214 protein-coding genes and 53 pseudogenes (1 of these 267 cut by a window edge) are annotated in these 230,167 nt (G+C 52.8%); 120 read left to right on the top strand and 147 right to left on the bottom strand.

Translation table 11 applies throughout. From position 1 onward, the window contains the following. Positions 1-84 precede the first annotated feature (84 nt). Positions 85-287: pseudogene (locus GM30_RS14870) on the top strand (integrase core domain-containing protein); the annotation flags it as partial. Here the strand turns inward: GM30_RS14870 and GM30_RS27980 are convergent. From GM30_RS27980 to ttrB, 5 genes and pseudogenes are all read right to left on the bottom strand, one after another. After that, complete coding sequence (locus GM30_RS27980) at positions 280-462, bottom strand: transposase domain-containing protein (protein WP_420802272.1); 183 nt, start codon at positions 460-462, stop codon at positions 280-282. The pseudogene GM30_RS14870 and the gene GM30_RS27980 sit on opposite strands and share 8 nt — an antisense overlap. Positions 463-495: 33 nt before the next feature. Further along, positions 496-944 (bottom strand): annotated as a pseudogene (locus GM30_RS27285) (IS66 family transposase); the annotation flags it as partial. Positions 945-1,097: 153 nt separating this feature from the next. After that, a complete protein-coding gene (locus tag GM30_RS14885) occupies positions 1,098-4,097 on the bottom strand; it encodes a molybdopterin-dependent oxidoreductase (protein ID WP_049849245.1) in 3,000 nt (999 codons plus the stop codon). Continuing rightward, a complete protein-coding gene (gene ttrC, locus GM30_RS14890) occupies positions 4,090-5,103 on the bottom strand; it encodes a tetrathionate reductase subunit TtrC (RefSeq protein WP_049849246.1) in 1,014 nt (337 codons plus the stop codon). Before ttrC ends, GM30_RS14885 begins: the two co-directional genes overlap by 8 nt. Next, entirely contained in the window at positions 5,100-5,837 is a 738-nt protein-coding gene (ttrB, locus tag GM30_RS14895; protein ID WP_049849447.1) for a tetrathionate reductase subunit TtrB, read from the bottom strand. Before ttrB ends, ttrC begins: the two co-directional genes overlap by 4 nt. 674 nt (positions 5,838-6,511) lie before the next feature. On the opposite strand from ttrB, the gene GM30_RS14900 reads away from it, so the two are divergent. Next, positions 6,512-7,651, top strand: coding sequence for a porin (locus GM30_RS14900; RefSeq protein ID WP_049849247.1), 1,140 nt, complete (start codon positions 6,512-6,514; stop codon positions 7,649-7,651). Between the two features lie 437 nt (positions 7,652-8,088). On the opposite strand, the gene GM30_RS14905 is transcribed toward GM30_RS14900, so the two are convergent. Together GM30_RS14905 and cobT are read right to left on the bottom strand one after the other, a co-directional pair. Further along, on the bottom strand, positions 8,089-9,003 hold the full coding sequence (locus GM30_RS14905; RefSeq protein WP_049849448.1) for a LysR substrate-binding domain-containing protein: 915 nt from the start codon (positions 9,001-9,003) through the stop codon (positions 8,089-8,091). 119 nt (positions 9,004-9,122) lie between these two features. After that, positions 9,123-10,157, bottom strand: coding sequence for a nicotinate-nucleotide--dimethylbenzimidazole phosphoribosyltransferase (gene cobT, locus GM30_RS14910; protein ID WP_274519064.1), 1,035 nt, complete (start codon positions 10,155-10,157; stop codon positions 9,123-9,125). A 24-nt stretch (positions 10,158-10,181) separates the two neighbouring features. Between cobT and GM30_RS14915 the strand changes: the two are divergent. From GM30_RS14915 to GM30_RS24545, 3 genes and pseudogenes are all read left to right on the top strand, one after another. After that, positions 10,182-10,532, top strand: a pseudogene (locus GM30_RS14915) (IS21 family transposase); the annotation flags it as partial. Between the two features lie 26 nt (positions 10,533-10,558). Beyond that, complete coding sequence (istB, locus tag GM30_RS14920) at positions 10,559-11,311, top strand: IS21-like element helper ATPase IstB (RefSeq protein ID WP_049849249.1); 753 nt, start codon at positions 10,559-10,561, stop codon at positions 11,309-11,311. Between the two features lie 59 nt (positions 11,312-11,370). Beyond that, a pseudogene (locus GM30_RS24545) lies at positions 11,371-11,676 on the top strand (ISL3 family transposase); the annotation flags it as partial. Positions 11,677-11,679: 3 nt separating this feature from the next. Here GM30_RS24545 and GM30_RS26615 read toward each other — a convergent pair. Next, positions 11,680-11,922: pseudogene (locus GM30_RS26615) on the bottom strand (phage holin). 809 nt (positions 11,923-12,731) lie between these two features. Between GM30_RS26615 and GM30_RS14930 the strand changes: the two are divergent. Next, positions 12,732-13,010, top strand: a complete 279-nt coding sequence (locus tag GM30_RS14930; protein WP_155483984.1) for a hypothetical protein — start codon at positions 12,732-12,734, stop codon at positions 13,008-13,010. A gap of 514 nt (positions 13,011-13,524) precedes the next feature. Here the strand turns inward: GM30_RS14930 and GM30_RS26775 are convergent. The 6 genes and pseudogenes from GM30_RS26775 to GM30_RS27995 all read right to left on the bottom strand — a co-directional run. Next, a pseudogene (locus GM30_RS26775) lies at positions 13,525-13,638 on the bottom strand (IS3 family transposase); the annotation flags it as partial. 384 nt (positions 13,639-14,022) lie between these two features. Next, positions 14,023-14,589 (bottom strand): annotated as a pseudogene (locus tag GM30_RS24560) (IS66 family transposase); the annotation flags it as partial. A gap of 2 nt (positions 14,590-14,591) precedes the next feature. Beyond that, on the bottom strand, positions 14,592-14,888 hold the full coding sequence (locus GM30_RS27985) for a Dabb family protein (protein ID WP_049849252.1): 297 nt from the start codon (positions 14,886-14,888) through the stop codon (positions 14,592-14,594). Positions 14,889-15,237: 349 nt separating this feature from the next. Beyond that, positions 15,238-15,420 (bottom strand): annotated as a pseudogene (locus tag GM30_RS14945) (IS3 family transposase); the annotation flags it as partial. A 79-nt stretch (positions 15,421-15,499) separates the two neighbouring features. Then, positions 15,500-15,887: pseudogene (locus GM30_RS27990) on the bottom strand (IS3 family transposase); the annotation flags it as partial. Next, positions 15,880-16,050 (bottom strand): hypothetical protein, encoded by a 171-nt coding sequence (locus GM30_RS27995; protein ID WP_420802273.1) that lies wholly within the window; start codon positions 16,048-16,050, stop codon positions 15,880-15,882. The pseudogene GM30_RS27990 and the gene GM30_RS27995, both read right to left, overlap by 8 nt. Positions 16,051-16,360: 310 nt before the next feature. Between GM30_RS27995 and GM30_RS28000 the strand changes: the two are divergent. Next, positions 16,361-16,423, top strand: a pseudogene (locus GM30_RS28000) (hypothetical protein); the annotation flags it as partial. A 162-nt stretch (positions 16,424-16,585) separates the two neighbouring features. On the opposite strand, the gene ltrA reads toward GM30_RS28000, so the two are convergent. Next, positions 16,586-18,022 (bottom strand): group II intron reverse transcriptase/maturase, encoded by a 1,437-nt coding sequence (ltrA, locus tag GM30_RS14960; RefSeq protein ID WP_080993443.1) that lies wholly within the window; start codon positions 18,020-18,022, stop codon positions 16,586-16,588. A gap of 396 nt (positions 18,023-18,418) precedes the next feature. Between ltrA and GM30_RS24580 the strand changes: the two are divergent. Next, positions 18,419-18,593 (top strand): annotated as a pseudogene (locus tag GM30_RS24580) (transposase domain-containing protein); the annotation flags it as partial. 41 nt (positions 18,594-18,634) lie between these two features. Beyond that, positions 18,635-18,961: an ATP-binding protein gene (locus GM30_RS14965; protein WP_155483986.1), complete on the top strand. Its 327-nt coding sequence runs from the start codon at positions 18,635-18,637 to the stop codon at positions 18,959-18,961. A gap of 201 nt (positions 18,962-19,162) precedes the next feature. Here GM30_RS14965 and GM30_RS27300 read toward each other — a convergent pair. Both GM30_RS27300 and GM30_RS14975 read right to left on the bottom strand, forming a co-directional pair. After that, a pseudogene (locus GM30_RS27300) lies at positions 19,163-19,525 on the bottom strand (IS3 family transposase); the annotation flags it as partial. Positions 19,526-19,560: 35 nt separating this feature from the next. Then, positions 19,561-20,625, bottom strand: a pseudogene (locus GM30_RS14975) (autotransporter outer membrane beta-barrel domain-containing protein); the annotation flags it as partial. Between the two features lie 2,540 nt (positions 20,626-23,165). Here GM30_RS14975 and GM30_RS27305 point away from each other — a divergent pair. After that, positions 23,166-23,249, top strand: a pseudogene (locus tag GM30_RS27305) (hypothetical protein); the annotation flags it as partial. A 167-nt stretch (positions 23,250-23,416) separates the two neighbouring features. After that, the gene (locus GM30_RS14990; RefSeq protein ID WP_049849260.1) at positions 23,417-25,978 is read left to right on the top strand and encodes an autotransporter outer membrane beta-barrel domain-containing protein; all 2,562 of its coding nucleotides are present in this window, start codon (positions 23,417-23,419) and stop codon (positions 25,976-25,978) included. Positions 25,979-26,826: 848 nt separating this feature from the next. On the opposite strand, the pseudogene GM30_RS24595 reads toward GM30_RS14990, so the two are convergent. Further along, a pseudogene (locus GM30_RS24595) lies at positions 26,827-28,458 on the bottom strand (ISL3 family transposase). Between the two features lie 279 nt (positions 28,459-28,737). On the opposite strand from GM30_RS24595, the gene GM30_RS15005 reads away from it, so the two are divergent. The 6 genes from GM30_RS15005 to GM30_RS15030 all read left to right on the top strand — a co-directional run bounded on the left by GM30_RS15005 (position 28,738) and on the right by GM30_RS15030 (position 35,909). Then, positions 28,738-30,273 (top strand): class I SAM-dependent DNA methyltransferase, encoded by a 1,536-nt coding sequence (locus GM30_RS15005; protein WP_049849263.1) that lies wholly within the window; start codon positions 28,738-28,740, stop codon positions 30,271-30,273. Next, complete coding sequence (locus tag GM30_RS24600) at positions 30,273-31,829, top strand: restriction endonuclease subunit S (RefSeq protein ID WP_072094128.1); 1,557 nt, start codon at positions 30,273-30,275, stop codon at positions 31,827-31,829. Before GM30_RS15005 ends, GM30_RS24600 begins: the two co-directional genes overlap by 1 nt. Before the next feature lie 22 nt (positions 31,830-31,851). Continuing rightward, positions 31,852-33,462, top strand: coding sequence for an AAA family ATPase (locus GM30_RS15015; RefSeq protein WP_049849264.1), 1,611 nt, complete (start codon positions 31,852-31,854; stop codon positions 33,460-33,462). A 56-nt stretch (positions 33,463-33,518) separates the two neighbouring features. Next, positions 33,519-34,271, top strand: coding sequence for an HNH endonuclease family protein (locus tag GM30_RS15020; RefSeq protein ID WP_238582655.1), 753 nt, complete (start codon positions 33,519-33,521; stop codon positions 34,269-34,271). A gap of 409 nt (positions 34,272-34,680) precedes the next feature. Beyond that, positions 34,681-34,869: a hypothetical protein gene (locus GM30_RS15025; RefSeq protein WP_049849266.1), complete on the top strand. Its 189-nt coding sequence runs from the start codon at positions 34,681-34,683 to the stop codon at positions 34,867-34,869. A 128-nt stretch (positions 34,870-34,997) separates the two neighbouring features. Next, the gene (locus GM30_RS15030; protein ID WP_049849267.1) at positions 34,998-35,909 is read left to right on the top strand and encodes a COG2958 family protein; all 912 of its coding nucleotides are present in this window, start codon (positions 34,998-35,000) and stop codon (positions 35,907-35,909) included. A 161-nt stretch (positions 35,910-36,070) separates the two neighbouring features. Here the strand turns inward: GM30_RS15030 and GM30_RS15035 are convergent, their stop codons facing one another. After that, positions 36,071-37,000, bottom strand: coding sequence for a hypothetical protein (locus GM30_RS15035; protein ID WP_155483987.1), 930 nt, complete (start codon positions 36,998-37,000; stop codon positions 36,071-36,073). A gap of 415 nt (positions 37,001-37,415) precedes the next feature. Between GM30_RS15035 and GM30_RS15040 the strand changes: the two genes are divergently transcribed. Beyond that, a complete protein-coding gene (locus GM30_RS15040) occupies positions 37,416-37,709 on the top strand; it encodes a hypothetical protein (RefSeq protein WP_155483988.1) in 294 nt (97 codons plus the stop codon). Positions 37,710-38,079: 370 nt separating this feature from the next. Here the strand turns inward: GM30_RS15040 and GM30_RS28005 are convergent. The 4 genes and pseudogenes from GM30_RS28005 to GM30_RS26870 all read right to left on the bottom strand — a co-directional run. Next, positions 38,080-39,894 (bottom strand): annotated as a pseudogene (locus GM30_RS28005) (autotransporter outer membrane beta-barrel domain-containing protein); the annotation flags it as partial. Between the two features lie 1,612 nt (positions 39,895-41,506). Further along, positions 41,507-43,432 (bottom strand): annotated as a pseudogene (locus GM30_RS15050) (autotransporter outer membrane beta-barrel domain-containing protein); the annotation flags it as partial. 560 nt (positions 43,433-43,992) lie between these two features. Further along, entirely contained in the window at positions 43,993-45,879 is a 1,887-nt protein-coding gene (locus GM30_RS15055; RefSeq protein WP_049849271.1) for an autotransporter outer membrane beta-barrel domain-containing protein, read from the bottom strand. A 998-nt stretch (positions 45,880-46,877) separates the two neighbouring features. Beyond that, positions 46,878-47,351, bottom strand: a complete 474-nt coding sequence (locus GM30_RS26870) for a transposase (protein ID WP_202967010.1) — start codon at positions 47,349-47,351, stop codon at positions 46,878-46,880. On the opposite strand from GM30_RS26870, the gene GM30_RS28230 reads away from it, so the two are divergent. Continuing rightward, on the top strand, positions 47,260-47,691 hold the full coding sequence (locus tag GM30_RS28230; protein ID WP_049849274.1) for a hypothetical protein: 432 nt from the start codon (positions 47,260-47,262) through the stop codon (positions 47,689-47,691). The two genes, GM30_RS26870 and GM30_RS28230, sit on opposite strands and share 92 nt — an antisense overlap. 400 nt (positions 47,692-48,091) lie before the next feature. Beyond that, a pseudogene (locus tag GM30_RS27315) lies at positions 48,092-48,437 on the top strand (transposase); the annotation flags it as partial. A gap of 24 nt (positions 48,438-48,461) precedes the next feature. Here GM30_RS27315 and GM30_RS27320 read toward each other — a convergent pair. The 8 genes and pseudogenes from GM30_RS27320 to GM30_RS15105 all read right to left on the bottom strand — a co-directional run bounded on the left by GM30_RS27320 (position 48,462) and on the right by GM30_RS15105 (position 57,353). Further along, positions 48,462-50,921, bottom strand: a complete 2,460-nt coding sequence (locus tag GM30_RS27320) for a lysine decarboxylase CadA (RefSeq protein ID WP_049849275.1) — start codon at positions 50,919-50,921, stop codon at positions 48,462-48,464. Between the two features lie 156 nt (positions 50,922-51,077). Then, positions 51,078-51,206 (bottom strand): annotated as a pseudogene (locus GM30_RS28015) (hypothetical protein); the annotation flags it as partial. A 79-nt stretch (positions 51,207-51,285) separates the two neighbouring features. Next, positions 51,286-53,202 (bottom strand): cadaverine/lysine antiporter, encoded by a 1,917-nt coding sequence (gene cadB / locus GM30_RS28235; protein WP_072094131.1) that lies wholly within the window; start codon positions 53,200-53,202, stop codon positions 51,286-51,288. 350 nt (positions 53,203-53,552) lie between these two features. After that, positions 53,553-53,750, bottom strand: a pseudogene (locus tag GM30_RS26255) (lysine decarboxylation/transport transcriptional activator CadC); the annotation flags it as partial. After that, positions 53,732-53,900, bottom strand: a pseudogene (cadB, locus tag GM30_RS26260) (cadaverine/lysine antiporter); the annotation flags it as partial. The pseudogenes cadB (GM30_RS26260) and GM30_RS26255, both read right to left, overlap by 19 nt. Before the next feature lie 365 nt (positions 53,901-54,265). After that, positions 54,266-54,657: pseudogene (locus GM30_RS25630) on the bottom strand (lysine decarboxylation/transport transcriptional activator CadC); the annotation flags it as partial. Between the two features lie 226 nt (positions 54,658-54,883). Next, positions 54,884-56,083, bottom strand: a pseudogene (locus tag GM30_RS15100) (intestinal colonization autotransporter adhesin MisL); the annotation flags it as partial. Between the two features lie 652 nt (positions 56,084-56,735). Further along, complete coding sequence (locus tag GM30_RS15105) at positions 56,736-57,353, bottom strand: helix-turn-helix transcriptional regulator (RefSeq protein WP_049849280.1); 618 nt, start codon at positions 57,351-57,353, stop codon at positions 56,736-56,738. A gap of 825 nt (positions 57,354-58,178) precedes the next feature. Here GM30_RS15105 and yihX point away from each other — a divergent pair. The 6 genes from yihX (at position 58,179) to GM30_RS15135 (ending at position 61,803) form a co-directional block, all read left to right on the top strand. Then, positions 58,179-58,778, top strand: a complete 600-nt coding sequence (gene yihX, locus GM30_RS15110; protein ID WP_049849281.1) for a glucose-1-phosphatase — start codon at positions 58,179-58,181, stop codon at positions 58,776-58,778. Further along, positions 58,772-59,644, top strand: a complete 873-nt coding sequence (locus tag GM30_RS15115; RefSeq protein WP_049849282.1) for a virulence factor BrkB family protein — start codon at positions 58,772-58,774, stop codon at positions 59,642-59,644. The genes yihX and GM30_RS15115 overlap by 7 nt, the downstream gene beginning before the upstream one ends. Then, the gene (gene dtd / locus GM30_RS15120) at positions 59,641-60,078 is read left to right on the top strand and encodes a D-aminoacyl-tRNA deacylase (protein ID WP_049849283.1); all 438 of its coding nucleotides are present in this window, start codon (positions 59,641-59,643) and stop codon (positions 60,076-60,078) included. The genes GM30_RS15115 and dtd overlap by 4 nt, the downstream gene beginning before the upstream one ends. 44 nt (positions 60,079-60,122) lie before the next feature. Further along, positions 60,123-61,064, top strand: a complete 942-nt coding sequence (fabY, locus tag GM30_RS15125) for a fatty acid biosynthesis protein FabY (RefSeq protein ID WP_049849284.1) — start codon at positions 60,123-60,125, stop codon at positions 61,062-61,064. A 122-nt stretch (positions 61,065-61,186) separates the two neighbouring features. Further along, entirely contained in the window at positions 61,187-61,429 is a 243-nt protein-coding gene (locus GM30_RS15130; protein WP_049849285.1) for a ribbon-helix-helix domain-containing protein, read from the top strand. Next, entirely contained in the window at positions 61,429-61,803 is a 375-nt protein-coding gene (locus tag GM30_RS15135; protein WP_049849451.1) for a type II toxin-antitoxin system VapC family toxin, read from the top strand. The genes GM30_RS15130 and GM30_RS15135 overlap by 1 nt, the downstream gene beginning before the upstream one ends. A 38-nt stretch (positions 61,804-61,841) precedes the next feature. Here GM30_RS15135 and fdhE read toward each other — a convergent pair whose 3' ends face one another. The 7 genes from fdhE to fdnG form a co-directional block, all read right to left on the bottom strand. Then, positions 61,842-62,771, bottom strand: a complete 930-nt coding sequence (gene fdhE / locus GM30_RS15140) for a formate dehydrogenase accessory protein FdhE (protein WP_049849286.1) — start codon at positions 62,769-62,771, stop codon at positions 61,842-61,844. A gap of 142 nt (positions 62,772-62,913) precedes the next feature. Further along, entirely contained in the window at positions 62,914-63,600 is a 687-nt protein-coding gene (locus GM30_RS15145) for a response regulator transcription factor (RefSeq protein ID WP_049849287.1), read from the bottom strand. 4 nt (positions 63,601-63,604) lie between these two features. Then, a complete protein-coding gene (locus GM30_RS27335; protein WP_238582656.1) occupies positions 63,605-64,258 on the bottom strand; it encodes a sensor histidine kinase in 654 nt (217 codons plus the stop codon). Between the two features lie 817 nt (positions 64,259-65,075). Then, positions 65,076-66,419 carry a vWA domain-containing protein gene (locus GM30_RS15155; RefSeq protein WP_080993446.1) on the bottom strand — a complete coding sequence of 448 codons (1,344 nt, stop codon included), beginning with the start codon at positions 66,417-66,419 and terminating at the stop codon, positions 65,076-65,078. A 176-nt stretch (positions 66,420-66,595) separates the two neighbouring features. Beyond that, positions 66,596-67,231 carry a formate dehydrogenase cytochrome b556 subunit gene (gene fdoI / locus GM30_RS15160; protein WP_049849289.1) on the bottom strand — a complete coding sequence of 212 codons (636 nt, stop codon included), beginning with the start codon at positions 67,229-67,231 and terminating at the stop codon, positions 66,596-66,598. Beyond that, positions 67,228-68,130, bottom strand: a complete 903-nt coding sequence (fdxH, locus tag GM30_RS15165; protein ID WP_049849290.1) for a formate dehydrogenase subunit beta — start codon at positions 68,128-68,130, stop codon at positions 67,228-67,230. Before fdxH ends, fdoI begins: the two co-directional genes overlap by 4 nt. Positions 68,131-68,142: 12 nt before the next feature. Beyond that, positions 68,143-71,193: a formate dehydrogenase-N subunit alpha gene (fdnG, locus tag GM30_RS15170; protein WP_124965839.1), complete on the bottom strand. Its 3,051-nt coding sequence runs from the start codon at positions 71,191-71,193 to the stop codon at positions 68,143-68,145. 214 nt (positions 71,194-71,407) lie between these two features. Here fdnG and fdhD point away from each other — a divergent pair, with 214 nt between their 5' ends. After that, a complete protein-coding gene (gene fdhD / locus GM30_RS15180) occupies positions 71,408-72,193 on the top strand; it encodes a formate dehydrogenase accessory sulfurtransferase FdhD (protein ID WP_420340986.1) in 786 nt (261 codons plus the stop codon). Between the two features lie 128 nt (positions 72,194-72,321). Then, positions 72,322-72,534 carry a YdgH/BhsA/McbA-like domain containing protein gene (locus GM30_RS15185; protein WP_049849294.1) on the top strand — a complete coding sequence of 71 codons (213 nt, stop codon included), beginning with the start codon at positions 72,322-72,324 and terminating at the stop codon, positions 72,532-72,534. Positions 72,535-72,579: 45 nt separating this feature from the next. Here the strand turns inward: GM30_RS15185 and GM30_RS15190 are convergent, their stop codons facing one another. The 4 genes from GM30_RS15190 to GM30_RS15205 are packed head-to-tail and all read right to left on the bottom strand — an operon-like array spanning position 72,580 to position 77,287. Beyond that, complete coding sequence (locus GM30_RS15190) at positions 72,580-74,325, bottom strand: putative frv operon regulatory protein (protein WP_049849295.1); 1,746 nt, start codon at positions 74,323-74,325, stop codon at positions 72,580-72,582. Positions 74,326-74,333: 8 nt separating this feature from the next. Continuing rightward, positions 74,334-75,395 carry an aminopeptidase gene (locus GM30_RS15195; protein ID WP_049849296.1) on the bottom strand — a complete coding sequence of 354 codons (1,062 nt, stop codon included), beginning with the start codon at positions 75,393-75,395 and terminating at the stop codon, positions 74,334-74,336. Next, positions 75,385-76,830, bottom strand: a complete 1,446-nt coding sequence (locus tag GM30_RS15200) for a PTS fructose-like transporter subunit IIBC (RefSeq protein WP_049849297.1) — start codon at positions 76,828-76,830, stop codon at positions 75,385-75,387. The genes GM30_RS15195 and GM30_RS15200 overlap by 11 nt, the downstream gene beginning before the upstream one ends. Before the next feature lie 10 nt (positions 76,831-76,840). Continuing rightward, a complete protein-coding gene (locus GM30_RS15205; protein WP_049849298.1) occupies positions 76,841-77,287 on the bottom strand; it encodes a PTS fructose transporter subunit IIA in 447 nt (148 codons plus the stop codon). 500 nt (positions 77,288-77,787) lie between these two features. Here GM30_RS15205 and GM30_RS15210 point away from each other — a divergent pair, with 500 nt between their 5' ends. From GM30_RS15210 to GM30_RS26270, 6 genes and pseudogenes are all read left to right on the top strand, one after another. After that, the gene (locus GM30_RS15210) at positions 77,788-79,014 is read left to right on the top strand and encodes a carbohydrate porin (protein WP_049849299.1); all 1,227 of its coding nucleotides are present in this window, start codon (positions 77,788-77,790) and stop codon (positions 79,012-79,014) included. Next, positions 78,968-79,555 carry an L-serine ammonia-lyase, iron-sulfur-dependent, subunit alpha gene (locus GM30_RS15215; RefSeq protein WP_238582657.1) on the top strand — a complete coding sequence of 196 codons (588 nt, stop codon included), beginning with the start codon at positions 78,968-78,970 and terminating at the stop codon, positions 79,553-79,555. Before GM30_RS15210 ends, GM30_RS15215 begins: the two co-directional genes overlap by 47 nt. Before the next feature lie 224 nt (positions 79,556-79,779). Further along, positions 79,780-79,887 (top strand): annotated as a pseudogene (locus GM30_RS28240) (hypothetical protein); the annotation flags it as partial. 108 nt (positions 79,888-79,995) lie between these two features. Then, a complete protein-coding gene (locus GM30_RS28245) occupies positions 79,996-80,580 on the top strand; it encodes a DUF6531 domain-containing protein (RefSeq protein WP_476691103.1) in 585 nt (194 codons plus the stop codon). Between the two features lie 952 nt (positions 80,581-81,532). After that, positions 81,533-83,803, top strand: a complete 2,271-nt coding sequence (locus GM30_RS28250; RefSeq protein WP_476691148.1) for an RHS repeat-associated core domain-containing protein — start codon at positions 81,533-81,535, stop codon at positions 83,801-83,803. A 6-nt stretch (positions 83,804-83,809) separates the two neighbouring features. Next, positions 83,810-84,247: a hypothetical protein gene (locus GM30_RS26270; protein ID WP_155483992.1), complete on the top strand. Its 438-nt coding sequence runs from the start codon at positions 83,810-83,812 to the stop codon at positions 84,245-84,247. A gap of 22 nt (positions 84,248-84,269) precedes the next feature. On the opposite strand, the gene GM30_RS28020 is transcribed toward GM30_RS26270, so the two are convergent. Further along, positions 84,270-84,440 carry a hypothetical protein gene (locus tag GM30_RS28020; RefSeq protein ID WP_155483993.1) on the bottom strand — a complete coding sequence of 57 codons (171 nt, stop codon included), beginning with the start codon at positions 84,438-84,440 and terminating at the stop codon, positions 84,270-84,272. A 25-nt stretch (positions 84,441-84,465) separates the two neighbouring features. Continuing rightward, positions 84,466-85,167, bottom strand: coding sequence for a pirin family protein (locus GM30_RS15235; protein WP_049849302.1), 702 nt, complete (start codon positions 85,165-85,167; stop codon positions 84,466-84,468). Positions 85,168-85,271: 104 nt separating this feature from the next. On the opposite strand from GM30_RS15235, the pseudogene GM30_RS15240 reads away from it, so the two are divergent. After that, a pseudogene (locus GM30_RS15240) lies at positions 85,272-86,116 on the top strand (LysR family transcriptional regulator). 61 nt (positions 86,117-86,177) lie between these two features. On the opposite strand, the pseudogene GM30_RS15245 reads toward GM30_RS15240, so the two are convergent. From GM30_RS15245 to GM30_RS15290, 10 genes and pseudogenes are all read right to left on the bottom strand, one after another. Continuing rightward, positions 86,178-87,044, bottom strand: a pseudogene (locus GM30_RS15245) (glutathione S-transferase family protein); the annotation flags it as partial. An 84-nt stretch (positions 87,045-87,128) separates the two neighbouring features. Next, on the bottom strand, positions 87,129-87,521 hold the full coding sequence (locus tag GM30_RS15250) for a DoxX family protein (RefSeq protein ID WP_049849303.1): 393 nt from the start codon (positions 87,519-87,521) through the stop codon (positions 87,129-87,131). Positions 87,522-87,747: 226 nt separating this feature from the next. Continuing rightward, positions 87,748-87,966, bottom strand: a pseudogene (locus GM30_RS15255) (YqjK-like family protein); the annotation flags it as partial. A gap of 15 nt (positions 87,967-87,981) precedes the next feature. Beyond that, positions 87,982-88,380 (bottom strand): phage holin family protein, encoded by a 399-nt coding sequence (locus GM30_RS15260; protein ID WP_049849304.1) that lies wholly within the window; start codon positions 88,378-88,380, stop codon positions 87,982-87,984. 2 nt (positions 88,381-88,382) lie between these two features. After that, positions 88,383-88,688: an ElaB/YgaM/YqjD family protein gene (locus GM30_RS15265; protein WP_049849305.1), complete on the bottom strand. Its 306-nt coding sequence runs from the start codon at positions 88,686-88,688 to the stop codon at positions 88,383-88,385. 29 nt (positions 88,689-88,717) lie between these two features. Beyond that, entirely contained in the window at positions 88,718-89,086 is a 369-nt protein-coding gene (locus GM30_RS15270; protein ID WP_049849452.1) for a DUF1090 domain-containing protein, read from the bottom strand. 148 nt (positions 89,087-89,234) lie between these two features. Next, on the bottom strand, positions 89,235-89,618 hold the full coding sequence (mzrA, locus tag GM30_RS15275) for an EnvZ/OmpR regulon moderator MzrA (protein WP_049849306.1): 384 nt from the start codon (positions 89,616-89,618) through the stop codon (positions 89,235-89,237). Further along, positions 89,608-90,282, bottom strand: a complete 675-nt coding sequence (gene yqjA / locus GM30_RS15280) for a DedA family general envelope maintenance protein YqjA (protein ID WP_049849307.1) — start codon at positions 90,280-90,282, stop codon at positions 89,608-89,610. Before yqjA ends, mzrA begins: the two co-directional genes overlap by 11 nt. 323 nt (positions 90,283-90,605) lie before the next feature. After that, positions 90,606-91,382, bottom strand: coding sequence for a transcriptional regulator ExuR (exuR, locus tag GM30_RS15285; protein WP_049849308.1), 777 nt, complete (start codon positions 91,380-91,382; stop codon positions 90,606-90,608). Between the two features lie 124 nt (positions 91,383-91,506). Beyond that, positions 91,507-92,723: pseudogene (locus GM30_RS15290) on the bottom strand (MFS transporter). A gap of 469 nt (positions 92,724-93,192) precedes the next feature. On the opposite strand from GM30_RS15290, the gene uxaC reads away from it, so the two are divergent. Both uxaC and GM30_RS15300 read left to right on the top strand, forming a co-directional pair. Next, a complete protein-coding gene (uxaC, locus tag GM30_RS15295; RefSeq protein WP_049849309.1) occupies positions 93,193-94,605 on the top strand; it encodes a glucuronate isomerase in 1,413 nt (470 codons plus the stop codon). An 18-nt stretch (positions 94,606-94,623) separates the two neighbouring features. Then, positions 94,624-95,946 carry a UxaA family hydrolase gene (locus GM30_RS15300; RefSeq protein WP_049849310.1) on the top strand — a complete coding sequence of 441 codons (1,323 nt, stop codon included), beginning with the start codon at positions 94,624-94,626 and terminating at the stop codon, positions 95,944-95,946. An 83-nt stretch (positions 95,947-96,029) separates the two neighbouring features. Here GM30_RS15300 and sstT read toward each other — a convergent pair whose 3' ends face one another. From sstT to GM30_RS24655, 3 genes and pseudogenes are all read right to left on the bottom strand, one after another. Next, entirely contained in the window at positions 96,030-97,274 is a 1,245-nt protein-coding gene (gene sstT, locus GM30_RS15305; protein WP_049849311.1) for a serine/threonine transporter SstT, read from the bottom strand. Between the two features lie 243 nt (positions 97,275-97,517). Continuing rightward, positions 97,518-98,486: a TerC family protein gene (locus GM30_RS15310; protein ID WP_049849312.1), complete on the bottom strand. Its 969-nt coding sequence runs from the start codon at positions 98,484-98,486 to the stop codon at positions 97,518-97,520. A 282-nt stretch (positions 98,487-98,768) separates the two neighbouring features. Further along, a pseudogene (locus tag GM30_RS24655) lies at positions 98,769-98,978 on the bottom strand (gfo/Idh/MocA family oxidoreductase); the annotation flags it as partial. A 3-nt stretch (positions 98,979-98,981) separates the two neighbouring features. On the opposite strand from GM30_RS24655, the pseudogene GM30_RS27720 reads away from it, so the two are divergent. The 3 genes and pseudogenes from GM30_RS27720 to GM30_RS27350 form a co-directional block, all read left to right on the top strand. Then, a pseudogene (locus tag GM30_RS27720) lies at positions 98,982-99,482 on the top strand (RHS repeat-associated core domain-containing protein); the annotation flags it as partial. A gap of 8 nt (positions 99,483-99,490) precedes the next feature. Further along, on the top strand, positions 99,491-100,504 hold the full coding sequence (locus tag GM30_RS15320) for a tetratricopeptide repeat protein (RefSeq protein ID WP_072092098.1): 1,014 nt from the start codon (positions 99,491-99,493) through the stop codon (positions 100,502-100,504). A gap of 25 nt (positions 100,505-100,529) precedes the next feature. Continuing rightward, a pseudogene (locus tag GM30_RS27350) lies at positions 100,530-101,068 on the top strand (RHS repeat-associated core domain-containing protein); the annotation flags it as partial. 56 nt (positions 101,069-101,124) lie between these two features. Here the strand turns inward: GM30_RS27350 and rhaM are convergent. The 5 genes and pseudogenes from rhaM to rhaB form a co-directional block, all read right to left on the bottom strand. Then, positions 101,125-101,439, bottom strand: a complete 315-nt coding sequence (rhaM, locus tag GM30_RS15330; RefSeq protein ID WP_049849314.1) for an L-rhamnose mutarotase — start codon at positions 101,437-101,439, stop codon at positions 101,125-101,127. Further along, positions 101,436-102,546 (bottom strand): annotated as a pseudogene (fucO, locus tag GM30_RS15335) (lactaldehyde reductase). The gene rhaM and the pseudogene fucO overlap by 4 nt, the downstream one beginning before the upstream one ends. A gap of 60 nt (positions 102,547-102,606) precedes the next feature. Further along, complete coding sequence (gene rhaD, locus GM30_RS15340; protein ID WP_049849315.1) at positions 102,607-103,437, bottom strand: rhamnulose-1-phosphate aldolase; 831 nt, start codon at positions 103,435-103,437, stop codon at positions 102,607-102,609. Between the two features lie 56 nt (positions 103,438-103,493). Then, a pseudogene (rhaA, locus tag GM30_RS15345) lies at positions 103,494-104,721 on the bottom strand (L-rhamnose isomerase). Then, positions 104,718-106,123 (bottom strand): annotated as a pseudogene (rhaB, locus tag GM30_RS15350) (rhamnulokinase). Before rhaB ends, rhaA begins: the two co-directional pseudogenes overlap by 4 nt. A gap of 302 nt (positions 106,124-106,425) precedes the next feature. On the opposite strand from rhaB, the gene rhaS reads away from it, so the two are divergent. Continuing rightward, positions 106,426-107,262 (top strand): HTH-type transcriptional activator RhaS, encoded by an 837-nt coding sequence (gene rhaS, locus GM30_RS15355; protein WP_049849316.1) that lies wholly within the window; start codon positions 106,426-106,428, stop codon positions 107,260-107,262. A gap of 72 nt (positions 107,263-107,334) precedes the next feature. Continuing rightward, positions 107,335-108,180 (top strand): HTH-type transcriptional activator RhaR, encoded by an 846-nt coding sequence (gene rhaR / locus GM30_RS15360; RefSeq protein WP_049849317.1) that lies wholly within the window; start codon positions 107,335-107,337, stop codon positions 108,178-108,180. Here rhaR and rhaT read toward each other — a convergent pair. Next, positions 108,177-109,211, bottom strand: coding sequence for an L-rhamnose/proton symporter RhaT (rhaT, locus tag GM30_RS15365; RefSeq protein ID WP_049849318.1), 1,035 nt, complete (start codon positions 109,209-109,211; stop codon positions 108,177-108,179). The two genes, rhaR and rhaT, sit on opposite strands and share 4 nt — an antisense overlap. A 287-nt stretch (positions 109,212-109,498) precedes the next feature. Between rhaT and sodA the strand changes: the two genes are divergently transcribed. Both sodA and kdgT read left to right on the top strand, forming a co-directional pair. Further along, positions 109,499-110,119 (top strand): superoxide dismutase [Mn], encoded by a 621-nt coding sequence (sodA, locus tag GM30_RS15370; protein ID WP_049849319.1) that lies wholly within the window; start codon positions 109,499-109,501, stop codon positions 110,117-110,119. Between the two features lie 261 nt (positions 110,120-110,380). Beyond that, a complete protein-coding gene (gene kdgT / locus GM30_RS15375) occupies positions 110,381-111,364 on the top strand; it encodes a 2-keto-3-deoxygluconate transporter (RefSeq protein ID WP_049849320.1) in 984 nt (327 codons plus the stop codon). 51 nt (positions 111,365-111,415) lie between these two features. Here kdgT and GM30_RS15380 read toward each other — a convergent pair whose 3' ends face one another. Next, on the bottom strand, positions 111,416-112,309 hold the full coding sequence (locus GM30_RS15380) for a dihydrodipicolinate synthase family protein (RefSeq protein WP_049849321.1): 894 nt from the start codon (positions 112,307-112,309) through the stop codon (positions 111,416-111,418). A 163-nt stretch (positions 112,310-112,472) separates the two neighbouring features. Here GM30_RS15380 and yiiM point away from each other — a divergent pair, with 163 nt between their 5' ends. Next, positions 112,473-113,147, top strand: coding sequence for a 6-hydroxyaminopurine reductase (gene yiiM, locus GM30_RS15385; RefSeq protein WP_049849322.1), 675 nt, complete (start codon positions 112,473-112,475; stop codon positions 113,145-113,147). 30 nt (positions 113,148-113,177) lie between these two features. Here yiiM and cpxA read toward each other — a convergent pair whose 3' ends face one another. Continuing rightward, positions 113,178-114,554, bottom strand: a complete 1,377-nt coding sequence (gene cpxA, locus GM30_RS15390) for an envelope stress sensor histidine kinase CpxA (RefSeq protein WP_049849323.1) — start codon at positions 114,552-114,554, stop codon at positions 113,178-113,180. After that, the gene (gene cpxR, locus GM30_RS15395) at positions 114,551-115,249 is read right to left on the bottom strand and encodes an envelope stress response regulator transcription factor CpxR (RefSeq protein ID WP_049849324.1); all 699 of its coding nucleotides are present in this window, start codon (positions 115,247-115,249) and stop codon (positions 114,551-114,553) included. Before cpxR ends, cpxA begins: the two co-directional genes overlap by 4 nt. A 150-nt stretch (positions 115,250-115,399) precedes the next feature. Here cpxR and cpxP point away from each other — a divergent pair, with 150 nt between their 5' ends. Then, positions 115,400-115,903: a cell-envelope stress modulator CpxP gene (cpxP, locus tag GM30_RS15400; protein WP_049849325.1), complete on the top strand. Its 504-nt coding sequence runs from the start codon at positions 115,400-115,402 to the stop codon at positions 115,901-115,903. A gap of 177 nt (positions 115,904-116,080) precedes the next feature. Here the strand turns inward: cpxP and GM30_RS15405 are convergent, their stop codons facing one another. Beyond that, positions 116,081-117,061, bottom strand: coding sequence for a phage integrase (locus tag GM30_RS15405; RefSeq protein WP_049849326.1), 981 nt, complete (start codon positions 117,059-117,061; stop codon positions 116,081-116,083). A gap of 66 nt (positions 117,062-117,127) precedes the next feature. Beyond that, positions 117,128-117,424 (bottom strand): helix-turn-helix domain-containing protein, encoded by a 297-nt coding sequence (locus tag GM30_RS15410; protein WP_049849327.1) that lies wholly within the window; start codon positions 117,422-117,424, stop codon positions 117,128-117,130. A gap of 123 nt (positions 117,425-117,547) precedes the next feature. On the opposite strand from GM30_RS15410, the gene GM30_RS15415 reads away from it, so the two are divergent. After that, on the top strand, positions 117,548-118,045 hold the full coding sequence (locus GM30_RS15415) for a hypothetical protein (protein ID WP_162212998.1): 498 nt from the start codon (positions 117,548-117,550) through the stop codon (positions 118,043-118,045). 44 nt (positions 118,046-118,089) lie between these two features. Here the strand turns inward: GM30_RS15415 and GM30_RS26285 are convergent, their stop codons facing one another. Then, complete coding sequence (locus GM30_RS26285; RefSeq protein ID WP_072094134.1) at positions 118,090-118,551, bottom strand: hypothetical protein; 462 nt, start codon at positions 118,549-118,551, stop codon at positions 118,090-118,092. Here GM30_RS26285 and GM30_RS26290 point away from each other — a divergent pair, their 5' ends adjacent. From GM30_RS26290 to GM30_RS15500, 18 genes and pseudogenes are all read left to right on the top strand, one after another. Then, the gene (locus GM30_RS26290) at positions 118,552-118,815 is read left to right on the top strand and encodes a hypothetical protein (RefSeq protein WP_072094135.1); all 264 of its coding nucleotides are present in this window, start codon (positions 118,552-118,554) and stop codon (positions 118,813-118,815) included. A 147-nt stretch (positions 118,816-118,962) separates the two neighbouring features. Continuing rightward, positions 118,963-119,244: a Cox family DNA-binding protein gene (locus tag GM30_RS15425; protein ID WP_049849330.1), complete on the top strand. Its 282-nt coding sequence runs from the start codon at positions 118,963-118,965 to the stop codon at positions 119,242-119,244. A gap of 10 nt (positions 119,245-119,254) precedes the next feature. Continuing rightward, on the top strand, positions 119,255-119,536 hold the full coding sequence (locus tag GM30_RS15430) for a DUF4761 family protein (RefSeq protein ID WP_049849331.1): 282 nt from the start codon (positions 119,255-119,257) through the stop codon (positions 119,534-119,536). Continuing rightward, on the top strand, positions 119,517-119,690 hold the full coding sequence (locus tag GM30_RS26295; RefSeq protein ID WP_155483995.1) for a hypothetical protein: 174 nt from the start codon (positions 119,517-119,519) through the stop codon (positions 119,688-119,690). Before GM30_RS15430 ends, GM30_RS26295 begins: the two co-directional genes overlap by 20 nt. Continuing rightward, on the top strand, positions 119,662-120,063 hold the full coding sequence (locus GM30_RS15435) for a hypothetical protein (RefSeq protein WP_049849332.1): 402 nt from the start codon (positions 119,662-119,664) through the stop codon (positions 120,061-120,063). Before GM30_RS26295 ends, GM30_RS15435 begins: the two co-directional genes overlap by 29 nt. A 3-nt stretch (positions 120,064-120,066) precedes the next feature. Next, positions 120,067-120,273, top strand: coding sequence for a hypothetical protein (locus GM30_RS15440; RefSeq protein ID WP_049849333.1), 207 nt, complete (start codon positions 120,067-120,069; stop codon positions 120,271-120,273). Between the two features lie 76 nt (positions 120,274-120,349). Further along, entirely contained in the window at positions 120,350-120,556 is a 207-nt protein-coding gene (locus tag GM30_RS15445; RefSeq protein ID WP_049849334.1) for a hypothetical protein, read from the top strand. A 13-nt stretch (positions 120,557-120,569) separates the two neighbouring features. Continuing rightward, a complete protein-coding gene (locus tag GM30_RS15450) occupies positions 120,570-121,145 on the top strand; it encodes a 3'-5' exoribonuclease domain-containing protein (RefSeq protein ID WP_049849335.1) in 576 nt (191 codons plus the stop codon). A 28-nt stretch (positions 121,146-121,173) separates the two neighbouring features. After that, complete coding sequence (locus GM30_RS15455; RefSeq protein ID WP_338011789.1) at positions 121,174-121,875, top strand: exonuclease domain-containing protein; 702 nt, start codon at positions 121,174-121,176, stop codon at positions 121,873-121,875. Then, a pseudogene (locus GM30_RS15460) lies at positions 121,868-122,467 on the top strand (DNA adenine methylase); the annotation flags it as partial. The gene GM30_RS15455 and the pseudogene GM30_RS15460, both read left to right, overlap by 8 nt. Positions 122,468-122,490: 23 nt before the next feature. Then, complete coding sequence (locus GM30_RS15465; RefSeq protein WP_049849337.1) at positions 122,491-122,685, top strand: hypothetical protein; 195 nt, start codon at positions 122,491-122,493, stop codon at positions 122,683-122,685. Next, the gene (locus tag GM30_RS15470) at positions 122,682-123,791 is read left to right on the top strand and encodes a DNA cytosine methyltransferase (RefSeq protein ID WP_049849338.1); all 1,110 of its coding nucleotides are present in this window, start codon (positions 122,682-122,684) and stop codon (positions 123,789-123,791) included. The genes GM30_RS15465 and GM30_RS15470 overlap by 4 nt, the downstream gene beginning before the upstream one ends. Continuing rightward, positions 123,788-126,178, top strand: coding sequence for a replication endonuclease (locus tag GM30_RS15475; protein ID WP_049849339.1), 2,391 nt, complete (start codon positions 123,788-123,790; stop codon positions 126,176-126,178). The genes GM30_RS15470 and GM30_RS15475 overlap by 4 nt, the downstream gene beginning before the upstream one ends. Next, positions 126,175-126,363 (top strand): hypothetical protein, encoded by a 189-nt coding sequence (locus GM30_RS15480; protein WP_049849340.1) that lies wholly within the window; start codon positions 126,175-126,177, stop codon positions 126,361-126,363. Before GM30_RS15475 ends, GM30_RS15480 begins: the two co-directional genes overlap by 4 nt. Continuing rightward, a complete protein-coding gene (locus GM30_RS15485; RefSeq protein ID WP_049849341.1) occupies positions 126,360-126,566 on the top strand; it encodes a hypothetical protein in 207 nt (68 codons plus the stop codon). Before GM30_RS15480 ends, GM30_RS15485 begins: the two co-directional genes overlap by 4 nt. Positions 126,567-126,680: 114 nt before the next feature. Next, positions 126,681-127,391 (top strand): DNA adenine methylase, encoded by a 711-nt coding sequence (locus tag GM30_RS15490; RefSeq protein ID WP_049849342.1) that lies wholly within the window; start codon positions 126,681-126,683, stop codon positions 127,389-127,391. A gap of 300 nt (positions 127,392-127,691) precedes the next feature. Beyond that, complete coding sequence (locus tag GM30_RS15495) at positions 127,692-127,967, top strand: type II toxin-antitoxin system HicA family toxin (RefSeq protein ID WP_049849343.1); 276 nt, start codon at positions 127,692-127,694, stop codon at positions 127,965-127,967. Beyond that, entirely contained in the window at positions 127,964-128,323 is a 360-nt protein-coding gene (locus GM30_RS15500; protein ID WP_049849344.1) for a type II toxin-antitoxin system HicB family antitoxin, read from the top strand. The genes GM30_RS15495 and GM30_RS15500 overlap by 4 nt, the downstream gene beginning before the upstream one ends. 455 nt (positions 128,324-128,778) lie before the next feature. Here GM30_RS15500 and GM30_RS15505 read toward each other — a convergent pair whose 3' ends face one another. Continuing rightward, positions 128,779-129,834: a phage portal protein gene (locus GM30_RS15505; RefSeq protein ID WP_049849345.1), complete on the bottom strand. Its 1,056-nt coding sequence runs from the start codon at positions 129,832-129,834 to the stop codon at positions 128,779-128,781. After that, positions 129,834-131,530: pseudogene (locus GM30_RS15510) on the bottom strand (terminase large subunit domain-containing protein). The gene GM30_RS15505 and the pseudogene GM30_RS15510 overlap by 1 nt, the downstream one beginning before the upstream one ends. A 142-nt stretch (positions 131,531-131,672) precedes the next feature. Between GM30_RS15510 and GM30_RS15515 the strand changes: the two are divergent. The 21 genes and pseudogenes from GM30_RS15515 to rraA all read left to right on the top strand — a co-directional run bounded on the left by GM30_RS15515 (position 131,673) and on the right by rraA (position 146,818). Next, a complete protein-coding gene (locus GM30_RS15515; RefSeq protein ID WP_049849346.1) occupies positions 131,673-132,509 on the top strand; it encodes a GPO family capsid scaffolding protein in 837 nt (278 codons plus the stop codon). A gap of 57 nt (positions 132,510-132,566) precedes the next feature. Continuing rightward, entirely contained in the window at positions 132,567-133,604 is a 1,038-nt protein-coding gene (locus GM30_RS15520; RefSeq protein ID WP_049849347.1) for a phage major capsid protein, P2 family, read from the top strand. Between the two features lie 62 nt (positions 133,605-133,666). Then, positions 133,667-134,509, top strand: coding sequence for a phage terminase small subunit (gene gpM / locus GM30_RS15525; protein ID WP_049849348.1), 843 nt, complete (start codon positions 133,667-133,669; stop codon positions 134,507-134,509). 96 nt (positions 134,510-134,605) lie between these two features. After that, a complete protein-coding gene (locus GM30_RS15530) occupies positions 134,606-135,103 on the top strand; it encodes a head completion/stabilization protein (RefSeq protein ID WP_049849349.1) in 498 nt (165 codons plus the stop codon). Beyond that, complete coding sequence (locus GM30_RS15535) at positions 135,103-135,303, top strand: tail protein X (protein ID WP_049849350.1); 201 nt, start codon at positions 135,103-135,105, stop codon at positions 135,301-135,303. The genes GM30_RS15530 and GM30_RS15535 overlap by 1 nt, the downstream gene beginning before the upstream one ends. A gap of 41 nt (positions 135,304-135,344) precedes the next feature. Further along, positions 135,345-135,752, top strand: coding sequence for a putative holin (locus GM30_RS15540; protein WP_049849351.1), 408 nt, complete (start codon positions 135,345-135,347; stop codon positions 135,750-135,752). Beyond that, positions 135,749-136,054 carry a phage holin family protein gene (locus tag GM30_RS15545; protein WP_049849352.1) on the top strand — a complete coding sequence of 102 codons (306 nt, stop codon included), beginning with the start codon at positions 135,749-135,751 and terminating at the stop codon, positions 136,052-136,054. The genes GM30_RS15540 and GM30_RS15545 overlap by 4 nt, the downstream gene beginning before the upstream one ends. Before the next feature lie 12 nt (positions 136,055-136,066). Further along, positions 136,067-136,543 carry a glycoside hydrolase family 24 protein gene (locus GM30_RS15550; RefSeq protein ID WP_049849353.1) on the top strand — a complete coding sequence of 159 codons (477 nt, stop codon included), beginning with the start codon at positions 136,067-136,069 and terminating at the stop codon, positions 136,541-136,543. Positions 136,544-136,557: 14 nt separating this feature from the next. Continuing rightward, entirely contained in the window at positions 136,558-137,103 is a 546-nt protein-coding gene (locus GM30_RS15555; protein ID WP_476691150.1) for a DUF2514 family protein, read from the top strand. After that, positions 137,090-137,554, top strand: coding sequence for a phage tail protein (locus GM30_RS15560; RefSeq protein WP_049849355.1), 465 nt, complete (start codon positions 137,090-137,092; stop codon positions 137,552-137,554). Before GM30_RS15555 ends, GM30_RS15560 begins: the two co-directional genes overlap by 14 nt. Beyond that, entirely contained in the window at positions 137,551-138,198 is a 648-nt protein-coding gene (locus GM30_RS15565; protein WP_049849356.1) for a phage virion morphogenesis protein, read from the top strand. Before GM30_RS15560 ends, GM30_RS15565 begins: the two co-directional genes overlap by 4 nt. A 4-nt stretch (positions 138,199-138,202) precedes the next feature. After that, on the top strand, positions 138,203-138,790 hold the full coding sequence (locus tag GM30_RS15570) for a phage baseplate assembly protein V (protein WP_049849357.1): 588 nt from the start codon (positions 138,203-138,205) through the stop codon (positions 138,788-138,790). Beyond that, positions 138,787-139,155: a GPW/gp25 family protein gene (locus tag GM30_RS15575; protein ID WP_049849358.1), complete on the top strand. Its 369-nt coding sequence runs from the start codon at positions 138,787-138,789 to the stop codon at positions 139,153-139,155. The genes GM30_RS15570 and GM30_RS15575 overlap by 4 nt, the downstream gene beginning before the upstream one ends. After that, positions 139,142-139,912 (top strand): annotated as a pseudogene (locus GM30_RS15580) (baseplate assembly protein); the annotation flags it as partial. The gene GM30_RS15575 and the pseudogene GM30_RS15580, both read left to right, overlap by 14 nt. A gap of 2 nt (positions 139,913-139,914) precedes the next feature. After that, a pseudogene (priA, locus tag GM30_RS15585) lies at positions 139,915-141,260 on the top strand (replication restart helicase PriA); the annotation flags it as partial. A 151-nt stretch (positions 141,261-141,411) separates the two neighbouring features. Further along, a pseudogene (gene cytR, locus GM30_RS15590) lies at positions 141,412-142,402 on the top strand (DNA-binding transcriptional regulator CytR). Between the two features lie 115 nt (positions 142,403-142,517). Next, positions 142,518-143,289, top strand: a pseudogene (ftsN, locus tag GM30_RS15595) (cell division protein FtsN); the annotation flags it as partial. Positions 143,290-143,379: 90 nt separating this feature from the next. Next, positions 143,380-143,910: an ATP-dependent protease subunit HslV gene (hslV, locus tag GM30_RS15600; RefSeq protein WP_049849359.1), complete on the top strand. Its 531-nt coding sequence runs from the start codon at positions 143,380-143,382 to the stop codon at positions 143,908-143,910. Positions 143,911-143,919: 9 nt separating this feature from the next. Continuing rightward, positions 143,920-145,254: an HslU--HslV peptidase ATPase subunit gene (gene hslU / locus GM30_RS15605; RefSeq protein ID WP_049849360.1), complete on the top strand. Its 1,335-nt coding sequence runs from the start codon at positions 143,920-143,922 to the stop codon at positions 145,252-145,254. A gap of 65 nt (positions 145,255-145,319) precedes the next feature. After that, on the top strand, positions 145,320-146,240 hold the full coding sequence (gene menA / locus GM30_RS15610) for a 1,4-dihydroxy-2-naphthoate polyprenyltransferase (RefSeq protein WP_049849361.1): 921 nt from the start codon (positions 145,320-145,322) through the stop codon (positions 146,238-146,240). Between the two features lie 92 nt (positions 146,241-146,332). After that, positions 146,333-146,818, top strand: coding sequence for a ribonuclease E activity regulator RraA (gene rraA, locus GM30_RS15615; RefSeq protein ID WP_038160224.1), 486 nt, complete (start codon positions 146,333-146,335; stop codon positions 146,816-146,818). 54 nt (positions 146,819-146,872) lie between these two features. Here rraA and pfkA read toward each other — a convergent pair whose 3' ends face one another. From pfkA to GM30_RS28025, 5 genes and pseudogenes are all read right to left on the bottom strand, one after another. Further along, positions 146,873-147,835 (bottom strand): 6-phosphofructokinase, encoded by a 963-nt coding sequence (gene pfkA, locus GM30_RS15620; protein ID WP_049849362.1) that lies wholly within the window; start codon positions 147,833-147,835, stop codon positions 146,873-146,875. Positions 147,836-148,020: 185 nt separating this feature from the next. Then, a pseudogene (fieF, locus tag GM30_RS15625) lies at positions 148,021-148,906 on the bottom strand (CDF family cation-efflux transporter FieF). A gap of 236 nt (positions 148,907-149,142) precedes the next feature. Beyond that, the gene (locus GM30_RS24690) at positions 149,143-149,391 is read right to left on the bottom strand and encodes an ogr/Delta-like zinc finger family protein (protein WP_072094139.1); all 249 of its coding nucleotides are present in this window, start codon (positions 149,389-149,391) and stop codon (positions 149,143-149,145) included. 40 nt (positions 149,392-149,431) lie between these two features. Continuing rightward, a pseudogene (locus tag GM30_RS24695) lies at positions 149,432-150,269 on the bottom strand (contractile injection system protein, VgrG/Pvc8 family); the annotation flags it as partial. An 8-nt stretch (positions 150,270-150,277) separates the two neighbouring features. Next, positions 150,278-150,443, bottom strand: a pseudogene (locus GM30_RS28025) (phage late control D family protein); the annotation flags it as partial. A gap of 259 nt (positions 150,444-150,702) precedes the next feature. Between GM30_RS28025 and GM30_RS15640 the strand changes: the two are divergent. Genes GM30_RS15640 through GM30_RS15665 form a run of 6 tightly spaced genes read left to right on the top strand, consistent with a single transcriptional unit; the run spans position 150,703 to position 156,351 of the window. Next, positions 150,703-151,887, top strand: coding sequence for a phage tail sheath subtilisin-like domain-containing protein (locus tag GM30_RS15640; protein ID WP_049849365.1), 1,185 nt, complete (start codon positions 150,703-150,705; stop codon positions 151,885-151,887). Continuing rightward, positions 151,887-152,402, top strand: a complete 516-nt coding sequence (locus tag GM30_RS15645; protein WP_049849455.1) for a phage major tail tube protein — start codon at positions 151,887-151,889, stop codon at positions 152,400-152,402. The genes GM30_RS15640 and GM30_RS15645 overlap by 1 nt, the downstream gene beginning before the upstream one ends. A gap of 56 nt (positions 152,403-152,458) precedes the next feature. Then, positions 152,459-152,776: a hypothetical protein gene (locus GM30_RS15650; RefSeq protein WP_049849366.1), complete on the top strand. Its 318-nt coding sequence runs from the start codon at positions 152,459-152,461 to the stop codon at positions 152,774-152,776. 8 nt (positions 152,777-152,784) lie between these two features. Next, positions 152,785-152,934 (top strand): GpE family phage tail protein, encoded by a 150-nt coding sequence (locus GM30_RS15655; protein ID WP_049849367.1) that lies wholly within the window; start codon positions 152,785-152,787, stop codon positions 152,932-152,934. After that, on the top strand, positions 152,927-155,851 hold the full coding sequence (locus GM30_RS15660) for a phage tail tape measure protein (RefSeq protein ID WP_049849368.1): 2,925 nt from the start codon (positions 152,927-152,929) through the stop codon (positions 155,849-155,851). The genes GM30_RS15655 and GM30_RS15660 overlap by 8 nt, the downstream gene beginning before the upstream one ends. Positions 155,852-155,862: 11 nt before the next feature. Then, complete coding sequence (locus GM30_RS15665; RefSeq protein ID WP_049849369.1) at positions 155,863-156,351, top strand: phage tail protein; 489 nt, start codon at positions 155,863-155,865, stop codon at positions 156,349-156,351. A 123-nt stretch (positions 156,352-156,474) separates the two neighbouring features. Here the strand turns inward: GM30_RS15665 and GM30_RS15670 are convergent, their stop codons facing one another. After that, positions 156,475-157,050, bottom strand: coding sequence for a recombinase family protein (locus GM30_RS15670; RefSeq protein WP_049849370.1), 576 nt, complete (start codon positions 157,048-157,050; stop codon positions 156,475-156,477). Between the two features lie 139 nt (positions 157,051-157,189). Here GM30_RS15670 and GM30_RS15675 point away from each other — a divergent pair, with 139 nt between their 5' ends. The 4 genes and pseudogenes from GM30_RS15675 to GM30_RS15690 all read left to right on the top strand — a co-directional run bounded on the left by GM30_RS15675 (position 157,190) and on the right by GM30_RS15690 (position 159,629). Next, positions 157,190-157,735, top strand: a complete 546-nt coding sequence (locus tag GM30_RS15675; protein ID WP_072094140.1) for a phage tail protein I — start codon at positions 157,190-157,192, stop codon at positions 157,733-157,735. Beyond that, positions 157,725-158,286, top strand: a pseudogene (locus GM30_RS15680) (phage tail protein); the annotation flags it as partial. The gene GM30_RS15675 and the pseudogene GM30_RS15680, both read left to right, overlap by 11 nt. 222 nt (positions 158,287-158,508) lie before the next feature. Further along, positions 158,509-159,219, top strand: coding sequence for a glycine-rich domain-containing protein (locus GM30_RS15685; RefSeq protein WP_049849372.1), 711 nt, complete (start codon positions 158,509-158,511; stop codon positions 159,217-159,219). Then, on the top strand, positions 159,219-159,629 hold the full coding sequence (locus tag GM30_RS15690) for a tail fiber assembly protein (RefSeq protein ID WP_049849373.1): 411 nt from the start codon (positions 159,219-159,221) through the stop codon (positions 159,627-159,629). Before GM30_RS15685 ends, GM30_RS15690 begins: the two co-directional genes overlap by 1 nt. Here the strand turns inward: GM30_RS15690 and GM30_RS24700 are convergent. The 4 genes from GM30_RS24700 to GM30_RS15705 form a co-directional block, all read right to left on the bottom strand. After that, entirely contained in the window at positions 159,601-159,732 is a 132-nt protein-coding gene (locus tag GM30_RS24700; protein ID WP_338011790.1) for a tail fiber assembly protein, read from the bottom strand. The two genes, GM30_RS15690 and GM30_RS24700, sit on opposite strands and share 29 nt — an antisense overlap. A gap of 43 nt (positions 159,733-159,775) precedes the next feature. After that, positions 159,776-160,204 carry a tail fiber assembly protein gene (locus tag GM30_RS15695; RefSeq protein ID WP_049849374.1) on the bottom strand — a complete coding sequence of 143 codons (429 nt, stop codon included), beginning with the start codon at positions 160,202-160,204 and terminating at the stop codon, positions 159,776-159,778. Positions 160,205-160,260: 56 nt separating this feature from the next. Further along, on the bottom strand, positions 160,261-160,950 hold the full coding sequence (locus GM30_RS28030) for a gp53-like domain-containing protein (protein ID WP_049849375.1): 690 nt from the start codon (positions 160,948-160,950) through the stop codon (positions 160,261-160,263). After that, the gene (locus GM30_RS15705) at positions 160,950-161,654 is read right to left on the bottom strand and encodes a glycine-rich domain-containing protein (protein ID WP_476691152.1); all 705 of its coding nucleotides are present in this window, start codon (positions 161,652-161,654) and stop codon (positions 160,950-160,952) included. Before GM30_RS15705 ends, GM30_RS28030 begins: the two co-directional genes overlap by 1 nt. A gap of 47 nt (positions 161,655-161,701) precedes the next feature. On the opposite strand from GM30_RS15705, the gene GM30_RS15710 reads away from it, so the two are divergent. Continuing rightward, positions 161,702-162,256, top strand: a complete 555-nt coding sequence (locus GM30_RS15710) for a recombinase family protein (RefSeq protein WP_049849377.1) — start codon at positions 161,702-161,704, stop codon at positions 162,254-162,256. Positions 162,257-162,307: 51 nt separating this feature from the next. Continuing rightward, positions 162,308-162,547, top strand: coding sequence for a hypothetical protein (locus tag GM30_RS15715; protein ID WP_049849378.1), 240 nt, complete (start codon positions 162,308-162,310; stop codon positions 162,545-162,547). A gap of 224 nt (positions 162,548-162,771) precedes the next feature. On the opposite strand, the pseudogene GM30_RS15720 reads toward GM30_RS15715, so the two are convergent. Continuing rightward, a pseudogene (locus tag GM30_RS15720) lies at positions 162,772-164,174 on the bottom strand (alkyl hydroperoxide reductase subunit F). A 172-nt stretch (positions 164,175-164,346) separates the two neighbouring features. After that, positions 164,347-164,910, bottom strand: a complete 564-nt coding sequence (gene ahpC / locus GM30_RS15725) for an alkyl hydroperoxide reductase subunit C (protein ID WP_049849379.1) — start codon at positions 164,908-164,910, stop codon at positions 164,347-164,349. 356 nt (positions 164,911-165,266) lie between these two features. Here ahpC and dsbG point away from each other — a divergent pair, with 356 nt between their 5' ends. The 6 genes from dsbG (at position 165,267) to GM30_RS15755 (ending at position 169,901) form a co-directional block, all read left to right on the top strand. After that, positions 165,267-166,016, top strand: coding sequence for a thiol:disulfide interchange protein DsbG (gene dsbG, locus GM30_RS15730; RefSeq protein ID WP_049849380.1), 750 nt, complete (start codon positions 165,267-165,269; stop codon positions 166,014-166,016). 193 nt (positions 166,017-166,209) lie between these two features. Then, a complete protein-coding gene (citR, locus tag GM30_RS15735; protein ID WP_049849381.1) occupies positions 166,210-167,106 on the top strand; it encodes a DNA-binding transcriptional repressor CitR in 897 nt (298 codons plus the stop codon). Between the two features lie 153 nt (positions 167,107-167,259). After that, positions 167,260-168,414, top strand: coding sequence for a phosphoadenosine phosphosulfate reductase (locus tag GM30_RS15740; protein WP_049849382.1), 1,155 nt, complete (start codon positions 167,260-167,262; stop codon positions 168,412-168,414). Beyond that, positions 168,399-169,025, top strand: a complete 627-nt coding sequence (locus GM30_RS15745; protein WP_049849383.1) for an IbrB-like domain-containing protein — start codon at positions 168,399-168,401, stop codon at positions 169,023-169,025. Before GM30_RS15740 ends, GM30_RS15745 begins: the two co-directional genes overlap by 16 nt. 206 nt (positions 169,026-169,231) lie before the next feature. Continuing rightward, positions 169,232-169,528, top strand: coding sequence for a type II toxin-antitoxin system RelE family toxin (locus GM30_RS15750; protein WP_049849384.1), 297 nt, complete (start codon positions 169,232-169,234; stop codon positions 169,526-169,528). Beyond that, entirely contained in the window at positions 169,509-169,901 is a 393-nt protein-coding gene (locus tag GM30_RS15755) for a helix-turn-helix domain-containing protein (RefSeq protein ID WP_049849385.1), read from the top strand. The genes GM30_RS15750 and GM30_RS15755 overlap by 20 nt, the downstream gene beginning before the upstream one ends. On the opposite strand, the gene GM30_RS15760 is transcribed toward GM30_RS15755, so the two are convergent. Both GM30_RS15760 and cstA read right to left on the bottom strand, forming a co-directional pair. Continuing rightward, complete coding sequence (locus GM30_RS15760; RefSeq protein ID WP_038159427.1) at positions 169,898-170,095, bottom strand: YbdD/YjiX family protein; 198 nt, start codon at positions 170,093-170,095, stop codon at positions 169,898-169,900. The genes GM30_RS15755 and GM30_RS15760 overlap by 4 nt on opposite strands. Before the next feature lie 54 nt (positions 170,096-170,149). Then, positions 170,150-172,255, bottom strand: coding sequence for a pyruvate/proton symporter CstA (gene cstA / locus GM30_RS15765; RefSeq protein ID WP_049849386.1), 2,106 nt, complete (start codon positions 172,253-172,255; stop codon positions 170,150-170,152). Positions 172,256-172,539: 284 nt separating this feature from the next. Here cstA and GM30_RS15770 point away from each other — a divergent pair, with 284 nt between their 5' ends. The 3 genes and pseudogenes from GM30_RS15770 to GM30_RS15780 all read left to right on the top strand — a co-directional run bounded on the left by GM30_RS15770 (position 172,540) and on the right by GM30_RS15780 (position 174,730). Next, positions 172,540-173,262, top strand: a complete 723-nt coding sequence (locus GM30_RS15770; RefSeq protein ID WP_049849387.1) for a nucleoside recognition domain-containing protein — start codon at positions 172,540-172,542, stop codon at positions 173,260-173,262. Continuing rightward, positions 173,259-173,672, top strand: a complete 414-nt coding sequence (locus tag GM30_RS15775) for a YjiG family protein (protein WP_049849388.1) — start codon at positions 173,259-173,261, stop codon at positions 173,670-173,672. The genes GM30_RS15770 and GM30_RS15775 overlap by 4 nt, the downstream gene beginning before the upstream one ends. 13 nt (positions 173,673-173,685) lie before the next feature. Beyond that, positions 173,686-174,730, top strand: a pseudogene (locus tag GM30_RS15780) (M20 family metallopeptidase). An 86-nt stretch (positions 174,731-174,816) separates the two neighbouring features. Here the strand turns inward: GM30_RS15780 and entH are convergent. The 53 genes and pseudogenes from entH to GM30_RS24710 all read right to left on the bottom strand — a co-directional run bounded on the left by entH (position 174,817) and on the right by GM30_RS24710 (position 210,342). After that, positions 174,817-175,229, bottom strand: a pseudogene (entH, locus tag GM30_RS15785) (proofreading thioesterase EntH). Continuing rightward, positions 175,230-176,011, bottom strand: a pseudogene (gene entA, locus GM30_RS15790) (2,3-dihydro-2,3-dihydroxybenzoate dehydrogenase EntA). Then, positions 176,011-176,790 carry an isochorismatase gene (locus GM30_RS15795; RefSeq protein ID WP_049849389.1) on the bottom strand — a complete coding sequence of 260 codons (780 nt, stop codon included), beginning with the start codon at positions 176,788-176,790 and terminating at the stop codon, positions 176,011-176,013. The pseudogene entA and the gene GM30_RS15795 overlap by 1 nt, the downstream one beginning before the upstream one ends. Positions 176,791-176,803: 13 nt before the next feature. Beyond that, positions 176,804-178,271 (bottom strand): annotated as a pseudogene (locus GM30_RS15800) (AMP-binding protein). Further along, positions 178,214-178,768 (bottom strand): annotated as a pseudogene (locus GM30_RS15805) (chorismate-binding protein); the annotation flags it as partial. The pseudogenes GM30_RS15805 and GM30_RS15800, both read right to left, overlap by 58 nt. Continuing rightward, positions 178,654-179,055 (bottom strand): hypothetical protein, encoded by a 402-nt coding sequence (locus tag GM30_RS27355; protein ID WP_238582658.1) that lies wholly within the window; start codon positions 179,053-179,055, stop codon positions 178,654-178,656. The gene GM30_RS27355 and the pseudogene GM30_RS15805, both read right to left, overlap by 115 nt. Further along, a complete protein-coding gene (locus GM30_RS15815) occupies positions 179,056-179,628 on the bottom strand; it encodes a YmfQ family protein (protein WP_049849390.1) in 573 nt (190 codons plus the stop codon). After that, positions 179,625-180,692: a baseplate J/gp47 family protein gene (locus GM30_RS15820; protein WP_049849391.1), complete on the bottom strand. Its 1,068-nt coding sequence runs from the start codon at positions 180,690-180,692 to the stop codon at positions 179,625-179,627. The genes GM30_RS15815 and GM30_RS15820 overlap by 4 nt, the downstream gene beginning before the upstream one ends. Beyond that, the gene (locus GM30_RS15825) at positions 180,692-181,042 is read right to left on the bottom strand and encodes a phage GP46 family protein (RefSeq protein ID WP_049849392.1); all 351 of its coding nucleotides are present in this window, start codon (positions 181,040-181,042) and stop codon (positions 180,692-180,694) included. Before GM30_RS15825 ends, GM30_RS15820 begins: the two co-directional genes overlap by 1 nt. Positions 181,043-181,132: 90 nt before the next feature. After that, positions 181,133-181,720 carry a phage baseplate assembly protein V gene (locus tag GM30_RS15830; RefSeq protein ID WP_049849393.1) on the bottom strand — a complete coding sequence of 196 codons (588 nt, stop codon included), beginning with the start codon at positions 181,718-181,720 and terminating at the stop codon, positions 181,133-181,135. After that, complete coding sequence (locus GM30_RS15835; protein WP_049849394.1) at positions 181,704-182,918, bottom strand: phage baseplate assembly protein; 1,215 nt, start codon at positions 182,916-182,918, stop codon at positions 181,704-181,706. The genes GM30_RS15830 and GM30_RS15835 overlap by 17 nt, the downstream gene beginning before the upstream one ends. Continuing rightward, positions 182,902-183,411 carry a hypothetical protein gene (locus GM30_RS27360; protein WP_238582665.1) on the bottom strand — a complete coding sequence of 170 codons (510 nt, stop codon included), beginning with the start codon at positions 183,409-183,411 and terminating at the stop codon, positions 182,902-182,904. The genes GM30_RS15835 and GM30_RS27360 overlap by 17 nt, the downstream gene beginning before the upstream one ends. Then, positions 183,371-184,201 (bottom strand): DNA circularization protein, encoded by an 831-nt coding sequence (locus GM30_RS27365; RefSeq protein ID WP_238582659.1) that lies wholly within the window; start codon positions 184,199-184,201, stop codon positions 183,371-183,373. Before GM30_RS27365 ends, GM30_RS27360 begins: the two co-directional genes overlap by 41 nt. Then, complete coding sequence (locus tag GM30_RS15845; protein ID WP_049849395.1) at positions 184,198-186,357, bottom strand: phage tail tape measure protein; 2,160 nt, start codon at positions 186,355-186,357, stop codon at positions 184,198-184,200. Before GM30_RS15845 ends, GM30_RS27365 begins: the two co-directional genes overlap by 4 nt. 143 nt (positions 186,358-186,500) lie before the next feature. After that, a complete protein-coding gene (locus GM30_RS15850) occupies positions 186,501-186,884 on the bottom strand; it encodes a hypothetical protein (protein WP_049849396.1) in 384 nt (127 codons plus the stop codon). Beyond that, positions 186,884-187,258: a hypothetical protein gene (locus tag GM30_RS15855; RefSeq protein ID WP_049849397.1), complete on the bottom strand. Its 375-nt coding sequence runs from the start codon at positions 187,256-187,258 to the stop codon at positions 186,884-186,886. Before GM30_RS15855 ends, GM30_RS15850 begins: the two co-directional genes overlap by 1 nt. A 14-nt stretch (positions 187,259-187,272) precedes the next feature. Then, the gene (locus tag GM30_RS15860; protein ID WP_049849398.1) at positions 187,273-188,691 is read right to left on the bottom strand and encodes a phage tail sheath C-terminal domain-containing protein; all 1,419 of its coding nucleotides are present in this window, start codon (positions 188,689-188,691) and stop codon (positions 187,273-187,275) included. Beyond that, positions 188,678-188,911: a DUF2635 domain-containing protein gene (locus GM30_RS15865; protein WP_049849399.1), complete on the bottom strand. Its 234-nt coding sequence runs from the start codon at positions 188,909-188,911 to the stop codon at positions 188,678-188,680. Before GM30_RS15865 ends, GM30_RS15860 begins: the two co-directional genes overlap by 14 nt. Further along, the gene (locus GM30_RS15870; protein ID WP_049849400.1) at positions 188,892-189,557 is read right to left on the bottom strand and encodes a DUF1834 family protein; all 666 of its coding nucleotides are present in this window, start codon (positions 189,555-189,557) and stop codon (positions 188,892-188,894) included. The genes GM30_RS15865 and GM30_RS15870 overlap by 20 nt, the downstream gene beginning before the upstream one ends. Further along, on the bottom strand, positions 189,557-189,985 hold the full coding sequence (locus GM30_RS15875) for a gp436 family protein (protein WP_049849401.1): 429 nt from the start codon (positions 189,983-189,985) through the stop codon (positions 189,557-189,559). Before GM30_RS15875 ends, GM30_RS15870 begins: the two co-directional genes overlap by 1 nt. A gap of 3 nt (positions 189,986-189,988) precedes the next feature. Then, positions 189,989-190,438 (bottom strand): HI1506-related protein, encoded by a 450-nt coding sequence (locus tag GM30_RS15880; protein ID WP_049849402.1) that lies wholly within the window; start codon positions 190,436-190,438, stop codon positions 189,989-189,991. Next, entirely contained in the window at positions 190,438-191,346 is a 909-nt protein-coding gene (locus tag GM30_RS15885; RefSeq protein ID WP_049849403.1) for a Mu-like prophage major head subunit gpT family protein, read from the bottom strand. Before GM30_RS15885 ends, GM30_RS15880 begins: the two co-directional genes overlap by 1 nt. 15 nt (positions 191,347-191,361) lie before the next feature. Continuing rightward, on the bottom strand, positions 191,362-191,754 hold the full coding sequence (locus GM30_RS15890; RefSeq protein ID WP_049849404.1) for a sialidase family protein: 393 nt from the start codon (positions 191,752-191,754) through the stop codon (positions 191,362-191,364). 12 nt (positions 191,755-191,766) lie between these two features. Beyond that, a pseudogene (locus GM30_RS15895) lies at positions 191,767-192,859 on the bottom strand (phage protease). Between the two features lie 222 nt (positions 192,860-193,081). Beyond that, positions 193,082-193,642 carry a phage virion morphogenesis protein gene (locus tag GM30_RS15900; RefSeq protein WP_049849405.1) on the bottom strand — a complete coding sequence of 187 codons (561 nt, stop codon included), beginning with the start codon at positions 193,640-193,642 and terminating at the stop codon, positions 193,082-193,084. Beyond that, positions 193,639-194,898: a phage head morphogenesis protein gene (locus GM30_RS15905; RefSeq protein ID WP_049849406.1), complete on the bottom strand. Its 1,260-nt coding sequence runs from the start codon at positions 194,896-194,898 to the stop codon at positions 193,639-193,641. The genes GM30_RS15900 and GM30_RS15905 overlap by 4 nt, the downstream gene beginning before the upstream one ends. Further along, entirely contained in the window at positions 194,885-196,462 is a 1,578-nt protein-coding gene (locus GM30_RS15910; RefSeq protein WP_049849407.1) for a DUF935 domain-containing protein, read from the bottom strand. The genes GM30_RS15905 and GM30_RS15910 overlap by 14 nt, the downstream gene beginning before the upstream one ends. A 2-nt stretch (positions 196,463-196,464) precedes the next feature. After that, on the bottom strand, positions 196,465-198,117 hold the full coding sequence (gene terL / locus GM30_RS15915) for a phage terminase large subunit (RefSeq protein WP_049849408.1): 1,653 nt from the start codon (positions 198,115-198,117) through the stop codon (positions 196,465-196,467). A 4-nt stretch (positions 198,118-198,121) separates the two neighbouring features. Beyond that, positions 198,122-198,331 carry a hypothetical protein gene (locus tag GM30_RS15920; protein WP_049849409.1) on the bottom strand — a complete coding sequence of 70 codons (210 nt, stop codon included), beginning with the start codon at positions 198,329-198,331 and terminating at the stop codon, positions 198,122-198,124. Next, positions 198,324-198,824: a DUF1804 family protein gene (locus GM30_RS15925; protein ID WP_049849410.1), complete on the bottom strand. Its 501-nt coding sequence runs from the start codon at positions 198,822-198,824 to the stop codon at positions 198,324-198,326. Before GM30_RS15925 ends, GM30_RS15920 begins: the two co-directional genes overlap by 8 nt. Before the next feature lies 1 nt (position 198,825). Continuing rightward, positions 198,826-199,110, bottom strand: a complete 285-nt coding sequence (locus GM30_RS15930) for a hypothetical protein (RefSeq protein WP_049849411.1) — start codon at positions 199,108-199,110, stop codon at positions 198,826-198,828. Continuing rightward, complete coding sequence (locus GM30_RS15935; protein ID WP_049849412.1) at positions 199,107-199,349, bottom strand: hypothetical protein; 243 nt, start codon at positions 199,347-199,349, stop codon at positions 199,107-199,109. Before GM30_RS15935 ends, GM30_RS15930 begins: the two co-directional genes overlap by 4 nt. A 4-nt stretch (positions 199,350-199,353) precedes the next feature. Then, a complete protein-coding gene (locus GM30_RS15940; protein WP_049849413.1) occupies positions 199,354-199,989 on the bottom strand; it encodes a hypothetical protein in 636 nt (211 codons plus the stop codon). Beyond that, complete coding sequence (locus GM30_RS15945) at positions 199,955-200,215, bottom strand: hypothetical protein (RefSeq protein ID WP_049849414.1); 261 nt, start codon at positions 200,213-200,215, stop codon at positions 199,955-199,957. The genes GM30_RS15940 and GM30_RS15945 overlap by 35 nt, the downstream gene beginning before the upstream one ends. A gap of 85 nt (positions 200,216-200,300) precedes the next feature. Further along, positions 200,301-200,768: a glycoside hydrolase family 19 protein gene (locus GM30_RS15950; protein ID WP_238582660.1), complete on the bottom strand. Its 468-nt coding sequence runs from the start codon at positions 200,766-200,768 to the stop codon at positions 200,301-200,303. Positions 200,769-200,845: 77 nt separating this feature from the next. Further along, complete coding sequence (locus tag GM30_RS15955) at positions 200,846-201,280, bottom strand: hypothetical protein (RefSeq protein WP_049849415.1); 435 nt, start codon at positions 201,278-201,280, stop codon at positions 200,846-200,848. 8 nt (positions 201,281-201,288) lie between these two features. Then, positions 201,289-201,741, bottom strand: a complete 453-nt coding sequence (locus GM30_RS15960; RefSeq protein ID WP_049849416.1) for a Mor transcription activator family protein — start codon at positions 201,739-201,741, stop codon at positions 201,289-201,291. An 84-nt stretch (positions 201,742-201,825) separates the two neighbouring features. Next, positions 201,826-202,242 (bottom strand): gp16 family protein, encoded by a 417-nt coding sequence (locus tag GM30_RS15965; protein ID WP_420802271.1) that lies wholly within the window; start codon positions 202,240-202,242, stop codon positions 201,826-201,828. Positions 202,243-202,261: 19 nt separating this feature from the next. Further along, on the bottom strand, positions 202,262-202,630 hold the full coding sequence (locus GM30_RS15970) for a hypothetical protein (RefSeq protein ID WP_072094142.1): 369 nt from the start codon (positions 202,628-202,630) through the stop codon (positions 202,262-202,264). Beyond that, positions 202,627-202,920, bottom strand: coding sequence for a hypothetical protein (locus GM30_RS15975; protein WP_049849456.1), 294 nt, complete (start codon positions 202,918-202,920; stop codon positions 202,627-202,629). The genes GM30_RS15970 and GM30_RS15975 overlap by 4 nt, the downstream gene beginning before the upstream one ends. A 216-nt stretch (positions 202,921-203,136) precedes the next feature. After that, positions 203,137-203,808 carry a nucleoside triphosphate pyrophosphohydrolase family protein gene (locus GM30_RS27370; protein ID WP_238582661.1) on the bottom strand — a complete coding sequence of 224 codons (672 nt, stop codon included), beginning with the start codon at positions 203,806-203,808 and terminating at the stop codon, positions 203,137-203,139. Positions 203,809-203,986: 178 nt separating this feature from the next. Then, the gene (locus GM30_RS15990; protein ID WP_049849419.1) at positions 203,987-204,202 is read right to left on the bottom strand and encodes a hypothetical protein; all 216 of its coding nucleotides are present in this window, start codon (positions 204,200-204,202) and stop codon (positions 203,987-203,989) included. After that, the gene (locus tag GM30_RS15995) at positions 204,195-204,569 is read right to left on the bottom strand and encodes a DUF4406 domain-containing protein (RefSeq protein WP_049849420.1); all 375 of its coding nucleotides are present in this window, start codon (positions 204,567-204,569) and stop codon (positions 204,195-204,197) included. Before GM30_RS15995 ends, GM30_RS15990 begins: the two co-directional genes overlap by 8 nt. Continuing rightward, positions 204,566-205,291 (bottom strand): DUF2786 domain-containing protein, encoded by a 726-nt coding sequence (locus GM30_RS16000; protein WP_238582662.1) that lies wholly within the window; start codon positions 205,289-205,291, stop codon positions 204,566-204,568. The genes GM30_RS15995 and GM30_RS16000 overlap by 4 nt, the downstream gene beginning before the upstream one ends. Continuing rightward, positions 205,284-205,412, bottom strand: coding sequence for a hypothetical protein (locus GM30_RS27610; protein ID WP_274519065.1), 129 nt, complete (start codon positions 205,410-205,412; stop codon positions 205,284-205,286). Before GM30_RS27610 ends, GM30_RS16000 begins: the two co-directional genes overlap by 8 nt. Positions 205,413-205,544: 132 nt before the next feature. Further along, entirely contained in the window at positions 205,545-205,736 is a 192-nt protein-coding gene (locus GM30_RS16005) for a hypothetical protein (protein WP_049849421.1), read from the bottom strand. After that, positions 205,726-205,959, bottom strand: coding sequence for an ANR family transcriptional regulator (locus tag GM30_RS16010; RefSeq protein ID WP_049849422.1), 234 nt, complete (start codon positions 205,957-205,959; stop codon positions 205,726-205,728). Before GM30_RS16010 ends, GM30_RS16005 begins: the two co-directional genes overlap by 11 nt. A 1-nt stretch (position 205,960) precedes the next feature. After that, positions 205,961-206,602 (bottom strand): DUF3164 family protein, encoded by a 642-nt coding sequence (locus GM30_RS16015; RefSeq protein ID WP_049849423.1) that lies wholly within the window; start codon positions 206,600-206,602, stop codon positions 205,961-205,963. Continuing rightward, complete coding sequence (locus GM30_RS16020; RefSeq protein WP_049849424.1) at positions 206,592-206,783, bottom strand: hypothetical protein; 192 nt, start codon at positions 206,781-206,783, stop codon at positions 206,592-206,594. Before GM30_RS16020 ends, GM30_RS16015 begins: the two co-directional genes overlap by 11 nt. Positions 206,784-206,795: 12 nt before the next feature. Beyond that, positions 206,796-207,086 carry a hypothetical protein gene (locus GM30_RS16025; protein ID WP_049849425.1) on the bottom strand — a complete coding sequence of 97 codons (291 nt, stop codon included), beginning with the start codon at positions 207,084-207,086 and terminating at the stop codon, positions 206,796-206,798. Between the two features lie 10 nt (positions 207,087-207,096). Next, positions 207,097-207,990 carry an AAA family ATPase gene (locus GM30_RS16030; protein ID WP_049849426.1) on the bottom strand — a complete coding sequence of 298 codons (894 nt, stop codon included), beginning with the start codon at positions 207,988-207,990 and terminating at the stop codon, positions 207,097-207,099. Positions 207,991-208,001: 11 nt separating this feature from the next. Beyond that, on the bottom strand, positions 208,002-210,056 hold the full coding sequence (locus tag GM30_RS16035) for a Mu transposase C-terminal domain-containing protein (protein ID WP_049849427.1): 2,055 nt from the start codon (positions 210,054-210,056) through the stop codon (positions 208,002-208,004). Positions 210,057-210,078: 22 nt separating this feature from the next. Then, a complete protein-coding gene (locus GM30_RS24710) occupies positions 210,079-210,342 on the bottom strand; it encodes a helix-turn-helix domain-containing protein (protein WP_072094144.1) in 264 nt (87 codons plus the stop codon). Between the two features lie 136 nt (positions 210,343-210,478). Here GM30_RS24710 and GM30_RS16040 point away from each other — a divergent pair, with 136 nt between their 5' ends. The 3 genes from GM30_RS16040 to GM30_RS16050 all read left to right on the top strand — a co-directional run bounded on the left by GM30_RS16040 (position 210,479) and on the right by GM30_RS16050 (position 212,947). Further along, positions 210,479-211,258: a LexA family transcriptional regulator gene (locus GM30_RS16040; protein ID WP_238582663.1), complete on the top strand. Its 780-nt coding sequence runs from the start codon at positions 210,479-210,481 to the stop codon at positions 211,256-211,258. A 192-nt stretch (positions 211,259-211,450) separates the two neighbouring features. Continuing rightward, positions 211,451-212,239, top strand: a complete 789-nt coding sequence (locus GM30_RS16045) for a helix-turn-helix transcriptional regulator (RefSeq protein ID WP_049849429.1) — start codon at positions 211,451-211,453, stop codon at positions 212,237-212,239. Between the two features lie 87 nt (positions 212,240-212,326). Beyond that, positions 212,327-212,947 carry a LysE family translocator gene (locus tag GM30_RS16050; RefSeq protein WP_155483996.1) on the top strand — a complete coding sequence of 207 codons (621 nt, stop codon included), beginning with the start codon at positions 212,327-212,329 and terminating at the stop codon, positions 212,945-212,947. Positions 212,948-212,977: 30 nt separating this feature from the next. Here GM30_RS16050 and uspG read toward each other — a convergent pair whose 3' ends face one another. Both uspG and rnk read right to left on the bottom strand, forming a co-directional pair. After that, positions 212,978-213,406 (bottom strand): universal stress protein UspG, encoded by a 429-nt coding sequence (uspG, locus tag GM30_RS16055; RefSeq protein WP_049849430.1) that lies wholly within the window; start codon positions 213,404-213,406, stop codon positions 212,978-212,980. 171 nt (positions 213,407-213,577) lie between these two features. Next, positions 213,578-213,988, bottom strand: coding sequence for a nucleoside diphosphate kinase regulator (rnk, locus tag GM30_RS16060; RefSeq protein ID WP_049849431.1), 411 nt, complete (start codon positions 213,986-213,988; stop codon positions 213,578-213,580). A gap of 246 nt (positions 213,989-214,234) precedes the next feature. On the opposite strand from rnk, the gene GM30_RS16065 reads away from it, so the two are divergent. Continuing rightward, positions 214,235-215,014: an alpha/beta fold hydrolase gene (locus tag GM30_RS16065; RefSeq protein ID WP_049849432.1), complete on the top strand. Its 780-nt coding sequence runs from the start codon at positions 214,235-214,237 to the stop codon at positions 215,012-215,014. 35 nt (positions 215,015-215,049) lie between these two features. Here GM30_RS16065 and GM30_RS16070 read toward each other — a convergent pair whose 3' ends face one another. Together GM30_RS16070 and dcuC are read right to left on the bottom strand one after the other, a co-directional pair. Further along, positions 215,050-215,796 carry a ribonuclease T2 family protein gene (locus tag GM30_RS16070; RefSeq protein WP_049849433.1) on the bottom strand — a complete coding sequence of 249 codons (747 nt, stop codon included), beginning with the start codon at positions 215,794-215,796 and terminating at the stop codon, positions 215,050-215,052. A gap of 91 nt (positions 215,797-215,887) precedes the next feature. Further along, positions 215,888-217,258, bottom strand: a complete 1,371-nt coding sequence (gene dcuC / locus GM30_RS16075) for an anaerobic C4-dicarboxylate transporter DcuC (protein ID WP_420802275.1) — start codon at positions 217,256-217,258, stop codon at positions 215,888-215,890. A 345-nt stretch (positions 217,259-217,603) separates the two neighbouring features. Between dcuC and GM30_RS16080 the strand changes: the two genes are divergently transcribed. The 7 genes and pseudogenes from GM30_RS16080 (at position 217,604) to cspE (ending at position 225,063) form a co-directional block, all read left to right on the top strand. After that, positions 217,604-218,008, top strand: a complete 405-nt coding sequence (locus GM30_RS16080; protein ID WP_049849435.1) for a hypothetical protein — start codon at positions 217,604-217,606, stop codon at positions 218,006-218,008. A gap of 57 nt (positions 218,009-218,065) precedes the next feature. After that, positions 218,066-218,407 carry a copper-binding protein gene (locus GM30_RS16085; protein ID WP_049849436.1) on the top strand — a complete coding sequence of 114 codons (342 nt, stop codon included), beginning with the start codon at positions 218,066-218,068 and terminating at the stop codon, positions 218,405-218,407. A gap of 12 nt (positions 218,408-218,419) precedes the next feature. Beyond that, a pseudogene (locus GM30_RS16090) lies at positions 218,420-219,541 on the top strand (TolC family protein). Beyond that, a pseudogene (locus GM30_RS16095) lies at positions 219,538-220,887 on the top strand (efflux RND transporter periplasmic adaptor subunit). The pseudogenes GM30_RS16090 and GM30_RS16095 overlap by 4 nt, the downstream one beginning before the upstream one ends. After that, positions 220,884-223,931: an efflux RND transporter permease subunit gene (locus tag GM30_RS16100; RefSeq protein ID WP_049849437.1), complete on the top strand. Its 3,048-nt coding sequence runs from the start codon at positions 220,884-220,886 to the stop codon at positions 223,929-223,931. Before GM30_RS16095 ends, GM30_RS16100 begins: the two are co-directional and overlap by 4 nt. 152 nt (positions 223,932-224,083) lie before the next feature. After that, the gene (gene pagP / locus GM30_RS16105) at positions 224,084-224,659 is read left to right on the top strand and encodes a lipid IV(A) palmitoyltransferase PagP (protein WP_049849438.1); all 576 of its coding nucleotides are present in this window, start codon (positions 224,084-224,086) and stop codon (positions 224,657-224,659) included. 194 nt (positions 224,660-224,853) lie between these two features. Continuing rightward, entirely contained in the window at positions 224,854-225,063 is a 210-nt protein-coding gene (cspE, locus tag GM30_RS16110) for a transcription antiterminator/RNA stability regulator CspE (RefSeq protein WP_000034826.1), read from the top strand. Between the two features lie 56 nt (positions 225,064-225,119). On the opposite strand, the gene crcB is transcribed toward cspE, so the two are convergent. Continuing rightward, positions 225,120-225,494: a fluoride efflux transporter CrcB gene (crcB, locus tag GM30_RS16115; RefSeq protein ID WP_049849439.1), complete on the bottom strand. Its 375-nt coding sequence runs from the start codon at positions 225,492-225,494 to the stop codon at positions 225,120-225,122. Between the two features lie 90 nt (positions 225,495-225,584). Between crcB and GM30_RS16120 the strand changes: the two genes are divergently transcribed. Both GM30_RS16120 and tatE read left to right on the top strand, forming a co-directional pair. Further along, positions 225,585-226,373, top strand: coding sequence for a deaminated glutathione amidase (locus GM30_RS16120; protein WP_049849440.1), 789 nt, complete (start codon positions 225,585-225,587; stop codon positions 226,371-226,373). A 125-nt stretch (positions 226,374-226,498) separates the two neighbouring features. Next, positions 226,499-226,702 (top strand): twin-arginine translocase subunit TatE, encoded by a 204-nt coding sequence (gene tatE / locus GM30_RS16125; protein ID WP_049849441.1) that lies wholly within the window; start codon positions 226,499-226,501, stop codon positions 226,700-226,702. An 87-nt stretch (positions 226,703-226,789) separates the two neighbouring features. On the opposite strand, the gene lipA is transcribed toward tatE, so the two are convergent. The 4 genes from lipA to ybeD form a co-directional block, all read right to left on the bottom strand. Beyond that, positions 226,790-227,755, bottom strand: a complete 966-nt coding sequence (gene lipA / locus GM30_RS16130) for a lipoyl synthase (RefSeq protein ID WP_049849442.1) — start codon at positions 227,753-227,755, stop codon at positions 226,790-226,792. A gap of 211 nt (positions 227,756-227,966) precedes the next feature. Beyond that, entirely contained in the window at positions 227,967-228,920 is a 954-nt protein-coding gene (locus GM30_RS16135; protein WP_049849443.1) for a YbeF family transcriptional regulator, read from the bottom strand. Positions 228,921-229,212: 292 nt separating this feature from the next. Further along, the gene (lipB, locus tag GM30_RS16140) at positions 229,213-229,854 is read right to left on the bottom strand and encodes a lipoyl(octanoyl) transferase LipB (RefSeq protein WP_049849444.1); all 642 of its coding nucleotides are present in this window, start codon (positions 229,852-229,854) and stop codon (positions 229,213-229,215) included. A 91-nt stretch (positions 229,855-229,945) separates the two neighbouring features. Further along, positions 229,946-230,167: the 3' portion of a DUF493 family protein YbeD gene (gene ybeD / locus GM30_RS16145; RefSeq protein ID WP_042392026.1), read on the bottom strand. Its footprint extends 42 nt past the window's final position; only the last 222 of its 264 coding nucleotides appear in the window; its start codon lies beyond the right edge, outside the window — the gene reads right to left on this strand; the stop codon is at positions 229,946-229,948.

Consider the following 230,167-nt stretch of genomic DNA (forward strand, 5'->3'; position numbering starts at 1 on the left):
GCTTAGATCCTTGTTATCTAGAAAGTTTCACCAATATTTCTCCACCCAAGTTGCGGAAGACCCACTTTTTACCCGTCGTTGACAGAACGCTTCTTCCGGAGCCTGAAGAACGAATGGTAACAGTGATGGGTTACGTAAGCTTCAGCGATGCAACTCACGCCATAACGAACTATATCGTTGAATATTACAGCGCGCTCAGACCGCATGAATATAACGGCGGGTTACCACCAAACGAATCGGAAAACCAATACTGGAAAAACTCTAACACGGTGGCCAGTTTTAGTTGACCACTACAATGAGCCATGGCTGCAGTTCACTGACCTGGTTTTCCAGCCAGTCGGCTATGGTGTCAAGTACATGGTGAAGGTAACGTTCTGGATCCATGCCGTTAGGTTTGCAGCTACCGATCAGGCTGTACATCACTGCCGCACTGTCGCTACCACCATCTGAGCCGAAGAACATGTAGTTGCAGCGCTCCAGCGCCACCACCCCGAGGACGTTTTCGCACAGGTTATTGTCTATCTCCACCCAGCCATTGCGACAGTATTCGTTCAGGGCATCCCACTGCTTTAGTAGATAGGTGAACACCTTCGCTGTATCGAGTGACGCGACAGTATGCACATCTGGTGTTGTATCCAGCCGTACAGCGACTGCATCGGCGGAAGGCTTCTGACTGTCAGTCGTTCTTCTGCCGGACTGCCGCGTATCTCCGATTCAATGACGTACAGAGCCACGATATGACTGAGAGCTTCTGTTGTTACTGTCGTTGGATGACGGACATGTACATTGTGGTTCTTATGCCGGGCATACACCACATAGGCCGCTTCGGTTACCCGCCCACTTTCATAGTGAGCGTTATAACCTGCATATGCATCGGCCTGCAGGATATCATTGTATTTCACCAGATGCCGCTGCAGGTGGGGTCGGGAGAGTATGAGAACCATACTGCTGTCGGCATAGTTGAGCTGGCGTTGTGATCGTCACGAACATAGACCCATAACCGCCCGAAGAACTGTAGCCCTGTAACATCGCCCACTCTGTAAACTAAATTTTACTCTACGTCCTTCGTGGATCGCTTACATAAGGTCACGTATCTCTCAAATTTTCTCGATAAGTGCCGGTAAGCCCTGTCTGACGGCGGCACCAGTAACCCAGTCAAGCCAAGGTCCCGGAACCTTGCGGGTGGGGTCTGTAAAACCGAGATCATTCAGATTAATCCCTGAAGCAACAAAGTTTTTATGTGCCATGGGCTCCCCGTCGAGCCAGTGTTGTTGCGCGCCAAGTTCTTTATGTCCGTAACCATGTTCTATTGCGATCACCCCTGGCATAACACCCGCAAGCAAACTTATCTGAACTTCCGCGCTTCCACCCGGCGTTTTAATCAGCGCTTTATCACCGTGCTGAAGACCACAGCGTTTTCCATCCTCAGGATTGATCGCAACGAGTCCCACTGGCTTAACATGATGTAACCTCTCAATGACGGTTGTGACACTGCTCATTACATTGGATTTAAACGACATCAGTCTCATCGGCCATTCAGATTCTGGATAGACTGTCTCCAGCTTACTGCCATCCGAGAGACGGGCAGGATACCAAGTGGGACAGCCACTATAACGCTCACCTGTTATAGAATGTCTGTATGCCGCCACTTGCGGATTCCAGATGTGCAACGGTTTTACCCACTCAGTGCCAACTGTTTCGCCTTTTCGGGCTGACGCTTCAGGCGCAAACCTCCCTCCCCTGCTATAAAGAAACGCTACAGACAGTACTTCCCGGGGTTTTAAAGTGCTGCTGATGGTGGGGAAAATACGGTCAACACCTGACATTACAATGTCCTGATTGGTTGCCAGTGGCAATGGTTTTTGTCCGCTAAATGCAATATTGGCAGCCACACGCAGGAAATAATCTTCTGCCCGGTTTATATCATGCATCACTCCCTGGGCGTCTGGTATGGCGTTCTCACCAAATCCCGGTAACGCCATTCGCTTTGCTACTGCAATACAGAACGCTTCCATTGAAACAGGATCTCCCTGTGCCGTTTTCGCTGTCTTGGCTGGGACAACTGGGCACCNNGTATCCGGGACAATATAATCCGCAAATGCTGTGGTCTCATTCATAAAAGCATCGATTGCAATAAACAACGGAAGGCGCTGGGGATCCCTTAGTCGCTCTTCGATAACAGAACGCAATCCCGGAACACCGTAAAGGGGATTGCTCATATTCGATATCCATGCTTTCAGTGAATAAGGATAACCATCCAGTGCTGAAGGAAGGAGCTCAGTTAATTGTCCGGCTACGAAGGGGTACCAAGGGGCTCTGGCTGGCCAAGGTGAATGACCGCCTGTAATTTTCTCCTGATATTCATCCGACTTCGCGTAATCGGCATTACTCCTGGCAATATTGAGTCCTTCCGGAGAAACCTTACCCGGAAACAGTTCGAAGTTGTAACACGGGCCGTTTGCTTCGCCGTTGAATTTTCCTCCACCAACAAACACTCCACCACTCAGGCTCATGTTCCCCAACAGTACATTCAGCATCATGACCGACCAAGCGTTGTAGAATCCATTCCCGGACATCATTCCGCCCTGGCTGACAACGGCAGCTTTACGACCGTGACTAGTAAACTCCCTAGCCAGTGCAGTGATCTGCGCTTTCGGCACCCCGCATAACTGACTGTACTGGTCTGGTGTGAACCTTTGTGCAGAATCTTTAAGACACTGGAAGCTGCTTTTCACTGAAACAACCTGACCATCGCTCAGTGTGACCTCCAGATCCACCATGAGTTTTCCACGATCACACTGGCTCACTGGAACAGGTAATCCGTCTTCATTGAAAACAACGGCTTCCTCCGACCATTGTGCAGAAAGCTGTGAAGCCATTAAATACTGACCATTCATGGGGTGATTTTCATCACTGATAACCAGCCAGGTGGCATTAGTCCAGCTTTTCTCACCGGCGCGAAGCATGGCATCATGACTGGTCAGGCTCAGGTACTCAGCCTGATAGCGTTCGTTATCAATAATCCAATGGATCATCGCCATCGCCAGTGCAGAATCTGTTCCCGGTCTGACAGGGAGCCAGTGCCCATGATCGTTAGCCAGTACAGTTGTTAACGGTAATGCCGGAGCAACAACCACATAACTGAATGCCTTACGCAAACGGGCAGAGGCAAGCTGCCTAGCCTGACGCTTAAAAGGATTACCAGACTGTGCAGGCGATGTTCCCATAAACAAGGCAAACTCCACATTTTCCCAGTCAGGTTTAACATGAGGATTTTTATCTAGGTCACCCATTAACGCGCCTGAACCAGCGCGATAGGCGAGTGTACAAAAAGACCCATGAGCACCAAAGTTTTTAGTGCCAAAACTATTCTGTGCAAAACGTCTTAAAAAGCCATCCCGCCCATCATTTGTTGCGTTAGTTACCAGTAACTGATTTGCCCTAGGACCATAAGCGGGGTGCTGAATATCCAAAGGAGTGGTAAGATCGCGAATCGTCCTCAGCCCGTCTATATGGCCTTCTCCGAACAGATCCCCGCCCTCCACAACTTCGGCAATAAGTTGCTCAAAACTGATGCGTTTCCATTTCCCTTCCCCACGTTTTCCCGATCGCTTCATGGGTGTGAGAATACGCAGCGGACTATTCAGACTTTCCAACAGTGTTGCACCACGTGCACAAACCGTTGAACGGGATTCAAGCCCGCTTTCGCCAGCCAGCTTCGCCATGGCCTGAGCAAAAGGCATCATGCTGTCGAACGGCTTCTCCTGTGACAAAGGATGCCACGGGTTACCAGCTATTCGTAATACATTATTTGTTTTCCGGTCAACCCTGACACGAATCCCACAAAGCGTCCAGCACCCCAGACACTGAGTCATGGATATTGACTGTTCGGGGTTACTCTGCCAACCGTTGTGTGCCACGCCTTCCGGAGAAAGAGAATTTCCAAAAATCCTGTCCTGCGTGACCTTTCCTGACGTACCATTAACAAGTCCATCCACAGCCCGCTTTGCAACATCCCGATAGCTTAAACCAAACGCGGCAAAGCCACCGGCAGCAACACCTATTTTTAACCACTGACGTCGTGATAACTCAGGCATGTTGAAATCTCCCTGAAAACCAGTTTATGGCTTCACTGATTATTATTATTAGTGCAAACCACAGGCCGAATGTTCCGATTATTGCCAGCAGACCATCAGTTCCTGCAGGTAACGTGTAGACATTGGTCAGGGCGTTATATTTCGGGATAGTCTGTCCACCAATCAATACTGTCCAGCGAAGGAGCCAGCAGAGGCCGGCAACAATTAACACATCTGCCAGTTGGATGGCGGGCGGGAGTATATTACCACTCGCGTAAAGCGCAACAATAAAAGCGATGCCCCATAATACAACTCCCGCAAGGGTATACCTGTGAATGACGGTAGTGAGATGCCACTGCTGGCGCAGCGCGTCGCCTGACAAGGTATCGCCCAGATACCACGTCAGCGTGGCGACTCCAAACAGTACTAATATCACAACCTGTCCTTTTGCCAGCAGGCGAGAGTACCCATTGTGTTTTCTGAACACAAAATGGAGTATGGCAAACAGTGCACACATTGCACTCAGAAACATCACAACAGGCAACCAGTAGCTGAACCAGACGGGGTGGGCGCGAACCACAGACACTTCCCGCCCGGTATAAATAAATAACCCGACAGCAGTCAACGCTGCAGCATGGGAAAACCAGGGCATAAGTGGAGCATAACGCAAGGTCTTTTTGCACAGATGGAAAAAGACGAACCAGAGCCCGAGCAGTGTCGTAAACAGGGGTAAAAGGAGGGCCCCCCATGGCATCCACGACCAGGGCGTTGGCCAAGCATAAAAATGCCAGACCCGGGCAGGCTGGTGGAGATCGGCAAGAAGAGCCAGCGGCGCAGTAATACCACATGTCAGCGCAATGAATAAGCAGGTACGTTCAAGCACATCACTGCAGGAATGTTTTGTCCAGCGGGCAACACAAGCCACCAGTGCAGCACAGGCCGAGATCCCGATAAAGAAAAAGTACTGTACGGCCCAAGGTTGCCAAGTTATCTCCTGTGGCTGTACCAGTATCTCTGTGATGTTCATACTCTCTCCTGCCAGAGAGCTGGCTGCGCCTTACCCTGAAGTGGTGTGACAAAGGCATCATCCAGCCCAAGATAAAAGACGTGTGGGTTGGTTTTATTTTCCGGTTTGAGTACTTTGATCTCTTCCCGATACGCCACAAGCATTGTACTTATCGTACTGTGTGGATCTTTCAAATCACCAATAATTCTGGCCCCTCCAACGCACGACTCCACACAGGCAGGCAATAGTCCTGCCTCTAGACGGTGCACGCAAAACGTACATTTATCCGCTGTCTGGATAGCGTGATTTATGAACCGGGCATCGTACGGACATGCCTGTACACAGTATGCGCAGCCTACACAGCGGGTATTGTCTATGACGACAATGCCATCTTTACGCTGGAATGTCGCCTGTACAGGGCAAACCGGCACACAGGGAGGGTTATCGCAATGATTACAGAGACGGGGAAGTAAAACATTTGTGATCCTACTTTCACTGGTCAATTTCACCTGATATTGATTGACAGAGGTGCGAAACGATCCTTCTGGTGTCTTGTTTTCTATTGTACAACTTACCGTACATGACTGGCAGCCAACACAACGGCGCAGATCAATAAGCATGGCATAACGATGTTCATCAGAGCCTCCATGACGTTCCGGTTTAAAAAAGCTTCCCGCTTCTGCAAACGGAATAAATGGTACACCAGCGGTTACAATACCAACTTTCTTCAAAAAGTCCCGTTTACTGACATCCATACCCATGATGGCCTCATTTCTGTGTGCAGTTCAGAAAAAGATTAAGAATATAATTACCGAATCAAATGTGATTAGTTGCAATTAAAAACTCCGCCCGTTTCAGGCTCTATTGTGGTTCACCACATAAATGAAACGAGCTTAAGCTGGCACAAGATAAAAGAAGCATTTGTGGCATAACTCGCTTAGTTAAACCTTCGTGATATATATTCGTCTCACCCTCTCTCACCATGCGTAAAGTCCTATTAACCGAACACCAGATTATCGCCGTTCTGAAGTTCGTTGAAGCCAAACCACTCCGTTAAGGATGTCTGGATTCCCTGAGGCCTCGTACTACAACTGGAAAGCAAAGTTTGGCATTATGGTAGTCTCATCCATATCCCTTATCATACCTCTAAACCAATCAAACTCGCATTTATTGTATAATTATAAGAAATAACACAAAACAAAATATGTGACGACGTTCCCACTTTAACAAATATAAACATTTACTCTCCAAGAACAAAAAAATATCACACTAATTTATTTATACTTTTTAAAGTATGCGCAAGAAAATTCTTACCTTATAGCAAAATCATCAAAACTTATATTTTATTATTTGCTATATTAGCTGATGCCTTTTCTTTCACAGGAAAACGGTTATACATCGAACATCAATTAGCTAGTAAGGTTATTATATGGCAAAGAGTATATATGCAGTGGCTGTGGGTACTGTTATTACACTAATATCTTTCACTTCTCATGCAGAAATCACTGTACTGAAGCAGAACACTCAGGCGGGTGATCCGCTAAGCCGTCTGAATTTCACAGTGGGCGGGAGTATTCGTCCGCAGTTCAACAGCATGACCGGGGACGGTGACAAAGGATCTTACAAGCGCAACGGATTTGACGGCGGTACCCGTTTCCGTTTCGCGGCTGATTACTACCTGTTTGATGACATCAGTTGGATCAGCTACTACGAGTTGGGCGTGAATATTCCGGCCCTTTTTGACTGGGATAACCACTACGCCGACGGGGCGAACGATACTCAGCGTCGTATGCTCTACACCGGTTTGAAGAGCAACACCTGGGGTACGCTGACTTACGGGCAGCAAAACAGCGTGTACTACGATGTGGTGGGCGTGAAAACCGATATCTGGGACTACGACATGATCGGTCAGGCGCCCGGTAACGGCATCAACGGCGACTACGACGGGTCATACCGTTCCCGCAGCATGTTGAAATACAAGAAAACCGTAGGCGACGTTGATCTCTACGCCTCTTATCTGTTTGAAGATTCCGAATACCTGCCGGGCAACGGTCTGCGCTATAAGCGTAAAGGCGGCGGCTCGCTGGGCGTGGATTATCACATCACTGACGATCTGACCTGGGGTACCGCGTGGAACTACACCCGCGCCGACATGCGTAACCCGGAAAACAACGACAGCAAAGCCTATGACCAGAACATTCTGGGGACCGCGTTGAGCTGGACGCCGGACAACTGGACCTTTGCCGCGGGCGGTGGCTGGTATCAGAACTTTATGACCAGCAAAAAGAATACCGTGCATGACTACTTCGCGGGTGACGCGTGGGGGATTGAATATTTTGCCGGTTATACCGTCCCGGTGGGGCAGTATGCGGTGAAATCCATCCAGCCGTACGTTATGGGCGACCGTATTGAGTACGTAAACGGACGCAACTACCAGCGCATCGACAACGGCGTGGGGATCAGCTTCCAGCTCGATTACGGCTTCCGTGTTGATTATGAACACGTCTTTACGTCCAGCACCGACGATCTGGGTGATATGAACCTGGTGCGTTTGCGTTATGACTTCTAGTTCCCCCTGCGGGAACCAGGAGTAAAATTGAAAACGTGCCTATATAAAAAGTCTGCAAGTCACCATAAGTGACTTGCATTACCCCGGTTTTTTTATTACCTGAAGACAGTAAAGTTCTTAGTTTATAGTAGGGGATTACCCCATCTGCCCAGTAATATCAGTCATTTAATCAGTGATGCGCCGTTAATTAGTGCAACCGTGACATCCAGCAAAGCATTTTGTCGGTATCTGTGAAATGGGGCGAGAGCATTCTGGAAGAGCTTCTGACATACCTGGTGAGCAAGTATTGAGATACTCTCTTTGAAAGGGTGAAACAATCAATACCTCAGCAGTATGACTGGGTTTTTCTGTGCAAAAAAATTAGTCTGGGTAAAAAAGACAGGCACAAAATTTTGTGCTCTATCCCCGGGAATTAGCAGATAAACCTAAGCAAATCATTAAAAATTTGTAGACATCTCTGATTTTATTTTTTTCAACAACCAATTATTAAAAGTTCTGATATATGAAGACTTCTCGTTTTCTTTACACCACGTAATAATAAAACGATTTCCGGATTTCTGCGGAACCTCACAAGGAACAACCATTGTTCCATTATTTAATTCACGCTGAATAGCAAAACGAGGTAATAGTGCGACCCCCATATTCGACCGTACTGCCGCAATTAGCATTGACAGTAAATCAAAATAAGGCCCCTTACTTACCCAAGGGGTAACAACCCCCGAAAGCACAAACCATTCCCTCCAGCCATTAATACGTGTACTCTGATGTAATAGTGTAAAACTATTTATTAAATCATTAGCTGACATTTTCTTATCAGGGTGCGGCCATAAATTCAAACTGCATACAGGTAAAATCTCCTCCTCAAACAAATATTCCACTTCAGAACAGGGCGGACAAAAATCCTCACGCATAATAGCAATATCATATTTATTTTTAAAAAAATCGTTTTCATTGGATAGCGAATGAACATTACAAATAATATCAGGATTTTCTTTATTAAACCCAGGTAAATTAGGAATTAGCCAATGGGTGCTAAATGTTGGATTTACCGCCAAATTAATAACCCCCACAGAAGAAGATTCATAAGTCATTATTGCATGGGTATCATGCTCAAGTTTATTGATAGTTTCCCTGACAAGCGGCAGATAGTACTTACCCGCATCATTGAGATAAATTCTCTTTTTTACATGTGTAAATAATTTTGTTTGCAGAAAATTTTCTAGCGCCAAAACTTGTCGAAATACAGCACTCTGCGTTAAAGCTAACTCTTCTGCTGCTCGAGTATAACTTTCGTGACGTGCAACTACCTCAAAAGCCACCAGCAATTCTGTCTTAGGTATCAAACTTCTCATCATTATTTCATCGCTATCTCATGAAACACTTCCTTATAATAAACTTTGTTAAATATAAAAAACACACCCCAGGGTATAATCTTATTATTAATTGTATTGATATATTTTGTTACCTATTATTAGACTGGCGAATCAGGCATACAAAAACCACTTGTGGACGCCAACCCCATATTGCAGAACATTGCACATGCTGCGCTAAGTATTGACATGGCTATAGCTGCTCCACTCCCTTCTCCAAGCCGCAAGTCCAGATACAAATATGGTGTTAAGTTAAGGTATTTCAGCGCTTGATGCGCCCCTTTTTCCGCCGAGAAATGCGAAGGAATACAGTAGTTTTTGACCTCTGGCGCAATTTGGCAGGCAGCTATCGCGGCAGCATAGGAGAGGAAGCCGTCCAGCACAACTGGCAGACCGCACGCACCAGCGCCGAGGATAACCCCCGTCAACCCCACCAGATCATAACCTCCAACTTTCGCCAGCACGTCAATTGCATCAGCGGCGTTGGGATTATTCACACGAATGGCCTGTCGGACAACAGACTCTTTGTGTTGCAGCCGTTCAAACGGCAGATTGGCACCGATGCCCACAACCTCATGAGGATCGTAGTCACACAACACACTGATCATCGCTGACGCAGGCGTGGTATTAGCAATACCGAGTTCCCCTGTGCCAAAAACCGAGATGCCTTGACTCGCGCGTTTTTTCACCAAGCGTGCACTGGCCAGCAACAGTTGTTCTGCGTCCAGCCTGGACATTGCAGGCCCCTGTGTGATGTTGTTGCTGCCTCTGGCCACTTTCAGAGTCAGCATATTGTTAATAGGTTCACAGTCAATACCGATATCTACAGGTAGTACCGACGTTTGACTATTTCTCGCCAGCACACAAACACCTGTCAAGCCCTTTTGCATATTCAGCGCCTGACTGTAGGTGACCCCTTTGGGAGTAACAGCTACTCCCTCATCAAACACACCATGATCGGCGCACATCACAATAATTTCTTTTTGCATATTATCGAGCTGATTCACACCCCACATTCCCGCCAATTGCGTCGCCAGCGCTTCCAGACGTCCCAGGCTTTTTAATGGTTTAAAAAGCCCATCAATATGATGGGTTGCCCGTGCCATCTTTTGTCGATCACGCGGTTTGCATGGCACACACCCGGCGGAAAATCCACGACGTTCAGGGCACAGACAAAAGGCAAAGTGGAGCGGATGGTGCAGTACACCCGCAACAGCTTCTACATCCCGTTAATGACGCGCCTGCGCCCGATGGGGATCACCGTCGATGTTGAAACAGTCAACCGCCACGGCCTGCGATGGCTGCACGATGTAGCGAACCAACGGAAGCATGAAACTATCAAGACTCGCCCCGGCGATCGCTGGATCGAAGAACAACAGTCCATGCTGGCCCTGCCACCGGAGAAAAAACAGTATGACATACAGGTCGACGAAAGCCTGGTGACCTTCGACAGGCTGCCCCTGCATCATCCGCTGTCCATCTATGACACGTTCTGCAGAGGGGCTGCATAATGGTGGAACTGCAACATCAATGACTGATGGTTCTCGCCGAACAACTGCAACTGGACAGTCTTATCAGTGCGGCCCCCGCGCTGTCACAACAGGCTGTGGATCAGGAATGGAGCTATATGGACTTCCTGGAGCATCTGCTTCATGAGGAAAAACTGGCACACCATCAGCGCAAACAGGCGATGTACACCCGAATGGCGGCCTTCCCGGCGGTGAAAACGTTTGAAGAGTATGACTTCACCTTCGCCACCGGCGCACCACAGAAGCAAATCCAGTCGTTGCGTTCGCTCAGCTTCATCGGGCGCAATGAAAACATCGTGTTGCTGGGGCCGTCTGGCGTGGGGAAAACGCACCTGGCGATAGCCATGGGCTACGAAGCAATACGTGCAGGTATCAAGGTACGCTTCACAACAGCGGCGGATCTGTTGCTTCAGCTGTCTACAGCGCAACGCCAGGGCCGCTATAAAACAACACTTCACCGAGGCGTGATGGCGCCAAAGCTGCTCATCATCGATGAAATAGGCTATCTGCCGTTCAGCCAGGAAGAGGCAAAACTGTTCTTACAGGTCATCGCCAAACGTTACGAGAAGAACGCGATGATCCTGACATCTAACCTGCCGTTCGGGCAGTGGGATAAAACGTTCGCGGGAGATGCAGCACTGACATCGGCGATGCTGGATCGGATCTTACACCACTCACACGTTGTTCAGATAAAAAGAGAGAGTTATCGACTGAAACAGAAAAGAAAGGCCGGGGTTATCGCTGAAGCTAATCCTGAGTAAAACGGTGGATCAATATTAGACCGTCGGTGGAGATGTAAGTAGATCACTTTTTACCCATCGTTGACAGCTGGTTGATGCCCTGGAGAATAATCAGGGGTGAAGAAAATTATGCTTCCCGATTTATTAGTCTGATGTGTGAAAAAGAACCGGAGCTGAAAATAACCCGGCAACTGGCGCTGGACTTCTACCGGCTCCTGAAAACCAAAAACAAGCCACAGCTAAACAGGTGGTTCACTCGTGTCAACGAAAGCGGTTCAGCAGAACTTCGGCGCGTAGCGGCTGGGGGGGGAGGCGGGGGGCATGTAAGCCGGCTGAAGATGCTGAAACGCCAGATGTATGGTCGGGCCAGAAGTCCTCTGGCATGAAAATCACCACCCAAGTTGCGGAAGACCCACTTTCGTACCGTTAGTGACAGCTTTTGTCTGGCGGCGCCTGAAATGCAGATTGGTAAGGTACGTCGCCACACCGAGCCCCACTCTACTGACGAGAATAATAAAATTCCAGTCAAGCCCATGAAACTAGTCGTACACACACAAGGCCCGTACATATCAGACTGCCCGATGTGCAATACGAGCAGCCAAAAAGATTTTGTCAGGCATGATTCTGACCATCCGACACCTCCTGTCTAAGGTGCTGTCTATATGAAGGGAATAAAAAAAGGCTGCCGGATGGCAGCCTGCTAATAGTCAATGTATATAACTTAGCTAACTAACAGCATTATCTCATAAGGATTGTGGTGCCGGGTGCCTCCCGGTGAGCAGAATACTGGTAACTTCTGCCCGCGTGAAGATCACAGTAGTTAACCGACTACCAGTGCGCCCATCCGCACAGGTGGATTCACCACGTTTCCCTGTCAAACTACCAATACCAGTACGCTCCTCCGCACAGGGGAATTCACCACAATTTCAGACTAAAAAAAGATAACTACAGCGTCAACGGTAATTCATGCACAATAAGTTAATGTATGTATCTTAATGTATTGTTTATATGTGTATTCCTGGCTGTCGCCACATGTCATTAAATGTTGATGGCTGCAGACATGACATCAGGGGAGTAAAAAAAGGCCACCTGATGGTGGCCGAGGGTTTTACTAAAATGAATGTAGCTTACCAGGAAAGAAACAGAGCACAACCGTATTTGTGGTGCCGGGTGCCTCCCGGTGAGCAGAACACTGGTAACTTCTGCCCGCGTGGAGATCACAGTAGTTAACCGACTACCAGTACGCCCATCCGCACAGGTGGATTCACCACGAAATCAATTTAAATAAGTACAAACACACCGTCAACCTCAAAAAACATACAATAATTTANTTTATTTTTTTATGTTTTCCTACTTTCTGCAGTTTACCGTTAACCTGAAATGAACGTAAAGTTACTGTTGAGCATCGCGTTTCACTATCGCTATTCCGGGATGATCGCCAGTGACCTTATCTGCTGTGTGTCCCGCTTTTACTCACGGCGTATGTGGTAAGCTGAGCACTCCATTAACAGGGGATTACGCTATGAATGCTCATCAGGTCATAGGGGAAGTTGTCCACCAGTTGGTTAAAGAAAATTCCCACATCAATTTTTCAATAATTCAGGACAGACTGGTTAAAAAATTCATAGAGGTATCCACACCAGAAAACAATCTCGATCTGATTCGCCCATATGAAGAAGCGATGAGGATGTTCATAGTGGACTACAATCCCAAAATTTGACCTCCAAAAGTACACATGGGTATTAGGCGACAATTACACCGGTCATGCGCTGCTGGTGTGTGAATTTTGCGATGTGCAACTGAAGGTGATGGCATGTGCATGCAGAAGTGTTACCTGGCAAATAATGTCAGCGCCAGTGATATAAGACGGTAATGGGGATCCCGATAATACAGTGTACTACCGGCACGTTCTAACGGTGCATAACGCTATTACCAGAGCCAGCCTCTGTAAATATCGCCATCAACCTTTCGGTGGACAGCAGCCTTACCATGCCCGACCCTCCCTCGGGTTACTCTGCTCCAGTGAACAATACTCTCTGACCTGCCGGACCGGTGAGTACAGCCACATGCTCTCTGATGCTGAAAAGCGGACAGGACAGTAAAGGTGACGACATGTGCATGCAGAAGTGTTACCTGGCAAATAATGTCAGCGCCAGTGATATAAGACGGTAATGGGGATGCGGATGTTTTCCTGGACTGTTTTATTGTGCGATCCCGAGTTGCCGACGGTACATTTATGGGCTGACAGCACCCAGAGATAATTTAATACGCTGTTCGTTATACCACCTGATGTAAGCATCTACATGTTACATGAAGTCTTCAGGTGTTATGCCCGACCATTCGCAACCTGTCACTAACGGTGCGACAATGACCACCTCTGTCACTGTGTATAACAGTAAGCGTGCAGCGGGAACCGTACTGACGGGGATGTGTTATTCAGTTGGCAATGCTACGCACCAGGGGGCCCCGCTCTCCTCCATGATCCGAACCGCTTCAGGGCTTCATCTGTCAACCCCGACAGCGTGTGGACGTGTACATCGTGGATTTTACGGCGGGTGTGAGCCCAGCGCCATGCTTCGAGGTTGCGGAAGACCCACTTTTTACCCGTCGTTGACACGTAGCCCTGCTATGGAAAAAGTGGAAGAAAGGGCAGACACGCCATAGCGAGCTGAGAATGTGAGAGGTCAGTAAGTACGTAAGCGTGCAGCGGGAACCGTACTGACGGGGATGTGTTATTCAGTTGGCAATGCTACGCACCAGGGGAGCAGTTCGCTGACCCGTTTTATCGGCCAGTCAGCAATGACATCAAGGACATAGCGGAGGTAGCTTTCTGGCTCCACGCCGTTCAGTTTGCACATCCCGATCAGGTTGTACAGCAGCACTCCCCGCTCTCCTCCATGATCCGAACCGAAAAACAACCAGTTTTTGCGGCCCAAGCTGACCATCCGCAGCGCATTCTCAGCTGTGTTGTTATCAGCTTCAGCCCAGCCGTCGTCTGCATAGTACGTCAGCGCTGGCCACTGGTTCAGCGCGTATGCGAACGCTTTCGCCAGCTCTGAGTGTCGCGACAGGGTTTTCAGCTTTTCACGCAGCCAGCTTTTCAGGGATTTCAGGCGCGGTTTAGCTTTTCGCTCACGTTCTGCAAGGTGCTGCTCCGCCGGCCTTCCCCTAATCTCCGCCTCTATAGCATACAGCTCACCGATACGCTTCAGGGCTTCATCTGTCAGCCCCGACAGCGTGTGGACGTGTACATCGTGGATTTTACGGCGGGTGTGAGCCCAGCGCCATGCTTCGATTATGATTACAATTCGTAATCAAAAATAATAATATCGTTTAAAAGTGGGACGAAAACGTCCTGTAGTGCCTCATGGTCTGGATGAAAAAGATAACGTGCCCGTGATAAGTCGCTGTCAAACGTCATATTAACGCAGTGCGTGTATACCTGATTTTTCATTTCCAGACTGTTGTTTTCTCCCCACTCCACGGACGTAATACCTGGTATCAGAGCTGGAATATGTAAAAAACGCTCACGAATATCATTTACCTGTTTGATGGTCACGTCAGATAGAAAAGAGAACAATAATAGATGCCTGAGCATTTCAGATTACCTCATGGTCCTAATTTATATAAAGTACATAGGCTCCCGGTCGGGTTGCTGGCAATTTCACCTCAGCCTTACCATCCGTTAAGACTATCGATGCTGCCGGCATTGTCATGTAGAAAAGAGAACAATAATAGATGTCTGAGCATTTCAGATTACCTCATGGTCCTAATTTATATAAAGTACATAGGCTCCCGGCCGGGTTGCTGGCAATTTCACCTCAGCCTTACCATCCGTTAAGACTATCGATGCTGCCGGCATTGTCATGTCGTTTGCTGGTTCTAACTTCAGGGCAACCATAACCTGTCCGTTGGAGTGACCACGCTCCGGTAGACAGTTTCTGTCCTCACGGCGAGGCCTTTTCGAAGGCCTCCGGGCTGACGCCACCGAGGTGGCTGTGGCGTCGGTTACGGTTGTAGAACACTTCAATGTAATCGAAGATATCCGCCCGGGCCCTGTCCCGGGTTTTATATATCCGCTTCCTGATGCGCTCTTTTTTGAGTGAACTGTAGAACGATTCTGCCACGGCAACCCTGTCCTGGGTTTTATATATCCGCTTCCTGATGCGCTCTTTTTTGAGTGAACTGAAGAACGATTCTGCCACGGCAATAATACATTTCAGTTTTTAACCTACCAAAAAAACCTTCACATGCAGCATTATCTGGTGAACATCCTTTCCGGGACATTGAGCGGATAAGTCCCCCCGGCATTCATCCGTTCCAGCCAACCTGCCCAGCGATAATGGCCACCTCTGTCACTGTGTATAACAGGGCGTTCGCCTGCATTTAACGTCCCGATAGCATTCTCCAGCATTGTGTTGGCCAGTTCGGCGTCAGGGCGCGTACTGAGCGACCAGCACACGATTTTTCCATCGAAGCAGTCTACCACCGGCGATAACCAGACCTTGCCAGTCGGGAGCTGGAACTCTGTAATATCTGTCAACCATTTCTGATTGGGCTGCTCCGCTTTAAAATCTCTGGCGAGAAGGTTATCGGGAAGTGTCACTCTCCTCCGTAAGAGACGGCTTTTCATGTTTTCGCATGGTCTGATAAGACTCATCACCGATGATTTGATCTTTCCATTTGTACAATATCGTGCGACTCACTCCAATATTTCGGGCGATCTCACTGGCGGGTACATGCCGTGTACAGAGCACCATGACAGCCTGACGTTTCACCTCTGGTTGAAAGGGCGCATTCTTATTTATTGTACTGGTGAGGGTACTCCATCTGTCGGGATGAAGCTCAGCAATCCAGCGAACCAGTACATCAGTGCAGGGATATCCGAGTGTTCGGCTGGTAAAGACCAGACAGCAACCGTGGCTAAGATAATGTTCGACAGCTATCTTTTTTTGTTCAGCAGAGTAACAGGGCTTACGTCTTACGCTTTCAATGGAGCCACCACTTGCCTCCCATAAACAAACCCAGCGTCCGAGATTACGTTCAGTTGGGTAACCCAGTTCACGAACGACAGCAGTACTGAACCAGTGGCCAGCGCTGGCTTACTATACAGATGATGGCTGGGCCGAAGCAGGTAGAGTAGAGATGTGGCGCGGTGGTTTTAGTTCAGGCATATCTGTTAATCCACCTCTTTCGATTGGTGGTGCCTTACTGTCCTGAGCGTGACTCCGTTTCCACATCCCTCTCATCGAACCGGACTTGCGGATTTCCCGCATCCGGCTCTCTTGCAGCACATCAGACCTTCGCGTTCGGGCGGTTACGGGGAAGATCCAGCAGGCGTATCAGTCCTAACTGCTCGTACAGGTACTGGTCGGGATACTGGCGATATCCCGTTCCCCGCTGACCTTTCCGTCTCTGTAACCAGATCCTGACCCGTCTCGCTGTATAGATATCAATGTCACGGTAAATCTGTAACACTGGTCCCTGATTGAAGTAGCTGGCCCAACCCCTGAGAAGCGGGTTTAACCTTTCCGCTCTTTCAGCTATCGGTGTACAGTTCCAGCGTGACGTAGTCTGGGCGTGTATTTCCTGTTTGAGCCGTTTGATCGCTTTTCGGGATATTGCGGTTCCCCAGTAGGGGCGACCACCTTTGCCATAAAATCGGCCAATGGTATATCCAAGAAAATCAAAATGCCCTTCAGGTAGGACGACCAGCCGGGTTTTACTTTCGTTAACGGTCAGCCCCAGCCGTTCCATCAGGCGCTTCATCCTTGTCATGGCCTGCTCTCCGGTTCCCCTTTTGCACAATATCACCAGATCGTCAGCATAATTGACAATCTCGCTGTTCTTCTCCCAGAAAGGAGTCCCGCTATTCCATGCCAGAATAAATCGCCTGAAATAGAGGTTTCCCAGCAACGGACTTATTGGCGAACCCTGTGCCGTTCCACGATGAGTGTTACGGGCAACTGTGGTTCGGATTTCGACACCCTGTCTGGTCCGTTCCACTACCGGAGCTCTGAGCCACTGTCGGATTATCCCCAGTACACTGCCATCAGTTATCCTCCGGGCGATGCATTTCATCAGTTGCCCGTGAGGGATCGTACTGAAGTAATCAGATAAATCGGCATCAACGACTTCTCTGGCGAAGCGTTCAGAGATGCTAAAGTAGACTCTGCGTATTGCCATTTTGGCGTCGATGTGACTTCTGAAGCCGTACTGCCGTGGGGACAGATCGGTGTCGAAAACGGGGTTAATAACGAGCAGCACCGCCGTCTGAACCACTCTGTCCTTTATTGTAGGGATACTCAACGGGCGTTGTCCCCCGTAGGCTTTGGGGATCCATACACGCAACAGGGGCGAGCACCGGTACTGCTTAGTGCTCAGCTCCTGCTTTAATCTTCGCAACCACTGTCCTAAGCCCTGCTGTTCTATAGTTGCAAAAGACTCTCCATCCACGCCGGGGGCTCCCCGGTTGAGACGGCATCGCCTGTAAGCTTCCACGAGAACATCCGGTCGGCAAACCTTATCCCACAGACTGTGAAATTTAGCCGTTGCGTTACCCTTTGCTTTCGCCTGTAGTGTCTTCTGCAGGTTCTGAACCGATTTGAGCGGAGTTGTTAGGCTGATGCCAATCCCCGGGCTCTTCCTGCTTGGTACACTGGTACTGCAACAGGGGGCCTTCGCTCCTCTGACATTACTCAGTATCTTCACTACTACACCCCCATCCGCCATCCATAACAACCGACTCAGCCCCTCACGAGACGTCGTTACCCGTCTGCCAGACGGACATCGTTATGGACTTCCCTTGTTGCACGATCGATCAATCGTTATGCGTGCTGTCACCACTACCCCGGTGGGTATGACCGGTGCATTTCTCACTCTCTTCCCGGTCATCGTCGGCCTTCCCCGTTATTATGGCGTGTCGGCACCCACGACGGCATTTCGAGGCCTGCTCAGTGTTCACTCACGTTACGGCCCGCATAACCTGTTGACTTCCTTAAGAAGCCGTTTCAGGGAGAGCTTCAGCCCATTCGTTACCTCCTGGACCGCCCCCTGTACTTCCGGCCGGAGCGAGAGTTAGCCGGGTCGGACTTTCACCGACGGAAAGATCGTGCCTTTCAAGGCACACATAACAACATAGCTGAGAATGCGCTGCGGATGATTAGCTTGGGCTGCAAAATTCGGTTCGGATCATGAGGGAGAGCAGGGAGCACTGTTGTACAGCCTGATCGGGACGTGCAAACTGAACGGCGTGGAGCCAGAAAGCTATCTCCGCTATGTCCTTGATGTCATTGCTGACTGATAAACCGGGTCAGCGCAGCGCCGGCGCTGTCGCAACAGGCTGTGGATCAGGAATGGAGCTATATGGACTTCCTGGAGCATCTGCTTCATGAGGAAAAACTGGCGCGCCATCAGCGTAAACAGGCGATGTACACCCGAATGGCGGCCTTCCCGGCGGTGAAGACGTTCGAAGAGTACGACTTCACCTTCGCCACCGGCGCACCACAGAAGCAAATCCAGTCGCTGCGTTCGCTCAGCTTCATCGGGCGCAATGAAAACATTGTGTTGCCGGGGCCGTCTGGCGTGGGGAAAATGCGCGGTGATAGCCATGGGCTACGAAGCGGTACGTGCAGTACAGGTATCAGGGTACGCTTCACAACTGGCGGTTAGCAATGAGCCGTTTTATTATTGAGTTCGGTGAACACCTGAGCGATCTTCTTTAATACATTGGCAGTTACACAGAATTACTGACAGGCTCTGAGTAACAGATAAAAATCACATAATGATAAGGAGCCGGTTTCCCGGCGCCTCAGGCTTACTCACCGGCATCTCTTACCAGCTGTATTTCACCCCCAGCATACCCTGTGTATTGCTGTTATCCCAGCAGTTGCCGCGACGGCTCATGCTCGGCACCAGATTGTTGGCCCGACAGAACCGCTGCCAGTCATCACTGCCATACTGACTGCCCTGATCGCTGTGCACTATGACGTTTTCTTCAGGTTTCCGTCGCCGGACTGCCATCAGCAGCGCATTCTGACGCATGATCCGGTATACGTGTTTGGCATTGATAACGACCATGTCGTCATATTCAGATTGTCTATGCAGCAGTGCCCACACCCGACGATAACCATACGTTGGCAGATCGCCGATAATGGTATGGATACGGACTAGCACTTCTGTATCATCAGGCTTACGCTTGCGTCGACGATCCTGCCGGTCCTTCGACCGACGGGCCNTTTCACCCCCATCCAGGTGACCTGCACCTGCGGCTGGATATACCAGGTGTTCAGCGTACCCTGACTACCGGTAAACTCAGCAGCTTTCAGGGTGTAACCCGCTTCCAGCGAGGCGGTCAGCCCGTCCGAATNCAGTACATAGCGGTTGCTCCGGGTCTTCAGTTGACCGTCACCGGCAGAGGAACGTTCGTGCCCTCCGACATGGCGCATCCACATGCTGGTGACGTTGTCGTCACCGTTACGCAGCGCGTCAGTGTATTGCGGCTCGCCAAGACGGTCGTGCAGGCGAAGGGTAAACAGCGTGTTGGCTGCGACCACATTGCTGATATAGCTGCCCGCCTCCGGACGCAGCACATCCATGGAGGTCGGATCAACCTCAGGAACCGTCGGTTCAGCGGCTTTTCCCGGGTCCACTGCATCCTTCCATTTACTGGTCAGATACCAGTTCTTCGCCGCATCGCCGGTGCCTTTCGCGAGGGTATAGACAAACGCCCCGGCTTCCACGGTGCCGGTGGTCAGCGCGAAGTTACCGGCAGAGCTACCGTCCACCTTCACCAGTTCAATACCGTTGATGGTCTGCGCCCCGGCGCCACCGACATTATTGACGCTGACCCGGGTGTTACCCGCCGTGTCACCGTGTACTGTCAGTTTGTCCGTCGCGGAGTCATCACCCGCGAGCGTGGTGTTGAACGCCATCAGGCCGTCGTTGCCGGTGTAGTTGCCGTTAACAGTCAGCTGATTGCCCGGCTGGCCGTCTTCACGGTTCAGCAGAACAGAGCCGCTGTTGGTCAGGTTGCCGCCCACCGTGAAGTCCACCTGCAGAGTACCGCCTTGCATGACATCGACATCCCCGGCGGTACTACCAGTACCAGACAGGGTTGCACCATCGTGTACCGTCACCTGCCGGCTCTGCATATCCACCACGGGTAAGGTTTTCCCGCCCAGGGCAATTTCTCCCGCGATGATGTCCGTTGTACCAGTATAACCCGCCGCATCCTGTGACAGAGTCAGAGTACCTGCCCCCCGTTTGATCAGACCACCACTACCGCTGACCCGGTTCTTCAGTACCAGTCCGTCGTCCGTCAACACATCCAGTACCGAAGCAGTATCAATATCTACCGCTGCACCGTCAGGTGTGTAGTCATCCAGCGTGAGCACCGAGCCATTACGCAGGTTTACCTGGTCATAGTTAATAATTTGTGCCCGGATACCGTCCATGAAGAAACCCGTCGTCACGTCATCAAATACCACAGTTGAGGTACCACTGCCTCCGTTCAGAGTAGCAAACATGTTACCGTTACCCTGCACCACCACAGTGTCATTCCCCGCCTGTCCCCCCACCGTGCCAACCCCCGCAGCGTTCCTCAACAGTACGGTGTTTGTGCCACTGCCGTTCAGTGCAATGTTGCCCCCGACAGTACCACCATCCACCATAACCGTGTTGTCTCCACCCGTGGTGATGATACCAGCACTGACGGTACCGGTGTTGTTTACCGTACCACTCCTCCCGTTCATCACCACATCACCATTGATGGTACCGGCATTATCCACTGTCGCATTATCTGCGTACATCGCCAGCGCCGTTACACCGGTCGTGGATACAACCCCGGTATCCGTGTTTGTGAATGTGGTGGCATTTGCTGCATCAACCGTTGCCGCCGCGGTACTGGCTGAAGTAAGCATACCGGCGTTTGTGGCAGAGGTGACAGCATCACCCAGCTTCAGGGCTGAACCNNTCAATCCCCGTGCCACCCGCGCCGGTGACGTTAATGGTCAGACCGGATGACCCGGACAGGTCAAGGTCACCTGTGGTGGCGGTGCCGTCAGCGTTCTCCAGAGCAATTCCTTTCCCCGCGCCGCTGACGTTGATGGTACCGCTGTTGGTGTTGTCAATGGTGACCGCTGTGCGGACCCCTGCGCCGTCTGCCACATCAATGGTGGTGTTGGTCAGTTGCAGGTCAGTCAGGCCTGCTGCGTTTTCAATACCGTTACCGGAGGCATCGTCCGCGTTAACAATAATGTGTGCGCCATCCACACCAAGCCCGGTGGCACCGGTACTTACCAGCACACCATCAGCAGTACCACGAGCCTCAATGATACCTGTGCCGCTGCCGACCAGGTTCAGACTGCCGGCCACCAGTTCAATGGCAGCCGTCCCGTCGGTTGCCAGTATTATGCCACTGTTGGTGATGGTTGAGCCCTGCTCCTGTTCACCTTCTCCGACATACAGGCCAGTACCGTTCACCTCAATGCGACCACTGTTATCAGCCCTGCCTCCCAGAACCCGGATGCCGGTAGTGTTCTCACCGGTAAACAGAATATCACCCGCGTTACTGACTCCCGCCTCACTTCCATCAACAATATAACCGGTAACCGCATTCAGGGCAGAGTTAACCACCCCGGTACCGGAAACCGTTACCTGCCCTCCATTTGTGGCATAACCACCGACAGCATCTGCCCCCGTCAGGCTGACCACACCGGTGAGTGTGGCAACAGAACCATCCCCCGTGGACCAGAGGCCGATGTTACGCAGACCATCAGAAACATAAAGCGGGCTGCCGGCAACATTGATGGTGCCTGAGGAGGACGCTATTATGACATGCAGTTGCGCATGTAAGACCCGGAGGCAACGGCTGGCAAGTCTTATTTTCTATCTTCAGGCAACAAGGGTACGTGCGCTATCCATCAATGGGATGGTTCGCCCCGCCCCGGTATATAATTCTGGGGTTACGCTAACTCACTAATGAGGTGCATGATGAAAAACAAATCGATCCCGGATATTGTTTATTTAGGCATTGATATTGGTAAAAATTCTTTTCATATCGCCGGCCTTAATTCGAGCGGTAATGAAATGAAAAAATGCCCATATAATCTATACCTAAAATTAACATGGGCAAAAGATTCCATACTGACAATTATTGTGCTACACATGCTTTTTAACTATAACAATGTTTCTTGATATATCCAGTCAGATTATTGCCAATAATGACAAAAAAAAGCCCATAAAGATCTTTATGGGCAAAAATGACTCTCTGGATTATAAAACGTGAGGTAACTTACATCAGTGCTTTCTTAGCATAACAAAAAAATGATATTGCAACATAGGATTATATCCAAATAATGTATAGGATTTACCAAACCACCAATCAGATTATTGCCAATAATGACAAAAAAAGCCCATAAAGATCTTTATGGGCAAAAATGACTCTCTGGATTATCATCTGGATTATAAAACGTGAGGTAACTTACATCAGTGCTTTCTTAGTATAACAAAAAAATGATATTGCAACATAGGATTATATCCAAATAATGTATAGGATTTACCAAACCACCATGGATATAATCTCATATGAAATTTACTTCATACCATGATACATTATTAATGCTATCTGCTTTTCTTGGGGTATATAAAAAGAGACATTCCTAGTATTCTGACTTTTCCGTGAGTTTGGACCACTCACGGATTTTTTTTCCGCATTTCATGAAGTGTTTACCCGTTGTATTATTAATGCTATCTGCTTTTCTTGGGGTATATAAAAAGAGACATTCCTAGTATTTTGACTTTTCCGTGAGTTTGGACCACTCACGGATTTTTTTTCCGCATTTCATGAAGTGTTTACCCGTTGATGCTTCGATGACGTATCGCGCAGATGGAAGCCGACCTGAAGGTGCTTCAGAAAGAAAGTGATACGCTGACCGGTCGGGTGGATGACCCGGCAGTGCATGCAGTGCCCGTTGCGCTGAACCTGTACACGAAATGCTTAAGATATATTAGTTCATGGTATTGCTATAACACGCCCCATTACCATTAATATTTCGCAATAAAACATCATGGAGTTTTAATGGGAATGGATAATATGGAAGTTTCACACGAATTTTATATATAAATATGAGTACACAGTTAAAAACGCTTGTTTTTTTGATGGCCTTCTCCTTACCTCAATCCTCATATGCAGCAACATTCTGCGGTAATCGAACCAATATTATGTATGATGGCTCAGCCACTTTTACCGGTACTCTTGATGGTAACAGTTGCCTTGAGATTGGGGCATGGAACTACGGCAGTGAAGGTGGATATGCAAGGATCGCAACTGGTGTAAATATGCAGAGTGGCAGCCTGGTAAGTGTTCTTGGATTTATGGAGAACTCTGTTGTTAATTCAGGCGCTGAGGTTTATGTTACTCGGGTGGCAAAAATTGCCGACAGCGGGTTCGACAGTACAGTTCCGGCAATTGCTTCAAATATCACTGTTTATAGCGGTGGACTGGTCAGGGTTTATGATGGTGGAACGCTTAAGAACTCTATATTAGATGGAGGCACTGCCTATATATCTAATAGTGGAACCACCGGTGTAACAGGCAGTGCAATTAGTAATGTCGTAAGTAATAATGGACAACTATATATTTATAATGGTGGCACTGGTAGCAATACTGTAATTAATAACGATGGTCTTGAACATGTCCAGCAATCTGGTACGTCCAGCGGCACACAAATTAATGGCGGTATTCAGTATGTCAGTACGTCAGGAATATCGAATGATGCGCAGGTAAACCAGGACGGATTGCAGTACGTTTATGATGGGGGGACCGCTAATAATAGTACCATTAATAATGGTGGTGTTCAGTATTTGTTTATTAGCGGGAGTGATTCGTCGGCAGTCGCTGGAGTGGCGAATAACACTGTTCTTAATGGTACCGGAGTGCAAATAGTACAACAGGGTGGCAAGGCTTCCCTTGTGACGCTGAATGATAATGCTACGCAAACAGTTTATGCCGATTCTTCAACAGATAATGTAATACTGAACGACAGTGCAGTGCAGGTCCTTTACGATCAAGCTGTCGCATTGAATGTGACTCTTAACAACAATTCAAAATCCTGGCTTGCCAGTGGTGCGACCATAGAAGGTGTAACACAGATAAATGACAACGGGCAATTACAGCTTTCATCTTCTGCTGACGGAGGGAGTACGGGACGTGACATAGTGCTCAATGGTCCTGGTGCGACACTGCTGGCTCTGGCGGGTAGTAGTGACAGCGATTTCGCGACAGTCGGGACACTGGAAGGCGATGGCAATGTAAAATTCTCGACTGTTTCAGACTCTGGTTCAGTGTCATATTCCCGGTTGAATGTTGATACTCTATCTGGAGGGTTACATTTTTATTTTAATACTTCACTGGAGGATGGCAGGGGAAATTATCTGCATATAGTTCATGGTTCCGGGAACCACTATGTCACAGCTATGGACTCCGGTGCAGAGATAACAGCGCCAGGGCAGCGAAGTCTTGATATTATCACTGATGCCAGTGGAGATTCACGTTTCAGTCTTTCCTCTCTTACAGGTACAAATATCAACGCTGTGGATGCAGGTACCTATATGTACTCTTTGTATAACCGGGACGACAGCGAAGGAAAAATTTGGTATCTGGCGGCAGAAAAGGAAAATGAGACTCCCCCTGCAGTGCCTCCTTCAAAACCGAATGATGAAACACCTGCAGTACCGGAACCGAACCCACCCGGACCATCGGTGAATCAACCGCGAACCACTCCAGGGACTGATGCTGTACTTTCTATGGCCGTAGCGCCTCTGTTAATGTTCAAAAACGAGTTTGAAAATCTTCGCTTCAGACAGGGGATATCTGAGAAAACAGGCAGGGATAGCGGTGTCTGGGTGCGATTTACAGGTGGTGAGTCTGAAATTGACAGTAGACATACTGATTTCAGGCTTGAGCAGTCCGGTCTTGAATTAGGGATTGATCATATAGTCACATCCGGGAATTCAAAAACACGTTTTGGCCTTTTTTCCGGTTATGACAGAGGTAATGTAAAACATGCGCGTGGAGGTGTTAGTACCATTGACAGCCTTAGTATCGGTGTGCAGGCAACCTGGTTCCATCACGATGGCTGGTATGTGGATGGTGTGCTGAAATATAACAGTTTTGATAATTCTCTCAGTGCGATCTCTACCAATGGTTCCGGCATTAGCGGAGATTACGATCAGGATGCCTGGGGGACAATGGTTGAGTTAGGGAAGAGTATTCGTTTTGCAAACGATGCCTGGGCAGAGCCATACATGAAGTTTTCTGCAATTAGAGTTGAAGCGCAGGATGTAAAACTTAACAACGGAATGAAAGGAAATATCGACGCTCAGAACTCTGTTGCCAGTGAACTTGGTGTCAATGTAGGACGAACCTTTATGATGAACAAAAATGCAACCATATCGCCATATTTTAAAGCTGCGTGGGAGCATGAATATATAGATAATAACAGCACACTCATTAATAATCGCAATGCCTTTACAAGTGATCTCTCCGGTGATATGGGTAAGATTGGTTTGGGTGTCAATACCTCGTTCAATAAAGAATTGACAGTATTCGCTGAAATTGATTATGCGAAAGGAAATCGTCAGGAAAATCCTGCCCAGGCTAATTTGGGAGTTCGTTACAGCTTTTGAACATTGATATATAAGAGAAAGAGAACGTGATACATCTTCTGTTTCAGAGGCGGCTACAACTTCAATACTGTGGCAGAACCTGATACGGGTTGATTTTTTTACGGAAAAATGCCTGATAGCTGTTATCAGGCATTTAATATTTTAGACCAAATATAAACAACCATGAATTTAAATTGTCACTGATTATTTCGCTGCTTTCCTCACCTGAGCCAAATTGAAGAGGTAAGGAAGAAAACTGTATCGCTGAGGGCGCTATTTATGCATGTAATCAGAGCACTCGTTAATAACCATAAATCTCGGCCTGTAGAATAGAGTATCAAGCTTTTCTCATACACAGAGTTAAGCGTCATTTCAGCACTGTCTGGTAGATCCTGAAATTCCTGAGAAGATAGCGTCCACCATATTTGGTGGACGCTATCCATGAAATCATTAACTGCAGTACGTAAAAATGTCCTACTTATCCGTAACCGTCTCATTTAAACAGTCTGGTTTGTTTCCTCGTAAGCGTAAACCCAGTGCCGTATGTAGCCATTGAGCCAGTGCTGGTAACTTAGACGTCCACCTGTACAGACGGACATCTAAGTATGGAATCCCAATCCTGTCGAAAAAAACCCCGTAAAAATTATCCCAATGACTTCAGGCTACATATTATCGTCAAACTTGCTTCCCGCCCCGGAGCCTGCGTTGCTCAGATTGCCCGTGAAAATGGCATCAATGATAACGTCATTACGTATTCCGATGATTCCGGTCAGCGATTCCGGTGATTTCGATCGCGCTTCTCGCGCTGGTTATTTCTTACTGTCACTAACGGTGCGAAAGTGGGTCTTCCGCAACCTGGGTGGTGATTTTCATGCCAGAGGACTCATCACCCTTCGCCTTAGTAGTTCGAACCCGGCCCGACCATACATCTGGCGTTTCAGCATCTTCAGCCGGTTTACATGCCCCTCGACAACACCATTACTCCAGCGGCTGCTGATGGCTTCACATATAGCCGCAGCATCGGCCTCCATCCCNNCTGCTTAGCTGTGATTTATTTTTGGTTTTCAGGATACGGTAGAACTCAAGTGCCAGTTGCTGTGCTATTTTCAGCTCCGGTTCTTTTTCACACATCAGACTAATAAATCGGGAAGCATAATTTTCTTCCCCCCTGATTATTCTCCAGGGCATCAACCAGCGGCTTACTCGGGACGCTGAAGGAAGTCTGGCGGCGGCAGTAACCGGCGGGATCCAGCCTTTACGCCATCTGGCAACGGCATCCCTGACGATGGTTTCACTGCCTGTAAACCCCCTGGCTACCATTTCCCGCCATATCCGGCTGGCATTATAATTACCACTTTCTTGTTGCTCTTCTAACCACTCCCTCCATGGATCCAGAAGCCCTCGCTTTGGAGGCCGGGTCGACATTTCAGGGAATGTTCCTGACTGTACCCAGCGGCTGACTGTCACACGCGATAAGCCGGTGATTCGGGATATTTCCCTGAACCCACATCCCCTGTTATGCAGGGCCATAACCTCCGTCCAGCGCTGATGCCGTTTTTTGCGGGTCTGCTGTTTAAGTCGTTCCGGACGACAGAGCAATGGCACAGACACAGATGGTTCTGGCTCAGGAGCTTTCTTTGGTGACAACTCACTGGCAACAAGGTGTATCAGAGGTATATGCCTGTACATCATTCGTTCGAGTGCATCGCCAATATTTTTTAGCAGGTGCCATCGATCGGCCACCTGTCTGGCCTGGTTCGTTCGAGTGCATCGCCAATATTTTTTAGCAGGTGCCATCGATCGGCCACCTGTCTGGCCTGGGGCACGCCTTCCCGGGCAGCCATGGAGTAGATGCCACCGTGATCACGCGATACCACCTGTATTTCCGGGTATTTCCTGAACCAGACAGACAGTGCGCGTTGATCGCGTCCAGGCAGAAGAACCAGGGGGCGGTGAGTATCAAGATTGACTATCAACGTGCCGTAACGATGACCACGATGCCAGGCCCACTCATCGATCCCTATATGCTTGCTACCGGGTGGCATTGTTTCAGGAGCCCTTACCACCCGCCGAAGCAGGGTATCAGCGCTGGTCTGGAGTCCCCCCGCTGTTGCAGCCCTTTGTCCCGCTTCTCCACCGGCAATCAGACCAAGTTGATACTGTAATTTTTGTAATGACTGCGAAGCCTGCTGTCGTGCTACAGCAAAGGGAGCAAGGGATTCGGCAAAGATTTTGCGCGAACAGGATGGGTTTCGGCAGTACCAGTGTCGAATGGCAAATACCAGCCAGAGCGTCTGTCCTGCACATGGCAGATGTTGCAACCGGCGCCGACGTCTGCTGTGTACAAAACTGCTGCGCTTCATGCATTCAGGACAATTAGCAGTTTTACGGGTCGCCTGCAAATGGATTGTCAATCCATCAGGGCCAGTGTTTTGGCGGATCGATTGCCACCCGCAAGGCAGTTGCAAAAGCGTCTTAAGTGAAGGCATAACGTTATCCATAACTTAAAACAGCTTAGATCCTTGTAATCTAGAAAGTTTCATTGATTTTCTTCCACCTAACTTGCGGAAGACCCACTTTCGTACCGTTAGTGACACTGAATATCTCCTAGATGGTTCAAATCCTGTAAATGCTCCATCCCCACAAACTGGTTGGCTATTAATAGTCTAATAAATTGAACAAGATTATTGAGATTATCAAGCATAGTGGGTATCTTTTATGGCGTTTTTATCGTAGGATTTCTACCCTGAGCATATTTTAACCTTGAGTTAAAGAATAAAATGAAACAAGATACAGTCATTCAAAAAATTTGGAGCTTATGTAACATACTGAGAGGTGACGGCATCACCTACTATCAGTATGTGTCTGAACTCAGTTATCTACTGTTTCTAAAGATTGCTCAGGAAAATGGTTCAGAAAAACTGATACCTAAAGGCTATCGATGGGCTGATCTAGAGTCCCATGAAGAGGAAGGATTACTAGGGTTCTATCAAGAAATGTTAACCCATTTGGGAGCAAACGTTGAAAATGAAGTGATCAGGGCGATTTACGCATTCCCTACAACAGTTTTCTCCCATTCTGAAAATTTAAAAGCTGTTATCGACAGTATTTCAAAAATAGAGTGGCATCAAGTAGGAAAGGATGGGTTTGGTGATCTCTATAGCGGTTTAATTGATAAAAGCGCTCAAGATACTCGTTCGGGTGCTGGACAATACTTTACACCACGATCTTTAGTAAACACTATTGTCAGATTAACACAGCCAAATCTTGGTGAATTAATTCAGGATCCTGCGGCGGGAAGTGGGGGATTCTTAGTTTCTGCGGATAGCTATATTCGAAGTAAATATACTCGAGAAAAATACAAAACCAACCCTCCGAAATACCAAGGGGTAGAGATAGAGAAAAATACTCGTCGAATTTGCTTGATGAATACTTTTTTGCATAATTTAGATGCAAAAATTATTTATGGTGATGCACTTACTGATGACGTGGCGGAGTTAGATGATGCCGACGTAATTTTAGCCAATCCCCCCTTTGGCAATAAAGCCGGGGGACAGCGTCCTTTGCGAAGGGATATACCATTCCCAAATACAAATAAACAGCTTGCTTTTTTACAGCACATTTATTTGGGGCTTAAAGCTGGTGGTCGGGCTGCAGTAGTATTACCAGATAATGTACTTTTTGAATCTGGCTCCGGTACTGATGTACGCCGCGATTTAATGAATAGATGCAATCTACATACTATCTTGCGCCTGCCAACCGGCATTTTTTACGCTCAAGGAGTGAAAACTAACGTCCTATTCTTTACCAAAGGCTCCGCCAAAAACAAATATCAGCAAGAAAACTGCACAGAGAACGTTTGGGTATATGATTTGCGCACCGATATGCCTAATTTTGGCAAACGCACACCCTTCGGAAATTCAGACATTGGTTTTGCAGCTGAAGACTTCGGCATGGATCCGCATCTGGGGGCTTTCGAGAAAGTGTTTGGAGAAAACCCCAATGGAACCAGCAAGCGCACCGAAGAAGAATACAGCTTTGGTGCAAAAAATATTGAAGTAAATAAAGATATAATAGAGAAAACCCAAGGCATTGATAGACAACTCGCACATTCTCGTTGGCGCTGCTTTAGCCGGGAATGGATCGCAAAGCTTAAAGAAGACTCACTGGATATATCTTGGTTAAAAGACAAAAATAGTTTAGATGCTGCCCATTTTCCGGAACCAGAAATACTTATACGGGAAGCAAAAGAGGAGCTAGAAGCGGCATTGAGTACGCTAGAAGATTTGCTGTCTGCTCTGGAAGGTGGAAATTAATGAGCAGTGTTAATATGCCAAAGGAATGGTGTCTTACAAAATTAGGAAACATAGTTGAACTAAAATACGGCAAGTCTTTACCTGCATCACAAAGAGATGATGGTAAATTTCCGGTATATGGTTCAAATGGTATCGTTGGAGGACATTCCAAACCATTAGTAAAAGCAGAAGGGATAATAGTGGGTCGAAAAGGCTCGCATGGGAAAGTACAACTATCAGAGACCCCATTTTATCCAATCGATACAACTTATTATGTAGATGAGTTATTTAACCAACCATTAAAATACTGGTTCTATCAGCTTAAGAATTTACCACTAACAGAATTGAATAGATCTACAGCTATACCAGGTTTAAACAGAGAAGATGCATATAATCTAACTATTGCGCTTCCACCTTTAGCTGAACAGATTATCATCGCCGATAAACTCGATGCCCTGCTTGGACAGGTCGAAACTACCAAAATCCATCTCGGACGCACCCACAGCATCCTACAAACTTTTCACCAATCTGTACTCACCGCCGCAGTGAGTGGAAAATTGACGGAAAATTGGCGACGAGAAAATGATATTTCCATAGAAGACTGGTTATCTACCAATATTGGTTCTTTAGCTGAAGTTGCAACAGGAAAAACCCCGAAAAGGACTAAACCTGAATACTGGGTAGAGGGTACTGTTCCGTGGTTAACTAGTGCAGCAACTAGCTCAACATTTATAAATGAAGCTGAGCAGTATGTTACAGAGTTAGCCGTAAAAGAATGTAGCTTAAAAAAGTTCCCTATCGGAACTCTTCTATTGGCAATGTATGGTGAAGGTAAAACCAGGGGACAAGTAACTGAAATTCAATTAGAAGCAACCTGCAATCAAGCATGTGCTGCCATTCTTGTTGACGAAACAAAAATAAGCAAAGAGTTTCTTAAAATTTGCTTACTGGAAAGCTATGAAGAAACAAGAAAGGCTGCTGCTGGCGGGGCGCAACCAAACTTGAACTTAAAGAAAGTAAGAGCAATACAGATAAAGTTACCTAGCAGGGCAGAACAAAGCTTAATCATCCGTCGTGTTAAAGACCTTCTCGAATTTACCAACGGAATCGAGAAAATAATTGAAGATGTTATAGAGCGTATCAACAACCTTACACAATTCATTTTAGAAAAAGCCTTTAGTGGTGAGTTTACTACTGAGTGGCGTACTGCTAACTCTGAATTAATTAACGGAGCTAACAGTGCGGAAGCCTTACTTAATAAAATAAAGGATGAACGTGAGGCGATTAACAAAGAACCAACACCAACACGATCCGAAGTAAAGAAAAAAACAGGTAACCGTATGAGTAATCAGGTCATCAAAGTGGTGGAAGCTTTAAAACAGGCAGGAGAACCACTTAGCGGTCAGGAATTATTAGCGGCGGCTGGTTATCCTAGTGACAGCTGCACCGCTCAATTGGAGCAATTCTTTCTGGATATTCGTAAAGCTCTAACTATAGAAAAATCTATTGTAAGGCTTGAACGTGATGATGATGGTCAAGATTGGTTCGCCTTGGCAGAAACCACCACCAATAAATAAAGCCAAGAACTAGGGAGAATCCATGAAAGTCGATAAACTGCATATCCGCTCACGCTTTAAAAATCTTGAAAACGTGACAGTAGACTTTGACGAAGACCACCTTATGACCGTTGTTGTAGGCCGTAATGGTTCTGGTAAATCTAACGTCCTCGAAGCGTTGGTAGCTATTTTTCGCAATCTCGATCTTGGTGAGGTTCCACCTTTTTCTTACAAACTCGTTTATCGTCTGGGTGAACGCAATAAACCGGATCTACCTAGTGAACGATGGTTGGAAATAACAATTGATGCAGACCCATTTCGTGGTACTTTAGCGAAACAATACGATGTACAGGTAAAAGACTTGTTAATCGACGATTCTGAACATCTGTCAATTGGACAGTCATCAGCCATATCTGTTCCATTTTCAAAAGTTAAACGAGATAAAGAAGGTAAGGCACCTTACCTACCCAACTATGTTTTTGCCTACTATTCAGGACCAAGTGATCGACTGGAAAATTACTTCAAGAAACACCGAGCCGATTTTTATCGTCATTTGTTAAACGACAAACCTGATAAAAAACTTGATCTCAAGGGGGATATACGTCCGCTTTTTTATGCCAAACCATTCCATAGTCAATTTGTACTCTTGGCATTTTTTCTGTCAGATAAAAATAGCCCTCAACGAAAATTCATAAAAGAACATTTAGGTATTGAAGATTTAGACAGCGTTCATTTTGTAATGCGCCAACCAGGCTGGGCAAAACAAAAAGGCGAGCTATTCTGGGGCGCTCGTGGCGTAGTCCGTCGTTTCTTGGATGAGCTAATAAAACATACGTTGGCACCTATAAAAGTGACTCGTCAGGAAGATACTTCATTAACTGGAAGTAATGTCCGAAACGAATTCTTCCATCTTTTTTTACCCAATATCGAGGTTCTGCACGCATTTGCCAAAGGGTTAAGTGACGACGAACTTTTCAAAATGCTCGAAAGCACTCTGCTATCAGAAATTATCTCTGAAGTCAGCATAAGAGTGAAAGTATCTAGCAGCAAAGAACCTCTTACTTTCCGGGAACTCAGTGAAGGTGAACAGCAACTGCTAACAGTATTGGGTCTACTAAAATTCACAGGCGGTAAAGATTCTTTATTTTTGCTCGACGAACCCGATACCCATCTTAATCCATCATGGGCCGTAAAATACCTTCAATTCTTGCGTGAATTTGTTCCTAATCAAGAGACTAGTCACTTACTGATGGTAACACATCACCCTCTCGCTATTGCGGAGCTGAAGAAAGAGCAAGTGCAAGTTATGAAACGAGACCATGAAAATCAAATATCAGCAAAAATGCCCGATGAAAGTCCTCGAGGGATGGGGATCAATTTAATTTTGCGTAGCGATATGTTTGGTTTGCAAACAACTCTCGACGATAACACTAATCAGAAACTTATAAACAGAAACGCACTCGCTGCAAAAGAGATATTATCTAAAGAGAAGATGGTTCGCGAGCCAGGATATAAACCTGAAGACGATGAGCAATACCTAGCCAGGCTTAATACTGAGCTTGAACACTTAGGGTTTAACATCGCAACAGATGACCCAGATTACCTTGAATTCCTTCGTAACAAGTATCATACCAAACATGAGGAAAACCAATAATGCGTTGGATTTGCAAGGATGAAATTGAAGAGTGCTTGACTCAAGCATGGAGAGAGATGGCTGACAATGCAAAAGCTGAGTTAATCGCCGCTCCAGACGAAGCGACAAGGAAAGTAATATTAAAAAGGGTTGCATCCTCAAATGTTTGGCGTGAATTTTATAATTTGCTACCTGACTCTTTAAAGCGTAAATGTTGGTATTGTGAAGCAGAGGAGATCCGGTCAGATATGCCAGTTGATCACTTCAGACCAAAAAACAAGGTTGAAGATGATAGGCTACATGACGGCTACTGGTGGTTAGCATTCGATTGGCAAAATTATCGATGCGCTTGCACATTCTGCAATAGCCGTAGAGTTTTTGATGAGACAGAAGGTGGCAAAGCATGTCGTTTTCCGCTTGAAAACCCAGATGAGCGAGCCTTTACACCAGAAGATCAAGCAAAACTTAGCAATGAGCGCCCGTATTTCCTTGATCCTTTCAACCCAGATGATGAAAAGCTGCTTTGGTTTGATAATGATGGGCTACCAATCGCCAAGCCATTAGCAACACCCGAGCAGCAAACAAAGGTCGGAAATTCTATTGAAATATTTCATCTTCATGAGAGCAGAATTGTCAGAGCCAGGAACAAGGTACGCTTAGAGGTGGAGAAACAAATTAGGAAAATAAAGGATAACGATGATGCACAAACAGCTAAAGCCAAGCTGCGACGCATGGTCAAAGACACTGAAAAGTTATCTCGGGCTGCAGTTGTTTACTTAAGAGCACATAGGGAGTTGCCTGAGGTGAAAGACATATTGAACTTGGTTTAGATACACTATGTAACCACAGCTTTAATCTATTGAACAAGTATTCACCTAAAATGCTCTGCTGGTAAATTATAAGGTAACTCGCTTCATACTTTCGTTTTCCGTGTACTTAGGTGTGTATATACGTGAAGATAAGAAAAATTAAAAGACAATAAAATCAATAGCATTCAACATCATTCAATATTCAGATTCACGAAACGGTGCAATGGTTCGTCAATTACATTGACGGGCTTGTAGATTCTCCAGTAGGTAGTCGTTAGCTGTGAGTCCCCGGTTCTTTTTGGACCGGGGACACTGTTCTTTTATTTTTTTAGTCTGATGACCTTTAGCTTGCTGATTGAATTGTGATTGTGATCGAGCGATGCTGTGGAGAGGCTGATGAGCCATCAAAGGTCAGCATTTTTATCTCTATATGATCATGGATATTTATAGCCGTAAAATTATCGCCGCAGAGATATTCAGCAGTGAAACCGGGGAACATGCAGCAGAACTGCTACAACGTGCGGTGTGGAATGAAAAATGTTCATCCCATAACAATGCTGATGTTATTGCGATCATGCTCGCAAAAGCGGTGAAATTCAATTGTGACTCGTCACGTTGATGAGAGTGAAATCAACGCTTTATGTCTGTAATTCTGAAAGGTAAACTGGGCCCATCCACAGGAGTTGTAAATCACACATCGCTAAAAAACTGATACGCAAAGCCGCGAGTGCAAACGCAGGAAGACATATGACTAGTCGTCCCCAGATGATAATCAACGTGTTACAAGCGAATCCCGATCAGCAATTTACTGCCCGCCAACTGGCGCAGAAAATCATTGATCACTACAGCGCCGAACTGGCTGAAAAACGTAAAAATCCACGTTTTACCAGCGATGAGGCTTTTTTAAGCCAAATTACCGCTGAAGTTGGTGGAAGTCGGACTGTTAAAGCGAAAGCTATGTGTCCGCAGGTGATGACGCGTGATAAACCAAGACCACGATTGTTTTATTGGGGAGATTCTGTGATTGAACAGGCGCTTGCTAATGTAGCCCCTGAACCAACCGTTGATACGGTCAGCTTTACCGAGCATTCGTTGTATCCGATCCTGATTGATTACCTCTCGCAGGAAGAAGGATTATTGTGCCGTCGTATTGACGAAAAGTGCTCAAGTAATAACAAGGGGCTGGGAGGAAACCACTGGCTATATCCCGATATTGTTGCACTGGAGCCTCTGGATAAAGAATGGGACGATGTGGTTCAAAACTGTGTTCGCCATAGTGAAGGTCGTTTAACGTGGCAGTGGTCCTTTGAGGTGAAGAAGCAGCTCAATCGCAGCAATGTGCGTGAATGTTTCTTCCTGGTGGTCAGCAATTCCAGTTGGGCGCATTTCGGTTATCTGGTGGCGACTGAAATTAACGAAGATAAACAGCGTAGCGTGGAGCGTGAACTTCAGATGCTCTGTGTGTTGCATGGTATTGGTGTACTCCTCCTGGATCCGCATGATTTCTCTAATAGCCAGACGTTAATCCCAGCGCGTAAACGTACCAGCGTGGACTGGCAGTCAGTGAACCGTCTGGTGGAAGAAAATCGGGATTTTAAAGATTTTATTGAATTGGTAGGTGAATACCATCAGACCGGGAAAATCCATAAAACACTATAGAATAAATAGTAACTGGATGGACTTTTATATCAGGTCTGAGCTAATACAGTTAAACATATAAGAATGACAAGCCCTTTAAAGGACTTGCCATTCTGTTCAACTCACAATTTTGTATCATGAGTTGAAGCATCTATATTTTCCCACCCACTCCCTTAAATTTTTCAACAAACGCTGCAATTTTTTGGAAAACACCTTGTTTTTTGTAAGGTACGCAGACCATCAGAAACATAAAGCGGGCTGCCGGCAACATTGATGGTGCCTGAGGAGGACGCTATTCCGCCACCGGATACATACAGCCCGACTCCATTGGCCCCCTGCAGGTTAATTGTCCCGCCGTTATTAACAGTTCCGGAAGTGGCTGTACTGTAGATAGCAACATTACGTAATGGAGCCCCCGTCCCGGACGTGGAGTTGCCATTATCAGTTATTATCCCGTCAGGCCCCACCAACACACTGACATCCTCTCCTGTGGCCACAATGGCATTACTGTCCATAGTTGAGGTACTGAGGATGATCTGACCATTATTTATAACCGTGGCTCCCCCCTGCGCCCGGATGGCGTGAAATCCTGTATTAACAACATCAGTCCCGCCACGAAGCAACGGGTCTGACGTGGTGTCAGCGGATGGCCCATACCCCAGACGGATAACCCCTGCATATCCGTTAGCACTACCGTCAGAGCCGGCATTAACGAAGGTTCCCCCAGCACCAACATCAATAAGCCAAGGGGCACTCATTACATGACCATTTAGATTAATGGTATTTACCACACCATTATTTGTGGCCACTGCCCCTGATTCAACGGTCAGCCATCGGCTACCTTTATTAAGGGTAATATCACCAATCACATTGATATTACCAATATTGTCCAGTGTTGCGCCTGTATCCCGGATAAGATCAGTTGTATTATCAGAAAATCGGTAGTTTACCACCCCGTTATTAATAATACGCCCACCTGTCTCTGCCAGGTAAACCATGAGCATACCGTTATCAGAGGTGATAACAGTATTATTAATAACGGTATTCTCATTGGTTGCTCTCAAAAATGGTATTGCAGCAGAGACCTCAACAGCGAACAACGCTGTTGACACGGTCAGCAATGCTCCCGCCACCAGGGAAGACACAGCCCTGCTGGCGCCCCTGCCCCGGGCAAACTCCGGTACCGCCACCCACGCTCCCGTGGCTTAATACCCAAGAAACCTTGTTGACGTAATCTTCCACCATACAAGCTATGCAGTCCCTTGAATTGATATTATCATTTATATAATATAATTAATCGGCTATGCTTTCCAGGCAGGTTTTCTGGTGACATTAAAGATAAGCCTCCTAAATTGTAAGTATCCAGGTAAACCGACCCATTCACTTTTAGAAATCTTCCGGCTTACTGATTAGTTTGGCTGGCAGGGGCAACCTATATTGATGAATGGTCGATGGCGGCTTGTAATCTGGCAATGGGAACCACATTATTTCTTTGTGGTTCACGCAGCCATGCTCCGGACAACCGTTATGCTGAAGATGAAACCCCATCTGGCTGACAGTCAGATTTCCTGGTGGTGTAGTGGTTCATTTCCGATACCGGTGAGTAACGGTGGTTACAAAAAACTAGTGTTGTGGTTGCTGGCCTTTGTGGTTGTGGTTGATGTTGGTACTTATAGCTATTACCGTGGATCAGTGATTTCGCCTTTTCACTCCGAGCAGGAGGTTAATCCCACTACGTATCACATTGAGTTAAGCAAGGGTAAACTTTACGACAACGGGCAGGTGAGTGTGCATGCATATCTGAATGTAGGTACTCCTTAAACACCTGAGTATGTTATAGAGTGATGGATTCAGGATTCACATGGCAATGTAGTGGTTCACTGGGATACGGACAAACCATCATCCTTGCCGTCAGACAGTTTTTAAAATGATTGTGCCTACCATAAATTTGCATCCAGGCATTACGGTATACAAGCGATTGTAGGTTCAGCTACAACTATTTCGTTGCCTCTGGGAGTGTACCAGAGGAATATTGATGAGTTCCCTGCAAGAGTGTTGACACTGGTGATGATGGATATATTGGTGCACAGGTTTAACACGCCGCTTGTAAGAGTTAGTGAGCAACAGATAAAAATCACATAATGATAAGGAGCCGGTTTCCCGGCTCCTCAGGCTTACTCACCGGCATCTCTTACCAGCTGTATTTCACCCCCAGCATACCCTGCGTATTGCTGTATCCCCCGTCCCCTATCTGCACACCCACGTTACCCCACACGCTCAGATGGTCGTTCAGCTTCCCTTCCACGCCGGTACGGACTTCACCCTGGTTGTGGGAGCCATCACGCCTCACGCGATAACCATCCATCTTCACACCAAAGGATTCTGTGTCATGGAGCCAGTTTACCTCCACAAACGGCTGAAACTCACGCTGTTTACCATCGTCCATTCGGTGGTGGCTGTTCAGATATGTTCTCACACCCAGACGCGTCCGGACATTATTGTCTCCTTCCTGTTTGATACGGGTGCTGTCATGCCGGGTGTGCTCATCGGCCTTCACCCCCATCCAGGTGACCTGCACCTGCGGCTGGATATACCAGGTGTTCAGCGTCCCCTTACTACCGGTAAACTCAGCAGCTTTCAGGGTGTAACCCGCTTCCAGCGAGGCGGTCAGCCCGTCCGAATTATACTCGTCGCCCCGGCGATTATCCGACTCCACATGATTTTTAAACCAGTTATACTGTACCCAGCCGTCTGCATACACCCCGGTTTTATCCGTGTCGTTCTGGTACCAGGTACCGTACAGACCGGCGCTGTAACCGCTGACGCGTCCGTCTGAACCGTAACCGGCCCGGTCGCTGCGGGTGTTGCTGTGCTCACTGGCATAGCCACCCATCACGCCCAGATGCCAGCGGTCAAGACCATCGGTACTCCACTGTGCAATGTCACCACCCAGTTGTAGTACATAGCGGTTGCTCCGGGTCTTCAGTTGACCGTCACCGGCTGAGGAACGTTCGTGCCCTCCGACATGGCGCATCCACATGCTGGTGACGTTGTCGTCACCGTTACGCAGCGCGTCAGTGTATTGCGGCTCGCCGAGACGGTCGTGCAGGCGAAGGGTAAACAGCGTGTTGGCTGTAACCACATTGCTGATATAGCTGCCCGCCTCCGGACGCAGCACGTCCATGGAGGTCGGATCAACCTCCGGAACCATCGGTTCAACCTCTGGAACCGTCGGTTCAGCGGCTTTTCCCGGGTCCACTGCATCCTTCCATTTACTGGTCAGATACCAGTTTTTCGCCGCATCGCCGGTGCCTTTCGCGAGGGTATAGACAAACGACCCGGCTTCCACGGTGCCGGTGGTCAGCGCGAAGTTACCGGCAGAGCTACCGTCCACCTTCACCAGCTCAATACCGTTGACGGTCTGCGCCCCAGTGCCACCGACATTATTGACGCTGACCTGGGTGTTACCCGTCGTGTCACCGTGTACTGTCAGTTTGTCTGTCGCGGAGTCATCACCCATGAGTGTAGTGTTGAATACCAGTAAGCCATTACGACTGGTGTAGTTTCCCCCAACATAAAGCGTTTTGAAGCCACTGGCATCCTCCGGTTTTGTAAATCTAACACTGGAATTCTCAATGGATAGATTGGTGACAAAGCTACCTGAAACTTGCCTGCTGTTACCATTGTTCATCCAAACATTCTTGCTAACCGAATCACGTGTAATATTCCAAATGCTATTATCGGATAGATTGAGGTTCAACCAACTGGGTGCTCCTGATGTGTCAGCTGTCAAATCAACAAATGTTGGTCCGTTGAGTATTGTGTTACCCGAAGCATTTACAGTAATACCGCTGGCAAATTTGTCTATAATTGACACACCGGCACCTCCGTAGGTTACATTTATAAGATCACGAAGACTCTCTTCATTTGCCGTTGCTGTGCTGTTAACCAGAGTCAGAGACGCATTTTTGACTACATCAGCGACAGAGGAAACCCCTGCATAGGCAGTGCCCATTGTATTATCGCCGGCCTGTACATCCGTAGTGATATCACTCCCATGGGAACCAACCTGAATTAAGTTGCCCGTGTAACTACCTTGGGTGTCAGTTATCGTTGAGCTACCAGAATTAAAAATATCCACATTTTCTAGGCGGATAACCTGACCACCCGGCACAGCATCAGAGCCATCCTTATCTAAGTTGTAACCGTTGGCGCCCCTGAAGCTAATGGCTGTCGTCCCAGCATTGAGTACACTGCGTTCTTCCGACAAGGCGTATATTCCCAATTTAGCTCCATCGCCGGTAAGACTAAGAGCATAGGAAGTTGGTGATTGCACTATAATATCAATGGCACCATATACATTTACTTCCGAACCGGCATATCTGGAGCCAGCATAACGTTCAATACCCTCCAGTGATGGCAAAGTGCCAACAACGATGCCATGCTGATGTCTTTTGGCCAGACCAGTAACGGTGGTGATTGAGGTTTTAAAATTAGAGCTTTTGCTGATGTTAATATCTACCCTACCACCCGAACCAGCAAAAATGCCCGGCTCGTTATTACCACCAGTACGAATATTAAGTGCCCCTCCATCATAACCAATGACTCCGATCTGGCCGAAAGTGTTGGTTTCCAGTGCGGTAGCTCCGACCCGACTGCCCCCCTCATGCATATTAAAATCCCCTGAGAGGAAAACAATTCGGGCGAACTCTCCAGTGGACAGAAAAATCCGTCCAGAATTAATACCGGAGGCCTGGTCGATTTCCACACGATCAAATTGGATTAGATTGTTTGAGCTTGCACGCACCAAATGACGAGACGAACTGGATACAGCCTTAAAAAGAGAGGACGCCACTCCCACTTTACCATTAGAAGCAATAAACGAGTTTTCTGTACCTGTTGAAGCTGCTGTATTAATGAGCATGGATTCGGCGAGTTTCACATTGGTGAAGTCACCAGTAATGCGGACTTGGTTGTCATCTCCTCCAGCGAGTGTAAAAACGGCTTTAGTATTGTAATAATCACGCGTATCCGCCGTAATCATATTAGTTGTACCACTAAGAACCAATTTGCCGCCTCTGGTGATGTAGACAATGCTATTCCCATTACGGGGCTTACTGCTACTGAGATCTATATCACCTTTCATGGTAAGACTACCTAAAATAGTAAGTAGAGATCCGGCTCCATCTATACTCAATTCACGCATGTCTGCTGCCGTTGGCGAGTTATTAATAACAACAGGGCCATCAGATACAGTAATTTGAGCCCCATTAGCTACAGAAATACTCTTGATTGTCGAAGTGCTGTCAATTGAATCCCACGGACCAACACCACTCGCTGTATAAACCGGCGCACCGCCGACTGATACTGCCATAGCGGGTACAACTGGAAAGATTGCTAAAAAAGGTAAAAGAGAACAAAAATACAATGGAATAAAGCTTGCTCCCGTGGATTCATTCTGCACAACTCTGTATATATTGTTCACAGCGTGTCCCTCAGTAATGAACAACCGGACATCTTCCCTGTACCACAAAGCCAGCCTCCCTTTCCCGGGAAGACCGGTATTTATTTTTTACAGAAAAATACCTGACATCATTCAGGTGGCCTATTTCTTCAGGCGGGTCTACCAGATCAACAGGGTCTACCGGGGGATCGACGGGGTCAACAGGGTCAACTGGCGGATCAACAGGGTCTACCGGCTCTTCCGGCGTCAGTTCACTGGTCAGGAACCAGTCGTTCCCTTTTTTCACCACGTCATAGTCATAAGCACCGGCAACGATACGACCCGCTTTGGCGAATACGCCATCGGACGTGCCATCAACCTGAATGATTTTGATCCCTTCAATGGTTTGCGAACCCGTACCGCCGATATTTTCCACCGCGACTTTCGCATTACCGGAGGTATTGCCCAGCACATGCATCAGGTCAGTTTCTGACGTATCGTCAAAAAGCACGGTATTAAAGCGAACGGTACCGCCGTTGCCGACAAAGTCGTTATTGACCGTCAGCGTCTGCCAGGTATCCGCCGCGTGCTGGAAGTTCACCGTACTGCCGTCGTTGAGCGTCAGGTTGGTGACGGTGGAGCTGTCGGTCATATTCCAGGTGGCGTTGGTCATCGCCAGATCAATCACCCCGGTCCCGGCGGTGACGGTCTGAATATAAGAAGCACCGTCCCACACCGAGCCATCCAGCATATTCAGCGTGATGGTACTGATTTGTGCGGGCAATGTACTGCTGGCAGCAACCGCACCGTTTGACAGAATATCGCCGTCGATGGTAAAGCGGCCCCCGGTTGAGGCGTCAATCACCCCGCCAGTTTCTGCGTTCATGGCATAGACTTGATCGCTATTGGTGCCAGCCATGGTGATCGCTACGCCGCCTGCGAGGTTAATCTTGCCGCGAGAGATAGCATATAACCCGGACGGAGATTTGGTAGCATAACCGCTGGCTTTCGTCGTGCTCTTCACAGTGATATTTGCGTTGTTCCCAATATTCGCCGTTGCTGTGTAAGCATAAACCCCGTGTGAACTTGCGCCGTCCACAGATAATGTTGCGTTGTCTCCGAGAGAAACGATAGACGAGCTGGCTGAGTAAACCGCAGACGCACTCGAACCTATTGTTGTGATCTTTGCGTCATTTCCAAGGTTGATCTTTGAAGATGAAGCCGCATAAAGTGCGTTTGAGGAATCCCCCGAGGTTTCAATAAGGGCACTGTCGCCCAAGAGAACAGAAGAGCCGCTCTGGCCTGTTCGAATACCTTCAGCACTGCTGCCAGTGGTGACAATGTGCGCGCGATCACCGACGACGATCTGGTTTTTCGCCAAGCTGACATCTCTCATTGCGTTCGCTGTAATACCTCGCCCCTGAGAACCCGTCGTTTTTATATACAAATCATTGCCGACATAAATATTCGCTGAGCCAATCCAGCCTTGGCCCAGTGAGTTATAACCAGCGTTGATACCGTCGCCGGAGTAACCATCCACGGTAATTCTAGCCCGATCACCGACAATAACGAACACTGGGTTGTTTGGCGTGTTTGCTCCATGAGTGCGAATACCATCAACATCTTCGCCATTCTTGGCAGAGTCTTTAGACTGGGTTTTGATGGTCAGATCATCACCAAAAATTACGCCCGGGCTACCAGTCGTGGAGTTCTGAAGCACCATAACGGTGTGCTCAAACGCCTCCATCCCTGGGCCATTCAGCGTCAGACCATCGCCATAAACTGTAATCGGCACTCCCGCGTCCCATTTATAGACATAGTTAGGAGTCGATGTGTTTTTTGCAAACGACGTGTTTGCACCAACCGGGATCATCGCCTGTATTTCAGTAGGCAAATCAGTTACCAGTCCAGTGGATGATAATTTGCTAAAATCCAGTGATGATGCCTGTGCCGTTGATACCACTGAAATAGCAAATAGCATTACACCTACCCCCCCCAAGGAAGACACAGCCCTGCTGGCGCCCCTGCCCCGGGCAAACTCCGGTACCGCCACCCACGCTCCCGTGGATTCATTCTGCACAACTCTGTATATCCTGTTCACAGCGTGTCCCTCAGTAATGAACAACCGGACATCTTCCCTGAACCACAAAGCCTGCTTCCCTTTCCCGGGAAGACCGGTATTTATTTTTTACAGAAAAATACCTGACATCATTCAGGTGGCCTATTTTCCCGGCACTGTCAGCAGCGGGATAAAGACAGAAAACCAGCCACCAGAGAAAAAACAAAAGCACAATACTTACGGAAACCACACACTCCGGCACCATACGAAATACAACGAAACAATTACACACACATTTTGTGTAATCAGATGTAATTTCAAAAAAAAAAAAATGTCAATGAGGTCATTCGTCATTCCCCAAAGCAGTAATCACACATGTAAATTATTTCCCCCAATGCAGTAATCGCACATGTAAATTATTCATCTTTAATAATAATTATTTTATCATATTGTTTTCCCTGAACATCCCCCAGATACTCCCTCCGATAAAACATAGGAATATATAAAACAAACGTAATATTATCACCTCGCAGGTCATCAATAAGATTTTTCCCTGCAGCACAATTAATCAAAATACAGTTCCGGTGACCACCGGGCATTCCTTAGCCCACAGCAAATGTCACCTGGCAACTATTACCTATGTTATTTACCGCAACCTGAGTGTTGCCTGAAGTATTCCCGTGGATAACAAACTTATCCGTTTCTGACGGATCGCCCATTAGCTTCGTATTGAAATAAACAGTCCCTCCTTCTCCAGTATAGTTTCCTGCTACAGTAAGGGTGGTACCGGCACTATACCGCGCCATATTGATAATGCCGGCATTACTCAGAGCACCCAGAGTTTGACTGATGCCATTTACATCAAGCATACCATCACGTTCCACCACAAAATCTGAATTCGGACTAAACGCGTTACCAGAACCTGCCTTAAGAATACCGCCAGAAATCAATGTGAAACCACTATAGCGATTCAGTCCCGTCAACTGTGTTACACCGGACTCTATATTTACAGTACCCTCACCAGACAACGAGGATGATAATATATATTCATCCATTTCAGTTGCCGTATGATTAAAAATTAGTTTACTGTTATTACGGTCAACCAGTAGAATATTTTCTGCTTCAATATTACCCGGAGCCGCTGCCTGCTGGTCAGCCGGGGCTCCAATATTAATAACACCAGGACCTCCTAAACCAACCTGTATCCCGTCGTTACCTGTTGTTTTTAGCGTTCCACCATTAGAAACGGTGAGAATGGCCTCTCCCCCTTTCTCATGAGCCATATCAAGAGTTGCTGTCGTCCAGACTGACCCCGAACCAGTTATCAAAACCTCACCATGTGCTGCATTAGTACCCTGCTGGGCACCAATACTGGCCCTGGTGTAGCCAATATGGCTGTCATAAATACTGGTAACCGATGCTCCATTACTTACCGTCAGTGTTCCTAAACCTGCATAGCCAATAATAAGCCCCGTAGAATTTTTCCAGGAAGACCCTAGGCCATCAACGAAAACATGTCCTTCCGCACAAACACCATCCAGTGTTGCTACCTGACCTATATAATCATAATCATACCTGTTCGAACTACTCTCCAATGTGGCACCATCCAGCACCGACACCGTCCCCCTCCCAGCAATACCTACTGTTATTCCAGGTGTTGTGATGACTTTTGAGCCCTGACCCCGGATAATCAAATGCCCCTCATCATTGACACCATCACCTAAACCCAGCCCCCAGTTATTATCGGAATTTGAAAGATTTGTAACCTTGAGAAGGCCACCATTCTGGACGGTTACAGTACCGATACCAAAATCTCCTGCCCCTATAATCACAGTCCCATCTGAATTCCATGCAGAGTGCTGTCCATCAATAACAACTGTACTTACCTCTGCTCCTTTATCCCTACTATAACCTATAAAATTAATACCCTTGGATGCCGTATTCAGAACCCCTGCATTAGTGATTTCAAGATGACCAACTCCCTGGGCAGTATTCGTAAAATAACCGTCATCAATCTGGTAGACTGAGACGACACCATCGTTAATTTTCAGAAAACCGGTTCCCATATTCCCAAGAGTTACAGTCCCTACAGATGTAAAACTCCCCCCCGATTCAACAGTTAACACCCCTGTTGAACCCGATGTATGACCAAGGTATACATTGCTCCCAACCGCATTTCCTGCATGAATAACGACACTGTCAATGACATCGGGTTTAGTCCCTATGTATATTAAATCCCCTGAACTAGGAATGCTGGCAGGAGACCAGTTCGGAGCAAAAAACCAGTCCTCTGACGAAGAACTACTAACATTCCACTCCACTGATGCAGCATTAGCTCCCCCAACAACACTCACAAAAATAAGGTAACGAAATAATTTCATGAAAACGTGTCCAATCATTAAAATTATAGAAAACAGAACCAATTTAATTTTATATAGAAATATATCTTTGGAGATATTTTCTCCGGTTAATGGTTCAAACTCCTGCATAAAAGAAGACGCATCGGGACCAAACTGAAAGGCAGGTTCCAGCAGTACCAGTGTTTCTGAAACCCAGCCTCAGAGAGCCCTTCTAGCCATACACCTTCCCAACGGCTACTGTTGCTCGGTGCCATACTGCATTACAGCAGGCCAATCAGTCGCCTCCCTGCAAATCAGCATGCGGCGCTGCGAGATCTAGAACGTTCTCATCCGCGAGATTGACGGGCTCAAGCCCCCCGTTGAGCCATCCCTGAACCAAATAGGAAACCATGGTGTTGTTAAATGCAAAAACTTTCCATAGAGATTTTATCAGGCCTCCATGTTTCCAGTTATCCCTTCGGAGGATGGATAGCCACAACTTACATCCTACGTGACGGTAATGATCGTAACAAAATCCGTATTCTGTCATTACGCTTTACTCCATTGTTGGAGTCTATCTCCCGTTAACAATGGCGAAATCACGGTGGTTTTACTCCACTAGCTTTGCCACCCCCACAATATATTTATCTCACAGGCATTATTGACCAAAACCAGTCTAACTCAGCAAACAAAAGGAGTTCTTTGATTTATGTTTTATATTCTGACGTACCCAGACGTCAACCACATTTTAAAGATCAAAATATAATATTTTCATTTTTATGACACATATATAATTTTCCACTTACTCAGCCCCACAATGAGAAATAAGAATATATATATGTAATTTACATTTAGACGCTAAATGTAAATCATTACTCACATATATCCATGGATACTGCAATTGTATACACCTATAATAAATTGTGGTGAATTCTCCTAAGCGGCAGAGCATTACTGACGAAATAACCTTAGAATTAGCGGACAGAAATTGTCAGTTTTTCTGTTCACCGGGAGGCACCCGGCACCACATTCTGTTGTATTTACTACCTTGATTTTGTAAATGTCACAGTTATACTCTGTGTCTTTCCTGAGTAACGACATTCATTTTATTGAATCCCTTGGTCACTATCAGGCGGCTTTTTTATGGTTCATCGCGCTTTACCGGGGAACGCTTTTTTGATTTTCAGGAAGAAGTAGTCGTTATCCCGGTATCCATATATCCTTCTCTTTATCATCTTGATCTTGTTGTTCATCCTTTCCAGTATGCTGATATTCAATCTGTGCGTCGCACTGGCTATTATCCCGCCTATATACCCCTTTAGTTTTTCAGCGAACTGCTTCAGCGCCTTTATGTCACTTTCCTGTGATTGTCTGTACCATTCAGCCCCACGCTGGTTCGCTTCCTGTTCATTTGGCACATACCACCGCGCTTTCAGGGCTGTTTCCATCACATAGACGGTATTAAACGGATGATTCGCTTCCAGCAACTCTGACAGCCTGACGTCATGTCCTGCCGGCAGGTTTTCCTGAATGCGCAGCAACAACCAGCGACTGCGTATGATCGACCCTGACGCAGTCAATGACCTCTCGTCCGAACTTTGCGACCGCATGGAACAGATCATAGACCACCTGCGCCTAAGGACAGTGTTTCCTGACCTCCAGATCGAACGCAGTGTTCATATCCATGGCAACGGATTCGATGGCTGTACATCCCTCTGGCCCCAGCCAGCTAAAAAAGGGACGGAAGGCGGCTCTGTTACGCCCTTCCCCAACCCACAGTACCTGTTGTGTATAGGCATCCGCTACGACTGCGGTCTAATGATGTCCTTTAACCAAGGCAAACTCATTCATCATCGGGCGGCACAGACCGTGCCGTTGCAGCTCACGAACCTCCCACAGCAGTCGCCGGCAATTCGGACGAGTGATTCAATCCACACCGACAGGGTGACGGTGTATTGCTGACGCTCAGGCAGCCAGTCGAGTTTTTCAGTCATGATGCCACAGGATGGACAGAGCAGACGGCAAACAGGCATATCCAGCCAGACCGGCCAGTTGAGTCGTTCACGCTCTCTGACATGTCACAGGGAAGTATCGTGAATATGCGGAGTGCTGCAGTTGCTTCCACGACAGCGTGGTGGTCGGGAAGTCAGAGGCTGAAGGTGAATGAGTAGTGTATCGAAGGTAATTTCAGTTTAGGAAGAGACTCTGAACCCTTTCCAGAAAAGAGAAGTCAGGTTAGCATTCATGGTAACGGTGGTTTTGACGGTTCAGGGGGGCTGGCGAATACAAACCTATACGTTCTGACTGCTGTTGTCTATTGGTTCACGCTTACTGCGATGAACCTTTTTTATTCCTAGCTTAAAACCATAGTTGTTGCCCGGTCTTTGCTTGCCGAGCTCTGGGATATTCCAACAGGAATCTGCTCTCACGATGGGTTAATAAACTTTAACCTGAAAGACAGCATATTTTTACCAACAATCTAAATCAAAATATCCCCTATGGACCAGAGCAGAAAGCCCAAGCTGCCATGGCGCTTTGTTCCCGACAAGTATCAGCCAGTGAAATAGCCAGAAGCATTGGTGCCAGCCGTACAGTATTGTATAAATGGAAAGATGAAATTATCAGCAACAGTGCTTACCAGCACTATGCGTAAAAATAAAAAACCTGCCCTGGAGAAAGATCGTGATGTGCTGCAGAGGGAAGTGGCAAGCCACTTCCCTCCGTCACATCAATTACTTGGTGTTTTCTTTCAGCACTTTAACGGTGTAACGACCGTCAGCCTGGCGATAGGCACCGTGGATATCGGTTTCGAAGCCCGGGTAGTGAGCGCCGATTTCGCACAGCATCTGCAGGAACTCCAGTACCGGACGGCTTTCTTCGGTGATCATCTCACCCGGCATGACCAGCGGTACTCCCGGAGGATACGGCAGGATCATGTTGGCGTTGACGCGACCCACCATCTCTTCGAGGTACACCTCTTCCACTTCGCTGTGCAGCTCTTTCTGGAACGCTTTGTACGGGGTCATGACCATCGCCGGGAGCACTTCGAATGCGCGGAACATCAGATCCGGCAGGTTGTGATGCTCAACCAGTTTGTGAATGTTCTGCGCCAGATCCTGAATACGCATGTTTTCGTAGAATTCCGGATCTTCACGGTACAGCGACGGCAGCATGTTTTTCACACGCAGGTTCAGGTCGAACGCGCGTTTGAAGTCGGTCAGCGCGCGCAGCAGGCTCAACGCTTTGGTTTTATCGATACCGATGCTGAACAGGAACAGCAGGTTGTACGGACCGGTTTTCTCAACAATGATGCCGTGCTCGTCGAGGTATTTCGCCACGATGCTGGCCGGAATACCGAACTCGTCCATGGTACCGTCTTTCTTCATCCCCGGGGTCAGAATGGTGACTTTGATCGGGTCGAGGTACATGTGCTCGTTATCGATGTTTTTGAAACCGTGCCATGCACTGTCAGAACGCAGTGGCCAACATTCCGGTGAATCGATATGTTCCGGCTGCCATACATCGAAGAACCAGCCATCGGATTCCCCTTTCAGGCGTTTGATCTCTTTACGGAACTTGATCGCACGCTGATGCATCATGTAGGCTTCGTTGAAGGTTTCTTCGTTAACGTCACCTTTCACGTGGATCATGGAAGCCTGCGGCCAGCATTCCGGTGAATCGATATGTTCCGGCTGCCAGACGTCGAAGAACCAGCCATCGGATTCCCCTTTCAGGCGTTTGATCTCTTTACGGAACTTGATCGCACGCTGAATGGAACCGCTGATCATGCGCTTACCGGCATTGCCTTTCATCATCGCCGCAGCGGTTTCGGTGGAAGCCACGATGCCGTAATGCGGAGAGGTGGTGGTGTGCATCATGTAGGCTTCGTTGAAGGTTTCTTCGTTAACGTCACCTTTCACGTGGATCATGGAAGCCTGAGAGAACGCCGCCAGCAGTTTGTGCGTGGACTGGGTTTCGTAAATCACTTTCCCTTCCACACGACCACCGCTCATGCCGCATTTGCCTTCGTAAATCGGTGAGAAGTTGGTGTAAGGCACCCAGGCGGAGTCAAAGTGGATGGATTTCACATCCAGCGTTTTCTTGATGAAATCGGTGTTGTACAGCAGGCCGTCATAGGTGGAATTGGTGATAACGGCGTGCACCGGCCAGGTCGCGTTCGGCGTTTCTTTTACGCGTTTGGCGATGGTCGCATGCTGGAATTCGCTCTGCGGGATACCGCCGAGGATGCCGTAGGCGTTACGGGTCGGACGGAAAGAGTTGGTGATAACGGCGTGTACCGGCCAGGTCGCGTTCGGCGTTTCTTTTACGCGTTTGGCGATAGTCGCATGCTGGAATTCGCTCTGCGGGATACCGCCGAGGATGCCGTAGGCGTTACGGGTCGGACGGAAATAAATCGGTGTGATATCGCTCATCATCATCAGATGAGTCAGCGATTTGTGGCAGTTACGGTCAATCAGCACGGTGCTGCCGGCCGGTGCGGAATACATCCCGACGATTTTGTTCGCCGTTGAGGTCCCGTTGGTCACCATGTAGCTGCGTTCTGCGTTGAACACGCGAGCAATGTACTCTTCCGCTTCTTTGTGCGGACCGCTGTGGTCGAGCAGCGAACCCAGTTCAGACACGGAAATGGAGATGTCTGACTTCATGGTGTTCGGACCAAAGAAATCATAGAAGATGCTGCCTACCGGGCTCTTCTGGAATGCGGTACCGCCCATGTGGCCAGGGGTACAGAAAGTATATTTGCCTTCACGAACGTATTTGAACAGCGCTTTGGTCAGCGGCGGCAGGATCGCGTCGATGTATTCATCGGTGTTCTGTTTGATTTTCGCTGCGATATCTTCGGCAGCGCCCAGCGCATATTCAAAGAAACGCACCTGCATACGAAGGTCATTGAGGCTAACGTCGAGTGTGGAATAGGTATTCGCGAAGGCGTACAGCGGCATGTACTCATTCATTTCGCTGATTTCTTCACACAGTTCGAGGTTGTATTTATCCCAGTCGAAAATCACACCGCACAGCTGCGCATTGTTTTCGATAAGTTTCAGTAAGTCTTTGCGGTCGTTAGGGTAAACAATGCGGAAGTCCAGGCGTTCCAGAGCGCGATGCAGCTCACGGACAGGTTCCGCTTTAAAATAGTCATTCATGTGATTCATGATTGCGATAACGTTCATACTCGTATCTCCAGGTATAGAAGGCCCCTCCCGTCACGGCGTGACAGGTAAGGAGGGGCACAGAGAAAGGGTTAAGAATTAATGTGCATCAGAAGTCTGTGTTTCGGTAACGACTTTGTTTTGCTGACGTTGGGACATTTTGCGGCCGTAGAACATCAGGATATCTTCGCGGTCGTTAGGGTAAACAATGCGGAAGTCCAGGCGTTCCAGGGCGCGATGCAGCTCACGGATAGGTTCTTCTTTAAAGTAGACACCCATGTGATTCATGATTGCGATAACGTTCATACTCGTATCTCCAGGTGTAGAAGGCCCCTCCCGTCACGGCGTGACAGGGTAAGGAGGGGCACAGAGAAAGGGTTAAGAATTAATGCGCGTCAGCGGTCTGTGTTTCGGTAACGACTTTGTTTTGCTGACGTTGGGACATTTTGCGGCCGTAGAACATCAGGATAATCAGGCTGATGATAAAGGTGCCGGTGAGTTCAAAGGAGCCTGCGCCCATCAGTGCAATAAAGCAGAAGCCACAACCGAGGATGGAGCACACCAGGCTTGCGAGGTTACGGAGGTTAATACCGTCGAGACGAATCAGGTCAACGCAAGAGTAGAAGTAAGGCAGCATGGTCAGCAGAACCGCAATACCGGTCAGCTCACCGAACAGGTCAGACGCTTTAGTCATTTTCACGGCTGCCAGCAGCAGGCCTTTTTTCGGGATACCGTTGCTGTCTAGTTCACCATACACTTTCGGGAAGTGGCCATCGTTAGCAGCACGCTGACCGGCCTGACCGACCAGCATCATCCAGGAGCCCAGAGACGTCAGGCAGGCGAACGCGGTGAAGACGGAAACCATCGGTGCAGCCCAGCCGCCCAGAATGGTTGACGCACTGATGGCGAACGGCGCTCCGGACGCGGCCATTTGTGATGCCGGGTACATCCCTACCAGAACCTGCGTTGCGGCGATGTAGACGATACCTGCCAACACGGTGCCGAGCATGGTTGCCAGCGGCACCGTACGTTTCGGGTTATTCACCATACCGGTACTGACGGCTGCGGATTCTACACCGATGAACGCCCACAGGCAGAGCAGAATACTTTTCACTACCGCGTGGCTGTCAGTGGTCTGTGAAGTGTTCCAGTTTGCCTGATAGGTTGTCATATCAAACCAGTGCCAGCCGACAACTGCGGTCATCACCACCGGGATCAGCACCAGCACCAGACCAGTAGTAGTCAGGCGGCTGACCCAGGTCCCGCCGAGCATATTCACGAAGGTGAAAATCCACACGATGGCGATACAGGTCATTTTCACGGCTGCCAGCAGCAGGCCTTTTTTCGGAATACCGTTGCTGTCGACTTCGCCATACACTTTCGGGAAGTTGCCATCGTTAGCGGCACGCATACCCGCCTGACCGACCAGCATCATCCAGGAGCCCAGAGACGTCAGGCAGGCGAACGCGGTGAAGGCGGAAACCATCGGTGCAGCCCAGCCGCCCAGAATGGTTGACGCACTGATGGCGAACGGCGCACCGGACGCGGCCATTTGTGATGCCGGGTACATCCCTACCAGAACCTGCGTTGCGGCGATGTAGACGATACCGGCCATTGCCGTGCCGAGCATGGTTGCCAGCGGCACCGTACGTTTCGGGTTGTTCACCATACCGGTACTGACGGCTGCGGATTCAACACCGATGAACGCCCACAGGCAGAGCAGAATACTTTTTACTACCGCGTGGCTGTCAGTGGTCTGTGAAGTGTTCCAGTTTGCCTGATAGGTTGCCATATCAAACCAGTGCCAGCCGACAACCGCCGTCATCACCACCGGAATCAACACCAGCACCAGACCGATCGTGGTCAGGCGGCTGACCCAGGTCCCGCCGAGCATATTCACGAAGGTGAAAATCCACACGATGGCGATACAGGCGATCCCTGCCGGAACCGGGTTATTTAAAATCGGGAAGAACGTAGAGAGATAAGATACTGCGGTAATACCGATGGCAAGGTTACCAATCCAGTTTGCATGATAATAAAGAACGCCGGTCTGGAAACCGAATGCCGGAGATATTTCCCCTGCATAAGCAATTGGACCACCCTGTTGCGGGTTTTTGGTGGCCAGTCGCGCATAAACATACGCCAGAGACATGGCACCAATAGTGGATATAATCCATCCCCAAACAGCAATACCACCAATGCTAGCGAGGTTCGCAGGTAATAATGCGATCCCGCTCCCCATCATATTACCGGTAACCACACCGGTACAGGCAAATAGCCCGATCTTCTTGGCAGAACTCATGTTTCTTTTTCTCCTGAGATTTACTTTGGAGGTGCGGACCATGATACAAACTCTATTGATCCGACCGACTGCTAATTAGAATAATGCTTCTACACAAGACAAGTCATAATGTTAAAATAAAAAAATAAAAAACAACAAAAAAATGACATATTGATACTCTGCATCAAAAAAATCAACAAGATAAGCTTATATCAAAAAAAATCATCACTAATAATGGCATTGTAAAGAGTTTAGAAAGCCATTTGTGGCGGAGCCTGAAGATAGTAAATTGTAGTAACAAACAGAATATTGTTGATAGACATAAAATTAACCTCATCATATCAATAGTTAGTGACATGATGAGAGTTTACTTATTCTGAGGAGAGGAAATTGTTGAGATACGGAACAACGCGGGTTACAGAGGTCTGGAATACACCGTTTTCAATCCAGTACAAGGTGTTTTCACCAGGTCGTAAATTAAAGGCGGTAAGATAGGCATCCGCCGCCTGACGGTTGGCACCTTTCATTTCATACACTTTGCCGAGCAACACATAATTTGCCAGAGACATTGCACCAATAATAGAGATAACCCAGCCCCAAATAGCAATACCACCAATGCTAGCGAGGTTCGCAGGTAATAATGCGATCCCGCTCCCCATCATATTACCAGCGACCACGCCGGTACAGGCAAATAGCCCGATCTTCTTGGCAGAACTCATGTTTCTTTTTCTCCTGAGCTTTACTTTGGAGGTGCGGACCATGATGCAAACTGTTTATTGATCCGACCGACTGCCAGCAAGATTAAAGATTCTTATGGGATAAGTCCTAAGGATTAAATGAATTAATAACAAACATCAGACAAATGACATCTTGAGCTTTTTGCGTTAACACATCAACAAGACAAGTTGACATCAAAAAAAGATAAACATCGTTGTTTTACAGCATGTTGAGAGCAACCAGAGGTGTTATAAAGCTGTTGTTGCGGGGTCTGAAAGCAGTGAATTTTAGTAACAACCTGAGTATTGTTGATATACATAAAATTAACCTCATCATGCCCATAAAACGCGGCATGATGAGAGTTTACTTATTCTGAAGAGAGGAAATTGTCGAGATACGGAACAACGCGGGTTACAGAAGTCTGGAATACACCGTTTTCAATCCAGTACAAGGTGTTTTCACCAGGTCGTAAATTAAAGGCGGTGAGATAGGCATCCGCCGCCTGACGGTTGGCACCTTTCATTTCATACACTTTGCCGAGCAACACATAATTNNCCATCCAGCGGCTGTTGTGAATGCCGTAATACATCCACCAGCACTTTTTCGGCATACGCGTAGGTAAATTCCGGCGATTGCGCGGTGACCTCNTTTGAGCATCTCCTGCATTTTTTCCGGCCACGGCTGTTTCAGCGCTTCGGAGAGGCTGGTGAGCAGATCGTTCTGGATGGTCAGTTGGTTGCCGTTAGTAATGAAGTAACGNNGCCCCGGTCCCGGCGGTGACGGTCTGAATATAAGAAGCACCGTCCCACACCGAGCCATCCAACATATTCAGCGTGATGGTACTGATTTGTGCCGGTGTGGAGCCACTGGCGGCAACGCCGCCATTTGCCAGAATATCGCCGTCGATGGTAAAGCGGCCCCCGGTTGAGGCGTCAATCACCCCGCCACCTTCCGCGTTCATGGCATAGACTTGATCGCTATTGGTGCCAGTCATGGTGATCGCTGCGCCGCCCGCGAGGTTAATCTTGCCGCGAGTAATGGCATATAACCCCGATGGGGTCTTGGCGCCATAAGCGGAAGATTTCGTTGTGCCGTTCACGGTGATATCGACATTATCGCCGACGTTCACCGTGGCATTATTGTAGTATGCATAGACCCCATGAGAGCTGGCGCCATCCACGGACAACGTTGCGTTATCGCCAATCGAAGCGGTAGCTGCACTGTATGCATACACTGCTGAACTGTTCGGACCTTCTATTGTGATTGTTGCATCATCACCAACGTTGAGCGTTGAAGATGAATATGCTTCAACAGCGTTTGCCCCATCACCAGATGTTTTAAACGTGGCTTCATTGCCAATGTCGATCTTCGAAGATGAGCCAGCATAAACAGCGTGTGCGGTACTTCCTGACGTTTCAATAGTGGCTTTGTCGCCCAGCTGAACGTAAGAACCGTTCTGGCCTGTACGGATACCTTCTGCACGATCGCCGGTGGTCACAATGTGTGCGAGATCGCCAACGATGACCTGGTTTTTCACCGAGCTGGAATTTCTCACAGCGTTGACGGAGATACCACGACCTTCGTAACCGCTCGTCTTGATATACAACTCGTTACCCACGTAGATATTGGCTGAGCCATATCCACCAGAAATAATGTTGTATGAGTTGTAGCCTGCGTTGATACCGTCGCCGGAGTATCCGTCTACAAGAATTGTAGTGCGATCGCCGGTAATGACGAACATCGGGTTGTTAGGCGTGTTGTTACCGTGGGAACGGATGCCATCAACGTCTTTACCCGCGTTAGCAGCAACTTTTGATTGTGTTTTGATGGTCAAATCATCACCAAAAATCACCCCCGGACTGCCGGTCGCAGAGTTCTGAAGCACCATGACGGTGTGTTCAAAAGCTTCCATCCCCGGGCCATTCAGCGTCAGACCGTTGCCATAAACTGGAATCGAGCCGGTGTCCCATTTATAGACATAGTTAGGAGTCGATGTGTTTTTTGCAAACGACGTGTTCGCACCTGCCGGAATCAGCGCCTGAATCTCAGCAGGTAAATCGGTTACCAGCCCTGTAGCCGGTAAACTGTCAAAATTGATATATGACGCTTGCGCGGTAAATACCATAGACGCCAGCGCCGCTGATACAGCAACAGCGATTTGAGAATATTTCTTAGGATACGGCATAATTACCTCTAGCCTTCCGATGTAAGGTGTTAACCGCATCGAAAAGATGCGACGTTACAAGTGCTAATGAGCAATAATCGAATTGAATAAACGTAATACGATGAATTTGATATCCTGGTTCCTTAGGCAAATACTCATACCCACAGGTAGTAATAACCCGCGTAAAAAGAACAATTATTATGTTAAGTAAATCAGTGGATTAATATCACACGACAGTTTTCATTGAATAACTTTCGGAATAAATCTCACTCTGGTCAGATAACCGTTATAAAAACCCGTGTAAACCAACATAAGTAGTTTACTTAGATTCCTTAAGCGCAATATTTCATCGGTTACGAAATGTGTCAATATGCTTAAAAAATATTTCCAATATGCATATTGAAACCAAATATTCACACTGATATAAAGTCTTATATTTTTCTGGTCAGATGAAGATATACATTTGTTTTTTCTCGCAATGCACCACAATGAATAAGAATTTATTGCAGAACCCTGGAGTATTGTTTATAAAATTATTTTGGTAAATAAAACTTAACATAGCACCAAATGCTAAATCTCTCTGGCGGATAGCGCTAAGTAAATTCTCACTTATCGCGCTATCGTCGCCAGTACAGACCTTCTCCGTTTCTCAAGGCATGTGGCTACAAAGCCGCTACAGAACATGAGAGATGATTTTATGGATGCTGTGCCCCAGCTTTTGCTCGAGACGAAGTTTATGGACATACACCTTCTTCACATCGATGTTATCAATCCTGATGATCTGTTGGATGCTTGCGCCTGACATAAACCGTTTAAGCAGGGTGAACTCTGCGAAGTTGAGCGTACGCCCACGCTTGGTGTTTGCCAGTCGTCCTGTAAACAGTCGACGAATCTTTTGCTGCTGAATGAACTCGTCATCGTCAGCGTAGATTATCCCCTGGATCTTATTGCTCTTCGTCAGCCAGTAGTTCGCGAGCGGCATCAGGCTTTTATCAGCAATAATGACAATATGCATCCCTGTCTCTGCCAGCTGGTCAACCCACTCCTGATCGGCGAAATAGCGCAGATTAGGAAACGAGAAGTCGACGAAAATAAAACCACTGGATAAATGATTTTGATTCTCAAGCAATAATTTACCAATCACACCCGACTTCAGGAAGTTATTGCCCTCAGGCCAAATAGAGAACGTTGCGTTGCTGCAATAATGTGATCGAACTGTATTATCGGGATATAATTGACAGGACAATTCACAACTAATACAGCGAACAGTTTGATTCGAATTTTTCATCATTCAAAGTGACTCCTGTCGTTTCTTAGGTTTCAAATATTTCATTGGCAAATAAATGTGTCAATCCAGATACATGTTATTCGCACGATGGTTAATTACGGATTGCAATCACTAGAGAAAGATAATCCTATGCCACTTCTTAAATATGAAGCGGTATACTATGTTTTAATAGGTTATTACGTGTCTTGATTGCCGGAATTTTTATCTCACATCCAGGAATTTTATACATAAATACCCTATTTAGGATAAATCTTACAATAGCACTTATTGCTAAAACTAATACCGGAGATACCGACAGGACTGAGACATACATCATGTTCTGAAACCGGTCATCTCTGTGTCGGGAATCAATATAAATTTAAAAAATAAAAAGCTGTAATGAATTCTTATTATTAAACATGAAATAAATTTTAAATAACGCATTTCACATCTAACTCATTGTATTTATAGTGATTTTATGAATTTCTTAAATCGAGGAAAGTTGATAATATAAGCACCGATCTTAAATGGTCATATGAATTTCAATGTAACAACAATGTTTATTCAATTCTTCGTATATACATTTCTTTCACATAATTATGTGGGTACCAGATATTGTTGCATCGTTTTTTTGTGCTGAACCGAGACAACAAAACGTTGAACAATCAGTTCTACTAAACAGACGGGTATCGCGAGAACTCGCGCAACGTTTAGTGTTATTCACCCATCTGAGGATTATCGTCGGAGAAAACGGCGGGTAAAAGTCCGGGTCTTAATACCGAATGGTGCATAGTCAAACCCACTCTTTCCCGCTACAGTTAAGCTTCCACGGCGTGAAAGGAGACAAAAATGCTCTATATCTTTGATTTAGGAAACGTGATTGTCGATATCGACTTTAACCGTGTTATGGGGGCCTGGAGCGATTTCACGCGTGTTCCGCTGGCAACAATAAAGCAGAAATTCACGATGGGTGAGACATTTCACCAGCACGAACGCGGTGAAATCAGTGATGAGGAGTTTGCCGAAAAGCTGTGCCTCGAGATGGAGCTGCCGCTCAGCTATGAGCAGTTCTCTCATGGCTGGCAGGCGATCTTTGTCGCGCTACGTTCAGACGTTATCGAGATTATGCATAAACTGCGCGAGCAGGGGCATCGGGTGGTGGTGCTGTCTAACACCAACCGCCTGCATACTACGTTCTGGCCGGATGAATATCCGGAAGTGCGCCAGGCGGCTGACCACATCTATCTCTCCCAGGAAATGGGGATGCGCAAACCCGAAGCGCGGATCTATCAGAAAGTGCTGGAGCTGGAAGGTTACGCTGCCGCTGATGCGGTCTTCTTTGACGATAACGCCGATAATATAAAAGGGGCCGACCAACTGGGGATCACGACCATTCTGGTTACTGGCAAAGAGACGATCCCGCACTACTTCGCGAAGCAGTTATGTTAAAAACCGTTCATCAAAAAGCCAAAGCACGAATGGGGCCGCTGACCGCATGGCTCAGGCTGCTCTGGCACCGTATTGATGAAGATAATATGACCACGCTGGCGGGTAATCTCGCCTATGTGTCTTTGCTGTCGCTGGTGCCGCTGGTCGCGGTGGTTTTCGCGTTGTTCGCGGCGTTTCCAATGTTCTCCGACGTCAGCGTACAGCTGCGCCATTTCATTTTTACCAATTTCATGCCGACGACCGGCGATGTCATTCAGCGCTATATCGAACAGTTCGTGGCCAACTCCAGCAAAATGACGGCGGTGGGCGCCTGTGGCTTAATTGTCACTTCTTTGCTGTTGATGTATTCCATCGACAGCGCCCTCAACGTTATCTGGCGCAGCACACGGGTGCGCCCACGGGTCTATTCATTCGCCATTTACTGGATGATCTTAACGCTCGGCCCGTTGCTGGCTGGCGCCAGTCTGGCCATCAGTTCCTATTTGCTGTCGCTACGCTGGGCAAGCGATCTTAATACCGTGATCGACGACGTTCTGCGCATTTTCCCGTTGATTCTCTCGTGGCTCGCGTTCTGGCTGCTCTACAGCGTGGTGCCGACTACCCGCGTCCCCAATCGTGACGCCATCGCAGGCGCTTTCGTCGCCGCTGTTTTGTTTGAGCTTGGCAAGAAAGGATTTGCCCTCTACATCACCATGTTTCCCTCGTATCAGCTGATTTATGGCGTGCTGGCCGTCGTGCCGATTCTCTTTGTCTGGGTGTACTGGACCTGGTGTATCGTCTTGCTTGGGGCAGAAATTACTGTCACTCTCGGTGAGTACCGCAAACTTAAATTAGCCGCAGAACAACAAGAAGCAGAAGAACCATGATCGCATTAATTCAACGCGTAACCCGTGCCAGCGTCACCGTGGAGGATGAAGTGACGGGTGAAATCGGCCCAGGACTTTTAGTCCTGTTAGGTGTCGAAAAAGAAGACGACGAACAGAAAGCGAATCGCTTATGTGAACGCGTTCTGGGATACCGCATCTTCAGCGATGCGGACGGCAAAATGAATTTGAACGTACAACAGGCGGGAGGCAGCGTGCTGGTGGTTTCACAGTTTACGCTGGCCGCCGATACAGAACGCGGGATGCGTCCAGGCTTCTCCAGAGGCGCCTCACCGGAGCGCGCAGAAGCCCTGTATGAGTATTTTGTGGCGCGCTGTCGCCAGCAAGAGATGAATACGCAAACCGGGCGATTCGCTGCGGATATGCAGGTTTCGCTGGTCAACGATGGTCCCGTGACGTTCTGGTTACAGATATGAGCCAGCTTCCAGGCTGGTCGCGGGCCGCTAAAGAGAGTGCCGCTATGTATCACCTTCGTGTACCGCAAACAGAAGAAGAATTAGAAAGCTACTACCAGTTCCGCTGGGAAATGCTGCGTAAGCCGCTGCATCAGCCGAAAGGCTCAGAACGCGACGCCTGGGATGCGATGGCGCATCACCAGATGGTGGTTGATGAAGACGGAAATCTGGTCGCTGTCGGGCGCGTTTACATCAATGCCGATAACGAAGCGTCTATCCGCTTTATGGCTGTACACCCTTCTGTACAGGATAAAGGCCTGGGCACGTTGATGGCGATGACGCTGGAATCGGTTGCCCGCCAGGAAGGCGTCAAGCGCGTGACCTGTAGCGCGAGGGAAGATGCCGTCGAGTTTTTCGCCAAGCTCGGTTTTGTGAACCAGGGCGAAATCACCACGCCGCAAACCACGCCGGTTCGCCACTTTTTGATGATCAAACCCGTCGCCACGCTGGACGACATTCTCCATCGCGGCGACTGGTGCGGGCAGCTACAGCAGGCGTGGTATCAACACATCCCGCTCAGCGAAAAGATGGGCGTGCGCATTCAGCAGTACACCGGGCAGAAATTTATCACCACCATGCCGGAAACCGGTAATCAGAATCCGCACCACACGCTGTTTGCCGGCAGTCTGTTTTCCCTCGCCACGCTGACGGGCTGGGGGCTTATCTGGCTGATGCTGCGCGAACGCCACCTTGGCGGGACGATCATCCTGGCCGATGCGCATATTCGTTACAGCCAGCCGATTAGCGGCCGCCCGATGTCGATTGCCGATCTCGGTTCGCTCAGCGGCGATCTCGATCGCCTGGCGCGTGGACGTAAAGCACGCGTGCAGCTGCAAGTGGAAATGTACGGTGACGACAAACTCGGCGCTGTTTTTGAAGGGATTTACATCGTGCTGCCCGCCAAACCCTTTGGGCCGCTGGAAGAGGGCGGTAACGAGGAAGAGTGATCCACAGAATTCTGGAAAGCGCCTCGCAGAAGTGAACTTTCTCGCGCAGAATGCTTCCTTTCACATTTTTCACTCCGTATCTTGTCTGAAAATTAAACACAGATGATATACTGGAGTGATATATGAGCATGGTTGCGGGAAGGGATATGGGCAGAATTCTTCTTGATCTCTCTGATGATGTTATTAAGCGTCTCGACGATCTGAAGCAGCAACGCAAACTGCCGCGGGCAGAATTACTTCGGGAAGCGGTGGAACAATATCTTGAAAGGCAAAACCGAACCGCGCTGAGCGATGCGCTGGGGCTATGGGGTGATGGCGCTGTTGATGGCCTGGAGTATGAGAGAAAGCTGCGTGAGGAATGGTAATCATGTCCGGGCCAGCACTCTTTGATACTAACATTTTGATTGATTTGTTCAGCGGTCGTCAGGCGGCAATAGCCGCACTGGAGGCGTATCCCTCACAACGTGCGATTAGCCTGATCACGTGGATTGAGGTAATGGTGGGTGTGCCAAAATATGGCGATGAGGCCAGAACCAAAGCGGTGCTGGAATTGTTTGAGATTATTGATATCAACCGCGATATTGCCGCCAACAGTATTGAACTACGCCGCGCTTACGGGATGCGATTGCCTGATGCGCTGATCCTTGCCACTGCACAGGTGTACAAGCGCAGTCTGGTCACCCGTAATACGAAAGATTTTGCCGGTATCCCCGGCGTTGTGACCCCTTATCTGCTTTAACCGGGCAACGATGCGCTGCCCGGCAAAGTCAGTGGCGGTTATTCCCCTTCGCCCGGGAACAGGAACGGGTTGATGGAGCTGCGGGCAAAGCCTTCCTGCTCCATACGCGCGTCCAGCACCAGCGAGGCGAGATCGTCCGCAACCGCTTCGACATTCGGGTCTTTTTCCTGATACAGGATCTTCAGGTACGTCCCGCAGTCACCGCAGCTTTCCGCTTTCACCGCCGCTTGCTCGTTATCCAGCGACCAGTAATGCAGCTCGCGGCTCTGTTCGCAATTGCTGCATTTCACGCGTACCACGTGCCATTCGGTTTCACACAGGTTGCAGTGAAGATAGCGCAGTCCCTGCGTGGTGCCGATTTGCACCATGCTGGAAACCGGCATCGAACCGCAGACCGGGCAATACTGGCGTGCTTCGCCATACTCTGCGCGCGCTTTACCGGGGATCAGGCTGGCCATCTGCGCCCAGTAGAGCGACAGCGCGGCCCAGATAAACGGGGCTTTGTCGCTGCTCACGGCGGCAAAGTCAGAAGCAAACAGCGCGCTCGCCATCTGCTCCAGCTCCTGCTCAGACGCTTTTTCCAGGTTTTCAATCACTGCCAGCGCCTGACCGCTCATCTCCGGCTTCAGCTCGGCAATCATCGAGTGCAGCAGCGTGTGCCAGTGTTTATCGCGCGGCAGAACATGGATATCCAGCGGCGGCTTGCCCTGGGCCGCGGCTTCTTTGATCCGCGCGGTTAAATCCATTTGCAGCGGGTGATCGTAAAGCACCACTTCCTGGGCGTGGGCGATGAGCGCCGCAAAGCGCAGGAAATCACCCAACGGGTTATTTTCCGCCAGCTCGCGCAGACGCTCCGCACGGCGGTTATACAGATTTTTCAGTCTGGGGAATAATAAAGGCGGAATTGCTTCCGCGGTGCGTTTCTCGCTCTTCTCCAGCTCATCTTGCGGGATGATGCGAATGCTCATTCAGTCACTTCCTGGTTTCGGCGAATTCGCGAAATCCGCCTGGTGATATGGCAAGCCAGGGAACGTAGGCCTGGCCAGGTGAATGTCATAATGATAACCGCAATCGGTCGGCAGGAGATACCCAATGCATCTCAATGCGTGCTCACGATACCTGATAACGGTATCCCAGACCATGCACCGTTCGGATTAGCTGCGGGTGATTAGCATCCACTTCAATGACTTTGCGTAACCGGGAAATATGTTGATCCAGCGTGCGACTGTTTGGTAAATAATCGTATCCCCAGGCGGCGTCAAACAGCATGTCGCGCGTTACCACCTGATTCTTATGCCGTTGCAGGCAGCTCAAAATGTTGACTTCCCGCAGCGTCAGCTCCAGTTTTTGCTCGCCGCGCCAGGCGCAAAGCTCGTTGGGGTAGACCGTTAAATCACCAAACGGAAAGCTGATGTTGGGTTGCGTGGCGTTATGGCTCAGGCAACGGCGGGCGATGGTTTTGATCCGCGCCCGCAGTTCGTGAATGCCAAACGGTTTGCTGATGTAATCATCGGCGCCCAGTTCCAGCCCGACAACGCGGTCGATCTCTTCATCTTTGGCAGAAAGAAACACAATCGGGATATGTTCGTTGTGACGGCGGATCTCCCGGCACACCGAGTAACCGTCCATTTCCGGCATCATGATGTCCAGCAGAACAAAGTCCGGCTTGTCGCGATGATAGCATTCCAGCGCCACCCGACCGTCCGGGGCGGCAACCATCGTATAACCTTCACGCGATAGCGCATCCACCAGCCCCTGGCGAATATGGGCGTCATCTTCCGCAATCAGTATCTTCATCTTCTCATCCTTGCGGCAGGGTCAGGGTAAAACGAACGCCGGGGTTTTCCGCAGTAACACGGATCTCCCCCTGCAGGCGCTGCGCCAGCTGCGAGGCGATGGTCAGCCCGATACCGGTACCCGACACGCCTTCGGTAATCGACGATTTCACCCGGTAGAACGGGCGAAAAATCATTTTCATCTCTTTTTCCGCAATGCCCGGGCCGTAATCGCGAACGGCAATCTCAATGTTGCCGGGCAGCGCCTGTACGATGATGTCGACGCGTTGCCCCTGTACGGCGTACTTTTCTGCATTACTCAAGAAATTGCTAACAATTTGCGTAATCGCGTCGCGATCGGTGTGTAACGTGATACCTGGCGGGCAGGTTACCGCGATCGCCATCCCCTTCGCCTGAAATGCCGGGGTAAAGATATGGGCGATCTCCGCAATCAGGCGCGGGATGTCCACCGTCTGCAGATGCGTTTTGGGCGCACGGGTAAAGGTCAGGATGTTCTGGATAAGCCGTGACAACCGCTGCCCTTCCTGGGTAATGACGTCCAGATAACGTTGCTCGTGCGTTTGCTCATCGTCCAGCCCCTCGCGCAACAATTCGGCGTAGAGCGTAATGTTGGTAAGCGGCGTTTTCAGTTCGTGCGATACCTGGCTGACAAAATCCACCTGCTGGCGCGCCTGGCGGGCGGCGCGGGGATATTCCCGCCCCAGGGGANCTGCCCCACAGCCAGACGTGATAAAGCGGCGCCTTTACGCCGTAAACGCTGATTTGCCAGGTTGTGAGCGGGTATTCCAGCGTGCGGGAATCCAGTTCGGTTAACGATTGCCACTGAGCCGCATGGTTCTGATAAAGCTGGCGCCCGTTCTCGGTTACCCGCACTACCGGGTCGTTTTCTGCGGCGCTTGCCTGAACGCTGTTGGCGATATCCATCATCAACTGCACATAGGAAAGGCGAAAACCGATGATGACGTTGTTTTTCTGCCGCCAGTAAATCAGGAGCGGCTGCTGGGTTTCATTGGTGATAAACCACCCGGCCTGTGGCGTTTCCTGCTCGGCATGGGGGATATGGCTGGTCAACTGGCTGGGATCGTTCACCAGCGGCGTGAGCTGGCGCACCCAGTCCCGTTCATCAATACTCAGTGGCTGGCGTTCATCGGGGTAGAGGAGCTGGTTTTTCCGCAGGGTAAACACGGCGTTGATGTCGCTGTCCTGATCGGTAAGTGCCTGAAGGGCAGAGGCATCGTCAGGGTCGATAAAATCGCTGATGGCATGCAGACGCGAGGCTTTTTGTTGCAGGATGCTTTCAATACCTGCCGCGACGCGGGCGGTTTCGGCTTCGGCCAGGGTCTGCGTCTGGTAGTGGCGCAGCAGCACTTCATGTTCCAGCGTACGGATGCCCAGATAAGCAAGCAGGATAAAAAACATCACGGTGGCGATGAGATAGATCAGCTTGCTTCTGAGCATCCAGGCACTCCTTGTGGATCAGTTCGCTTTCGACGACTGGTTTTTGGTCTTGTAATTCTGTTCTTTCAGCGATTTACGAGACACTTCTTTGCTTTCGGTTTCCAGTTTTTCCAGCACCTGGAGATTTTCCTGCGCGCTGGCCTGCGCTTTCATTTTCGCGGCTGGCGCGCTGACCGGCAGGGAATTCAGCGCATCGGAGCTCTCACGCAGCACCGCTTTCGCCTCTTCCATTTTACCTTCGTCGATCAGTTCTAACGCGCGCTCGTTCTCAATCGCTGATTTCTGAATCGCTGAATCCACGACGACGTCTTCCACCTGCTCTTTTTGAACTTCACTGGCTGAGGCGGTATAGCGCATCGCCAGTTTTTCGTCCCAGCGGTCTTTCTGTTTTGTGGCCAGGTTGTCATAGCTGACGTTCACGTCGGCCAGCGGCTTGCGTTGCGCGGCACTACCTTTTGCCGGCAACACTTCCAGCATGACGTATTTTTCCTGATTCGCGTACAGCTGGTTTAGCTTCACGGTTACCGTATCGCCGCGGATCTCGCCTTCGCGGCCCAGCAGGCGCAGCGGTTTAACGTTATCGGCTACTTTAATTTCGACGACCACATCCTGCGCGACGACGGACATCACATCGCCAAACTCATGGGCGAAGGCCTTTTCCAGATCGCTCGTGTTCTGCACGAAAACGTGGTTGCCGTCGCTGTACTGCGCAATCGCCGCCATCAGATCTTCATTGTAACCATCGCCAATGCCCATCGTCGTGATGGCAATCCCTTTGCGGGCGGCGATTTTACCCAGTTCTGCCAGTTCACCGGTTGATGACGGCCCGACGTTCGCCTGGCCGTCTGAAAGCAGAATAATGCGGTTCACCTGCTCTTTTTTCAGGTACTGGCTGGCTTCTTTAATACCGCGACTGACGCCTGCGAACAGGGCGGTACCGCCGCGTGCGGTCACCCGTTCGCGGATTTGGCTAATCAGCGTCTGTTTATTGCCGACGTTGGCGGGCGGTACGATGACGTCCACCACATCGTCATAAATGACTACCGACAGCGTATCCTGGCTGCTGAGGGTATTCACCGCCATCACGGCGGCTTCTTTGGCTTGTTCGATACGATCGCCACCCATTGAGCCGGAACGGTCAATAACCAGCGCAAGGTTGATAGGGCTGCGTTTGCTGACGTTAAGCGGGAACCCGACCAGCGACACTTTCAGGTAGTTTTTGTCCTGCGTGTTTTCCAGCACCACCGGGGAGGCCAGTTCCGATTTGATCGCCACTTTCTGAGCGGATTCCTGCGCGTTTGCGCCCGTCGTCATGACCAGCAAACCCAGCGCCAGGGAGGTGAAGAGATGTTTGAGATTCACGATACGTCTCCTTGTCAAAAGAATCGAATCCATTCTCATGCGGTCAGAAACCCGGTTGGTCTGTTATCTGTATAAAGTTGTCAAAAAATTGTCAAAACAACGCGATTCAGAAAAGAAAATGGCGCCGGACACAATACTGTCTCCGGCGCCACGCCATGCACTTTTACCGGTGCAGATTACGGGATGGTTTTATCCTGCTTTTCACGCACTTCGCGGTACCAGCGGGGGTGATGTTTCCTTGCCCACGCTTTGGTTACCCAGCCTTCAACCATCGCTGTAATGGTGCCTTTCACCCACAGAGCGGCGTAGATATGCACCATAATAACCACAATCAGCGCCACGGCCGCAAATGAATGCAGCATTAAGCCAAATCGGATCACAGGAATGGAGAACGCTGGCGCAAAGTACGGACGCCAGATAATCACACCGCTCACCAGCAGCAGCACCAGCAAGAGAATCGCCGCCCAGAACACGCATTTCTGACCGAAGTTATACCGCCCGGTATCGCCAACCTCGTCGTTGACCACCACTTTGCGAATATTCTTCGCCCAGAAGATGTCGTCACGATTGATCAGGTTGTGGTGCCAGTAACGGAAGAACATGATGATGAATGAAGCAAACATCACCACGCCAACGAACGGGTGCAGAATACGCGCCAGCTGCGGCGTCCCGAGGATATGCATCAGCCAGTTGAAGGACGGGAAGAAAAAGCCCAGCCCGCTCACCGCCGCCAGCACGAAGCAGAAGGCGGTGATCCAGTGGTTGATACGCTCCGGCGCCGTGTAGCGCACGATGGTGTCACGTTTTTTCATTTGCGCACCTCGTCTTTCTCTTCGTGGAGGTTATCGTCTTCCTCTTCCGCGCGGTTCGGACCGACACCGACGTAGTGGAAGATGCTGGCGGCGAAGGTGGCCGCAAAGCCAATAGCAGCCAGCGGTTTCCAGACCCCTTTCCAGAACTTCACGGTTTCGCTGATGGCCGGGTTTTCCGGCAGACCGTGGTACAGATTCGGCTTGTCGGCATGATGGAGGACGTACATCACGTGCGTACCGCCAACACCCGCCGGATCGTACAGACCCGCGTTGTCATAACCACGGGTTTTCAGTTCGCTCACGCGCTCGCCGGCAAGCGTCGTCATCGCCTCTTTCGAGCCAAAGTGGATCGCGCCGGTCGGGCAGGTTTTCACGCAGGCCGGTTCCTGGCCCACCACCACACGGTCAACGCACAGCGTACATTTATAGACGCGGTTGTCTTCCGGGTTCAGGCGTGGCACGTCGAACGGACAGCCCGCGATGCAGTAGCCGCAGCCAATGCACTGTTCGGACTGAAAATCGACGATACCGTTCGCGTACTGAATGATTGCGCCTTCCGCCGGGCAGGCTTTCAGACAGCCGGGATCGGCGCAGTGCATACAGCCATCCTTACGGATGAGCCATTCCAGTTTGTCGTTCTGCTCTACTTCCGAGAAGCGCATTACCGTCCAGGATTTGGCGGTCAAATCGGCGGGGTTATCGTACACCCCGACGTTGTGTCCCACTTCATCACGCAGGTCGTTCCATTCCGAACAGGCCACCTGACAGGCTTTACAGCCGATACAGGTCGTGACGTCGATAAGCTTCGCCACTTCCTGCTGGTGATCCCGCGCCTGTGGCGCGGGGGTGAAACCGTTAGTCGCGGAACGACGAATAATGTCTTGCGATTGATAAGCCATAAGTCGTCTCCGTTACACCTTTTCCACATTCACCAGGAAGGCTTTGAACTCCGGCGTCTGCGTGTTCGCATCACCGACGAATGGTGTTAACGTATTGGCAATAAAGCCTTTTTTCGCCACACCTTCATAGCCCCAGTGGATCGGAATGCCGATAGTATCGATGTCTTTACCATCCGCCTTCAGCGTGCGAATACGCTTGGTCACCACCGCCTTGGCCTTGATATAGCCACGGTTGGAGGAGACTTTCACGGTATCGCCCTGCACAATGCCAAGCTTATTGGCGAGTTTCTCACCAATTTCCACAAACTGCTCCGGCTGCGCGATGGCGTTCAGCAACGCGTGCTTGGTCCAGTAGTGGAAATGCTCGGTCAGACGGTAGGTTGTACCGACGTACGGGAATTTATCTGCTTTGCCCAGCGCTTCCATATCATCTTTAAAGATACGGGCGGCCGGGTTAGAGATAACTTTCGGATGCAGCGGGTTGGTACCCAGCGGCGTCTCAAACGGCTCGTAGTGTTCCGGGAATGGCCCTTCCGCCATTTTGTCGACAGCGAACAGGCGACCCATCCCTTCCGGCTGCATGATGAACGGCCCGACATCGCTGCCCGGTGCCGCCGTGCTGTAGTCCGGAATATCCACGCCGCCCCATTTCGCGCCGTCCCATTTCAGCAACTGACGTTTCGGATCCCACGGGTTGCCTTGCGGGTCAGCGGACGCACGGTTGTAGAGAATGCGGCGGTTAAGCGGCCATGCCCACGCCCAGCCGAGCGTATTGCCAAGCCCTGACGGGTCTGCGTTATCGCGGTTGGCCATCTGGTTGCCGTTCGGCGTCCAGCTACCGGCGAAGATCCAGCAACCGCTGGAGGTGGTGCCATCATCGCGCAATTGGGCAAACGAGCTGATCTGCTGGCCTTTCTTCACGATCACTGCACCGGTGGCCGGGTCGGTGATATCGGCCAGCGCTTTACCGTTGCTCTCCATCGCCACTTCTTCAGACGACGGTTCGTCAGGCGTGGAGTAGTTCCAGGTCATGTTGAGCACCGGCTCAGGCACCGGACCGCCCTCGGTGGCATACATCTTACGCAGGCGCAGGAAGATACCGGCGAGGATTTCGCCGTCAGTTTTGGCGATCCCCGGGGCGTCCGCGCCTTTCCAGTGCCACTGCAGCCAGCGGCCGGAGTTAACGATGGAACCGTTCTCTTCGGCAAAGCAGGTGGACGGCAGACGGAACACTTCGGTCTGGATTTTCGACGGATCGACATCGTTCGACTCGCCGTGGTTCTGCCAGAACGTGGACGTTTCGGTATTCAGCGGGTCAATCGTTACCAGGAATTTCAGCTTCGACAGCGCGGCAACCACCTTGTTCTTGTTCGGGAACGAGGCCACCGGGTTAAAGCCCTGGCAGAGATAGCCGTTGACCTGGCCTTTATACATCATGTCGAAATACTGCAGGACGTCGTAGCCTTTATCCCACTTCGGCAACCAGTCAAAGCCCCAGTTGTTTTCGGCGGTCGCTTTATCACCGTAGAACGCCTTCATCATTGAGACGAAGAATTTCGGGTAATTGCCCCAGTAGTTCACCTGGCCTTCCAGCAGCGGTTTCGGCGTGTTGGCGGTGAGGTACGTTTGCAGGTCAGCCTGTTTTTCGCTTGGCAGCGTCATGTAGCCCGGCAGGCTCTGCGACAGCAGGCCAAGATCGGTCAGACCCTGAATGTTGGAGTGGCCACGCAGGGCGTTCACGCCGCCGCCTGCCATCCCCATGTTGCCCAGCAACAGCTGAACCATCGCCATCGTACGGATGTTCTGCGCACCGATAGAGTGCTGCGTCCAGCCGAGTGCATAGAGGAACGACGCGGTTTTGTCTTTCGCGCTGGTTTCTGCGATGTATTCGCAGACTTTCAGGAAATCCGCTTTTGGCGTACCGCAGATGGTTTCAACCATTTCTGGCGTATAACGGGAAACGTGCTCTTTCAGTAAATTCCAGACGCAACGCGGATGGGTTAAGGTCAGGTCGCGTTTCGCGTGACCGTTCTCATCCATCTCGTAGTTCCAGCTGGTTTTATCGTACTTACGTTTATCCGCGTCATAGCCGGTGAACAGGCCGTCTTCAAAGCCATAGTCTTCACGCACAATCAGGCTGGCGTTGGTATAGGCTTCAACGTATTCACGGTTAATTTTGTTATTGGTGATCAGGTACAGCAACACGCCTGACAGGAAGGCAATGTCAGTACCGGAACGGATCGGCGTATAGAAATCGGCCACGGATGCCGTACGCGTGAAACGCGGATCGATCACAATCAGCTTGGCGCCGTTGTGGATCTTCGCTTCCATCGCCCAGCGGAACCCTACCGGGTGCGCTTCAGCGGCATTACCGCCCATTACCACGATCAGGTTGGCATTCTTCATGTCGACCCAGTGGTTGGTCATCGCACCGCGACCAAATGTTGGAGCAAGACTTGCTACCGTTGGTCCGTGTCAGACACGCGCCTGGTTGTCGACCGCGAGCATACCGAGCGCGCGGGTAAATTTCTGGGTTAAATAACCGGTTTCGTTGCTGGAGGCGGACGCACACAGCATGCCGGTGGAGAGCCAGCGGTTTACCGTCGTGCCTTCCGCGTTTTGCGCGATAAAGTTGGCATCACGGTCCGCTTTCATCAGTTTAGCGATACGATCGAAAGCGTCTTCCCAACTGATTTGCTGCCATTTATCAGAACCCGGAGCACGATATTCCGGATACTTCAAACGACTTTCGGAGTGGATAAAATCTACCAGCCCGGCACCTTTCGGGCAGAGCGCACCACGACTTACCGGATGATCCGGGTCCCCTTCAATATGGAAGATGGATGCTTTGGCGTTTTTCGCTCCGTCACCGAGACTGTACATTAACAGCCCACAGCCAACGGAACAGTATGTACAGGTATTACGGGTTTCGCGGGTGCGCAACAGCTTGTACTGCCGCGTTTCCGCCAGCGCTACGCTGGGTGCAAAACCCAGCGCCGCCGCCGTGGTGCCTGCCATACCGCCAGCGCAGATCTTAAAGAACTGCCTTCTGCTGACCTGCATGGTTTGCTCCTTATTTCTTTTCGACATTGTCACGTGTAGTTATTAGCCTTTGCGGATAACGCCACAAAGGTTCAGAATTGGAGGTTAATTCCCTCATCCATGGAGGGAATTGCACCAGAATACCACATTGTCGGTATACCTGTTCCAATACGGTTAATACAAAGTGAACAAGATCTATCCAAAACAAGTCAATAGTGTGACGGGTATCACGGGGATGCGCCAAATTGCCCTCTGGAAGCGGCAGGATTTGCAACATCCTCAGCCTGACGAGTTAGCTGAAGAGGTTCCGGTTGCGCTGGTCTACAACGGCATCTCCCATGTCGTGATGATGGCTTCTCCGAAGGATCTGGCGCTTTTTGCTATCGGTTTTTCATTATCCGAAGGGATTATCGAAAATCGACGCGAGATTTACGGGATGGATGTGGTGCAGGCCTGCAATGGTTTAGAGGTGCAGATTGAGCTCTCCAGCCGTCGTTTTATGGGGCTGAAAGCGCATCGTCGCGCGCTGGCAGGGCGCACCGGTTGCGGTGTCTGCGGCGTTGAGCAACTGAACGAGGTCGGCAAACCGATTTCACCGTTGCCATTCACCCAGACATTCGATCTCAACCATCTCGATCGGGCGCTTGAGCATCTGAATGACGTGCAACCGATCGGCAGGCTCACCGGCTGTACGCACGCCGCCGCCTGGGTGACGCCGTCGGGCGAGCTGGCGGGCGGTCATGAAGATGTCGGGCGGCACGTGGCGCTGGATAAACTGTTGGGGCGCAGGGCGATGGAAGACGGTCGCTGGTCGCAGGGCGCCGCGCTGGTATCCAGCCGCGCCAGTTATGAAATGGTGCAGAAGTCGGCAATGTGTGGCGTGGAGATTTTGTTTGCGGTTTCTGCGGCGACCACGCTGGCGGTTGAGGTGGCCGAGCGCTGCAATCTGACGCTGGTGGGCTTCTGCAAGCCCGGTCGGGCAACGATTTATACCCACCCGGAACGGCTGATCGCAGGGTGAATGTTAATCAATTTTTTTGAAAGATGAGAGCAAAACCTTCCGCTTTTCGTTGATGAACTCTGGCGCTATTATTTATCACATCAAGGCACGGCGCCTTATCTCATTAACGAAATTGAAGGATTTATATCATGAAAAGCATCAAAACTTTTGTCGCAGTTATCGCTCTCGCTACCACTTTCGGTTCTTTCGCTGCTCAGAACGTCACCGCAACCAGCACCACGCTGGATGGCGCTGAAGCGAAAATCGCTGCACAGGCTCAGGCGGCTGGCGCATCGTCTTACACCATCACCGAAGCTTTCAGCGGCAACCGTGTTCACATGACGGCTGAACTGAACAAATAAGAACTGTGTCATTGTCGAAAGAGCGCCTCCGGGCGCTTTTTTCGTTTATCCGCGCAGCAACGCCAGAAAATCCTCATAACCACTCAGGCCTGAAATCGTCGTCGGCGGATAACGGTACAGGACACTTGCCAGATAACTGAAAATCTTCAGTTCCTGCCGCGCGCTCGCCGAGGCGCAGGCAATCAGCACATGACTCACCGGTTCATTATTCACCGATACCGACTGAGCGAGCGTAATAAAGTAGCCACGAAAATGCGTTTGTCGTTCACTCCAGCAGTGCGGAATGGCGAGCTGATTAACGATCAGGTTTTCACCTTCCCGTTCGCGCTGTTCAATACGCCACGCTTCATCCACCGTCAGGTGACCGTCGTTTGTCAGCCGTTTACAGATGTTCGCCATCACGCTTTGCCACGCTTCATCACGGGCGTTGGCATAATGAAAGCTGCCCTGCGACAGAAAAAAACGCTCTGGCCGCTGACGAATAAACGCCGAGGCCAGCAGGTCTTTGATCTGGCCGATTGTGGCGGGCGTAATAATATTTTTGACGATCAACACTTCGCCGGGCGCGTCGTCAAGAAAGTGATGACTGTTGTTCACGATTAGCGCCGGTTCCACGTCCGCGCAAAGGTCGCGCAGTTCCGCAGGTGTGCGGGCAATCATCACCCGGCAGTTCATCACGTCACGCTCGATGGCCTGTTTGTTGATCGTCGCAATCGCGTTTTGATCCGCTAGCAAAATTACCGGATAGCGATCCTGCTGATGACGTTCCAGCGCACAGGCGAAATACAACCCGACCAGATCGCTGTCAAACACCGGAATATCCTGCTGCTCGCGCAGCTTGTTAATGAACTGGATACCTAAATCGAAAGCCGCCGGCCACGCCGCTTTCAGGTTGTTCATGCTGCCCTGACGGTTTTCCGGCAGCCAGACCGGCGACGCGCTGCAGCGAACGATATGCCCGGTCAAATCCTCAATGAGCTGGGGATCAATAACGTGCAGCGGGGTCAGCTCCGGCAAGCTGCGCAACAGTCCGGCAATATACTGCGTGGTGATGGTTTCCGCGCGCTGCTGGTGGCTGTCCAGAAAATGTACCGCCGCGCTGAAGGCGTCCGCGCCCAGCCATAGCCCGACGCTATCGGTGATGCGCTGCAGCGTCTCGTTCTGGAAATGCGCCAGATCCGGCGAGAGCCGGTTGCGTAATGCATACACCGCCAGAATAATGCTCGCCAGATAATCGGCAGGAATGGCTGGCCAGTCGCGCGCGTGGGTGCAGGCTTCCTGGAGCCGGGCAAGCGAATCCGGATCAATACCGGGAAGCGGAAAAAGCAGCGGGTCTTTTTTCAGCAGATTTGCCAGCAAAACGAGGCTTTTCTCTTCCGGCTCATCAATAAAATGACCCGCACCAGGGCGGCTCTGAATACTGAAGGCTTTTTCATAGCGCGCTTTCAGGCGCACCAGCCGTTCAGCAACCCAGGTTTCTGGCAGATTCAGCGTGTTCGCCAACTGAGTCCGCGTGACGAAGGCGTTGAGCAACAGCATCGCCAGTAACCGGTCATCATTATCATGCCGCTGTAAAAGTTCGAAATAGCTGCGCCTGTCGAAAATTTCCAGCTGATAACCGACGCTGGCGACGGCCATAACTCGCGCTTTTCCGCTGAGGGTAAAGTTCAGGTAATCAATATCGCGCAGGATCGTTCGCCCGGAAACGCCGGTGAGCTGCGCCAGCACGTTGAGAGAACAGGGCTGGTGTTCGAGTCTGGCAAGCAGCGTCAGCTGGCGTTCATTGAGCATAATTCTCCTTAGCGAAAGTCGCTCAGTACGCGAGCGCTGTTCCTGTCCAGCGACTGTAATAGCTCGCGGAGAACAGACAGCGTTGCCGTGTAATCCTGCACCGAAATCATGCTGCTGTTGGCGTGCAGATAGCGGGTCGGCAGGCACAGCGCAATCACCGGGCGACCACCGCCCATCACATTGTAGCGGCCGCCGTCGGTGGCGCCGGTTTTCATGGTGCAGAACTGGATGGGTGCTTCCGCCCGCGCCGCGCTGGTTTTCAGTGCTGCCAGCAGTTTCTGATTAGGAAAATAACGCTTATCGAATAGCATGATCGCCGGTCCCTCGCCAAGTTTGAGTGGGTACTTAATGGCATCAATGCCGGGAACATCGCCCGCTACGGCGGTATCCAGAACAATAACGATGTCCGGTTTGATGAGCTCTGCGGAGGTCTGCGCGCCGCGCAAACCCACCTCTTCTTCCACACTACCTACGCCGTAAAGCGTAATCTCTGGATTATCAACCGTTTGCAGCAGTTCGGTCATCAACGCACAGCCAACGCGATTATCCAGCGCCTTACCTGTTATTTTATCGGCCGCCCAGCGGGCAAAATTAGCTTCCGGGCTGACAAAATCGCCAAACGCGATGCCTGCGTTAACGACCTCTTCGCGACTGTTCGCGCCAATATCGATAAACATCTCATCAAAATTCAGCGGCTGCTGCTTCTGTTTTTCGCTCAGCGCATGGGGAGCCACAGAACCGATGATCCCAGGGATTTTTTTGCCGCTGCGGGTGCGGATCGTCACCCGGTGGTTGAGCATCGACTGATTCCACCAGCTCCCGATAGTCTCAAAACGGATAAAACCTGCCTCGCTGATGTGGGTGACCATAAAACCGACTTCATCCATATGGCCGACGAGGGCGACTTTCGGCCCGCGCGACCCTTTGCGGGCGACAATACTGCCAAGCCCGTCAAAGGTGATTTCATCAGCAAGCGGTTCGAGCGTCCGGAGCAGGATCTCTCTGACTTCCTGCTCGTCGCCGCTCACCGCACAGGCGTTACACAGCTTTTCCAGCAACTCACTGTTCATGAATCAGCTCCGGTCTGGCGGCTTTACGCTTCATCCACAATCCTTTCAGAATGATAATCAGGGCAATATTCATGACCAGGCCGATACCTAACACCAGATAAAACGACCCGGCGGGTGACATCAGCCCAATCAGCGGATCGAAAATACCAAGGCCCGGTGCCAGACGTTTGATGCCAAAGGCGATCACCAGCATACCGGTAATGCCGCCGCTCAACGTGTTGGCGGTAATCATCGGCAACGGCGCCGCCAGGGCATACGGAATGGCAGGCTCGGTCGCCACCGTCGCGCCCACTACAATCGCGCTACTGGCCGCGGCTTTTTCCTGCTGGGTAAATAGCTTAGGCGTAATGTAGGTGGCGATCCCGGCGGCCATTGGTGGCATCAGCGTGACTACACCCACAATGGCGTACCAGTCGTAGATATGCTTTTCCAGCAGCGAAAAACAGAAGAACCAGGCGGTTTTGTTGATCGGGCCGCCCATATCGAACGCCAGCATCGCGCCGACTAAAAACGCCGCCCCAAGCTTCATGGAAGGCGGAATGGTATTCAGGAAATGCAATAAACCACCCATGACATCGGACATCAACGGGCCGATGACGTAATACGTCAATACACCGAAGATAAACAGCGTCACGAAGGGAATGAGCATCGAACCCAGCAGCGGCTGCAGCGCTTTTCCGAGTTTGATTTTGCGAAACCACAGCACAAAGTAACCGATGGCCAGCCCCAGCACGACGGCGCCAAGGAAACCTGCGCCGGACTGCGTGCCCAGCAACCCTTTATCGTTAGCCAGATAGCAGACCAGAAAAGCAGGCGCGAACGCGGGCTTATCGGCAATCGACAGGGCAATGTAAGCGCCCATAATCGGGATCATAAAGGTAAAGCCGAGATAACCGATCGACTCAACAATCCAGGTAAACGACGGCGCGCCTTTTGCCATATCGGTATACGGCAGGCCGAGTTGTACCAGCATATTGGCGATGGCCACCAGAATACCGCCCCCGATCACGAACGGCAGGGCGGCGGAAACGCCCGCCATCAGGTGGCTCATCACGCTGCCCTGCTGCACTTCCTGCTGACCGAGCTTCACGCCGCTATCGGCAGCGAAACGATGCGAATGCGTCGGCAACTGCGTGAAAATCTGGTCGATATTTTTCAGCGCCTGAGAAATGGCGATTTCATACACCTGTTTCCCGGCGAAACGAGCGCGATCGTCAGCGCTGAGCCCGCGGCCGGTGGCTAAAATGACATAATCGGCGTCGGCAATATCCTGCGCGGTGAGGCGGTTTTCCACCCCGCTCGACCCCTGGGTTTCCACCTTAATGGTGTGGCCCAGCGCGCGCGCTTTCTGTTCCAGCGCTTCGGCGACCATATAAGTGTGCGCGATACCCGCAGGGCAATTGGTTATCGCCACCAGACGTAATGTGGGTTCCATAGACCGCTCCTTATTCGCTAATCGTTTGATTTAACAGAGCAACTATCTGGCTGACGTCGCCATTTTTGAGTTTCTCAATGAATTCCGCATGAATGATTTTTCGACACAGGGCACCAATCAGCTGAACCTGGTTTTCTTCACCTTCCTGCGGCACGCCGAGGCAGATCCAGCAGGTGACCGGTTCTTCATCACTGGCTTTCCAGTCCACGCCGTGGGACTGACGGGCAAACAAAACAAAGGGGTGTTGTACGCAATCGCTTTTGCCGTGAGGCACTGCTACGCCGGAACCGAAGCCGGTGGAGTGTAATTTTTCACGCAACAGGAGCGTTTGCAGGAAGCGATTTCTGTCATTGACGAAGCCATTCTTTTCGGCCATATCGGCCAGCTGTTTGAGGATCGACCAGGCCGTGTTGCCGCGAATATTAAGGTCAATGCAGGAAGGGGTCAGTACAGCCATTGGTATCACTCCGTCTAAGATAATCTTTTAGATTGTAGCGGGGCGATGGTCAGGAAATGAGCGGGAATATGTCAGAGCCCGGTGACAAGACGCCGCCTATCTGACGGCGTTTTTTGTGTTCTGAAACACACTTTGGCTTTCGGTTAACGGGGAAGGATAACGTGTAATAATATGTCCGATATATATAATTACATCATCAATATTAAAAATTTATTTAATTAAAAGATGTCTGTAAAATTCTTTTTGCACACTATTATTCATAATTGTTTGCAATGCTATTCATTGGGTTTATATCAATAAAAAGCGCTGTTATCTCGCTCACGTTATTGCAATATCCTGCTTTTCATCTTTTTTATTATCCTCATATTATTTCCACGCCTGCGGTGCAATGTCTCTGCACCTGACAATTAAAACAATAATTTATTCATCGCCATTATGTTTTACCTTGCAGCGGAAAAATCATTCTGCTATCCACTCTATTACCTCGAGGAAAGTGGGTAATGAATAAATCACTACTGGCAGTGGCTGGGGGGTTTTTANTGCAGCAGTTGAAAGCCGGGCAGGTGGCGCAGAATCAGGTGGCGACGCGTAGCGAAACACCGCCTGAAGAAACGGCGAAAAACAGCGCAGCGCCGACGTTAACATTATCCGGTTATGGTGATCTGAAAGTCTATGGCGACGTGGAATTTAATATGGATGCCGAAAGCCGGGCGGGGTCACTTATTTCTAATTCCGATAACAGTAATGAACGCTGGGATTTAAATGGTCGTATCCTGTTAGGGTTTGATGGCATAAGAAAACTCGATAATGGTTATTTCGCCGGTTTTTCAGCGCAGCCGCTGGCGGATATGACAGGCTCGATGAACCTTGATGACGCTGTTTTCTTTTTTGGACAGGAAAAAGACTGGCAAATTAAAGTCGGTCGTTTCGAAGCCTATGACATGTTCCCGCTCAATCAGGATACCTTTGTTGAACATTCCGGGAATACCGCTAACGATCTGTATGACGATGGCAGCGGTTATATCTACATGATGAAAGAAGGGCGCGGGCGTTCCGATGCAGGCGGCAATTTCCTGATGAGTAAACAGATGGGTAACTGGTATGTCGAACTCAATACCCTGCTCGAGGATGGCACCTCGCTGTATCAGGATGGCGCTTACCACGGTCGTGATATGGAACAACAGAAAAACGTGGCGTATCTGCGCCCGGTGATCGCCTGGTCACAGGGCGCTTTCTCCGTGGCCGCGGCGATGGAGTCCAACGTGGTCAGCAACGCCTACGGATACACCGACAGTCAGGGCAATTTTGTCGATCAGTCCGACCGCACCGGTTACGGCATGACCATGACCTGGAATGGTCTGCAGAACGACCCGGACAATGGCGTAGTGGTGAATCTAAATACCGCTTATATGGATGGCAGTGATGAAAAAGACTTCACGGCGGCGGTTAACGCGCTGTGGAAACGTGTCGAGCTGGGCTACATCTACGCGCATAACAAAGTGGAAGACGTGGGCGATATTCCGCGTGACGACAATGTCTGGTTTGATGACGTCGGCACCTATGACATTCATACCATCCATGCGTCTTACCAAATCCCGAACGTAATGGATATGGAGAACTTTAATATCTACCTGGGAGCGTACTGGTCGAAACTGCACAGCGATAATGCCAGCAGCAGCGATGACAACCGCTACGGCGGACGGGTACGGTTTAAATATTATTTCTGATGATCACGTGTGGCTGCTTAATGGGCAGCCACACGCTTGTGCTAANNCAGGAAATCAGGGTATCGCCGCAACGCTGCCGGTGGTGGTGGTCGCGGAGCATTTCAACGCCAGCGAAGAAAAACTGGCGCGCGCGCTGATGCTGTCGCACCTCTGCGCCATCTATATTCATTTTCAGCTACCGAAACTGTCTGCGCTGTGCGCCGTCACCACGGCTTCAATGGGCGCGGCGGCTGGCATGGCCTGGCTGGTGGACGGGCGTTATGAAACCCTGGCGATGGCGATCAGCAGCATGATTGGCGATCTCAGCGGCATGATTTGCGACGGCGCGTCAAACAGCTGTGCCATGAAAGTCTCAACCAGCGCGTCCAGCGCCTGGAAAGCGGTGCTGATGGCGCTCGACGATACCGCCGTAACGGGCAATGAGGGGATTGTGGCGCATGACGTCGAACAGTCTATCGCCAATCTGTGCGCACTGGCGCGTCAGGCGATGCAGCAGACCGACCTGCAGATTATCGAGATAATGGCGAAGAAAGCGTCGTAAGGTGCAGGCCTGAACTGACCACTCAGGCCATTTTCCGGAATCGTACTCTCTCTCCGTGATACCCATCACATTCTCCCTTTCTTTCCTGTGTAAACATCCATGCCTTGCATAAATTATTGATTTTATTCACTAAATTAATAAATCATCATCCCGCGTTGATTCCGTGAATGCTTCAGGCGGGTTTGTATCACGCAGGCGCAATTTTACAGCAGAAGGATCTGATCATGACAGGAAAACCCGCCGCCCGGCAGGGCGATATGACGGCTGTCGGGGGACCGATAGTGCAGGGCTCCTTCGTGATATCCCTCACATTCACCACGCTTTTGCTGTGCAAACATCCTCTTCTTTTTATAATTAATTGATTTTATTCATAAAATGAATAAATCATTCAAATGCATTGCTGTAACACATGAATCATTAAGCAACAGAAGGAACTGACCATGACAGGAAAACCCGCCGCCCGGCAGGGCGATATGACGGCTGTCGGGGGACCGATAGTGCAGGGCTCTGCCGGCGTATTTATTGGCGCACCCACCGGTGTCGCCTGTTCAGTCTGTCCCGGCGGAATGACGTCAGGCCATCCTGTTAACCCCCTGCTCGGTGCCAAGGTACTGCCCGGCGAGACGGATATCGCCCTGCCGGGGCCGCTGCCGTTTGTCCTGTCCCGCAGTTACAGCAGCTATCAGACAGCGGGCATGTTCGGTCCCGGCTGGAAGGTGGCGGGAGACATTCATCTGCAGATACGCGATACGGAACTGATACTGAACGATAACAGCGGGCGCAGTATTCACTTTGACCCGCTGCTGCCGGGCGAGATTGCCTTCAGCCGCAGCGAGTCGTTCTGGCGTGACGGGGACGGTGAATTTGCCGGGCATATCAGCGCCGTCACCGATGGCGCAGGGCGACGTTTTCGTCTGGTGCTGCAGCGGCTGACTGACGTGGTGCAGACCCGCTATGGCGCGGATGACGGCGTTCGCCTGACGGCAGTATGGCCGGGGGACGACCCGGCCGCTCGTGCGTTATGACTACAGTGCACGCGGTGAGCTGACCGCGGTGTATGACCGCGGCGGTGTGCAGGTCCGCCGGTTTGCTTATGACGACAGACACCCGGGCCGGATGGTGGCGCACCAGTATGCCGGGCGGCCGGTCACCACCTACCGGTACGATGCCGCCGGGCGGGTGACGGAGCAGCATAACCCGGAAGGGCTGAGTTACACCTATGACTATGAAAAAGACCGGATAACCGTCACCGACAGCCTGGCCCGGCGCAGCGTGCTGCAGACCTGCGGAGAGGGCGGTCTGAAGCGGGTCGTGCGTGAAGCGCGCGCGGATGGCAGTGTCATACTCAGTGAATTTGACCCTTTTGGTCGACTGACCGCGCAGACGGATGCCGCCGGGCGGTGGACCCGCTATCGCCTGAACCCGGCCTCAGGACATGTGGATACCCTTTACACCCCGGACGGCAGGGAGACCCTCTTTTTCCGGAATCGCCAGCGACAGCTGACAATGACAGCCTTCCCTGATGGTCTGAAAAGCCACCGCGCTTATGATGAGAAAGGGCGCCTGACAGAAGAGACCTCACGTGACGGTATCGTGACGCGCCGGCTTTATGCGGACCCCCTCAGTGACCTTCCTTCCGCCATGGAGGACGCCACCGGCCGGCGGACGCTGCGCCACACCCCGTACGGGCAACTGCAGACTTACACCGACTGTTCCGGCAACACCACCCGTTATGACTATGACCGCTTCGGGCAACTGACCGCCGTGCACCGTGAGGAAGGGCTGAGCCTGTATCAGGTATTTGATAACCGGGGGCGTCTGCTTTCCCGCAGAAACGGTGAGCACGTTACCCGTTATGAATATAACGAGGCGGGCGATCTGACGGTTACGGTTCATCCGGATGGCAGCCGGAGCAGCACGGAGTACGATGCGTGGGGCAATGTTGTCGCGGCTGAGCAGGGCGGCCTGACCCGGCGGATGACGTATGACCCTGCCGGACGGGTCACTGAACTCATCAATGAAAACGGCGCGACATCGACATTCACGTACGATGCACTGGACAGGCTGATACAGGAAACCGGCTTTGACGGCAGGACGCAGCGCTTTGCGTATGACCTGAGAGGAAAGCTGATCCGCAGTGAGGAAGCCGGTCTCGTCACCCTCTGGCACTATGACGAGGCCGATCGCCTGAGCCACCGTACCGTCAACGGGCTTCCCGCAGAGCAGTGGCAGTATGATGCGCGTGGCTGGCTGACATCCCTGACACACAGCAGCGAAGGTCACCAGGTCGCCATCCATTATGGCTATGACGACCTGGGCAGGCTGATTTCTGAGCGTCAGAGCGTCCACGCGCCGGACAGCGGGACCCTTCTCTGGGAGCATCTGACACAGCACAGCTATGCGGATACCGGGCTGGCATATCGTCTTACCGGTGACTGCCTGCCGCCGGTTGAATGGCTGACGTACGGCCCCGGCCACCTGGCGGGGGTAAAACTCGGCGACACCCCGCTGGCGGAGTTCACGCGCGATCGCCTGCACCGGGAGGTTCAGCGTACCTTCGGCGCTTATGTGCTCGACACGGCATACACGGCTGAAGGGCAGATCCTCAGCCATCTGGTGTCAGACCCGTTGCTAAGCCGCGATTACGGCTATAACCGCCGGGGTGAAATGATCCGCCTCACCGGCGCGCAACACGAAAACATGTATGACTATGATGCCGCAGGCAGGCTCAGCGGTGTCCGGACAAAAATGGCCGGGCAGGGCCGGACCGCGTGCTGGTTCACGGACCCGGCGGGTAACCGTATCACTGGCGGTGAGCCGTCTGAACAGTCACCTGTCGCCTGGCCTGATAACCGTCTTCTCAGGGACCCGCAGTGGCAGTATCAGTACGACAGTCACGGGCGCCTGACGCAGAAAACCGCGGTATCCGGCAGCGCAGACCACCATTATGACTATGACCATCAGCACCGGCTGGTGCGGTATCGCTGCGGGCAGACGGAAACCCGGTACCTGTACGATCCCCTCGGTCGTCGCGTTGCGAAACAAACCGGTCGCGACACCCTCTGGTATGGCTGGCAGGGCGACCGGCTGACCACCACGCAGACGGCTATTTCCCGTATCCAGACAGTGTATCTGCCGGGCAGCTTTACCCCGTTGTTGCGGGTGGAAACCGCCGCCGCGGAGTTACAGACCGCCCGCCGCCGGACGCTGGCGGAGAAATTTCAGCAGGCGGCAAATGTCACGTTTCCGCCAGAACTGATTACACAGGTGGATAATCTGGAAGCCGGGTTACGGCGTGGTGAGCTCAGCGAACATAACCGGCAGTGGCTGGTACAGAGCGGGCTGACGGTGGAGCAGCTTGTCAGGCAGGTGGATAATCTGGAAGCCGGGTTACGGCGCGGTGAGCTCAGCGAACATAACCGGCAGTGGCTGGTACAGAGCGGGCTGACGGTGGAGCAGCTTGTCAGCCAGCTTGAGCCGGAGCACCGGCCGGAACGGCGTCTCCACCTGTATCACTGCGACCACCGGGGATTACCGCTGGCGCTAATCGATACCCGTGGTCGCACCGTCTGGTCCGCAGAATACGACGAATGGGGCAACGTGCTGCGGGAGCATAATCCGGAGGGCATGCAGCAGTGGCTTCGGCTGCCCGGACAGCAGCAGGATGAGGAAAGCGGGCTGTATTATAACCGTCACCGTTATTACGATCCGGCACAGGGGAGGTATATCACGCAGGATCCGATAGGGCTGAGGGGCGGGTGGAATTTATATACGTATCCATTGGATCCAGTTGGCAATAGCGATCCCTTAGGGTTGAGTGGATTAGGTGCCTGGCTCGGACAACCTGGGATGAAAGATGCATATAATCATGCCGCTGCTGAATACGAAAGGAGTATTCAGCCCGCATCTGAATGGAAATTTACTGGTTGGGAAGTTAAGGATGGCCCTGAATGGGCATTTTGGAGTAAATCAAAATCAGTTGGTGCCATGTGTGAAGACCAGTATGCAAATAAAAAAACAGTTAGTTATTTATATTTTCAACTTGGACCGTTTGATATTAATGAAAAAAGCCCTAATAGTTTCAGCCCAGATGGGTTAGAAACGAACAGTCCTTCTGTCAGTGAAGCAATAATTGGCATATCAGAAGCACACACACAAGCAAAGAAATGCGGATCATTGAATGGATTTCAATGCTTTATGCAAAACGATGCTAATCCTGAACTTGGTAATAGGTTGTGTAAGGGGTAAAGATAAATGGTTAAGTTTTTGTCTACATTCAGCAATAAAAAATATATAACTTACGTTAGTTGTGTCGCTTTATATATTATCGCAAGGGTTGTTTTACAACTTTTTGCTGACTATAAATTTCGTCATTCTTTCCCCGGCTGGGGATGGGTATATTTTCTGAATACTCTATTTTATACCATGACGCTTCTATGCGGTTGTATTGTAAGCATCATGATTCATGAAAAAAGTATAATACATGCGTCATTAGTGACCGCCTTAGGTGTAGCGGTATGTACTTTTGTGACAAAAACTCATATTACAGACTATGGCTTATTTTTTTCTGGTATCGCTATGGGTGCTGTCCTGGGGGGGCGGCGGAGGCGGGATTGTATTTCTGGTGAGAAAATTGCGCTACAAACAGGTCAGTACACCCGACCAGTAATGTGTATAGATCGCCAAAGGTGATTCACAGGCCTGAACTGACCACTCAGGCCAGTTCAGCGTCCTGAATCAGGCGGATTTCCGCTTCGGCGACGATGGCTTCCAGCTCACTCAGCATGTCTTCATAGCCGAACGCGGCCGGGACGACGATGTCGCCGTTCTCTGAAGGGGCGCTGAGAACTGCTGGCGCCGTTTTAGGCTGTCGTTTTTTGCTCACGTGCGTATTCCGGTGTTGCTTCTGTCTATACCGGTAAATCTATCAGCAAAGCACGAAGCGGCGTATCCGCGACCAACGTTATGTTAGCTTCGTCACGAATAAAAGCGCCGTCGCCGCAGGTCAGCGACTGTTTCTCTTTCTGCACCGATTCCGCGTGAACGGTGCCGTGAATCGACTGCAGATAGGCGCGCGGACCGTGAAGCTGAAAACTTAACTGCTCACCCTTTTCAATATCAATATGATGGATCCACACCTGCTGGCGCAGCATCAGACTGCCGTTGCTGCCGTCAGGGGAGGCGAGCAGTTGCGTGGTGACATCGTCGAGGCTGACTTTCTGCATCAGCGGGTTTTCACGTTCCGGGCAGGCGTCCAGCCACAGCTGCATGCGCGTCAGAGAGCGCTCTTTGCTCAGATTGTGCTCGCTGTAGCTCACGCCAGGTTGCGTGGCGATCAGCAGGGCATCACCGGCTTTGGCCTGGACATGGTTACCTTCGCTGTCGCGGTACTCGGCTTCGCCTTCCAGAATCAGGTTCAGAATATCAACCTTCGGGTAGGAGCGCGGCTGGAATGACGCGCCGGGCGCCAGCACTTCCTGATTCAGTACACGCAGGGAGGCATAGCCCAACAGCTTCGGGTCAAAGTAGTGTCCAAAGGAAAAAGTGTAACGTGCCTGTAGCCAGCCGAAATCGGCTTTGCCACATTGGTTGGCGGTACGGGTAGTAATCATAATTATTGACCTCTCTTTACTTCCTTTTATGTTAAGGGGCTGGACGCTGCATTGTTAGCCAGATATTCTGCCGGGTATGTTCAAATTTCCTGAATGAGAGTGCGATGGCTAAAGAAAGAGCATTGACGCTGGAATCGCTGAGGGTGATGGACGCGATTGATCGCCGTGGTAGTTTTGCCGCCGCCGCGGATGAGCTGGGGCGCGTTCCTTCCGCACTGAGCTACACCATGCAAAAGCTGGAAGAAGAGCTGGACGTGGTGCTGTTCGATCGTTCCGGTCACCGGACCAAATTTACCAACGTGGGGCGTATGCTGCTGGAACGCGGGCGCGTTTTGCTCGAAGCGGCTGATAAGCTGACGACCGATGCGGAAGCGTTGGCGCGCGGCTGGGAAACCCATTTGACTATTGTGACTGAAGCGCTGGTGCCGACGGTGGAGCTGTTCCCGCTGGTCGACAGGCTGGCGGCGAAAGCCAATACCCAGATGGCGATTATCACCGAAGTGCTGGCCGGTGCCTGGGAGCGTCTGGAGCAGGGAAGGGCGGATATCGTCATCGCCCCGGATATGCATTTTCGTTCGTCGTCTGAAATCAACTCACGCAAACTCTATTCGGTGCTGAACGTCTACGTGGCTGCGCCGGAGCACCCGATTCATCAGGAGCCGGAGCCGCTTTCTGAGGTGACGCGCGTGAAGTATCGCGGCGTGGCGGTGGCGGATACCGCGCGCGAACGCCCGGTATTAACGGTGCAGTTGCTGGATAAACAGCCTCGCCTGACGGTCAGTACGATTGAAGACAAGCGCCAGGCGCTGCTGGCTGGGCTGGGTGTCGCNTGAGTCCGGAATACACCAGCGAAGTGGACATTATCATGGCCTGGCGACGGGACAGCATGGGCGAAGCCAAGTCCTGGTGCTTGCGCGAAATCCCCAAACTCTTCGCCGCTAAAAAATAGCCACAAAAAAGGGCATCGTCAGATGCCCTTTTGCTTTACCGGAACCGGCTGTCGCGGGCNNGAAATCGACCGTTTCGGCAATCCCCGGCATCTGATAGATATCGCGCAGGAAACCGTACAGGTTCAGATAATCGCTGATGCGGTGTTTGTCGCATTTAAAATGAGTGACGTACACCGGATCAAACCGCACCAGCGTAGTCCACAGGCGAATGTCCGCTTCCGTCAGGCGATCGCCGGTCAGATAACGGTGCTGGCCGAGGATTTGTTCAATGCGCGCCAGGGATTCAAACACGTTGGTCACGGCTTCGTCGTAGGCTTCCTGGCTGGTGGCAAACCCGGCTTTATAGACGCCGTTGTTAACATTGTCGTAAATCCAGCCGTTCAGCTCATCGATCTGGCTGCGCAGCGCTGTCGGGTAGTAATCGCCCGCTTTTGCGCCCAGACTGTCAAACGCGGTATTGAGCATGCGGATGATCTCCGCAGATTCATTGCTGACGATGGTGTGATTCTTTTTATCCCACAGCACCGGCACGGTGACGCGCCCGGTGTAGTGCGGGTCGGCATGCAGATAGAGCTGATAGAGGAACTCATGCTGATACAGCGTATCGCCGGTTGCCGCCGGGAAATCGTCATCAAAAGTCCAGCCGTTTTCCAGCATCAACGGGTTCACGACTGACACAGAAATAAACGGCTCAAGCCCTTTCAGCGCGCGCAGGATCAGCGTACGGTGCGCCCACGGGCAGGCGAGAGAAACGTACAGATGATAGCGATCTTTTTCAGCGGCAAACCCGCCGTCGCCCGTCGGACCTGGGGCACCATCCGCAGTCAGCCAGTTGCGAAAGGCCGAAACGGAACGCTTGAAACGTCCCCCGGTTGATTTAGTGTCATACCAGGTGTCATGCCAGACGCCGTCAATCAGTTGTCCCATAACCTTCTCCTTTCAGGATCCGCAAATAGCAAAAGCGAGGGGAATGCCCCTCGCCCTGGACTTCATTCATTCAGTATAAAGCGCTTACCACTTTTTGTTCAGCGCACGGTCGATGCTGATAGCACCCGGACCGGTGATAGCCAGCAGCAGGAAACCGCCTGCGATGGTCAGGTTTTTCATGAACATCAGTGAGTTCACGCCTTCCGCAAAGTTGCTGTGGAACAGCAGCGCGGTCAGGATGGTAAAGATAGCGGTAATCAGCGCGGTGGTACGGGTCAGGAAACCGAACAGAATCGCCAGACCGCCGCCAAACTCAAGCAGAATGGTCAACGGCAGCAGCGCGCCCGGTACGCCCATGGCTTCCATGTATTGCTGGGTTCCTGCGTAGGCAGTGATTTTTCCCCACCCTGCGGTGATGAACAGGATTGGCATCAGAATGCGCGCTACCAGAAAACCAACATCTTCTAATTTTTTCATTTTACTCTCCAGAAAACCCCATGGGCGGCTTTATTGATTTAGTGTGCAATTTCGCGGGGATACCGCTTCGTTGCTGTCGATGGAGAGGAGTGTAAACGTGACGATGATCGAATGTTAGCAAGGAAAACTGTCGATCTTCTTCAAAGAAACTGAGTGATGGAAGAAGGCCAATAAAAAGGCCCGAACAGCGATATGCTGTCAGGCCTGAAGGGAAGGGACAGAGGGGTTAACCGCGCAGTTGCTGCTGTTGCACGGTCGCTTTGATAAGACGCCAGGCGCTCCAGATACCGAAACCGCGTTTAGCCCAGCGCACCAGGAATCGCGGGTGACGAACAGTCCAGATCGCGGCAATGCTGCTGCCAACCAGCATCCAGGAACGAACGTTTAACAGCGTGTTCCAGCCGCGATCGTAGCTGTGCGTGGCATCCAGCCAGTCACGGCGGGTGGGGGGCATTGTGATTCACGATCTATCGTCCTCAAGCAGCTCACGGTCATTCGCCAGCTCTTTACGCGTATGGCGCAACAGTGTGGAACGACGTGCTTTGCGAAGGGTCCAGATCCCGCCGATTAGCGCGGCCAACAGCAGAACCACTGTCGTGGCGATCATGGCATTCAGGCGATATTGCGGGTCAATGGCCCAGATGATTAACACCATCAGGCTCATCAAACCAAACGCCGCAAACAGCATGGTCAGCCCAAGCATTAACAGCATCTGAAAGAGATTCGCCTTCTCCTCTTCCAGTTCGACCACCGCCAGACGCAGGCGGGTTTCGACCATTTCGACCACAAGCGTGACGATGCGCTGTCCAATGCCCAGAATGCTTTTGCCGGGGCCTTGTGCGTGGTTTGGATCGGCCATAATCAGCGACGCGTCAGCAGAACGCCCAGCACAACCCCAACCGCTGCGCCAATTCCGACGCCGGTCCACGGATTCTCACGCACGTATTCATCGGCACGGGCCGCGGCTTCGCGGGTCTGTTTCGCGATGGCGTCCCCGGTTTCCCCCAGACGATGGCGGCTTTCCTGTAAAGCCCGCTCTGCTTTGCTGCGCAGCTTGCTGATCTCTTCTTTCGATTTATCGCTGGAGGAGTTCAGCACTTCTTCCAGGGTATCCGCCAGGGATTTCAGTTCAGCACGTAGATTTTCTGCAGTGGTATCTTTAGCCATGATGCTCTCCTGTTCGTCGTTCCATTAAATCAGTAATCACGCGACTCCAGCGCTTTCAGCTCGTCCTGCGCCTCTCTGAGTTTGCGTTCACGTTTTTCGATTTTATCCGCATCGCCTTTCTGTTTTGCCTCGTTCAGATCCTGTCTGCGCTCAGCCACCTCGTCTTTCTGACGGGCGATTTTTTTCTGATGATCGGCAAGGACCTGACGGTCACTACAATGGGCATTCACCTCGTCCAGCGCCTTTTTCAGGCCATTGATTCGGTTCTGATTATGATGCTTTTCGGCATAGCTGATTTCACGCTGAATGTCTTTTGCCTTTTCCTGACAAGGTGAGGCGGCCCAGGCGCCAGCGCTAAGAGAGACGAGTGCTAATGCAATGACGATGCGGTTTTTCATGTATGAACCTTCCATTGTGTATGGGCTGTTTTACGAAGTAGCCCGTTCCAGTGAATCAATGACTTCCGGCGTCTTCCGCATACACAAGCATAGTAAGAATACGGTAAATCACCAAAAAACAGGGTGTGTTTCGGAATCCTCTAAGCGCTTAGCCGAGGCGATGTGCGTTATCACGCAGGCGGGAAATCCACAGCGACGCGGGGGTGTCGTCGTCCAGTTGCGCCACGATATACCCCTGTGGCAGTGAGCGATCCAGCACTTCTTTTGCCGCGCTGCTCTGGGCCCGGGAGTCAAATTTAATCAGCAGGGTGTCGTTTTTCGGCGTGATGCTTTTGAAACGAATGCCGTTGGCATCCAGATGGTGCCAGATGTAAAAACCGTCCGGCATGCTGGCGCCCTGGCCAGACGGGGTGATTGCCAGCGTCGACTCGCGATGCTGGAGCGTCGCCCATAAACCGATGGCGAGCAGTAACAAAATGACAGCGCCGGTGCCCATTGAGAACCAGCGCAGCGTGTGGCGATTAATCACCATGATTGGCCAGTTTTCCGTATTTCTTTTTCCACAGGACGATCAGCGAACCGATCAGACCGATCACCAGCAGCACCACCGGCAGCAGCATCAGACAGGACATCAGCGCGTCTTCATACTTCTGGAAAACCGGTGTTTTGCCCAGCGCGAAGCCGAGCGTGGTCAGAATCAATACCCACAACAGACCGCTCATCCAGTTAAAGAACTGGAAACGGGCACTGCTTAAACCGGACAACCCGGCGATGGTCGGCAGCAGGGTGCGGACGAACGCGATAAAACGGCCAATCAGCAGGGCGGAAAGGCCGTGCTTATGGAACAGATGGTGCGCGCGCTGGTGGTAGTGCGCGGGCAGATGGGAAAGCCAGTTCTGCACAATGCGCGTATTGCCCAGCCATCGCCCCTGAATATAACTGAGCCAGCAGCCGAGACTCGCGGCGACGGTCAGCAGGAGGATCGTGTGTGGATACCCCATCGCGCCTTTGGCGATCAGCACGCCAACCAGCACTAATAAACTGTCGCCCGGCAGAAAGGCGGCAGGCAGCAACCCATTCTCAAGGAACAGGATCATAAACAACACAAAGTAGAGCATGCCGATCATGGAGGGATTGGCCAGGGTTTCGAAATCCTGGTTCCATAACGCATGCAATAACTGGGTAAATAGTTCCATTCAGGTTTCCCGGTACATCGATTAACGTCGCGTCTGAACGCGGTGTAAAAGCTCAGCGACATCGTCTTTTTAATTATGGTCGCAGCAACGCGTTCCAACTAATCCATGTTTTAGGTATAAGTCCGCATAAACGGCCTCACGGAACGACAAAATGCATCTAATTGTAACAAAGCCGCAGAACTTTCGTCAGAGATTTTGCAGTTTGTTGAGGGTAGATTTTGCGGGTTGCGGGGAAGTGTGGCGAGGGATTTTACACAGGCTGACATTATATATATTTAACTGACGCGTAAGGCGAGGCGCTTGCGCGTCAGTCGGTAAAATGTTTATTTTGCGCCGCTGGCGGCGGTATCGAGATGGACCACCGGATTTTCAGCGAACAGATAACGGTCGGCATTGAACTCGAAGTCGTCGCTGGTCTCGTTAAACAGCATCAACTTGGTGTTTTCGAGGTGCTGCCACATCGCCAGTTTTGCCGCGTGCGGATCTTTACGAATCAGCGCTTTAAGGATCTGATCGTGGTCGTCGCACCAGTTATCGACGGTGCGCAGATCGATATGATCGTGCAGTTTTTTCCAGTACGGGTTATGAACGCGCTGAGTCCACATTTTTTCAACGATAGCGGCCAGGGCGGTGTTCTGCGTGGCGAGCGCCACCTGCACGTGAAACTGGAGGTCCCATTCGGAGTCGCGGAAACATTTTTCTTTGCGCGCGTTCTCCTGGATTTCCATCAGCTTCATGATGTCCTGCTTGGTGACCTGGGTCGCCGCAAATTCAGCAATATTACTTTCAATAAGCTGGCGCGCCTGGAGCAGTTCGAAGGGGCCATAGTTGGCAAATTCGAGAGATTCGTCCGGTGCCTGGTCATATTTTGCCTGGCTGGAAATCACATGAATGCCTGAACCTTTGCGCACTTCGACGTAGCCCTCAACCTCGAGCATGATAATCGCTTCACGCACCACCGTTCGGCTGACGTTTTTCTCATCGGCAATAAAACGTTCAGCAGGCAGCTTATCGCCAACCAGATAAACTCCTTGCTCAATGCGGCTTTTCAGCTCGGCAGCAAGCTGTTGATACAAACGGCGTGATTCTGTGACTTCCATATGCGCTCCAGGCAAGGTACGGCACCATTGATTTGTTATACCACTTTTGTCGCCTGTGCTCCATTATTCTTGTCATGAAAAAGCCGTCATAAAGACGGCTTTTGTCGGGAAAACGCTGCGTTCGCTAGCTTTGCGTGGCGGTATCTCCCACGCTGCTATTCGGAAGTTCCGCCGCGGGCCTGTTCTGCAACACCGTCCAGATGACCAGCGCACCCAGCAGGTCAAATACCGCCAGTACAGCAAACAGCGGGCTGAAGCCGATGGTATCCGCCAGCGCACCAACGACCAGTGCGAAGAGCGTACTGGCTGTCCATGCCGCCATCCCGGTCAGACCGTTAGCGGTAGCCACTTCGTTACGACCAAAGACGTCGGAAGACAGGGTAATTAATGCACCTGACAGCGACTGGTGAGCAAAGCCACCAATGCACAGCAGCATAATCGCCACGTACGGGCTGGTGAACAGACCAATCATGCCTGGGCCGATCATCAACAGCGCACCCATGGTCACCACCATTTTACGGGAAACGATCAGGTTGACGCCAAACCAGCGCTGGAACAGCGGCGGCAGATAACCCCCGACGATACAGCCGAGATCCGCAAACAGCATCGGCATCCAGGCGAACATCGCGATCTCTTTCAGGTTAAAGCCATACACTTTAAACATGAACAGCGGGATCCAGGCGTTGAACGTCCCCCAGGCCGGTTCTGCGAGGAAGCGCGGTAGAGCGATACCCCAGAACTGACGGGTGCGCAGGATCTGCCACGGCGACATTTTCTTCGCATTGTTGGTCTGATGCTGTGCTTCCTGACCGCCAATGATGTACTCGCGTTCTTCTTCGGATAATTTTTTCTGATCGCGCGGGTGTTTGTAGAAAATCAGCCACGACATCGCCCATGCGAAACTCAGCACACCGGAGATGATGAACGCCATCTGCCAGCTGTGCATCACGATAGCCCACACCACCAACGGCGGCGCAATCATCGCACCAATGGAGGAACCGACGTTAAAGTAGCCCACCGCGATGGAACGTTCTTTTGCCGGGAACCATTCAGAACTGGCTTTCAGGTCGCGCCGCAGAAGACGGCCCAGAAAACGGCAAACATGGCGTAGCCGATTTTGGTGCCGAGAATGTCCAGTACATAGCCAGCAACCGGCTGCATAACGGTGTAAGCAGCGGAGTAGGCTGCGATAATATATGAATACTGTTGGGTAGAGATGTGTAGCTCTTCCATCAGCGTTGGCGCTGCGGCCGCCACAGTGTTACGAGTCAGGTAACCCAGCACGGTGCCCAACGTCACCAGTGCAATCATGTACCAACGTAACCCTTTAATTTTACGCATGTAAAACCTCATCGTTATGTTATATCCGCGTCCTGCGCGACCATCATCCATTCCAGGGCGAAGGAGGTGATGTAACGGTGGGCGAAGCCGAAAAAATCCGGTACGGCCCGAACCTTGCCATCAGTGCTTGTGCTTAATTCGGTATCCGTACCGGTGAGTCCGATAAATACGTATCGGAAATGCATTCCGTCGGCTTATAGGTTGCGACGGCAGAACGATAACTTGTCATACAACTTTAAAAGGTGAGTGACATCACAAATGCTGGATTCTTAATGTGGTCTTTCAACTTAGCGCTGTAGGCCAGAGCTGGCGCGGCTTGTAACGCAAATTACCACTTTCGGAGTGGTTTTTTTGTCGGGGTTTATTGATCTAACTCACGAAAAAATCTTCGGGCGCTGGAAATTGGTGTGATAACTTTGTCAGCATTACAGATAAACATCTGACGCACTCGTTAAGAGGAAGACGCAAAATGACGCCGTTTATGACTGAAGATTTTCTGCTGGATACCGAATTTGCCCGCCGCCTGTATCATGACTACGCAAAAGACCAGCCGATTTTCGACTACCACTGCCATCTGCCACCACAGCAGGTCGCTGAGAATTATCGTTTCAAAAACCTGTATGACATCTGGCTGAAAGGCGACCATTACAAATGGCGCGCCATGCGCACCAATGGCGTACCGGAGCGCCTGTGCACCGGCGATGCCTCCGATCGCGAGAAGTTTGACGCCTGGGCGGCGACCGTCCCGCATACCATCGGCAACCCGTTATACCACTGGACGCACCTTGAGCTGCGTCGCCCGTTTGGTATTACAGGTAAGCTGCTCTCCCCGACGACGGCCGATGACATCTGGAATCAGTGTAACGAACTGCTGGCGCAGGATAAATTCTCCGCGCGCGGGATCATGAAGCAGATGAACGTGAAGATGGTCGGCACCACCGACGATCCGATTGATTCGCTGGAACACCATGCCACCGTCGCGAAAGACAGCAGCTTTGACATCAAAGTGCTGCCGAGCTGGCGCCCGGACAAAGCCTTTAACATCGAACTGGCGACCTTCAACGATTACATGCATAAACTGGGCGAAGTGTCTGATACTGACATTCGCCGCTTTGCCGATCTGCAAACTGCGCTGAGCAAACGTCTGGATCACTTTGCCGCTCATGGCTGTAAAGTCTCTGACCATGCGCTGGACGTGGTGCTGTTCGCCGATGCCACCGACGCCGAACTGGACCGCATTCTTGCCCGCCGTCTGGCCGGTGAAACCCTGAGTGAGCATGACGTCGCGCAGTTTAAAACCGCGGTACTGGTCTGGCTGGGGGCGGAATATGCCCGTCGCGGCTGGGTGCAGCAGTATCACATTGGCGCGCTGCGTAACAACAACCTGCGCCAGTTTAAACTGCTGGGGCCGGACGTGGGCTTTGACTCCATCAATGACCGCCCGCTTGCGGAAGAACTGTCAAAACTGCTCAGCAAACAGAACGAAGAAAATCTGCTGCCGAAAACCATCCTTTACTGCCTGAACCCGCGCGATAACGAAGTGCTGGGCACGATGATCGGTAACTTCCAGGGTGAAGGGATGCCAGGCAAAATGCAGTTTGGCTCCGGCTGGTGGTTTAACGATCAGAAAGACGGTATGGAACGTCAGATGACGCAGCTCGCCCAACTGGGTCTGTTGAGCCGCTTTGTTGGCATGCTGACCGACAGCCGCAGCTTCCTCTCCTATACCCGTCATGAATACTTCCGTCGCATTCTGTGCCAGATGATTGGCCGCTGGGTTGCCGCGGGCGAAGCGCCGGCGGATATCCAGCTGCTGGGCGAGATGGTGAGAAATATTTGCTTTAACAATGCGCGTGACTACTTCGCCATTGAACTGAACTAAGCCCTGAGGTTGGTTGATATGCAATACATTAAGATCCATTCGCTGGATAACGTCGTTGTCGCGCTGGCTGAGATGGCCGAGGGCACCGAAGTGACGGTTGACGGGCAGACGGTAACGCTGCGTCAGAACGTCGCGCGTGGCCACAAGTTTGCGCTGCGTGAGATAGCGGAAGGGGAAAACGTCGTTAAATATGGTCTGCCGATTGGTCATGCGTTGATGGCTATCGCGCCCGGGGAACATATTCACTCCCACAATACGCGAACCAATCTGAGCGATCTGGACGAGTACAGCTATCAACCTGAAACGCTGGCGGCCATCGCGCCGTCGGCGGATCGCGATGTGCAGATTTACCGTCGCGCCAACGGCGACGTCGGCGTGCGTAACGAAATATGGATCCTGCCGACCGTGGGCTGTGTCAACGGCATCGCGCGGCAGATCCAGAACCGTTTCCTGAAAGAAACCCACGATGCCGAAGGCACCGACGGCGTCTTTCTCTTCAGTCACACCTACGGCTGTTCACAGCTGGGTGATGACCATCTCAATACCCGTACCATGTTGCAGAACATGGTACGTCACCCGAACGCAGGCGCGGTGCTGGTGATTGGCCTCGGGTGCGAAAACAACCAGGTCGACGCCTTCCGCGACACGCTGGGCGAGTACGATCCTGAGCGCGTGCACTTTATGGTCTGCCAGCATCAGGACGACGAAGTGGAGGCGGGGGTCGNCACCACGGTGCTGACGGAAGTGCCGGAAATGTTTGGCGCCGAACGCATTCTGATGAGCCATTGCCGTGATGAATCGACGTTTGAAAAAACCGTCACTATGGTGAATGATTTCAAACAGTACTTCATCGCCCATCATCAGCCGATTTACGAAAACCCGTCGCCGGGCAACAAAGCGGGCGGCATCACGACGCTGGAAGAGAAATCCCTCGGCTGCACGCAGAAAGCGGGCTCAAGCCAGGTGGTTGACGTGCTGCGCTATGGCGAGCGCCTGAAAACGCGCGGTCTGAATCTGCTGAGTGCGCCGGGCAACGATGCGGTGGCGACCAGCGCTCTAGCCGGGGCGGGCTGTCACATGGTGCTGTTCAGTACCGGCCGCGGGACGCCGTACGGCGGTTTTGTCCCGACGGTGAAAATCGCCACTAACAGCGAACTGGCGGCGAAGAAAAAGCACTGGATCGATTTTGACGCCGGGCAGTTGATCCACGGGAAACCGATGGCGCAGTTGCTGGAGGAGTTTGTTGATACGATCGTCGATTTCGCCAACGGCAAGCAAACCTGCAATGAACGAAATGACTTCCGCGAACTGGCGATCTTTAAAAGCGGCGTAACACTTTAAATCTGTTGCCGGGTGGCGCTAACGCTTACCCGGCCTACATTTTGTCCGTAGGCCGGTGCAGGCGAAGCGCCGCCCGGTTGTTGTTAACTGCGCAGGGCGTTTTTCTCCAGGCGTTCATCTTCCGCCATACAGGCCGCGGCGGTGAACAGCACGTCCGTAGAGGAATTCAGCGCCGTTTCGCAGGAGTCCTGCAGCACACCGATAATAAAGCCAACCGCCACTACCTGCATGGCAACATCGTTCGGAATGCCGAACATGTTACAGGCCAGCGGGATCAGCAGCAGTGACCCCCCCGCCACGCCGGACGCGCCACAGGCACACAGCGATGCCACTACGCTCAGCAGCAGCGCGGTGGGGATATCCACCGGAATATTCAGCGTATGTACCGCCGCCAGCGTCAGCACGGTAATGGTGATCGCAGCGCCCGCCATGTTGATGGTCGCCCCCAGCGGAATGGAAACGGAATAGGTATCGCGATCCAGATTCAGTTTTTCCGCCAGTGCCATGTTCACCGGAATGTTGGCGGCAGAGCTGCGGGTAAAGAACGCATACACGCCGCTTTCACGCAGGCAGGTGAATACCAGCGGATACGGGTTGCGACGGATGCGCCAGTACACCAGCAGCGGGTTGATCACCAGCGCCACCAGTAACATACAGCTTACCAGCACCAGCAGCAGTTGCGCGTAGCCCCACAGCGCGTCGAAACCAGTGGTCGCCAGCGTCGACGACACCAGACCGAAAATACCAATCGGTGCGAAGCGAATCACCAGTTTTACCATGAAGGTGACGGCGTTCGACACGTCGTTGACCAGGTTTTTGGTGGTCTCGTTACCATGGCGCAGCGCAAAACCGAGGCCAACGGCCCACACCAGAATACCGATGTAGTTGGCGTTCAGCAGGGCGTTAATCGGGTTCGCCACGGTGCTCATCAGCAGGTCGCGCAACACTTCCACAATGCCTGATGGCGGCGTGATGTCGCCCGCGCCAGTAGACAGATGCAGCGTTGACGGGAACAGGAAGCTGAACAGCACGGCGGTCAGCGCTGCGGAGAAGGTCCCCAGCAGATAGAGAAACAGAATCGGGCGAATACTGGTCTTCTGGCCATGCTGGTGGTTAGCGATGGATGCCATCACCAGCATCAGTACCAGCACCGGTGCAACGGCTTTCAGGGCTCCCACGAAGAGAGTCCCCAGCAGGCCCGTCGCTTCTGCAGCAGGTTTCGAGATCAAGGCCAGCAGAATACCGAGCACCAGACCAACGAGGATTTGTTTAACCAGGCTGCCTTGCGCGAGGCGCTTCAGCAGACCCTGAGGGGCGGATTGCGTCATGAATAATTCCTTGAAAGATGTTGCGTCCCATCTCGGTACGTACTCTGTTGTTACGTTTGTGTCCGGATGTAAACAAAGGTGTTTGCCTGGTCGAGTATAGAGAAAGATTGCCACGCTTAAAGCGAGAAATTCTGGATTTACTGCTTATGTCTAATTTTTAAAACCAGGGGATTGCCAGTCAGCGCGATGCATGCAGGGGATTCTTACCGCCCGGCAACAGGGTGTCGCCGGGCGATGCAGGGCTTAGTTCAGCGAGCCTTTTTTATCCTTCAGGCGATTAACCACCGCGTTAATCACCAGCGTACCGACAAGAATGCTGCCCACCACGCCGAGCGACACGGCGATCGGGATATGGAAGAAATCGACAATCAGCATCTTGATACCGATAAACACCAGGATCACCGACAGGCCGTATTTCAGCATCGAGAAGCGTTCCGCGACGCCTGCCAGCAGGAAATACATCGCACGCAGACCCAGGATCGCGAACAGGTTTGAGGTCAGCACGATGAACGGATCGGTAGTGACGGCGAAGATAGCAGGGATGCTGTCGACCGCGAAAATCACGTCGCTCAGCTCCACCAGAATCAGCACCAGCATCAGCGGTGTGGCGTACAGCAGGCCGTTTTTACGCACGAAGAAGTGCTCGTTCTCAATCTTATCGGTCAGGCGCAGGTGTCCGCGCAACCAGCGCACCAGCGGTTTGTCGCCGATGCCTTCGTTATCTTCTTTTGCCAGCGCCATTTTCACGCCGGTAAACAGCAGGAACGCGCCGAAGACGTACAGCAGCCACGAGAACTGGGAGATAAGCCAACTACCGGTGAAGATCATGATGGTTCGCAGCACGATTGCGCCCAGTACGCCATACACCAGCACGCGGCGCTGCAATGCCGCAGGAACGGCAAAGTAGCTGAACAGCATCAGCCAGACGAAGACGTTATCCACCGCCAGCGCTTTTTCAATCAGGTAACCGGTCAGGAAGGCCAGCGCTTGCGGATCGGCCACTTCTCGCCCTTGCGTGGTCGCCAGATACCACCAGAAGGCGAGGTTAAACAACAGCGATAATGTTACCCACAGGATTGACCAGCCTGCTGCTTGTTTCATCGACATGGCGTGCGGGCCGCGGCGACCCTGTAGCAACAGGTCGATAGCCAGCATAACCACCACAACAATGGCGAATCCGCCCCATAACATCGGTGTGCCGACACTATTCATACACTTTCCTTTCTCTCGCATGCAAAAAAAAACGGCTACCGTCGAAAGACGATAGCCGTTGCGCTGTTTTTTGCACGGACCTCGCCTTTCGGCAAGGTCTCACTTACAACCAGAAAACCGGATAATTGCGATGCGGTTTTCTGGTTGCCCGGTAACCGGGTGTGGTTTTGCACACACCGTAATGACGATCCACCGGCAAGGAAGTTACTCCCCTTTGCGCGTTACAAAGTATTACAGGCCATTGATTCCGTCAATGGCCTGTAACAACCTATTTACTCAGCTTTACGCCAGCGCGTCGATGCTCAGATCGTCCGCCGGGAATTTCACACCCGTCTGACGACGGATTTCCGTCGACAGCTTCGCAGTGGTACGGCTGACGGCAAGCCCCGGGTGATTCACTTCGCCGGTTTCAACCAGTCGTGCAAAGGTCTCTGCCTCGTACAGCATGGTATTGATATGCTGTGGCTGGGGCAGATCCTGCGCTTTTTCACCGCACCGGCACAGGGGAGGTATATCACGCAGGATCCAATAGGGCTGAGGGGCGGGTGGAATTTATATACGTATCCATTGGATCCTATTGAAAATATGGATCCTCTGGGGTTAATAGGTTTTGGAGATGGATTTAACCGGTACTGTCAGGGGGTTGGTTCAGCTGCAATCCGTTTACCTCCAGAGGAGGCAAAAACAGTGATTTCAAATATGGAAAGTATGCATAACGTCTATAACCCTTTGTCAGAATACGTCCTTGGGGTGTCTATTGGCTCTGCTTTGTTCGGTATAAATGGTATGAGTTTTGGAACGGCAACTGTCGCAGAAAAAAGCTCGGCGTGTATTAAAGATATCACTGAAATGGTTGTAATAGAAAAGGAAACAGATCCAAAAAAATTAGCTCTGGCGTGTGGTGAAAGCTTTGTAAGTGAAGGGAATTCAAGTGTTTTAGGTAAGGTTTCTAATTATCTTAGTGAGATTTTATTGTCTTACAAACAAAAACAATAGGTATATTTATGTGTCATCTTAAAGGTAGTTGTAAAATTATTTTGTGCATATTCTTTGTTGTGATTATATTCTTTTTTTGTTATCTAATGAGAAATTTTTATAATAATGAAGATGTGGTTTTAAATTATAGTGATAAATATGGCTACTATAAGAGCTTTAGCGAGTTACATAAAGCAGCAGAACAAGGTAATCCAGAAGCGCAAACGAATTTTGGTCTATTGTATGAAAGAGGTGAGATTGTAAAACAAGATTATAAAAAGGCAGTATATTGGTATAATGAAGCGGCAAAAAAAGGATATGCAGAAGCGCAGTATAATCTCGGGGTTTCATATGAATATGGTCATGGGAATATAAAGGATTATCATAAGGCAAAGGCATGGTATGAAAGAGCATCAATACAAGGACTAACAAGTGCACAGGTTAATCTGGGTATGCTATATATTTATGGACAAGGAGTCCCGGTAGATTATGCGAAAGCGTTATTTTGGTTTGTTGAGGCATCAAAAAAGAATGATACCATCGCCATGAATAATATCGCTCATATGTATAGCCTTGGATTGGGAGTGGAGAAAAATGATAAGCAAGCTTTAAAATGGTATCAAAGGTCAGCTGATTTAGGCTCTATGAAAGCCAGAAATTATATTTCTTTATTATATTTAACTGGGAGGCATGGTGTTCTGCGTAACAAAGAAAAAGCATTAATATTAATGAAGGCAGCTGCATGTCAAGGGTATGCACTTGCTCAATATAATTTAGGTGAGTTGTATAGTGGTGAAGCAGGAGAAATGACAGTTGATTATTTACAATCTTATGCTTGGTATTCAGTAGCCACCTTTAATGGATATGAAAAAGCTAAGGTGGCGCAATTTAAAGTTTTGAGTAAATTAAAGAGAGAGGAGCGCGAGGAAGCCATTGCAATGGCAAAGGAGTATATATATAAATATCCAGCAACAAAGATAGAAAATGACACAAATAAATCCAGTGATGAATGTAAGGTATCATTTAACACCAGTAATCAATAAGATTGCAGGTTGTGTTTTGGAAAACCATTGCGATCACCTAAAAGTAGCGCTGGTACGCAGTGATGGGCGTATCGCCTGGCAAGTGAAGTATGATGAAGATTGAGACGCCAAGTCTACTCACGGAGCATAATCCGGGGAGGGCATGCAGCAGTTGCTTCGGCTGCCCGGACAGCAGCAGGATGAGGAAAGCGGGTTGTATTATAACCATCACCGTTATTACGATCCGGCACAGGGGAGGTATATTACACAGGATCCGATAGGGTTGAGAGGAGACGGAATTTTTATGCGTATCCATTTAATCCGATAACAGAAGCAGAACCGTATGGGCTAAACGCTATTCCAATGCTAATTCCAGCCCCAGGAATTCTTAATCTTGTTTTGGGGATTATATTTAAATATATTTCTCTGGGGGTAAGTTCAAGTGGATTCATTTATATTATTAGAACTACAATAATGGGCGCTGTTGTAGGAGGAATGGGTGGAGGGGCGACTCTAATAGTGAGAAAAGTCTTGTACTCAAGGCGCAATTCTTCCGACTCGGAGCAATCTCAACCTCGTAGATAATTAATATGAAGTTTTAACAGACCGTAGCCCTGCATGGCAGGACTACGGTTCATGTATTACGCCAGATAAAACACCGGTTTCAGCTCCGCGCTGACCGGGCTGTTGTCCGGGTTGGCGGGCATCACGTCGCGCATATACTTCCACCAGCGCTGGCAGACGTCGGTGCTGGCCACCGCATTCCAGCGCTCCTCTGATTCAATCTCGACGCTGGCGAAAAGCAGGTTGCGCGCTTTATCGAGGTAAATCGCGTAGTGATGCGCGCCGTGCGCCTTCAGCGTGGCTTCCAGCTCCGGCCAGATTGGATTGTGGCGACGCTCATACTCTTCATGCGCGTCAGGGTTGACCTGCATCACGAAGGCTTTGCGGATCATAATGCCTCCAGATACAGTTCGCGAACCTCGTCGCGGCTGGCGGTGCGTGGATTGCACGGCGCACACGGATCGGCGAGCGCTTTGTCCAGCCAGCCCTCGATATCCGCTTTTGTGACGCCGAGTTTGCTGAAGCCGGATGGAATGCCAACACGGGCACTCAGCTGACGAATCGCGTTGATGGCTTCCATACTGGCCGCTTTATCGCTCATGCCGCGCGTATCTACACCCATCGCCTGTGCCACGCGAGCAAAGCGCGCTACGGCATTCGGGCGGTTAAAGTTTTCGATGATCGGCAGCAGGATGGCGTTGCAGACACCGTGCGGCAAGTTGTGCGTCGCGCCCGGCTGATGCGCCAGCGCATGAACCAGCCCCAGACCCGCGCTGTTAAAGGCCATTCCCGCCAGGTACTGACCGAACGCCATTTGTTCACGCGCTTCAAGGTTGTGACCCTCATCGACGGCTTTCGGCAGCCACAGCGTGATGAGGCGAATCGCTTCCAGCGCGTTGGCATCGGTCAGCGGATGCGCGCCGACGGAAACATAGGCTTCAATCGCGTGCGTTAACGCATCCATGCCGGTGGCCGCCGTGACGGATGCCGGGGTCTCCAATATTGGCATCAATGATGACTTCTTTGACCTGCCGTTCGCTGTCGATGATCACCGCGTTGCTGGTCATCTCCGCCGCCGTCCCGGCGGTGGTGTTGATGGCCACCAGCGGCACGCCCGGGTTTTTCACTTTACCGACGCCAGAATAGGCCGTTGACGGACCCGGGTTGGCGGTCAGGATTTTAATGGCTTTCGCGGTATCGATCGGACTGCCGCCGCCGAAGGCGATTAGGTAATCGCACTGCGACGCCTTATAAGCGGCAAAGCCTTTTTGCACCAGCGCTTCCGTCGGGTTCGGGAACACCTCATCGAACAGGTGATACGGCATCTGATGGGCATCCAGTGCGGCAAACAGGCTGTCGAGCAGCCCCAGTTTGACCAGTTGCCCGTCGGTGACAATCAGCGCTTTGCCCCACTGCTTGCCCGCCACCATGTTCACCATATCGCCAATGGCGCCCGCGCCATGCAGGCTGATTTTGGGTAGTGCCAGCATAAAACTCATGATAACTCTCCTTAATGTTTGCTGTGATTTTTCCGGCGGCAGGCTCCGTCAGGCGCGTGGTTATTGATAGAGTTCGAGTGCGCTTGCCAGCGGGGTGACGCCGAAGCGTTTACCCAACGCGATGAGCTGCTCGCGGGTGATGGTCTGCTTCATGCCGCCCATCGAAAAGACTTTGACTAACACTTGCGCGGATTTTTCGGCGGTATCGATCAAACCAAAGGTTTCATCCAGCGTCGGGCCGCTGCCGAAGACTCCATGGAAGGGCCACAGTACCAGCGCGTGTTTTTGCATTTCCTGGGCGGTGGCCTGACCGATGTCATCCGTGCCCGGCACCATCCACGGCAGAATGCCGACGCCGTCGGGGAACACCACCAGACACTCGGTACTGCCTTCCCACAGCTTGCGGGTGAAGAGATCGGTACGATTTTCCAGGACGTAGGTCAGCGCAATCAGATTAGTGGCGTGACAATGCATGATGACGCGGTCTTTACCGCCAGTGGCGATAATACGCTCGCTGTGGGACTGAAAATGTGCGGGCAGTTCCGACGTTGGCACGGCATCGTCCGTCAGCCCCCACAAAATGTGATACCCGGCGCCGTCGTTATCGACTTTCACCACGCCGAGGTTCGCCGTCGGGTCGAGCTGCACGTTGCGGAAAAACTTGCCGGAGCCGGTGACGATAAACGGCATACCGGCGAGCTGCGGCAGCGGCTGGCTCAGGGCGATGTAGCGCGGCTGCGGGTGAAAATCAGCACGGTACGGCGCGATATCCGCGTCGTCCAGACGCAGCGTCAGGTTGCCGCCGTTTCGTTCGTCCCAGCCTTTCAGCCAGGCGTCAGACGTGGCTTTGATCATGCCCTGGACGAACCAGGAATTGATAATGGTCTGCATATTCTTCACTTTCCTTAAAAATGCCGGGTGGCGTGTCGCTTACCCGGCCTGCATGTTTACTGGCGTTTTGCTAATACGGTTTTCTCATACGCGCGAACGTTTTCCAGCCACTGGCTGCCTGCCGGCGTGTCGTGGCGCTGGCNATTTCTGCTCTTCCAGCAGCGCCAGGCGCGCGGTGTAATCGCCGTCCAGCTCCAGTTGACGCAGTTCGGCGGTGGGTTCCAGCAGGGCGCGCAGCAGGGCTTTTTTCATGTTGCGGGTGCCGATAACCCACGCCGCGATGCGGTTGATGGAGGCGTCGAAGAAGTCCAGGCCGATGTGGACGCGGTCGAACAGATCGTGACGGATGATTTCGCTGGCGATGGCCTGGGTTTCGTCGTCCAGCAGCACTACGTGGTCGCTGTCCCAACGCACCGGGCGGCTGACGTGCAACAGCAGGCGCGGCACAAACAGCATTGCAGCGGAGATTTTGTCGGAGATGACTTCCGTCGGATGGAAGTGGCCCGCATCGAGGCACAGCGCGGTCTGGCGGCTGGTGGCATAACCCATGTAAAACTCGTTCGAGCCAACGGTGTAGCTTTCCGCGCCGATGCCGAACAGCTTGCTTTCCACGGCGTCGATGTGATGCGCCGGGTTCAGTTTTTCGCTGATGATCTCATCCAGCGCATTCAGCAGACGCTGGCGCGGCGCGAAGCGGTCGACGGTGAGATCTTTCATGCCGTCCGGGATCCAGATATTCATCACCGACGGGGTGCCCAGCTGTTCGCCGAAATACGCCGATACACGGCGGCTGGCCTTGCAGTGGTCAATCCAGAACTGACGGATCTCGTCATTGGCGTGGGCGAGGGTAAACCCGTCAGCGCTCAGCGGGTGCGAGAAACAGGAGGGGTTGAAATCCAGCCCCAGCTGGTTGGCTTTCGCCCATTTTACCCAGTTGGCGAAGTGTTCCGGTTTGATGTCGTTACGTGCGACCGGCGCGTCGGCTTCCAGGTAAATAGCGTGCAGATTCAGGCGTTTTGGTCCCGGGATCAGGCTCAGCGCCAGTTCGAGATCGGCGCGCAGTTCCGTAGCGTTGCGCGCTTTCCCCGGGTAGTTGCCGGTGGCCTGAATGCCACCGGTTAACGCGCCGGTCGGGTTTTCGAAACCGGCCACGTCATCGCCCTGCCAGCAGTGCATTGAAACCGGTAAGCGATCGAGCTGGCGCAGCGCCTGCTCGACATCCACGCCGACGGCGGCAAAACGCTGTTTAGCCAGTTCCCATGCCTGTTCTGTTTGAGTGGTCATGCGCAAAGCTCCTTTGTCTGTGGTTGCGGCTGAAACTGCGCAACGTAGCGGGCAATTTCATGGTTCGGATTTGGAGTAAAAGTGGTCAGGTTGTAGTTTTCGCTCACCACGTGGCGGAAATCGTCGACGTTGTTAAGCTCATCCAGGGTCATCAGTTGAATGCCAATGTTGCCGAGCGTAGAGGCTTCTACCGGCCCGGCGATCACGGTGATACCGCAGGCGTCGGCACACAACTGGTTGAGTAGCGGGTTCTGACAGCCGCCGCCCACGATGTGCAACTGGCTGAACGGCTGGCCGCGCAGGGCGGTGAGCTCTTCCAGCACGCGGGCGTACAGCAGCGCCAGACTGTCGAAAATACAGCGCGCCAGCTGCGCGGCGGTCACGGGCACTGGCTGCTGGCTTTCGCGGCAGGCGGCCTGGATTTCCGCGCTCATGTTGTCAGGGTTAATGAAGCGATCGTCATTGGGATTGATCACGAAGCGGCAGGCGGGCAGCGGCTCGGTGTCGGCGATCAGCGCCTGTAAATCATTCACGTTCTGCTCCCGCAGCACACGCTGCAGCAGCCACAGGCCCATGATGTTTTTCAGTACGCGGTAACGACCTTCCGCACCGCCTTCGTTGGTGATGTTGGCCTGTAGCGCCGCCTCGCTGGTGCAGGGCGTTTTGCTCTCAAAGCCCATTAGCGACCAGGTGCCGGAGGAGAGATACGCCGCGCCGTTACCGTTCAACGGTGAAGCGATCACCGCGCTGGCGGTATCGTGGCTGGGGGCCGCCNNGGGTGCGTCGGCGTGCCGAACCAGCGGCGCGGAACGCCCGTCCAGTCGAGCAGCTTTTCATCCCAGTTGTCGGTATTGATATTCACCAGTTGCGTGGTGGTGGCGTTGGTGTATTCCCAGTTCAGCTTGCCGGTCAGGCGGTAGCTGAAATAGTCCGGGATCAGCAGGGCATGAGCGACGCGGTCAATGAGTTCCGGCTGCTGCGTTGCCAGCGCGTGGAGTTGATAGAGCGTATTGAACGGCAGAAACTGAATGCCGCTGCGCTGGTAAATGTCGGCTTTGCCGAGCTGCGTTTGCGCCTGCTGCATCACGCCCTGGGTGCGGCTGTCGCGATAGGAAACCGGCAGCCCCACCTTATCCAGCAGCACATAATCAACGCCCCAGGTATCGATGCCGATGCTGTCGATGAGAATGCCCTCGGCACAGACGTTTTCCAGCCCGCGGCGGATCCCTGCCTCCAGGCTGTCGATATCCCAGCAGTCAAAACCGTCCCTTTTTTGCAGGCAGTTCACAAAGCGATGCGCCTCGCGAAGCGACAACGTACGTTGTTCGCGGTCGTAACTGGCAAGCATCACCCGCCCGCTGGAAGCGCCTAAATCTACGGCGACACAATGGCGAAAAGTCATCTCAGGGATCCTTCAGATAATCAGTGAATCCAGTCTAAAAAGAGCGCAACGGCGCTACCTTCTCGTTACTGACAGGCGAAAATTGGCGCTGGCAAGAAAGCAAAGGTGAAGGTGAGGGAGCTCACAGTTTCCAGTTTTGCGCCAGATATGACCTGGTGTGATGTTCGCCGCATTTCCTGATTTTTCCGGACGTTTCTTGAAAAAACGGCAGGTTTTGCGCGCTTTGTTGTCAAAAATTCAAGGTGAGATTCCCGCACCCCACTTATTATCCTGATAATTGTTCTCATCTGGTGGGAGGCGTTATGACCGTGTTGCACTGTGTGGATTTTTTTCCGTCGGGCATCTCTTCGGTGGCGATCGAGCCGCGGCTCCCCCAGCCCGAATTTCCCGAACATCACCATGATTTTCATGAGATTGTGATCGTCGAACACGGCACGGGCATTCATGTCTTTAACGGCCAGCCGTATACCATCAGCGGCGGAACGGTCTGCTTTGTGCGCGATCATGACAGGCATCTTTACGAGCACACCGATAACCTCTGCCTGACCAACGTGCTGTACCGTTCGCCGGACGCGTTCCAGTTTCTCGCCGGGCTGCACCGCCTGCTGCCGCAGGAGCAGGACGGCGTGTATCCGTCTCACTGGCGCGTTAACCAGAGCGCACTGCAGCATGTGCGGCAGATCGTGGCGCTGATGGAGAAGCAGGACGAGGACAGCGACGCGCACACCCTCGCCAATCGCGAAATCCTGTTTATGCAGTTGTTGATCCAGCTGCGCAAAAGCAGTCTCGCGGCGGAGGCCACCAATAACGATGCCCGGCTGAATCAACTGATTGCCTGGCTGGATGACCACTTTGCGGAAGAGGTGTGCTGGGAAGGGGTTGCGGAGCGTTTTTCGTTGTCGCTGCGCACGCTGCACCGGCAGCTCAAGCAGCACACTGGTCTCACGCCACAGCGCTATCTGAACCGGGTGCGTCTGACGAAAGCGCGTCACCTGCTACGCCACAGCGACGAGAGTGTGACGGACATCGCTTTTCGCTGCGGTTTCGGCGACAGTAACCACTTTTCGACACTGTTTCGCCGGGAATTTAACTGGTCACCGCGGGATATTCGTCAGGGGCGAGACGCCAGCCTCCAGTAACGCGAAACCAGTCACCGTTTTTTGCTAGTAAAAAAGTCAATAATGGCGGGTTGTTAGCAATGAGGTGGCACTATGCCTGGTGAGCTTATTCTTCGCAAAGCGGACTTTTTTGCGTCGCCCGACCAGGCGGTGGCGGTGGCCGATCGCTATCCGCAAAACGTGTTTGCCGAACACACCCACGAATTCTGCGAGCTGGTGCTGGTGTGGCGCGGCAACGGCCTTCATATCCTCAACGACCGTCCTTACCGCATCACCCGCGGCGATCTGTTTTATATCCGCGCGGAAGACAAACACGCCTACGCGTCCGTCAACGATCTGGTTTTACAGAACATTATTTACTGCCCGGAAAGGTTGACGCTGAATCTCGACTGGGCGGCGCATATCCCCGGTTTGCATGGTTCACACTGGTCGCCGCACTGGCGGATCGGCAGCAGCGGAATGGCGCAGGCGCGGCAGGTAATAAGCCAACTGGAGCATGAAAGCAATCGGCAGGATGTGCTGTCCGGTGGAATGGCGGAACTGCTGTTCGCGCAGCTGGTGCTGACGTTGAGCCGTCACCGCTACGCGACGGACAATCTCGCCGCCACGGATCGTGAAGCCCTGCTGGATAAGCTGATTACCGCGCTGGCCGGAAGCCTCAACCGCCCGTTTACGCTGGAGGCGTTTTGCGTTCAGGAAGGCTGTAGTGAAAGGGGATTGCGCCAGCAGTTTCGCAGTCAGACCGGCATGACCATCAGCCAGTATCTGCGTCAGTTGCGGATTTGCCATGCGCAGTATCTGCTCCAGCACACCGAGCAGATGATCAGCGATATCGCGATGATGTGCGGCTTTGAGGACAGTAACTATTTTTCGGTAGTGTTTAACCGGGAAGTGGGGATGACGCCAGGGCGGTGGCGTCATCGCAGTCGTGTGACTTAATTTGCCATACCCAGACCCACAATATTGGCGGCGATAATAATCACCACGCAACCGAGGCTCAGTACGCCCACCGGACGGCGTCCCGCATTGTTCCACTCCTTCAGCACCAGTCCCACCAGACCGCCGCACAGCACATAGAAACTCATGTGCAACATCCAGCTCATATAATCATACTGCGCCGGAATGCGGGCGTGGCCCCAGGCATAGAAGAAGAACTGGAAATACCACATCAGACCGCCCAGCATGGAGAGCAGGACGTTGCTGATGATCAGCGGTTTTGCCAGCGAGAAGTCGGCTTTTACCGACAGTTCCTTCACTTTTGCCAGACGAATGAAGCAGAAGCCCAGGTTGATGATCGCCCCGCCGCCCATGATGACAACATAGCTCGGCAATGCGACATACAACGGGTCGACGCCTAACGCGGCGGCGGCTTCATGCATCGGTTTGGCGGCGTTCATGGCAAACGACATGCCTGCTGAGAAAATCCCGCACATAATTGCCAGCGCCAGGCCTTTCTTCAGGTTGAACTCTTCCGCCGTGATACCCATTTTGCGCTCTTTCAGTTGCCCTGCGCGGGTCACAATCCCCACACCAATCAGCGCAACCAGCACACCCAGCAGCGTCATCTGACCGCCCGGGGTGTGGATCAGCACATCAAAATTGCCGTTGATAATCGGTGTCATCAGCGTCCCGACCACGAGGGTTATCCCGATAGCGATGCCGATCCCCATCGACATACCGAGATAACGCATGGTCAGGCCATAGTTGATGTTACCCACGCCCCACATGGCGCCAAACAGGAATACCGGCAGCAACGTGGAGGAGGAGAAGGAGCCGTAATAGGCCCAGAAATCAGGAAGCAGCATGGCGCTGACGGCCCAGGGCAGGATCAGCCAGGAGACGATGCCCCCAATTGACCACATGGTTTCCCAGGACCAGTGTTTAACTTTTTTAAACGGGGCATAGAAACAGGCCGCACTGGCTGCGCCTATCAAATGCCAAAAGATACCCATCGTAATCGCGTGACTCATTGTTTTTATCCTCACCGTTGAAGTCGATGAATCTTCATCTGACTGGATGAGTGTAAAAATTGTACAGCTCATTAACCTTCGACCGGTTGCCGCGATACGCGCCACACTGGCAATGAGCGCGTGATGGGGATGAGCGGCCTCACAAAATCAGAGTCATAACCAAAGGTTATAACCTTATTAAAACTACGGCATTGATAAACATTTTCAATATCATTTAATTAACTATAATGAACCAACTGATTACGCGGCATTAACACCTCTGCCGCCCGACAATAATGGAGATGACTATGAGCTATACATTACCATCGCTACCGTACGCTTATGATGCACTGGAACCGCATTTCGACAAACAGACGATGGAAATCCATCACACCAAGCATCATCAGACCTACGTTAACAACGCTAATGCCGCGCTGGAAAGCCTGCCTGAATTCGCCAGCCTGCCTGTTGAAGAGTTGATCACTAAACTGGATCAACTGCCGGCTGACAAAAAAACCGTACTGCGTAACAACGCGGGCGGTCACGCCAACCACAGCCTGTTCTGGAAAGGTCTGAAAAAAGGCACTTCCCTGCAGGGCGATCTGAAAGCCGCTATCGAGCGCGATTTCGGCTCTGTTGAGAAATTTAAAGAAGAGTTCGAGAAAGCTGCTGCCACCCGTTTCGGCTCTGGCTGGGCCTGGCTGGTACTGAAAGGCGACAAACTGGCGGTGGTTTCTACTGCTAACCAGGACTCCCCGTTAATGGGTGAAGCCATTTCTGGCGCGTCCGGTTTCCCGATCCTGGGCCTGGATGTGTGGGAGCACGCTTACTACCTGAAATTCCAGAACCGTCGTCCGGACTACATTAAAGAGTTCTGGAATGTGGTGAACTGGGACGAAGCTGCTGCCCGTTTCGCCGCTAAAAAATAAGTACTTTTTGCCTTCGGGCATGAACGAAACCCCGCCTTTTACGGCGGGGTTTTTTATTGCCTGTACTCCGCGCCATGTGATGCCTATCACCTTTAGAAACATTGATCTGATAAATATGAAATGGAGTTTCAATTTGTAATTTAGATCACTTTTCTCTGACTCGAGAATGTTTATTGTGGCTGCAACAAATACTGCTGATACGTGTGCGGAAAACAGAAATCGGCGGCAACAATTTCATTTTCAGTGGGTTAAGGTGAGAATATGCAGATCAAACGTGCGATAGAAAAAATACCGGGTGGTATGATGCTTGTTCCGTTGTTTCTGGGCGCGCTCTGCCATACGCTTTCCCCCGGTGCGGGCAAATATTTTGGTTCCTTTACCAATGGGTTGATCACCGGCACCGTGCCAATTCTGGCCGTCTGGTTCTTCTGCATGGGGGCGTCCATCAAGCTCAGCGCGACCGGGACGGTATTGCGTAAATCCGGTACGCTGGTGGTGACCAAAATTGCCGTGGCGTGGGTGGTGGCAGCGATTGCGTCACGCATTATTCCGGAACACGGTGTTGAGGTCGGGTTCTTCGCAGGTATCTCCACGCTGGCGCTGGTCGCGGCGATGGATATGACCAACGGCGGCCTGTATGCGTCTATCATGCAGCAGTACGGTACCAAAGAAGAGGCTGGCGCGTTTGTTCTGATGTCGCTGGAATCCGGTCCGCTGATGACCATGATCATCCTCGGTACTGCGGGTATCGCTTCCTTTGAACCGCATGTGTTTGTCGGCGCGGTGTTGCCGTTCCTGGTCGGTTTTGCGCTGGGTAACCTTGACCCTGAACTGCGCGATTTCTTCAGTAAAGCCGTGCAGACGCTGATTCCGTTCTTCGCCTTCGCGCTGGGTAACACCATCGATTTGACCGTGATTGCACAAACCGGTCTGCTGGGTATCCTGCTGGGTCTGGCGGTGATAGTGGTGACGGGTATTCCGCTGATTATTGCCGATAAATTCATCGGCGGCGGTGACGGTACGGCAGGTCTCGCGGCGTCCAGCTCTGCAGGTGCGGCTGTGGCAACGCCGGTGTTGATTGCAGAGATGATCCCGGAATTCAAACCGATGGCGCCGGCTGCAACCTCGCTGGTCGCCACCTCGGTGATTGTAACGTCGATTCTGGTGCCAATCCTGACGTCCCTGTGGTCGCGTAAAGTGAAAGGCCAGGCGGCAGCTGCGGAGATCCGCGAAACGGTTAAATAACGCTTCGTTATAGATTTGAAAAGAAGCCCGGCACTGCCGGGCTTCTTGTCGTTAGCGGATGCCAAACACGCTGTCGATGTGCTGGCACTGAGCGGCGCTCAGCTCCCCGCCAAAATTGCGGGAGTGGGGCTGGCAGTAGCCAAACTTGCGTGACACCACGGTTTTAATGGTGGTGACGAAGTCATCGCCAATCGCATAGATAGACATAAAACGACCAATCTCCCGCTGAATGTTATGCAGCGTCTGAAGGTCGTTTGCCGCCCAGGCTTCCCGCGCCTGCACGAACAGTTCGGGCATGATGTTATTCAGCCCGGAAATAATCCCCGCGCCGCCTGCCAGCAGATTAGGAATGAAATATTCGTCGTAGCCGGAAAGCACGGCGAAATCATTGCGTACCGGTTCGGTAGCGAGAATGATGTTGCGCGTGTGCGACTGGCAATCCACCGTGTCTTTAATCCCGGCGAAGTTCGGGAACTCTTTCGCCAGCGTTGCGGTGATTTCCGGGGTGATATCGCAGCCGGTACGCGCCGGGAAATTATAAGCAAACCATTTGCCGCTGAACTGCCTGCCAAGCGCTCTGAAGTAGCTCAGCAGTTGGTTTGAGGTTTGCCCGTAATAATACGGCGGCAGTACCATCACCGCGTCATAGCCGGTGCGGAACGCCTCCTGCGCCATCAGCACAATATCCGCCACGCAGGTGGAAGAGACGTTAGCGACCATCGCCAGCGGCGACATGGCGCGCGCCTCGCGGATGAGGTGCAGGCGCTCCTCCAGGCTGAGTGAGGCAAATTCGCCGATGCTGCCCATCAGCAAAATGACATCGATTCTCGCGGCCGTCAGGCGGGCGAGATGCTGAGAAAGGCCGTTCAGGTCGAGCGCACCCTGCGCATCCATCGGCGTGATCGACGGGCACCAGACGCCGGAAAAACGAGAATGAGTGGTCATGTCGTTGACTCCTTGCTTATTGTGAAATAGCGTTTCAAATAATCTTCATGAATAACGCGATTATTGAACCATAAGGTTTACGCCGGTCGCATTTTGCTTAGTCAATGAACAAAAAAATGTGTTCTACTAGTTGCCTACAGCGATAAAACGAAAGGGAGAGCACATGCAGTATCCGGTAGAAGTATTTACAGGCAGGATCCGCGACTACGTGGGCAGCGGGCCAAGCGCGATCGCCAAAATCCAGGTCGACGGCGAACTGATGCTGACGGAGCTGGGACTGGAAGGCGACGAGCAGGCGGAAAAGAAATATCACGGCGGGCCCGATCGCGCGCTGTGCCATTATCCGCGTGAGCACTATGCAGAGTGGGCGCGGCAGTTTCCCGCGCTGGCAGAGCAATTCTGCGCTCCGGCATTTGGGGAAAATCTCTCCACCGAAGGGCTGACCGAGAAGACCGCGTTTATCGGCGATATTTTTCGCTGGGGCGAGGCGCTAATCCAAATCACGCAGCCGCGCTCACCCTGCTACAAACTCAATTACCACTTCAATATCAGTGACATGGCAGCGCAGATGCAGAGCAGTGGTAACGTGGGCTGGCTGTATCGCGTGATTGCGCCCGGTAAGGTGTCCAGTGATGCACCGCTGAAACTGGTGTCGCGGCTGAGTGAGGTGTCGGTGTATGAGGCGGCGGCCATTGCCTGGCATCTGCCCTTTGATGACGAGCAGTATCACCGTTTACTGTCGGCGGCGGGGTTGTCTGTCAGCTGGTCGAGAACAATGCAGAAGCGGCGTTTAAACGGCGAGATTGAGGATAATTTACGGCGGCTGACGGGGAAATAACCCTCTCTTCCGCGAAGAGAGGGCATTGCATTACGGCGCGCGCTTATACAGCGGCAGCCAGATCGTCAGACGTAATCCACCGAGCGGACTGTCGTCCGCTTTCACCCAGCCACGATGCTGCTGGATGGCGGTTTCTACAATCGCCAGCCCCAGACCGGTACCGCCGGATTCGCGATCCCGCGCCTCGTCGGTACGGTAGAACGGACGGAAAATCTGCTCTCTGTCTTCCGGACTGACGCCCGGGCCGTCATCATCCACGTTAATGGTGATGCCGTCTTTATCCACCGCAAACGCCACCGAGATTTTGGTGTTCGAGTAACGCAGCGCGTTGCGGACGATATTTTCAAACGCGCTTTCCAGCGCATTCGGGTTACCGTACAGCGGCCACGGGCCCGGCGGATACTCGACGGTGAACGATTTGCCCACCTGTTCCGCTTCGAACGCGGCGTTGTCGAGCACTTCGCTCCACAGCTGGTTCGCTTTCAGCGTCTCACTGACCAGCGCGTTTTTCTGCTGATTGCGCGACATGACCAGCAGATCGTTGATCATGCTGTCCAGGCGCTGCGCTTCCGTTTCAATGCGCTCCAGCTCTTTGCTTTCGCCCGCACGGCGGCGCAGAAGCGCTGTGCCGAGCTGTAAGCGTGTCAATGGCGTACGCAGTTCATGGGAGATGTCCGACAGCAAACGCTGCTGTGTGGTCATCATGCGCTCCAGCGCGGTCACCATCTGGTTAAAGCTGGCACCTGCCGCCAGGAACTCCTGCGGCCCGGCTTCCAGTTCCGGATGCTGGCGTAAATTCCCCTGCGCCACTTCATCCGCCGCGTTCTTCAGCTTACGGGCGGGCTTCGCCAGGCTCCACGCCAGCCATAACAGTAGCGGCGAGCTGACCAGCATAGTGACAATCAGCAACAGCAGCGGACGGTCAAACAGCAGGTTGATAAAATCGGATTGTGAACTGCTTGCAGGACGAATCAGATAGAGCTGGTAATTATCCTCTCCATCGCGAATGGCAAAGGGCCCTACCAGCTCTACCCGACCATACTTTTTCTTCTGCGGATGATCGGCGTTATCCGCCTGACCAATGAAGTTACGGATGATCTGCATTTCGCTGCGCTCGGCACCAATAACGCGTCCTTCACTGGTGACCAGCAACAGGCGCTGCCCCGGAGGCGCCCATTTATCGATAGCGCGAAACAGTCGACGCCACCACATCAGGTCATTAGGAGGATCGTTGGCCAGCTCAGCTTCAACGTGCTGTTCAATCATAAGCCCCTGACGCTGCTCGCTTTCCAGCAATTCGGTCATCTGACGCGAATCCAGTTTCGGCAACATCAATACCAGCATCAGCACCAGTGCCAGCGTTAACCAGAAGATGGCAAAGATACGTGCGGTCAAACTTCCTATCATGAAGCGGATACCATCAGATAGCCGCGGCCACGCAGGGTTTTAAACCAGGGGTGACCGTCTTTGCGCTCAGGCAGTTTGCGGCGCAGGTTGGAGATATGCATGTCGATCGCGCGATCGAAAGGCGTTAAGCGTTTACCCAGCACTTCCTGGCTCAGATGTTCACGGGAAACCACCTGGCCGAGATGCTGCGCCAGCAGGTACAACAGCGTGAATTCGGTGCCGGTCAGTTCCAGCGCCTGACCCTCGAAGCTCGCTTCCTGACGCCCCGGATTGAGGCTCAGTGCGTCGACTTCAAGCGTCGGCGAGCCGTTGTCGCTGTTTTGCTGTTGCTCGCTCCAGTGGGAACGGCGCAGAATCGCGCGGATACGGGCCACCAGTTCACGATCGTTAAACGGTTTTGGTAAATAGTCGTCTGCGCCAAGCTCAAGGCCCAACACGCGGTCCAGTTCGCTGCCGCGCGCGGTCAGCATAATGACAGGGGTCTGGTGTGTCTGGCGTAACTCTTTAAGCGTGTCGATACCGTTTTTCTTCGGCATCATCACATCGAGCAAAAGCAGGTCGATGCTGTCGTCGAGCAGCGCCAGCGCCTGTTCGCCATCGTGGGCAACCAGCACGTTGAAGCCTTCCATGTCCAGCAACTCCTTTAACAGGGAGGTGAGCTCCCGGTCATCATCAACTAACAGGATTTTATTCATTGTTTAAATACCTCCGAGGCAGAAATTACGTCATCAAGGCTCGCTAATCCATGACTTTACGTTGTTTTACACCCCCTGACGCATGTTTGCAGCCTGAATCGTAGACTGTCTCTCGTTGAATCGCGACATTAAAGTTTTTGGGAGCAAGTGATGCGCAAAGTTATCGCTGCCGTCATGGCCTCAACGCTGGCGCTAAGTGCTTATAGCCAGGCTGCTGAAGTCGTCACCAGCGCTAACGGTCAGCCGAATATGGGGCCTGCGCCGCGAAGCGGTCAGAGCAATATGTTTGACGGCATAAGTTTAACCGAACATCAGCGCCAACAGATGCGGGATCTTATGCAACGTGCCCGGCATGACCAGCCCCCCGTTAATGTTAGCGAACTGGAGATAATGCACAGCCTTATCACCGCAAACCATTTTGATGAAACCGCCGTGCGCGCCCAGGCTGAAAAGATGGCGCAAGAACAGGTCTCTCGCCAGGTTGAAATGGCGAAGGTACGAAATCAGATGTACCACCTGTTAACCCCGGATCAGCAGGCGGTTTTAAATGACAAACACCAGCAACGAATGGACCAGTTGCGAGAGGTTGCGAAAATGCAGCGAAACGCAGCCATGGCGCTTTCTAGTAGCAGTAGTACCCTGAGTCACCAGTAACAAACCCTGTTTTCCTTGCCATAGACACCATCCCTGTCTTCCCCCTCATGATGAGGGGGTCTTTTTTTTCAGGAACTTAGAAAAAATCCTTTGTAAATCAAGTGTTCCTGTAACCGCTGTAAGCAGTTACAGAAAGCACCAGGATTTACGGGCGTAGACAAGGCGTAGACAACTTTGTCACACCTCAAGACCTCCGCCGAGCGGATTCAACGTTACCGCATGTTGCAGGTAATCAGGGGCGAGGTGAGCATAGACCATCGTCTGTTGAATGCTCGCATGACCCAAGATCTGCTGTAGCGCGATAATATTGCCACCGTTCATCATGAACCAGCTGGCGAACGTGTGCCGGAGCACGTGTGTTGCCTGTCCGCGCGGCAGGTCTGGCTTAACCTGCCTGAGCCGTTCGCAGAAGATCTCGTAATCAACTTTGAACAGCGGCCCGGTGTCGCTGGTTTTGATCTCACCCTCCAGCTCTTCCGATATCGGAACCGTTCGCCTCTTCCCGTTTTTGGTTTTGAGGAACGTCACTCGCCCGTGATTTACCTGCTCACCTCGCAGCGTGCTACCCTCGCCCCAGCGTGCGCCAGTGCTCAGGCATAACAGCGCCAAGCGCCGGTAATCGCCGGTCAGGGTATCCAGCAATTTGCGGATCTCTGATTTGGCGAGATAGGTCATTGCTGGCGGCGCTTCTTTCAGCGGCTCCAGCCCCTTGCAGGGGTTCTCCTTTCTGAACTCATCCAGCTTAATCAGCGCACTGAACATCCCGGAAAAGCGGTAAATATCCCGGTTGATCGTTGCCGCACTAATCCCGTCTTCAAGCCGCTGGCTGCGGTGCTGTGCAATCGTCCGTTTGTTCAGTCGATTGACGGCCGGATCACCCAGCGCCCTGATCGTTTTGTTCAGGTGCCGTTTCTCTATCTCGCCGTTCTCCAGCGTCTGCCCGTAAAGCAGCCACCAGATATCCAGTAACTCACTCAAAGTGCGACGGTCTACGCTCGCACCCAGCCATTCCTTTTTGTCTGCGTTCGCCATGACGTAACGCTCAAAAAGAACCGCCTCTTGTTTTTTCTGAAACCGCCTGCGGATACGCTTTCCGTTGCGTCCGCGAGGCCAGATGTCTACTTCGTATTGACCACCTTCGAGCTTCTTAATCGACATAAGAAAGCCCTCCGGCATTACAGATTGAAACTGAATCTATCCAGTCAACGAAATCACCGTGCAGCGTTAACCAGTTTTGCGGGCGGAGCGGCGAGACGTTGCCGCAGTTTCTTGCCCATCAAGAGAGAGAGCCGGGGCAATTTGTCCGGCGTCTGGTGCGGTGTTACCAGTCATCATCCAAAGCGTGTATTTCTGAAATCGTTCGTGCTGCATTATGTGCATGAGCACCGACCCTCCAGGCTCTATCAAGCCGGTTTCGTATTTTTTGACTGAACTGATCGACATATCAAGCAGTTGGCAAAACTCTGTCTGTGATATCCCTTCAGCCCTTCTCATGGCCTTCAATTTTTCATGAATTTGCATTTGACAAGGTTCCTTATCAGGATCTATATTTGTCTCGTCGGTTCCTTATAAGGAACCTAAAGGCCAACATAGGCAGTTGCAAGCCGAAATAAGCGTTTAACGCCAATGCGGAGATTAGCACAAATGAGTGAAAGGAAAGAGCGGTGCGGGTGTTGGTTTTGCCGTGGGCTGTCAGTGTTAGTGCAGCGCAAGTACTCAGCACCGCAAGGCATGGTCGAAATTGCAGCAGACGTAGCTAACTACGCAGCAAGAAAGATTTTGGAGAATGGCAAATACGTTGACGTCAACGACACGCAAAAAATCATTGCTATTTTTCAGGATATTCTTTTACCACCTACCGTTGAATTTTACGGCGAAGAAAAACCACTACCAGAAAACGCCAGCGCCAGCGGCGAATCTACCAACCAGTCAACAGCCAACGAAACCAAATTAGAAAATACCGAAGACATGGTCGCAGCCGAAAACGGCAAAGAGCTGACCGTAAAAGATTTTATCAATCTGATGGTCGCGGTTATTGGTGCCATTGAGAGTGAATCGAAAAAGATGAGGAAACCCGTCAGAGGGTGGCACCTGGCGAAACTGATGGAACACATGAAGGATTTGCCGAGAGCTTGCTATTAAGGCCGGTTTCCCCGGCCTTGCGTCAGCAGAACAAAGTAAGGAATTTATTTTGATGAAGGATGTTCATCTTTAATACCAAACATTTCCCGATAACGGAGGGAATATTGTAATGGGTGAAGAGTGCAGCCGCTGTTATTAACAAGGTCGGCGCACTCAAAAACATCATTAGATAAAGAGGCAATGTAAGCCTCTGCACAAGCTTTTGAAGAGTGAATAGATTCGCAGGTAAGAACAACATTTTCAGGGATAAGAACTTCAATTATCCATTGATTGTTAACAAGAGAGACGAGGAAGATGTTTCGAAAATCATCATCAATATTATTAGTACTCTTTAGTGCATCTCTGTTGTTAATTATTAAAGGGTTGCCAGCACCAATACGGAAGCGCTCAGCACTTCTTCTGGCTAATGTGAATTCCTGAAATGCCAAGCTTCTCATGAGTTCATGAGAATCATGTTGCAGTACCCAGAACCATTTATCGTTTTCTGAAAATAGGGTGATATTCATATGGAAACTCCAAAAACGAATGACTTTTTCGTAAAACGCGTAGCGCAAGCGGCAGATAATATGCTGTTCGCTTTGAACAACTACTCATTTGAAGAGGCAATGAGCGTTCTTGAATGGCTTTCAAAGCGGGTAGAGGAAGGGGCGGTATTCCGGCGTCCAAATCGCCCTATTGAAACAGATTCATCATTCCCGTTACGTGTACCACCAAGACGCAGACTGATCTATGTGACGCCGCAAATACAACCAGAGAGAAAGCTTCCGTAGAAATAAAGACACATAAGAACTCCTTTGTTGGGTGATGGTTATGCCGACCGATTCTTTGGTGGGAGGCGGCATAACGAAATTACCACAAAGCCATGCGCCGGGCATGGTTAAAAACCCCGGCATAACTTCACGCGAGGATTAAACGCAATGACAGACAAGAATTTAGAGGGGTTTATTGAAGTGCGTCACGCTGTCGACGCAGTTCCGTACCCGAAGTTTGCCGAGCTGATCGGTAAAAAGCCAGCCACGGTCAAGAGCATGATCGAGGATGGCAAGTTGCCGATCATCCCTTGGAAGAACCCGGAAAGCCTGGGCGCCCGCGCCGAGAACTGGATTTATATTCCAGAGTTCAACCGTGCGATGCGAGATGCTTATTTCAACCGTCCGAAAGAACAGCGCGACGCGTGGCTGTTGTGGATTGGTCTCTGAGGTAGCCGCTATGCGTAAACAGTATTCACAGTACGGGTCGCGAGCAGGCTCGATTCTGCGCCCAGCCGATATAGATCACGCAGTTGTACAGGTGAGTAAAAACACGTACGTCTATCGCGGCTTCACTATCCGCAAGACACCGCGTAACGCGCTCAACGACCGCAACACGTATTTAATTAATAAGCGCGATCAGGAATGCGAAGTAGATAATTATTTCGGTCGTGATTTCGCATTAGCCGAAGCCTGTTCAACCATAAACAGGATCTTAAAACATGGGCGGTTCATCTCTTAATAACGATTTGTTGTTAGCAGTTTGGTTGTTTTTATTCTCTTTAGCGATATTGATTTCTGCTCGTGAAGTTATAAGAGATCACTGCTCTAGAGTTAAGGCAAAAAATAAATTAAAAAGGCAGCAAAATGAAAAAAGAATACGCACAGAAAATTAATGCACTGTTGGAATGTTTTCATTTCAATAATGAATTCATGGGCCAGCCATTCGTTCATTCGCTGGCGCTTCTGCATCACGGCATTTCACACCTCTATTTTTTCGTCATGTGCCTGGGTGAGTCAGACGAAGAAACGCTCGCCGAGATGCGTGGCCTTATCGCCAGAGTGTGTGATGGTGAAGTACCGAAACCTTACGACCTGTCAGACGTAAAGAGCGAGAACGCCGAGGCGAGTGTAACTCTGTGTATTAAAGAGCCGTTGGTTGTTTCGGTAGAGCTGACTCCGGAGATGATTGATAGTTTAAGAAAGACCCTCAGTGACAGACATGTATTTAGAGAGGACGTTATTAAATCAGCACAGGTAATGGGGTGATTTATGGCGAGCGGATTCGGGCCGGAGCATCCATACAGTAAATCGCCGGATGCGATCCATGGCATGGCTATTAAAGATATCCGTGACAACGGGTTCGAGATTTCATGCAAAGAAACGGGGATTAAGTTTTCAATATTACCGGGTGGCTCTATTTGCAGAGGTATTGTTAAATCACTTGAACGTGAATGGTACGGTACCAGTAAAACCTAATTAATTATTCACCATCAAAAAACTAAATACGGCGTATTCGCCGGGGACTCGCTTTACCTTTTTTTCGGAGGTAGTCATGCACGTTAATTCAATAAAGCTGAATGAAGAAATTAGCGATCCTGAATTCGTCGCCATTTCCATGCAGGCAAGAAAAGCAGAGCGTGCCCACCTGCTGGGCATGCTGCGCCTTCGCCTGATCATGATGAAAAAAGAAACCAACACACCGGACGAAATCTACGCGGCTATTGATGCGTGGATCGACGCCCGTGAATTAAGCGTTTAACGGAGATAATTAAATGAACAATTTCATGCTGGATATTCGCGCGCTGGGTAAGTCTCTGGACTCAACAATACTCGCCATCGAGTGCGTTTTTTTTGATCCGTCCACTGGCGAGATAGGCCCACAGGGTTATTGGCCGGTGAGCATTAATCAGAGTTCAGACAATCTGAAATTTGATGAAGGAGTGATACCAAACCTTCTGCGTGCCGATTCCGATACACGTGCCGAGATTATTAACGCCACCCTTGCCGAGAAAGTAGCGGTATTTAAAGCCATCGGTTTTATTTGCACCAACTCGCAGCGAGCACTAGGAGAACTCAATTGCTGGGTGTCGGGCGACTCATCATCAATTGCCAGGCTGGGACTGAAAGCAATACACCACAGTATCAACTTCGATGAGATCTTCTCGCTTGTTGAGATCTGCCACCTATCAACACTGATCCTCATTGCTGGCGCTACCGGCTACGCCCCTCACCCGCGCCGCGATTCAGCCCCCTTCACACTGACCGATGCGGTCTACCGGGCGGAACAGGTCTGCGATATCTGGCAGCGCCTGACCAGCAACCACGCCGATCAATCGTTCGACGCTTGACAGACTCCCACAGCAAGGAATCAACAGCATGACTATCAAGAACCGTGATGATTTTTTTATCGCAATCCTGAACGGCCTCACGGCTAATCGGGCGACAGCTGACCGCGACACCATCGCGGAGGACGCCATTCGCCACGCATGGAAACTGGCAGACATGGCCGTATACCACCAGAACAGAGTGGAGCACCCAAGCGAAACAGCGCTTCGCTGGATCAGGAAGAACTACCTCATTCTTGATACCGAAACAACCGGGCTGGGCACGGACGCGAAAATCGTTGAAATCGCCATCATTGATTGCACCGGCAAGACGCTGCTCAACACTCTGGTAAACCCAGGCATTCCGATCCCGCCAGAGGCCACCGCCATTCACGGCATCACTGATGAAATGGTGCGTGACGCGCCAACATGGAGAGACATTGAGCGGCAAGTGACCGATCTGCTAGACCGCAAATGGATTGCCTATAACGCGAGTTTTGATGCGCGGATGCTGCGTCGTGGGGCGGGCACTCAACTCATCGATCCGAGTACCTATGAATGCGCCATGCAGCTCTACGCCGAACACCGTGGACTATGGGACACCTACCGCCGCAAATACAGGTGGGCGAAACTGGTAGACGCTGCCGTTGCGCTGAATGTTGCATCAGGCGAAGGCAATGCACACCGCGCGCTGTATGACTGCCAGCAGACGCTGGGCGTAATTCGCGCTATCGCGGGGATGAAACATGAATAGATCCCCTATCAAATGGGCGGGCGGAAAATCCCGCGTCATGCCGGAGCTGCTGAAACATCTGCCGAAAGCCGACTGCCTGATTNCCCTGCTGTATGCCGTTCTGTTTTTGTATCTGAACCGCCACGGGTTCAACGGCCTGTTTCGCATCAATGCAGACGGCGAATTTAACGTCCCGTTTGGCAGCTACAGATCACCCTACTTGCCGTCAGCTGAGATGCGCATTTTTGCCGAGAAGGCGAAGGACACTAGGGCGATTTTTCATTGCGATGATTTTCGAAGCGCCATCCCTGAAGCGACGCAGGTTATGTATGACGCGGTGATTTATTGCGATCCGCCGTACATACCAGCCAGTAAGACCGCAAATTTCACCGCCTACGGCAAGCCTTTCACCTTGGACGATCACCGAGATTTGGTTAATGCGCTGCTGGAAGCACACCGCCAGTACGGCACACCGTCAGTAATTTCAAACAGCGACACCCAGGAAACCCGCGATATCTATTCATCTTCGTTCGATCTGCACTCCTTCAGCGTGCGCCGCTCAGTCAGCGCCAAAAGCCGAGATATGGCCGGTGAAGTGATCGGCGTACTCCGTAGTAGCGCTCAAGGAGTAGCGCTATGAGCATCGAAAAAACCCACACCGGAACGGTGATCACCAAAGACGGCCCGCAGCGTAAAAAACTCCACGAGACGGAAGCAATGTGGGTGGTCGGCAAAAACGAGTGTTACCACAAGGACACCGGCAGACGGCACTTTGCGGAGAACACACGCCGCCGCCTGCTGCTTGATTCCATTCAGGAGATCAAGCCATGACCGCCTACTACAACGAAATAGATCCATTCGCCGCGCAGTGGCTGCGCAATCTGATCGACGCCGGGCATATCGCCACGGGCGTTGTCGATACCCGCTCAATTGAGGAAGTAACCGCCAATGACCTTAAAGGATTCACACAATGTCACTTCTTCGCAGGAATCGGCGTCTGGTCTTACGCCCTGCGCCGCGCCGGATGGCCGGATGATCGACCAGTCTGGACAGGTTCTTGTCCATGCCAGCCATTCAGCGCCTGCGGAAAGAAGAAGGGAAAAAGCGACAAACGCCATCTCTTTCCCACATGGGCACGTCTTATATCGGAGTGCCGACCTGACGTTATCTTTGGCGAGCAGGTTGCAGGCAAGGACGGCCTTGACTGGCTCGACGATGTACGCAATCACCTGGAAGGAGAGAGTTACGCCTTCGCTGCTTTCGATCTCTGCGCTGCGGGCTTCGGTGCGCCGCACATCAGGCAGCGCCTGTTTTGGGTGGCCGACGCCGAACGCGAGCAATGTCAAAAACGCCTATCAGGATCCTCAGAAGGTCATAGCCAGAATGCTGGCGGGTCGGCAATCGAACCTACAGGACTTTGCCTGTCTGGCGGGCTGGAACACGCCGACAGCAACGGACGGGAAAGGCGGATATGTGGGCGGGAGGATTCGAAACGGGAAGCTTTCGACGGATCGGTTGGATGTGACGGCGCAGCTTGCGGGCTGGCCGACACCAACGACGATAGACAACAATCAGGTTGCAGGCGTAGCAGCGGCTGCGAACCACAAAAATCGAGGAACAACCCTGGGCGGGGCAGCAAGGCTTGCGGGGTGGGCAACTCCAACAGCGGAGATGAAGATACGTTCACCGGAATACCTTCACGGAAGGGCTCCAGCACCTCACGAAGTGGAGATATTGCCGCTCCGACTAACGGCCACTGGAGAGATGCTGACTGGCTCTTTTGCCATGATGGAAAGTGGCGGCCAGTTAAACCCGGACTTAAGCCGCTGGCTAATGGGGTTGCCGGACGAGTGGGCCAACTGCGCGCCTACGGAAACGCCATCGTCGCGCCGGTCGCGGAAGCGTTCATAGCCGCATACATGGACGGCGCGAGATGATCGACGCCAGCGGCCATCTCGCCACCGCCTCAATACCACCAACACCGGGTAGCTCGATTAATGCTACCCGGTACGCCTGGTCATGGAATCAGCCACGGCCAGCAATTGGCCGCGACGCGTCACTTGCCAGCAGCGGCTTTGATTACCTGACACCGGACGGCACGCGCCGCCATATTGATTTTGCTGACCTGTGCGAAGAGGACGAAAAACCGGATCGCGCAAAGCTACTGCGCCGCCGTCTCGCCGCCCTGCCGCAATACGTTCGTCGCCACTTCGCAACAAAGCTCGACGCGCTCGATGCGAGAGATCGCGCCGCCGCAGATTACTGGCTAATGAACACGTTCGAACGCCACGTACTGACGCGTATTGATCGGGTGAATCGCGCGTATCAGCCGGTGAGTGTGTTGCCGGGCGTGCTACTGCCAATCCGCGATCAGCTTTTCCGCCTGCTGTGGGCAGGGAAACGAGAGTTAAAACGACTGGCGTATACGCTCGCTGATATTTTCACGAGCGAGTTTATTCGCGAGTCAGAGCACCAGATTAAAACCACCGGTGATCCAGAGTTCGCCGCTATCTATAGCTACGGCTATATCGCCTCACTGGCGCAGTACCTCAACGTCTCAGTGCCGGGATGGAGTGCGTATTGCTGCGAAGCGCTGGGGGCAGAAGACGCGCTACGTGCCGTTCTCCGTCTGGAGTCACCGCAGTGGTGGTTAAACCGCCTGCGTAAAATTCACGCCCGCTGGCGCGAACACCTGATGATCGCAACGGGGTATGTGCAGGTTAAAGCCTCCCCGTACAGCAGCGCGCCATGCGTTGCGGAGTGGCTGGCGCAGAAGAAAGCCAACCGCGATTACCTCAAGGCTATGGAATTAGAAGACGACATAACGGGCGAGCGCTCATCCCTGATCGATAAAGTCATGGGGAGCGTCGCCAACCCAGCAATCAGGAGAAGTGAACTTATGGTAAGAATGCGCGGATTTGAAGAACTGGCGAAGCTGGAGGGATTGGCTGGTGATTTCTACACCCTCACCGCCCCATCCAAGTATCACGCAATGCAGCACAATGGCCTCCGCAACAATAAATACTCGGGCGCGTCACCGCGTGAAACGCAGAAATATCTTTGCAAAGTGTGGGCAAGAACCCGTGCCGAATGGAAGCGTAAAGGGATTAGGGTCTTTGGATTCCGCGTGGTTGAACCGCACCACGACGCAACACCGCACTGGCACCTATTGTTATTTATCCAGCCTGAACGCGTAGAAGATGCGCGCGATATTTTCCACAAGCACGCTCTAAAGGAAGACGGCAACGAGCCGGGAGCGCTGGAAAACCGTTTTCAGGTTGTACCGATCGACGAAGCCCACGGCAGTGCAACCGGATATATAGCGAAATATATCTCGAAAAATATCGACGGATTTGCGCTGGACGGCGAGAAGGACGATGAGACAGGCGAGGATCTCAAAGATATGTCCAGGCGCGTCAGCGCATGGGCGTCTCGCTGGTCTATTCGTCAGTTCCAGCAGATCGGCGGAGCGCCGGTCACGGTTTACCGCGAGCTGCGCCGCCTGGGCAATCGCGAACTGGTATTACACCCGGAACTTGAAGCCGCCCGCCAGGCCGCCGATGCCGGGGAGTGGGATAACTACGTACAGGCACAGGGCGGCCCGCTGGTTGCGCGTGATTGCCTGCGTGTCCGTCTGAACTACGAGACCACCGAAAACGGCAACGCCTATGGCGATGACGTCCAGAGGATCACCGGCATTTACTGCCCGCTCACAGGCAAAGACGCGTCTCTGATTTTTACCCGCACAACGCAATACAAAATCGTACCGAAGCGCAAAAGCGCCGACAGCGAGGCCGTTGACCTTGGTTTTTCAGGCGGCAACGCCGCCCCTCGGAGTTCTGTCAATAACTGTACGCGGGATCCCGCAACAGGCGTTGACGGTCTTGATCATGCCGACGAAAAAGCTGCAGCACGGTCAGAAATGACCGTGCCAGCTGACGGCGGGACGGTGAATTTTGATGCTCTTTCGCGTCAGGAAAAACGGGAACTGGCGCAGCGCCTGAGCGAAGACGTTCGGCGCAGGCGCAAGGCGCGGCCATCAAGCCAAAAACAACCAGTCGAACTATCAGAGAAGGAGCGGCAGATCAGTGAATTACTGGCGTTGCGTGAGATTGACGCCAGTGCCGCGATGATTAGATCGCTGTTGGCCGGCGCTGCCATCACCCGCGACGATCTGATTTTTACCGTGGAGAACGGGCGACTAATCACCCGTAACCGTGGGGTATCAGCAGTGCAGAAACACCAAAACAGAGAACAGGGAAAATCGCTGATTGAGCGATTCAACCGGATACGGAAAAACAGACCAGAGAGGAATAAATCATGATCGCAGATATGGTGACCATTACCTTATGCGCACTCGCTGCATTTCCAGCATATGTAGGGGTTGTGTCATTCATCGTATGGGAAAACGGATTTCGAAAGTTTGGCGCTGGATTCATCTGCCGTACAGCAATTTTTATTGTTGCAGCGGCATGGGTTCTTTATTTGTTACCGGGCGGTGCGAAATGAAGATCACCCTGGAAGAAAAAGTGCTGGTAAACGGGCGTTGGTGGTATCGAACATCGTTTGAATATCGGATAGATGGCAGTCAGTTCACTGGTTTTTTCTATGCGATCAACAGGTATGACGCGGCATGCAGACTAGAGGCTATTAAGCAGAACGCGGTATTAGGCGGTGAGGATGTTGAATTTATTGAACTCAATAAGAGTTAAACGCAACTTCCGGCACTCATCGCCATATTTAACCGTGTTGGCCATTCATCGATCACCGTCATTTCTGGTAGTGCTGCAGGCTGGAAATGACGGTGTTAGCTCGAGGGAAAAATAATGAGTTATTTGGGAAGTAAGGCAGCATCAGGGGTTTATCAAAAGATTATCGCCGAGATGCCACCGCACGATCTTTATATCGAAACACACCTGGGCGGCGGTACGATTATGCGAAACAAGCCGCCAGCCATGCACAATATTGGCATTGATATTGATCAACAAACACTTGATGAGTTCGAAATGCCGAAGTGGCTGAGTAGTGGTTTTTGCTCACTGGAATTAATTAGACAGGATGCGGTTGATTTTCTTGAGGGCTTCAATTTCAGAGAGTTGTCAGCGGGGAGGCGGGTATTACTATACGTCGATCCGCCGTACCTGCCGGAGACCAGAACAAGCAAGGCGCGCTATCGCCACGAGTACACCGTAGAAGATCATGAGCGTCTGCTGTCGTGCCTGCTGGCGATGCCGTATAACGTTTCCGTGATCATCTCTGGCTACCCGTCGAAGGTGTATGATGAGTTGCTAGCTGGCTGGCGCACAAAAGAGTTTCAGGCCATGACACGCGGCGGCGTGCGAACAGAAAAGATCTGGATGAATTACCCGTCTGACTGCGCGTATTCTCACGCGTTCGCCGGGAAAGACTATAACGACCGGCACAGAATAAAGCGCAAGGCCGAACGCTGGCGCAAAAAATACGCCGCGCTTCCGTCAGCGGAGCGACTGGCGATCATGGTGGCGTTGAATGAAGTTGATGGGGGTGATCATGTCTGATAGCCAGATATTTAGTGATTCGTCTTGCGTACTCACGGCTGAAGAACACAGGGTTGCACAGCTGTTAGGGGATGTATGGAATTTGTACCTGACATTACCCGTTGAACACCCATCGGGACGGGATGAATTTTGCCGTGCAATTCACCACTGTCAGAACATGGTGTTGGCACGTCCAGCGATCAGGGCCATAGCAGAGAAAGGTCAGGGATATAAGGGCCGACATTTTAATGACTTCATAATTTGACTTCATAACTGATGCGCGCAATAATGACTTCATAAAGTGACTTCGTGAGGCAGGGAATGAAAGAGCAGGTTTCATCACTACGGAAGAAGCAAAAAAGCACGCTTGAGCAGATATTTAAAACGCCTGTTCAGTCGGGCATTAAATGGGCTGATATCGAGTCACTGATCAGGGCGCTGGGAGGGGAAGTCAAAGAGGGGCGCGGTTCCCGCTGTAAGTTCATCCTTAACGGCAGTATCGCTAATTTTCATCGCCCCCACCCTTCACCAGATACAGATAAAGGCGCATTAGTTAACCTGCGTGACTGGCTTGAAAGTACAGGAGTTAAGCCATGAGCAAACCATCAACACCCAATACCATTGATATCGCCGGACAGCCAGCCATTATCAACTACGTGCCGGAACTCGGCGCGTTTCGCGGCAAGTTTCTGGGCCTGAGTGGCTATTGTGATTTCGTGTCTGACAGTATCCAGGGCCTCCAAAAAGAAGGGGAAATTTCACTTCGCGAGTATCTGGAAGATTGCAGCGCGGCAGGCATTGAGCCCTACGCTCGCCAGGAGAAGGTTAAAACCTTTACCCTGCGTTACCCGGAATCTTTCGGCGAACGTCTGAATCAGGCCGCAGCTGAGCATGAAACCTCAGTTAACACCTTTATTATTGAGACGCTAAACGAGCGAATGAAACACGCCTGATCCTTTTCTGTTTATGCCGCCTGTTCTGGCGGCATTCCTTTCTTCCTGGTCTCTTTTCTCTGTTGCACAATAGTGCACAATTTTGCACAATTTTTTTGATGATAATTTTACCCCTTCCGCCCTGTGCGTGCGCGGCCTGAGCCTGGATCTGCAAGTGCACAAAAATCGAAGCGAAAGTCGCGCGCAGGCGCCGGGGGGACAGCGCGCGCAAAGGGGGCATGGCAGGGGGTGCCTTTAAATGCCATATCCGGCCAATATCCGGCCTTTTGCGGGGTTATCTGGTTTGTGGTTGCGTCAGGATGTGCGCGAGCAGTTGCGCCTGCTGTAGAGGCGCTCAGGCGTTATCTGTTGACGGGGTAAAGCGGTGCAATAGTGAGCGGCGCGATAGCCTGAACAAGTTGTGATGGTCAATAAGATTGAATGAGTACCGCCGCATGATGCGCGGCGGTGAGCGGTTACTCTTCTTTGAGCAGCGCGTACGGGTTGAAGCGGATCACTTCCTCGCCAAGCCACTCGTTAACATACTTGAGCGCTTCCATTGTCGGGGTGAGTTCGTTAATCGCATACACCCTGGCGGCCTTCTCCACGTCGCCGAATGATCCGTTGCCCTCCGGCATGACGCCCATCAACTGCGGCGGCACGCGGTGAACACCGAGCATATCGTGCCTCGACATTGACTTAACATTAACAAACTCATCCTTGGCGGTGATCTGCTGGAACGGCAGGATTTGCACGGAGTCTTTGCCTCCGCTGGTCGTCTGAATCAGGATATTCTTAAACGCCCCACCACCTCGCGATTCTTGCAGCATCTTCTTGACCGACTCCATACTCTCCCTGTCAACCTGGGCAGAGCCGATATGGATGATGCACCCGGCGTGAGAGCCGTTGTCATAGTAGAGTTTACGGAACATATCAGCGGAGCGCGCCAGACTGGCGGACAGCAGACCGCCGAGATATTCCGGCATTCCGTAGATCTCCTGGTTGATATCAGGATTCCTGACATGGCACACATCACCCGTTCGAAACGTGTAGTCAGCCTTGCCGTCCTGCACGTACCAGTAGGTATCAAGATCGGTACCGCGCCGGGTATATTTCGCCAGCGCGTGCCGGAGCGTCAGTGGATCGCCGAACACATTTTTTCGCCGCTCGAGATACGCATTACCGAATACAAACCAGTCCAGCGCCATGCCGGAGAACGCCTGCCGGGACAGCAGAGGGTGCGGGACGAAACACCCAAGTAGCACGTTGCGCTTGAAATAAAGCGCTGACTGGTGCCAGGACGTTTGGCGGGCGGCACGCGCGAGACCATACCAGTCGACCGGCGTTTCGTAGTACCGGCCATTGTCGGCGCAGTACATATTGTCGAGCAGGTCGTAACTTTCTGCCTGGTAAGGCCCGCTGAACGTGAACGCGTTGAGCGCCGGATCCCTTTTCAGCGCCTCGCTAAAATCGGACTGGCCAGCACGGTTATTTACGGCCGATTTTCGGCCGGTGTATCTGCGCTTTCCCATCAGAACTCCATAACAAAACTGCGCGAGGATTCATCTTCCCCGCCGATAGGCTCGTTGATAATCGCGAGCATTGTCGCCCAGGCGAGATCGCCGTGACTGNNCTGATACCGCGCGAACGGTCAGTGTCATAGGTGATAAACCCGCCAGGGGTTTTGACTTTGCGAACGCCGTTGAACGCGTTAACAAGCGCCCTTTCGCTCCGGTCGTATTCCCACCGGCCAGCGCGAATAACCTGCAACATTTTCAGCACCAGGGCGCGCTTTGAGGACAGGTTAAACGTGTACGGCACAGCTGCGGGGAAAAACTTCCTGACGAGTTGATAAACGGCCTCGCCGTTACCGCCTGTCACGTCAATACCGATGTGCTGGACGTTGTATTTAAACGTGAAATCTTCAATAACCTTCGCCTGCTCTTCGAACTCCAGCCCCTGCACCTGTAGCGTCTCGACCGTACGAAACCGCCCGCCAGGAACGGAGGGGGGAACAACCACCGACAGACCGCCGCTGTCACCGTTGCCGGTACTGCCGTTGGCATCGTAACCAATCCACACCGGGCGATTACCCATTGGACGTGCTGCAAACGGCTTCCAGTCGGGCCAGTCGTCATAACCGTCGATACCGCAGCCAATCAGCGCGTTCAGGCTGAATGCGCTCTCACCATCGCGAACGAACTCGCACATATAGAAATTGCGGAATTCGTCCTCGCTGTTTTCCTCCTGCACCTCGTCGATATCGGTGTATTCCCACCCGCGATCGATAACGTCTTTCAGCGTGACGATCTGGCGCCAGGTTTTATCCGGGCACAGCAGCCCGCTGTTGAGCGTTTTCCAGGTAACGTCAAACGGCTTGCGCTGTGCCTTGGTGCGCTTTTCGTTCCACCGATCGCCAGTCCAGAACGGATATGCCTCGTGCGTTTCACCTGACGGGGTGGAGAAATACGTACGCGTCAGCCCTGTCAGGGTCGCCATGGCTGCGGCGACGCCGCGCAACTTGGTAAAATTACTGACCCAAAAAAACTCATCGAAATACAGGTGCCCGGTATACGACTGCGCGGTTGCAGCAGATGTGCCGAGAAAGTGCAGCTCTGCGCCGTTCGACAGGATAATTTTGTCGCCGCCTTTTAGCTCGACGTCGACCTCCTCGGCAAGCCTCTGGATAAACCCCCTGAACTGCTGCGCCTGGCGACGTGACGCCGACAAAAAGATCTGGTTGCGCTGGTACGGATATTTCACATCACTACGCAGCGCCCGCAATAGCGCCTCGCGCGCAAAATACCAGGTCGCCCCAATCTGACGGGATTTCAGAATCATGCGGTTTCGGTTGTGCTGCTGTTCGAACCAGATGCGTTGATGTGTGGCAAGTGAGGCGGTTATTTTTTCCCGCAACGCCTCGATCTGCTCGTCGGTGAAGTGGTTTTTAAGTTTGCGTTTACGCGGCTTTTTAAGTGCGCCAGCATCAGCTGGTTGTCCGTCAGCGAGCTTTTTCAGTTGCCGGGTAAGCAGGTCTATCTCTTTGAAGTCACCACCGGTTTTGTCTTTCTTGTCGGTGAGCTGAATCAGGCGCGCGTCCATGGTCTGGCTGACGCGCTGAATCGTGGGGGTTTCGTCCCACTCGTCGCGCTTCTTCCAGGCGTAAATAGTGTTTTGATTGATACCCATCAGGCGTGAAATCTCGGCTGGCGGGTAACCCTGCNTCATAACGTGGAGATTACCCCGCGCGCGATCCCGCAGCCGCCCTCTTTCGGGTCTGGCCGTTCTCTGACAACAAAAGCCAATTGAGACAGAAAGTTACGCAGTGCCATCATGACCGGAAAGCAACCCACTTTACAGGATTACCAGAATGGCTAGCGCAACAAAACCAGCCCGTAAAAAGTTTCGCGTCGCCGTCTCCGGCACCACGGTAGACGGCCGCGAAATCAGCGCAGATCACCTGAAAAAGGCGGCGGAGAGCTACAAACCTGAGGTGTACGGTGCCCGCGTCAATATCGAACATTACCTCTCGCCGTGGCCGACCAGCGATTTCAGTGCCATGGGCGACGTAACGTCATTCAGCACCGAGGATATTACCGAGGGCGATCTGAGCGGCCGCACTGCACTGTACGCAGAGATTGAACCGAGCGATCGCATGGTGCAGATGCTCAATGACGGGAAGAAGGTCTATTCCAGTATCGAGCTGTGGCCGCAATCAGCCATCACTGGTGGCCCGTACCTGATGGGGCTGGCAATGACCGACACTCCGGCAAGCCTGGGCACTGAGCGCCTGAAATTTGCCGCCCAGCAGCGCCAGCAGGTCATGACGTTCAACAACCAGCAGGGAGAACCGGCGATGTTCACCGAGGCGATCGAAGCCGAAGTGATCGAGCTGGCCGACAAGGGCAGCGACGAAGGAAAGCTGTGGTTTGGTCGCGTGATGAACCTCATCGGCAAGGGCAAAAAGTCGGACAGCGAGCAGTTCGGTCAGATTCGCGCTGCGGTAGAAGACGTTGCGCAGTCACACGCCGACCTCCTCGATCGTTTCAGCGCACTGGAAGCGCAGCACACCGCTGACGTTCAAACGATCAAAAAACTGTCCAGTGATCTGGCAGCGCTGGAAACCAGGCTGAAAACCACGGACGCCGATCCGGCATCCCGTTTTGCATCCACGGGTGGCGACGGCGCGCAACTGGCCGATTTCTGATCCGCAGCGGCGCTGCCGCAGAGGGTTAATTACCGATTTAACACAGAGAGATTCACGATGAATATTGTTCTTTCGACGCAGGCCCGTAATCAGGTTACGGCGTACATGGCGCGCCAGGCGCAGCTTAACAGTATCCCTGTCAGCGGTCTGGCGACTCGTTACGCAGTTGATCCGGCTGTACAGCAGCGCCTGGAAAACGCAATCAAAGACAGCACCGAATTCACGAAGAAAATCAACATCATTCCAGTTGTCGATCAGGAAGGCGAAAAGGTTCTCATCGACACCACCGGGCCAATCGCACGCACCAATACCTCAACGGACGGTGCACAGCGCAGAAACCCAATGTCGAAGGTCGAAATGGCGGCGCGACGTTACCGTTGCGAGCAGGTGAACTACGACACGATGATCGGCTACCCGACGCTGGATGCATGGGCGGGACACCCTGATTTCCAGTCTCGCGTGAGTAATCAGATTGCATTACAGATTGCCCTCGATCGCATCATGATCGGCTTCAACGGTACGTCGCATGCGCTGATGTCGGATTTCGCCACTAATCCGTTACTCCAGGATGTGGCAATCGGCTGGCTGGAAGGCATCCGCCAGAACGCGGCGCAACGTGTCATGACGGGCGTAACTCTGACCTCCCGCGATATGGAAAACAAAGTAGTCGCTACCGGTGACTACAGCAACCCGGATGCGCTGGTACAGGACGTTCGATCCACCCTGCTGGACGAGTGGTACAAAGACGCCCCGGATCTGGTGGTTATTCTTGGGCGCGACCTGTTTAACACGAGCAGCACCAATCCGAACACCGAATTGATGGCTGGTCAGTTAATTGTGTCATCGCGTCTGATTGGTGGTCTGCCGGTCTATATGGCGCCGTTCTTCCCGGCTGGCTCGATGCTGATCACCTCGTTCAGCAACCTGTCTATCTATTTCCAGAAAGGCTCCCTGCGCCGCCTGATGAAGGAAGAGCCGGAATACAACCGCATTGCGACGTATCAGTCGATGAACGATGCGTACGTGGTTGAAGATTTCGGCAAGTGTGCGCTGGTTGAAGGCATCAGCTTCGCAGAGGCAGCGCCAGCTGCGTAAGCGGATTTAGCCAACGGAACAGTAGCGAAACAGGCGGGGGAAAAACCCNGGGAGAAGTGGCGATGTTAACACCGGCACAAAAGCATTTTCAGAACGTCATGGCGAAGCGCCGTGGCGCACCAGACGAAGAGACAGGCGCAACGCGCACAGCGCATGAGCAGATCATGCACCGCCTGCGCCTCGCGCAGTCCCGTCTGCACGGGATTCAGTCCAACGCCGTTAAGGCGGAAATCAAAAAAGAGCTGCTGCCGGAGTTCACCGGCTGGATCGACGGCACGCTTGAGGGCGACAGCGGTCGCCAGGATGACGTGATTACCACGCTAATGGTGTGGGCGATTGACTGCGGTGATATTCCGCTCGCCCTGCGTATCGGTGCGTACGTGGTGCGCCACGGTCTGACCATGCCGGACAATTTCGGGCGCAGCGCCGCGACGGTGCTGACGGAAGAGATTTGCTCTCCGGTGCTGACGCTGGCGGCAACCGACCCGGACGCGGATTTATCAGGCTCAACTGAGCAACTCGATACCCTGAACGGAATTGTTGCAGAGAGCGACATGCCGGATCAGGTACGCGCCAAGCTCTGCAAGGCGCGCGCCTTCACGCGCCGCGCATCAACCGACCCGGAAACGCAGGCAGAATCACTGAAACTGCTGCGTGAGGCGATGAACCTCGATAAAAACGCTGGCGTAAAACGGGAGATTACCACCCTGTTGCGCGCGCTTAAAAAGGTGTCGGGCGTACCGGCAGACACCGCCAAAACTGGCGGTGCTGCAGCGACCACCACGGCAAAGGTGGCCAGCACCAAGCCAAAGGCCGCAAAGGCCACCAAAGCCAAAGCAGCGAAAGGCAAAGCCACTAAAGCGGCAGCGAAAAAGCCAGCCGCTGACGGTCAGGAACAGAATTAACGACTTCGCCCCCGTGCGACAGGCGGCGCGAACGGTGAACTGCCCGTTCACGGTCTTTTGACCGTTCGCCCACCGCCTGATTTATGGGACTAAAACATGAGCAGTCTTGTAGCGAACAAGCCCGCCCTCCCCGCCGAGGGAGACGTAGCGGACGTCGATGACGGTGACGTAACGGTCAGCGCCGGGGCGTTCTGGCCGGTGATTAAGCTAAGCGATCTCCGTCTGGCGGCCCGTATTACGGGTGGTATCACCACCACCAGGCTGCTGTATGCCGCTACCGAGGCGGTAGGGCACGTGACAGACCAGCTCAAGGACTGGCAGGCGCAGCAGGAAAGCAGTGGCTACGCCACCATGCAGGACGTACCAGCAGTACAGATAAACGGCGAAAGCGTGAAGGTTTACCGGTTCCGCCGCGCCGTTTACTCAATCAGCCGCGCGTTCGTGCTCGAAAATTACCGTGATGTGGACACCACGGCGAAAGGCGACAAGGACGCCGCTGCCCTTGACCTGCAACGTGAAGACCTGTGGCGGGACGCACGCTGGAGCATCTCGGATATCCGGGGCGTGCAACGCATTTTTGCGGAGCTCTGCTGATGAAAGTGAAAGCCCTCCAGGGGGACACGGTAGACCTGCTCTGCTGGCGCCATTACGGTGCCACGCGCGGCGTAACCGAAGCCGTTCTCTCGGCTAATCCGGGTCTCAGCAACGTGGTGTTTCTGGAGGCAGGTCAGGAAGTGGAACTGCCGGAACTACCCAGGACAACCCAGCGGGAAACCGTGCAGTTGTGGGGTTAGGACGTGGCTCAATGCGTATTTACCAACAATGAGGGGGCGTAATGTCCACTGAAACGATCGCCGGAGCAATCGCCGCGAGTTCAACCGGAGTGACGCTTGCGACGTATTTCCCGGAGGCAACCCCGCAGGTGATGATCTGCTCTCTGGCCGGTGCCGCGCTGTACGTTCTCAGCAGCAAAGATCACGAGCGCTGGAAACAGGCCGTGTTCGCCATGATTTCATTCATTGGCGGCGTGTATTGCTCTGAAACCGCCGCCGATATTATTGCCGCCGTGATTAACGCTGGTCTGAGTCACGTCGATCCGTCCGCCAGAATTCGCGTATCTCCGGCTATCGGCGCGCTGGCCGCCTCAACAGTTTCAGTCACCGTCCTGTTACGTGTACTGCACCGCTCAAAAACGGGCAGTCTGCCAGGGCTTGATTCGAACTCCAAGGAGGACAAACCATGATCGCGATCATCAACAGTGCGCTGCTATATCTGGCGGAAATCATCCAACCAGCGACGCTCTATTTAAACTCGCTAGTTCTCGCGCTGATTACCGCCCGTCTGATGGTTTTGAGTCAGGGGAACCAGCCAACTCACCTGCTGGTACGAGTCATGACCTACGGGCTCATCCTCGCTCCGGCTTATACCGCCTTCCGTATTTGGTTTGGGACTTATACCAACGTCGATTACGGGGAGTTCCTGATCAATCTCTTCCTCTGCGTCGCCGTCTGGCGCGCGGGCGGAAATATCTCACGCCTGTCGTGACTGGAGTTAAAGATGCAGGCTATCAATTCGCAGCGTAAGGCGTTCCTTGACATGCTGGCGTGGTCTGAGGGTACCGATAACGGTAAGCAGCCAACCAATAACCATGGTTACGATGTGATCGTCGGAGGCTCTCTGTTTAAAGACTTCACCGATCACCCACGCAAGCTCATTGCGCTGAATCAGAAACTGAAATCAACAGCAGCCGGTCGCTATCAACTGCTCGCCCGTTATTGGGATGCCTACCGTAAACAGCTGGGCCTGAAAGACTTTTCGCCAGCCAGTCAGGATGCGGTAGCACTCCAGCAGATTAAAGAGCGCGGTGCGCTGCCATTGATTGACGCTGGAGATATCAGACAGGCAATCGAGCGATGCAGCAACATTTGGGCGTCGCTACCGGGCGCGGGTTACGGTCAGTATGAACATAAGCTTGACGACCTGATCGCTCGCTTTAAAGCGGCGGGCGGGATTGTTAGCGGGTCGCAGTCATGATCGGCGCATTCCTGATGACGTTCATTAAGGCGTACTGGAAGCCGCTCGCTGGCGCTGTGGTAGCCGTCGCCGTTGTGGTCATTGCCGTCTTAGCCTGGAATATTCACGGTGATTCGCGCTATAGCGCCGGGCAGGCTGCTGCTGATCAAGCGTGGCAACTGAAGTGGTCAGCGCGTGATACCGCAGACCGTACCGCGCAGCTGGCGCAGCAGGCCGCCGAGCGTGCGAAAGAGGCCAGATATCTGGCAGAACAACAGAAGGCGATTAACGATGCGATTCAGGACAAGGCTCAGGCTCAGCGCGATTCTGCTGCTGCCAATGCTGCTGCTGGCAGGCTGCAACAGCAGCTTGCCGACTTTCNTGCCGCCACTGCCGGAGGGAGCACAGACGCCGCTACTGCCGTCATTCTGCTCACCAAGCTGTACGCAGAATCTGACCGCAGAGCGGGAGAAATCGCGGAGTTTGCTGATGCAGCTTACCGGGCAAGCCTCCGCTGCGGCCAGTTCTACACCGGAATAGCCGGGGCGACCACTACAGGGAAAAACCATGCTGAAAATTGATTCACTGCGCGAGACTTTGACGCAGAAAAGCCAATGGTGCCGGGCAAATCCGGAAAAATTCTCGGTCTATGTTGAAGACGCCAACGTCGAAACAACCGGCGAAACGCCGTCATTCATGTACCGCTACACCATGGTGTTGTTTGTGATGAATTTTGCCGGGGATATCGACGAATTCACGTTGCCGATTTTAGGTTGGCTGTGGCACAACCAGCCGGATCTGTTGTTGAACCCGGATAAAAACAAAAGCATTGAATTCACAGCGGTAATCAACGACGACGATACCGCCGATTTGATATTCAGCATGCCGATTCGCGAGCGCGTCAAGGTCGCGCTGGACGAAAGTGGCGTACCTAAGGCTACTCATTTGCCGGAACCAAAACCACGCATCCCGTCAGCGGACGGTGACTGGAGTAGCGTCTTTGAAGATGTTACCTGGAAGGATCCGGTATGAGTGACAGCCTCTTTCGCGAGCTTGATCAGGTATTCAGCGACATTGTTAATACGTTCTCATACGGCGGCCGTAACCGCCTGGGGATTGCGATTGGTAATGCGTTGCGCCGTAGTCAGCAACAGCGAATCAGGGCTCAGAAAAACCTGGATGGATCGTCATACAAACCGCCTCGCCGTAGGGTGATACGCACTCAACAGGGCATCAAGTTTGTCTGGAACGATCAGATTCGCAGCCTGAAGAACTGGAAGCATGAGGCAGGACGCTACGGGCCACGCATCACCGGTTACGACGAAGACAGGGGCGATATTCGCACGTTTTACCGTAGCGATATTGAGCGCTATCTGGAAATCAACACCAGGGCAGTGAGCAGGCCAACCAGGAAACAAATGAAGATGTTTCAGCGCCTGGCAACGTACCGATTCCTCAAATCGAAAGGAAACGCCAACGGCGCTGTTGTTGGTTATGAGGGTATGGCCGCGCGTATCGCGCGCATTCATCAGTTCGGGCTCAGGGATGAAGTCGCACCAGGCGTCTTTGTTGAATACCCGGTGCGTGAATTGCTCGGCATCACTAAAGCCGACGAGCAGATGATTGACGGCATCATCACCGACGAGGTGATGAAAGCGCAACGGTTCGGGAGGTAGCGACGTGGACGGTGAAGTATTACGCCTGCTGGCGAACATCCTGCGACAGGGCGTTGTATTTGATATCGACGAGAGCGCCGGCGAGTGGTCTGTGCGCGTACAGAGCGGCACGCTGGAAACAGGCTGGATGCGCTGGAATACCTCGCGCGCAGGTGCGTTCAAGATCTGGATACCTCCGGCGATTGGCGAGGAGGTTTGGATCGGGTGCATCGGTGGCAACCCGGAAACCGCGTTTGTTCTCGGTAGCGTCTACAGCAACGACAACCCAGCGCCGGGTAGCACCCTGAAAGAGATGGTAATCACCGCGCCGGATGGCGCGAAATTCCGGTACGACGCTGACGCCAGCGCGCTTGAGGCCACAGGGATGAAGACTGCGGTTATTCAGGCATCGGTAAGCGTTACGCTCGACACACCAGTCACTGAATGCACCAATCACCTGAAAGCCAGAACGTTTGAACTAACAGAGGGCGGCACCATGAAGGGTGAGATTACTCACAGTGGCGGATCGCTGTCATCAAATGGCGTAGTGGTGCATACGCATGTGCATGGCGGAGTTGAAAAAGGCGGCAGCAGCACCGGAGGCCCACAATGACAGCGACTTACACCGGCATGAATCCGAACGGTACCGGCACGCTGACCGACGCCGATCAGCTGTGGAACTCAGTGAAAGATATCCTGACCACGCCGCTCGCTACCCGCGTGATGCGCCGCGATTACGGTAGTCTCGTGCCTGACCTGATTGACGCGCCGAAAAACGAAACAACCCGCCTCCAGATAATGAGCGCCGCGGTGATCGCTCTGGCAGTTTGGGAACCGAGAATAGCGCTCAACACTATCTCGATCGACTATCTCGACGGCGGAACAGTTACCGCCGAACTGGCGGGCATCATCACCACGACAATGCAGCAGGCAGGCACAACGCTAACACTCAGAGGTGGTAACAGTGGCAACAGTTGATTTATCGCAGCTACCGCAACCGCAGATCATTGAGGTACTGGATTTTGAAGTCATCCTCAGCGAGGTTAAAGATCTCATGATCGCCGCCTATCCGGTGGAACAGCAAGCGTCCGTTGCTGCTGCGCTGGAGCTGGAATCTGAACCGCTGAACGTGATAGCGCAGGTGGTAACGTACCGCGAAATCATGCTGCGCCAGCGTATCAATGACGGTGCGGCAGCCTGCATGCTGAGTCACGCCACATCTACCGATCTCGATAATCTCGTTGCTAATAACGACACCGAACGCCTCGTGCGAATCCCGGCGACAGATACCACTGATGCGGTAATGGAAACCGATACCGCGCTACGCCTGCGGGCGCAGTCGGCATTTGAGGGACTCAGTGTCGCCGGGCCGACTGGTGCGTATGAGTATTTTGCCATGAGCGCGAGCGGCCAGGTGGCGGACGCCAGAGCGACAAGCCCGTCCCCCGCCGTGGTGGTGGTCTCGGTACTGTCAACCGAGGGTGACGGCACAGCCAGCACGGAACTGTTGGCGACTGTAGACGCCGCGTTATCGGCCGAGGATAAACGGCCGGTCGCTGACCGCCTTACCGTTCAGTCAGCGGAGATCGTGAATTATCAGATCAGCGCTCAGTTGTATTTTTACCCCGGCCCGGAGTCGGAACCAATTCTGACGGCAGCGCAGGCAGCGCTTGAAACGTGGTTGAGCCAACAGGGAAAGATCGGACGCGATGTAGCGCGCTCAGCCATTATGGCGGGGGCTCCACCGGCTCCGGCAAAACTGAAGTTTATCTGAGCGTACTGGAAAACGTGCTGGCGCAGGGAAAACAGGCGCTGGTGATGGTGCCGGAAATCGGCTTAACCCCGCAGACCATCGCCCGCTTTCGCCAGCGCTTTACCGCCCCCGTTGAAGTGCTCCATTCCGGCCTTAACGACAGCGAGCGCCTTTCCGCCTGGCTGAAAGCCAAAAACGGCGAAGCGGCGATCGTTATCGGCACGCGCTCTTCCTTATTTACGCCATTTAAACATCTCGGCGTCATCGTTATCGATGAAGAGCATGACAGCTCTTATAAACAGCAGGAAGGCTGGCGCTACCACGCCCGCGATCTGGCGGTCTACCGTGCGCACAGTGAACAGATCCCGATTATCCTCGGCTCGGCAACGCCCGCGCTGGAAACGCTGCACAACGTTCGCCAGCATAAATATCACCAGCTTAAACTGACGAAACGCGCCGGTAACGCGCGTCCGGCGAATCAGCACGTGCTGGATCTAAAAGGCCAGCCGCTGCAGGCCGGATTGTCGCCCGCGCTGATGAGCCGCATGCGCCAGCATCTGCAGGCGAACANTCCACGCACCTGGTGCCGGTTGGTCTGGGGACTGAGCAACTGGAGCAGGCGCTCGCGCCGCTGTTTCCGGATGTACCTGTCTCGCGCATTGACCGCGATACCACCAGCCGTAAAGGCGCGCTGGAGAAGTATCTGGAAGAGGTGCATCGCGGCGGCGCGCGGATCCTGATCGGCACGCAGATGCTGGCGAAAGGCCACCACTTCCCGGACGTCACGCTGGTGGCGCTGCTGGACGTTGACGGCGCGCTGTTCTCAGCCGATTTCCGCTCGGCAGAACGCTTTGCCCAGCTTTATACCCAGGTTTCCGGCCGCGCCGGTCGCGCAGGAAAACAGGGCGAGGTGATCCTGCAGACGCATCACCCGGAACACCCGCTGCTGCAAACGCTGTTGCATCAGGGCTATGACGCCTTTGCTCAGCAGGCGCTGGCCGAACGTCAGAACATGCAACTTCCGCCGTGGACCAGCCATGTGCTGATCCGCGCGGAAGACCATAACAACCAGCTGGCGCCGCTGTTTCTGCAGCAGTTGCGCAACCTGATTCAGGCAAGCCCGCTGGCGGACGACAAACTGTGGGTGCTCGGCCCGGTACCGGCGCTGGCGCCGAAGCGCGGCGGTCGCTGGCGCTGGCAAATTTTGCTGCAACACCCCTCCCGTATTCGCCTGCAACATATCGTCAGCGGTACGCTGGCGCTCATCAATACGCTGCCGGAATCGCGCAAAGTGAAATGGGTGCTGGACGTTGATCCGATTGAAGGCTAAGGCCTTTCCCTGCGAGCCAGATCGAGAAATTTAATATTCATCACATTTTTCATGAAAATTCTGTAACTCCCATGACCCACTATCTGATAAAAATGTGAGCTGAAGTCAGAGACAGCGGATGTGTCTGCACCCGTCAGCGAGGAGAAACCAGGTGAAGCCTAAAAAAGAGGTCGTTGCTGCTACCATGAAAGACGTTGCCCTGAAGGCCAACGTCTCGACGGCAACCGTGTCCCGTGCGTTAATGAATCCCGACAAAGTGTCGCAGGCAACCCGCAACCGGGTTGAGCAGGCGGCGCTGGAAGTCGGCTATTTACCGCAGTCGCTCGGTCGCAACATGAAGCGCAACGAATCCCGCACGATTCTGGTGATTGTTCCGGACATCTGCGATCCCTTTTTCAGCGAAACCATTCGCGGTATCGAAGTCACCGCCGCGAAAAACGGCTATCTGGTATTGATTGGCGACTGCGCGCATCAGAACCAGCAGGAAAAAACCTTTATTGACCTCATCATCACCAAACAGATTGATGGCATGCTGCTGCTGGGGTCACGACTGCCGTTTGATGCCAGCATTGAAGAACAGCGTAATTTGCCGCCAATGGTGATGGCTAACGAGTTCGCGCCTGAGCTGGAACTGCCCACCGTTCACATCGACAACCTGACCGCCGCCTTTGACGCCGTCAATTATCTCCACGAGCTGGGCCATGAACGGATTGGCTGTATTGCCGGCCCTGAAGAGATGCCGCTGTGCCACTATCGCCTGCAGGGCTACGTGCAGGCGCTGCGTCGCAACGGTATCACGATTGATCCGCACTACATCGCGCGCGGCAATTTCACCTATGAAGCGGGCGGCCAGGCGCTGGAACAGCTGCTGGCGCTGCCGAAACCGCCCACGGCGGGGTTTTGCCAAACGTCGTGGGCTGAAAATCCCGCAGGATTTGTCGCTGATTGGCTTTGATAACATTTCGTTGTCGGAGTTTTGCGACCCACCGTTGACCACCGTTTCGCAACCGCGTTTTGACATTGGCCGCGAGGCGATGCTGCTGTTGCTGGATCAGCTCCACGGGCAAAACGTCAGCAGCGGTTCGCGTTTACTTGACTGTGAACTGATTGTTCGCGGCACCACGCGCAAAATTAATCCCTAAAGTAAACGCCTTTCGGACACAGTTGTCTGGTCAAAGCCCCGCCGCTTAAGTAACATGGCGGGCTGAGAAACGAATAAATACAGCGAAACGATAGTGGCACAACGAGATTATGTACGGTCTGTATTTTATTACCCACCACAAAAAAGAAGATGCCGACACGCTGCAGAGCCGTCAGATGACGGGCAACGGTCTGCCGCCGAAACCTGAAGAGCGCTGGCGTTACATTAAAGAGCTGGAAAGCCGGCAGCCAGGCGTTCGCGCGCCGACAGAACCGTCTGCGGGCGGCGAAGTGAAAAATGCCGATCAGCTGACGGACGAACAGCGCCAGCTGTTAGCGCAAATGCAGGCCGATATGCGCCAGCAGCCGACGCAGCTCACCGAAGTGCCGTGGAACGAGCAAACGCCTGAGCAGCGCCAGCAAACGCTGCANNGTTCAGCAGCCGAAAACGCAGCCTCGCGTTACGGAACAACCGCGCACCGCGCAAACGACGCAACCGCCTAAGCAGACGCCGCCGAAGCAGACCACGTCCAGCCAGCAACCGTATCAGGATCTGATCCAGACGCCGGCGCACACGACGGCGCAGCAGCCGAAAACGCAGCAGGCCGCACCGGTTACGCGTGCACCGGAAGCGCCGAAGGCCACGGCTGAGAAAAAAGACGAACGCCGCTGGATGGTCCAGTGCGGTTCGTTTAAAGGCGTTGACCAGGCCGAGACCGTTCGCGCCCAGCTCGCCTTTGAAGGTTTTGACTCCCGCATTACCACCAACAATGGCTGGAATCGCGTTGTTATCGGCCCGGTAAAAGGCAAAGATAACGCCGACAGCACCATCAACCGCCTGAAAATGGCGGGTCACACAAACTGCATTCGTCTCGGCTCCGGGGGTTGAAACCCCCAAATTGCCCCCCATCTATAATTGCATTCTGCCCCGTACATTGTGCGGGGCGCGTATTCTGCATTGCAACAAAGGGGTCTGCTCGTGACAACAATAGTAAGTGTTCGCCGTAACGGTCATGTGGTTATCGCCGGTGATGGTCAGGCCACGCTGGGCAATACCGTCATGAAGGGCAACGTGAAAAAAGTACGCCGTCTGTACAACGACAAAGTGATTGCCGGTTTTGCTGGCGGCACTGCAGACGCGTTCACGCTGTTCGAACTGTTTGAACGTAAACTGGAAATGCACCAGGGTCATCTGGTGAAAGCGGCCGTTGAGCTGGCAAAAGACTGGCGCACCGATCGCATGCTGCGCAAGCTCGAAGCCCTGCTCGCCGTTGCGGACGAAAACGCCTCGCTGATCATCACCGGTAACGGTGACGTCGTACAGACTGAAAACGATCTGATCGCCATTGGCTCCGGCGGCCCTTATGCGCAGGCCGCGGCCCGCGCGCTGCTGGAAAACACCGAAATGGGCGCCCGCGACATCGCGGTTAAAGCGCTGGATATTGCAGGTGATATCTGCATTTACACCAACCATTTCCACACCATCGAAGAATTACCCTCTAAAGCGTAAGGATCTCCCATGTCTGAAATGACCCCACGCGAAATCGTCAGCGAACTGAACAAACATATCATCGGCCAGGACGCGGCCAAGCGCTCTGTGGCGATTGCCCTGCGTAACCGCTGGCGCCGTATGCAGCTGGATGAAGAGCTGCGCCATGAAGTCACACCCAAAAACATTCTGATGATCGGCCCGACCGGTGTCGGTAAAACGGAAATTGCCCGCCGCCTGGCTAAGCTGGCTAACGCGCCGTTCATCAAAGTCGAAGCCACGAAATTCACCGAAGTAGGCTATGTCGGGAAAGAAGTGGATTCCATCATCCGCGATCTGACGGATGCCGCCGTGAAAATGGTGCGCATGCAGTCGATTGAAAAAAACCGCTATCGCGCGGAAGAGCTGGCGGAAGAGCGCATTCTTGATGCGCTGATCCCACCGGCCAAAAATAACTGGGGCCAGGCGGAAGCGGCGCAGGAGCCGTCTGCCGCGCGCCAGGCGTTCCGTAAAAAACTGCGCGAAGGCCAGCTGGATGATAAAGAAATCGAGATAAACCTGGCGGCAGCGCCGATGGGCGTTGAGATCATGGCGCCTCCGGGGATGGAAGAGATGACCAGCCAGTTGCAGTCCATGTTCCAGAACCTGGGCGGGCAGAAACAGAAGCCGCGTAAGCTGAAGATCAAAGATGCGCTGAAGCTGCTGGTGGAAGAAGAAGCCGCGAAACTGGTGAACCCGGAAGAGCTGAAGCAGGACGCCATCGACGCCGTTGAGCAGCACGGGATCGTGTTCATCGACGAAATCGACAAAATCTGTAAGCGTGGCGGCAACACCTCCGGCCCGGACGTCTCCCGCGAAGGCGTGCAGCGTGACCTGCTGCCGCTGGTAGAAGGCTGCACCGTGTCCACCAAACACGGCATGGTGAAAACTGACCATATTCTGTTTATCGCCTCCGGCGCGTTCCAGGTAGCCAGCCCGTCTGACCTGATCCCGGAACTGCAGGGTCGTCTGCCGATCCGCGTTGAGCTGCAGGCGCTGACCACGGACGATTTCGAGCGCATTCTGACGGAGCCAAACGCCTCCGTCACGGTGCAGTACAAAGCGCTGATGGCGACCGAAGGGGTCAACATCGACTTTACCGACGACGGCATCAAGCGTATTGCCCAGGCCGCATGGCAGGTTAACGAAACCACTGAGAACATCGGTGCCCGTCGTCTGCATACCGTGCTGGAGCGTCTGGTGGAGGAAATCTCCTTCGATGCCAGCGATCTGGGCGGTGAAACCATTACCATTGACGCAGATTATGTGAGCAAACATCTGGATGCGTTGGTGGCAGATGAAGATCTGAGCCGTTTTATTCTATAATCGCGCTAAATGCATTTTCATCTTTGTTGATGGGGGCTTTCGCCCCCATTTTTTTGGCTGGAACTATGACTGAAATTAGCCGCACTCAGGCCTGGCTGGAAAGCCTCCGCCCAAAAACGTTGCCCCTCGCTTTTGCCGCGATTGTCGTTGGTACGGCGCTCGCCTGGTGGCAAGGGTATTTCGATCCGCTGGTCGCTGTGCTGGCGTTGATCACCGCGGGTTTACTGCAAATTTTATCTAATCTCGCTAACGACTACGGCGATGCCGTGAAGGGCAGCGATAAGCCCGATCGTCTCGGCCCGCTGCGCGGCATGCAGAAAGGAGTGATTACCCAGCCGCAGATGAAGCGGGCGTTGATGATCACCGTCGCGCTGATTTGCCTCTCCGGCCTGGCGCTGCTGTCCGCTGCTTATCAGGGCATTGGCGACTTTATTGGTTTCCTCGTCCTCGGCGGGCTGTCGATCATCGCCGCGATCACTTATACCGTCGGCACGCGTCCGTATGGCTATATCGGGCTTGGCGATATTTCCGTGCTGATTTTCTTCGGCTGGCTGAGCGTAATGGGCAGCTGGTATCTGCAGGCGCACAACATCCACCCGGCGATTTTCCTGCCCGCCACCGCCTGCGGCCTGCTGGCTACTGCGGTACTGAACATCAATAACCTGCGCGATATCGCCAGCGACAGTGAAAACGGCAAGAACACGCTCGCCGTGCGTCTCGGCCCGGTTAACGCACGCCGTTATCACGTCTGCCTGCTGATGGGCGCGCTGCTCTGCCTGGCGCTGTTTAACCTGATTTCGCTGCATAGCGTCTGGGGCTGGCTGTTCATTCTCGCCGCGCCGCTGCTGGTGAAACAGGCCCGTTATGTGCTGCGCGAACGCGACCCGGCAGCCATGCGTCCGATGCTCGAACAGACGGTAAAAGCCGCGCTGCTGACTAACCTGCTGTTTGTGATTGGGATTGTAGGAAGTCGGCTGGCAGCGTAACTGACAAATATCAATTAACAACTGATGATTTTGCCAACAACGCACTTAGCGCGATATACTGAAAATTCTCGCAGCAACTGAACGTAAATCCTATGAAATACGATACTTCCGAGCTTTGTGACATCTATCAGGAAGATGTCAACGTCGTGGAACCGCTGTTCTCCAACTTTGGAGGACGTTCGTCGTTTGGTGGGCAGATCATCACGGTGAAATGTTTCGAGGATAACGGGTTGCTGTACGATATGCTCGAACAGAACGGCCGTGGGCGCATTCTGCTGGTCGATGGCGGCGGCTCTGTTCGTCGGGCATTACTCGATGCCGATCTGGCCCGTCTTGCCGTTCAGAATGAATGGGAAGGCATTGTGATTTATGGCGCAGTGCGTCAGGTGGATGACCTGGAAGAGATGGACCTGGGCATTCAGGCGCTGGCGGCGATCCCGGTGGGCGCTGCGGGTGAAGGCATCGGCGAAAGCGACATTCGCGTCAATTTCGGCGGTGTGACCTTCTTCTCTGGCGATCATCTTTATGCCGATAACACCGGTATCATTCTGTCTGAAGATCCCCTCGACATCGAATAATAGCCAACAAAAAAGCCTTCTCAATGAGAAGGCTTTTTTTATTCAGCTAACCAATCAGTACAGCTTTTTCGCGCAGTCCAGCAGGTCAGTCTTGAACGGACGCTTCATGTTTTCGATCGCATCAATGATGTCGTGGTGAACCAGTTTCTCGTTCTGGATACCAACGCAGCGACCGCCGTAGCCCTGCAGCAGCAGTTCGATAGCGTACGCGCCCATGCGGGAGGCGAGGATACGGTCGTAAGGCACCGGAGAGCCGCCGCGCTGGATGTGGCCCAGAACGGTTGCACGGGTTTCACGGCCGGTTTCTTTCTCGATGAAGTGCGCCAGCTCGTCAACGTCGCAGACATGTTCGGTGATCGCCACAATCGCGTGTTTCTTACCTTTCGCGATGCCCGCTTTGATTTCAGAAACCAAATCGTTACGGTCAAATTCCACTTCCGGCACCACCACGAACTCACAGCCGCCCGCGATCGCTGCCGCCAGAGTCAGGTCGCCGCAGTAACGGCCCATCACTTCCACGATGGAGATACGCTGGTGAGAAGAAGAGGTGTCGCGCAGGCGGTCAATCGCTTCCACCACGGTACCCAGTGCGGTGAAGAAACCGATGGTGTAGTCGGTGCCTTTGATGTCGTTGTCGATGGTGCCCGGCAGGCCGATGCACGGGAAGCCCATTTCGGTCAGGCGCTGCGCACCGAGGTAGGAACCGTCACCGCCGATCACCACCAGCGCGTCAAGGCCGCGTTTTTTCATGTTTTCGATAGCCACAGCACGGACATTTTCGTCACGGAATTCCGGGAAACGCGCTGAACCGAGGAAAGTGCCGCCACGGTTGATCATATCGGAGACGCTGTAACGGTCGAGCTGAACCATACGATCTTCATACAAACCCTGGTACCCGTCATAGATACCAAAAATTTCCAGACCTTCTGACAAGGCCGCGCGCACAACGCCACGGATCGCCGCGTTCATGCCCGGCGCATCACCGCCACTTGTCAACACACCGATTTTTTTAATCATGACTACCTCTGAACTTAGGAATGCTAAAAATTAATTCTTCTGCCCGAAGCGCTCCCGGACCGGGGGAGTGAACGACTCTGTTAGCAATAGTATATCAAGCTCTTCGTGCTGAATTGATTCAGGTCAGACCAAACGGCGGTAATTTATACAAAAAATGCCTGTCCAGCCCGTAAATTTACAACCGATTACGAAAGTTCAAACTGCCCCTGGCGACTCTGCGGTACCACTGAGCAAGGATCCTGGTGAATAATCACATCAGACCCCGGAAAACGCTGCAAAATTGCCTGCTCAACCTGCTCAGCCACTAAATGTGCCTGAACTAATGGCAGGNATCTGAATAAAGCGGGTCGGCCCTGACTGCCGCGTTCGAAGATCGTGCGCGCCGCTGACGCCTGGCCAGCTTGTCACGATGCTGATGATTTCGCTACGTTCATCGTCCGGCAAAGCACGATCCAGTAGCGACTGCACCGCATCATAACCCATGCGCAACGCGCTATATAGAATATAGATGCCAATGCCCAGCGCAAACAAGGCATCGGCGCGGTGCCAGCCGTGCCAGGAGAGCCCCAGCGCCACCAGAATCGCGCCGTTCATCATAACATCAGACTGATAATGTAGCATATCGGCACGAACGGCCTGACTCTGCGTCTTTCGCACCACCCAGCGCTGAAACGTGACCAGCATCAACGTGCTGATCAGCGCAATGATCGTGACAATCATCCCGATACCCGGCTGGTTCATCGGTTCCGGCTGTACCAGATGCTGAATGCCGGTGAGGAACAGAAATAGCGCCGATCCGGAAATAAACATGCTTTGTGCCAGCGCCGCCAGCGATTCCGCTTTGCCGTGACCAAACGTGTGCTCTTCATCTGCAGGCTGGAGCGAATAGCGCACCACCAGCAGGTTAGTCAGCGAGGCGGCAATATCCACCAACGAATCCACCAGCGCCGCCAGAATACTGACGGAGCCGGTAAACCACCACGCGAAAATTTTAATCACCAGCAGCACAGAGGCCATGATCGTTGCCGCGATCGCCGCCCTGCTGACCAGTCGCCCATAGGATTGATTCATAAACACCCCAGCTCGTTTCTGCGGGTAGTATAGCGGATAGCGGTGAAGGAATAATTTGTTAAATAACAGGCAAAAAAAACCCCCTCATCATGAGGGGGAAGACAGGGATGGTGAAGGAATCAAACATGTAACACAATGGAATAAAAGGATTTATTCAAAAAACCGTCTACATATTGACTACGCTTCGACACAAAAAGCCCCGGTTAAACCGGGGCTATGCTGATAGTTTCTGTTATTTACAACGCTAAATTTAATTGGTCTCTTCCGTAATGCGACGCCGGGAAAGCGTCGCGGGGAATAAAGTCCGGTGGAAGTGCCGCGCCCCCTGCGCGCTTGGTGACTTCCCGTTCCACGCTATTCAGCGTAGTGAATGACCGGCTGCATTCCAGATTCTGGCACTGGTGATATTGCCGTATTGTCATATCGGTTATTTTGCGACTGGTGCGGGTGCGTGCCATGGCTCCGCAGAATGGACATCTAAACATAATGGTGGGCTCCCCTGTGGGAGTTGAACTCCACATTAGTTTATTCAGTTTTCGCTATCCAGTCAGGTATTTTCGCCTCCAGTTCAAGGCGGGTTGTAAATCCGTTTCCGTCTACCACGTGTTCCGCGCGGGAAATTATCCAGTCCTGATTATCGATCTGGCTTTTAAATCCGGTAACGGTCACGTGCATTTCCGGGTAGAGTTCCGCGCGGCCGCGCGCCAGGGTGATCGAGAACTCGGCAGCGCCCCGCTGAATCTGCTGCCACTTTGCCGCTGCTGCGCGTTTGGCGGCGGTCTCGCTGTGGTAGGTTCTGCGCATCACGTAAACGTTGCCGTCAGCGCCCTCCATATAGTCGCCCTCGCGGCTTGAGCTTGCCTCTTTCTTTGGTGCTGTAGCCTTGCGCTTTTTGACGCTGACGGTTTTCTTTTTGCCAAAATTGAGATCCAGCCAGTACGCGCGAACGCCGGTGTAGGCGTCCCTGTCGGCGATGCGGAAGCGGTGCCGGTCGCCGCTCTCGCGGGTGATACTGGCTGNGGAAGAATGAACAGCAGATATCCGTTCTTTACGGTGGCGATGGCGCCCAGCATTTCCGCCATTCGCGTGAGGAATGACATGTCACTCTCTTCTGTCTGGTCAGCGTGGTCTATCTCGATATCCATCAGCAGCTCGCTCACCTGCGCCTTGAGGTTGTAGCGGTGCGCGATAGCAGACACGACACGTTCCACGGTCACATCGTGCCATGAGACCTCGCGTTTAACGTTGAGCCCCTCGCGAAAGTCCGCGCTGCGGGCGGTAATACCAATCGCATCTGGCGGGCCTTCGTGTGAGATCTCATCGACGGTATAGAGCCCTTTGTACGTCAGCGGCTCCCCCCCCCCTCAACCGATATCGACACCTGATCCGCGTCGAACCCCCTGTTATCCGTCAGCGACAACGAGATTATTCGCTCATCAAGCTGCGTCAGCACCTTTCCGCCCAGGGTGATGCTGAATGCCGGGATCTTTACCGCGTCAGTCAGCGCATTGTTGTAGTCGCTGATTGTGTCGGTGATCGTATTTTGCAGGTCTGTTAGCGCCATGGCTCCCCTCAACTGGTGCGGTCATTTTTGACGGTACTGCAGGTGTTTCACGTGCACGATATGAATATGGCCAACACCACCGAATGTGACGATATTCGACGAGGTTCCCACGTGCGCGCGTGAGTCAGAACCTGTTTTTGTTGTCACCGTCCGGCCAGACCCGTAATGACGTGAGCCCACCTCTGCGCAGTGGGATTATCACTGCGAACTCAATAACGTAATGGTGGAAACTATGGCGGAAGATCGCTTTCATGGTGCCCGCGTCAGGGAAAGCACCGACCTCGTTACAGCTATCAATGACATTGATTCCAGCGTCATTGGTATTGTCGCGGTGGCGGAGGATGCTGACGATGACACTTTTCCCCTGAATACCCCCGTGTTACTGACGCGGGTTGACAGTGTGCTGGGAAAGGCGGGTAAAACCGGTTCCCTGTACAAAGCCCTCAAGGCAATCGCCGATCAGACCAGCCCGCAAGTTGTGGTTGTCCGTGTTGGCGTTGCGGCGGAGGCCGGTGACGATGTGCCGACACAATCGCAGCTCATCATTGGCGGGACTGACGAGAACGGTAATTACACCGGGATGTACGCGCTGCTCGCAGCCGGGCAGAAGGTTGGCTACGTTCCGCGCATTCTTGCGGTGCCTGACTACGACACGGAGGAAGTCACCTCTGCTCTGTGCGTGATTGCTCAGAAGCTGCGCGCTTTTGTCTACGCCTCGTGTAACGGGTGCGAAACGATGGCCGAAGTTCTCGCGTATCGCGAGCAATTTGCATACCGTGAATTAATGCTCATCTGGCCTGACTTCATTGCCTACAACCCGCTGACAGGTGCAAACGAAGCGTTTGCGGCCCCGGCGTATGCCTGCGGCCTGCGCGCGAAGATTGACGATGAGCAGGGCTGGCACAGATCGCTGTCTAACGTGCCGGTCAATAACGTGCTCGGCATGACCAAAGACGTTTACTGGTCTCTCCAGGCTGAGGATAGCGACGCGAACGCGCTCAACACTAAAGAAGTGACGACGCTTATTAAGCGTAACGGCTTCCGGTTCTGGGGTGATCGTACGACTGACACCGCCGAGTATATCTACGAGGTGTACACCCGCACCGCGCAGATTCTGGCTGACAGCATTGCCGAGGCGCAGTTCGAAACTATCGACGACCCGATGACGCCTGCCAACGTCAAAGACGTAATCAATGGTATTCGCGGCAAACTGAGCTCGCTGGTAACGCGTGGTCAGCTGATTGGAGCGGAGTGCTGGTTCGATATCGTGGACAACTCCACCACTGAGCTGCGTCAGGGCCGCGTGCGTATCCGCTACAAATACACGCCAGTACCACCGATTGAAGATCTGACGCTGTACCAGACCTTCACTGATGAATTCTTCGGGCCTGCGTTTGCGTCCCTGGGGGGTGAATGATGGCAATTCCAGCCAAACTCCGTCTGTTTACCTGCTTTGTGAACGGCAGCAACTGCATCGGTAAAGTCACGTCTGTGACGCTGCCGAAACTCACCCGCAAGACGGAAGATTTTCAGGGTGGCGGGATGATTGGTTCTGCTGCTGTGGATCTCGGTCTCGACAGCGGCGCGCTCGATACAACGATGGTGATCGGCGGCATTGTTAAAAACCTGCTGCTGACCTACGTCAGCGATATCGACGAGGTGCTATTTCGTTTCGCCGGTGAGTATTACACCGATGGCGAAAGCATGCTCGTTGAGGTTGAGCTTCGCGGGCGCATCACTGAGATGGACGGTGGCGACAGCAAACAGGGAGAGGACACCTCTGTTAGCTACGCGATGAAAAACACCTATTACAAACTCTCGATCGACGACAGGCCGATGTTTGAGTTTGACTTGCTGAACTTCATCTACAAGAAGGACGGCAAGAATATCTACCCTGATCGCATTACGTCTGCGCTCGGCATGGGTAGCTAACCAGTCAATCAATCTAATAGCGGCGGTACCTCTGGTGCCGCCCGGAGTGTTTCACAATGACTAAAAAAACCGGAACCAACGGCATTGCGCTGTCTACGCCTATCGTCCGTAAAGATACCACGATCACCACCGTTATTATCACGGACGAGATCAAGCAGGCTGGCTCCCTGCGTGGCCTGAAACTGGTCAACGTCCTGAACATGGACTTTGATTCCGTGTCCACCCTGCTGACCCGTGTAACCTCTCCGCGCCTCAAGTCCACGGAAATTGATGCGATGGACACGCGCGACTTCATCAAATTCTCTGAGGCGCTTGTGCCTTTTTTGACGCCTGCGGAGTCTGGAGCGTCGAACGAGGCGGAGACGGAGAGCTAGCCACCGTATTGCGGTTCGATCAGATAGACGATCTGGTCGCTGATATCGCAGTTATTTTTAACTGGCCGCCCTCTGAAGTTTTCATGATGGAGTTGGGCGAGGTCATTGCCTGGCGCGAGAGGGCCGCCGCCCGAAGTGGGGCCAGAGACAATGAGTAATCTTAATATCCGCGTCGCGTTCAGCGCGATAAATAAACTCTCCAGTCCGGTTAATGCCGCCCGCCAGAGCGTGGGCGGCTTAGCCGAATCCCTCAAAAAAACACAGTCCGCTATCAAGGATCTCGACAGCCAGGCGAAAGGCTTCAATCGTCTGAAAGATAGCGTGCAAAAAACCTCGACTAAGATCAACGAGACCAGCCGGACGCTGGAGGGTCTTAACAAGGCACAGCGTGACGGCACACAACTGACCGACAAACAGCGCGAACACATGTCGGCATTGGCCGCAAAGCTTGAGCGTCTCAACGCCACCCGCACGAAAGAGATGGAAAAGTTGCGTCTCGCTGGTAATGCGCTGCGCAGTCACGGTGTCTCTCTTGAGGGCGGCAACCGGACGATTGAGAGCGCAATACGCCGGACTGAGCAATACAACCAGACGTTAGACCGCGAACGCCGCCAGCTCGCCGCCCTCACGCAGGCGCAGGCGCGCTACTCCCGCGCGAAAGAGGTTGGCGATAAACTGCAAAGCGCCGGGATGAAAACCACCGCGACCGGCATTGCCACGCTCGCCCCCGTAGCGGCGGCCGTCAAAAGCTACAGCAGCGTGGCGAATGGTGACGATCCCTGGGAGAAACAAAAAAGCGACCTGCTGAGTTTTGCCAACACCGCCGCCATGGCATCGAAAGCGTTCGAGCTGCCCGCTGAACAGCTCTCCGAGAGCCTGGGTAAAATTGCTGGTCTGTACAAGATCCCTATTCAGGATATCGGCAAACTCGGCGACGTTATTAACTACCTCGACGATAACGCCAAATCCAAAGGCTCCGATATTATCGATGTGTTGCAGCGCGTAGGCGGCGCTGCTGACCAGCTCGGTTATCAGAACGCGGCGGCGTTAGGCTCCACATTCCTGAGTCTTGGTGAGCAATCCGAGACGGCAAGTAGCGCCGTCAAAGCAATGGTGCGCGAACTCGGCAACGCTATGGTACAGCCCGACAAGTTTTTTGATGGTCTGAACACGCTCGGCCTTAACGCTGAGAAGGTGCAGCAGGGGATCGCAAAAGACGCCATGGGCACCATCATGACCGTGATGGACGCCACCAAAAAACTCGACCCGGATAAACAACTCAACGTACTCAGCCAACTGTTTGGCGACGAGTACGCGATGGCGATTTCCAAGATCTCTAACAACCTGCCCGAGCTGCGCAGGCAGCTTGAGCTAACCCACACCACGGCATCAAAAGGATCGATGAAGCGTGAGTCTGACATTGATAAAGACTCACTATCGTCGCAATTCCAGATAACCAAAGCCGCCCTCGGCAATGATTTCAGCGCGCTTGGTGAGACGTTGCGCGGGCCGTTGATGGAGATCATGCAGTCTATCGCCCAGGTGTTGCGGTCAATTCGTACCTGGATAGAAGCCAACCCCGAACTCACTGCCAGCATTATGAAATTCGTCGCCGGTGTCGGTATCGCGCTCGCCGTTATCGGCGCGCTCATGATGGCTGTCGGATCGGTAATCGGGCCGCTGGCGCTCATGCGTCTCAGCTTCACCGTGCTGGCCGGTGGTGGTGGGATAGGCAAATTGCTACCCGCGGTTGGTCGGCTTGGCGGTGCGTTCCAGTGGCTCAGTAGTGTAGGCGGCAGCTCACTCACCAGTTTCAGGGGGTGGGGTACCGTGTTTGGCTCTATGTCCTCCGGTATTGGTCGGCTGTCTGGTCTGCTGGCTCCGCTAAGAGGTATGCTGTTTGCGGCGTTTATGTCGCCACTGTCCGCTGTCAGTTCGCTCACTCGCGGTATCGGTGGTCTGGTTTTGCGGCTCAGTGGTCTGCCCGCAATCTGGAGTATGATCACGTCCAGCGTATCACTGCTCGGCGGGGCGCTGTCTTTCCTGCTGAGTCCTGTCGGCATTGTTGGTGCCGTGTTCGTCGGTGCCGCAATGCTTATCTGGAAATACTGGAGCCAGATCAGCGCGTTTTTCTCCGGTGTATTCTCCGGTATCTCCCAGCAGCTCACGCCGCTGCGTGATTCGTTTGCCCGGTTCTCTCCGATATTTGACGCGATTGGCGATGCTATCAGCAGGGTGTGGAACTGGTTCAAAGAACTGTTCACCCCGGTTAACGCCAGCAAGGAGACGCTGGAAAAATGCACCAGTGCAGGCGAGGCTTTCGGTAACGTCCTTGGTGCTGCGTTGCAGCTTGTTCTGACGCCCGCCAACATGTTGCTCGATGCGCTGTCGTGGATACTCGAAAAACTTGGCGTGCTGCCCGGCGAGGCCGAGAAAGCCCGGAAAAATATTGAAGCGGCGCAAAAATCCGCCGTCATTGAAAGCATGGTTCCTGGTCTTGTTACCACGGGCACTGCCGGAAACGGTGCGCTTGGGGTTGCTTCCACGGCTAACGGCTTGACCAGTACTCTCGGCGTTACCTCCGCAGCTAACGGATTAATTAAAACTCTCACGAGCACCTCGCCAGTTGGCGGCGGAACCGGCCACCTCAGCGGCAGCAATGGCAACCTGAAAAAGATCGCTGATAACACTGGCGGCATTCTGAACGAAACCAAAAAGCAACGCGTTGGCCCCGGCGATATTGTGTTTAAAAACCTGCCTCGTGCGCTCGCTGTACGTGGTGAGTGGCAGGAATCACGACTGTCTGGTTCGTCGCCAGTTGGCGCTATCAGCTCCCGGCCCGTGATGGAGGCCGCCTCGCGGCCTGTCAAACAGGCTGAACTTCAGCCGGTTAGTGGGCGAGGTGGTGGCGCGCCCGTTATCGACGCCGGATTCAACGGCGATATACACGTGCATTTGCATGGTGTTGCGCGGCAGGATGCGCGAGAGATTGGCGCGCTCGTCGCTGACGCCGTGAGCGCTGAGCTCGCGCGCCGTGACCGGTTCAGTCGCAGCAGTTTCAGAGATAAAGATTAAGGCGGTTAATCATGATGATGGTTTACGGGATGTTTGTTTTCGAGCTGCGCACATTGCCCTACCAGCAGTTGCAACACACTATCAACTGGCGGCACGTCAAAAACGATCGCATCAACCGATCGGCGGCGTGGCAGTATATTGGCGCTGGTGAAACGCAGATTAACCTGAGCGGCGTTCTCTACCCTGAAATCACTGGCGGTGATGTGTCGCTCGCGCTACTGAGTACGCAGGCGTATACCGGTCGCCCTTGGCCGCTCATCAGTGGAGCAGGGCAGATCTACGGGATGTATGTGATCAGCACTGTTCAGGCGACGCACACGGAGTTTGATCGCTACGGGAAGGCGAAAAAAATCGAGTTTTCGATCAGCTTCCAGCGCTGCGACGAGGATTTACGCGAGCGCCTACAGGCGTCGTCAGTTGGTGACCTGCTCTCCGGTCTGAAAGATAAAGCCACATCCGCCTACAACTCAGCCAGCAGTACGCTATCCAGCTTATTCTGACACCCTCCCAAACCGAAGCGGGTGCAAGCCCGCTTTTATTCAGGACCACACCACCACAATTGACGGTGCTGCAGCACCATCAGAAATGACGTTACTCGATGCGTATGGCCAACACAGTCATCTTTACCCGTGCGTGACGGAATCCTGCTCTTTCGTTGCCGGAAATTTTTTATAGAGTGTTGATATCCCGACATCGTAAATGATGGCAACCCGCTGCCTCGACTCACCGGCCGCTAACAACCGTCCCGCCTGCGCCCATTGTTCCGCCGTCAGCTTCGGCCTCCTTCCGCCGATCCTTCCCTGTGCGCGAGCGGCCGCCAGTCCTGCCCGCGTGCGCTCGACAATCAATTCTCGCTCCATCTCAGCCAGCGCCCCCATGACGTGGAAAAAGAAACGGCCCATTGGCGTACTGGTATCAATGCTGTCTGTGAGGCTACGGAAATTAACACCCTGGTCTCGCAGCGATTCAATCAGTGTCACCAGGTGGCGCATGCTGCGGCCGAGCCTGTCCAGTTTCCAGACGACCAGCGTATCTCCCTGCGACAACGCCCTCATCAACTTCTTTAGCCCCGGCCTCTCTGCCGTTTTGCCACTGATTTTATCCTCAAATATCAGCTCACAACCTGCGCACTCCAGCGCGTTCCGTTGCAACGCTGTGTTCTGGTCATTTGTTGACACGCGAACGTAACCGATCAGCACGATAAATCCCCCTGATAAAAACCGGGATAATGCCAGTTGCTCGATAAATATGCATTTTCAATAACGTTGGTTTGGGAACAGGAGCAAAACGAAACGGAATTACGGCGGTAACAGGGATTTCTGGCAGGGTACCACTCGACTGACTGGTATTCCTGTTGACCTGCGCAAGCTGTGGAACGCTGACGAATGCCCGGTGCCGTTACTGCCGTACCTCGCGTGGGCGCTGTCAGTTGATCGCTGGGATAAAAACTGGTCAGAACAGACCAAGCGTCAGGTGATTAAGGCCGCCTGGAAGGTGCATCGCCTGAAGGGAACGATCGCCGCCCTGCGCCACGTTGTTGAGCCGTTCGGCTACCTGCTACAGGTTATTGAGTGGTGGCAGACTGACGAAACACCAGGAACATTCCGGCTTGTTATTGGCGTGCAGGATCAGGGAATTACCGAGGACACCTATCACGAACTTGAGCGGCTCATTGACGACGCAAAACCAAGGAGCCGACACCTGACGGGACTTTCCCTGTCACTCCAGACTCAGGGGAATATCAACACAGCAGCGTGTTGTTATACCGGCGAAACGCTGACCGTTTATCCGTATTTCCCTGAGACTATTTCCGTTGGCGGTAACGACTATACCGGCGCGGCAACCCATTTAATTGATACCGTGGAGATCGCAAGTGGCGACTAAATATTTCGCCGTCCTCACCAACGTGGGCGCGGCAAAACTGGCGAACGCCGTAGCGTTAGGCGAACAGATTGTGATCACTCAGATGGCTGTAGGCGATGGCGGCGGCGCACTGCCAGCACCAAGCCCGGCGCAAACGGCACTGATAAACGAGCTGCGCCGCGCACCACTCAACACACTGAGCATTGATAAGAACAACGCCAATCAGATTATTGCCGAGCAGGTTATACCGGAGGACGTTGGCGGGTGGTGGATACGGGAGGTCGGCCTCTTTGATCAGGATGGCGATCTCGTAGCTATTGCCAACTGCCCGGAGACGTATAAACCTCAGTTACAGGAGGGCAGCGGACGCGTCCAGACTGTGCGAGTGGTGTTGATCGTCAGCAGCACAGAGGCGGTGACGCTGAAAATTGATCCTGCCGTGGTGCTGGCAACCAGAAAATACGTTGATGACAAAGCAATAGAGGTCAAAGGCTATACCGACAGTGCGCTGAAAGCTCACGTCGATGCCGCAAATCCACACGCTCAATATCCGCTAATCGCTAACGCACTGAGTGAAATGGTAGATGCCGGGCTTGTCGGACAGATTCTCGAAAACCTTGGTTTAGTAACAAACGGTTTAGTCGGGCGATTTATTGGCTTACAGATCATGAAAACTAGCGGCACAGGGAACAGGAGCAAAACGAAACGGAATTACGGCGGTAACAGGGATTTCTGGCAGGGNNATCGAATATGAGAAGCAATATCGCGATGCCGGAACATTTCCAGGCGACGCGGTGTTGATTGATGATGCGATCTCTGAAGAGTTAGTAACAAACGGTTTAGTCGGGCGATTTATTGGCTTACAGATCATGAAAACTAGCGGCACATACGTACCGACACCCGGCACGAAATGGCTGATTGTTGAGTGTGTTGGCGGCGGTGGTGGCGGTGGTGGTAGTCAGGCATCTGCTGCCGGGAGTTGTAGTGTTGGTTCTGGAGGTTCAGAGGGATGCTACGGAAAGTCGCTATTTGAAAATACTGACGATAGCTACTCCGTTATTGTTGGTGCGGGTGGGGCAACCGCAGTGGGTGCAGCAGGCGGTCAGGGCGGAACAACGTCATTTGGAGAGCTAATGGTCGCCGATGGAGGGCTGGGTGGCGGGGTGATGGGTTCTGGCACAGCGGTATATCTTACAGGTATCACCGGGAATACGATACCGGAGGTAACCGGCGCAAATATTACGTCCAGCCGTTACGCAGGGTCGTTTATTTATGCGGTTCGATTGAACTCGACTTATCTTCCAGGAGCGACTGCGGGAGCGGGAGGCCGGTCAGTATTTGGTGATGGCGGTGGCGCTCACACCTCAACTGGCGCTGGTAGTGATGCCAGGTCTTTTGGTGCAGGCGGAAGCGGCGCAAAAAGCGGTGGTAACAACGCAGCGGATGTGGCCTACGCCGGTGGTCGCGGAGGTGATGGCGTGGTTATGGTTTGGGAGTATGCGTAATGAAAGAATTTGCGGTGATTAAAAATGGCCTGGTGGCTAACGTTATCCTGTGGGATGGGGCCGATAATACGTTTGCTGACGGGATTGATGGCGCGTTAATCTCTATCCTTGCCGATACTGCTGTTGGTGCTGGCTGGGGATATGATGGCTCGACGTTTACACCACCACCAGAGCCGGAAAAGACCAAAGAGCAGTTGATTCAGGAAGCCAGTATTAAGAAGGAAGAACTGATTCAGGCGGCTAACGCGTTTATCAATAACAAGCAGTGGCCGGGTAAAGCCGCGATTGGACGTCTGACGGGCGACGAACTGGCGCAGTACAATCTGTGGCTGGATTATCTGGACGCACTGGAGGCTATCGACACCTCCAGCGCACCGGCTATTAACTGGCCTGTTCCCCCGGAGGCGTAGGCCAGACAGGTTTGGCTGTATCGACAGCGTGCAGTTCGTCAATGTAGGCCAGCCAGTTGATGAGGCTGGCCTTTTCATCGTCGGTAATAATTCCCAGCAGCAATTTGCTCTGCCAGTTAATGATTGTGGANNCAGCGCACCGGATATTAACTGGCCTGTTCCCCCGGAGGTGTAGGCCAGTCGGGTTTGGTTGTATCAACAGCGTTCAGAGCGTCAATGTAGGCCAGCCAGGCTATCAGGCTGGCCTTTTCATCGTCGGTAATAATTCCCAGCAGCAATTTGCTCTGCCAGTTAATGATTGTGGACTGCGCTTCGGCCAGTAACCCAGCCTTTCTTAACTCCGCCGCAGCGACCAGTTGTTCCTGAGTTAGCGGCGGAACGTCAATCCACATGGGAAGGCCGTTGCTTCCTGCCGCCCGCATTTTTCCCGCTGGCGCAGGTGCAAGAAACTCTTCAGAGATCGCATCATCAATCAACACCGCGTCGCCTGGAAATGTTCCGGCATCGCGATATTGTTTCTCATATTCGACCGGCAGAAATTCGTTCTGCGTGGCGCTGTAATAATATTTTTTCATTTCAATAACCTATAGCGAGATATNTTCAATAATGATTATTTATTGATCAACTGGCATTATTTCCGCTTTTTAAAGAGGGTTCTGAACAACATAGAATACGTCCCGGTGTTGGCGTACTGCGCGACAAACGAGGTTCTACCCAGGGCTGTCGAGTCAACTACGATTGGGCCAGCAGCGGCAGCTGACGTTAACGGCGTCCCCGCGTTGTTGCCGACGATCTGGAAGCACGCATTTGGAAACGGCACAGGGAAATTGATAGTGGTTGCTGTATTTGGTGAGCTTATTGCTGCCTGCGACCACTGAATCAGTAGCAGTATCTCGCTATCGTTATACGTTACCGGAATTGACACCCTGCCAGAAATCCCTGTTACCGCCGTAATTCCGTTTCGTTTTGCTCCTGTTCCCAAACCAANGGTTTGCGAGAGCCGTCGCCACGGCTTCCGCACCATCGGCGGCGATGTCGGCAAACGGATTGGCCACTGCTTGTTATTGATAAACGCGTTAGCCGCCTGAATCAGTTCCTCTTTCTTAATGCTGGCTTCCTGAATCAGCTGCTCTTTGGTCTTTTCCGGCTCTGGTGGTGGTGTAAACGTTGAGCCGTCATATCCCCAGCCAGCGCCAACAGCAGTATCGGCAGGGATAGCGATTAACGCGCCATCAATCCTGTCAGCAAACGTATTGTCGGCCCCATCCCACAGGATAACGTTAACCACCAGGCCGTTTTTAATCACCGCAAATTCTTTCATTACGCATACTCCCAGACCATCACCACGCCATCACCACCACGGCCACCGGCGTATGCCACGTCTGCCGCATTGTTACCGCCACTTTTTGCGCCGCTACCGCCAGCACCAAACGACTTGGCGTCGTTACCAGCTCCGGCTGAGGTGTGAGATCCGCCACCGTCACCAAATACTGACCGACCGCCCATTCCCGCAGCAGCTCCTGCGAGGTACGTCGAGTTCATTCGAACCGCGTAAATAAACGACCCGGCGTAACTGCTGGACGTGATATTTGCGCCTGTTACTTCTGGAGCTACAGCGCCTGAGATACCCGTCATATTTACCACCGAACCAGACCCCATAACCCCGCCACCCAGCCCGCCATCAGCGACCAGCAGATTTCCAAACGAGGTTGTACCACCCTGACCACCTATCGCACCAACAGCGGTTGTGCCGCCAGCGCCGACAATAACAGAGTAACTATCTGCGGTATTTTCAAATAGCGATTTCCCGTAGCACCCCTCTGAGCCACCAGAACCCAAGCTACAGTTTCCGGCTGTGGATGCCTGGCTACCACCACCGCCACCACCGCCACCAATACACTCAACAATCATCCGTTTTGTGCCTGGTGTCGGTACGTACGTGCCGCTAGTTTTTATAATCTGAACACCGAGCAGACGCCCGATAAAACCGTTTGTTACTAAACCAACGTTTTCAATAATGATTATTTATTGATCAACTGGCATTATTTCCGCTTTTTAAAGAGGGTTAAAAGGTGCTTATAGGCTATGTAAGGGTGTCAACAAATGACCAGAATACCGCTTTACAGCGCAATGCCCTGGAGTGCGCAGGTTGTGAGCTGATCTTTGAGGATAAAATCAGCGGCAAGACCGCCGAGAGACCGGGCCTAAAGAGGTTGATGAAGTCGCTATCATCTGGAGATACGCTGGTAGTCTGGAAGCTTGATCGGTTGGGTAGAAGCATGCGCCACCTGGTGACATTGATTGAGTCGTTGCGAGACCGTGGGGTTAATTTCCGTAGCCTGACGGATAGTATTGACACCAGCACACCTATGGGCCGTTTCTTTTTCCACGTCATGGGAGCGCTGGCTGAAATGGAAAGAGAGCTGATAGTCGAGCGCACACGGGCAGGATTAGCGGCCGCTCGTGCAGAAGGGCGAATCGGAGGACGACGCCCAAAGCTATCGCCCGAGCAGTGGGCACAGGCTGGTAGGTTGATAGCTGCAGGTGAGTCTAGGCAGCGAGTGGCTATAATCTACGACGTCGGGGTGTCTACGTTATATAAAAAATTCCCTTCCCGAGCAGTATAGTTCTGTTTCTTTGTTATATTACGGTAATCAAAAACTTAGCGAGGATATAGTATGGCGGTTAAACAATATGGAATCATGCCGGAGTTTCCTAAACTTGTTGCGATGTTAAGAGGATCTACTAACCGCCATTTTGTTTTTGGTATCGACTGGTGGCACAAAAGCATCGTTATTTTCAGGGATGGTAACCTACAGATTGTTCCAATCGAGCTGGTGAAATTCGTTGATCCCACGGAAGAAGAAGTCGAAATGATGAGTAATATGCAGAAAGCTCAAGAGGCTGCAGCAAGGTAGTCTCTCATTGCGGCGATATTTTTTGCATTATGCATTTTTTTGCATTTCCCCATATTTTTGTGCGTGCAAAATCTCCCGCTTCTTCATGCAAAAAATTTCGCGGCGCTACAGATCCCCTCCGAAACCTTAGGTGTAGCAAAAACCAGAGCCTGGTGTCACTAACAACAAAAAAAGCCCGGAAGCTTTCGCCGCCGGGCCGTATTGCAGGTGTGGTCTTACTTTTTTTATGCTGTTTTCGTACGAATCAGATAATCAAACGAGCTCAGAGAGGCTTTTGCGCCTTCGCCGGTCGCGATGATGATCTGCTTATACGGTACGGTGGTGCAGTCGCNGCGGTTGCGTTCGATAGCGCCGTCCAGCCAGGTGGTGTTCGGCAGCAGACCAATCTGGACGAAGATCCCGGACAGCGCCACGTGGTGAGCGTCGCCGCTGACGCGGTCGCGATACTCAAGCCCCGTTACTTTGCTGCCATCGCCCTTCACTTCCGTGGTCTGCGCATTCAGGATGATATCGACGTTTTTCAGGCTGCGGACTTTATCCTGCAACACCTGGTCTGCTTTCATTTCCGGGGCGAATTCCAGCAGCGTGACATGTTCTACGATACCCGCCAGATCGATCGCCGCTTCAACGCCGGAGTTACCGCCGCCGATGACCGCCACGCGCTTGCCTTTAAACAGCGGGCCGTCACAGTGCGGGCAGTAGGTGACGCCTTTGGTGCGATACTGATCTTCACCCGGCACGTTCATGTTGCGCCATTTCGCCCCGGTCGCGATGATAATGCTGCGTGCTTTCAGGATGGCACCAGACGCGGTTTCAATCTGATGCAAACCACCTTCCTGCTCCGCCGGAACCAGCTTGCTGGCGCTCTGGCTGTCGATGACATCCACTTCATAATCCGAAACGTGAGCCTTCAGCGCACCCGCCAGTTTCTGACCTTCGGTTTTCGGTACAGATATGTAGTTTTCGATATCGACGGTATCCAGCACCTGTCCGCCGAAGCGTTCGCCCATCAGGCCGGTACGGATCCCTTTACGTGCGGAATAGACTGCCGCCGCGGCACCCGCAGGGCCGGAACCGACGATCAGCACGTCGTACGCCTNACGAACACTGCCGGAACGCCCATTACGTTGCGATCGGTGATTTCGTTCTGGAACGTGCCGCCATCAATCGCCGTGTGCTTGATGCGCGGGTTCAGCACCGCCATCAGGTTCAGCGCCTGCACCACGTCCGGGCAGTTGTGGCAGGAGAGTGAGTAATAGGTTTCAAATTCAAAATCGCCGTCGATCTCGCGGATCTGCTCCAGCAGCGCCTGCGCTTCTTTCGACGGATGCCCACCGGTCCACAGTAGCGCCAGTACCAGTGAGGTAAATTCATGGCCGAGCGGCGAGCCGGCAAAACGCGGCCCCTGCGTTGAGCCCGGGTTGGTAATCAGGAATGACGGTTTACGCACCGGCAGACTATTGTCTTCTTTAAAGGTCACCTGTGGTGACAGCTCGGCGATCTCAGCCAGCAGTTCCTTGATTTCTGCCGATTTACCGCTGTCATCCAGCGTGGCAATCAGCTCAACAGGTTTTGTCAGTTTCTCAAGGTAGGCCTTGAGCTGGGTTTTCATATTTGTGTCGAGCATGTCCAATCTCCTGCTTGAAAAACATCATCATGCAAGCTGCCTCGTTTGGGCGGCCTGATACAACTTGCATGATGGTGCTGGAATTAAATGGGCGCATATGCGCCCATCATTAAAAAGCGATTTCCTGGGTATTACGCGCCATAGCGGCTATGGCGTGAAAGACGACGGAAATTTAGATCTTACCAACCAGATCCAGTGATGGCGCCAGGGTCGCATCGCCCTCTTTCCATTTCGCCGGGCACACTTCGCCTGGGTGAGAAGCAACATACTGCGCTGCTTTCACTTTACGCAGCAGGTCAGACGCATCGCGGCCGATACCTTCAGCGGTAACTTCGATTGCCTGGATAATACCCTGCGGGTCAACAACGAAAGTGGCACGATCAGCCAGGCCTTCATCTTCACGCATGTTGTCAAAGTTACGGGTCAGGGCGCCAGTCGGGTCACCAATCATCGCGTATTTGATTTTAGCGATGGTTTCAGAGCTACCGTGCCATGCTTTGTGGGTGAAGTGGGTATCGGTAGACACAGAGTAAACGTCTACGCCCAGTTTCTGCAGTTCTTCGTAATGATCTGCAACGTCGCCCAGCTCAGTCGGGCAAACGAACGTGAAGTCAGCCGGGTAGAAGAAGAAGACGCTCCAGCGGCCTTCGGTATCTTTCTCGGTTACTTCGATGAACTCACCGTTTTTGAACGCCTGGTTTTTGAAAGGTTTGATTTTGGTATTAATTAAGGACATCTATACTTCCTCCGTGTTTTCGTTGAGTTGTAAGGTAACGAACTTTTATCGGCTCGGCTAATGCGTTTCCATTATCAAATCAATAAGCGTTAGCTAACAACGCGACCCTCTACTGACGAAAAGTAAAAAGGCCACCCTTTCAGGTGGCCCCGTTACCTGAACACCCAGGGGGAGATTCAGCGCCAGTCAGACTGGCTATGCGTTGCGCTCTACATTACCTTAGCAAAGGTCGTAACAGCGTCTGGGATTACAACATCCGACCTCTGAAAGGGCAATCCATCGGCGGCGGGACTTACCTATGGCTGTGATAGGCGTGACCATTAATGCTTGTTACCCATTGATTCATAAGGATGACCATGATTAAACGTACCCTACTTATCGGACTGATCCCATGGTGGGTGTCCGCTCAGGAACTCCCCGAGGCAGTGAAAGCCATCGAAAAACAGGGCATTACGATTGTTAAACCGTTTGATGCACCGGGCGGCATGAAAGGGTATCTCGGCAAATATCAGGATATGGGCGTGACTATCTACGTAACCCCGGACGGTAAGCACGCTATCTCGGGTTATATGTACGATGACAAAGGGGCAAACCTCAGCGAGCAGATCATCCAGAAAGAGATCTATGCGCCGGCGGGTCGCGAAATATGGCAGCGCATGGAAAACGCCCGCTGGATCCTTGACGGCGAAAAAACGGCGCCGACGGTGATCTACGTCTTTGCCGATCCCTTCTGTCCTTACTGTAAGCAGTTCTGGAAACAGGTGCGTCCTTGGGTGGAATCCGGAAAGATTCAGCTCCGTACGTTGCTGGTAGGGGTGATTAAACCAGAAAGCCCTTCCACTGCCGCCGCCATTCTCAGCGCAGACGATCCGGCTAAAACCTGGCATGATTACGAACAATCGGCAGGTAAATTGACGCTGAACGTGCCGAAATCCATCCCCCCCGCGCAGATGAACGAGCTAAATGAAAACCAGAAGCTAATGGACGATCTCGGCGCCAACGCCACGCCCGCTATTTATTACATGAATAGCGAAAAAGAGCTTCAGCAGATAGTCGGGCTACCCGATAGCGCGCAGTTAAAAGCCATGCTTGGCGAAAAACCATAGAGAACAATGAGATAGTTTTCACGGGTGATATTATTCACCTGTGAAAACAGGCTACAAATGTTCCTTAGCAAATTTTCATTTATCGAATATAATGATTTATAAGGCTTTATTACTGACCAAATGATTTATTTCAGTTCACCAGGAACGGTGACCCCTCGTCTCATTGATGCGATTGCCCGCTGAAGGAAAAAAAATGGCTAACCTCTACGATCTTAAAAAATTCGATCTCAATCTTTTAGTAATTTTTGAATGCATTTATCAGCATCTGAGTATCAGTAAAGCGGCCGAAACGCTGTTTATCACACCTTCTGCTGTCAGCCAGTCGTTGCAACGCCTGCGCAATCAGTTTAACGATCCGTTATTTATTCGCTCCGGTAAAGGCATTACACCCACCACCGTTGGCACGAACCTGCATCGATATCTTGAGAACAATCTCAATCAAATCGAGCAAACCATCAATATTATGCATAGCTCAGCGTTGAAAAAGCAGTTTATTATCTACTGCTCTTCGTTAATCCTTGCTGGCGGAATGCTCGATCTTATTACCACTTTGCGTAAACAAAACGACTACGAAATAGAGCATCACGATATTTTTGTTACGCCCGAATCCGCAGAGGATTTACTCGCCTGGCGCAAAGCGGATTTGATTATTTCTATTTTTCCGACCAATAACCATTCGGTGATTTCTGAACATTATATGAGTACGCCTGTGATCCTCGCCTGTCGCAAAGGTCACCCGCGAATGGGCGATTATGCTGGTCTTTCCGCGTTGCGCGATGAGGAATTTACCTATTACTTAACCGATGAACCTGGCGCCAAACAGATGCGCGATTTCACAGATGCGCAGTTCCCGGAACGTAAATGTACGTTTCGCAGCGATTCGCTCATTTCCATTATTAATATGGTAGCTAATACTGATATTCTGGGTTTAATTCCCAAGCTGGCCTTTGATTATTACAAAGATACGTTGCAACTGAGAGAAATAAAAACCTCGCTAACGCTGCCGGAAATCAACTTATATATGATGTATAATCGCGCGTCGCTGGCCAGCGATTCATTTGCGACATTCATTAATCAAATCAAGAAATAGCTCCCTTCTTAAAAGCATTCACTCAAAGAATGCTTTTATTTCCCTTAATTCACTTGATTAATATTAAATAAAAATTAACAGCGAATATTTGTCATAATAAAAACTCGCTATATTATAAGGAACTCTGGATCCACACTTGTACGGAAACTGACCATGTCAATATACAAATACCCACTCAGCCAGAACGTGCTGGATGCTGCCACCGAACGCATTTCATGGGCGCTGAATAATTTACCCAAAGTCTGCATCTCTTTTTCCGGCGGAAAAGACTCCACCGTCATGCTGCATATCGCAGCATTACAGGCACGCAAGCTGAATAAAAAAATCTCGGTGTTATTTATCGACTGGGAAGCGCAATTTTCCGCGACAATTAACCATATTGAAGCCATGCGCGTGCAATATCAGGATGTTATTGACAATTTCTGGTGGGTTGCGTTGCCGCTAACCACGCAAAATTCCCTGTCACAGTTTGAGCCAGAATGGCAGTGCTGGCAGCCGGGAACGCCCTGGGNCTTCGAAGCGTTTGTACGTCAGTTTGCCGACTGGTTTGCCGGTAATCGCCCGGCGGCGATGCTGGTGGGGATCCGTGCCGATGAATCCTACAATCGCTTTTTAACCATCGCCTCCGCCCGCAAACAACGTTTTGCAGACGATAAACCCTGGACCACTATCGCTCCGGGCGGCCACACCTGGTACGTCTACCCCATCTACGACTGGAAAACCGCCGATATCTGGACCTGGTTTGCAAAAACAAAGTTGAACTACAACCCCTTGTATAACCTGATGTATCAGGCCGGTGTTCCCTTCCGCTATATGCGCATTTGCGAACCCTATGGCCCGGAACAGCGCCAGGGACTTTGGCTCTATCACGTCATCGAACCTGAGCGCTGGGCCGCCATGTGCCAGCGTGTCAGCGGCGCCCAGAGCGGAGGCCAGTACGCCGGGCAGGACAATCAATTCTACGGTCATCGTAAACTCGATAAACCTGCTAACCATAGCTGGCAAAGCTATGCGCTTTTTTTACTGGAAAGCATGCCGCAGAAAACAGCTGAACATTACCGAAACAAAATCGCGGTTTATCTGCACTGGTATCAGAAAAAAGGGGAACAGGTTCCGGATACGCAGCATGGCGATATTGGCTCGAAAGATATCCCCTCATGGCGGCGGATCTGCAAGGTACTGCTCAACAACGACTACTGGTGCCGGATGCTCTCTTTCAGCCCCACCCGGCCTGAACATTACAACCGCTATAACGAGCACATGAAGAAAAAGCGCAAGGAATGGAACATCTTATGCAACAACAATTAATGCAACAGCTGGAGCGCTATCTGGACTCGCTTGGCGAAGAGGAACGTATCGACGCCATTAATCAGTTTCGGCTGGCGATTCATCGGCATAGTCCGTTTCAGGACCAACCGGTGGATTGCGTTCTGTGGGTTAAGCAAGAAAACGTTTCTCCCAACGACTACAACCCCAATAACGTGGCACCTCCCGAGCGACGATTGCTGCAAAAATCGCTTGAGGCGGATGGGTTTACCCAACCGGTGGTCGCGGTACAGCGCGGAAGAGCGCGTTATGAGATTATCGACGGCTTCCACCGTCAGGAGCTGGCAAAAACGAAAAACGTGTTAAAAGAGCAACTTAAGGGATATCTGCCCGTCACCTGTCTGCGCGACAGCGACAACCAGTCTGCCTCGGGTATGGCATCGACGATTCGCCACAACCGGGCCAGAGGCCGCCATCAGATTAACGCTATGTCTGACATTATCCGTGAGCTTGCCCAACTGGGGTGGAGCGATGAAAAAATCGGCAAGGAACTGGGGATGGACAGCGACGAAGTGCTGCGTCTGAAACAGATAAGCGGCCTGCTGGAGCTGTTTGCAGACCGCAATTTTTCCGGCGCCTGGACCGTTAAGTAACCCCCATTTTACAGCCCGTTATCCACTTACGCTGAACGTCTCTGCAGCATTGCTGAGACGTTTGCGAGCCGCGTCGCATCGCGATTTTTCTCTGCTTTACCCCTCCGATTTTCCGCCTTAGGCTCCGCATCATTAGTTAATACAACAAAAGCTAATTATCTAATGATTTACTTATGTTTCGCGACGCGATATGCTGGAGGTGTTGGATGAAGTTTGTCTGGTCGAGAGCTGCCTGGAAGCAGCTAATGAGAATTGACTGTCGTTATCGTCAAAGAGTGAAAGACAGGCTGGTTGATATCGGTGACGGCAACGCGCCACCGCCCGATATAAAAAGATTATCGCACCCCGAAGGGCACTTCCGGCTGCGAGTGGGTGATTATCGGGTCATCTTTGAGATGCAGGGGGAACTGCAGGATATTTGCTACATCGTGGCAGTACACCGCCGTACCTCCACCACGTATTTGCATGAGGAGTGTGCTACTTATGGATGTTCAGTTTATTAAAGACGGAAACGGTGAACCGCAGTTTGTCGTCATTCCTTACGATCTCTGGTTTCGCCTGCGCCTTGGGCAAGCGGCGATGGAAGGCAGAGAAGAAGAAGGCTGGGAAGAGATCCCTTATGAGCCTGACGAGTACGACGACGTTGGCATCCCAAACCATATCGTCAACATAATGGATGCAGAAGGCGTAAGCCTGCAGGCCGCCTGGCGTATTGCCTGTGGCTTGTCACAGCAGGAAGTGGCAGAAAAACTGGGAATTACGCAATCCGCGGTGTCACAACTGGAGTCACCAGACTCACGTCCGCAGAAGCGTACCCGTGAGAAACTGGCGGCCATCTACGGCTGCACGCAGGCGCAAATAAGCCTGCGCATTTAACAGCAGCGGGCGCCGCCTTTGCCACCGTAGCGCGCATCCTGGCGGTCACGGAAAAAGGCTTCGTAGGTCATGGGTGTCTGGTCCGGGTGATTCACTCGCATATGCTCGACGTAGTTATCATAGTCGGGCACGCCGACCATCATCTTTGCCGCCTGGCCCAGGTATTTTCCGGCTTTTGAAAGCGTGTCGAACATAACAGCTCCGGTCTGATTAGCCGGGTAACGCCATCGCTACCCGGCCGGTGATGATTAATGTACGCCCTTCGCCTGCGTCACGATTTGATCGAGATTTTCCGGCATCGGTTCATACGGCAGCTCTTTGTCCGTCGGTTCGTCGACTTTCAGCGCTGCCAGCGCGGTCTTCACAGAATACAGCGCCAGCACCACGACCACCACCATAAAGAAGATGGTCAGCCCGGCATCCAGTCGGTTGTTAAAGACCAGTTGAGCCAGCTGCGATTCGGTGTACTGCGACGGGATATTGCCGCTGTCGATCATCGCCTGGAACCGGTTTGCGATAGCCAGAAAGCCGACTTTCACGTCCGGGCTAAAGGCTTTCTGCCAGCCTGCGGTCAGGGTACAAATCAGCAGCCACGCCGTTGGCAGCAACGCCACCCACGCGTAACGCTGGCGCTTCATCTTGAACAGCACCACCGCACAGAGCATCAGCGCCATACCCGCCAGCATCTGGTTGGCGATACCAAACAGCGGCCACAGGGTGTTGATGCCACCCAGCGGATCCACCACGCCCTGATGCAGGAAGTAACCCCATGCCAGCACACAGAGCGCCGTGGCCAGCAGGTTGGCAGGCAGTGAATCGGTGCGCTTAAGGTTAGGGCTGATCACTCCGAGCAGATCCTGCAGCATAAAGCGCGCTGCACGCGTACCGGCATCCACTGCAGTCAGAATAAACAGCGCTTCAAACAGGATGGCGAAGTGGTACCAGAACGAAACGTCCATCAGGCCGCCCAGCGAGCCGTGCAGGATGTAAGCCATCCCCACCGCCAGCGTCGGTGCGCCGCCCGCACGCGAGATAATAGACTGCTCACCGACCTCACTTGCGATCTGTCTCAGCGTATCCGGCGTAACGGTGAAGCCCCAGCTACTCACTACCTGCGCCGCAGAAGCCACCACGTCGGTGGTTCCGGCTGGTGCCAGTACCGCCATCGGGCTGTTCATCGCAAAATAGACACCCGGATCGATAATGCACGCCGCTACCAGCGCCATGATCGCCACGAAGGATTCCATCAGCATGCCGCCATAGCCAATCAGACAGGCCTGATCTTCATTCGCCAGCATTTTCGGCGTGGTACCTGAGGAGATCAGCGCGTGGAAACCAGAAACGGCACCACAGGCAATAGTAATAAACAGGAACGGGAACAGGTCACCCGTCCACACTGGCCCGGTGCCATCAACAAATTTAGTCAGTGATGGCATGGTCAGTGTCGGGCGCATAATCAATATACCGATCGCCAGCCCGACGATAGTCCCAATTTTCAGGAAAGTGGAGAGGTAATCGCGCGGCGCCAGCAGCAGCCACACTGGCAACACTGCCGCCACGAAGCCGTATCCCACCAGCATCCAGGTCAGCTGCACGCCGGTAAAGTCAAACCACGCAGACCAGGTCGGACTCTCAGCCACCCAGCCGCCGGAAATGATGGCGAACACCAGCAGCACGAGTCCGATCACGGACACTTCACCGATGCGGCCCGGACGCAGGTAGCGGATGTAGATCCCCATAAACAGCGCCAGCGGAATGGTAAAGGCGACGGTATAGGTTCCCCACGGGCTGTGGGTCAGCGCTTTCACCACGATCATCGCCAGCACCGCGAGGATGATCACCATGATCATAAAGGTCGCGATCAGCGCAATAACGCCCGCTGTCGGCCCCATCTCTTCTTTCACCAGTTCGCCGAGCGAACGCCCGTCGCGGCGGGTGGAGACAAACAGCACCATAAAATCCTGAACCGCACCGGCCAACACCACGCCCGCGAGGATCCAGATCATGCCCGGGAGATACCCCATCTGCGCGGCCAGCACCGGCCCGACCAGCGGCCCAGCCCCGGCAATCGCCGCAAAATGGTGTCCGAACAGCACTTTTTTATCGGTTGGCACATAATCCAGCCCGTCGTTATGGCGAACGGCAGGCGTCATGCGTGTTGGGTCAACCGCGAGGACATTTTTCGCGATATAGCGACCATAAAAGCGATAAGCGATCAGATAAAGGCAGACCGACGCGACGACGATCCACAGCGCATTTATCTGTTCACCACGGTTGAGGGCGATATAGCCCAGAGCAAAGGCTCCCACTACGGAAAGCACTGCCCAGATGAGGTATTTCCCTGAGTTATTCATTGTGTTGTTTCCATCAGCGCAGAAGTAAGTTGTTACATTTTGTATCTATAACACTCGACTGGAAATTAACAATCCAATAACCCAAGAAAGCAGACATATCACCGATTTTTTACATCACATTGTTAAGCCGATCACTTTCGGCTAAAACAACGCCCTCGCTGTCCGCGGTCACACTTTTGCCTTTTTCGTCCTGTGAGTGCCTTACGGATGATTTGTATCATTTTTTTTGATGGAGACCTCGCCAGAATGACCCTGCGCGATGGCGCGCATACAAGGAAAAGGATATGAACAGTTCAGTACCTCAGGACGATAAGGTCGGGCCGGGCGCATACTTCGCGCTGGCGTTTGCAGCCGTTTTCTTCTCTGGCCTGTTGGGTGGAAAAGAATGGTACGGCGTCTTTGATTTCACCACCCTCAACGGTGCATTTGGCAAAGTGGTCGGCAACGCCAGCCTGGACAATGGCACCTTAACGACCACGACCAGCGCCTTTCGCGGCACTGGCGGTAGCGGCGCGATGGACGGTTTCCTCTTCGCGCTCGGGCTCATTCCGGCAGTGATGTTTGCACTCGGTATGATCAACATTCTGGAGCACTACGGTGCGCTGCGTGCGGCCCGAAAGCTCTTAACGCCGCTGCTGCGCCCGCTACTGGGCATTCCCGGTACCACCGGGCTGGCGCTAATTGGCAGTCTGCAAAGCACCGATGTTGGCGCATCACTCACCCGAAACCTGTCCGATGAAGGGCAGATAAGCGAAAAAGAGAAAGACGTCTTCGCCATGTTCCAGTTTTCCGCTGGGGCGATGATCACTAACTTTTTCTCTTCCGGCGCGATCCTCTTTACGCTGGTCGCCGTTGACGGCACTGCGGCGGTTCCAACCTCCATTGGTGCCTGTATCGCGGTGATGTTCATCATGAAGATTGTCGGCGCGAATCTGCTGCGCCTGATGTTGACATTCACCAGCAAAGAAACCCCAGTGTCACAACCGGTAAAAGGAGACACCGTATGAGTGCCCCACAATCCAACCCTGTAATAACCGATGTATTTGTCGAAGGCGCACGTAAAGGCTGGAGCATTGCCACCAGCAGTACCCTGCCCAACGTGGTGATGGCGTTTATCATCATCAAAGCACTGGAAATTACCGGAGCACTGAAAGGGCTGGGTATGATCTTCGCCCCGCTAATGGGGCTCTTTGGTCTGCCGGGTGAAGCGGCAGGCGGGCTNTTTGATAAAGGCATACTCACCGGCGAACATCTGGCGATCCTCGCTCCGGCCATCTATCTGATGGGCTCGCAGGTGCAGTATCTGGGGCGCATTCTGGGCGTGATCGGCACCCGCGCCAAACGTATTCCGCTCATGATCGTCATCTCGGTCGTCAACGCTTTTTTAGCCATGCTGCTGATGCGCATTATTCTCTGAACAGGACATCATCATGAATCTGGATCATTACATTGAAGAGCTGAAAACTCTGGTCAACGTAGATTGTGGTACCGGGACTATCGAAGGCGTTGCGACCGTGGCGGGCGTCATGCAACAACTCTGGCAACGTGAAGGCTGGCACACCGAACAGGTTAATCTGGGCGACAAGGTTGGTCCGGGCGTGTTTGTCAGCAACAAACCGCATGCGGAACAGTTTGACGTATTACTGGTCGGCCATCTTGATACCGTATTTTCCCCTGGCACTGTGGCCGAACGCCCGCTGAGCGAGGACGACACGCGACTGTATGGTCCTGGCGTATCAGATATGAAAAGCGGACTGCTGAATATTCTCTGGGCGATGCGAGATCTGAACGCTTCTGACAAAGACCGCCTGGCAATAGCAGTGGCGATGAACCCGGATGAGGAGACCGGCTCGGTATATTCCCACGAATGGATAGGCGCGCTGGCAAAACGCGCCCGCTGCGTGCTGGTGTGCGAAGCCGCCCGCGCCGACGGTTCGCTGGTAAAAGCACGCAAAGGGATGGCGGGTTATCACCTTACCTTTAGCGGCGTGGCGGCCCACGCGGGGAACGATCCGGAGAAAGGCCGCTCGGCGATAACTGCGCTGGCCAATGGCATTATCGCCATTAATGCGCTGGCCGACTGGGATCGTGGCACCACACTCAACATCGGAGTGATTCAGGGCGGCAGTGCGGCGAACGTAGTGGCCGATAAAGCCGTTGCGGAACTCGACGTGCGCTTTTGGGAAAACGATGAGTACAACCGGGTGAATCAGGCGCTGGAAGCGTTATGCGGAAAAGGCTTCTCAGAGGACGTAACCACTTCGCTTACGCGCGTCAACCACAAACCGGCGATGGCTGCCAGCGATGCCACCCAGGCATTGATGCAGCAGGTTGAAGCCGCAGGAAAAGCGGAAGATATCGCCATTACCTGGCAAGCGGTTGGTGGCGGCAGCGGACAGCCCGGCAGAATGGCTGGATAAGGCGTCGATTGAGCCGCGAATTCGGTTGTTGAAGCGGGTTATCTCGATGTTGTAAACGCCGGGTGGCGGCTTTGCCTTACCCGGCCTACACCTCACAGCCAGGCCCGGTAAGCGAAGCGCCACCGGGCAATCGTGCACGGTTCAACCCAACACCATCGTACTCAACCGGCAGGTACAGCATCGCCGCCCCTGTTCGTCAAACACCACAATCTCCCAGCTCTGGTTGCGCCGCCCGAGGTATAACGGCTGGCATACGCCGCGCACTTTGCCTTGTGAAACGGGTCGATGATGGGTGGCGTTGAGTTCAGTGCCAACCACGCATTCTCCGTCGCGGGTCATCAGGAACCCGGCCATCGACCCCAGCGTTTCCGCCAGTGCCGCCGACGCCCCGCCATGCAGCAGGCCAAACGGCTGNNCGTGCGCGCATCCACCGGCATGTCGGCTTCCAGAAAGTCGTCGCCGAGACGGGTATAGTGAATGCCAAGATGCGCCACCATCGTGTTCTGGCTGGTGGCGTTCAGTTCTTCAAGCGTTAAATGGCGTTTCCAGATCATCTACGCCCCCAGCGTTGAGCCGCCGTCCACCACGATATCCTGCAGCGTGATGTGGCTGGCGTGGTCGGAGGCGAGAAACAGAATAGTGCTGGCAATCTCCTGCGGGCGGGCGATTTTCCCCAGCGGGATGCCCAGTTTGAACTGGTCGCCAAAACCGCGAATGCGCTGCTGTTCCGCGTCATCGCTTCGCCACAACGTCCGCTGCATGTCGGTGTCGGTCGAGCCGGGCGAGACGAGATTGCAGCGCACGCCGCTGGCGGCCAGCTCCAGCCCGACGGTCAGCGCCAGGCTTTTCAACGCCGCTTTCGACGCGCCATAAGCGCTCATGCCGAGGCGCGGCGTGTGGGCCGCATCCGATGTGACGGTAACAATGGCCCCGCCCTGTTGACGGCGAAACTGTGCCATCGTCTGCTGGAACAGGTTAAACGCGCCGCCAGTGTTGACCGCAAAAGTCTGCTGCCAGTCCGCCACGCTCAGCGCATCGGTCGCGCCCATACGCAAAATACCCGCCGCGTTGACCAGCACGTCCAGACGCGGCTGGTGGTCAAGACGTCCAGACGCGGCTGTTGCTCAAGCACACGACGGCACACAAGGGCCACCTGCTGCGCATCCGCCACGTCCAGCACTTCAACGGCAAACGGATAATGGTCACCGTCAAAGGCCAGATCGAAGCCGGTTACGTCCGCTCCGGCCTCAACAAAGGCCAGCGCGGTGGCGTAGCCGATACCTTTTCCCGCGCCGGTGACCCACACGGTTTTGCCGTGAAAATCAAACCCGGCCATTACTTCACCTCGCGGGAGAGTAGCGTCCACCAGGCATCAATCGTCGGGTGCTTCGCCAGCATCACAAAATCGATATCGCCGTAGACTTTACGCCAGCGCGCCGCCAGCGCCATCATGCGCACCGAATCCAGCCCATAGTCGATCAGGTTTTCGTCATCCTGCGGTTCANNGGTCATCACCACGCGCCCGGAACGCCCGGCAACGTAGTTAAGCGACATCAGATGCTCTTCGCGGCTGAAATCCGCCAGTGCGTCAGCGACGAAGAACGGTTTGATGTCGCGCATAAAGGCGTCTGTCGCCGTCGTCATGCAGCCGATGTGGGCGTAAACACCAGTGATGATCAGCTGGTTGCGTCCGGTCTCTTTCAGCATCTGTTCCAGTGGAGAGCGGTGAAATGCGCTGTAGCGCCATTTCACCAGCACGTTATCGGCCTCGTCCGGCGCCAGGGCGGCGATGATTTGCTGCTGCTCAGGGGAACGGGTCAGCCCCGGCCCCCACATGTCGTTCAGTAGCGCGCGATCGTCATCGCTCTGGGTTTTCGGCTGCGCGGTGTAATAAACCGGAATATGGTTCTGTTTGCAGTACTGGCGCAGCGCGGCAATGTTGGCGACCACGGTTTCCATCATCGGGCTGTTGTCGCCCCAGAAATTGAGGAAATACTCCTGCATATCGTGGATCAGCAGCGCCGCGCGCTCAGGCTCAAACGCCCAGTCGACTTTATTCGTCGGGATATCCTGGGCACCAGGCAGGGCATAGGCCTGCAGTTTAGGAATTGCCATTCTCTTGTCTCCTTCAGGCCAGGGTGCGATCCGCCAGCCACTGACGCAGTTTTTTCTTATCCACTTTGCCGACCGGCGTCAGCGGCAGGGCGGCCNCGCGTCCACGCATTCCACGCGGTCCGGCAGCTTAAATTCCGCCACGCCCTGTTCGCGCAAAAAACGCCGCACGGCCACCGCGCGCAGCGGTACCTTCACCACCAGGTACGCGCAACTTTTTTCACCCAGCAGGCTGTCTTCCATGCTGACCAGCGCCGCATGGATCACCGATTCGTGGCGCAGCAGCAGGTTTTCAATCTCCTCTGCCGCGATCTTTTCACCACCACGATTGATCTGATCTTTTTCGCGCCCCTGAACGGTGATGTACCCGGCGTCGTCAATGGAAATCAGATCGCCAGAGCAGTAAAAACCGTTGTCATCAAACGCCTGCGCGTTATGCTCCGGGCTGCGGAAATAGCCACGGAAGGTGTACGGACCGCGGGTCATCAGGCGCCCCACCTCCCCGTTCGGCATCGGGTTGCCGTTTTCATCCGCCACCCACACTTCATCGTCCGGACTCATCGGGCAGCCCTGGGTGTTGAGAATGCGTTCCGGCGAATCGTCGAGGCGGGTGTAGTTCACCAGCCCTTCCGCCATGCCGAATACCTGTTGCAGCTGGCAGCCGATCTNNAGAGCGTGGCGCTTGGATCGTTCGCCAGTACCACGCAGCCCTCAGCCAGAAATACGCCGAGCGCGCCGGGGGAGCTCATCGGGTAGTTATGCGCCGCCGGCAGCGCGCAGAGGTAACGCGTCTGCGCATCAAACTGGCAGATCTCATTGCTGCGGCGGATGCTGTAGTAATAGTCGTTATGCGTCCGCGGGATCAGCTTCGCGGAAAGCTGGAAAAACGCCACTTCGTCGGCAGGCGTTGGCGTTGCGATAAAACCCGCTGCCGGTTGCGCGATCGCCGCCTCCAGCGCGTGATCGCCGCTGTCGTGACGCAGCAGCACCAGCCGCAATGAGCGGTGTTCACCCACAAAGGCATTGAGAAACGCGTCATCGGCAAACAGCGGGTGATCCCGATCGGCAATCAGCACCGCCGGTTCAATCTGCTGTGCGTAAGCGTTGAGTTCGCTGCGCTGATGGCTGAACAGCGCATTCACTGGCGCGACGCCGAGGCGCAATAGCGCAAACAGCGTGATGTAAAACTCCGCGACGTTGCCCAACTGAACCAGCGCGGTTTCGCCACGCTTCAGCCCCTGCCGTTGCAGGTGGGCCGCCAGATTGTCCGCGGCCTGATTTAACTGGCGATAGCTGACACGGCGCTCGCCGTCGATTACTGCTGTCGCATCGCTGTCGGCGTGGCGGGTCAGAATGTCAGTCAGCGGCAGATCCAGCCAGTAACCTTTTTGCCGGTAACGGGCNAGGGAATGCTCATGGTCGCTCCTTAATGCAGTCCAAAAACGTTCAGCATGGTAGAGAGCTTCACGCCCGTTTCGCGCCATTCGGAAAGCGGTGACGAGGCGGGCACAATCCCGGCCCCGGCAAACAGACGTACCTGATTTTCACGCACGCGGGCGCAGCGGATCGTCACCACCCACTCGCCGTTACCTTCATCGTCACACCAGCCGACGATGCCGCCGAACAGGTCACGTTCGAACGGCTCCAGCTCGGCAATCAGGCGTTTGGCCGCCTGATGCGGAAAACCGCTCAGCGCCGGAGTCGGATGCAACAGGCAGGCCAGCGACAGCGCATTTTCACCCTCGCGCGCCACGCCTTCGATGGGCGTTGCCAGATGCCACAGCGTCGGCGTGGTCACCAGTTGCGGAGAATCCGGCAGTGCCAGCATCGTGCTGCGCGGCGCCAGCACGGCTTTCATCGCCTGGGTCACCAGCTCGTGCTCGTGGCGATCTTTCTCCGACGCCAGCAGCTTGTTGCCCGCTTCGCGATCCAGCATGTCGTCCGGCTGACGGCGCGCCGATCCGGCCAACGGCAGGCGAGAGCCGTCGCCACGGCTTCCGCACCATCGGCGGCGATGTCGGCAAACGGATTTGCCCGGCTTAGCAAAATGGCTTTCAATGCCGTCAGCAGTTGGTCTTGCTTGTCAGGATCAACCTCAATATCAGCTTCGGCCAGAACTGAAATCATCTCGCTCTGTACGTCGCGGATTGCTGACTGCTCGTTATTAAGGTGTTCGGCCTCAACAATAGTACCGAGTTCACCCGTCACCGGATTACCGTCATGAAACAGGTTATCCGGCGTATCCACTAATGGCATGAGATTCTGCATTTAAACGTTCTCCTGGTATGCAAAATAGCAAAATGTGTGAGCAGGCTTGAGGTCTTCAAAAACCTCCTCAATTACCGGGTCACCAAATGAAGTAAGCCTGTCCCCTGCGGATGAACTCCCTGAGCGGAACCGGTAGACCATCGTCCCTGAGTTCTGGATGTTAACCAGCCATACCCAGATAATGTCCGGAATCCATAAACGATCACCGGCGCGGTTTACACCTGCGCGAAATGGTTGCGGCTCTTCAATAGTGATGGTGTAACCCAGATTGCTGGCCAGTCGGGTAAAGTAAGGAATGCTCAGCCCTCCGATTTCGGCAAGCTTCGCCAGAACACGCTGCTGGCGCTGCAGGTAGGTCGCACCGGTCGATGGTGTCAGTGCGAGCACTCGCTCCCAGTCAGCGAGCAGGTTCTGTGCCAGAAACGGAGTGACGCCCCCCTCAACCAACGAGGCCGACGCTTCGACATCGTCCAGTGCATTTGCCTCAGCCTGCAGAGAGGCTTTCAGAACAGGCTGACCGGGGCTGTAACTGACTTTAGGCAATAGCAGATTCAGGATCGTAAAATTGCTCATAGCAGCGTCACCTCAACGTTTCCGAGGCGAAGCCACTCTACCTGCGTGGCGTCAACGACTGGCTGGATGTTTGCAGCAGGTTGCAGCATATCGTAGTCAGTGATGCCTGGTATCAGTGAAACGAGCGTGCCAGCCTGACTACGAATAAAGGAGTCACCAGGCTCTCGTCTGATATCGTCATCCTGTAGTGCGCTGATAATCGCTGTTGTGGCATCCGCTAACGTGATCCCGTCGAGAGCCACGGCGACCCGGACATCAAAGTTCTGGATGACAGGCATAAAAACCATCGAGTTTTTTGCCGTGACCGGACGAACGTCATCAATATGCGCCTGTGTGCGATCAACCACGTCCTGTGACGGGAGGGCTCCTGCCGAGGTGATTATGACGTCAACGGTTCCCAGCCCGCGTCTCAGGGGATAGACGTAAGCAGCAGAAACGCCAGCAACTTCCAGAGCCCAGCGCTTATAGTCATACTTGTTTCCACCTGCAGGAGGGCGTCGAATAATCTCAAGCAGACGGGCCAGCAGCTCAGCATCGCTTTCTTCGTCAGTGCCTCCCGCCATCACCCCGACGCTTACCGAACTGTCAAAGCCGTCAGGTGTTGTGGTCAGCGTGGCCGTTGTTACGGCTGAAGTATTGCCCGACGTACCTGTCAGAGATGAAACAGCGCGGGCTGTGCCGGTTCCGTCAGCACCGATAGTGACATCTTCGGTGGTCGTCCATGACACGTTATCGCGCTTAAAGACAAGCCCGGCGACGTTTGAGCTTCCCGGTTCACCGGTAAAAGCTGCTGTACCCGATGCGCTGTTGGCCGGTTTCTTGGTCAGTCCACGGGTACGGGCGTGCAGGTACAGATATTCTGCATCAGCGGTGTCCGGGAATATCTGGCGAACAATCCAGCCCTGATGCTGGTACAGCCCTTCGGCCACACTGGCGACGGAAGAAGCACGAACATACCAGTCACTGTCCGGCCCCAGTTTGTCGTCGGTAAGTTGCAACAGGTTTTTAATATCCCGCAACAAATCGTCCCGGATTTGCGCGGCTACGGGGGTAATGAATGGCATCAGCTGACCTTAACCGGATATTTCCAGGTCTGTGGCGTTTTACCAGCAGACGTAACCGTGATAAGCAGCAGCAACCAGCCAGGCTGATAACGCTCTGCCGTAACTTCTATGGACTGTGCTCGGCCATCGTCAATGATGGGTTGCAACGCCTGCTCGGAATACTGAATAGCCAGAAGGCGCACACGCGAAACGTCCTTCTCACGCTGCAGGGTATGCAGTAACGACCCCAGTGACGGGTCGGCCCACCACGAGCCGAGCGGGGTCATCAGACGCAGATAGACTGCGTTGGCAAGGGTATCGGTACTTTCCCCGGTGTAATCGCCGGTGGCTGGGTCTATGAGCATTTCCATGTCGCCATGGTAGCGACACGGAAATATATGATTCAGGTGAAGGGGTTCAGTGGGTTATCCATATTCGGAAGAATATAACGTTACCACAAATTACATCTGCTGGTTAGGTACATCCGTAATCCCGGCATCACCGCCATGATTGTGGTCGTGGTCGTCGTAAATTTCACGCACTTTATTTAGCGTTGAATTACCGTCAGCGACTTCGTTGGTGCCTTTTAATAAGGGTGTTTCAAAATTGGCTTTATCTGATGCTGTGACATCATAACTTACCGTATTTACCTGGTATTTATTTTTGGCGTTCACAATATAGTCATCACAATTTACTTCTATGATTTTACCGCGCTTTAAAACAATATAACTACCCTCATCGGTATAGATAGCGACTTCACCAGACTTAAGATTTTTCATCCTGTATGATGCGTGCTCAGTCGCAATGACGATGCTGTGGCTGGTCTTCCCGTTGACCGGAACCACGATGGCCATCGTGCCTTTTAGTGGGTTAGACGTGAAACCATAGTGCTGGAATAGTTCCACATCCTGCAGGCTTTCACCTGCCAGCCCTTTACCCTGAATAGTCTGGACACCACCCGTACTGTTAACACGGATTAATCCCCCCCTGAACGCCTTTCTTATGCGGTTTAACGCGCTGTTAATACGCGAATCAATTCGGTTCCACATCGACAATCTCCAGCTTTTTATTAACTTTCGCGCGGGCCTTGCGGGTCTTGCGTTTCTTCGGATACGCATCCGGTATCCAGATCCCGTCTTCTTTCAGACGAAGCGTGGTTATGGTGTTATCAGGACGCCCACCGGAGAACTCGCGTCCCATCAGAAAGTAAATGTCATCAATACCGTGGGGCTCGCTGCGTACCCGGATACGCTGCCCCGGAGTCCAGAGTTTACCGCTCTGCATCCGGTGACCTTTCACGATAGCCGTCAGTTCATAGCCTGCCAGGCGGGCATCTGCCATGGCCTTTTTGGCCCGGTAATCGACCTGTTCCTGGTTATCAGCGTCACCCACCACCATAATCTGAGGCCGGTAATACGGAACCGTTGTGTCCCGAACGACAGTGCGCAAGGCGTTAAACCCGTTTTCAGGGGAGCCTGCTGAGACGACAAAGTCTTCATCACCGTTATCCCCATCAGCTGCATCGCTTTCAACATCGACAACCTCCAGCACCGTACCGGATTTTTTCCCCTGCGCATGCCCCTGCGCGAGTATTGTCAGCTCCGAAAACGTACCGTTAATTGATGACCGGTCACTGAGATCGAGAACATTATTCCCGCGACCGTCACGGTTAAGTACCAGCGTGGCGACGGGGTCTTGTGTATAGTCAGGCCCGCCAATAACCAGCGTCCCGTCTGGCTCAAACCACGGCCATAATCCCCGCGCTGCTGCGGCACGTTCAAGCGTATCCCATGCCCGTTCGCCGGGTTCCACGCTGACCTTGTCACTGCGCAGCGAGGACTCCGCGCTGATGCGGATATTTTTAATCCCCAGTGGCCGGACGACTCTGGCGATCACCTCTTCGAGGCTGAGCATACGGGACGTAAATACCGGCGACGCACAGTCAACAAGCGTGGCCGCGCCGTCGCGCCCTGTCAGTGCCAGTGACACCTGCTGGCGGGATACCCTGCGCTGAACAGTATCAACGCGACCGGTCATCACCACATCATCGCCGACGCGAACCAGAACGGGAACGCCACGGGCAATTGCTTTCGGGAAAACACCATCAGGCAGGCCGAGCGTAACGCTCCACGCGTCGGATGGAATGAGGAAGTCAGAGTCAATCTGGTACCGGCTCCATGAGCCATGGATTTTCCCGTCTATAACCAGAGTGACTTTGTCCTGATCGCTTTTATCTTGAGTAGGCATTGATGACATCACCTGCTTTCAGGTCATTGGGATTACGTAACGTCGGATTCAGGCGAAGCAGCTCTGCGGCGCGGCTATAGTCGCCATACCACAAATGGGCCAGCAGATGCAGGTTAGTTTCCGAACCGACTGTGCGGGTGGTCAGGGGTGGTCGCTGGGTGATAACCGTTGTTGCCTGTTCCTGAATGGCCAGCGCGATATCCTTCAGATTACTGACCACGGGTTGCCAGGTCACACCGCTGGCAGAACTGCTCTCACTGACACTGCTGGTCGCATCAGAAAATGCGGCGCGGGTCTGGTCGATGGCTGCCTGGATTGCCGTTCTGGTATCACCGGCAATCTGTTCAATATCATCAGGTGACAGCAGATCAATCGCGCTGGCGTCACTGAGAATGTCCGAGGCATCGAGTGCCAGTTGCAACGCAACCTGAGTCTTCACTGCTGTTACCAGCTCAGTGATATCGCTGACTGTTGCTCCTGCAGCCATGGCCACCGGCGCAGTTTCCTGGCCAGAGACCAGCCGTTCCGGCAGAGTGGTCACATCCAGTAGTTGGGTGTGGCCGGTTTTTCAGTNTTGCGCTCTGTATATAACTGCCCGGATTATTGCTGACTGACGACTTTGACGTCAGTGATGTCAGGCTCAGCGCATTCTGCAGGTCATTCATGTACGCTGCCGGATAGTTGATAAAATCCGTGGTCGTGCTGACGAAGTCAGTCAAATCACCTTTAAGCACTGTGACCATGTTCAGCGATGTGGATGCGAGCGCTTTGACGCGGCGCATCATCTTCTTCGCCGTTCTCAACGGGGCCAGCAGATTATCAATAGCCGTCTGTGCCTTATCCAGTGCAGACTGCACCTGATTAAAAATGACGTCAGCCTGCGCCAGTGGGAAGTTGCTGCTGAAAAACGGTACTTCCGGTTTAGCCTGCAGGAAGACCACCTCAACAACGCAGTAGTCCACGTTCTCCGCTTCATGCGTGGCGCTGTACTCGATGCACTGCATATAAGGCATGGAGCCAAACACCGGGTGGATGAACTCACCGCTGCCGCGTTTATCCAGTGCCGCAATAAACGACTGCAGGCGGGAGTCGTAGTCATCCCCCCAGAACAGCGCGGTAATGCGCAAGTTACGGGGCTTACGGCCAAGGTCATCAATGTCACCGCCATCAACGAACGGGTATTCATACGTGGCAATATCGCGGCTGGCGCTGTCACGGGTATTGATAACGTCAATCCGCACCCCACGAAAGGACGCATCCTGCAGGGAATCTTCCCAGCTCACTGTGGGCCTCCTGTTGAACCGCGATTGAATTGCTCACCGTTGTACTCATTGACTGCCGACGCGATTTCACGTCCGTCCAGCGTCAGCTTTGTGGTGATATTGATGGGCTGGGGCTGTTCCTTCTGGGGTAGCAGGTAGGACGGCACACCCGTTGTCGCCGGGTTAAGCGGCGTGGCTCCGTTCTGGCCAATCGTGGTCGGCGGGCTCCACCATGATTTGATGGTATCCGGCAGGTCAGTGTCAAAAAGCGGCTTTTTATTTTTCTCCGCTTCCTGTCTTTTTTTCCAGGCATATTCACCGGGACTCATTCCGGCATCCTGAGCCGCCTGCTCGTTTTCATTAAATTTTTCATTTACATCATACGCGGCATAAGCAGCAGCGAGCGGGCCACCAATACGGCCGCCATAGCGAAATAAATTTTTAAGTAACCCACCGGCTTTTGAGCCACCTCCCGGCAGGGAAATACCACCGCCCGGTTTTCCACCCGGCAATTTAATACCGCCACCCGTGAGGAAATTAATTCCGGCGAAGGCAACCGCTGCCGCCGTCATGGCTTTAATGGCCGTAGTTGCGCCTGAAATAGCTGTGGTTAATTCCGGATATTCTTTTGCATAATCCGTTAGCTTTGTTGCCAAATCTCCATATAAGTCAGCAACCGGCTTCATGGAGTCCTGCTCAGCAAACATTTTTTCTGACTCAAGCTGTTGTGATTTGAAATCATTTGTTGAGGAAATTACTTCAAATGATGCGGCACCAGCACCAGTTGAATTTTTCGTTCCTTCTTTTTGCTCAGCAATATAATCCCTTTTCATAATACTGGTTTTGAGCGCCGTACTTGCCTGCTGGTCTGCAATAATTTTTGATGTAATAGAGGACACAACAATATCAAGTGCTGCCAGAATATCTTTTTCTCTGTCAGTACCTTTATATTTTTCTGCCTCAGCGCGTAATCGCTGAACGCGCTTATCACTGGATACAATGCCAGATACCGCATTAGTGAAAGCATCCGACGTGTTTACCCCCCTGAGTCGCTGGTCAGCCATGTAGTCAGCGTAGGGAAGTACTTTTCCGTCCTGAGTACGAAACCGTTTATTCTTGAGCGCATTCTGTGTGTCCGCACTAGTATATTTATCCAGAAGATTATTCACGTTCGTAGACGCTGCGCTATTATCACCTGCTGTTTCCGCATTCGCCTGCAGCATGGCCAGAATAACATCCAGATCATCAAGCCCAGACATACCAACTGACTTTGCTTTGGTCATGGTGAGTGGCAGTGACTCTGCCATATCAGCCAGTTCATATTTACCGTTCTCACCTGAACGGATGGCCTTATCGTATACCGCTGGCAAATCTTCCAGGCTGATACCAAAGTTTTTGTACGCCGCGATACCAATCTTGGCGAGTTGTTGTGGATTCGCGCCCGACGCGGTTGAATAGCGAGTGATATCCGGCAGTAAAGCCATCGCTGTTTTTTCATCCAGCCCACCGGCAAAAAGGTCTGACAGGGTATTTTGCGCTGACTCAGGAGTTCCACCGCCATAGCGAACGGCCCCCCGGATGGCATCATTAATTCCTGGTATTTTTTTAATACGTTCCTGTGGTGCCAGATTGTTATAGGCCGTGTTCGCGATCTCCGCATTACGACGGTCAAACGCCATCTGACGTTGAACAGGATCTTTGATTACCATCGCCGCTGCAGTAACCCCTCCGGCTACTGCACCAACCGTAGTCGCAGCACCTTTCAGACCCTGTAATCGGGTCATAACATTACTGACACCTTTGAGTTCGGTTCTCAGGGTTCTGACCTGTTCCGACATGGCACGAAATGCCCTGGATTGTTCCCGCGCAGACATGAGGCCAGAGCGGGTCAGACGATTGTATGATGCGATAGTTTGTCGGATCTCGCGCTGGATTTCCCTTTCAGAACGTATCCCCAGCGTGGAGCGTGCAGAGCTGGCACGGCGGTATTCATCCTGCAGGCTGCGTGATGCGCGAATACCGGTGGTGGTGTTCTGCTGTTGTGATCTTGCCAGTTCATCACCGGCTTTCTGGTTAGCCTTCGTCTGAGCCAGAATCCCCTGCATGGCCTGCCGCAGGGCTTTTGATGCACCGTCTTTTGCCACAAGGGACAGCGCGAGTTGAAGATTGCGTGCCATGTATTATCTCCCTTTATTTTTTTTGCGGCGTTGTGACTTCACGGTACGGGTTGTGCGGGTGGAAGTTCTCCCGGTGCCTTTAGCACCATGCAACCGGGAGAGGGCGTCGATGTGCCCGTCCAGTTCCGGACGGGTCATCGCTTCTATTTGCCGTTCTGTGATGCCGTATCGCCCGAGGGCGAGGACAACAGTTCGGTATCCGGCGAGTCGCTCTTCGAAGGCATCCGCTTTTTTTTAACGGCTTCAATCTGCGCATCGATGATGTCGAAGTCTTCATCATTCAGCGCATCCAGCAGCAGTTCCGGCGTGATGTCTTCTTTTGCCAGGCTCCCCAGCGACGTAAGCACCAGCGCCATGACAGTCACCTTGTAGTACATATTGGCCGCCGCACCTTCCGTGGTGCCGCAGGCTTCATGCGTCAGGCGCAGTGCGTCAATCGTGTCCCTGATAACCGGGAGCCGGACACTGAAATCACGGTGGATCACATCGCCTGACTGGACACCGTAAAGGAGTTCATGCTTTTCCATTATTCCTCCACGCGTCGCAGCGAGTTCATGGTGATATCACGCTTCGCTTCGTTATCAACGGTGTATGTAGCCCCGACCTGCGTCGTGAAGCAGTCCAGGTACGAGACACGCTTACCGGTGCTGTTCAGCGGGTACTGCGTGATTTTAGCGCCTTCGATTGCGAGCCAGTTCAGGTCTCCGGATTCCGGGATAACCACGGAAATGGTCAGCTGGATTTCCTCGATACCACGGGAAAAGCCTTTCGCTCGCCCGGTACGGTTCATGGTCTTCACCAATTTACGGCCAGTGGTGGCGTCCTCCTTCAGGTCTGTCACCTCAATCTCCTGACCGTCCACCTCCATGACGATCGCGCCGACGTATTCTTCAAGTGCCATAGTGCATCACTCCTTTACAGCAACAGGTCGATACGACCCGCGAAGACATGCAGCCCGTTCACGACATCCGCCGGAATGCGGGCGTTCAACTGGTTGCTGTCCTGCGAATCACGTTCAACGATGAGCGCGGATTTGTTGGCTTCCACTTCTTCAACAATCTCCAGCTCTTCCAGCTTGATGAGGACATCAAGCAGCTCGCTCTGCACCTTCGGTGGTGTGCGTGAGCTCAGTTTGTCGCGCGGGAAACGCAACGAGATACGCTCACGACATGCCTTGCGAACGTAATCCAGCGTACGGATGGTGGTGATATCCAGCAGGGAGACATCATCAACACCTTCCGCATTTTTGGTGTACGTGCTGATGGCGCGGACGATCTGAACTGTGTCGCCGGGGCCAATCTCAAACGGTGTCAGTCCGTTATAGAGCGCGTTTTCCTGTTCTGTCCGGCCGGGACGCGATTCAAGCGCCGTCACATCCAGTGTGCTCATCGCCAGTGTGTTGAGCGGGCGGGCAGGGTCTTCTTCGCTCGCAATGACAGCAGCGTAGGCGGCTGCAATCTGCGCCGGAGATTTGACCGAACCGTTATGCCAGCCAATCGTAATGCGTCCACTGTTGAGCGAGGCCGCAAGCGTGGTACCGGTCGAGAGCGATTTTGGCCAGCCTGCCACACCAATTGCACCGCGCTGTTCCAGCGGGCCACTGACCTTGTCAAGATGGGTGCGCAGTACCGTCAGCGCGTCCTGCGTGGAGAACGGACTCACAACGATGTCATGCCCTGCAGCAAATGCAGCAGCCAGCGCCGGTGCAATATCCGGATCAACATTACCACCCGCCATAGCGACGACCGCGACCGTAGAACCGGAAGCGCTGACCGTCGCACTGACAGTGATATCGTTGGCGACTGTCCCTTTATGGCGGGAAGTCAGCGTCACAACACCATCAGCAGCAACGGCTGTAACCGGAAGGGCCGGATTCTGGGTGATAACTTCAACCAGACTGGCGGCGATCTCCGTAGCGGTATCATCGGCAGAGATCCCCACATCAAGACGCGTACCGCCAATACTGACACTGAGCGTACCGTTTGAGGTGGCTGGCCCGGTAACCGTAATCTTTCCTGTCGCGGCGGTCGCGGTGGCGGCATCAGCCACGCCAATCATTTGCAACTGCAGGTACGAATTAGCCCCGATGGCCGCAGTGGCCATCTGATGGCCCACTGAACCACGACCAAAGTATGTCGCCGCCTGTTCATCGGAAAAGATATCGACAATGGAGAGAGCTTCCGCCAGACCGGTCGACAGCATCTGAACTACCATCAGAACATTCTGGACGTTCCCCGGCAGCGTACGCACGGCCAGACGGGTATTAAATTCAAAATACTTACCTGGCTTGCGAACGGAACCAATCTCATAGAGTTCAACGTTAGGACTGGACACTGTTCACCTCCTGAATCTTGTCCGCTGTTCTGGTGTCCGTGTTTTTCGCGCCAGCCTTTACCGTCGCAGCACTGACATCAATCAGATCGCCAGCCATAATCTGGCGGCGGTAATAGGCGGTGTCCTCCACCTCAACAACGTCACCGGTGATATAACGGCGCGGGTTGTCTTCACGCGGTACCTTCACCCCCGGTACCGCTTTAACTTTCATCTTGCTCATGGTTGATAATGTCCTCTGCAACCCCCGGCGTATCCGGGCTTTTCAGGTCATAGGTCAGGCGGGTGCGCAACCATTCAGGATCATCCGGACTGGTTTCACCCTGGTAAGGTGTAAAGAGACTGTCTTCATGGTCAGCCGGTGCGTCCTGCAACGGATACTTCCCGTTCTCCAGCGTGGACTCGATCCACTTCGTATCAAACTCACACGCAAAGACAGAGAACGCCTGCTTTTCAAGCTGGGTATTGAACAGCGTGCGGACGCGTCCTGGCATCAGCGCGTCAATCTTCAACCCCGCATCCGCCATGTCCTGCCCGGACAACAGGCGACGAACGGCAGAAACCAGACGGTATGTTCCCACCTCACTGAGGGTTGCTCCTCCGGTTCGGGAGGACGCTTCACTGCGCACGCTGCGGTCGCCCACCATCACAACAAATCGCCCGTGGGTGACGTGTTTGTTTCTGGCTGTACTGAGGCGTTCCGTCTTCTGGATACCACCGAACGTCACCCAGACCCCCGGCAACTGGCGCAGTACTTCGGCTGGCTCACCATCCATTTCACCGCCGTAGCTTTCTACGTTGCGGGCCAGTCGTCCCAGCCCGCGACGCAGACGATCAACAATCGCCAGTTCAATATCCGTAATCAGCATCAGAAGCTCCCTCCGTCAGTCTGGTCTCGTCCGAAGACGCGACCGCCTGAAACAATGCGGGCTCCGGAGCCACTACGAACCACCTCCCCGGCAGTGTTGCGTCCCAGCGTGACTTTCCCGGATGCAACCTTTTCCAGAAAACGGATGGTGTCCTCGTAGCGTGCGCGGATTTCCTCCGTCATCTGAGTATCAGCACCGCAGAGCAGATAACGCGCGATGTTGCAGCACTTACCCACCAGAACGCGCGGCTCGTCAGGCCATGGCACCGGATACCGGCCGCAAAGATAACCATCGATTTCAGCACTGGCCTGAGTAAGGGCACCCTCCAGTACCACATCATCGATCTCCCCGTTGAAGTCCCGGTCGGTGAGCGAGATACACTCCCGCTCACCGAATGCCTTCACCATGTCATCGCGGACGGCATACATGTATTAGCCCTTTTTCTTACCGGAAGTATCTTCCTCCACCGGCTGAGTGGAGCCCTTACTATCACTGGTGGCAGCGGTCAGCTTCGCCTGCAGCTCGTCGCGCTCTGCAGTCAGTGCCGTTATTTCAGCATCCTGCTCGTCGATACGGCGCTTCTGCTCATCACGCAGATCCATCAGCATGTTGTTGGTGCTCTTCAGCTCGTCAGCATCCTTGCCAAGTTGCGTAATCCCGGCTTCCAGCTCGGCGATGCGGGCACCGGCTTTCACCAGTGCTTCGTCGTTTTCTGATCCCTGCGTACTGTCCGTACGCAGAACAATCAGGTTCGGGTCATTTTCCAGGATGGCCAGCTCGGCGTCCGTAAAACGGTCGTCGTCATACGTGGTGGTTTTCGCGCTGTGCGCGATGCCAAGACGGCGGAAACCGTCCCGACGTGCAGTTATCTGAACTGGCATTATGCAGCCTCCCCGGTTGAGCCATACGCCATCTGCCAGAAGCCGTACCCACCGTTGGCGCGGGCTTCTGCACCAAACAGGAACTTCTTACGTTTGAAGACGTTTTCGGCGTTATAGTCCGTCTGCTCAACGAACTCCGGCTTTTTACGCAGCTGATAAATCAGCGGTTTAACCGGCTTGGTGGTATCCAGCAGGAACCAGGCGGTATCCGATTTGAGCTCCGGAACAACCAGCACTTCCGCAGTTCCCTTGTACGGGTTTGGCGTGTTGTCCGGGAAGCGATCTGCCGTCATGAGATAGTTGGCGTCATCTTCCAGCGCTGGCGGTACAACCAGAATGCTGGGGCGGATTTTCAGGGAGGCACCTTCGTCATCTTTCAGGCTGCGCATGGCCGTCCTGGCTGCACCATAGCTGGCTTTGGCGTTAGCGTAGCTGGTGACGTCAAGCTTCTTCGTCCCTTTGTTAGAGACCGATGCACCTTTTACCAGGTGGTCGGTATCAAAGAACGGCTGGCCGTCATAACAAAGGTTGGTGAAGCCGTCACTCAGCAGACCAAATACAATGTCTGCAGGAAGCTCAGCAGCAGACTGACCCGCACCTTTTGCCTGCAGGGCGTAGCCCATAATCTGATCGTCTTCGATGTCATTACGATCAACTTCGATGGTGGCTTCCCAGTCCTTGTTGCGGATGGTGTAGTTGAAGGCGGCCAGTGCCTTAATAACCTTGTCACCAATCCATTCGCGCATTTTCGGAAAGCGGCTCAGCCAGCTGTAGTCGTTCTCTTTCCCGGTGGACGGAACAACCATCGCGACTTTTTCCCAGTCAGACGGCGTCTGCTCAAACGCCTTCTGGAAAGTGGCTTTCAGGTTTACAAAAACCTGACGCACATTTTTAACGTTAATTAACACGGCTGTTTCTCCTTATTAAATCAGCACCCAGACGCCTTCGGCATCCACACCCAGAACCGTCCCGGCAACCGGACGGGCATCAGCATTGCTGGTTTTGGCAACCGTCGCGCTGTCTTCGACATAACAGGGTTTACCCACGAGCGCCTGAGTTACCGGGTCAGTGGAACTGTTGGCCAGACACCAGGCTTTACCACGGCGAACCAGCACACTGTTTTCACCGTCAGCACCGGTGGTGTTATCCACCCAGCCATCACACACACCGAGAGTGGTATTAGCGGCCGTGGCACTACCCGGAACGGCGTACCCGGTCGCATTCGCGGCCACAATGTGCCCGCCGAAAAGTTCTGTCGCGGCCGCAACGGGCACCGCAAACAGCTCACCGTCTTTAAAAGGGGTATTGCGATCCATTGGATGGCTCCTTTACTTGATGTATTTCGCCACGTCTTCCGGGTCTGTCCCCATCATGGAGCAGATAGCCGGATCAATGGCTTCGTCATCGTCTTCAGTCGGACGCTCAGGCGCACCTTTCGGCGGCTGCCCCTGTGTCTGACTGGTGGTCAGCGCGGCAATCTTCGGCGCTTTCCCGATGTAGGTTTTCAGGCTTTCCGGGTCAGACTTCGCCAGCGATTTCGCCCAGTCTTCCTGTGCCGGAAGCAGGCGACCGTCGCCGAGTGCAACCGTAATCAGGGTTTCAGCTTCCTGTGTTGCCAGTGCCGCCTGATTACCGGATGCCGCTTTTTCAACGGCCTGCTGTACGGCAGCGTTCATCACATCCACGGCCACCCATTTGGCCGGGTCAGGATTGTCAACACGTGCGGTCAGGTCAGCGATACTCTGCGCATTCTGGTTCAGGACATCCAGCAGGCTGACAGCCGCTGCCGCAGTACCTTCACCTTTCGAAAGCAGCCCGATAATTTTTTGCAGCTCCGCCAGAATCTCTTCCTTCGTTGACGCGGTGGGGAGATTCAGCATCCAGCGCAGATTGCTCAGGAGCTCGTTGAGAAATTCTTCATCCATTTCTGCAATACCCTCTGTGGTTAAGTGAGCGTCCATCAGGGAGGCGGCAGCGAGTAACACTTCCTCCATCCCGTCAAGCGCCGGTGTGTTAGTCAGGGCAGCATTGACTATCTGCAGTACCTGACCGGTGGTGTCGTAGGAAAACACGGGGGAAATAAAACGGTACTCTCCGGCTGCAACCATGGCGGCCGCAGTGGCTGTCCACTCCACATCGATGGCGAACAGTCCTTCACCTNAAGAAGGCTGCAGCCGGAGCCGGAAGGCCGTTCTTTGCTGCCCGCAGGGTCTGGTGTTCATAGTCCAGGACGTAGGGAGTTTCACGGGCATCTGCAGCAGCAATCAGGCGCTCTGCAATTTCCCGCGTCATAACCCATGCTGCACACTCAGCCGGTCGACCATCACGGGCACGGAACTCACCAGCCGGAAAAAGCTGGATGACACCGGATGTGGTGCTGTCAATCTGCTGTGCCAGAGAGGCGATAAGAGTCTTTTTCATGGGGCCGAGAATACGGCACCAGGACAACGGGATTCAGATGAAGGGGTTCAGTGGATAAGTGGGTTAAGAGGATCACCACACTGGATGAGGCAGAGGATCACAGAGCAAACCGGGTCTGTGCTTTTTAAACCGCTTTTAAAAACGTTTAACTACCTCTGTGACGAATCACTCTACCACAATTAAACTGAACGCGTCTGCGTGGCTTACAGGGCGTTAAATCCATCAGTCGAGAAGACGCTTCAGGTAATTCTCTGCCGTGCTCTCCATGCCGGTAACATCATCTTCCGTAAGATGCAGGAACGGGCGGGCAGGCATCTTAATTTTATATGCACCAATTGTATGCCACCGGCTGAAGTTACTACGGCTCTTTTTAACAAACCTGTTTCCCACAATACCGCCAATTTTTTTATAGTCATTAGTGTTGTGTCGATAATAAGCCTGCTGGCTACGGGAGGCTATATTGATTTCTCCTCCCTCCTGGTGAATACGGGCATACTTAACGTTTGTCCCGACCATGGCCATATCATTACTACTGACCTGGGTGATACTTTTTGCCAGCCGCCCCGACTTCTGCAGGATTTTTCCGCCACTACGCTTGCGGGCATATGACGGGCTCCAGCCCATCCACGCCGGGCGGCCTTCACGCGCGAAGTTCTCTTCAACCGCATCACCCATGGCGGCGGCCATCTCCCGCATCAGGGGCTCGCGGTGTTCCAGGCGTTTGATAAGCTCACCCAGTGAGCGTTCAAAGTCGCCGATGTCGTAGGTGATGGTGTAACTCATGGCACCCGTACCTGCAGTTGTTTCGCGCCATCCGTAAGGATCTCTCCCTGACGGACAGTTGCACCACCGTTCATCAGCGACAACCGCCACCCATCATCAGCAGGGATTCCCCTCACAGCGCGAACGCCGGTCTGCCCCGGCAGGAGCCAGACAAGGGAATCACTGTCGAGCCAGACATCACCACGTTGCCGCAACAGGGAGGGCAGCTCTGACCACAGCGGGCCAGGAGCCTGGCGGACATCCTCTTCATGGATACTGAATACCACCGGCTGCTGCACACCGCTCTCTTCCAGACGGGCAAACAGTTCAGGAGGCACCGCACCCACACGCTTCAGATCGCCGCGCGTGTTCTGGCGGACACTGACCGCGTCCACCCAGCGGCGAACATCATCGGTCACCGCTGCCAGAACAGCAGTCTCTGAGAGCACGTCGCTGACGGCCTGTGTGGCGATAGCCGGGGTGGTTGTGGCGGCTTTGTCCAGCAGTCGCTGGCCGAGTGAAGACAGCCAGCCCTTACCGGGGTTATGGCCAAACCCTGCATCCGGTGTGTACAGTTCACCATTAAAGCGCAGTGCCTTAACCTCCCTGGTATCGTGCGGCCCCCATGCCTGCTGTACAGTAACAATCTCATCTGCCCAGGATTTCACCTCAATACCCAGACGTGCAGCATCAGCCTCCGTTCTGGCACGAACGCGGCAACGACAGTGATGGCCATCAGGCGGATACATGAACTGCCAGACCAGGTCATCAAAGCGTGCGGTAAAACCGTTCAGCCTGGCATGGAGTGGCCGGGTGTGGGTATCCATCACGGCCACACGTTCCCAGATGGGGCGGAATTCCGCATTAGCCATCTGCTCAGCATAACGGCCTGCGCCATACGCGGCCTGCATGTTCGTTTCAAAGATGGTACGCAGACGGCGCGGCGTCAGTTGCTTACCTTCAAGCACACCATCCTCATCAGCCACCAGCCTGGCTTTATCGGCAAGCCAGCCTTTGCGCGTCAGAACCGGGGTCAGCTGCCGCCCGAAATCACGCAGGGTGCCGCCGCCGTCAATATGCGTCTGCATGGCCTGGCTGATATCCTCCAGAATGTCCTGTTTGAGCACTCCGGCGACGGTGAACTTTGTGGCGTGGGCGCTGGCGTCCACATCGTGCCAGTTAAAACCGATGGTGTAGCCCTTCGACTCAAAGTATTTAATGGCCTCTTCTGGTTTCAGGCCAATGGCGTAACCCAGATCCACATCAGCTTTCGGCATTGAGGCGTCCCCATACTTCACTGACGAAGATGGCCTGGTGCAGGAGCTGCTGCAGTTGCCCGTCATCCAGCAACGGATAGCTGGCCGCGATAATATCCAGCGCCTCATCCGGTGTCTGGCCCTGCTGCAGGGCCGTCACCAGTGGTGCGATCAGCTTTTCCATTGCCTGGCTGATGGCGACGCCCGGACTGGTGGCGTTATCCAGTGCATCCTGCGCAGGGTCGGTGATGTCAGTACCGGTGCTGAGCGCTGAAAAATAACGGTACACAGGGGCTGCAATCCGGGTGCCAAGTGCCACCGGGTTTGTCGGAGCGGGAGGAACCAGAACCGCTTCGCCCTCTCCGGGAACCGGAATGCCAATTTTCTTGTGTACCCATGAGACGGGGATAGTTCTCATCCCGGCCTGTACCAGCGTGTTCACACCCTCTGCAAATACCTGGATGTTTTCCAGCTCACGGGTATCAAAAACCAGACGGGGCTGACGGCGCGGGCTGACATCATAACCGTTGATTGCCAGCAACATCTGAATGACGCCACGATAAAACCCTTCGAGCTGGCGGGCGTCGGCGACCAGCAGATCGTGCCGCACTTCGTTATGAATATTCCCGAGGGCGTTGGTGGAGGTTTTTCCGTCAGCCTGCGCGGTCAGCGTACCACCCAGAATCACTTTGGACTCGGTACGCTCCGCCCAGTTAATCATCGCCATATACGGGTCAGACTGTCCTTCCGCCGCTTCCTTGAATTCGATTTGCGTACCTTCAGGAATGATCCCGGATGCGTTATGGCCGAGAGAGACCAGCGCCTCCATCAGCTTATCCTGCTCATCCTGCGTCGCCCCGGAAATATACGTCCCGATACGGGCGGGCAGTCCGTAGATTTCCAGGAATTCAGCCAGATCGCGAACGCTGTAATTCTTGAACAGATACGGCCAGACCAGCACACGGTACAGGCCGCTCTGCGCGATATAGCCGGACTTTGCGTTATGGGTATGAACAAGCCAGCCGAACGGCCACAACTCTTCACCGTCCATGCTGCCCGTGTTCAGGCGGATTTCATCGCCTTTATCCGGCGTGGTACAGAACCAGCGATGCGGGCGAAGCTTGATTCTGGTGGGGAGCCAGACGCCGGAGTCGCGCTCCCACCGTTCGATCTCCTGCGCCGAGAAGCCGTGTCCGATGGCTTCTGCCGCGTTAAGGGTGATGTCTTCCATCTCGATGATGTCATCAAACCACGCCCCCACCATCGCCGCGATTTTCTTCTCTTCCGCCGTGGCGTTCCTGGGTGGCTCGATGCTCCAGTCCAGCGTAAGCAGCGCATTTTTGCGCTTGGCCATTTCCGAAAAAATGTGGCCATCGCGTTCGACCATATCTTCAAACAGGTCTGCCTGCGCGGCGAGGTCGCCGCGTTCTGCCGCTTCAAGAATCCGGGGGAGTCGTGCAATGGTCATCCCACGAGACGGGTGCGTAGGCCAGTCCCGGTTGAGCTGCACTATCCGTGCAGACTGGGGTTCCTTGAGAACGTCCTTCTTAAGCGGGCGACCATACTGGTCAACAATCTGGGCCATCTTTACCAACCTCCTGTGGAGCCGAATCTGTCACCGCTGCGGCTGTGGCGCGGTACAGCTTTAAAATCAAAATTACTGGCACCGGAAACCGCCAGCATCCAGAGCATATGCAGTCCATCAGGCCCGTCATCATGATCTGCTTTCGGGAAGTGCCGTAGCTGTTCAATCAGTGTCGTCTGTGACGGGTGCAAACGGATAAGACCGTTGGCGACATGCGGCTGCAGGGATTCAATACGCAGGATTTTGTCGGCGCTGGGTGTTACTGCACGGGCAGGAACCGGGATACCGGCAATGGCCGAGCGCTTCACCAGCTCTGTGCGCAGGAACTCCTGAAACTGGACGGACTCAACAGCCCAGACCAGACAGTTGTATTCACGCTGCAGCTCGATCACATCTGAAATTATCCTGTCCGGGACGCGCTTACGGATACGTGCTTCAACCACATCCAGAATACCGGTGAAACGGTTATAGCCACCGACCAGTAGCGCGGACGGGTCACGACTGTTACCGGCTTTCCCCAGACTGGGGTCGCAGGCACCGTAAAAACGCCACTCAGCCAGACGATTAACCCAGAAGGTAATACAGCCGTTAAACGGTGCATCCTCGCCACTGACGGGGTCATTCTGGTATTCCGCATCAAACGTGCTGTGACCGTCACGGGCACGGATAAGCATCAGGGTATAGAGCGGACGGGCGGCCCATGAAACAACGGAGCCTTCCTCCATTTCAGCCCGGTGTTGCTCATAGAATGCGCGGGCCAGAAACTCTCCGTCTTCATCGTTGTTACGCAGGATTTCTTCCCACCTGTCCCACAGTTCCATATTGTGTGGCCAGCTGATGAGCGCCTTAAACCTCGCCCGTTTCCAGAGCGGATTTTTCAGGGTACGGGAGAGTACGGAATCGTGATGCAGGATGGTTCCGATGTACACCACATCGAATTTCGCACCGGCACCGCCCAGCGGCAGAACGGTTTTTTTCAGCCAGTTATCGAGCTTGTCACGCTGTTCCGGGTTACGAACCTGCTCATCGTTCTCAATATCGTCCAGTACCGCGAGGTCTGGACGGTATGGCCCGTGACGCAGGCCACGCAGTTTTTTACCACTGCCCGCAACCTGCACCTTGATATCGTTGCGTGTCAGAATGGTGCCCGCCTGCCAGACACGACCACCGCCCGCCGCTTCAGGAAAATCCATGAGCAGACGCGGGTTAAACTGGAGCTCAGCTTTGATGGCCTCCAGCATCGGGTAAGCCTGGTCAATCGAGTCCATAATGATGACCGGGTAGTGTTTGAGCGCCTGAACGATGCACCAGATAACAAAGAGCTGGCTGACGATAGTGGATTTTGCTTCACCGCGCGGGGCGGCGATGGCGTCATTCTGCCCGGTGGTGGCACTGATGATTTCCGGCAGCCGTGCATAGAGGTATTTATGCAGTTCGCTTTTGTCGGTATGGCGGACGTAATGCGGGAAATAATGCTGCGTGAAATACTCAAAGCCCGTCACCGGGTCAGCGACCCGAGCACGGCGCTCAGCAACGGCAGCAGGTGCCGGGTCGAAGCCAACGTCCTCCGCTTCAATCGTGCGGCGCAGGCTGGCGGAGAGCTCCGCCAGTTCAGCAAGGAAGTCTTTACGTGAAAGGGATTTACCTCTGTCCACTGAATTAAGCTCCGCTTAAGGCATCGTTAACAGCCTTTTCAAACCTGTCTTTTGCGCTCCATCTTTCGTTACGCATGGAGTACTCAAGATATTCGATGCGACCATCAGTCAGGTGGACGCAGACTTCATCGCGAAACTCCGGCGCTTCGACATAGGCAACCATGCTTGCCATCACGCTCACTCGGGAGTTAACGCGGATCAATTTATCAGCCATAGTGCTTCTCCATTTCCTGTCCGAATGGCTCCAGAATCTCCACGAACGCCGCCAGATGTTGCGGATAACTTTCTGCCACAAACGTACTCAGCCGCTGGATCACATCCAGAGCAACCGCCAGTTGACTGACTTCCGGCAGGATTTTTTTGTTAGCGGCAACCGCTTTGTTGAAGGCGTCCGCCAGACTGGCCAGCAGTTCGACGCGTTTGTCAGCAGGCAGGTCAGCATTGGTGGTGAGCATTTCCAGCGTGGTCTGATACTGCGTCATCAGCCCTGTCAGGATGGCCCGGCCAATGTCTTCAAGACCGCCGCCTGCCATGATGTGTGCAGCCCTGAGTTTGTCCCAGTCGTCCCCCGCATCCTGCGCCTCTTTCTTCCAGCGACGGGCTGTCGCAAATGCAACGCCGGTTTGTGCTGAGGCGATCTCAAGGGACATCTGTCCGAAGATGTACGCCCTGCGCAGTCTTTCCCGTGTTTCCTGCGGATGCGCCATATCAGAGCTCCAGTTTCGCGCGAATGAACATGATCGCGACGGTGATGATGCCACCAGTGAATGCCCCGGCCATGGCTCCGGCCACCGCGCCACGACGTGAAACATCATCGCTGATACCATCAAGGCGTGACTCTATGCGGCTCAACCGGGTATTGATACTGAGCAGTACATCCGGATTTACGGGTGCCTGCAGACGGTCGAGCTGCTCAGCAATACGGCTGAGTGTCTCATGTTCGTCATTGCTGATATGAGTGCGACGGGCGCGGCGCTTCAGTCTCGCTTTCATTTGTCGGCTTTCCTGTCCAGTTTGTTATCAATACGTTCGATAGCCGCCCGCAGTTCCCTCATCGCGTCCATCATGTTGTCGTAATTGCTCCTGGCGTCTTCACGGCGCTGATACTCGTCCCGGATTCGGTCAACTGCTTTTTCCAGGTCAGAGATATCTTTCTGCAGGCGACGAATCCAGATGGTGCCGAAGGTTGCGGCCAGCGCCAGTGCAATCTGAAAAGCCATGTCCAGAGACATCGCGTCACTCCTTGTTGTAGAAATCATTGAGTGCCTGCAGCCGGTCACGCATCAGCAGGCACCATTTGCCGTACTCTCCACTGTGGCTGATTATTCCGGACGGGGAGAGTCCGCCTTCGGTGCCGGTGGCATTTCCGGTATTTCCAGTAGCGCTGCTGGCGGCTTCTGACAGACCGTGACCAGCGGTGATACTTTCGGCTCCGGGATAACCGAGGGATTCACGCCAGAGCTGCAGGCTGGCAGGGCCAATACCGGTATAAGTACCGCCATCGCTTTCAAGTGCATCGTTAAGTCTCCGTTGCAGGTCGTTCACCGTGCGGGTGTGTTGTCGTTCTTTTTCTGCCATCTGGCGGGAAAGCGCATCGGCTTTATCCTGCCAGGCTTTTTGTCTGTCCAGCGCGGCCCGCAGGTCAACGGCATACTGACTGGCAGCGGCCAGACGCTCTTTATCCCAGGCACTTTTCTGAGCGCTGAAATCATCGGTGAGCTTTTGCTTTTCCTGGCTGAAGGTCAGCGCCTGCTCAGTCAGCGCCTTTTCAGAGAGAAACATCCCGACCCAGACACCACCACCCAGCAGAACGGCGATGACCAGTAACGTTTTCCAGTTATCCTTCAGGATTTTCAGAGCTGCGGGCCACATTACTCACCTCCCGATCACGCTTGATTGACATATGTTTGGATGCCTGGCACTGAGCCACCCACGCCCCGAGATAGGTCAGAAACAGCTCTCCGGGAATCTCTTCATGCCTGACGGTTACCCAGACCAGCACGAAGGAACTCACCAGAAAGGCACCGAGAACTATGGTGTCGGAAGTGGAAAGACGTCCGGAGGCAGGATTGCTGATCAGTTCCCGAATGAATTTCATACGCCCAGCGCCGCCTTCGCCTTTTTGTATCGGGCCTCACGGTCAGCCTGACCTTCAGCCGGAGGATTGATACGGCGGGGGGTGCTCANGGGTCAGAGATCAAATCAATTCCAAGCGCCTGACCACAGAGGAGGTAATTGTCATGGAACGTAACCTGAATCAGTCCACGTCCGCGATAGCGCCAGCCGTCGCCAGACTTTTCATCACCGTTCCCACCGCGTCCGGCATAGGCCCGGTTCGCCAGTTTTTCCGGGTTACGCGTATAGGCACGGGCAAAGGCGATTTCAGCAGGATCAATAACGCCATTTTTGTTGTTATCGAAGCCGCTGCGGAAAATACGCGCGACGCGTTCTGCGTCGGTGTAATACAGGCTTTCGCTTAACCGGCTGAAACCAGTGCTTTCATGTCCGGTCTGAGCGATGAATGCGGCAAGTCGCAGGGGCGTCTGGATCTGAAATTCGGCAGCAGCAGCGCTGACCGGTTCATACCAGCGCTGAGCGAGTGTAAAAGAAATACCCGCTGCCTGCTGAAACTGAGAGAGTGATAAAAACATAACACCATCCTGTTAATAAGGGATGGTGTCAGTATTTCATCGGGTTAGTTGTGGTTTAAGGTGAAGGGGTTCAGTGGCTATTGAGTAACATCTATTATTTCTAGTTTATCTGGTGTTGGCACACTCTCTTTTTCCACCATATACTCACCTTTTTCTTTTGCTTCGGCAATCATGGGGAGATATTTATAAACAATCTTCCACACTTCTTCATCTTGTTCAAAATCAAGATTACGACAAGAGAACCTTTCGTTCATTGGATCAGATGAGTCAACTTTGTCTGGGTTAGCAATTAATAAAATCTTTCTCCATGCACAAGATTTTGTTTCATTTTTAGATATAAAGTCGTAACCACCAGTTTTGGCATCACCAGTCTGGTAACCAAAAGCCAGGTTTCTTTGAGCCTGATATCCATCTTTAATAGCTGATTTTATGAAATCTTCCTCACTTTTAATATCTCCCGCCAGAGAGCTAAAGCTAAAAAAGATAAGCCAAACAAAAATAATATTTTTCATAATCCATCCTAAAATAAAGAGTCTTGTGTTGAGATTCCATTGTTTTTCTGTCGCGCCAAAAGCCCCCAGGCAAAACGATCACTGAAACCGTACTTCGGGCACAACTCTGTCATAGCCAGCAAAGACGACACGCCCTGATCCCTTAACGAATCGAACTCATGAAGAAAAGCCTGATTGCGTAGCTGCCTCAGCGCACTGTCACAGCGGGGGAGATAGAGCGACTCACCACCGAAGTTATTCATCAGAATGCGGGTATTCTCTTCACCGATAGCACTCTGCAGCAAACGAACGCGGTGAAAGCCCAGCGCACGAAGCCCTTTCCCAATCGGGAACGTTGCACCACCTAACGCCTTAAGCAGCTCTGCCGTTGCAGGGAAGCCAATCAGTTCAGCAATGCGCAGAACAGGTTCAGGAAGCAGCGATTTAACGCGCTCCAGCTCTTCTGAATAATACTGATTCATGGATTGCCTCCGGAACGAAAAAGGGGGATACCTGCGTATCCCCCTCATTGTATATCATTTTATTCTCAATGGAATTCGTTATTATTAATTAGTGTCGCGTTTGCTTCTTCGTTTGGCATCAATGATAAGCGCCTGCATCAACTTAACCAGTTGTTCATCGGTCAGCCACTCAATAACCTTTTGCTGAAACATATGTGAGGCGATTGATTCTGCATAATTCCATGAACGACCGGCATCAGTTAAAAGGGCTTCAATTTTCGCCAGCGTTGATTTCCGTCCGGCCGGAACGGAAGGTCGTCGTCCATGCTTACGGGTATTAATACGTGGAAACCCCTGCGTATGCATATATTCCCGTAAGTTCTGCAATTCATCCATTGAGCAATGTTTGCTGGACATTTTTCCGGTGATACGTTTAAGTACACTCCGGTAGGTAACATCATCCCATTTAAGCCAGGCCTGACCGGCTTTAATGGCCCCAATAAGCGCGTTTTTATTTTTCACGGTCACACCTCCGTATTATTTAACTGTGACCTGTCACGCTGGTTAAATTCAGTTTGAGGCAACTGATTGTCAACCAGCAGGTACTTTCACCCTTGAATGCTCCCTCGCAATGTTGCGGAGGTTTAGCGCCGCACTTTCCACAGACAGGCAAAGCTGATTCCTGTTCTGCAAGCTTCCCGGCATCGTTAATCAGCAACAGGGCGATGTACTCATTGCGGCTGTACGGCTCACGTCCAGGATTCCGGTTAACCCGGCCACGCTCCAGCGCGGCCAGTTCGCTATCAGTCAGGCTTACCTCGAAACGATTTACGCCTTCCTGTTTCGCCAGTGATGCACGGGAGCGTTGCTTACGCAGTCTGGCACGTTCGCGTGTGGTTAGTATGGTCATGGGGTACTCCAGTTATCTTCGATAGCCACGCCCAGACGGTGCAGCCAGTCGGCTAATTTCAACATCGATTCGCGCTCACTTAGTCCACCTGGAAAATCAGTAAGCTCAACGAGTGGTGTGAACCGGCCAAAAGCGTCTCTCTCAACGGTCACCTTCTGTTCCAGTGTGGTCTCCTTAACTTTGCTGTGATGCCTGACCAGGTAGACAGCACGAGACTTTTTGCCTTCATGGTCAAACTCGTAACTGGTGAGAATCATCTGGCTACTGCCGCGATTTGTTCCTCGCCACATATCACTCGCCCTCGCTTTTCGCGGCTTCAAACCAAGCTTCTTGCCCCACCACATCATCACCGCATGGTGGCTCAGTTTCTGAATATCGTCCTGCCCACCAATATCTACCGTTGCGATGCTCAGCTGTGCCACACATCCAACATATGTAAACTGACCCATCACGTTGATAGTGGTGCCCGTGTTTGTTATTCATGCGCTCAAGTGTTGTTCTGGACATCACGACTCCTTAATGCCAACGCCAGCGGAGCGGACTGATTGCGGTGGGGTGACGCCGTTAATCTGGTCACCCTCCGTAACAAGGCGAATGAGCATAGCCAGCAACTGGACAATCTCGCCCTCTACCTCGTCCCACGTCATGCGGTTTTCTGCGTAATGAACCCCAGCCTGTACGACCTCGCCAGCTTCTTCAGCGACCTTCAGCAGCACATAGTTTGGCTGCGGATATTTACGCATAGCCTTATCTGCTGACTTCCGCGCCATCGCCACCAAAGCCGAAAAATAGTCACTTTGTTCTGCTATGCGCTTCTCTGCGTCTTCCAGCTTGCGTTTCAGCGATTCGTTTTCCTCAGCAAGAGACGTGGCGGCTTCCCAGTTAACCAGCCCTTCATGACGAGCATCCTCGTATGCTGAGCGATAGACCTCTGTCAGGCTGACCCCGTCCAGAACTTCCATCGCCTCCAGCCAGCTCTTACGCAACATCACAAGTAAGTCGAATTGCGAACGAACGGAAACGATGAGCATATAGCGAACCACATTTGCGAGCGGCGTTGTGCTGTCGTCGTGCAGTAGCGCCTCGATGTCATTACCTCCTGTGTTGTTAAAGAGCGGCAGGTACTGCCGCATCCAGTCTGGAATCGCGTAGATTTCTTTCGATGGTAATCGGCTCATTCTTCTTCCTCCATCGTCGCATCAGAAATAATCAGACTCAGCGGCCACAGAACCAGAGTCAGACCATATTTAAATCGTGAACAAATAACACCAGGCAAAACACGTTTGAGAACACTTACCCAGCACCACCCAAGATGCAGATAAAAAATAACCAGCCCGAGTATTAATCCGGTGTTCATTATTTAATTCCCCGCAGTTTTTTAAATTGCTCAATCGCCTTTTTCATTTCGACCTGCTGTTCTTTTGCTCTGATCTGATGATTACCGGCGTCCCAGTATTTAAAACGTAACTTCGGGGGCAGGGTTGTATATTCCACCACCTGACTGTTATCACGGAAGAACCAGACACGACGTGTACCGTTCGCCTGAAACTGGCAACCTGTTACGTTATTCATAGCTCACCTCAACTGGTGTGATGCGTAACTCGCGGTTCAGTAAAATCGCTCGCTTTGTATTTCCCCATGACTGATACATAAACATCAGTCCCAGCTCGCGGGCCCGCCTGAACTCCTGGCATGCCCCATCACTTTCAGTCCAGCCATCCAGCAGGAAAACGGAGTCCGCAGTTTCCAGCATGGCCAGTGTGATTTGCAGATACTGTTCATGCAGCAGGCCATCAGGAAGAATGGCAGGGTTAAGGACAGTGAAGCCACGGTCTTCCAGTACGCTGGCCTCAGCGTTGAACTCGTCCCGATTGAAATTGTGATAACCGGTCATCGGCCCGGCGATAAACACAACAGGTTTACGCGTTTCTTCGCTCATGATTTACCTCCGATACGCGCTACTCCTGATGTGGAGCCTGATACAGCATGATGTAGTTGCGCGTTACGTCCTGCCTTGTATCCGTGATAGGCAGCCTCATCGGTTCCTCTGGCCTTACCGGGAGCGCGTGGTTCCAGCGTTTTCATTCCGTTGCTGAGCTTCCTGCTGCGATACGCTTCAATCAGAGTTGCTTCAGCCTCAGTCACAACGAAATCACTGACTACCGCATAGGCACCATTGACCCATGCAGAGCAGAAAGTATCAGCGCGGGCAACCTTTGTGGCGGGCCTGATGTTCTTACGTAATGTTTTGATGTAATCACGGCGAGCCTTAGCCAGTTGCTTACCCAGAACCTCGAAGGAATATGCAGCAACCTGTGGCCGTTCGTCTGGCCCGTAATAGGTAATGGTGCGTTTCGGTGAATCTCCCCAGAACTCAACACCATGGCTGGTATAAAACTTCACGCCGAATACACGGGCGATCATCACTGCCAGTAGCGCCATATATTCCGGCATCTTTTCAGCATGTGACGGAGCCTTCTGAGTTGATGCTTCATTGATATCCATGAATGCTGCATCGCTTTCACTAAGGTTGTGCGCCGCCATTAGTCTCTGCGCACGATTCAGAGCGAGCGCGGCTTCTTCTGCGCTGGAATTATTACGGGCCATTGCCAGCAATTTTTTAATACGCTGGAGATATTTATCTTTTTCTGAATTATTCACCTAACACCTCCATGTTATTAACATCCACAAATTCATTAAAACGTGTACCGCAGATACAACAGATAACCACGATATTGATTAATTGCGGGTCATGGGCGGCCTGTTGCACTTCCATAGCCATAGAATCTTCAGTCTCACACGAAGGACACATGGATCCTGTTAAGTGTTCCATATTGGTTTCTCCTGAATTTGGCGTAAGCCAGCCCCTGCGGGTTTACGCCATTTTTAAAACGGATTTAAATTGAGTTTATTTTCAGCCAGCCGGTTTCAGTGATTTAATATTTGCGAAATAAGGCTCCTGATTAATTTCAACAACGGTCACGTCCTTAAGGTCGCGGGCGACATCCACCGTTCTGACAACCCGACCACCACGTAAAGCCGGAACCGGCTGATAGATAAAAGCGCTTCCCATTGGGTAACACGCATTGAATTGCTTAGCTTTCATTGACGCCTCCCCAGCCACGGTGATCAGCGTGACGGCAGAACTCCATGCGCGTTATAGCCCAGATACTGTTGACTTCTTTTTTCGCCAGGCTGAACGCGGCCTTCCATGCATCGGCAGCTTTCCCGAAATCGCCTTTCTGCTCAGCGATAACGGCACTGGCCGCATAAGACATGAACGGACTGCAGGGTTTTCTGGCATTGGTACGGTCAAACAGAACGGCCATATCACACCCCCACGCCAGCAATATCCAGAGGGATGGCACGATACTGATCGCTCTCGCCTACGCGCTCATAAACACGGATATAGGAACGGCTACCGACCACCTGCACGGCTTCACCAATAGCCTCCATAGCCTGTACCCAGCGAGTATCAGTAATGTCGAGACGACGAAGGGCCAGCACTGCGCCGGTGTTAACTTCGCCTTCTTTCTCGGTCTGGAAGGCGCGGGTAATAATGGCCCGGATTTCTGGACGTGCATTCTCAGTCCAGTCTGCGAGACACTCATCAATCAGTGATTTCGCCGCCTGCAGGCGTTCGTCAAAGGCAATACGATCCTGCATTGCCCGCTGGACTTTGAAGCGGCCATCGTAGCTGTAAAGAGTGACGTTACCCTTTTTACCGCCGAGGCTCACGCCGTACTGGCTGGCTGATATATCGACAAATGCCCCGATGTCAGAAAAGCCGCTGAGCTTAAACTCAGCCAGCGCCGCGCTCAGTGCTGTGGCCTTTTCAACGATGGAGCGAACCAGATCATCGCGCATCTGGTCGGTATCTTTAATCAGACTGACCGGAGTCAGAACGCCTTTGGCATCAATCCAGTAGCCTTCCGGCGCAGTTTTATCGGTAAATTGTTTGTTAGTGGACATTGGTTTTCCCCTTGTTTTTAATAGCATCAATGATTTTTTGATTTACATGACCAGCGAGGCCATAACCCACAGCGGCAGCAACAAACTGAACGCGTTCGCTGTCCTTTTCCTCCGGTTCAACCCGACACTGGACATCAAGGCCACGTCCCACATCGGTAAGAGTGATAACGACTTTTGCCATAGTTTTTCTCCTTTAATGAATCGACTCAGACCAGACCACACGACAACCTGTTTCGTCAGTCCAGACGCCCTGACGAAAACGTCCGTGACTGCCAATACCTGTATGATCGAACCGGGCCAGTCCCTGTTTTTTCATGCGCTCACACCAGGCATGGCGGGAGATCCGAATAACAGGTTGTGAATTACGTAACGACACACTTTTCACGCTGACGCCCTGCGCTGACAGATACAGAATCAGAGCCTCTGCACGTGCCAGTGCCGAGATAACTTCCATATTGGTAAGGTGCTGCGACTGGCTTACCATGATGATCCCCTCAGTTAATGAGCATTTCTGCAAACTTACGGACAGCGCCTGCGCTGACCGCATGGCCACTGATGGCACTGTGACGACTGACACCGCGCACCAGTTTGAAAAGACGGCGGGCGTTGCCATGGCTCGCCTTGTAAAGTGCCGCGCCAACTTCGGGGTCTGCGGCATCCGGCAGCATACTGACGGCAATATCGTTGATATCGTCCTGCGGCAGGGCATCACCGATGCTGAGAGCCAGACCGACGCGGCTGTAGAGCTGCTTGTACTCCCCGCGTTTCCCCTTCAGGTTGATGATCAAACGCGGCATCCCGGCAAGCACAACCCCGATACCGGACTTGTCATGGATACGGCGAAGTGTTTCCAGTGCGCGATAGGGCAGGTTCTCCGCTTCATCGACCATCAAAAGCCGACCAGAATCACGCAGTGCCGATATACAGGCTTCGCTCAGCTCATGCATGTTGCCGCGCTTACTCAGCCCGAGAAGACCGCAAAGTTCTTCCAGTACCACACGGGCGGTATAGCCTGGGTCAGCCTCAATAAGCAGCGCGTCACGGTGCTGTGCTGCGTATTCGCGCAGAATCATGGATTTTCCCAGACCCGCATCACCGGTGATAACGTTGATATCACCATCAAGGTGCGCCAGCCTGATAACCTCCAGTCCCTTACGTGATGTGATGGTCGGGATGTACTGAGCTGAAATACGCAGTGATTTTTCTTTTTCGTTTTCACGAGAAATAAAGCTGGTAATTAATCCCTCCAGACTGGGAATATCACCGTTATATTTGTTCTGAAGATACTGGTTAATAACCGCCGGGCTTTTACCGATTGCACGGGCGACCTGTGTCTGGTTGTAGCCTTTGCGGGCCATCACTTCTGTCAGTTCTTTTTGCATGCTCATATCACTCTCGCTTACCGGTGGTTACCGGTTTTTTTCAGATATTCTTCGCGGTCAGTTTCAAGGAAGAAATACTGTTCCTCTTCCCGCTCAATGGTGTATTCAGCCGGAATAAAACTACCCAGTTCATCGAAGGATTGTCCCGGCAGGACGGAGCGGCCTTCAGCTTCGATCTCCTGACGTTTGTCTTCAATTCGGTTAAGGCGGCGCTGGCGGCGTTTCTCAACAGCCACATCCATCGCGCTGACAGGAATGGCCGCACGTTTATTGCCGTTCCAGATAGCCGTACAGACGTAGGAGCCGTCCTGGCGACGGACGATGACGGATTGCGGGTCATGGATATCAAAGGCAACACGAACATCCTCACCATCGACTTGAATTAACTCTTCGGAGAAATAGTCGTTGTTGAACAGGCGCAACCAGCCGCGCTGAGCGGTACGAATCATTTCGGGCATGAATGCCTCGCGCAGCTCGACATCCGTCAGATATTCGGTTTCATCGCCTTCAACTTCCAGAACGGCACGGCGGTAGGCTGCAGGTGTCATGTGGCGACCGTTACGCTTTGGCAGCTCACGGTGTTCATGGCTATTGTTATAGGCATCAACTTCTTCGGCGATGGCATCAAGTAACTGTTGCCATGACGGGAGCTTACTCAGCGCTGTTCGCTGGACGGGTGTCAGTTCGCGTCCATTTTCCTGAGCCTTCACCGCAGACTGGATAGCACGGGCTGTGATACGGGCGTGTTCCCGGTCTGCGCTGCCGCCGCTGAATGTCTCAAACTGCATAGCCACCCGACGCGGCACACCTTTGTTCAGGCGTTCGATAATCCCGCGAGACTGCGGGCGACCGGGAATGCTGGTCGGGTGATCAATACCGAGACGGCTGAAAATACCAGTGACGTCTGCATCTAAAGTTTTGTTAGTTTCACCACCACCGTTATCTGAATAAACGAACAACGGTTTACCAAAATGCTTCATCGCGTAGCGGTATGCGTCAGCAACCGCAATAACGCTTTCAGATAACGCCAGGCTCCAGCCAACAATAAAGCGGGTACGGCCATCAATGATGAGCGTGAGCTCCGGGGTGAACGGGCGACCATGATCCGGATGCGCCACTTTCATATCGAGTGACTTACCATCCGCAATCCAGCAACCGTTAACAGGCATCTGTGACCAGTCACGTTTCTGGAAGCATTCATAAGCCAGTGCAGCGGAACCACTGACTCGGCCACGGGCTTTTTCACGGCGCGGCAGCTTATCCATGGCACGACGAACGGCATCATAAGAGGGGCAGATTGCCGCGATAGCAGGCTGGTCGGCATAAGTCATTTGCCACTCAGCCTGAAAATCACGGTACGCTTCCCGAAGGCATGGCCCCTTACGTGAACGCCAGTGCGCGAGAAAAACAGGAAGCCATTTAATCTGCTCTGGTTTCTTCGCTTTCAGATGACCGGGAGCCAGTAAAGACAAGCGCTCAATGCCTGGTCTGGAGGTTTCAAAAATTGACACCCATTCCTGCAGGCTGCGTTCGCCAATGCCTTTACGGGTAGAACCTTTGCGGGCGTTAGCGATGGCCGCTGCTGCCTGCAGGTGTTCCGGCAGTGAATCATCACGCGATGCGCTGGCGATGTACTTCACTGCAGCGGTACGGGACATTCCGGCATCACGGAGTTTTTCAACCTCCATGGCCAGCGCCGCGCGAGCATCGGCGATTTGCTTTTGCTTCTCAGTTAATTCTGAAACTTTGCGTTCCAGAATTGCCGGGCACTGCCGAAGTAGTGCAATGTCATCACGGTTAGCCACTAACTGTCTGGACGCAACGGCACGGGTAGCATTATCGGCACGTTTGTTCATTAAAACGGCCTGGTAGACTTTCTCACGGATAGCTTCTTGTGCCTCACTTGGAAGGCTATGAACCGCGTAGACACATCCACCACCAACGCCTTTCCTTTTTTGAGATGACCAGGATTCTTTTTTAGCACGTTCGCGAATATTTCTTGACGTACCTGGCAATCCCGGCAGCCCCATTCGAGCTAACTCTTCAGCGCTGTAATGTGTTTTTATGCTCATAAGAACTATCCTTGAAGCGAAATTACTTATGTACATGTACAAAAGAGCCGCTAAAATCACTTTGGTAGCGACTTGGCCAGATCTCTTCAGGCATTACACCTATTGCTGCAGCGATGATTGTTTGCCCTTTAGGCCATTTTCTATCCAGTGCGTTGTTCAGCGCTGTCGGGGTTTTGTATCCGTGATGCTTTGATAAGCCACGGAGAGACCACCCCTTCTTGTGTAATGCCGCAACAATGTCAGCACGATGCCAGTCCCTAATTTCTTGTGGATTTTTTTTGCTCATCGTTTTTGCTCATTTAGTGAAATCATGAACAAAGAGTATGCGCAAACAAGACGAAAATCAACTTGGATGAGTTTATTTTTTATCTCATCCAGGTTAATCATCCATCTTAAACGAGGTTTATTTTCAAAAAATAATTATGAAACAAGAAGATATCAATATGACGGATGACTCAAACAAGGAGAACGCCATACATCCAAGTAAAACAGATGAACTCGGACGCGATGATTTCCACTCTCGTTTGCGTGAGGTATTGTCCAAATTTAAGAGTACAAACGCATTTGCTACAGCTTCAGGTGTTTCACCATCTGGACTTAACCGATTGCTTGATGGTGGCTACCCAACATTACCAATATTGATTTCTTTGGCTAAAGCCGGTGGGGTCAGCGTTGAATGGTTAGCGACTGGAAATGTTTCAAGTGAGGCAGAGAAGAGGAAGGATATTGTAGTGGCCAGTGGCTCTACAGTTGTTGATGTTCAGGGGAACGAAGTTGATTTAAACGAGTTTGTTTTTGTTCCTCGATACAATGTTAACGCGTCCGCTGGTTATGGTGCCTGGAATGACGATGAAACACCGATGTTTACAGTGAGTTTTAGACGTTACTGGGTGACTAACCACCTGAAAGCAGATCCATCAAACCTCTCTGTTATCAGCGTGTACGGTGATTCGATGGAGGGGGTTCTTAATGATAAAGACATCATCTTGGTCAACCATAGTGATAGAGATCCACGCGAAGGGATCTACGTCCTAAGAGTGGATGGTCAGTTACTTGTTAAGCGGGTACAGAGATTACCTGGTGCTCAACTGCGTGTAACTAGCACAAATCCTGCCTATGAGCCATTCACAATCAATCTGAACAACGTACCAAGTGATTTTGATATTGTAGGTAAGGTCGTATGGTATGGCAGGGTGGTTTAAAAACTGTTTAAACCACTCTTAACTTTAATCATGACAGTGCAAAAATAAACGCGTTTTTTATCGTATTTGCTCGAAACTCGGCGGGGTGTGCAGAATAGACTCACATCCGTCAAAGCCCCACGTCACGGCCATTCTGGCTCTTTCATTTAGATCCTTTCGCTATGCAGAAATGAACACCTCCCCACAGATCCTATGAAACAACGCATCCACCAGGTCAGGCAGTATCGCCGGGCGTTGCCGGGCGTAGAGGCGGTCTCGCTGCTGACGGCGCATTCTTTCCCGCGCCACTCGCACGATCAGTTCGGCATCGGCGTGTTTGTCGAAGGGGCGCAGCGTTCTCAGAGTTGTATTGGTAACGTCGAGGCGTCTGCAGGAAATATCATTATGGTGAATCCTGGTGAGATCCATGACGGCGTACCGTTAACGGGCATACGCGGCTGGCATATGTTGTATATCGAGCCGGATGTGATGACGGGTGAACTGAACGGGCAGCTCGATGTGAAACCGGTGGCGAACGATTCGGTGCTTAGCGCGTCAATGCAACAGCTCTTCCTGATGCTTAACGCTCCGACCCCAGACCGAACGGCTATTGAGGAAGCGGTAATGCAGTGCCTGATGCGGGTAACAAAACAGCATCTGTTGTCGGTTACGCCACGCAACGCCTGTTCGCCATCCATTGCGCTCGCCAAAGAATACCTTGATGATTCGCCTGCTGAACCCGTCACGCTTGCCGCTCTTGCCGGGTTATGCGGTATCAGTCGTTTTCAACTGATACGTGGCTTTTCGCGTGACGTGGGCACTACGCCACATGCCTGGCTGATCCAGTCTCGCGTGCGGCTGGCAAAACGGTTGTTACAGCAGGGAGCGCGGCCCATTGATGCCGCGCTGCAGGCGGGTTTTGCCGACCAGAGCCACCTGACCCGCGCCTTCCGGCGGCAGTTTGGCATGACGCCCGGTCAGTATGTGCTTTCGCTGAGGTAATTCCGCCGCTGCAATTTTGTTCAAGACAGCACCGCTGCCTGACAGGAATAGTCTGCGTTATTTCTTACAGTAATGAGACATAACGCCATGCAGATCAGCACCGAATTCCTGATAACTTCATTTATCGTTGTGGTTTCCCCCGGCACCGGCACGCTTTATACCGTCGCCACTGGCTTATCGCAGGGTAGAAGACACAGTATTTACGCGGCAACAGGCTGCACGCTCGGTATTATTCCCCACATGATTGCCGCCATTACCGGTCTGGCAGCGATTTTTCATACCAGCCGTCTGGCCTTTGAAGGCATTAGGATCCTCGGTGTGATCTGGCTGCTGTATATGGCATGGAGTACGCTCAAAGAGAAAGGAGCAATGCAACTCAACCCGCAGGGGAAGGGCAAAACCCCCCTCGAAATTATCATTCGTGCAATTCTCATCAATTTGCTGAACCCCAAACTGCCGCTTTTTTTCCTCGCTTTTCTGCCGCAGTTTATGCGTACCGACGCGGCGTCCCCGGTAAAGGATCTACTGATACTCAGTGGTATTTTTATGTTGATGACATGGGGAGTGTTCGCGCTGTATGGCGTGTTTTCTGCCTTTGTGCGCGGGCAGGTGTTATCGAAACCGGGCATACTTAAAGCGCTGCGCATTGGTTTCGCGACGGGATTTGTCGGGCTGGGGATCAAACTGTTGCTTACCCAGCAAAAGTAGAGAGGCTACCTGCCGGTAGCCTCTGCGCTGTTAGCGAACAACCAGAACCGGGATATGGGCGTGACGAATAACGCTGGAGGCGTTCGAGCCAAGCAGATGGGTCGTGATGGAGGGATTGCGAGAGCCGATAACCACCACGTCGGCATCCAGATCTTCGGCAAGCTCATTCACCACGTCGCGAACGGTACCGATACGAACATGCATTTTGATACGGGAAGGGTCGATACTGAAATGGCTGATCATGGTCTGCAGACGGGTTTCCGCTTCATGCTGCATATGCTCCTCGAAGCGGCGCAAATCGGCGGCAAAGCGGCTCATCGTAAAGCTGGCGGAACCCGGCAGTACGTGAAGCAAATGAATCACGCCATCCTGTTGCGCCATAAATTCTGCATGGCGGATAGCCTTGTCACTTAGCTCCATTTCAAAGACATCAACCGGCATAATGATTGTTTTGTACATATGCGTAGCTCCTTGTCCTTATGAGATAGCTTTAGTTAAACACATTTTGCAACATTTTTGTGTCATTCAGGTCGCAAATTTGTCAGGAAGCGGGGAGCGGTAGCGAAAAGTTTTATCAGCTGGCGAAACGGAAAGAGGATGTATCAACATCCTCCGTAAAAAGCAGCAGAATTAACGGTGGAAATCTCCGGCGGCTTCTGGCTGGTACAACAGCTCCAGCACTTCAAGGTGGGTTGAGGTGCCGCCCGGCAGTTCCCAGTGAATGGTACTGCCCACTTTGAGCCCCAGCAGTGCAGCCCCGACCGGTGCTATAACGGAAAGCTGAGCATTGCTGTCGGTCACTTGCGACGGGAACACCAGGGTTCTTACACGTTCTTCACCCGTGGTTAAATCGCGAAAGCGTACCTGGCTGTTCATGCTGACGACATCATGGGGCATCTCTTCAGGTGCACACATTTGCGCCCGGTCCAGTTCGGCGTTCAGGGCTTCAGCCACCGGTAAGTTGGCGAAGGCCGGTTGTTCAAGCAGGCGGTCGATGCGTTCGGCATCGAGCTCATTAATAATGATGGCGGGTCTGGTCATTATTTACTCCATGTCTTTCCAGGTACCTGTATCCAAAAGAAAACCCTCACCGTCAGCGGCGAGGGTTGTCCTCTCGCCATCATACTGAGAGTTGGCGCCAGTTTGAAGTGATAAAGAGCACAATAAAGAATGTTTATCCGGGCGCTAATGTGAATTTTATGCGAAATCCGTCACCTTTTTGGAATCTGGCTTATTCTTTTCAGGCGGTGCCGCGTGGGGTGGCACCCTTCCGTTTCAGGAGTTTCTATGAGCAGCTTCGACAAACTCACGCTAAAAGATGGCAGCTATCTGTACTTTAAAGACTGGGGCAGCGGGCAACCAGTGGTATTCAGCCACGGCTGGCCATATCGCGTCATCGCTCACGATCGCCGCGGCCATGGTCGTTCAGCGCAGCCCTGGGACGGGCACAATATGGATCAGTACGCGGACGATCTGGCAGAGCTCACCGCGCATCTGAACCTGAAAAACGCCGTCCATGTCGGTCACTCTACCGGCGGTGGTGAAGTGGCGCGCTACATTGGTCGCCACGGTACCGAACGCGTGGCAAAAGCGGTGCTGATTGGTGCGGTAACGCCGATCATGATCAAAACCGATTTCAACCCGAACGGCGTGCCGAAAGAGGTGTTCGACGGCATTCGCGAAGGGGTGATTAACGATCGCGGTGCCTTTTTCTACGAGCTGACGCAGGCGTTTTACGGTTATAACCGCGATGGCGCGAAAGCGTCGGAGGCGGTGCGTCAGGGCTTTGTCGCCCAGGGGTTACAGGGTTCGATTAAAGCGCTTTATGACTGCATCAAAGCATTTTCGGAAACTGACCTGCGTGAAGATCTACGCCGGATGACCATCCCGACGCTGGTGATCCACGGTGATGATGATCAGATTGTTCCCTTCGAAACCTGCGGCAAAGTGGCGGCGGAAATCCTGCCAGATGCAGAACTGAAGGTTTACCATGGCGGCTCTCATGGCATCTGCACGACCCACAAGCAGCAGATCAACGAAGACCTGCTGGCGTTCCTTCAGCGATAACGGTTTTGCCCGACGCATAGTGCGCCGGGCGACCTTTAATAACCGGCTTTGTCGATGACAAACTGCTTACCGCAGTTGCCCGGGTGCGGCTGAGGCAGCAACGCCTCGCGGCTCAGCGGCGCGTTGATGGCATCGGCTTTGATGGCGATTTGCACTTCCGTGAGCCAGGCGGGGTTGCCGTCGCAGGTTAATTTGAAGGCGCCGACGCCTTCTTTGCCCCAGCTTTTCGCCACTGCGGCATTGAAATCATGGCGGCTGACGGTTTTGCCGTAGTTGTTGGCAAGGAACTGACCGACCNCGTTCAGCCGCACCATCGTGCCGAAATAGGCATCCGGATCGAAACCGAAACAGACGCCGTGCTTGGCGTATTCGTAACGTTCAAGGCAGGAATTTCCCCCCGCGCCCGGCATCGCGTTATTTAACTGATTCGCCATCTCCAGTGACAGCCCGGTTTCGGCGGGCGCGCCTTTCCCGCAGCCAAAACGCATCCAGCGACGATCATCAACGCCGCGTGAAGCAATGGATTTGGGGAGTCCAGGCCATAACCCGTGCACGGTGAGATGGCGGGTTTTGTCTTTCTGCTCACGCTGCAACTGGCACTCGGCGGGTTCCTTGCGATTCATGTCGTACTGACTCTGGCAAAAACCGGTTTGCCAGGAGAGCGCCAGCACATAGCGATCGAAATCGGCGTAGCGGGTGGCAGTCAGCGGGGCGGCGGTGGCGTGCGTCGCGCAGAGCACCGCAGCGACGGCGGCGCTGGCAACAATATCCTTCCTGAACATTTGTATTCCTGATGATAGGCGTTGATTGATTTCTGTGACTAATTAAAGCATAAAAATGGCGCCCTCAGGCGCCATTTCATCACTGCGTCGCTTACAGGAGCCTGGCGGAAGGTACCAGAATCTCTGTGGCGACAATCACTACGATCAGGCCAACCAGCACCGGCACCGAGGTGCGCTTCACCACCTCAAACGGCGAGATTTTTGCCATACCGGCAACGGCAACCACCACACCGGAGACCGGGGAGATGGTACGGCCGAGGTTTGACGCCTGCAGCATCGGAATCGACAGATAGGCCGGGTTAATGCCGGACGACTGTGCCAGTTTGGGGATCATTTCAACGAACGCATAGAACGGCGCGTTACCTGAACCGGTAGTGACCGCCGCCAGCATAGTCAGAATGACCAGCACCAGCATCAGGATGATGCTCGCTGAGCCAAACGAGGTGGCGATGGCGATCAGGCTGTCGATAAAGCCGATGGTGCTCAGGCCTTGTGCGAACACGCCTGCGGCGACTAACAGCATCACCACGTTAGCGAAGGCATCCGCCATGCCGCGCCAGGCGACGTCCAGACCGGCAAAGACATTTTTCACGTTGAAACCGCGGACGAATTCCAGCACTGCCGCCAGCAGCATACACATCACCAGAATGGTGATGATGTGCAGTTCCGGGCCCCATTTGCCGTCAAAAATCAGCACGCCGACGATCGGCGTAAACGGCAGAATGGCGTAGAACGCTGGCGCCGTGGTGGTGATTTCATTCACGTCCAGCATTTCATGCTTCGCGTTTTCTTTTTTATCCAGATAGCGCTGCCAGAAAAAATGGGCGATGGCCATGCAGATAATCGCCGCAATCGAAATCGGCAGCGTGGTTTTAAAGGCAAAATCAATTAACGGCATTTCTGCCGCCTGCGCTGCCAGCACCACGTCTCCGGACGTCGGGGAGAGAATAATTGCGGCCGGAGACGCACAGATGGCGGCCGCCGCGCCGCGACTGATGCCGACGTTGACCATCACCGGGAACAGCGTCGCCATTAACAGCACGCCGAGGCCGGTGGCTGACGAGACTGCCAGCGACATCAGGCAGGCCACGAAGTAGGCCGCAATCATCAGCAGGTAAGGGGAGTTGATGTAGCTCAGCGGTTTTGAGGCCAGCTTCACCACGATATCGTTGGCGCCAATGTGGGTCATATATGCTGCAAACCCGCACAGCATCATAATCATCATGCCGAGGTCGCCACCGCGACTCATCAGCAGAACTTTCACGTATTCGACAATGTCAGTGGCAGAGTAACCGGTACTGGTGTTACTCGATGGCAAAATCTTATGGCCCATCAAGGCACTGACGATCAGTAATAACAAACCGCCGACAAATAATACGCCCGTGGCGGAATACCCTTTGATGATATACCGGGCAACGCCCGCGACCACCAACACTCCGATCAGGAGTTCAACTATTATCATTAACATTATTATCACCGTTCCCAAAGAATCTTCTGCAAGAATAGTTGTTCAAGAAATGAAGAAGTGCAATCTGCCTAAAAAGTGGGCAAAACTTGCTGACGAAAATCAAGAAAGTGGAAGATTAGCCCGATACGGTATGAATTAAAACTCCTGGGTCACAATTTTATCGAGGCCCTTAATTATCGTCGTTGTAGAGCGTTTGATATATTAATGAAAAGCAAATGTTAAAAATTATAATAAAAGAGTTGAATAATACAACGGCTGCGTAAAATAAGTAAAAAACGCTTTATTAATAAAAAGGCTGCTGCTTATACTCGGGCCACGTTCCCCACGCGATGTCAGACTATGCACGCCAACTGGATTAACCGTCTGCGCTTTATGAAAAAACATCTTCTGATGTTTTTGCTGGCGTTTGGCTGGTTATTTATCCAGAGTCAGATTGCCCTCGCGGCGCATCGCTGTGACATCGATCTGCAGGGCGACATTGCGGCGATCCAGCATCAGGATCACCAGATGGCGAAAGGGGACATGCAGCAGGTGAATCCGCAAGGTTCACTCTGTGAAAAGCACTGTATTCCTGATTCTTCGCCGAAAATGCCCGATCACCCCGTTCACGCCGCGCTACCCGCGACGCTGGAACTGGTCGCGGTCGAGCAGCCCTGCCAGACAATATCCGATGCGACATGGTCGCTCACACCGCCCGCCTCCGGGCCTCCCGCCACCCTCCGTTTTTGCCGATTCAGAGAATAGAGACACCCGTAATCCGTTGGTTTTATTTATTTCATTAACGATTACTGGAGTACTGTTATGTCTCGTATTTTTTCCGCGCTGACCGGCGTGCTGTTCGCGTTTACCGTATTCGCTGCCCATTCAACCTCCATGTCTCACGATCACATGAACATGACGGGTGACGCGGCTTCCGCACAACCGACTTATCACACCGAAGGGGTCGTGAAACAGATCACGCCGACCTCGCTGACCCTTTCTCACCACGCCATTGCTGAACTCAACTGGCCACCGATGACCATGCAGTTTGCACTGGCGTCGGACGTTACGCTGCCTGCGCTGAAGGTTGGTGACAAGGTCGCGTTCTCCTTCATTCAGGGCGATGCGGGTTATCAGATAGTCTCGCTGAACGCACTGAACTGAGCCGGAGGCGATATGACACACCGAACGCTGAGCCTGTGGCTCGGCGGGGTGTTGTTCGGCGTCATGCACACCGCACAGGCGGTGCCGATGACGCTCGCGCAAACCCTGACCGCCGCCCAGCACTATTCCGCGGAACTGTCCGCCAGCCGTAACGAAGCGCAAGCCCTGTCGTCGATGGCCGACTCGGCGCGTGAACTGCCGGACCCGAAGCTCAAATTTGGTATTGAAAACCTCCCTGTTCAGGGCAGCAATGACCGGCGCTTTACCCGCGAAGGGATGACCATGTCGCGGATTGGCGTTATGCAAAGCTACATCAGTTCTGAAAAACGTGACCGCAAAGCCGAGACGCTTCAGGCGGAAGCCCGCGGCGTGACGGCGAAATCAGAAGCCATTCGCGCCGCGCTGCAGCGGGATACCGCGCAGGCCTGGCTCGATCTGGCGCTGTCAGAANNCCGCGCGCAAGCTGGTCGATGAAACTGTTCGTCAGCAGGGCACCCAGAAAGCCAGCGTCGGCGCTGGTACGGCGGCGCCTGAAAGCGTACTGGCGCTGCAGGTGTCGCTTGGCGCGATGCGCGATAAGGTCACGCTGGCAGAGCGGGACGTTCGCCTGGCGCAGGCGCGATTGCTGCAGCTAAGCGGAGAAACGATCACTGGTGTCAGCGGTAAACTGCCGCCATATCAACGGCTGCCTGCGGATGAGAAAACGCTGGTGGAAGGCGTGGCGCTGCACCCGGAAGTNTGGCCGGGGTGATGTTCACCGTGGATATGCCGTTGTTCCAGTCGAAACGACAGGATAAAGACTACGCCGCCGACGTCTCCCGTACCTATCAGGCTAACGATCAACTGGCGCTGACCGAGCGAGAGCACGTCGCGCAGGTCAATTCGCTGGTGGCGGAATATCAGGCCGCCTCCGCGCTATGGCTGCGTCAGACGGATGAAATCTTGCCGCTGCAACAGCGCCGTCTGGCGTTGCTGACCGCGCAATACCGCGCCGGGCAATCGGATCTCTCTACCTTGCTCAGCGCGCGCCGCGATCTTCTCGATACCACCCTGACCGCCATTCAGGCGGAAAAAGAGGTCGCCCGCAACTGGGCGGCGATCCACTATTTGATCCCGCAGGAGTCCGCGCAATGAAAAAANCCGCTGCTTCACCGACCGCCTCTATGCCGGAACGTAAAGTGCTGTACTGGTACGATCCGATGATGCCCGGTCAGCGCTTTGATAAACCAGGCAAATCGCCGTTTATGGATATGGATCTGGTGCCGCGCTATGCCGATGAAACCCCGGCGGATAACAGTGTCAGCATTAGCGCGCAACAGCAGCAGAACCTGGGCATGAAGGTGGCGAAAGCAGAGATCCGCCGCCTGCAAACGACTTTCTCGGCGTTTGCCACCGTCACCACTGACGAGCGCAGCGTGCAACTGATTCCGTCGCCCGCCAGTGGCGTCGTCGAGAAGCTGTTCGTTCGTGCGCCGCAGCAGTGGGTGAAAGCGGGCGAGCCGTTAGCGCAATTGTGGATCCCCGACTGGACGGCGGCGCAGCAGGAATATCTGGCGGGGCGGTGCGCCAGCTCGGCGATGCGGCGTTAACCCGCGCCGCGCGTGAACGTCTGGCGCTGCAGTTTATGCCGGAACCGGTGATCCGCCTGCTTGAGCGCACGGGGAAACCGCAGACGCGCATCACATTGCGTGCGGAAAACGCGGGCTACGTGGCGAAACTCGACACCCGAGAAGGCGCACAGGTTGTCGCCACCGCGCCGCTGTTTGAACTGGCGCGTCTTGATCCGGTCTGGGTGGTGATTGATTACCCGCAATCGCAGGCGCAGTTGCTGACGCCGGGCAGCGAGATCGTCGCAACGTCCGACAGCTGGCCGGGCGAAACTTTTAGCGGTCAGGTCAGCGAACTGCTGCCACAGCTGGAAGCGACGACGCGGACCCTGAAGGCGCGTATCGTGCTGAAAAATCCGCAGCAAAAACTGAAACCCGGCATGTTTCTGACGGTGACGCGTCCGGTGGCTGACGATCGTCCGCCGGTGCTGGCGGGACCGGAAGAGGNTGATCGTCGCCACCGGCAACGGTCATTTCCGGGCGGTGAACGTCACGCGTGGCATAACGGCCGAGGGTTGGACGGAAATTCAGAGCGGGCTGCAGGAAGGCAACGATGTTGTCACCTCCGGGCAGTTCCTTATCGATTCCGAGGCCAGCCTGCGCAGCGCATTGCCGGAACAGACAGCGGAAAAACCGGCGGTGAAAAATTATGAAACGACAGGCGTCATCACCGCGCTTGATGGCACCACCATCACGCTCGCCCATGAGCCGATCCCGGCGCTCAACTGGGGGGCGATGACCATGGACTTCACCCTCGCCAGCCCGCCGTCCGGCGTGGCCGTGGGTGACAAAGTGATGTTTCAGTTCACGCTGGATGATGAAAAAGGCGCAGTCATCACGCATCTGATGCCCGCCGGGGAGGGGATGAAATGATCGCTGCCATCATTCGTGCTGCGTTACGTAATCGTCTGCTGATTATTCTGGCGGCCATTGGCATGGCGGCCTGGGGATGGTGGTCCGTGCAGCGGGCACCGCTCGACGCGTTGCCGGACCTCTCCGACGTGCAGGTGATTATTCGTGCCAGCGATCCGGGCAAAGCGCCGCAGGTCATTGAAGATCAGGTCACTTATCCGTTAACCACCACCATGCTGTCGGTGCCGGGGGCGAAAACGGTGCGCGGCTTCTCCATGTTCGGCGATGCGTATGTCTACGTGCTGTTTGAAGACGGCACGGACATCTACTGGGCGCGCTCCCGGGTGCTGGAGTATCTCAGCCAGATCCAGTCGCAACTGCCGGAAGGTGTAAGCGTGTCATTAGGGCCGGACGCCACCGGGGTGGGCTGGATCTACGAGTATGCGCTGGTCGACCGCAGCGGCAAACACAGCCTGGCCGACCTGCGTGCGTTGCAGGACTGGACGCTGAAATATGAACTGAAAACCGTTCCAAACGTGTCTGAAGTGGCGAGCGTTGGCGGGATGGTGCGTCAGTATCAGATTGTTGCTGACCCGGCGAAAATGCGTGCGCTGAATATTACCCATCAGCAGCTCACTGACGCGGTCAAAGCGGCGAATCAGGAGAGCGGCGGGGCGCTGATTGAGATGGGTGAAGCGGAATACATGGTACGCACCACCGGCTATCTCAAAGACCTGGATGCGTTTCGTCAGGTGGTGATCGCCAGTCGTGAAGGCGTGCCGGTGTTGCTGTCTGACGTTGCCGATGTGCGCTATGGCCCGGAACTTCGTCGTGGCGTGGCGGAGCTGAACGGCGAAGGCGAAGTGGCAGGCGGTATTATCGTCATGCGTTACGGCAAAAACGCGCTGGAAACCATTCATGCGGTGAAGGAAAAACTGCAGGCGATTCAGAAAACGCTGCCGGACGGGGTGGAAATTGTTCCGGTTTATGACCGTTCGACGCTGATTGAGCACGCTATTGAGACGCTCACCCATAAACTGATTGAAGAATTTATCGTTGTCGCACTGGTGTGCACGTTGTTTTTGTTCCACTTCCGCTCAGCGCTGGTGGCGATTGTCTCCCTGCCGCTGGGGATCCTCGGTGCGTTCATCGTCATGCATTACCAGGGAATTAACGCCAACATCATGTCGCTCGGCGGGATCGCCATTGCCATCGGTGCAATGGTCGATGCGGCGATTGTGATGATCGAGAATATGCACAAAGTGCTCGAACAATGGCGGCACGATCACCCTGAACAGACGCCGACGGATGCAGACTACTGGCGGATAGCCGGGCAGGCGGCGACCGACGTGGGCCCGGCGCTGTTCTGTAGTTTGTTGATCATCACCCTGTCGTTTATTCCGGTGTTCTCGCTGGAAGCGCAGGAAGGGCGGATGTTTTCGCCGCTGGCTTTCACCAAAACCTGGGCGATGGCGGTGGCGGCAGGGCTGGGGATCACACTCGTGCCGGTGCTGATGGGCTATTTCATTCGCGGGCGTATTCCCGATGAAAAAGCCAACCCGCTGAACCGCTGGCTGATTCGCGCCTATGAGCCGCTGCTCGACAAGGTACTCGCCCGGCCAAAAACGACGCTCGGGCTGGCGCTGGTATTGCTGGCGCTGACACTGTGGCCGCTGAGCCGCCTCGGCAGCGAATTTATGCCGCCGCTGGACGAAGGGGATCTGTTATATATGCCGTCCACGCTGCCAGGCATTTCGGCACGTGAAGCCGGGCGATTACTGCAACAAACCGATCGGCTGATTAAAAGCGTGCCGGAAGTGGAAAGCGTTTTCGGTAAAGCAGGAAGGGCGGATTCCGCCACCGATCCGGCGCCGTTGACCATGACCGAAACCACTATTCACTTCAAACCCCGCGACCAGTGGCGCGAGGGGATGACGCCGGACAAGCTGGTGGCTGAACTGGATAAAACGGTGAGCGTGCCGGGAATTGCCAACGTCTGGGTGCCGCCGATCCGCAACCGTCTCGATATGCTGGCGACGGGGATCAAAAGCCCGGTCGGGATCAAAGTGAATGGTAACAACCTGGCGGATATCGAACGCGTGGCGATGCAGATTGAACAGGTGGTGAAAGGCGTGCCTGGCGTGACGTCGGCGCTGGCGGAACGCCTGTCCGGTGGGCGCTACGTGGATATCAGCATCAACCGGCGGCAGGCCGCGCGTTATGGCGTTTCGGTGCAGGAACTGCAGTCGCTGGTAGCGACGCTGGTGGGCGGCGACAACATCGGGCAAACCATCGAGGGGCGCGAACGTTACCCGATCAACATCCGCTATCCGCGCGAGCTGCGCGATAACGTCGACAAGCTGCGCGCACTGCCGGTTATCACGGCCAACGGCAGTCAGATTGCGCTTGGCGAGCTGGCGGATATCCGCATCACCGAAGGGCCGCCGATGCTGAAAAGCGAAAATGCGCGCTTATCTAACTGGATTTATGTCGATCTTCGCGGTCGCGATTTGAAATCAGCAGTGGATGAAATGCAGCAGCGCGTTGCGCAACAGGTGAAACTGCCGCAGGGTGTGTCGCTTTCGTGGTCCGGGCAGTTTGAATATCTGGAACGCGCCACGGCAAAACTGAAAATAGTGCTGCCGGTGACCTTAATGATTATTTTTGTGCTGCTCTGGCTTACCTTCCGACGTATTAGCGACGTGTTGCTGATAATGGGCACGTTGCCGTTTTCGCTGATTGGCGGCGTATGGCTGTTATGGCTGCTGGGATATAACTTATCGGTGGCGGGGGCGGTCGGGTTTATCGCCCTGGCCGGTGTAGCTGCTGAGTTCGGCGTTATTATGGTGCTGTACCTTAATCACGCGCTGGAAAAATACCAGACGCGGGATCCGCAGGGTGGAAATAAGATGCTGATGCGGGCGATTCATGAAGGCGCGGTGCTGCGCGTGCGGCCTAAAGTGATGACCGTGGCGACGATCATGGCTGGGCTGNNAATGATCACCGCCCCCTTGTTGTCGATGTTGGTTATTCCGGCAGTATATCGTTTGCTTCATCAAAAATAGATAAGTGGTTCCGCATTCTTATTAAGGGTGCGGAATCAGTACGTTATCCCGGCGTCCAGGAAAACTCGGATAAAGTCTCATTTCGTTAAGGTTCTATTAATATTATCTTCGCTATCGTATCCGGCTCAGTAAATGGAAGTGGTATTTTTAACGTGGCGAGTCTTAAGCGATTTTATTTATTTTTTCTGGTGCTGTCGGGTTCTGTACTGTTTACGTCGGGGGCGCAAGCCTCGTTCACAGCAACAGTTCTCGATGGATATAACACCCTTAGCAATAACATTGCGCAAACGTGGCACTCCCCGGAACATTACGAACTGTATGTTCCCGCGATTACCTGGCATGCCCGCTTTGCTTACGACAAGGAAAAAACCGACAGATATAACGAACGCCCCTGGGGCGCCGGGTTTGGTCAGTCCCGCTGGGATGAGAAGGGCAACTGGCACGGCCTGTACCTGATGGCCTTTAAAGATTCGTATAACAAGTGGGAGCCGATTGGCGGCTACGGCTGGGAAAAAACCTGGCGACCACTGACGGATGATAATTTCCATCTTGGTCTCGGTTATACCGTGGGCGTAACGGCGCGCGATAACTGGCATTACATTCCGGTGCCGCTAGTTTTACCGCTGGCGTCAATCGGTTACGGCCCGGCGACGTTCCAGATGACGTATATTCCGGGCACCTATAATAACGGCAACGTGTACTTTGCCTGGATGCGCTTTCAGTTTTAAATTTTGCATTAGTTTATTCAGAAACGGCATAAGTCGTTTCTGACCTTGCAAAACAAGGCATAAAGTCTGATTAAGGGAAAAGTTAGAGACTTTTATCACTTTTTAGCAAAGTTACGCTGGACAAAAGCCATCACAATTGTTGTACTGGTACGCGACACAGCATTTGTGTCTATTTTCATGTAAAGGTAATATTGATGTCTAAGATTAAAGGTAACGTTAAGTGGTTTAATGAGTCCAAAGGATTCGGTTTCATTACTCCTGAAGATGGTAGCAAAGACGTGTTCGTACACTTCTCTGCAATCCAGACCAACGGCTTCAAAACTCTGGCTGAAGGTCAGCGTGTAGAGTTCGAAATCACTAACGGTGCCAAAGGTCCTTCTGCTGCAAACGTAACTGCTCTGTAAGCATTACGATAGCTGAATTCCAAAACCCGCTCACGAGCGGGTTTTTTTATGCCAGTTTACCGGCTGGAGAAGAGCCAGAATGCCGCTGCAGTCATTGCGAAAGAGCCCAGCAGGTTAACGGCAACGTTGAGCATCGCCCAGCCAAAACGCCCGTCCTGTAACAGGAAAACCACTTCCGCAGAAAAGGTGGAAAACGTCGTCAGCCCGCCGCAAAACCCGGTGGTGATCAGCAGTTTCCACATCGGATCAATGCCCGTCGCCCGGTTAAACCACGCAAGCCCGGCGCCAATAATGAAGGCCCCTAACAGGTTAGCCGTTAGCGTCCCCACCGGAATTGCATGATGCAGCGGATTTAACCGCATCCCCAACAGCCAGCGCATCACACTTCCTGTCCCACCACCAATAAATACTGCCAAAAGGATTTGTAACACCGCAATTTCCTGCTATCTACATAGAAAGGATTCAAGTTTACCGTCAGAGTGAAGTCTCTGGCTACGGGTTAACACAATGAGAGTCAAAACATGATAGTCGCTGCGGGACAATTTATCGTCACTTCCGAATGGGCGCGAAATGCTGAACGCTGTGTGGCGCTGATGCAGGAGGCGGCGCAGCATCGTGCCTCGCTGCTGGTGTTACCCGAGGCGTTGTTGGCACGTGCGGATGATGACCCTGATTTATCGGTGAAATCCGCACAAACGCTGGAGGGCGGGTTTCTTGCGTTGCTCAAAGCAGAAAGCCGCCGCAACACGATGACGACGGTGCTGACCCTCCACGTACCATCGTCGGCCGGGCGCGCCGTGAATACGCTGGTGGCGCTGCGCGAAGGCGAAGTGATTGCTCGCTATGAGAAGCTCCATCTCTACGATGCGTTTAGTATTCAGGAATCGCGGTTGGTCGATGCCGGTCAGCAGGTTCCACCGCTGATTAAGGTAGATGGCATGTCGGTCGGGCTGATGACCTGCTATGACCTGCGCTTCCCTGAGCTGGCGCTGACGCTCGCCTTGCAGGGCGCGGACCTGCTGGCGCTGCCTGCCGCCTGGGTACGCGGGCCGTTGAAAGAGCATCACTGGGCAACGCTGGTTGCCGCCCGGGCGCTGGATACCACCTGCTACCTGGTGGCGTCGGGGGAATGCGGGAACCGCAATATCGGTCTTAGCCGGATTGTTGACCCGTTGGGCGTGACGCTCGCCGGGGCTTCCGACCAGCCTCAGTTGATTTTTGCTGAGGTGAATCGTGAGCATCTGCAACAGGTACGGAGCAAACTGCCGGTGCTGAAGAATCGCCGGTTTGCGCCACCGCAACTATTGTGACGTTTTTTTAAACAACGCTTGATTCACCTTGTTACAGATTGCTATTGTGTGCACGCGTCAAATGACCGTTAATACGCTATGGGTTAATGGCGCGCATTGCGGCCTGTTTATTGAAGAAGGTATCTATGGGTGAGATTAGTATTACCAAACTGCTGGTAGTGGCAGCGCTGATTGTCCTGGTGTTTGGTACTAAAAAGTTACGTACGCTGGGCGGCGACCTGGGTTCTGCCATTAAAGGCTTCAAAAAAGCCATGAATGACGATGACACCACGGCGAAAAAGAGCACAGAGGAAGAGGCTCCGGCGGAAAAGATCGCTCATAAAGAGTGACCACAGCCTGACTGAGCGGTTCGCAGAGACAAAAAACCGGCACACGTGCCGGTTTTTTTATGGGATCTGTAAACAGTTGTAACGGCGTTACTTCACTTCTTCGCCTTTCGCCTGTAGATCGGCATGGTAGGACGATCGAACGAACGGGCCACAGGCTGCGTGGGTAAAGCCCATCGCCAGCGCTTCCGCTTTCATTTCATCAAACTCGTCCGGGCTGACGTAGCGCTGCACCGGCAGGTGGTGACGGCTCGGCTGCAGATACTGGCCCAGCGTCAGCATGGTCACGCCATGGCGACGCAGATCGCGCATCACTTCGATGATCTCAGCGTTGGTTTCACCCAGACCAACCATCAGGCCAGACTTGGTTGGGATCTCCGGGTGCGCTTCTTTAAAGCGTTCCAGCAGCTTCAGCGACCAGGCGTAATCCGCGCCAGGACGCACCTGCCGATACAGACGCGGCACGTTCTCCAGGTTGTGGTTGAAGACGTCCGGCGGGGTTTCAGTGAGGATTTCCAGCGCGCGATCCATACGGCCACGGAAGTCCGGAACCAGCGTCTCGATTTTAATCGTGGGGTTTTTCTCACGAATAGCCGTGATGCAGTCCGCGAAATGCTGAGCACCGCCATCGCGCAAATCATCGCGGTCTACGGACGTTACCACGACATAGCGCAGCGCCATATCGGCGATGGTCTGCGCCAGTTTCTGCGGTTCGTTCGCGTCCGGCGCGACAGGGCGACCGTGGGCAACGTCACAGAACGGGCAACGACGGGTGCAGATAGCCCCGAGGATCATAAAGGTGGCGGTACCGTGATTGAAACATTCAGCAAGGTTAGGGCAGGAGGCTTCTTCACAGACGGAGTGCAGGCCATTTTTGCGCATTGCTGCTTTGATACCCTGGATACGGGAAGAGTCCGCCGGAAGCTTAATTTTCATCCATTCCGGCTTGCGCAACAGAGCTTCTCGCTCAGTGACCACGTTTTTAACCGGGATAAGGGCCATTTTATCGGCATCGCGGTACTTAACACCGCGTTCCATCACAATGGGTTTACTCATAGCGTGCGTGTTCCAGTTGCGAGTAACAGAAGGAAAGCGTTTCAATTCAAGGGAATGTTGTATTTATCAACTATTTTTGAATTAATGACAGGCAGTATATCATTGAAACGGGTAATAAAGCAGCCCGGGAGCCCGCCAAATTGTAAAATAATTGTTGATTAATGCGTTTTAGCCTGCCTCACCCAGATAAACATCCCGCCGCCACGAATCATCAAAAAGTCTGACGAATAATGCTGATTAAATTTTGCAGTACCGGATCACGCAGGCTCAGTTTGTTGTAATGCAGTGAAAATTCAATCTGTTCTTCTTCGAGCGGGGCAAAGTTGAGCGCTTTTAAGTGCCAGCCTTTTTCCGCTACCGCGAAAAACCGCCCCGGCATCAGGTCGAGCAAATCGCTGCTGCCAATCAGGGCCGCCGTGGTGAACAGATTGTAACTGCTGAAGCTGACCTGGCGATTGGGTAACAGATCATAGAGCCGTTTCTGGAGATGGGCCAGCGCGTGTCCCTCGGTCATCAGCATCGTGTATTCATACGCGCTGAGGGCGTCCACCGTCACCGGGCTTTTCAGTAGCGGGTGCTTGTCACGGCAGGCCAGAACGATGTTGTCACGGAATAGCACGTGATGACTGAGCGTGCGGGTGGTGTGGACGTGGCTGTCGATGATCAAATCGGTCTGAAACTGCCCCAACTGACTGGGCGCGTCCACGACCGGAATATTGCGTATCAACAGCTGCGGCAAGTGGTGTTTCATCGCCTTGTAGATCTCAGGCATGATGACGGCGCCAATCGACGGCGGTGTGCCGATGGTAATGGTGCGCTGTTTGTCGTAACTGCCCGTCAGATCCAGTGCCCCCAGAATCGATTCCAGCCCCTGGCTGATATATTCGTGCAGATGCAGCGCATAGGCTGTTGGCGTCACGCCCTGGCCCTTGCGGATAAAAAGCGGGTCAGGAAATATAGTGCGTAGCTTCTGAATCGACTGGCTAATAGCAGAAGGCGTAAGATTCAGAACTTTAGCAGCATTAACAATGCCTTTATGCACATATACGGCTTCAAAAATGGTCAATAAATTGAGGTCGATATTGCGTAATGTCCGGAAGATTTGTGACGTGTCGTTTTCGCGATGGTGACTAATTGGGCTTTCCGGTAAATCGTTATATTCCACACTTTTGCTCCGTATTCATTCACAATATGAATGATAGTTGAGAATCCCTATTTTGTTATTATCTATTTTGAGGTGAAGCCAATCGCCAGGGGTCATTTTTGCTTTTGTGTCAACGTATTATGTATATGAATATATACGATTCTGGTGTTAACGAAACAATCGAAAACAAAGTTTTGCTTTAAGTAAAACTATTGCCTGAAGAAAAAATATAGAAACTCAGGAAGGAAGTAAAGAGATGGAGCACGAAAGAGAGCCAGGTCCGGCAAATTACCGGACCCTTAAATGTTATTTATTAAGTAAGGATATATTCATGTGGTGGATTGTTTAGCAAGGCTAACAAATTAGAAACCAGCACCGGGGCGATATTTTCTACCGTCGCTTCAGAACACCACTGCTGTAATTGTGTCATTTCCATTCCGGCATACCCGCACGGGTTGATGCGCAAAAAGGGCGATAAATCCATGGCGATATTCAGCGCCAGGCCATGAAACGAACATCCTTTACGAATGCGCAGCCCCAGCGAGCAGATTTTTTTTTCGCCGACGTACACGCCGGGCGCGTCAGCGCGAGGGTGAGCGTCAACGCCATATTCCGCCAGCGTATGGACCACGGTTTGTTCCAGCAGCGTGACCAGCTCACGCACGCCCAGCTTGCGGCGCTTTAGGTTCAGTAACACATACATCACCTGCTGTCCGGGCCCGTGATAGGTCACCTGGCCGCCACGATCGCTCTGAATTACCGGGATATCACCAGGCATCAGCACATGTTCGGCTTTGCCCGCCTGACCCTGCGTAAACACCGGTAAATGCTCTACCAGCCAGATTTCATCCAACGTGGTTTCGTCACGCTTATCAGTGAACTCGTGCATCGCCTGAGAGACGGGTTCGTAAGGTTGCAGGCCGAGTTGGCGGATGAGAATTTTAGAGTGATCCACGACAGCATCTCCGCAGAGAAGGAAAATCAGATGGCGGGGAGTATAACACAGCGGGGAGGGCAGTTACCCGGCGCACCGGGTAACAAGGGCATTACAGCACCATACGAACAATTTCGATATTGCCTAATTCTTCGTACAGCGTTTCGACCTGCTCAATATGGGTCGCCGTGATGGTGATGGAGACCGAGTGGTAATTGCCTTTGCTGCTGGGTTTTACCTGCGGAGAGTAATCACCTGGCGCATGGCGCTGCACCACTTCCACCACCTGATCAACCAGCTCAGGCTTCGCCAGACCCATCACTTTGTAAGTAAA

The organism is Trabulsiella odontotermitis (assembly GCF_001188485.1).
GTDB classification, from domain to species: domain Bacteria; phylum Pseudomonadota; class Gammaproteobacteria; order Enterobacterales; family Enterobacteriaceae; genus Trabulsiella; species Trabulsiella odontotermitis_A.

Bases quoted from the DNA above. Each gene is read 5' to 3' on its own strand.
- GM30_RS27980 (WP_420802272.1), bottom strand. From the start codon at position 462: ATGTTCTTCGGCTCAGATGGTGGTAGCGACAGTGCGGCAGTGATGTAC.
- ttrC (WP_049849246.1), bottom strand. From the start codon at position 5,103: ATGAACATCACAGAGATACTGGTACAGCCACAGGAGATAACTTGGCAA.
- ttrB (WP_049849447.1), bottom strand. From the start codon at position 5,837: ATGGATGTCAGTAAACGGGACTTTTTGAAGAAAGTTGGTATTGTAACC.
- GM30_RS14900 (WP_049849247.1), top strand. From the start codon at position 6,512: ATGGCAAAGAGTATATATGCAGTGGCTGTGGGTACTGTTATTACACTA.
- GM30_RS14905 (WP_049849448.1), bottom strand. From the start codon at position 9,003: ATGAGAAGTTTGATACCTAAGACAGAATTGCTGGTGGCTTTTGAGGTA.
- istB (WP_049849249.1), top strand. From the start codon at position 10,559: ATGGTTCTCGCCGAACAACTGCAACTGGACAGTCTTATCAGTGCGGCC.
- GM30_RS27985 (WP_049849252.1), bottom strand. From the start codon at position 14,888: ATGCTCAGGCATCTATTATTGTTCTCTTTTCTATCTGACGTGACCATC.
- GM30_RS27995 (WP_420802273.1), bottom strand. From the start codon at position 16,050: ATGGTGCTCTGTACACGGCATGTACCCGCCAGTGAGATCGCCCGAAAT.
- ltrA (WP_080993443.1), bottom strand. From the start codon at position 18,022: ATGGCGGATGGGGGTGTAGTAGTGAAGATACTGAGTAATGTCAGAGGA.
- GM30_RS14990 (WP_049849260.1), top strand. From the start codon at position 23,417: ATGAGTACACAGTTAAAAACGCTTGTTTTTTTGATGGCCTTCTCCTTA.
- GM30_RS15005 (WP_049849263.1), top strand. From the start codon at position 28,738: ATGAAACAAGATACAGTCATTCAAAAAATTTGGAGCTTATGTAACATA.
- GM30_RS24600 (WP_072094128.1), top strand. From the start codon at position 30,273: ATGAGCAGTGTTAATATGCCAAAGGAATGGTGTCTTACAAAATTAGGA.
- GM30_RS15015 (WP_049849264.1), top strand. From the start codon at position 31,852: ATGAAAGTCGATAAACTGCATATCCGCTCACGCTTTAAAAATCTTGAA.
- GM30_RS15020 (WP_238582655.1), top strand. From the start codon at position 33,519: ATGGCTGACAATGCAAAAGCTGAGTTAATCGCCGCTCCAGACGAAGCG.
- GM30_RS15025 (WP_049849266.1), top strand. From the start codon at position 34,681: ATGATCATGGATATTTATAGCCGTAAAATTATCGCCGCAGAGATATTC.
- GM30_RS15030 (WP_049849267.1), top strand. From the start codon at position 34,998: ATGACTAGTCGTCCCCAGATGATAATCAACGTGTTACAAGCGAATCCC.
- GM30_RS15040 (WP_155483988.1), top strand. From the start codon at position 37,416: ATGCTGAAGATGAAACCCCATCTGGCTGACAGTCAGATTTCCTGGTGG.
- GM30_RS15055 (WP_049849271.1), bottom strand. From the start codon at position 45,879: ATGCAGGAGTTTGAACCATTAACCGGAGAAAATATCTCCAAAGATATA.
- GM30_RS28230 (WP_049849274.1), top strand. From the start codon at position 47,260: ATGCGCAGCAACAACCAGCGACTGCGTATGATCGACCCTGACGCAGTC.
- GM30_RS26870 (WP_202967010.1), bottom strand. From the start codon at position 47,351: ATGATCTGTTCCATGCGGTCGCAAAGTTCGGACGAGAGGTCATTGACT.
- GM30_RS27320 (WP_049849275.1), bottom strand. From the start codon at position 50,921: ATGAACGTTATCGCAATCATGAATCACATGAATGACTATTTTAAAGCG.
- cadB (WP_072094131.1), bottom strand. From the start codon at position 53,202: ATGAGTTCTGCCAAGAAGATCGGGCTATTTGCCTGTACCGGTGTGGTT.
- GM30_RS15105 (WP_049849280.1), bottom strand. From the start codon at position 57,353: ATGATGAAAAATTCGAATCAAACTGTTCGCTGTATTAGTTGTGAATTG.
- yihX (WP_049849281.1), top strand. From the start codon at position 58,179: ATGCTCTATATCTTTGATTTAGGAAACGTGATTGTCGATATCGACTTT.
- GM30_RS15115 (WP_049849282.1), top strand. From the start codon at position 58,772: ATGTTAAAAACCGTTCATCAAAAAGCCAAAGCACGAATGGGGCCGCTG.
- dtd (WP_049849283.1), top strand. From the start codon at position 59,641: ATGATCGCATTAATTCAACGCGTAACCCGTGCCAGCGTCACCGTGGAG.
- fabY (WP_049849284.1), top strand. From the start codon at position 60,123: ATGTATCACCTTCGTGTACCGCAAACAGAAGAAGAATTAGAAAGCTAC.
- GM30_RS15130 (WP_049849285.1), top strand. From the start codon at position 61,187: ATGAGCATGGTTGCGGGAAGGGATATGGGCAGAATTCTTCTTGATCTC.
- fdhE (WP_049849286.1), bottom strand. From the start codon at position 62,771: ATGAGCATTCGCATCATCCCGCAAGATGAGCTGGAGAAGAGCGAGAAA.
- GM30_RS15145 (WP_049849287.1), bottom strand. From the start codon at position 63,600: ATGAAGATACTGATTGCGGAAGATGACGCCCATATTCGCCAGGGGCTG.
- fdoI (WP_049849289.1), bottom strand. From the start codon at position 67,231: ATGAAAAAACGTGACACCATCGTGCGCTACACGGCGCCGGAGCGTATC.
- fdxH (WP_049849290.1), bottom strand. From the start codon at position 68,130: ATGGCTTATCAATCGCAAGACATTATTCGTCGTTCCGCGACTAACGGT.
- fdhD (WP_420340986.1), top strand. From the start codon at position 71,408: ATGCGCCAAATTGCCCTCTGGAAGCGGCAGGATTTGCAACATCCTCAG.
- GM30_RS15185 (WP_049849294.1), top strand. From the start codon at position 72,322: ATGAAAAGCATCAAAACTTTTGTCGCAGTTATCGCTCTCGCTACCACT.
- GM30_RS15190 (WP_049849295.1), bottom strand. From the start codon at position 74,325: ATGCTCAATGAACGCCAGCTGACGCTGCTTGCCAGACTCGAACACCAG.
- GM30_RS15195 (WP_049849296.1), bottom strand. From the start codon at position 75,395: ATGAACAGTGAGTTGCTGGAAAAGCTGTGTAACGCCTGTGCGGTGAGC.
- GM30_RS15200 (WP_049849297.1), bottom strand. From the start codon at position 76,830: ATGGAACCCACATTACGTCTGGTGGCGATAACCAATTGCCCTGCGGGT.
- GM30_RS15205 (WP_049849298.1), bottom strand. From the start codon at position 77,287: ATGGCTGTACTGACCCCTTCCTGCATTGACCTTAATATTCGCGGCAAC.
- GM30_RS28245 (WP_476691103.1), top strand. From the start codon at position 79,996: ATGACAGGAAAACCCGCCGCCCGGCAGGGCGATATGACGGCTGTCGGG.
- GM30_RS28250 (WP_476691148.1), top strand. From the start codon at position 81,533: ATGACGTATGACCCTGCCGGACGGGTCACTGAACTCATCAATGAAAAC.
- GM30_RS26270 (WP_155483992.1), top strand. From the start codon at position 83,810: ATGGTTAAGTTTTTGTCTACATTCAGCAATAAAAAATATATAACTTAC.
- GM30_RS15235 (WP_049849302.1), bottom strand. From the start codon at position 85,167: ATGATTACTACCCGTACCGCCAACCAATGTGGCAAAGCCGATTTCGGC.
- GM30_RS15250 (WP_049849303.1), bottom strand. From the start codon at position 87,521: ATGAAAAAATTAGAAGATGTTGGTTTTCTGGTAGCGCGCATTCTGATG.
- GM30_RS15260 (WP_049849304.1), bottom strand. From the start codon at position 88,380: ATGGCCGATCCAAACCACGCACAAGGCCCCGGCAAAAGCATTCTGGGC.
- GM30_RS15265 (WP_049849305.1), bottom strand. From the start codon at position 88,688: ATGGCTAAAGATACCACTGCAGAAAATCTACGTGCTGAACTGAAATCC.
- GM30_RS15270 (WP_049849452.1), bottom strand. From the start codon at position 89,086: ATGAAAAACCGCATCGTCATTGCATTAGCACTCGTCTCTCTTAGCGCT.
- mzrA (WP_049849306.1), bottom strand. From the start codon at position 89,618: ATGGTGATTAATCGCCACACGCTGCGCTGGTTCTCAATGGGCACCGGC.
- yqjA (WP_049849307.1), bottom strand. From the start codon at position 90,282: ATGGAACTATTTACCCAGTTATTGCATGCGTTATGGAACCAGGATTTC.
- exuR (WP_049849308.1), bottom strand. From the start codon at position 91,382: ATGGAAGTCACAGAATCACGCCGTTTGTATCAACAGCTTGCTGCCGAG.
- uxaC (WP_049849309.1), top strand. From the start codon at position 93,193: ATGACGCCGTTTATGACTGAAGATTTTCTGCTGGATACCGAATTTGCC.
- sstT (WP_049849311.1), bottom strand. From the start codon at position 97,274: ATGACGCAATCCGCCCCTCAGGGTCTGCTGAAGCGCCTCGCGCAAGGC.
- GM30_RS15310 (WP_049849312.1), bottom strand. From the start codon at position 98,486: ATGAATAGTGTCGGCACACCGATGTTATGGGGCGGATTCGCCATTGTT.
- GM30_RS15320 (WP_072092098.1), top strand. From the start codon at position 99,491: ATGTGTCATCTTAAAGGTAGTTGTAAAATTATTTTGTGCATATTCTTT.
- rhaM (WP_049849314.1), bottom strand. From the start codon at position 101,439: ATGATCCGCAAAGCCTTCGTGATGCAGGTCAACCCTGACGCGCATGAA.
- rhaD (WP_049849315.1), bottom strand. From the start codon at position 103,437: ATGCAGACCATTATCAATTCCTGGTTCGTCCAGGGCATGATCAAAGCC.
- rhaS (WP_049849316.1), top strand. From the start codon at position 106,426: ATGACCGTGTTGCACTGTGTGGATTTTTTTCCGTCGGGCATCTCTTCG.
- rhaR (WP_049849317.1), top strand. From the start codon at position 107,335: ATGCCTGGTGAGCTTATTCTTCGCAAAGCGGACTTTTTTGCGTCGCCC.
- rhaT (WP_049849318.1), bottom strand. From the start codon at position 109,211: ATGAGTCACGCGATTACGATGGGTATCTTTTGGCATTTGATAGGCGCA.
- sodA (WP_049849319.1), top strand. From the start codon at position 109,499: ATGAGCTATACATTACCATCGCTACCGTACGCTTATGATGCACTGGAA.
- kdgT (WP_049849320.1), top strand. From the start codon at position 110,381: ATGCAGATCAAACGTGCGATAGAAAAAATACCGGGTGGTATGATGCTT.
- GM30_RS15380 (WP_049849321.1), bottom strand. From the start codon at position 112,309: ATGACCACTCATTCTCGTTTTTCCGGCGTCTGGTGCCCGTCGATCACG.
- yiiM (WP_049849322.1), top strand. From the start codon at position 112,473: ATGCAGTATCCGGTAGAAGTATTTACAGGCAGGATCCGCGACTACGTG.
- cpxA (WP_049849323.1), bottom strand. From the start codon at position 114,554: ATGATAGGAAGTTTGACCGCACGTATCTTTGCCATCTTCTGGTTAACG.
- cpxR (WP_049849324.1), bottom strand. From the start codon at position 115,249: ATGAATAAAATCCTGTTAGTTGATGATGACCGGGAGCTCACCTCCCTG.
- cpxP (WP_049849325.1), top strand. From the start codon at position 115,400: ATGCGCAAAGTTATCGCTGCCGTCATGGCCTCAACGCTGGCGCTAAGT.
- GM30_RS15405 (WP_049849326.1), bottom strand. From the start codon at position 117,061: ATGTCGATTAAGAAGCTCGAAGGTGGTCAATACGAAGTAGACATCTGG.
- GM30_RS15410 (WP_049849327.1), bottom strand. From the start codon at position 117,424: ATGCAAATTCATGAAAAATTGAAGGCCATGAGAAGGGCTGAAGGGATA.
- GM30_RS15415 (WP_162212998.1), top strand. From the start codon at position 117,548: ATGAGTGAAAGGAAAGAGCGGTGCGGGTGTTGGTTTTGCCGTGGGCTG.
- GM30_RS26285 (WP_072094134.1), bottom strand. From the start codon at position 118,551: ATGAATATCACCCTATTTTCAGAAAACGATAAATGGTTCTGGGTACTG.
- GM30_RS26290 (WP_072094135.1), top strand. From the start codon at position 118,552: ATGGAAACTCCAAAAACGAATGACTTTTTCGTAAAACGCGTAGCGCAA.
- GM30_RS15425 (WP_049849330.1), top strand. From the start codon at position 118,963: ATGACAGACAAGAATTTAGAGGGGTTTATTGAAGTGCGTCACGCTGTC.
- GM30_RS15430 (WP_049849331.1), top strand. From the start codon at position 119,255: ATGCGTAAACAGTATTCACAGTACGGGTCGCGAGCAGGCTCGATTCTG.
- GM30_RS26295 (WP_155483995.1), top strand. From the start codon at position 119,517: ATGGGCGGTTCATCTCTTAATAACGATTTGTTGTTAGCAGTTTGGTTG.
- GM30_RS15435 (WP_049849332.1), top strand. From the start codon at position 119,662: ATGAAAAAAGAATACGCACAGAAAATTAATGCACTGTTGGAATGTTTT.
- GM30_RS15440 (WP_049849333.1), top strand. From the start codon at position 120,067: ATGGCGAGCGGATTCGGGCCGGAGCATCCATACAGTAAATCGCCGGAT.
- GM30_RS15445 (WP_049849334.1), top strand. From the start codon at position 120,350: ATGCACGTTAATTCAATAAAGCTGAATGAAGAAATTAGCGATCCTGAA.
- GM30_RS15450 (WP_049849335.1), top strand. From the start codon at position 120,570: ATGAACAATTTCATGCTGGATATTCGCGCGCTGGGTAAGTCTCTGGAC.
- GM30_RS15455 (WP_338011789.1), top strand. From the start codon at position 121,174: ATGACTATCAAGAACCGTGATGATTTTTTTATCGCAATCCTGAACGGC.
- GM30_RS15465 (WP_049849337.1), top strand. From the start codon at position 122,491: ATGAGCATCGAAAAAACCCACACCGGAACGGTGATCACCAAAGACGGC.
- GM30_RS15470 (WP_049849338.1), top strand. From the start codon at position 122,682: ATGACCGCCTACTACAACGAAATAGATCCATTCGCCGCGCAGTGGCTG.
- GM30_RS15475 (WP_049849339.1), top strand. From the start codon at position 123,788: ATGATCGACGCCAGCGGCCATCTCGCCACCGCCTCAATACCACCAACA.
- GM30_RS15480 (WP_049849340.1), top strand. From the start codon at position 126,175: ATGATCGCAGATATGGTGACCATTACCTTATGCGCACTCGCTGCATTT.
- GM30_RS15485 (WP_049849341.1), top strand. From the start codon at position 126,360: ATGAAGATCACCCTGGAAGAAAAAGTGCTGGTAAACGGGCGTTGGTGG.
- GM30_RS15490 (WP_049849342.1), top strand. From the start codon at position 126,681: ATGAGTTATTTGGGAAGTAAGGCAGCATCAGGGGTTTATCAAAAGATT.
- GM30_RS15495 (WP_049849343.1), top strand. From the start codon at position 127,692: ATGAAAGAGCAGGTTTCATCACTACGGAAGAAGCAAAAAAGCACGCTT.
- GM30_RS15500 (WP_049849344.1), top strand. From the start codon at position 127,964: ATGAGCAAACCATCAACACCCAATACCATTGATATCGCCGGACAGCCA.
- GM30_RS15505 (WP_049849345.1), bottom strand. From the start codon at position 129,834: ATGGGAAAGCGCAGATACACCGGCCGAAAATCGGCCGTAAATAACCGT.
- GM30_RS15515 (WP_049849346.1), top strand. From the start codon at position 131,673: ATGGCTAGCGCAACAAAACCAGCCCGTAAAAAGTTTCGCGTCGCCGTC.
- GM30_RS15520 (WP_049849347.1), top strand. From the start codon at position 132,567: ATGAATATTGTTCTTTCGACGCAGGCCCGTAATCAGGTTACGGCGTAC.
- gpM (WP_049849348.1), top strand. From the start codon at position 133,667: ATGTTAACACCGGCACAAAAGCATTTTCAGAACGTCATGGCGAAGCGC.
- GM30_RS15530 (WP_049849349.1), top strand. From the start codon at position 134,606: ATGAGCAGTCTTGTAGCGAACAAGCCCGCCCTCCCCGCCGAGGGAGAC.
- GM30_RS15535 (WP_049849350.1), top strand. From the start codon at position 135,103: ATGAAAGTGAAAGCCCTCCAGGGGGACACGGTAGACCTGCTCTGCTGG.
- GM30_RS15540 (WP_049849351.1), top strand. From the start codon at position 135,345: ATGTCCACTGAAACGATCGCCGGAGCAATCGCCGCGAGTTCAACCGGA.
- GM30_RS15545 (WP_049849352.1), top strand. From the start codon at position 135,749: ATGATCGCGATCATCAACAGTGCGCTGCTATATCTGGCGGAAATCATC.
- GM30_RS15550 (WP_049849353.1), top strand. From the start codon at position 136,067: ATGCAGGCTATCAATTCGCAGCGTAAGGCGTTCCTTGACATGCTGGCG.
- GM30_RS15560 (WP_049849355.1), top strand. From the start codon at position 137,090: ATGCTGAAAATTGATTCACTGCGCGAGACTTTGACGCAGAAAAGCCAA.
- GM30_RS15565 (WP_049849356.1), top strand. From the start codon at position 137,551: ATGAGTGACAGCCTCTTTCGCGAGCTTGATCAGGTATTCAGCGACATT.
- GM30_RS15575 (WP_049849358.1), top strand. From the start codon at position 138,787: ATGACAGCGACTTACACCGGCATGAATCCGAACGGTACCGGCACGCTG.
- hslU (WP_049849360.1), top strand. From the start codon at position 143,920: ATGTCTGAAATGACCCCACGCGAAATCGTCAGCGAACTGAACAAACAT.
- menA (WP_049849361.1), top strand. From the start codon at position 145,320: ATGACTGAAATTAGCCGCACTCAGGCCTGGCTGGAAAGCCTCCGCCCA.
- rraA (WP_038160224.1), top strand. From the start codon at position 146,333: ATGAAATACGATACTTCCGAGCTTTGTGACATCTATCAGGAAGATGTC.
- pfkA (WP_049849362.1), bottom strand. From the start codon at position 147,835: ATGATTAAAAAAATCGGTGTGTTGACAAGTGGCGGTGATGCGCCGGGC.
- GM30_RS24690 (WP_072094139.1), bottom strand. From the start codon at position 149,391: ATGTTTAGATGTCCATTCTGCGGAGCCATGGCACGCACCCGCACCAGT.
- GM30_RS15640 (WP_049849365.1), top strand. From the start codon at position 150,703: ATGGCGGAAGATCGCTTTCATGGTGCCCGCGTCAGGGAAAGCACCGAC.
- GM30_RS15645 (WP_049849455.1), top strand. From the start codon at position 151,887: ATGGCAATTCCAGCCAAACTCCGTCTGTTTACCTGCTTTGTGAACGGC.
- GM30_RS15650 (WP_049849366.1), top strand. From the start codon at position 152,459: ATGACTAAAAAAACCGGAACCAACGGCATTGCGCTGTCTACGCCTATC.
- GM30_RS15660 (WP_049849368.1), top strand. From the start codon at position 152,927: ATGAGTAATCTTAATATCCGCGTCGCGTTCAGCGCGATAAATAAACTC.
- GM30_RS15665 (WP_049849369.1), top strand. From the start codon at position 155,863: ATGATGATGGTTTACGGGATGTTTGTTTTCGAGCTGCGCACATTGCCC.
- GM30_RS15690 (WP_049849373.1), top strand. From the start codon at position 159,219: ATGAAAGAATTTGCGGTGATTAAAAATGGCCTGGTGGCTAACGTTATC.
- GM30_RS15695 (WP_049849374.1), bottom strand. From the start codon at position 160,204: ATGAAAAAATATTATTACAGCGCCACGCAGAACGAATTTCTGCCGGTC.
- GM30_RS15715 (WP_049849378.1), top strand. From the start codon at position 162,308: ATGGCGGTTAAACAATATGGAATCATGCCGGAGTTTCCTAAACTTGTT.
- ahpC (WP_049849379.1), bottom strand. From the start codon at position 164,910: ATGTCCTTAATTAATACCAAAATCAAACCTTTCAAAAACCAGGCGTTC.
- dsbG (WP_049849380.1), top strand. From the start codon at position 165,267: ATGATTAAACGTACCCTACTTATCGGACTGATCCCATGGTGGGTGTCC.
- citR (WP_049849381.1), top strand. From the start codon at position 166,210: ATGGCTAACCTCTACGATCTTAAAAAATTCGATCTCAATCTTTTAGTA.
- GM30_RS15745 (WP_049849383.1), top strand. From the start codon at position 168,399: ATGCAACAACAATTAATGCAACAGCTGGAGCGCTATCTGGACTCGCTT.
- GM30_RS15750 (WP_049849384.1), top strand. From the start codon at position 169,232: ATGAAGTTTGTCTGGTCGAGAGCTGCCTGGAAGCAGCTAATGAGAATT.
- GM30_RS15755 (WP_049849385.1), top strand. From the start codon at position 169,509: ATGGATGTTCAGTTTATTAAAGACGGAAACGGTGAACCGCAGTTTGTC.
- GM30_RS15760 (WP_038159427.1), bottom strand. From the start codon at position 170,095: ATGTTCGACACGCTTTCAAAAGCCGGAAAATACCTGGGCCAGGCGGCA.
- cstA (WP_049849386.1), bottom strand. From the start codon at position 172,255: ATGAATAACTCAGGGAAATACCTCATCTGGGCAGTGCTTTCCGTAGTG.
- GM30_RS15770 (WP_049849387.1), top strand. From the start codon at position 172,540: ATGAACAGTTCAGTACCTCAGGACGATAAGGTCGGGCCGGGCGCATAC.
- GM30_RS27355 (WP_238582658.1), bottom strand. From the start codon at position 179,055: ATGCAGAATCTCATGCCATTAGTGGATACGCCGGATAACCTGTTTCAT.
- GM30_RS15815 (WP_049849390.1), bottom strand. From the start codon at position 179,628: ATGAGCAATTTTACGATCCTGAATCTGCTATTGCCTAAAGTCAGTTAC.
- GM30_RS15820 (WP_049849391.1), bottom strand. From the start codon at position 180,692: ATGCCATTCATTACCCCCGTAGCCGCGCAAATCCGGGACGATTTGTTG.
- GM30_RS15825 (WP_049849392.1), bottom strand. From the start codon at position 181,042: ATGGAAATGCTCATAGACCCAGCCACCGGCGATTACACCGGGGAAAGT.
- GM30_RS15830 (WP_049849393.1), bottom strand. From the start codon at position 181,720: ATGTGGAACCGAATTGATTCGCGTATTAACAGCGCGTTAAACCGCATA.
- GM30_RS15835 (WP_049849394.1), bottom strand. From the start codon at position 182,918: ATGCCTACTCAAGATAAAAGCGATCAGGACAAAGTCACTCTGGTTATA.
- GM30_RS15845 (WP_049849395.1), bottom strand. From the start codon at position 186,357: ATGGCACGCAATCTTCAACTCGCGCTGTCCCTTGTGGCAAAAGACGGT.
- GM30_RS15850 (WP_049849396.1), bottom strand. From the start codon at position 186,884: ATGGAAAAGCATGAACTCCTTTACGGTGTCCAGTCAGGCGATGTGATC.
- GM30_RS15855 (WP_049849397.1), bottom strand. From the start codon at position 187,258: ATGGCACTTGAAGAATACGTCGGCGCGATCGTCATGGAGGTGGACGGT.
- GM30_RS15865 (WP_049849399.1), bottom strand. From the start codon at position 188,911: ATGAGCAAGATGAAAGTTAAAGCGGTACCGGGGGTGAAGGTACCGCGT.
- GM30_RS15870 (WP_049849400.1), bottom strand. From the start codon at position 189,557: ATGCTGATTACGGATATTGAACTGGCGATTGTTGATCGTCTGCGTCGC.
- GM30_RS15875 (WP_049849401.1), bottom strand. From the start codon at position 189,985: ATGTATGCCGTCCGCGATGACATGGTGAAGGCATTCGGTGAGCGGGAG.
- GM30_RS15880 (WP_049849402.1), bottom strand. From the start codon at position 190,438: ATGCCAGTTCAGATAACTGCACGTCGGGACGGTTTCCGCCGTCTTGGC.
- GM30_RS15890 (WP_049849404.1), bottom strand. From the start codon at position 191,754: ATGGATCGCAATACCCCTTTTAAAGACGGTGAGCTGTTTGCGGTGCCC.
- GM30_RS15900 (WP_049849405.1), bottom strand. From the start codon at position 193,642: ATGAGTTACACCATCACCTACGACATCGGCGACTTTGAACGCTCACTG.
- GM30_RS15905 (WP_049849406.1), bottom strand. From the start codon at position 194,898: ATGCCGAAAGCTGATGTGGATCTGGGTTACGCCATTGGCCTGAAACCA.
- GM30_RS15910 (WP_049849407.1), bottom strand. From the start codon at position 196,462: ATGGCCCAGATTGTTGACCAGTATGGTCGCCCGCTTAAGAAGGACGTT.
- GM30_RS15920 (WP_049849409.1), bottom strand. From the start codon at position 198,331: ATGGCTGATAAATTGATCCGCGTTAACTCCCGAGTGAGCGTGATGGCA.
- GM30_RS15925 (WP_049849410.1), bottom strand. From the start codon at position 198,824: ATGGCGCATCCGCAGGAAACACGGGAAAGACTGCGCAGGGCGTACATC.
- GM30_RS15930 (WP_049849411.1), bottom strand. From the start codon at position 199,110: ATGAAAGCGAGACTGAAGCGCCGCGCCCGTCGCACTCATATCAGCAAT.
- GM30_RS15935 (WP_049849412.1), bottom strand. From the start codon at position 199,349: ATGTCTCTGGACATGGCTTTTCAGATTGCACTGGCGCTGGCCGCAACC.
- GM30_RS15940 (WP_049849413.1), bottom strand. From the start codon at position 199,989: ATGTGGCCCGCAGCTCTGAAAATCCTGAAGGATAACTGGAAAACGTTA.
- GM30_RS15945 (WP_049849414.1), bottom strand. From the start codon at position 200,215: ATGAAATTCATTCGGGAACTGATCAGCAATCCTGCCTCCGGACGTCTT.
- GM30_RS15955 (WP_049849415.1), bottom strand. From the start codon at position 201,280: ATGAAAAATATTATTTTTGTTTGGCTTATCTTTTTTAGCTTTAGCTCT.
- GM30_RS15960 (WP_049849416.1), bottom strand. From the start codon at position 201,741: ATGAATCAGTATTATTCAGAAGAGCTGGAGCGCGTTAAATCGCTGCTT.
- GM30_RS15970 (WP_072094142.1), bottom strand. From the start codon at position 202,630: ATGACCATACTAACCACACGCGAACGTGCCAGACTGCGTAAGCAACGC.
- GM30_RS15975 (WP_049849456.1), bottom strand. From the start codon at position 202,920: ATGTGGCGAGGAACAAATCGCGGCAGTAGCCAGATGATTCTCACCAGT.
- GM30_RS27370 (WP_238582661.1), bottom strand. From the start codon at position 203,808: ATGAGCCGATTACCATCGAAAGAAATCTACGCGATTCCAGACTGGATG.
- GM30_RS15990 (WP_049849419.1), bottom strand. From the start codon at position 204,202: ATGAATAACGTAACAGGTTGCCAGTTTCAGGCGAACGGTACACGTCGT.
- GM30_RS15995 (WP_049849420.1), bottom strand. From the start codon at position 204,569: ATGAGCGAAGAAACGCGTAAACCTGTTGTGTTTATCGCCGGGCCGATG.
- GM30_RS27610 (WP_274519065.1), bottom strand. From the start codon at position 205,412: ATGGCTATGGAAGTGCAACAGGCCGCCCATGACCCGCAATTAATCAAT.
- GM30_RS16005 (WP_049849421.1), bottom strand. From the start codon at position 205,736: ATGAAAGCTAAGCAATTCAATGCGTGTTACCCAATGGGAAGCGCTTTT.
- GM30_RS16010 (WP_049849422.1), bottom strand. From the start codon at position 205,959: ATGGCCGTTCTGTTTGACCGTACCAATGCCAGAAAACCCTGCAGTCCG.
- GM30_RS16015 (WP_049849423.1), bottom strand. From the start codon at position 206,602: ATGTCCACTAACAAACAATTTACCGATAAAACTGCGCCGGAAGGCTAC.
- GM30_RS16020 (WP_049849424.1), bottom strand. From the start codon at position 206,783: ATGGCAAAAGTCGTTATCACTCTTACCGATGTGGGACGTGGCCTTGAT.
- GM30_RS16025 (WP_049849425.1), bottom strand. From the start codon at position 207,086: ATGGTAAGCCAGTCGCAGCACCTTACCAATATGGAAGTTATCTCGGCA.
- GM30_RS16030 (WP_049849426.1), bottom strand. From the start codon at position 207,990: ATGAGCATGCAAAAAGAACTGACAGAAGTGATGGCCCGCAAAGGCTAC.
- GM30_RS16035 (WP_049849427.1), bottom strand. From the start codon at position 210,056: ATGAGCATAAAAACACATTACAGCGCTGAAGAGTTAGCTCGAATGGGG.
- GM30_RS24710 (WP_072094144.1), bottom strand. From the start codon at position 210,342: ATGAGCAAAAAAAATCCACAAGAAATTAGGGACTGGCATCGTGCTGAC.
- GM30_RS16040 (WP_238582663.1), top strand. From the start codon at position 210,479: ATGAAACAAGAAGATATCAATATGACGGATGACTCAAACAAGGAGAAC.
- GM30_RS16045 (WP_049849429.1), top strand. From the start codon at position 211,451: ATGAAACAACGCATCCACCAGGTCAGGCAGTATCGCCGGGCGTTGCCG.
- GM30_RS16050 (WP_155483996.1), top strand. From the start codon at position 212,327: ATGCAGATCAGCACCGAATTCCTGATAACTTCATTTATCGTTGTGGTT.
- uspG (WP_049849430.1), bottom strand. From the start codon at position 213,406: ATGTACAAAACAATCATTATGCCGGTTGATGTCTTTGAAATGGAGCTA.
- rnk (WP_049849431.1), bottom strand. From the start codon at position 213,988: ATGACCAGACCCGCCATCATTATTAATGAGCTCGATGCCGAACGCATC.
- GM30_RS16065 (WP_049849432.1), top strand. From the start codon at position 214,235: ATGAGCAGCTTCGACAAACTCACGCTAAAAGATGGCAGCTATCTGTAC.
- dcuC (WP_420802275.1), bottom strand. From the start codon at position 217,258: ATGATAATAGTTGAACTCCTGATCGGAGTGTTGGTGGTCGCGGGCGTT.
- GM30_RS16080 (WP_049849435.1), top strand. From the start codon at position 217,604: ATGCACGCCAACTGGATTAACCGTCTGCGCTTTATGAAAAAACATCTT.
- GM30_RS16085 (WP_049849436.1), top strand. From the start codon at position 218,066: ATGTCTCGTATTTTTTCCGCGCTGACCGGCGTGCTGTTCGCGTTTACC.
- cspE (WP_000034826.1), top strand. From the start codon at position 224,854: ATGTCTAAGATTAAAGGTAACGTTAAGTGGTTTAATGAGTCCAAAGGA.
- GM30_RS16120 (WP_049849440.1), top strand. From the start codon at position 225,585: ATGATAGTCGCTGCGGGACAATTTATCGTCACTTCCGAATGGGCGCGA.
- tatE (WP_049849441.1), top strand. From the start codon at position 226,499: ATGGGTGAGATTAGTATTACCAAACTGCTGGTAGTGGCAGCGCTGATT.
- lipA (WP_049849442.1), bottom strand. From the start codon at position 227,755: ATGAGTAAACCCATTGTGATGGAACGCGGTGTTAAGTACCGCGATGCC.